The 230,686-nt window shown below is 40.8% G+C and carries 122 protein-coding genes, 3 tRNA genes and 1 pseudogene (1 of these 126 cut by a window edge); 84 read left to right on the top strand and 42 right to left on the bottom strand.

The genetic code is table 11. The annotated features are described in order from the left end of the window. From LHV68_00005 to LHV68_00030, 6 genes and pseudogenes are all read left to right on the top strand, one after another. Nucleotides 1-829, top strand: an 829-nt coding sequence (locus tag LHV68_00005) for a hypothetical protein (GenBank protein MCB4790251.1), incomplete at its 5' end; no start/stop codon positions are given. A 408-nt stretch (nucleotides 830-1,237) separates the two neighbouring features. Continuing rightward, nucleotides 1,238-2,710, top strand: coding sequence for a glycerol kinase GlpK (gene glpK, locus LHV68_00010; protein MCB4790252.1), 1,473 nt, complete (start codon nucleotides 1,238-1,240; stop codon nucleotides 2,708-2,710). A gap of 157 nt (nucleotides 2,711-2,867) precedes the next feature. Next, nucleotides 2,868-3,272 (top strand): annotated as a pseudogene (locus LHV68_00015) (type I restriction enzyme HsdR N-terminal domain-containing protein). Between the two features lie 282 nt (nucleotides 3,273-3,554). After that, entirely contained in the window at nucleotides 3,555-4,370 is an 816-nt protein-coding gene (locus LHV68_00020) for a KilA-N domain-containing protein (protein ID MCB4790253.1), read from the top strand. A 365-nt stretch (nucleotides 4,371-4,735) separates the two neighbouring features. Further along, nucleotides 4,736-5,017 (top strand): peptidylprolyl isomerase, encoded by a 282-nt coding sequence (locus LHV68_00025; protein MCB4790254.1) that lies wholly within the window; start codon nucleotides 4,736-4,738, stop codon nucleotides 5,015-5,017. A 134-nt stretch (nucleotides 5,018-5,151) separates the two neighbouring features. Further along, nucleotides 5,152-6,408, top strand: coding sequence for an MFS transporter (locus LHV68_00030; GenBank protein ID MCB4790255.1), 1,257 nt, complete (start codon nucleotides 5,152-5,154; stop codon nucleotides 6,406-6,408). Nucleotides 6,409-6,486: 78 nt separating this feature from the next. On the opposite strand, the gene LHV68_00035 is transcribed toward LHV68_00030, so the two are convergent. Further along, complete coding sequence (locus LHV68_00035) at nucleotides 6,487-8,202, bottom strand: YgiQ family radical SAM protein (GenBank protein MCB4790256.1); 1,716 nt, start codon at nucleotides 8,200-8,202, stop codon at nucleotides 6,487-6,489. A gap of 309 nt (nucleotides 8,203-8,511) precedes the next feature. On the opposite strand from LHV68_00035, the gene LHV68_00040 reads away from it, so the two are divergent. From LHV68_00040 to LHV68_00055, 4 genes are all read left to right on the top strand, one after another. Continuing rightward, on the top strand, nucleotides 8,512-9,210 hold the full coding sequence (locus LHV68_00040) for a hypothetical protein (protein ID MCB4790257.1): 699 nt from the start codon (nucleotides 8,512-8,514) through the stop codon (nucleotides 9,208-9,210). Nucleotides 9,211-9,325: 115 nt separating this feature from the next. After that, nucleotides 9,326-11,884: a tetratricopeptide repeat protein gene (locus LHV68_00045; protein MCB4790258.1), complete on the top strand. Its 2,559-nt coding sequence runs from the start codon at nucleotides 9,326-9,328 to the stop codon at nucleotides 11,882-11,884. Nucleotides 11,885-12,087: 203 nt separating this feature from the next. Beyond that, nucleotides 12,088-14,211: a tetratricopeptide repeat protein gene (locus LHV68_00050; GenBank protein ID MCB4790259.1), complete on the top strand. Its 2,124-nt coding sequence runs from the start codon at nucleotides 12,088-12,090 to the stop codon at nucleotides 14,209-14,211. A 93-nt stretch (nucleotides 14,212-14,304) separates the two neighbouring features. Further along, nucleotides 14,305-15,402, top strand: coding sequence for a 6-phosphofructokinase (locus LHV68_00055; protein ID MCB4790260.1), 1,098 nt, complete (start codon nucleotides 14,305-14,307; stop codon nucleotides 15,400-15,402). Between the two features lie 163 nt (nucleotides 15,403-15,565). Here the strand turns inward: LHV68_00055 and LHV68_00060 are convergent, their stop codons facing one another. The 4 genes from LHV68_00060 to LHV68_00075 are packed head-to-tail and all read right to left on the bottom strand — an operon-like array spanning nucleotide 15,566 to nucleotide 18,260. After that, entirely contained in the window at nucleotides 15,566-16,264 is a 699-nt protein-coding gene (locus tag LHV68_00060; protein MCB4790261.1) for a class II glutamine amidotransferase, read from the bottom strand. 60 nt (nucleotides 16,265-16,324) lie between these two features. Next, nucleotides 16,325-16,852, bottom strand: coding sequence for a spore maturation protein (locus tag LHV68_00065; protein MCB4790262.1), 528 nt, complete (start codon nucleotides 16,850-16,852; stop codon nucleotides 16,325-16,327). Further along, nucleotides 16,840-17,424 (bottom strand): spore maturation protein, encoded by a 585-nt coding sequence (locus tag LHV68_00070; GenBank protein ID MCB4790263.1) that lies wholly within the window; start codon nucleotides 17,422-17,424, stop codon nucleotides 16,840-16,842. Before LHV68_00070 ends, LHV68_00065 begins: the two co-directional genes overlap by 13 nt. Beyond that, complete coding sequence (locus tag LHV68_00075) at nucleotides 17,421-18,260, bottom strand: LD-carboxypeptidase (protein MCB4790264.1); 840 nt, start codon at nucleotides 18,258-18,260, stop codon at nucleotides 17,421-17,423. The genes LHV68_00070 and LHV68_00075 overlap by 4 nt, the downstream gene beginning before the upstream one ends. 112 nt (nucleotides 18,261-18,372) lie before the next feature. Here LHV68_00075 and LHV68_00080 point away from each other — a divergent pair, with 112 nt between their 5' ends. The 7 genes from LHV68_00080 to LHV68_00110 all read left to right on the top strand — a co-directional run bounded on the left by LHV68_00080 (nucleotide 18,373) and on the right by LHV68_00110 (nucleotide 27,457). Continuing rightward, nucleotides 18,373-19,128, top strand: a complete 756-nt coding sequence (locus LHV68_00080) for a polysaccharide deacetylase family protein (protein ID MCB4790265.1) — start codon at nucleotides 18,373-18,375, stop codon at nucleotides 19,126-19,128. Nucleotides 19,129-19,138: 10 nt separating this feature from the next. Continuing rightward, nucleotides 19,139-19,390, top strand: coding sequence for a DUF3820 family protein (locus LHV68_00085; protein MCB4790266.1), 252 nt, complete (start codon nucleotides 19,139-19,141; stop codon nucleotides 19,388-19,390). A gap of 11 nt (nucleotides 19,391-19,401) precedes the next feature. Then, nucleotides 19,402-21,126 (top strand): radical SAM protein, encoded by a 1,725-nt coding sequence (locus tag LHV68_00090; GenBank protein MCB4790267.1) that lies wholly within the window; start codon nucleotides 19,402-19,404, stop codon nucleotides 21,124-21,126. An 83-nt stretch (nucleotides 21,127-21,209) separates the two neighbouring features. Further along, the gene (locus LHV68_00095) at nucleotides 21,210-23,492 is read left to right on the top strand and encodes an RNA-binding transcriptional accessory protein (GenBank protein MCB4790268.1); all 2,283 of its coding nucleotides are present in this window, start codon (nucleotides 21,210-21,212) and stop codon (nucleotides 23,490-23,492) included. A gap of 394 nt (nucleotides 23,493-23,886) precedes the next feature. After that, nucleotides 23,887-24,510 carry a transcriptional repressor LexA gene (lexA, locus tag LHV68_00100; GenBank protein ID MCB4790269.1) on the top strand — a complete coding sequence of 208 codons (624 nt, stop codon included), beginning with the start codon at nucleotides 23,887-23,889 and terminating at the stop codon, nucleotides 24,508-24,510. A gap of 321 nt (nucleotides 24,511-24,831) precedes the next feature. Then, nucleotides 24,832-26,532: an N-6 DNA methylase gene (locus LHV68_00105; protein MCB4790270.1), complete on the top strand. Its 1,701-nt coding sequence runs from the start codon at nucleotides 24,832-24,834 to the stop codon at nucleotides 26,530-26,532. Continuing rightward, nucleotides 26,525-27,457, top strand: coding sequence for a restriction endonuclease (locus LHV68_00110; protein ID MCB4790271.1), 933 nt, complete (start codon nucleotides 26,525-26,527; stop codon nucleotides 27,455-27,457). The genes LHV68_00105 and LHV68_00110 overlap by 8 nt, the downstream gene beginning before the upstream one ends. A 1-nt stretch (nucleotide 27,458) precedes the next feature. On the opposite strand, the gene LHV68_00115 is transcribed toward LHV68_00110, so the two are convergent. The 6 genes from LHV68_00115 to LHV68_00140 all read right to left on the bottom strand — a co-directional run bounded on the left by LHV68_00115 (nucleotide 27,459) and on the right by LHV68_00140 (nucleotide 35,166). After that, complete coding sequence (locus LHV68_00115; protein MCB4790272.1) at nucleotides 27,459-28,742, bottom strand: hypothetical protein; 1,284 nt, start codon at nucleotides 28,740-28,742, stop codon at nucleotides 27,459-27,461. A gap of 186 nt (nucleotides 28,743-28,928) precedes the next feature. Continuing rightward, nucleotides 28,929-29,693 (bottom strand): outer membrane lipoprotein-sorting protein, encoded by a 765-nt coding sequence (locus tag LHV68_00120; protein MCB4790273.1) that lies wholly within the window; start codon nucleotides 29,691-29,693, stop codon nucleotides 28,929-28,931. Between the two features lie 82 nt (nucleotides 29,694-29,775). Then, entirely contained in the window at nucleotides 29,776-31,542 is a 1,767-nt protein-coding gene (locus tag LHV68_00125) for an FtsX-like permease family protein (GenBank protein MCB4790274.1), read from the bottom strand. Nucleotides 31,543-31,650: 108 nt separating this feature from the next. Next, complete coding sequence (locus LHV68_00130) at nucleotides 31,651-33,180, bottom strand: FtsX-like permease family protein (protein MCB4790275.1); 1,530 nt, start codon at nucleotides 33,178-33,180, stop codon at nucleotides 31,651-31,653. Nucleotides 33,181-33,298: 118 nt separating this feature from the next. Further along, nucleotides 33,299-33,973, bottom strand: coding sequence for an ABC transporter ATP-binding protein (locus tag LHV68_00135; GenBank protein MCB4790276.1), 675 nt, complete (start codon nucleotides 33,971-33,973; stop codon nucleotides 33,299-33,301). Between the two features lie 113 nt (nucleotides 33,974-34,086). Beyond that, nucleotides 34,087-35,166, bottom strand: a complete 1,080-nt coding sequence (locus LHV68_00140; protein ID MCB4790277.1) for a nitronate monooxygenase family protein — start codon at nucleotides 35,164-35,166, stop codon at nucleotides 34,087-34,089. 296 nt (nucleotides 35,167-35,462) lie between these two features. Between LHV68_00140 and LHV68_00145 the strand changes: the two genes are divergently transcribed. From LHV68_00145 to LHV68_00180, 8 genes are all read left to right on the top strand, one after another. Next, entirely contained in the window at nucleotides 35,463-35,663 is a 201-nt protein-coding gene (locus tag LHV68_00145; protein ID MCB4790278.1) for a hypothetical protein, read from the top strand. Between the two features lie 67 nt (nucleotides 35,664-35,730). Continuing rightward, nucleotides 35,731-36,819, top strand: coding sequence for a helix-turn-helix domain-containing protein (locus LHV68_00150; GenBank protein ID MCB4790279.1), 1,089 nt, complete (start codon nucleotides 35,731-35,733; stop codon nucleotides 36,817-36,819). A gap of 105 nt (nucleotides 36,820-36,924) precedes the next feature. Continuing rightward, complete coding sequence (locus LHV68_00155) at nucleotides 36,925-38,340, top strand: PAS domain S-box protein (GenBank protein MCB4790280.1); 1,416 nt, start codon at nucleotides 36,925-36,927, stop codon at nucleotides 38,338-38,340. 144 nt (nucleotides 38,341-38,484) lie between these two features. Then, nucleotides 38,485-38,748 (top strand): metalloregulator ArsR/SmtB family transcription factor, encoded by a 264-nt coding sequence (locus LHV68_00160; GenBank protein MCB4790281.1) that lies wholly within the window; start codon nucleotides 38,485-38,487, stop codon nucleotides 38,746-38,748. 102 nt (nucleotides 38,749-38,850) lie between these two features. After that, nucleotides 38,851-39,192, top strand: a complete 342-nt coding sequence (locus LHV68_00165) for a hypothetical protein (protein ID MCB4790282.1) — start codon at nucleotides 38,851-38,853, stop codon at nucleotides 39,190-39,192. Between the two features lie 276 nt (nucleotides 39,193-39,468). Beyond that, a complete protein-coding gene (locus tag LHV68_00170; GenBank protein MCB4790283.1) occupies nucleotides 39,469-39,636 on the top strand; it encodes a DUF6132 family protein in 168 nt (55 codons plus the stop codon). A gap of 13 nt (nucleotides 39,637-39,649) precedes the next feature. Further along, the gene (locus LHV68_00175) at nucleotides 39,650-40,123 is read left to right on the top strand and encodes a thioredoxin family protein (protein MCB4790284.1); all 474 of its coding nucleotides are present in this window, start codon (nucleotides 39,650-39,652) and stop codon (nucleotides 40,121-40,123) included. A 447-nt stretch (nucleotides 40,124-40,570) separates the two neighbouring features. Then, nucleotides 40,571-41,287 carry a sulfite exporter TauE/SafE family protein gene (locus LHV68_00180; GenBank protein MCB4790285.1) on the top strand — a complete coding sequence of 239 codons (717 nt, stop codon included), beginning with the start codon at nucleotides 40,571-40,573 and terminating at the stop codon, nucleotides 41,285-41,287. 126 nt (nucleotides 41,288-41,413) lie between these two features. On the opposite strand, the gene LHV68_00185 is transcribed toward LHV68_00180, so the two are convergent. From LHV68_00185 to LHV68_00205, 5 genes are all read right to left on the bottom strand, one after another. Then, nucleotides 41,414-43,108 (bottom strand): 4Fe-4S binding protein, encoded by a 1,695-nt coding sequence (locus tag LHV68_00185; protein ID MCB4790286.1) that lies wholly within the window; start codon nucleotides 43,106-43,108, stop codon nucleotides 41,414-41,416. Nucleotides 43,109-43,269: 161 nt separating this feature from the next. Further along, nucleotides 43,270-44,265 carry a DUF362 domain-containing protein gene (locus tag LHV68_00190; protein ID MCB4790287.1) on the bottom strand — a complete coding sequence of 332 codons (996 nt, stop codon included), beginning with the start codon at nucleotides 44,263-44,265 and terminating at the stop codon, nucleotides 43,270-43,272. 246 nt (nucleotides 44,266-44,511) lie between these two features. Continuing rightward, entirely contained in the window at nucleotides 44,512-45,270 is a 759-nt protein-coding gene (gene tatC / locus LHV68_00195; GenBank protein MCB4790288.1) for a twin-arginine translocase subunit TatC, read from the bottom strand. A gap of 52 nt (nucleotides 45,271-45,322) precedes the next feature. Beyond that, nucleotides 45,323-45,502 carry a twin-arginine translocase TatA/TatE family subunit gene (gene tatA / locus LHV68_00200; GenBank protein ID MCB4790289.1) on the bottom strand — a complete coding sequence of 60 codons (180 nt, stop codon included), beginning with the start codon at nucleotides 45,500-45,502 and terminating at the stop codon, nucleotides 45,323-45,325. Between the two features lie 128 nt (nucleotides 45,503-45,630). After that, the gene (locus LHV68_00205; GenBank protein MCB4790290.1) at nucleotides 45,631-46,275 is read right to left on the bottom strand and encodes a LysE family translocator; all 645 of its coding nucleotides are present in this window, start codon (nucleotides 46,273-46,275) and stop codon (nucleotides 45,631-45,633) included. Between the two features lie 458 nt (nucleotides 46,276-46,733). Here LHV68_00205 and LHV68_00210 point away from each other — a divergent pair, with 458 nt between their 5' ends. After that, on the top strand, nucleotides 46,734-47,024 hold the full coding sequence (locus LHV68_00210; GenBank protein ID MCB4790291.1) for a BrnT family toxin: 291 nt from the start codon (nucleotides 46,734-46,736) through the stop codon (nucleotides 47,022-47,024). After that, nucleotides 46,996-47,226 carry a CopG family transcriptional regulator gene (locus LHV68_00215; protein MCB4790292.1) on the top strand — a complete coding sequence of 77 codons (231 nt, stop codon included), beginning with the start codon at nucleotides 46,996-46,998 and terminating at the stop codon, nucleotides 47,224-47,226. The genes LHV68_00210 and LHV68_00215 overlap by 29 nt, the downstream gene beginning before the upstream one ends. Before the next feature lie 91 nt (nucleotides 47,227-47,317). Here LHV68_00215 and LHV68_00220 read toward each other — a convergent pair whose 3' ends face one another. After that, complete coding sequence (locus LHV68_00220; GenBank protein ID MCB4790293.1) at nucleotides 47,318-47,539, bottom strand: hypothetical protein; 222 nt, start codon at nucleotides 47,537-47,539, stop codon at nucleotides 47,318-47,320. A gap of 661 nt (nucleotides 47,540-48,200) precedes the next feature. On the opposite strand from LHV68_00220, the gene LHV68_00225 reads away from it, so the two are divergent. The 8 genes from LHV68_00225 (at nucleotide 48,201) to LHV68_00260 (ending at nucleotide 64,598) form a co-directional block, all read left to right on the top strand. Then, nucleotides 48,201-54,044 (top strand): T9SS type A sorting domain-containing protein, encoded by a 5,844-nt coding sequence (locus LHV68_00225; GenBank protein ID MCB4790294.1) that lies wholly within the window; start codon nucleotides 48,201-48,203, stop codon nucleotides 54,042-54,044. Nucleotides 54,045-54,192: 148 nt separating this feature from the next. Then, nucleotides 54,193-55,758, top strand: coding sequence for a carboxypeptidase regulatory-like domain-containing protein (locus tag LHV68_00230; protein ID MCB4790295.1), 1,566 nt, complete (start codon nucleotides 54,193-54,195; stop codon nucleotides 55,756-55,758). A 170-nt stretch (nucleotides 55,759-55,928) separates the two neighbouring features. After that, complete coding sequence (locus LHV68_00235; GenBank protein MCB4790296.1) at nucleotides 55,929-57,908, top strand: S9 family peptidase; 1,980 nt, start codon at nucleotides 55,929-55,931, stop codon at nucleotides 57,906-57,908. 138 nt (nucleotides 57,909-58,046) lie between these two features. Beyond that, nucleotides 58,047-59,228 carry a permease gene (locus LHV68_00240; GenBank protein ID MCB4790297.1) on the top strand — a complete coding sequence of 394 codons (1,182 nt, stop codon included), beginning with the start codon at nucleotides 58,047-58,049 and terminating at the stop codon, nucleotides 59,226-59,228. Nucleotides 59,229-59,344: 116 nt separating this feature from the next. Continuing rightward, a complete protein-coding gene (locus LHV68_00245) occupies nucleotides 59,345-60,649 on the top strand; it encodes a PhoH family protein (protein MCB4790298.1) in 1,305 nt (434 codons plus the stop codon). A gap of 67 nt (nucleotides 60,650-60,716) precedes the next feature. Beyond that, on the top strand, nucleotides 60,717-61,970 hold the full coding sequence (locus LHV68_00250; protein ID MCB4790299.1) for an NAD(P)/FAD-dependent oxidoreductase: 1,254 nt from the start codon (nucleotides 60,717-60,719) through the stop codon (nucleotides 61,968-61,970). 250 nt (nucleotides 61,971-62,220) lie between these two features. Beyond that, entirely contained in the window at nucleotides 62,221-63,528 is a 1,308-nt protein-coding gene (locus LHV68_00255) for a hypothetical protein (GenBank protein MCB4790300.1), read from the top strand. A gap of 170 nt (nucleotides 63,529-63,698) precedes the next feature. Next, nucleotides 63,699-64,598, top strand: coding sequence for a hypothetical protein (locus LHV68_00260; protein MCB4790301.1), 900 nt, complete (start codon nucleotides 63,699-63,701; stop codon nucleotides 64,596-64,598). A gap of 84 nt (nucleotides 64,599-64,682) precedes the next feature. Here LHV68_00260 and LHV68_00265 read toward each other — a convergent pair whose 3' ends face one another. Beyond that, nucleotides 64,683-65,891, bottom strand: coding sequence for a class I SAM-dependent rRNA methyltransferase (locus tag LHV68_00265; protein MCB4790302.1), 1,209 nt, complete (start codon nucleotides 65,889-65,891; stop codon nucleotides 64,683-64,685). A gap of 255 nt (nucleotides 65,892-66,146) precedes the next feature. Between LHV68_00265 and LHV68_00270 the strand changes: the two genes are divergently transcribed. The 3 genes from LHV68_00270 (at nucleotide 66,147) to LHV68_00280 (ending at nucleotide 102,837) form a co-directional block, all read left to right on the top strand. Further along, the gene (locus LHV68_00270; protein ID MCB4790303.1) at nucleotides 66,147-66,719 is read left to right on the top strand and encodes a hypothetical protein; all 573 of its coding nucleotides are present in this window, start codon (nucleotides 66,147-66,149) and stop codon (nucleotides 66,717-66,719) included. Nucleotides 66,720-66,750: 31 nt separating this feature from the next. Further along, a complete protein-coding gene (locus tag LHV68_00275; protein MCB4790304.1) occupies nucleotides 66,751-101,490 on the top strand; it encodes a tetratricopeptide repeat protein in 34,740 nt (11,579 codons plus the stop codon). Between the two features lie 150 nt (nucleotides 101,491-101,640). Then, the gene (locus tag LHV68_00280; GenBank protein ID MCB4790305.1) at nucleotides 101,641-102,837 is read left to right on the top strand and encodes a NupC/NupG family nucleoside CNT transporter; all 1,197 of its coding nucleotides are present in this window, start codon (nucleotides 101,641-101,643) and stop codon (nucleotides 102,835-102,837) included. 158 nt (nucleotides 102,838-102,995) lie between these two features. On the opposite strand, the gene LHV68_00285 is transcribed toward LHV68_00280, so the two are convergent. Further along, nucleotides 102,996-103,424, bottom strand: a complete 429-nt coding sequence (locus LHV68_00285) for a HEPN domain-containing protein (protein ID MCB4790306.1) — start codon at nucleotides 103,422-103,424, stop codon at nucleotides 102,996-102,998. Further along, nucleotides 103,408-103,965 (bottom strand): nucleotidyltransferase domain-containing protein, encoded by a 558-nt coding sequence (locus LHV68_00290; GenBank protein MCB4790307.1) that lies wholly within the window; start codon nucleotides 103,963-103,965, stop codon nucleotides 103,408-103,410. The genes LHV68_00285 and LHV68_00290 overlap by 17 nt, the downstream gene beginning before the upstream one ends. 317 nt (nucleotides 103,966-104,282) lie before the next feature. Between LHV68_00290 and LHV68_00295 the strand changes: the two genes are divergently transcribed. The 26 genes from LHV68_00295 (at nucleotide 104,283) to LHV68_00420 (ending at nucleotide 144,783) form a co-directional block, all read left to right on the top strand. After that, nucleotides 104,283-104,798: an ORF6N domain-containing protein gene (locus tag LHV68_00295; GenBank protein ID MCB4790308.1), complete on the top strand. Its 516-nt coding sequence runs from the start codon at nucleotides 104,283-104,285 to the stop codon at nucleotides 104,796-104,798. 638 nt (nucleotides 104,799-105,436) lie between these two features. Then, a tRNA-Arg gene (locus LHV68_00300) sits at nucleotides 105,437-105,510 on the top strand. Between the two features lie 47 nt (nucleotides 105,511-105,557). After that, nucleotides 105,558-106,094 carry a 5-(carboxyamino)imidazole ribonucleotide mutase gene (purE, locus tag LHV68_00305; GenBank protein ID MCB4790309.1) on the top strand — a complete coding sequence of 179 codons (537 nt, stop codon included), beginning with the start codon at nucleotides 105,558-105,560 and terminating at the stop codon, nucleotides 106,092-106,094. Next, nucleotides 106,091-106,423, top strand: a complete 333-nt coding sequence (locus LHV68_00310) for a nucleotidyltransferase domain-containing protein (GenBank protein MCB4790310.1) — start codon at nucleotides 106,091-106,093, stop codon at nucleotides 106,421-106,423. The genes purE and LHV68_00310 overlap by 4 nt, the downstream gene beginning before the upstream one ends. Next, nucleotides 106,410-106,808, top strand: a complete 399-nt coding sequence (locus LHV68_00315) for a HEPN domain-containing protein (GenBank protein MCB4790311.1) — start codon at nucleotides 106,410-106,412, stop codon at nucleotides 106,806-106,808. The genes LHV68_00310 and LHV68_00315 overlap by 14 nt, the downstream gene beginning before the upstream one ends. A gap of 10 nt (nucleotides 106,809-106,818) precedes the next feature. Next, the gene (pyrR, locus tag LHV68_00320; GenBank protein ID MCB4790312.1) at nucleotides 106,819-107,376 is read left to right on the top strand and encodes a bifunctional pyr operon transcriptional regulator/uracil phosphoribosyltransferase PyrR; all 558 of its coding nucleotides are present in this window, start codon (nucleotides 106,819-106,821) and stop codon (nucleotides 107,374-107,376) included. Continuing rightward, nucleotides 107,377-108,300: an aspartate carbamoyltransferase catalytic subunit gene (locus LHV68_00325; protein MCB4790313.1), complete on the top strand. Its 924-nt coding sequence runs from the start codon at nucleotides 107,377-107,379 to the stop codon at nucleotides 108,298-108,300. Between the two features lie 21 nt (nucleotides 108,301-108,321). After that, complete coding sequence (locus tag LHV68_00330) at nucleotides 108,322-109,623, top strand: dihydroorotase (protein MCB4790314.1); 1,302 nt, start codon at nucleotides 108,322-108,324, stop codon at nucleotides 109,621-109,623. 170 nt (nucleotides 109,624-109,793) lie between these two features. Beyond that, a complete protein-coding gene (locus LHV68_00335; protein ID MCB4790315.1) occupies nucleotides 109,794-110,375 on the top strand; it encodes a dihydroorotate dehydrogenase electron transfer subunit in 582 nt (193 codons plus the stop codon). 166 nt (nucleotides 110,376-110,541) lie between these two features. After that, nucleotides 110,542-111,450, top strand: a complete 909-nt coding sequence (locus LHV68_00340; GenBank protein MCB4790316.1) for a dihydroorotate dehydrogenase — start codon at nucleotides 110,542-110,544, stop codon at nucleotides 111,448-111,450. 129 nt (nucleotides 111,451-111,579) lie between these two features. Next, nucleotides 111,580-112,224: an orotidine-5'-phosphate decarboxylase gene (gene pyrF, locus LHV68_00345; protein MCB4790317.1), complete on the top strand. Its 645-nt coding sequence runs from the start codon at nucleotides 111,580-111,582 to the stop codon at nucleotides 112,222-112,224. Nucleotides 112,225-112,324: 100 nt separating this feature from the next. Beyond that, nucleotides 112,325-112,900: an orotate phosphoribosyltransferase gene (gene pyrE / locus LHV68_00350; GenBank protein ID MCB4790318.1), complete on the top strand. Its 576-nt coding sequence runs from the start codon at nucleotides 112,325-112,327 to the stop codon at nucleotides 112,898-112,900. Between the two features lie 94 nt (nucleotides 112,901-112,994). Next, nucleotides 112,995-113,948: a phosphoribosylformylglycinamidine cyclo-ligase gene (gene purM / locus LHV68_00355; protein ID MCB4790319.1), complete on the top strand. Its 954-nt coding sequence runs from the start codon at nucleotides 112,995-112,997 to the stop codon at nucleotides 113,946-113,948. Beyond that, a complete protein-coding gene (gene purN, locus LHV68_00360; protein ID MCB4790320.1) occupies nucleotides 113,911-114,540 on the top strand; it encodes a phosphoribosylglycinamide formyltransferase in 630 nt (209 codons plus the stop codon). Before purM ends, purN begins: the two co-directional genes overlap by 38 nt. Nucleotides 114,541-114,585: 45 nt before the next feature. Then, nucleotides 114,586-114,939 (top strand): four helix bundle protein, encoded by a 354-nt coding sequence (locus LHV68_00365; protein ID MCB4790321.1) that lies wholly within the window; start codon nucleotides 114,586-114,588, stop codon nucleotides 114,937-114,939. A gap of 58 nt (nucleotides 114,940-114,997) precedes the next feature. Further along, complete coding sequence (purB, locus tag LHV68_00370) at nucleotides 114,998-116,302, top strand: adenylosuccinate lyase (GenBank protein MCB4790322.1); 1,305 nt, start codon at nucleotides 114,998-115,000, stop codon at nucleotides 116,300-116,302. A 40-nt stretch (nucleotides 116,303-116,342) separates the two neighbouring features. Then, nucleotides 116,343-116,417, top strand: a tRNA-Val gene (locus LHV68_00375). Between the two features lie 196 nt (nucleotides 116,418-116,613). Next, a tRNA-Asp gene (locus LHV68_00380) sits at nucleotides 116,614-116,689 on the top strand. A 174-nt stretch (nucleotides 116,690-116,863) separates the two neighbouring features. After that, nucleotides 116,864-117,727 (top strand): inositol monophosphatase, encoded by an 864-nt coding sequence (locus tag LHV68_00385; protein ID MCB4790323.1) that lies wholly within the window; start codon nucleotides 116,864-116,866, stop codon nucleotides 117,725-117,727. 419 nt (nucleotides 117,728-118,146) lie between these two features. Further along, on the top strand, nucleotides 118,147-140,313 hold the full coding sequence (locus LHV68_00390; protein ID MCB4790324.1) for a hypothetical protein: 22,167 nt from the start codon (nucleotides 118,147-118,149) through the stop codon (nucleotides 140,311-140,313). Between the two features lie 177 nt (nucleotides 140,314-140,490). Further along, complete coding sequence (locus tag LHV68_00395; protein ID MCB4790325.1) at nucleotides 140,491-140,679, top strand: ferredoxin; 189 nt, start codon at nucleotides 140,491-140,493, stop codon at nucleotides 140,677-140,679. Nucleotides 140,680-140,917: 238 nt separating this feature from the next. Beyond that, a complete protein-coding gene (gene nth / locus LHV68_00400; protein MCB4790326.1) occupies nucleotides 140,918-141,547 on the top strand; it encodes an endonuclease III in 630 nt (209 codons plus the stop codon). A 67-nt stretch (nucleotides 141,548-141,614) separates the two neighbouring features. After that, nucleotides 141,615-141,833: a type II toxin-antitoxin system HicB family antitoxin gene (locus LHV68_00405; protein MCB4790327.1), complete on the top strand. Its 219-nt coding sequence runs from the start codon at nucleotides 141,615-141,617 to the stop codon at nucleotides 141,831-141,833. Between the two features lie 5 nt (nucleotides 141,834-141,838). Continuing rightward, entirely contained in the window at nucleotides 141,839-142,054 is a 216-nt protein-coding gene (locus tag LHV68_00410; protein ID MCB4790328.1) for a type II toxin-antitoxin system HicA family toxin, read from the top strand. 13 nt (nucleotides 142,055-142,067) lie between these two features. After that, complete coding sequence (locus LHV68_00415) at nucleotides 142,068-142,511, top strand: hypothetical protein (GenBank protein MCB4790329.1); 444 nt, start codon at nucleotides 142,068-142,070, stop codon at nucleotides 142,509-142,511. 106 nt (nucleotides 142,512-142,617) lie between these two features. Beyond that, a complete protein-coding gene (locus LHV68_00420) occupies nucleotides 142,618-144,783 on the top strand; it encodes a UvrD-helicase domain-containing protein (GenBank protein MCB4790330.1) in 2,166 nt (721 codons plus the stop codon). A gap of 81 nt (nucleotides 144,784-144,864) precedes the next feature. Here the strand turns inward: LHV68_00420 and LHV68_00425 are convergent, their stop codons facing one another. The 15 genes from LHV68_00425 to LHV68_00495 form a co-directional block, all read right to left on the bottom strand. Beyond that, a complete protein-coding gene (locus LHV68_00425; GenBank protein MCB4790331.1) occupies nucleotides 144,865-145,317 on the bottom strand; it encodes an N-acetyltransferase in 453 nt (150 codons plus the stop codon). A 145-nt stretch (nucleotides 145,318-145,462) separates the two neighbouring features. Further along, complete coding sequence (locus tag LHV68_00430; GenBank protein ID MCB4790332.1) at nucleotides 145,463-146,011, bottom strand: 2-oxoacid:acceptor oxidoreductase family protein; 549 nt, start codon at nucleotides 146,009-146,011, stop codon at nucleotides 145,463-145,465. A gap of 1 nt (nucleotide 146,012) precedes the next feature. Continuing rightward, on the bottom strand, nucleotides 146,013-146,750 hold the full coding sequence (locus LHV68_00435) for a thiamine pyrophosphate-dependent enzyme (GenBank protein MCB4790333.1): 738 nt from the start codon (nucleotides 146,748-146,750) through the stop codon (nucleotides 146,013-146,015). 97 nt (nucleotides 146,751-146,847) lie between these two features. Then, the gene (locus tag LHV68_00440) at nucleotides 146,848-147,912 is read right to left on the bottom strand and encodes a 3-methyl-2-oxobutanoate dehydrogenase subunit VorB (protein MCB4790334.1); all 1,065 of its coding nucleotides are present in this window, start codon (nucleotides 147,910-147,912) and stop codon (nucleotides 146,848-146,850) included. Between the two features lie 101 nt (nucleotides 147,913-148,013). Beyond that, entirely contained in the window at nucleotides 148,014-148,310 is a 297-nt protein-coding gene (locus LHV68_00445; GenBank protein ID MCB4790335.1) for a four helix bundle protein, read from the bottom strand. Between the two features lie 56 nt (nucleotides 148,311-148,366). Next, complete coding sequence (locus LHV68_00450; GenBank protein MCB4790336.1) at nucleotides 148,367-148,582, bottom strand: ferredoxin family protein; 216 nt, start codon at nucleotides 148,580-148,582, stop codon at nucleotides 148,367-148,369. A 42-nt stretch (nucleotides 148,583-148,624) separates the two neighbouring features. Continuing rightward, complete coding sequence (locus LHV68_00455) at nucleotides 148,625-149,728, bottom strand: chorismate-binding protein (GenBank protein ID MCB4790337.1); 1,104 nt, start codon at nucleotides 149,726-149,728, stop codon at nucleotides 148,625-148,627. Between the two features lie 185 nt (nucleotides 149,729-149,913). Beyond that, entirely contained in the window at nucleotides 149,914-150,504 is a 591-nt protein-coding gene (gene metW / locus LHV68_00460; GenBank protein ID MCB4790338.1) for a methionine biosynthesis protein MetW, read from the bottom strand. Between the two features lie 4 nt (nucleotides 150,505-150,508). Further along, a complete protein-coding gene (locus LHV68_00465; protein ID MCB4790339.1) occupies nucleotides 150,509-151,633 on the bottom strand; it encodes a homoserine O-acetyltransferase in 1,125 nt (374 codons plus the stop codon). A 52-nt stretch (nucleotides 151,634-151,685) separates the two neighbouring features. Beyond that, nucleotides 151,686-152,825 (bottom strand): cystathionine gamma-synthase, encoded by a 1,140-nt coding sequence (locus LHV68_00470; protein ID MCB4790340.1) that lies wholly within the window; start codon nucleotides 152,823-152,825, stop codon nucleotides 151,686-151,688. After that, complete coding sequence (locus LHV68_00475; GenBank protein ID MCB4790341.1) at nucleotides 152,815-154,194, bottom strand: cystathionine beta-synthase; 1,380 nt, start codon at nucleotides 154,192-154,194, stop codon at nucleotides 152,815-152,817. The genes LHV68_00470 and LHV68_00475 overlap by 11 nt, the downstream gene beginning before the upstream one ends. Nucleotides 154,195-154,210: 16 nt before the next feature. Further along, a complete protein-coding gene (gene cysK / locus LHV68_00480) occupies nucleotides 154,211-155,134 on the bottom strand; it encodes a cysteine synthase A (protein ID MCB4790342.1) in 924 nt (307 codons plus the stop codon). 79 nt (nucleotides 155,135-155,213) lie between these two features. Then, nucleotides 155,214-156,512: an O-acetylhomoserine aminocarboxypropyltransferase/cysteine synthase gene (locus tag LHV68_00485; GenBank protein ID MCB4790343.1), complete on the bottom strand. Its 1,299-nt coding sequence runs from the start codon at nucleotides 156,510-156,512 to the stop codon at nucleotides 155,214-155,216. Between the two features lie 120 nt (nucleotides 156,513-156,632). Then, the gene (locus tag LHV68_00490) at nucleotides 156,633-156,899 is read right to left on the bottom strand and encodes an HPr family phosphocarrier protein (GenBank protein MCB4790344.1); all 267 of its coding nucleotides are present in this window, start codon (nucleotides 156,897-156,899) and stop codon (nucleotides 156,633-156,635) included. A 37-nt stretch (nucleotides 156,900-156,936) separates the two neighbouring features. Continuing rightward, nucleotides 156,937-157,386, bottom strand: coding sequence for an Rrf2 family transcriptional regulator (locus LHV68_00495; GenBank protein ID MCB4790345.1), 450 nt, complete (start codon nucleotides 157,384-157,386; stop codon nucleotides 156,937-156,939). Nucleotides 157,387-157,701: 315 nt separating this feature from the next. Between LHV68_00495 and amrS the strand changes: the two genes are divergently transcribed. Continuing rightward, on the top strand, nucleotides 157,702-158,769 hold the full coding sequence (amrS, locus tag LHV68_00500; protein MCB4790346.1) for an AmmeMemoRadiSam system radical SAM enzyme: 1,068 nt from the start codon (nucleotides 157,702-157,704) through the stop codon (nucleotides 158,767-158,769). Nucleotides 158,770-158,853: 84 nt separating this feature from the next. Here the strand turns inward: amrS and LHV68_00505 are convergent, their stop codons facing one another. From LHV68_00505 to LHV68_00525, 5 genes are all read right to left on the bottom strand, one after another. Beyond that, a complete protein-coding gene (locus tag LHV68_00505) occupies nucleotides 158,854-160,344 on the bottom strand; it encodes a hypothetical protein (GenBank protein MCB4790347.1) in 1,491 nt (496 codons plus the stop codon). Nucleotides 160,345-160,480: 136 nt separating this feature from the next. After that, nucleotides 160,481-160,921, bottom strand: a complete 441-nt coding sequence (locus LHV68_00510) for a DUF86 domain-containing protein (GenBank protein MCB4790348.1) — start codon at nucleotides 160,919-160,921, stop codon at nucleotides 160,481-160,483. After that, nucleotides 160,905-161,192, bottom strand: a complete 288-nt coding sequence (locus LHV68_00515) for a nucleotidyltransferase domain-containing protein (GenBank protein ID MCB4790349.1) — start codon at nucleotides 161,190-161,192, stop codon at nucleotides 160,905-160,907. The genes LHV68_00510 and LHV68_00515 overlap by 17 nt, the downstream gene beginning before the upstream one ends. A gap of 194 nt (nucleotides 161,193-161,386) precedes the next feature. After that, nucleotides 161,387-194,218: an alcohol dehydrogenase catalytic domain-containing protein gene (locus tag LHV68_00520; GenBank protein MCB4790350.1), complete on the bottom strand. Its 32,832-nt coding sequence runs from the start codon at nucleotides 194,216-194,218 to the stop codon at nucleotides 161,387-161,389. A gap of 72 nt (nucleotides 194,219-194,290) precedes the next feature. After that, the gene (locus LHV68_00525; GenBank protein MCB4790351.1) at nucleotides 194,291-194,812 is read right to left on the bottom strand and encodes a hypothetical protein; all 522 of its coding nucleotides are present in this window, start codon (nucleotides 194,810-194,812) and stop codon (nucleotides 194,291-194,293) included. Nucleotides 194,813-195,149: 337 nt separating this feature from the next. Here LHV68_00525 and LHV68_00530 point away from each other — a divergent pair, with 337 nt between their 5' ends. Genes LHV68_00530 through LHV68_00545 form a run of 4 tightly spaced genes read left to right on the top strand, consistent with a single transcriptional unit; the run spans nucleotide 195,150 to nucleotide 203,179 of the window. Next, the gene (locus tag LHV68_00530) at nucleotides 195,150-196,157 is read left to right on the top strand and encodes a potassium channel protein (GenBank protein MCB4790352.1); all 1,008 of its coding nucleotides are present in this window, start codon (nucleotides 195,150-195,152) and stop codon (nucleotides 196,155-196,157) included. Next, entirely contained in the window at nucleotides 196,157-197,026 is an 870-nt protein-coding gene (locus LHV68_00535) for a cation diffusion facilitator family transporter (GenBank protein MCB4790353.1), read from the top strand. The genes LHV68_00530 and LHV68_00535 overlap by 1 nt, the downstream gene beginning before the upstream one ends. Before the next feature lie 56 nt (nucleotides 197,027-197,082). Further along, nucleotides 197,083-202,881 carry a protein kinase gene (locus tag LHV68_00540; protein MCB4790354.1) on the top strand — a complete coding sequence of 1,933 codons (5,799 nt, stop codon included), beginning with the start codon at nucleotides 197,083-197,085 and terminating at the stop codon, nucleotides 202,879-202,881. Between the two features lie 43 nt (nucleotides 202,882-202,924). Then, a complete protein-coding gene (locus LHV68_00545; protein MCB4790355.1) occupies nucleotides 202,925-203,179 on the top strand; it encodes a Smr/MutS family protein in 255 nt (84 codons plus the stop codon). Nucleotides 203,180-203,242: 63 nt separating this feature from the next. Here LHV68_00545 and LHV68_00550 read toward each other — a convergent pair whose 3' ends face one another. Continuing rightward, nucleotides 203,243-205,474 (bottom strand): PBP1A family penicillin-binding protein, encoded by a 2,232-nt coding sequence (locus tag LHV68_00550; protein ID MCB4790356.1) that lies wholly within the window; start codon nucleotides 205,472-205,474, stop codon nucleotides 203,243-203,245. A 115-nt stretch (nucleotides 205,475-205,589) separates the two neighbouring features. Here LHV68_00550 and LHV68_00555 point away from each other — a divergent pair, with 115 nt between their 5' ends. From LHV68_00555 to LHV68_00605, 11 genes are all read left to right on the top strand, one after another. Beyond that, the gene (locus LHV68_00555) at nucleotides 205,590-207,302 is read left to right on the top strand and encodes a hypothetical protein (GenBank protein ID MCB4790357.1); all 1,713 of its coding nucleotides are present in this window, start codon (nucleotides 205,590-205,592) and stop codon (nucleotides 207,300-207,302) included. 22 nt (nucleotides 207,303-207,324) lie between these two features. Continuing rightward, the gene (locus tag LHV68_00560; GenBank protein MCB4790358.1) at nucleotides 207,325-207,888 is read left to right on the top strand and encodes a tetratricopeptide repeat protein; all 564 of its coding nucleotides are present in this window, start codon (nucleotides 207,325-207,327) and stop codon (nucleotides 207,886-207,888) included. A gap of 46 nt (nucleotides 207,889-207,934) precedes the next feature. Beyond that, complete coding sequence (locus LHV68_00565) at nucleotides 207,935-209,401, top strand: B12-binding domain-containing radical SAM protein (protein ID MCB4790359.1); 1,467 nt, start codon at nucleotides 207,935-207,937, stop codon at nucleotides 209,399-209,401. 55 nt (nucleotides 209,402-209,456) lie between these two features. After that, on the top strand, nucleotides 209,457-211,289 hold the full coding sequence (locus LHV68_00570) for a radical SAM protein (GenBank protein ID MCB4790360.1): 1,833 nt from the start codon (nucleotides 209,457-209,459) through the stop codon (nucleotides 211,287-211,289). Nucleotides 211,290-211,425: 136 nt separating this feature from the next. Beyond that, nucleotides 211,426-213,927 (top strand): mannose-1-phosphate guanyltransferase, encoded by a 2,502-nt coding sequence (locus tag LHV68_00575; protein ID MCB4790361.1) that lies wholly within the window; start codon nucleotides 211,426-211,428, stop codon nucleotides 213,925-213,927. A gap of 98 nt (nucleotides 213,928-214,025) precedes the next feature. Beyond that, nucleotides 214,026-215,492, top strand: coding sequence for a phosphoglucomutase/phosphomannomutase family protein (locus tag LHV68_00580; GenBank protein MCB4790362.1), 1,467 nt, complete (start codon nucleotides 214,026-214,028; stop codon nucleotides 215,490-215,492). Nucleotides 215,493-215,557: 65 nt separating this feature from the next. Then, the gene (locus tag LHV68_00585; GenBank protein ID MCB4790363.1) at nucleotides 215,558-217,102 is read left to right on the top strand and encodes a GAF domain-containing protein; all 1,545 of its coding nucleotides are present in this window, start codon (nucleotides 215,558-215,560) and stop codon (nucleotides 217,100-217,102) included. A 103-nt stretch (nucleotides 217,103-217,205) separates the two neighbouring features. Continuing rightward, entirely contained in the window at nucleotides 217,206-217,811 is a 606-nt protein-coding gene (locus LHV68_00590; protein ID MCB4790364.1) for a penicillin-binding protein activator LpoB, read from the top strand. Between the two features lie 179 nt (nucleotides 217,812-217,990). Then, a complete protein-coding gene (locus LHV68_00595; GenBank protein ID MCB4790365.1) occupies nucleotides 217,991-219,412 on the top strand; it encodes a hypothetical protein in 1,422 nt (473 codons plus the stop codon). 98 nt (nucleotides 219,413-219,510) lie between these two features. Continuing rightward, nucleotides 219,511-220,563, top strand: coding sequence for an LPP20 family lipoprotein (locus LHV68_00600; protein ID MCB4790366.1), 1,053 nt, complete (start codon nucleotides 219,511-219,513; stop codon nucleotides 220,561-220,563). Between the two features lie 169 nt (nucleotides 220,564-220,732). Continuing rightward, the gene (locus LHV68_00605) at nucleotides 220,733-221,272 is read left to right on the top strand and encodes an LPP20 family lipoprotein (GenBank protein ID MCB4790367.1); all 540 of its coding nucleotides are present in this window, start codon (nucleotides 220,733-220,735) and stop codon (nucleotides 221,270-221,272) included. Nucleotides 221,273-221,612: 340 nt separating this feature from the next. Here the strand turns inward: LHV68_00605 and LHV68_00610 are convergent, their stop codons facing one another. Then, complete coding sequence (locus LHV68_00610; GenBank protein ID MCB4790368.1) at nucleotides 221,613-221,861, bottom strand: hypothetical protein; 249 nt, start codon at nucleotides 221,859-221,861, stop codon at nucleotides 221,613-221,615. Here LHV68_00610 and LHV68_00615 point away from each other — a divergent pair. From LHV68_00615 to LHV68_00630, 4 genes are all read left to right on the top strand, one after another. After that, on the top strand, nucleotides 221,806-223,851 hold the full coding sequence (locus LHV68_00615) for a PorV/PorQ family protein (GenBank protein MCB4790369.1): 2,046 nt from the start codon (nucleotides 221,806-221,808) through the stop codon (nucleotides 223,849-223,851). The genes LHV68_00610 and LHV68_00615 overlap by 56 nt on opposite strands. Before the next feature lie 103 nt (nucleotides 223,852-223,954). Further along, a complete protein-coding gene (locus LHV68_00620; GenBank protein MCB4790370.1) occupies nucleotides 223,955-228,349 on the top strand; it encodes a hypothetical protein in 4,395 nt (1,464 codons plus the stop codon). 281 nt (nucleotides 228,350-228,630) lie between these two features. After that, complete coding sequence (locus LHV68_00625) at nucleotides 228,631-229,212, top strand: hypothetical protein (GenBank protein MCB4790371.1); 582 nt, start codon at nucleotides 228,631-228,633, stop codon at nucleotides 229,210-229,212. A 38-nt stretch (nucleotides 229,213-229,250) separates the two neighbouring features. After that, a protein-coding gene (locus tag LHV68_00630) for a hypothetical protein (protein MCB4790372.1) crosses the window boundary here: on the top strand, nucleotides 229,251-230,686 show its 5' portion. Its footprint extends 1,420 nt past the window's final position; 1,436 of the gene's 2,856 nt are visible here — the first part of the coding sequence; the start codon lies at nucleotides 229,251-229,253; the stop codon falls past the right edge of the window.

The following is a 230,686-nucleotide window of genomic DNA, read 5'->3' on the forward strand; positions in this document are numbered from 1 at the left end:
ACTTCAAGCATTGGATTCGATCTTAAGCTGCGGCGCTTCAAGGATCGTAGTGCCAAGCAATCTCCCTACGTTAGAAGCAATGCCGCAGGACCTGGCGGGTATAGAGATTATTGAGAGTATACGTAAAACTTTGAACCTGCGTGAGCCGAGCACAAAAGAAAAAGGCATGCTTGCTTTTAAGAAAGGAAAAACCCCGGTCCTGGAGCTTAGTGAACCGGTATTTATACAACTTATATACAACCTGAAAAAAGCCGGTGAACCTGCGGCGGATAAAACGGCATTATTTCCTGCAACGGTTAAATTACTTGAAGCTGAAACATTTATTGATCCAGCCCAGCAGAAGGCATGGAATGAGTTTATGGCTGAAGCCGGCCGCTTTGTTGAGCAGGTTAATGCTGCAAGCGATGCAGAAAAAGCTGAACTGTGCAGCCAGGCTTTTGAGTACATACACGGGGCTCTGGTGCCTCTTGGCTGGGAAGTCCTTAGACAGAAATATCCTAAACTCAAAGCCATGGAGTTTGAGAATGAACAGACAAAACAGGCATTTATGTTAGCGGCGTTACAAGTGCTTCTCCAGGACCCGGAGCATAAGTTTAATTTTGAGGGTGAAGGAAGCGACCTGTACGCCAGCCCGGAGAGCCGTAAGAGCCTGCATCAGGAGCTTATGCAAGGTATTCTTTATGATTCACAAACTGCGGAAGCTATAATGAACAGCCTCCTGGTCTATGGCAGCTTAGTGCCCGACTTGTTAAACGATATAAAAACTATGACGGCTCCTGCAGCACAGGGAGCTTTAAAAGGCGTTCTGGCGATTGCCAGCGCAGCTTAGCATTACTTCGTTAAGTCGAACGTTCCACGACAGTCTTTTTTCTTCGGTGTCTTTGCGAGGAGCGAAGCGACGTGGCAATCTCCAAAACGCCGAGATTGCTTCGTCTCCGGCTCGCAATGACAAACCTCACTTAACGAAGTAGTGTTAGGGTCTGCTGAAAAACTAATCCCGCAAAGCGGGATTACACAGATTACAAACTACGATTACACAGATACCTCCCGGTAAACCTCAAAAAACCACTATTCTTTTCTGAATTTTCCGGTGCAATTTTTATAATATGCTTCGCCAATGTAAACTAAAATTTACAACGTTTTCATAAAATGATATAAACTCTAGATAATAATAAAAGCAATGGCAGCACAAAAACAGCTTATCAGGTTAGAAGATCAAAAGAATGTGGGGCAAAGCATGAAAGAAAAAGTTGTAGTTGCATTAGACTTGGGTACAACGGGGAACAGGGCTATAGCATTTTCAAAAACGGGCGCAATAGCTGCAAAGTCTTATTATGAGTTCCCTCAAATATTTCCAAACCCGGGATGGGTCGAACATAACCCTATGGACATACTTGATACCTGTATAAAAACATTAAAAGATGTCATTAATACCGCAGGTGCGGCAAATATAGATTCTATCGGCATTACGAACCAGAGAGAAACAACTATTATCTGGGATAAAAACACAGGCAGGCCTGTCTATAACGCTATAGTATGGCAGTGCAGAAGGACTGAAGGTATCTGCAGCAGCTTAAAAGAACATAAGAAAGTTATAAAGCATAAAACCGGTTTGTTCCTTGACCCGTATTTCTCGGCGACAAAGATTAAATGGATATTTGACAATGTCGGGGGCGTAAAAGAAAAGGCACTGAAAGGAGAGCTGTTGTTCGGCACCCCGGAAACCTGGATATTGTGGAATTTGACCGGAAAGAAAGTTCATGCAACAGAGCCGAGCAATGCCTCAAGAACGCTTTTATTCAACATAAAAACCCTTGAGTTTGACGATGAACTGCTAAAGATATTTAATGTGCCAAAAAATATCCTGCCTGAGGTTAAAGACTCAGATTCGCTTTTTGGATTTACCGATACCAAAATAACCGGAGCAGAAATTCCCATACACGGCATATTGGGAGACCAGCAGGCATCTTTGTTCGCTCATTGCGGCTGGGAAGACGGCTTGATCAAAGCTACTTACGGGACAGGGATATTTATTCTTACCGGCACTAAAGAAAAGCTTGTTAAAAGCGGTTCCTTGATAACGACCGTTGCCTGGAAGACCGGAAAAACTGCCAGTTATGCCCTTGAAGGAAGCGTGTTCATGGGAGGGGCGTCTATTCAGTGGTTAAGGGATAATTTAAAGATAATAAGTTCTGCTTCCGAGACCGAAGAGACAGCAGGGTCTTTGAACGATAACGAAGGGGTTTATTTTGTCCCGGCTTTTCAAGGTCTTGGGGCTCCCTACTGGGACCCGGATGCCAGAGGGCTCCTTATCGGGCTTACTCGTAAATCAAGCAGGGCAAATATAGTAAGGGCTGTTGTAGAATCTCTTGCATATCAGGCTAAAGACGTAATGGAAACAATGAAAAAAGATCTCAAAGATGATTTTAAGGTTTTGAGGGTTGATGGGGGCGCATGTGCTAACAATTTTCTTATGCAGTTTCAGGCGGACATACTTTCTTTGCCTGTTGAACGGCCGAAAGCTTTAGAGCTCACGGCGCTTGGTGCCGCAGGTATCAGTGCCATAGGCTCAGGTTTCTGGGACAGAAAAGACTTGGTAAATATAAGGAATACTGAAAGAAAATTCATACCTGTAATGGATAAAAAGAAAGCGGAAATTTATTATCAAAAGTGGAAAGATGCAGTAGAAAGAAGCAAGAAATGGAATTAATTAAAGTCAGTGAATAGTAAATAGTGAATGCTGAATAGTTCGAGGAATTTAATACATGCGACATGATCCCGTCGTAGGGGATAGAAAGAAATGATCCTGATAATAAATCTACCAATAAGATATGGTATAATTATATAGTGACAAGAGGTATTTAAATATGGCAAAAGAAGCAAAAGCGCGACTTAAAATAAATAAACTTCTTGAAGATGCTGGTTGGAGATTTTTTGATTCTCATGAAGGCAAAGCCACTATAATTCTTGAAAACAATATCAAAATAACAGAATCTATCCTCAATGATATGGGGGAAGATTTTGATAAAGTAAAAAATGGTTATATTGATTTTCTTCTGTTGGACGAAAAGGGTTTTCCGTTTATTATTTTAGAAGCAAAAGCAGAAGATAAGAATCCTCTTTTTGGCAAAGAACAGGCCTGCAAATATGCGCTTTCACAAAACTGCCGATTTGTTATTTTATCTAATGGAAATATTCATTATTTTTGGGATATAGAACGAGGCAATCCAAATGTCTTAAGCAGGCTCCCTTCACCTGAAACAGTAGAAGGATCTAAGAACGAGCTGCTGGATGAAGAGTTTGATAAATTTGACAGCCGTTACCTGCCAAAAGAAGAGTACTTTGATTACGCAAAAACCATGTTTAAAGCCTACATTGTTGACACCGAATTCAGGGAGATTATTGAGAATGGTAATTTTGCTTACTTAAATGTTACACCATTCGGCGAATCTTTCAAAAAACTTTCACCCGAACTACGAAAAGCTATACTGGAATATGTAAAAGACTTTGTTTCACTTAACAGGTTTATCGCATGAATAAGGAAGGTGCAAAAAATGAGCCAAATTAAAGTATTAGATACCGTTGTTTCTTTCTATTCAAAAGAACGGGATGATTATATTTGCCTTACAGATATCGCGCGCTATAAGGATTCAGAACGAACCGACTACATAATTCAAAATTGGCTTAGAAACCGCAATACAATAGAGTTTCTTGGTATATGGGAACAGCTTAATAACCCATTTTTTAAACCCACCGAATTCGAGGGGTTTAGAAAACAGGCTGGAATTAATAGTTTTGTTCTTACCGCAAAACAGTGGATAGAAAAAACAGGCGCACGCGGCCTTATTTCAAAATCCGGAAGATATGGCGGTACTTATGCCCATAAAGATATAGCTTTTGAATTTGCTTCATGGGTTTCAGTAGAGTTCAAGCTTTATCTTATTAAAGAATTCCAGCGGTTAAAGGATGAAGAAATATCCGCAAAAAATCTGGGATGGAACCTTCAGCGGACTCTTGCCAAAATTAACTATACCATTCATACAGATGCAATCAAAGAGAATCTTATGCCAAAAGAATTAAGCAAACAACAAATAACCATAGTTTACGCATCAGAAGCAGACCTGCTAAATGTTGCTCTTTTCGGCAAAACCGCAGCTGTGTGGCGCGCAGAAAACCCAAGTAAAGACGGCAATATACGCGATTATGCAACAATGGAACAATTAGTGGTGCTCAGCAACCTTGAAAGCATAAACTCAGTTCTTATACGCCAGGGTATGGATTCATCGCAGAGAATACTAAAATTAAATGAAGTAGCTATTGCCCAAATGCGCTCGCTCCTGTCGCATAACTCAATTAAAAGGTTGAAATAATGCTTGATACCGAAACAAAGCGAAGAATAGACACTGCCGCGATATACTGGTAGGCAAAGTGCCGGACCCAAAAAGTCAGGTGGAACAGATAACAATTGCCCTTGTTTACAAGTTCATGGATGACATCATTAAGGGAAATGTACTCTATTGTTCAAAATAGTTGATCCTGCCTGATAAATCCGATAACAATTAGAACAAAAAGGATTGAATTATTAATGGAAAAACGAAAGTACTATGTTAAAAGGTTTTCATATTGTAGATTTGGTAATAGGCGTAAAAAAGATAAATAATAAAAGACGGAGGTAGGAAGACAGTTTAGGAAAAATAAATAGCGTTTAATAACACTATGTTAAAACGGGAGGAACATGTCTACAGCAAAAGCACGGCACATTTTGGTTTTAAACGAAGAAGAATGCAAGAACCTCAAAGCTCAAATAATGAAAGGGAGCGATTTTGCGGCAATTGCAAAGAAACATTCAAAATGCCCTTCAGGTAAACAGGGCGGGTATCTGGGCGAATTTTGCCAAGGCGAGATGGTAAAGGCATTCGATGAAGTCGTTTTTAAAGAAGAAATCGGCAAGATTCACGGCCCCGTAAAAACCCAGTTCGGTTACCACCTTATTGAAATAATGGAAAGGGAGGACTAATTGTTAAGAAAATGCAAAATGAAAAACTTAAAATTAAGGTGTCCCGCTTTGCGGGACTATTTTATAATTAATCCCGCCTTGGCGGGATACCATAATTTGCAATTTTCAATTTGCATTAAATTCAGGCAGCGGTATTGAAGAAACCTCCGGCTCCTGCCGGAGAGGCTCCGCCGCAGAATGAGCATAAAACCATGAACGAACTTTTCAGGTCGTTACGCCATAAAAACTATAGGCTTTTTTTTATTGGACAGGTGATATCAACTATCGGTATTTGGCTCCAGATGACAGCAGGGCCGTGGCTTGTTTACAGGCTTACGAACTCTGCTTTTCTTTTAGGGGTAGTGGGGTTTTTGGCCCAGGTCTTTGTACTTGTCCTTTCACCTTTAGCAGGCACGGTCGCAGACCACTACGACAGAAAAAAACTCCTTATGTTGACCCAGTCGCTTGCGATGCTGCAGGCTTTTGTCATGGGGATTCTGGTTCTGACCGGGCATATACAGCTCTGGCATATATTTGTACTTGTTGCTTTCATGGGGATAGTAAGCGCGTTCGATATGCCGGTAAGGCAGGCGTTCGTAGTTCAACTGGTAGGCAAAGAGGACCTTATGAATGCTATAGGTTTAAACTCCTTCATTTTTAACAGTGCACGCATAATAGGGCCTGCTTTGGCAGGTATATTGATAGCTTCTGCCGGAGAAGGGATATGTTTTATCTTGAATGGGGTAAGCTACATTGCAGTTTTTATTGCAGTAGTATTGATAAAACCCATACCCGATCTAAGTTCCAACAATGATCAAGGGATCCTAAGCAAGTTTGTTTCGGGTTACAAATACATCCGGCGCTCAAAAAACATATATGCTCTTTTGTTCCTTCTTGCCATTACAGGCATGACCGGCATTTTTCCTATGGCTCTTATGCCTATAATAGTAAAGGATATTTATAAAATGAATGCATCGGGGCTCGGTATTTTTATGTCGGCTATGGGGATAGGTGCGCTTTCAGGCACTATGATAGTCGCAGCAAGAAAATCCATAGAGAAACTCGAAAGGACTATTTATTTTTCTGCTTTATATTTTTCGTTTTTTGTCATCGCCTTCGGCCTGATAGAATTAAAAGCGGTAGCCTTACTTCTTTTGGTAGCGATAGGTTTTTTCCTGGTTCTACAGATGTCATTCACAAATACATTTATTCAGCTTACCGTAACGGATGAAATGCGCGGCAGGGTCATGGGTTTTTTTATAATGGCATTTATGGGGTTTGCTCCGATAGGAAGTTTAATGGCCGGTTCTCTGGCTCACAGGTTCGGAGTTCAGGTTTCCCTGGTTGTTGGAGGCACTATAAGCATTGTTGCTGCCCTGTTGCTGAAAGACAGGATACTCAAGGAGCAGTGAAAAACTCATTGCCTGCCGGAGCGGGATACTATAATTTTGCATTTTGCAATTTTCATTTTGCATTTAAGTTGGATTGTTCTATTTTCGTCTTTTGTAATGTTCTCTTCCCACCACAACTGCTTTTTGGGATTCCCGCTTTCCAAGGTCTTTTTCCACAAAAACTTCTTTACCGCTGTACGGGTCTATACCCGTATGATAAATACAGGTGGAATAGGTTGAAGGAAGCGGAGTAAAAACCTGCACTTGTTCGGGAGTTATCTTTAACTCTCTTCTTGTATATTCCTTTAGATCGAACATTTCTTTTAATGTACACCCGGGATGGGCTGCGATAAGATAATAGGTGAGATACTGTTTAGGCGAGTATTCGCTTTTTTGCATATTTAATTTGTTGAACTCATCCCTGAAGGTTTTTAAGGAATCTACGCCGGGTTTGCCCATAAGATCTAAGACCCCTTTAGCAATATGCTCGGGTGCAAGCTTAAGCTGGCCTGAAATATGGTTATTCACCAATTGTTCTATATATTTCTTTCCGCAGGTTTTATCGTTTATGACCATATCACAGCGTATGCCTGAAGCCACAAAAACTTTTTTGATCCCTTCGATATTCATGATTTTATTTAAAAGGTTTAACTGCGGCCCGTGATTTATTGGCATCCGGCTGCAGATTGTTGGAAAAAGGCAGCGTTTCCCTTTACAGCTTCCTTTTTCCTGCTTGGCCTTGCATTCTATCATGTACATATTCGCGGTCGGGCCGCCGACATCGCTTAAATACCCCTTAAATCCAGTAAGTTTTGTGATCTCATAAACTTCTTTTAAGACAGATCCTTCGCTCCTGGATGTAACCGTCCTTCCTTGATGGACAGCGATAGAGCAGAAATTGCATTCGCCGTAACAGCCCCTATGAGTTGCTACAGAAAACCTTATAGTCTCAAGAGCTTTTGTAGGGCCGCCTGCCCTGTAATAAGGGTGCACATCCCGTTCATACGGCAGGCCGGATATTTCATCAAGCTCTTCCTGCGTCAAAGGAAGGCTTGGCGGGTTTTGTATTAAGAACCTTGTGTCCTGTTTCTGGCACAGGCCTTTGGCAGTAAAGGCGTCGTTGTTCTCGTAAAAAGCTTTGAACATGGTGATAAACTCTGCGTTATTGGTTTTAACCGTTTCATAAGGCGGAAGGACAATGTAATCGTTTACGCATTCTTTTGAAATATAGCAAATACCTTTAATATCCTCATAACTTTTACCTTCTTTTAACCTTGAGGCCAGCTCCAGGGTGCTTTTTTCACCCATGCCGTAAACCAGGATATCTGCTTTTGCGTCAAAAAGGATGGAGCGTTTTACAGAATCAGTCCAGTAGTCATAATGAGCGATCCTTCTTAAGCTTGCTTCAATACCGCCTAAAATAATCGGTTTTGTATTCTTAAAGTATCTTTTAATAAGGTTGGAGTAGACTATTGCAGCTTTGTCAGGCCTTTTTGTATTTTCACCGCCGGGAGTAAAATCGTCGAATTTCCGCCTTTTTTTTGAAACCGTATAGTTCGCTACCATGGAATCCACCGAACCTGCGCTGACACCCCAGAAAAGTTCCGGCTCACCCAATCTTGTTATTTCCGGGCCGCTCGTAACATCCGGCTGCGCTATAATGCCTATCCTGTAGCCTTTCTCGAACAGGAGGTTGGCGATTACGGCAACACCAATATATGAGCTGTCGATATAGGTGTCTCCTGTGACAAGAATGATATCAAGCTTGTCCCAGCCGAATTTTTCCATCTCTTCTTTAGTTGTAGGCAAAAACATGTTAACCCCTTTATAGTTTCTTAGTTCGGAGTCTGGAGTTCGGAGTGAGTCAGAGACTCTAGACTTTGAATTTAAGGTTTTGGTTTTACTACGAACTCCGAACTAATATAATTTATCATATTTCATTTAATTAATCCAAGATCGTTTGCTATTATGTCAAATAAAGAGTATAATATAAATAGAAGATAGAAATCGGATGTACTTTCCAGATACAATTTCTACAAAAACCCCCTTTCTTATCATCCTGCAAAAAAGGTTCTGTCATGTTTTTAATTATGCGGGGGACAACGATTCCATGGGAGCAAGTCAATGAAAACATTAGCAAAGCTTAATACAAAGAAAAAGAAACAAGAACCTGCTGCTATGCTTCAAGCAATTGTCTCAAATCCCGTTAATAACCCGCAGGCGGACAGGAGCGATCCTTTTCTGTATTTATTGAATGCGACTTCAAACCGTATAAAAAAAGAACTTTATGCCATGTTCCGGACACCGCCCCAGATCCTGAGAAAGTGTGAAACAAATTGTGAAAAAATGCAGGCTATTTATTTTTCCTGGGAACGCAGTATGCAGGAAGCCAGGGACGGGTTAAGGAAAATGGATACATTCCTCTATTTAAGCCCGGTCAGCCCCAATATACAAAAAGATGTCAGGGCTTTTAATGAAACCATAAATAGAGGAAGGGAAGATATGGGCGAAATAAAAAGAAGCCTGAACAATAAATGCAAGGGTATGTATAGAAGCCTAGACCCCAGAGGGAAATACAAGGATAACTTACTTGAAAATATCCATGAAGTCTCCGGTTCTTTGATGAAAGGGTGCAGAGAGATATATAATATCGCAAAGAGAAATCACAACTGCATGAGACAGGCATGCCACAAGGTCCTTGTAGAATACAATAAAACCATGCATAATGCCCCTCAGAAGCTAAAGAAAAATCAAATTCACAAATCATTTCCGATCTCGCCAAAAACGTATGAAACATTCATAGGCAAATGCCCCAAATGGTAAATCTTCAAGAAAATCACCTGATTTGCTCCGCAAATCACCTTATTTAACAAATCAATAAAATAATAGTATAATAAAACCGGATATATAGATTTTATTGTTATAATTATCTATCAAAATGGAAAATTATTTAGAAACAGGAAAAGCATTTACTCTTGAGAAAAATTATAAAAAAGCCTTAATGAATTTCAAAAAAGCTTTGGCTGTTGATCCTGGTCAAAAGTGCGTACACTTTGAGATAGGCAAGATATATTATGAAGAGCATAAATATGACCTGGCGATAGATGAGTTTTTAAAAGAAACAGAAATAAATCCGAAGTTCATTCTTCCATATCTGTTGATGGGGAAAGCCTATGTAAGCAAGGGCGAATTTAAAAAAGCTTTAAGCCGGTTTAGAAAGGCCAAAGGCCTGAGCAGGGGAGATAAAGAGACAGAAGAGATAGCCCCTTATGAGATGGGGCATGTATACCTCAGCCTGAAGGAATACGGCCCGGGCATAAAAGAATTAAAAACGGTCTTGAAATTAAATCCGATTCACCTAAATGCTCATTTGTTATTGGTAAACGCCTATAGAAATAAAGGCATGGACCAGGAAGCTTTAAGACAGTTAGAAGAGGCCGGGGAAATAAACAAAAAAGATAAAGAGGCGCAAGGACAGATACATTATGAAAGAGGGCTGATATACTACGGGCAAGAGAAATATGACCTGAGCGTAATTGAATTAGAAAAGGCCTTAGAATCAAACCCATGCCACGTAAATGCACAGTTATTATTAGCGGTACTGTATAAAAATAAGAACAGGTACGAAGAAGCTTTGATACTGTTAGAAAAGGCCGAAGAAACGAGCAACGGGAATAAAGAGATAGACAATAGGGTGCATTATGAAAAAGGCCAGATATATTTCAGCCAAAAGAAATATGGCCTGAGCATAGAGGAATTAAAAAGGGCCGTGGAATTAGATCCCAGCCATATAAATGCCCGGCTGTTATTGGCGATAGTCTATGAAAATCACGGCCTATATGAAGATGCCTTAATTCAGTTAGACAAAGCAGCAGGAGAGAACAAAAGAGATAAAGGTATAAAAGCTCAGGAGCATTGTGAAAGAGCACATGTATATTTTAAGCAGCAAAGGTATGAGTTAAGCCTGAAAGAGCTGAACAAAGCGTTAAAACTGGACAGGTCAAATATAAAGGCGCGTTTATTGTTGGCTAAGATATACAAAGACCAAAAGAATTACGAAGAGGCTTTAAATGAATTTGACATTCTGACAGGTTTAAAAGAAACAGATATACATACAAAACAGGAGATATCCTCTTTAAAGACAGAGATATATATAGAACAAAACAAGTATAACCTGGCAGGGAACGAAATAAAAAAAGCACTTGTCCCTGATGACAAGAACGGCCTTTATCACCTGAGGTTAAGTAAATTCTACAGGTTAACCCAGGAATATGATAAAGCAATAAATGAACTTAATAAGGTGATTATATCGGAGGCAAGGGGCAGGAATACGGATGCTGAGATGTTTGACCAGATATTACAGCTTGCCAGGCAATGCAATTTATCTGGCGACCGCGCAAAAGCGGTACAGATATCTGAAAATGCATTGAACCTGGACCTGTCAGATCATCTTCCCATAAAAAATGCATTAACAAATGAAATCGAAATAGCGCAGAATAAAACAAAGATATCTTCAAAAATAAGGAATCTAAGTGTCACGTTAACTCATAAATGTAACCTGAATTGTAAAATGTGTGTTGTGAACAGGTCCTCAGGGCAGGAGATATCCCAAAAAGTTAAAATTGAAGTAATTAAGGCGCTGCCTTACCTGGAAAGGGTGTCCTGGACAGGCGGGGAAGTATTTCTGTATCCCGGTTTTAATGAATTACTTGATGAAGCGATAAAATATTCCACAAAGCAGACTATTACCACCAACGGCATGCTCTTAGATGCAAATAAAATAACTAAAATAATAAAAAACAACATAAGGCTGACAATCTCAATTGACGGTATAACTAAAGCGGTGTATGAAAATATAAGGCAAGGTGCAAAATATGATTTACTTATAGATAAACTTAATATGATAAATAAAATCAAAAAAGAAATAAACCCGAAATACCGGATCGCCATAAATGTAGTAGTTGTTAAATCGAATTATCATCAGCTGGAGAAATTTGTTGAGTTTGCAAAAAAATACGATATATTCTCCATAAATTTATTGACCTCTTTCATGAAGAATAGGGAAGATATTTCCCGCCTTGATAGCAGCACCTTGTCGGATATAGTAAAATCCATAAAAAATGTGAAAGAGCTCTGCCGGAAATATAACATCTCCTATACCAATAATTCACCGGATAATCTATTAGTAAGCAATACAGGTATCATTGAGACGGATCATCATGCTGTGACAGGAAACCTTCCGGAACCGGATCAAGCATTTAAATGCTATGCTCCCTGGAAATGCCTGACTGTGGCGGTTGACGGGAGTGTAAAACCTACCACCCATTGCTTTTGTAAGAAGATAATAGGTGATTTGAACGAAGAGAGCCTTGAAGATATCTGGAACGGCAGAAAAATAGTGAAGTACCGAAAAAGCATATTGTCCGGAGCTATGGCAAAATATTGTAACCTGAATAAAATATATAAAAAGTTTCCTTTTGAACTATTGGATTATTAGATTTAATTCAGGCTTGAAACTTGCCCTGAAAACTCAACAACATGCAAAGGCCGGTAAATACCCCGCCTGTGCAAAGCGTACCAGCGCTAAACGCACCTATTCAGCGCATCGCTGCTGCTTTTCGGCGGGCCACGGTAATTATCAGAGGGATTGGATTTTCAAAGTATTTTAATGGACGTAAAAAAAATTGAGGTGATTTGCAGGTGAAGGATTATTTAGGAACAGGAAAATCGTTTGCTTCCAAGAAAGATTACAAAAAAGCCTTAATGAACTTTAAAAAGGCATTAGCTGAAGACCCTGATCAAAAGAACGTACACTTTGAGATCGGCAAGGTATATTATGAAGAGCATGAATACGTCCAGGCTATAGATGAGTTTCTAAAAGAAATAAAAATAAACCCCCAGTTTATCCATGCATATCTGCTGGCGGGGAAAGCGTATAAAAGCAGGGGCAGGCATGAAGAGGCCCTAAGCCAATTGAAAAAAGCCCAGGAAATAAACAGAGGAGATAAAGGAATAGAAGAGCAAGTCCATTACGAAAAGGGGCAGATATATTTCGCACAAAAGAAATATGATCTAAGTATAGAAGAATTAATAAAAACCCTGGAACTAGGCCCAGCTAACATAAATGCGCAGTTATTATTAGCTATAGTTTATGAAAATCACGGAAGCTATGAAGATGCGTTAAAGCTGTTAGGCAAAGTGGCAGAAACAAACAAAGGTGATAAAGGGATAAAAGCCGGGGAGTATTGTGAAAGAGCACTTGTCTATTTCAAGCAGAAAGAATATGAATTAAGCCTAAAAGAACTGAATAAGGCATTAAAGATAGACAAGCCAAATATAAAGGCTCATTTATTATTGGCTAAACTTTATAAGGAGCAAGGGGGGTATGAAGAGGCTTTAAAAGAACTGGGCTTATTAACGGAGTCAGGCGCTCCCTCCAAGGAGATCAGGCAGGAAATATCCTATTTAAAGACAGGGATACATATTGAACAGCGCAAGTATGGTCTGGCAGAAAAGGAAATAAAAAAAGCAATAACCCTTGATGATAAAAACTGCCTTTATCATCTGGCCTTAAGTAAATTCTACATGCTGGCCCTTGACTATGATAAAGCAATAAAGGAGCTTTATAAGGTAATGAGATCAGAAGAAAAGGACAGGAATACCGACAATGAAATGTTGGGTCAAATATTGCAATTAGCCTCGGAATGGGATAAGACTGGCGGCCGGTCCAAAGCCATACAAATATTTGAAAATGCCTTAAAGCTGAATTCTCCGGATAACACCTCCTTTAAAAACATCCTGACAAACGAAATTGAAATAGCTCATAATAAAACAAAGCTCGCTTCAAGGGTCAGGAAATTGAGTATTACTGTAACAAATCGCTGTAACTTGAACTGCAAAATGTGCGTTATGGACAGGTCTGTGGTACGTGAAATATCAGAGAAGGTAAAAGACGAGATAATCGGTGCGCTGCCTTATCTGGAAAGGATAGCGTGGCTGGGCGGTGAAGTATTTTTGTACCGCGGTTTTAATGAATTGCTCGATGAAACAATAAAATACCCGGTAAAACAGACTGTTACTACCAACGGGCTGTTGTTAGATGAAGAAACGGCAGCCAGGATAATCAAGAATAATATATGGCTTGAAATCTCGATAGACGGCACAACTAAAGAAGTCTATGAAGCTATAAGGCGCGGTGCAAAATTCGATGTCCTGATAGAAAAACTTAATATGATAAATGCGCTTAAAAAAGAAATAAATCCGGGTTATAAAATGAGCATGAACGTAGTGGTGATCAAATCTAATTACCGCCAGCTGGAAAGTTTTGCTGAGTTTGCAGGGAAATACGGCATTTCTAACCTGAATTTCCTGATAGCTTTATGGAAAAGCAAAGAAGATATTGCAGGGTTGGACGGCGATATCCTGGCTTCGATAAACAAGTCACTCAAAAACGTGGAAAGAAACTGTAAAAAATATAATATAAGGTTTACCAGGGATGCGCCCGATGACTATTTGAACCGGCCGTCAGCAAATAACAGTTGTTATCAAATAGGCGGGAACATTCAAGCTCGTAAAATTAAGAATTCCAAATGCTATGCCCCCTGGACAAGCCTGGTTTTAGACATACAGGGCGATGTAAAACCCGCTGCCCATTGTTTGTGCAGCGTGACAACAGGCAATCTAAACAAAGAAAGTCTTGATGAAATATGGAACGGAAGAAAAATGGTCGCTTACAGAAAGATGATATTGTCCGGGGATATAGAAAAAGTATGCAATTTAAAAAAGAATTTTGGCAGGATACCTTTTGAATTGCTGCAATATTAAAAGATCAACCAGGTTGAAAACAAAGACATTAAATAGTATAATTTTTTAGTCGGTATATTGCCTGAGAGAACTTTTTCGTAAAAGGAGAAAATTATGCCTAAAAAGGAAATTAAAAGGATCGGTGTTTTAACGGGCGGAGGCGACTGTCCCGGTCTTAATGCGGTTATTCGGGCTGTCGTAAAAAGCGCTTTTAATCTCGGCTGGGAGGTAATCGGCGTACGGGAAGGTTTTGAAGGGCTGCTTGACCTGTCCAAAATAGAAAAAATAGGCCCGGCTAATATAAGAGGGATATTAAATCTCGGCGGCACTATACTCGGGACTACCAACAGGGGAAATCCGTTCATTTCAAAGAAAAAGGTCGGAGACAGCATTGAAGAGTATGACAGTTCCGATGAGGTGGTTAAGAATTTTAAACAACTCGGTCTTGACGCCCTTGTAGCGATAGGCGGCGATGGGACCCTCGGCATAGCATGCAAGTTCGTAGATAAAGGGATCCCTATAGTGGGTGTCCCAAAAACGATAGATAATGACCTGTCTTCGACAGTAATTACCTTCGGGTTCGATACCGCGGTCTCAAATGCGACTGATGCTCTTGATAAGCTTCATTCAACGGCCGAGAGTCACAGGAGGGTAATGGTCGTTGAAACAATGGGAAGGTATGCAGGCTGGATAGCCCTTAATTCAGGCGTGTCCGGAGGAGCCGATGTGATACTTATTCCTGAAATACCTTTTGAAATAGATAAGGTCTGCCAGGCGGTAGAAAAAAGATATAAAAATAATACTAATTTTGCCATTGTTGTTGTAGCCGAAGGTGCAAAACTTAAAGGCGGGGACATGTTCGTAAAGCAGGCAAAAGAAGCCGGCAAAGAACACCCTGTATTGGGCGGTATATCAGACTGGGTATCAAAGGAAATAGAAAAAAGGACCGGGCATGAATCAAGGTCTTTGTCTCTGGGCCACCTGCAGAGAGGCGGCCATCCTACCACATTTGACAGGCTTTTAGCCACCCGCTTTGGCGCGTGTGCCGTACGGTTCATAAAAGAAGGCAAATTCGGCGTTATGGTGGCTTCGATACCTCCGGGTATGGAGGCAGTGCCTTTAAAAGAGGCTATAAGCAAGATGAAGAATGTGCCTGTTGACTGCGATACTATAACTTCTGCAAGGCAGCTCGGGATTTCTTTCGGTGATTAGCGGTTATACGGAAAATGCAAAATGATAAATGAAAAATTCAAAATTAAGGTGTCCGCTCTGGCGGACTTTATAAATAAATCCCGCCTTGGCGGGATACAGCAATTTTGCATTTTGCAATTTTAATTTTACAATTAAGTTAGGCCGCCAATGGCGGCTTAACTTTTTATATCGCTGTTATTTTTCTTTTTTGCAGCAATTTCCATTTAAGGTTTTTTACGGGGGGTTCAGAACACACAATGGACGAGTTTTTGTATTCACTCATGAAAAGAGTATAGTAAGCTGGCAGTTTTGTAAACTCCAGGTATGCGTAGAGGTTTTTACCGTCGCTAAAAAGAGATGTAAGCGAGGTGTGTTTTAAACTCTTTTCTATGTCTTTGAATGTTTTTTTAAATTTTGTTTTTATGCCGTTCCCTTTCTGGCTTAGTGCATATTTGAACAAAACTTCCGAATCAAGCGCGCCCTTCCCCGGCCCAAGTTCATTTTTAATTTCTTTTATGAGAGGTTTGTAATCAAGCACAGTACCGTTATGGCAGAATATAACGTTATTGAACTTGAACGGGTGCGTGTTTTTTACAAGGTTTGTGTTCTTCCATGCCGATTTTCGCAGGTGTACGATCAGTATCTTTGAACGGTTTATTTTTCTTAACGCATTAAAAAACCTGTCTTTTTCCTTTAAAACAGATTTTGCACTTTTAATAACACCTGCCCTGCCGTTTTTGTAGTATCCTATGCCCCAGCCGTCAAGATGGAAAGGCTTGTTATGAGGAGGGACTTTGCCTCTTTTGGCAAGCTCAAAGAAACCCTCAAGGAAAGTTTTGTGTACGTGATAACTATAATCTGTGATGCCTATCATCCTGCACATGGTTGGTGTATCTGTGTAATCGCCGTTAGAAATCTGTGTAATCAGCGTTTAATATAAACCCTAAAATATTAACTTAACAGTTAAGATAGCGACAAAAATACCGATTATATCGGATATAATGCAGACAGGGACAAGGAATTTGGAGTTTTTTATGCCGACCGCTCCGAGATATACGGCTAATACATAAAAAGTGGTCTCTGCGCTTCCGATTATTACAGCTACCATCATAGTCGCTGCGGAATCGACCCCGGCACTTTTTATAGTTTCAATAAAAACCCCCAGGCTTGCGCTTGAAGAAAGCGGTTTTAACAGCCCCGCGGCTATAACCTCGGCCGGGACCCCAAGAAAAGAAAGGCAGTATGCCAGAATATTTTTTAACGCATCAAAAGCGCCTGACGACTGGAAAACCTTTATTGCAACGAATATCGCCAGGATATAAGGGAATATCCCTGCCACTATGCCAAGCCCGTCTTTTGCCCCTGAGACAAAAGAGGCATAAATATTCACTTTCTTGAATATTCCGTAGGTGAGGATAAACAGCACAAATGCCGGGACAAGAATAAGCGAAAAATAATTTATGATTTCCATTTGTAAACCTTTTTGAACAGGAACAATATCCCAAGAGCTAAGGCCGCTGAGATAAAGGTCGAGATTATTGTAGGGGCTATTACCTTTGTGGGTTGGATAGAACCGTAATCCGCCAGTATGCCTATGACCGTAAAAGGTATGAGCTGGATACTTGCCGTGTTTATGACTATAAAAAGCATCATTTCAAAAGAGACCTCTTCCTTGTTCGGATTGAGCTCCTGAAGGTCTTTCATGGCTTTTATTCCGAGCGGAGTCGCCGCGTTACCTACGCCGAGGAAGTTTGCCATAAGGTTCAGGGTAATAGAGATTATTGAAGGATGGTCTTTCGGGATATCCCTGAACAGGAAGTGTATGAAAGGCCTGAAAAGCCTCGAGATATGTTTTACAAGCCCGGAATCTTCTATTATTTTTGTAAGGCCCATCCACAAGCTTACGATGCCGAGCAAAAATATAGATATCTCTACGGCGGATTTTGCCCCGTCAAAAAAAGATTTTGTAAAAGCATCAAAGTTATTGTTGAGGGCCGCAAATATTATGCTTACAAGTATCAATAAATACCATATTATGTTCATAAGACTTTGAGCTGCTTCGTTCTTGTATCAAGAAGAACTCTTGCTCCTACGGGCAAAGTGATCTTGTTTTTTACATGTCCGATATAGGGGCACGCAACAACTGGAAAAGTTATTTTCATCTGGCTTTTTATAATGTCGTAGACATTGCGTGTCTTTGAACCCCTGAAATCGCCGAGTATAAGGCCTTTTAGCCCTTTAAATTTTCCTGCGAGGATCCACTGCGTAAAATACCTGTCTATCTGATGCAGTTTTTCATCGACATCTTCGAAAAAAAGCATTGAGCCTTTTGTCCTTATTTCCCAGCCGGTCGATATAAGCGCGGTCAAGGTCACGAGGTTCCCGCCTTTAAGTATTCCCGTCTGCGTGCCGCGGTTGTATACTTCTACGGGGGCTCCTTTGAACAGGTCCTTTCCCTTCATGGTCCGGGTTATATTCATGAAAGAGTCAAGCGTAAAAGCTGGGGGCTTTTCGAAATTTATTACCATGGGCGAATGAAACGTTGTAAGCCCTGTTTTTTCATAGATCGAGTTTAAAAGAGTGCTTACATCGCTAAAACCCGCAAAGATCTTTGGATTCTTTCTGATAAGGTTAAAATCAATGAATGGAAGGGCTTTCATCGAACTATAGCCGCCGCGGCGGGCAAGTATTATGTCTACGTCCTTGTTCTTGAAGGCTTTGTTTATCTCTTCTGCTTTAAGGCGCGGCGATAAAAGATTTTTTGAGAAGGATTTGTTTAGAACGGCAAACCCGAGTTTTTCTATATTCTTTATCCCTGTATTAAATTCATTTTTGTTTTTTAATGCCCAGCTAGGTGTGATTGTATATATGTTTTTCATTCTGCATAATTTAACAAAATAATAATGAAAAAGTAAAGCCCTCGAGCGCTCCGGTAAGCTGAAAGAAAATAAATGTGATTTTTATTATTTATTTATATATAATTATGTACCGATGTTCCATAACTCTTTATTAATCAGTATATTCCTGCTGTCTGGTTTGCCCCTTTATGCCCAAGACATAGCAGGAGAGTTCAAAAGCGCAGTGCCTACAGAGTGGGGAGAAACTGTACCGGGAGTAAAGACCAGGATAAGTAAAAATGAAAAGATATTGGCCTTGACTTTCGATGCGTGCGGCTCTGCCAATGACGGGTATGATAAAAAGCTTATAGATTTTTTAACAAAAGAAAAAGTGCCTGCGACTTTGTTCATAACAGGCCGGTGGCTGGATAAATTCAAGAAAGAGTCGGAAGAGCTTTCCAGGAACAGCCTTTTTGAAATAGAAAACCACGGGCTTAACCATAAGCCTGCATCCGTCAAAGGCGCAGGTGTTTACGGGCTCGAAGGGACAAAAAACATCGGGGAGCTTATAGAGGAAGTAGAAAAAAATGCCTTAAAGATCGAGTCCCTGACAGGCAGAAAGCCGAAGTTTTTCCGTTCCGGCACGGCTTATTATGACGATATAGCTGTTAAGGTCATAAAAAAGCTCGGCTATGAAGCTGCAGGTTTTGGCGTTCTTGGAGATGCAGGCGCGACGTACAGCGCAAATAAGGTAAAGCAGCAGCTTCTTAATGCTCCAGCGGGCTCTATCATAATAATGCACATGAACCACCCTGAAAAGGATACGGCTAAAGGCGTTATCGGCGCAATACCAATATTAAAGAAAAGAGGGTTCAAGTTCGTAAAGCTGGAAGATTACCCTTTAGAGTAGGCAGACAATTATGAATAAGGCAATATCCGACCGGGAATATTTCATAAAACTTTCAAAAGCCAGGATGCCTTTCGGCAAATATACAGGCACTCCTTTAATAGATATCCCGGAAGCCTATATCGTATGGTTCATAGGCAAGGGTTTTGCAAAAGGCGAACTGGGTGATATGCTTAAAATAATCTATGAGGCCAAGGTAAACGGGCTGGAATATTTGTTTGGCCCTGTAAGAGCAAAAAAAGAAACGCAAAAGAACGTTTTTTAGGATAAACGGTCATGGAAAAACTAAAAGATTATAATAAATACATAGATATTTATTTAGAAAATGGAAAAAAGCTTTTTAACCGGAAAAACTATCCCGAAGCCCTGTCTTTATTCAGGAAGATATTGGCTATTGACCCGAATTATCCCGGCGTGCATTTTGAAATAGGCAAGGCCATTTATTATGGCCTGAAAAGGAACGATGCTGCGGCAAGAGAATTCCAGCTTGAATTGAAATTAAACCCGTCGCATATTTTCGCCAGTTTAATGCTTGGCATGGCCTATGCAGGGCTGGAGAGGTACGGTGAGGCATTGACTGTATTTAAGAAGGCGGTGAAGTTAGGCAAGGGCAACGCCGGGATAGAAGAAAAGGCACACTATGAACTGGCACAGATATATTTAAAGAAAATGAGATATTCCGCCGCTGCCGGCGAATTAATAAAAGTAATAAAAATAAATCCTGAAAATGAGCATGCCCATTATTTGTTAAGTGTGGCATATAAATGCCAGGGGTTCTATGACAAGGCCTTAGAAGAGATCAGGTTGTCTGGAAAACATGCCGGAGAAGAAAAAGAACTGGAAAAGAAAATAAACCGCGATAAAATCGATTTGATACAGGGCCATAATTTAAAAGGTAATTATGCGAAAGCTTTAGAAGAGATAAAGAACGTAGAGGCAGCTGGCCCGAAGAACGCCAATTTATTGATGAATGAACTTGAGATAGCTAAAAATAAAACAAGACTTCGTTCAAAAGTCAGGAGCCTGGATGTATCCTTGACGACTAACTGCAACATAAGGTGTAAAATGTGCAGCCTGTCAGAAATTCCCAAACAGGAAATATCTAAAAAAGTAAAAGAAGAGATAATCAAGGCATTCCCTTATTTAACCGACGTAACTTGGGTAGGGGGCGAAGTGTTCTTGTACCCTTATTTTAATGAGCTGCTGGATGAAGCGATAAAGCATAAAGTAAAACAGCATATAGACACGAACGGACTATTGATAGGCCGGGACATGGCTGTCAAGCTTATAGAGAACAATGTCTGCCTTACGTTCTCTATCGACGGCACAACAAAAGAAGTGTTCGAGGGTATACGGAAAGGGTCGAAATTCAGCCTATTAATGGAAAAATTAGATATGATAAATAAGTTAAGAGAAAAAATAAATCCTGATTACAGGATACAGATGAACACTGTGGTGATGAGGTCAAATTACCGCCAAATAGAAAGTTTCGTGGAGTTTGCGGCAGAATATAATATCAACGGGATAAATTACCTGATGCTGAACCCTTTTGGGCTAAAAGAGTACGATGAGGATGTTTTTACGTTTAAAAGGGACGGCAAGATATTGTCCTTCATTTATACCGCCCTTAATAAAGCTAAAACCGCCTGCCGGAAACATAATATTGTTTTCACTTCTAACATGGCCCCCGAAGTACTGCTCCAGGGTTTTAAAGATAAAAAATATAAAACCGGAAGAAAAAAGAGAGGGGCGAAGCCCTGTAACTGCCTTGCGCCCTGGATCAGGTTGAGGATCGATTTTAATGGTATTGTATATCCTTATGCCAATTTTTTATGCCGGAATGCCATAGGCGATTTAAATTCTCAGGCCCTTGAAGATATATGGAACGGCAAAAAGATGATACAATACAGAAAGATGCTGATATCCGGAGCAGCCGAGAAAATATGTAGTTTAAAAAAGGTTTATAAAAGGATACCGTTTGAATTATTATATTATACTTGAGTTGAATTATTAAATTTTAGTTGACTATTTCCGGTTAATAATCTACAATAGACAAAATATTTTGATATAAAGGATAAAATTAAATGGAAGGCGCGCTTTTTGTAATCAATAACATAGTCAAGGACGTAGATAAACCGCTTGATTCAGTAGTTAACACGGTAGTACTGCTTGAGGGCGGAGCTACGATCCCGTTCATTGCCAGGTACCGCAAGGAAAAAACCGGCAACCTGGATGAAACTGTCATAAGGAAGATATCCGACAGGCTTGAATATTACAGGGAGCTTGAAGGAAGAAAAGATACTATTATAAAAAGCATAGAAGCCCAGAAAAAAATGACGCCTGAGCTGAAGAAAAAGATCCTTGATTGCGCAGATAAGGCTACTCTTGAAGACATGTACCTGCCGTATAAACCCAGGATAAGGACAAGAGCTACCGTAGCTAAAGAAAAGGGCCTTGAACCGCTGGCTGATATAATGATGAGCCTTGAGGCGGTAGACAAGACAAAACAGGATATAGCCGCACCGTTCTTGAACAAAGAAAAGGAAGTAGAAACTTATGAGCAGGCGATAAACGGCGCTAAGGATATCATAGCCGAGCGGATAGCGGATATGGCAAATGTCCGCGGCTGGATAAGGAACTATACCGCAGAAAACGGGGTCTTACAATCCGGGCCGAGAAAAGATTACAAAGATACAAAAACAAAATACAGCACTTATTATGATACGTCAGAGCTTATAAAAACAGCGCCGTCGCACAGGATCCTGGCTATAAGGAGGGGGACAAAGGAAGAGGTCTTGAGCTGGAAGATACTTGTAGATGAAAAACATATAACAGACCAGATAAAGACATATATTTTTAAGGCAAAGAACCTGTTTTTTAAACCGGAGATAGCCGAAGCTATAGAGGATTCTTACAGCCGCCTGATGGCGTTATCCATTTCAGTAGAAGTTTTTATGCAGGCGACCCAGAAAGCTGAAGAAGAAGCTATCAATGTGTTCTCAAAGAATCTGCGTAACCTGCTGCTTGCTCCTCCGGCGGGTTCAAAGATAACTATAGGCATTGACCCTGGCTACAGGACAGGGTGCAAGATAGCGGTTGTTGATGAGAAAGGCGATTTCAAGGAATTCAATACTATATACCCTACACCGCCGGAAAACGATGATGTGGGTTCTGAAGCCGTGCTAATGGATCTGATAGAGGAGTATGAGCCTGAACTTATAGCGATCGGCAATGGCACAGGCTCAAAAGAAACGGATCAGTTCGTAAAGGGGCTCATAAAAAAGCATAACTTGAAGCTCTCATGCGTCATGGTAAGCGAGGCCGGGGCTTCGGTCTATTCCGCTTCTGAGACCGCCGGGAAAGAATATCCTGACCTTGACGTAACAGCCAGGGGTGCTATAAGCATTGCGCACAGGCTGCAGGATCCGCTGGCCGAGCTTGTCAAGATAGACCCGAAAGCGATAGGGGTCGGTCAATACCAGCACGATGTAAACCAGAAAGAGCTTAAACGTTCTCTTGAGCTTACTGTCGAGTCCTGCGTTAACTACGTTGGAGTTGATTTGAACACGGCATCTACCGAGCTGTTAAGCTATGTTTCAGGCATAGGGCGGGCTCTGGCCGAAAACCTTGTAGCTCAAAGAAGCGAGAACGGAAAATTCACAAAAAGGGACGAGCTTAGCAAGGTACCTAAACTCAGTCCCAAGGTGTTTGAGCAGTGCGCGGGGTTTTTAAGGATAAGGAACTCGGAAAACCCGCTTGATAATTCAAGTATACATCCCGAATCATATCCTGTAGTTGAAAAAATGGCCAAGGACATGAATGCCACTGTAAAAGACCTGATCTCAAATAAATCCCTGGTTGATTCTATAAAAATAGATAACTATGTAACCGACACCATAGGGCTTCTTACTTTAAAAGATATAATAGCAGAACTTAAAAAACCCGGCCGCGACCCTAGAAAAGAGTTTTCAAGCGTGGAATTCTCATCTGAAATAAATAACCTTGAAGACCTCTCTCCCGGAATGATATTGACCGGCACGGTCACCAATGTCGCTAATTTCGGGGCTTTTGTAGATATAGGGGTGCACCAGGACGGGCTTATCCATATTTCGATGCTGGCGGATGTTTTCGTTAAAAACCCGTACGACATTGTTGCTGTGGGAGACACGGTAAGCGTTGAAGTAATAGAAATAGATACGGAATTGAACAGGATCGCCCTAAAACGCCTCTCTGGAGGAAAAGGGCCTAATGCCGGCAGGTTCCAGGGAAAGAAAGAAAAGGGAAAAGGGAAAGGGCGCGATGCAGACCAGGGTTTTAAGATAGGCAGTTACCTCGATAATAGCTTTAGCCCGCCAAAAGAAGATTAAAATTGGATGAAACAGCATAACCCCGCCGCAAAATAAGTCCCGCCAGGGCGGGAATGAATGTTAATGACGGCGGGGTGTCATGTTGTTTAAAGGAGCCTACGGCTCCTGCCAAAGGGATTCAACTTATACGGTCTAAAAAAATATGCGAGCGTGATTGCGATATCACGCTTTTTTCTTTTTGTTGGGTGCATCCCCGCACTTGTCATTGCGAGTGTCAGCGAAGCAATCTCGTTTTCTAATATTTGTTACGGCAAGATTGCCGCGCCCTTTGGGCTCGCAATGACAACAGTGGTAAAATGGGTTTACAAGTGCGGGAATGCACCCCTTTTTGTCGTGACGCTTGACAAATTAAATTAGAGTATGTATAATCATAGTGTATAATAGGTGTATAACTATGGACAATATTGTTTTAACAGAAAAAGAAAAGGGAGCACTTCGTTCAATAAGAAGCTTCTTATTGAATAACGGACGCATGCCGTCAGTCCGTGAGCTAATGAATTATATGGATTATAAATACCCTCGTTCTGTTTCATTGCTCTTTGAACAACTTACAAAAAAGGGTATTTTGAAACGAAAACCAGATGGCAAGGTCATGCTCGCAAACAATAATGACAAAAAAGAAGTTAATGCTCAGACTGTAAATATTCCCTTGCTTGGTTCTGCTCCCTGCGGAACTCCAAACTTTGCCGAAGAAAATATTGAGGCAGTATATCCTGTATCTGTTAAACTTGCACCGCCCCCGTACAAATATTTTCTTTTGAGAGCAAAAGGCGATTCAATGAATGAAAAGAGTATTGATGATGGTGATTTACTTTTAGTTCGGCAGCAACAAACTGCAAAAAATGGCGATTGCGTGGTTGCTCTTATAGATGGCGAATCAACAATAAAAGAATTTCACAAAACTGATAATGCAATTATCCTGAAACCCCGGTCGAAAAATGACAAACATAAAGCGATAATTTTAACGAGAGATTTACAGGTTCAGGGAGTTGTTGTAACGACGATTAAAGGTTTGTGAAGGAGAAATTATGCCGCAAGATTATGAAGGTTTGGACAATTGGATTCTGAAAGATGGACATAAGATTGACCTTGAAAAATGGACTTCAGATCCAAGACTTGGAACACTATCATTTAATCTCAAATCATTAGGCAAGGAGTTGAGGCAATGTTTAAGCATTTGCCATTAGGTTACATAACCAAATTGGATAGAAGTCCTGTACATGAGGTAGTAAATATATTGAATCCTAAAAAGGATTAATCAGACAAACGTAGAATTTTATTTTGTTGTAAGGAAGAATTAAATATAATATAATTATAATAAATAGAGTGGTGAAAATATATGAAGCTTAATGATGTTATTAGCCTTGGGGTAGAACAAAAAAAAATGCGAACAACTATTACACTTGATAAATTCTCTCATCAACCATATGTTCTGTCACGAGGCATAACAAAGGGAACTAATCTGGGATTGATAGCTTATGCCGAACGCATAGCGGAAGATTATTTAAATAAGTCTTCTGCAAATGAAAGAAAATCAAAAGGGCAGTTTTTTACACCTCGGCAAGTCAGCTTGTTCATGGCCAGTTTGTTGAATATAGATAAGCAAAAGTTCAGTGTGTTAGATCCTGGAGCCGGGACAGGTATGCTCAGCGCTGCTGTCTGCGAAAGTATCCTGTCTTCCAGAAAGCAGATTGATTTCTCATTGGATGCATATGAGACTGATTCAGAAGTGATTCCGCTGCTTGAAAATGTCCTTCATAAATGTCAGACTGTCCTTAGAGAAAATGGTCATAAATTCAAATATAGAATTATTGCAAAAGATTTTATTTTGGATAACTCTCACCGGATAAAAACACAGCTTGATTTTGGAGAGAGAGAAACTTCATTATCTTATGATTATATAATTTCCAATCCTCCATATTATAAACTCAATAAAAACTCACCACAAACCCTTCTTTTAAATGAAATTGTGTCAGGTCAACCCAATATCTATACCTTTTTTATGACATTGTCCCTTGATATGCTAAAGTCGGATGGAAAAATGATGTTTATCACTCCGAGAAGTTTTTGCTCAGGGTTATACTTCAAGCCTTTCAGGAAATGGTTGTTACAGCACGGGCAGATAACAAATATTCACATGTTTGAATCACGAAGTAATGTTTTTGGTAATGGCACTGTTTTGCAGGAAAGTATTATAACCGGAATAATGCCCAAAAAGAATGAGGTTGAAAGCAATAAAGTAACAATCAGCACAAGTCAGGATGGCTCATTTCATAATCTGAAGAAGGTTGATATTGACTATCAAGATATTTTACATCAGATAAATGGTCAATTAATGATAAAGGTTCCAGTAACAAAGACAGATGTCAAAGTTCAGCATATAGTTAATTCATGGGAATATACATTAAAAGATTTTGGAATGAAAGTTTCGACAGGTCCGGTAGTTTCTTTCAGGGCTGAAAAATATTTATCTACTGAATTTATTGATGAAAATAAAACTGTCCCGCTTTTATGGATGCATAATATTCAAAACATGAATATTGTCTGGCCCATAGAAAAGAAGAAAAGAGGGCTTGCTATAAAATTAGAAAAAGGTACGGCTCCTGTTTTGGTTCCGGTAAAAAACTATGTTCTTGTCAAAAGGTTCAGTTCAAAGGAACAAAAAAGAAGATTGTATGCCGGGGTGCTATTAAAATCAAAATTCAAGTATGATAAAGTGGGAATTGAAAATCACCTTAATTATATTTATAGATATCACGATATTCTCTCAACGGATGAGGTTTACGGAGTTGCGGGTATTCTAAACTCATCTTTGATGGACATGTTTTTCAGGATGCTTAACGGTAGTACTCAAGTTAATGCTGTTGATATAGATAATTTGCCCCTGCCTTCTCTTGAAAAGATCAAGGAATTAGGGAAGACTATCATGGCAAGGAAACCTTCTATCGGGATAGAATTAGACAAAGTGATTATTGACGTTTTGGGAATAGATAATGATATTCTTCTGGAATTAAACGGAGGCAATGACGTAAATGAGTAAAATAAAACAGGGCTTGGACATTTTGATAAAAATGGGAATTCCCAGAGCGCAGCAAAATGAGCGATCGTCTTTGACTTTGTTAGCTGTACTGAATATAAAAGAGAGAAGCCCGTGGTCAAGTGCGAAGAAACGATTAATTAGAATTCATGACATTTTAGGGTTTATTGAATATAATTATAAAAAGAAGTATGCCGAGAATACCCGAGAAACCATAAGGAGACAAACCTTACAGCAGCTTGAACAGGCGGGAATCGTTGAAAGAAATTCTGATGATCCATCAAGACTAACCAACAGTCCCAACACAGTCTATAATATAACCAATGAAGCTCTGGAAGCGATACGAAAATACAATGATCCTTTATTTGAAAGAGCTCTTCATAGGTTTATTTCGGAAAAAGGACGGCTTATTGACAAGTATGATAGACGGAAAGCACAAAATCAAATAAAATTGGTTGTTCCGGATGGAAAGACTATCAATTTTTCTCCGGGGGAACACAACGAGCTGCAGATAAAAATAATCAAGCAACTGTTGCCGCGCTTTTGTGTGAATGCCGAACTTGTATATGTGGGTGATACAGCAAATAAACTACTTTTTATTAAAGATGAATTACTTAAGGATTTGAATGTCCCAATAACAAACCACGATAAACTGCCTGATATTGTTCTTTATGATCGAGCCAAGAAACATTTATTTCTGATCGAGGCTGTAACATCACATGGTCCTATATCTCCCAAAAGACATGTAGAGCTGGAAAAAATATTAAAGGATTGCAAAACCGTTAAGATATACATAAGTGCATTCTTGAGCTCTAGGGAATTCAAAAGACACTTTGATAATATCGCATGGGAAACGGAAGTCTGGATTGCAGAAAATCCTGACCATATGATTCACTTTAACGGACCTAACTTTTTTACTGCCTACTAAGCTAGAAAGTTATTCCAACTGTAAGTTCAATGTCAAACTTTGTATTTAGGATACTATATTCTCTGTTTTGCTCTCCGATAAAAGAGTTTACCAGTAACCCGAAAGAAAAATCACTTAAATTCTTATAAGTAACTCCGCTCGACAATATCCCTGAATTGTCGTTGCAGTTCCTTATGTAATTAAGGTTAAAGGTCATATCCGTAACTATAAACCTTCCTACGCTTATAAATACCGCGTCATAATACTTTGAATAATAGTTTTGGCTGTACAATCCGGATGCCAAAAAAAACATTTTTTTTGTCCCTGATATTGGTGTTCCGGAAAAAGAATAAATATTGTTGTCTCCGAAAACGTCATCGGTATATCCTGTGCCGTTGTAAAAAAACTCGTTCGTTACAGATATCCTGTCGTTAAAATTTCCGAGGTCAAAATATTTGGTCATGGCCAGGCTTGCCCTCGGCGACCACTGGCCATTAAGCCGGCCCGTTCTTAAAACCCCGTTCTCTTCTATCATCCTGTCGCTTATGTCGTCCTTTGAAACACTTATTTCTCCCAGAAGGTCTATATGGAAAAGGCGGGAAGAAAAGTCATACCCGTAAGCCGGGGATTTTTGGCTTTTTAACCAGGTGGATAAAGCCATTTCGGTATTGCCGCATAAAAACTCGAACTTGAATGCGCCTGAAGCGTCTTCGGATTTATTTGCACCGTTTGTATCTATGAAACTGTAAAGATTATATTTCGTACCAAAGGGCACGTGCACCTTTACACCGTAAGTGCCTTCCCTGTAGCCTATCTTTCTTATAAACGGTATTTTTTCGATATTGATAAAGTCCGTAGGGTTCCATAAATAGCAGCGTCCCCACTGCAAAACCTGTTTTCCTGTGCGGAAATATACTTTCTTATCCAGGTTAAAGTCAAAAAACAACTCCCTCCAATAGGTAGTCGTTGCATTTGTCTGGGAATTGATGCCTATTTCAATGTTTGCAAAGACCTTCATCATGTTTTTTAAGCGCGCATCAAGAAAAAGGTTGCAGACCGTAAAAGTGTATAAAGAATCAGTTGTTGAACTGCTCAATAATACGTTGTTTATCATTGCGGAAGTAAGTTCGCCGGAAAATCCGATGCTCTTTTTTTCTTCCTTTAAAAGAGGCGGATTTTTAGAAGATGTGTTTTCCGTTATCATGGAATCCGGATTGGAGAAGTATTCGTTTTCGTTCTCTGCAAAACAGCAAAAGGAAAAAGAAGTAAGTATAAATGAAACAATAATATAACGTTTTATATGCACATTGCTCTCCGATTTTCTTAATCCTCACATAAAGAGCTTGTCATTGCGAGGAGTCCCGCCCTGGCGGGATAAACTCCGCGACGCGGCAATCTTGGTGTTTAAACGAAAAGACAAGATTGCTTCTCCCGCTTTGCGGGATCGCAATGACACCTTTTAGGTTGGAACTGAGGATTACGATATTTGAGATTACTTGCTTAAATTTTCAAGGTAAGCTTTAGTAAATATGCTGTCCTCAAGCTTTCCCATTATAATACTTGATATATCAACTATTGTTTTATTGCCTTTTTCAAACTCATCAACAAATATCTGTTTTACCGGCATATACCTTCCGTCAATAATAGTGTATTTTATATAATAAGCGGTCTGCATGAGAGTGCCTGACATGGAATAGGATTCCTCTTTAAGTATAAGGTTGTTATCTTTTCGCACCCAGTACGTTTTTTTAGGATAGTCCACGTCATTGATTATGGCTTTGGCCTCGAACTTATAGACCGGTATCTGGCCTAAGACTTCTTCGCTAATTATTTCTTTCGAATCTTTGTCGAGGGCCGGAGCGTACATTTCGGTAAGCTTCCTGTTTTCAAAATCTCCGCCGTGCGCGTCGCTGCCGCCGATGTTCTCGTCCCTGTTGATGTGCTGGAAAGTCCGTGTATTTTTGCGGTACATCCAGAAATTATCGCCCACGCGCAGGTACCCGTTGCCTTTTTCGTTTTCCGGGGCGGACATGATGATCAAAAAAGAATTATCCGAGTCCCTCCTGTAATACAGCATTTCTATTATTTTTGTCCCCTGGCCTACTTTCTGCTGGGTAAGAAGCACGTTTGCCCTGCCGTCGCCTTTTAACTCGTATATTTTTTCAATGGTTTTAAGTATAGGCATTACCCTGCTTTCGCAATAAGCATTAATAGATAAGAAAGCGATCATAAATGATGCAAAAAAAATGTTTTTCAATGCTCCTCCATATTATTAGCGTATAGCGGATAGCGTAGAGCGTATAGGAAGGTCAAAGACTTTAACTATCCGCTATACGCTATTATTCAAAGTGGCCTAGCGCTTTTGCGGGAGAGAGGTTGGACGCTCTTCTCGCAGGAAAAAACGCGGCTATCGTCGTGATCAAAAGTATAAGTAAAATAGTGCCTACAACGGTCATGATCGTAGGCAGGAAATATAAATGGCTGTTAACTAAAAGCATTCCAAGCGGGTTGTCTTCCATGGTTATTTTTATTGAGCTTAAGCCCCACATGGCAAGAAATGCCAACAATATGCCTGCAACCGAGGCTATCAGCGACAAAAACATCGTTTCAAGCAGGAATATGTTCCTCACGTCATTTTTCTGCATCCCTATGGCGCGGATAGTGCCTATTTCCCGCGTTCGTTCCCGTATGCTCAGGCGCAGTGTGTTTACAACGCCAAGCAGTATAATAAAAAAAAGAACCAGGACCGCCGAAAGAGTGATAAGGTTTAGCACGCCTTCGAGTTTCAAAATATCGCTTGCACTCTCATACATCGTGCGGACATCAACAAGAGTGGCTTTCCATTTTCTTTTAGCCATCTGCCTGTATTTATCCTTCAGCTCGTCCGTATTCTTTGTACGCGGCAGCAGCACGAACTCCGGAGCGATAAGGTCATACCAGGGGTTGTCTTTTTTCGGAACAAAGACATGCGTATAATTATCATAGTGCTTTGGCAGGTTATCGTAATATGTTTCATAGAATTTATCTTCGTTTACAAGTATCACGTTTTGCCCTAAAGTTTTGCCCGGGTTATATACAGCTGAAACCTTGTATGCCGCAGCTGCTGTTCTGTTTTCAAGCTTCATATCATAAGTTACGGTAAAAGGTTCGCCTACTGAAAGCCTTAATGAGTTTTTCAAATCTTTAGGTATGATCACAGCGTTGTTCTTTAAAGCATTTTCAAGCGACCCGTCTGTAATATTCAGTAATTTTGAGATCTTATCCTTGGACTGTTTATCTGCTTTGTAACCGAGTATGACCACATCGGCTTTTTTGTCCTTGTTTTTTGCCGAAGCACAAATGATCGCAAGCTCGGAGTTGATCTTTGCATGGATCCTGTCAGCAAGCGGCACTGCATTTTTCTTGGGGTCCTTTATAGTTATATTTATATTACCTGACTCATAGGGCCTGAAACCCAGCATTTGTTTGGCATTGTTCAACTCAACAAAAACAACCGGCTGCATGAATATGTTTTCGTTTTTCATTATACCGACAATAGTGATTTTTGAAGCCTGGTCCTGCCCGAAAATATTGGGGTAACGGAGCCTTATAATGTCATTTTTCTTCACGTTCAAATACTTTGCTTTTTCCTCAGATATAATTCCCGGGTTTTCCATGTCTTTTTTTTCAAGGTCTTCCCAGGAACCTTCAATAAGGCGGTATGATTCCTTTATTTCCTTCTTAGTTTCATTGCTTACGTTGGCAGAGGTATCAACGCCAATAAAAATAATATTGTCTGCTTTACCGTTACCCAGCGCCTTGCAGAACATCCCTATGGCTTCATCGGCTTCAAGGACTATATCTTTTTCATCTTTTAAAAGATTAAAAAACCTTTCCTTATCCCTGCAGACTTCCCTTGAGACCATTCCCTTTTCATTAAAACTTATAGTAACATGCCCCGCAACCCACCTGATTATCTTGTTAAACATTATATCCGATAGCCCGTGAGAAAAAGAGTTTGCGATGACAAGTATCATCACCCCGATGGCCATAGCCGAGCCCAGAAGTATATTGCGCCGTTTCTGGCGCAGCAGGTTGCGTAAACTTATCATCCCTAGTAATGGCATATTTTCTCCAAACTACTCATTGCAAATTGCAAATCGAGAAATTGCAAATTTCAAATAGAAAAGCAAGAAAGTCGTTAAACTTGCATTTTGCATTTTGCAATAGTTGTATCAGTCTCTTTGTATAGCATCAAGTGGAGTTATACTCCTTGCTATGCTGACCGGATAAATAGCAGCTATAACAGTTACTAAAATTAATTGAAATATCGTAAGCGTGATATCTGAAAATTGAAGGATAGGGTGAAACGTATCTCCTCCGTATAAAAGTTGTATCATGTCATTTTCAGAAGTGATCTTTAAAATAGGGATTATATTGACCGCAATAATGCCTAAGATGATCCCCAATCCGCCAAAAACAGATGAAAGCATTCCTGTTTCTGCCCAAAACATGCCGCCTATAAAGCTTTTTCTTGCCCCTATGGCTCGCATCATGCCGATCTCGGACGAGCGCTCCAGCGCCGACATTGAAAGCGTGTTTATGATTATTATTATCGCAACGCAGAACAGTATCGTGACAAACACGAACAAGGCGCTTTTTATTATTATGGTCATACTGCCTACGGGCCCGATGGCTTTGTTCCAGGTGATAGCCCGCACTCCCAGCTTTTCATTTGAAAGTTCTGAATTTAGCTTTTTCAACGATATTTTTCTGGATACTCCGTTTTTCAACTTAACAAAAATAAGGTTATAAGCCCCTTCTTCAATATTCAATTCTGTTTTTGGTTTTGAGTCCTCTGCTTTAGCCAGCGTTATTTTCCTTTTACTGTCAACGAACATAGAACCGGATGAAAACAGGGAATCCATGTTAGAATCATCCGTTGAAAGAAGTTTTTTTTCTTCTTCGGGGATATCAATAGTTTTTGAGGCGGCTGAAAAATACCCCAGGCATTCGCGGTATGATTCGATATCGGCTATGCTGAAATGGCCGAATATCGTGTTCAACGCCAGGTATTTGATGACCCCCTTTACCTGGAAACGGATGTCGGTGGACGAATTTGTTTCATTCATCCCCATGAGTACTACGCTGGAAGAAAGAAGAAGCTCCTGTGAATCCTTGGTAAGATCTTTCTGGGCTTCTTTGCTTAAGTGTTCCTTTACTAATTTTCCGCCTTCCGGAATTACCCATTTATTCGTATATTTGTAATATTCCTCGCGCGCTGAAGTGGGGACGAGTATGCCTTTTTCGTTTTTGTTCAATAAACGGCCTTCGACTACCGTAATATTGCCCTGGAACATCTTCTGGTATTGTTCAAAATCAACGCCCAGGAGAAAGGCGAAACCAGGCTCATAGCCCTGGTCGCTTAAAGACATGGCCAAATTTTTTCCTGCGGGCAGGAATTTGTCTATATACTCTTGTTTTTGAAGAAGAGGTTTTATCTGCGGGTAGTTGGTAATAGGTTCTACCGTCCTTCCCATCATTTCAAATAAGACATTGTCGAATTTTTGTTTATCCGATATTACGGCCAGGTCTCCCATGAAAGCATTTACGATATTATTCTCTATGCCTCTATTCATCCCGGAAATAACACCGTTTCCCATGGTCATAAGAAAAGATCCGAGAAGAAGTATAACCCCGATAATAAGGCTTTTTCCTTTATGCCGTAAAATATTGCGCCAGGCGATCGTGAAAATCAAATTCATTTATTTTCCTTGAGATATTAAAACAAAGAATTGTTTATATAGTCCCGTAAAGCAGGACACCAAAATTTTGCATTTTTCAATTTGATATTTGCATTTAAGTTAGTCCCGCAGAGCGGGACTAACTTGCTATTTGTCCGTCTTTTATTTTTGTTATATTACTTGCGTATTTAAGCACGTTTGCATCGTGTGTTGAAAAAATGAAGGTAGTTTTCTCTATTCTGTTCATTTCACGCATAAGCTCTAAAATAGAGGCTCCTGTGACCGAATCAAGGTTTGCGGTCGGTTCGTCAGCAAGCACTAGATCCGGGTTTGTAACAAGAGCCCTTGCGATAGCGACACGCTGGCGCTGGCCTCCTGAAAGCTCAGAGGGCCGGTGAACAGCGAATTCTTTCAGGCCGACCTCATCGATCAGTTGTTCAGCCCTTTTACGCACTTCGGCTTTAGAATACTTTTTCATGAGCAAAAGGGGGAATTCGACGTTTTCTATCACATCAAGAACCGGGATAAGATTAAATGTCTGGAAAATAAAGCCGATTTTGTTCAACCTTATATCAGTTATCTGCCTGTCGTTCAATGCGGTTATCTCATTGCCTCCTACTTTAACGCTTCCTTCAGTAGCAAAATCTATGCATCCGATCACATTTAATAGAGTAGTTTTTCCGCTGCCAGAAGGGCCTATTATGCTCATGAAGTCGCCCTGCTGGACCTCAAAATCGATCCCTCTTAAGGCATGTACTTTAGTGTTGCCGAGTTCGTAATCTTTTTTAAGCCCTTTTATTTCTATAATATTCATATAGTTCTCCAAAGTTTGGGGATTCAACAATCTCAATTAAGGAATTATAACAAAAAAGATTGAACAAATTCAATGTTGTTTTAGGGATGGTTTTAGGTAAGAAAAAGAAAAAACTAAAGGGCGGCTTCTGCTTCGCTTACAAGCTCGTTCATGAGGTCATTTACTTTTACTATCTTATTGCAGCGGTAAACATTCTCTCCGCAGAAAGCAAAACCTTCGTCTAAGTTTCCCGCATAGGCATTGAGGAGTGCTTTTGCTATACAGTATGGCGCTGTTGAAGGGTTGCATGTTATCAGGCAATGGTATGGACAGCTGAACTGTACTTTATTATTCTTATCCATGAAATTTCTTATAAAATCATTTTTTATTGCTCTGCCGGGCATCCCGACCGGGCTTTTAATTATGGTTATATCTTCTTTTTTTGCATCAAGATAAGCCTGTTTAAATTTTTCAGATGCATCGCATTCTTCGGTGCATACAAACCGTGTAGCCATCTGGACGCCGGCTGCACCCATTTTAATGAATTTTGCTATATCTTCTCCTGTATAAATGCCGCCTGCAGCAATGACCGGGATTTTTTTGCCGTATTTTGTTTCCAATTCTTTAGTAAGAACCAGGACTTCTTCAACTATTTTTTCAAGAGGGTGGTCTTCCATATGTTCAAGGTCTTCATGAGAGAATCCGAGGTGGCCGCCGGCAAGAATGCCTTCAACGATGAAAGCATCGGGAAGTTTAGCATATCTTTTGAACCACTTTTCAGCTATTATCCTGCCTGCCCGGGCCGAAGAAATTATAGGGACAAGTTTAGTGTTTGTGCCTTTTGCGTACTCAGGAAGCATGAAAGGAAGGCCTGCACCCGAAACAAGCATGTCAGCACCTGCTTCTATGCATGCCTTTACTAATAAAGCATAATCAGTTTGGGCGACCAGCAGATTTACAGCTATGGGCCCGCCGTGAGCCAGTTTTTTTGCAAGTTTTATATTTTCTTCCAGAGCCTTAGCATTTAGGGGTGCATAATCTGCCTTGTTCTGCCCTTCAACCGGCCCTATGCCTACGCTTGATACAGTTCCTAATCCGGCGGCGTTAGTAACTGCAGAGGCAAGCCGTGCTTTAGAGATCCTTACTCCCATCCCGCCTTGAATGATAGGTATCTTTACTTCTATATCTCCAATCCTTAATACCGGTAATTTCACTAAACTCCTCCAAAGATAATTAATATATTATTATTTCTATCTGTATGTCACTCTTTTTTTTGGATTTTTTATAAGAGGTTGGCATAGCTGATATTTTTTCAGTTTTCCATTATAGCATATTTCTGAATATTTGTAAAAAATATTTCATTAAATATTTCATTAAATATTGGAAAGTTTGGGAACAAGGTATCCACCCCCCGGAAAGGTTAATATACATAAATGAAGTTGAAGTAAAGAAGTTAAGGCTGATAAGCCAGAGGGGGATTGGGGGATACCTCCCCCAAGAGCAGAATAGATTGGAAGAAAGTAAAAAGGTCTTTGAAAACAAAACGATATTGCCGAGCAAGGGATATAAGTACGAGGCAACGAATATAGGCCATACCTATGACAGTCGATATTGGAGTTGGGTTAGGATGAAGGGGAGTTATAGGGAAAAGGAAGAAGAAGAAAAGATGTCGGATAAGATAAAAGAAGCCGAGGCAATAATAAAGGGTTAAAGAAAGCGGCCCCTTAATTGGAACAGTATGATAGAATACTGTTGGAACCCAAGCAAGGAGGCCGTATTTGAGATATTATCAATTGGTGAGAGAAAAATCAAAGATGAATTTTAATTTAAGGTATCAGTTGGTAAAGGAAGCGCAAGAAAGCAATATAAGTGAGGCATCACGCAAGTTTGGTACGACGCGTAAAACGGTTAGGAAATGGGTAAGGCGGTATGAGGAGAAAGGGTTTGCCGGACTTGAAGAAGAGAGCAGGTCGCCAAAGACAACACCGCACAAGATGAAAGAAGAAGATGAAGCAAGGGTAGAAGAGGTAAGGAAACAGCTTAAGTGTAAATGGGGAGCGAGGAAGTTAAAGGATAGATTCAAACTTAATGGCAGTTATTCAGCTATACACCGAGTAATAAAGCAGAAAGGGTTATTAAAGCCGAAGAGGAAGAAGCACCGTAAGCGAAAGGATTTATCAGCGTTAAAGAAGAAGCTGGGGTTATGCAAGCGCAATCAGGTAGACACAAAAGATTTAAGTGATATATTGAATTACTGGCCGTATATGAAGCAGTTAAGCCTGCCGAGGTACGAATATACATATCGGGAATTATCTACAGGAGCATCTTTTTATTCCTATGCAGATGAGAACAATTCGTTATATGCTTCTATATTTGCAAGGTATGTAGCAGAACATTTAAAGAAATACGGGATAAAAGTTAATGAGATAGAATGGCAGAGCGACAATGGTTCTGAGTTTATAGGATCAGTCAGGAAGAAAACAAACCGGTTGAGTGCATTTGAGAAGGTTCTGCATGAATACGAGATATATCACCGGCGGATACCTCCCAGGGCTTCATACCTGCAGGGTGATGTAGAAACATTTCACCGGATAGTCGAAGATGAGTTTTATGATATAGAAACTTTTGACAGGGGCGAACCAGAGTTTTTAGGCAAGGCTTACGCATACCAACTATATTTCAATTATATGAGAAACAACAGATATAGGGAAAACAAGTCGCCGCTCGGTATATTAAAAGAGAGATTCCCTGAAACTAATCAGGGAATTTTAAATCTGCCGCCAGTAAGGCTTGAGGGTTTGTATAATTTTTGGTATAACAAAGCTGTAGGTGGATACCATGTACCTAAACCCGCCCTATTTCATTAAATATTTAATTGACGAATATACACAAAAGATATAAAATATATACATCAATGCTTTTAATTGCGAAATACTGCTGTATAAGGTTTTAAGAAAGAAAACAAAATACCGATGAACACTTTAAAAGAATTTATCGCAGTCGACTCAAAATTAAGAAAAGCAATTAAACAGCTGATTGTTATTTTTGTTTTACTTGTTTTTTATGTATTGACTGTTTGCTACATCTATTTTAATGAACAGAAAAAATCAATAATAGCGGAAAAACAAAACGACCTGCGAATAATAACTGATCTTAAAGTAAACCAGATCGCTAACTGGCGGGCCGAACGTTTATCTGACGCCCTGGACATTTCTTCAAGGCTTGCAGAGAATTGTGAAGCCAGGCAGATACTGCAGAATCCCGATTCTGAAAAAAGGAAGAAGCTGTTTTTATCCGTATTAAAACACCTGAAAGACAATTTAGAATATTCGGGTTTTTATTTAATTGACCCTTCAGCGAAAGAGGTCGTCTCCGCACATAAGAAGGGCGAACCTCCGGGGGACTATTCAATTTCTCTTGCTGTCCAATCTTTAAAAGAGGATAAGATCACTTTTTCTGACCTGCGCAGAAATGAAAAAACAAATGGCCTAGACCTTGATATTTATGCTCCGGTAAAAGGCAGGACTCCTCAAGGAGATATAGGCCTGGGCATACTGGTCTTAAGGCTGGACCCTTATCAATTTCTTTTCCCGTTCATTCAGTCCTGGCCTGCCCCGAGCAAGACCTTTGAGACCCTTATTGTCAGGAAAGAAGGAAATAAAGTATTGTACCTTAATGAATTGAGGCATGTAAAAAAAGCTGCTCTTTCTTTTGAAATGCCTCTTGATAGGAAAGATCTTCCTGCCGCGATGGCGCTAAGGGGCATAAAAGGAGTAATACAAGGCAAAGACTACCGGGGGGTAGATGTTATTGCTGCAAGCGGAGCTATCCCGGATTCTCCGTGGACACTTATAGCAAAGATAGACGAGGACGAGATCTATGAACCTATAAAAGACAGGGCCTGGATCGTTTCAATAGCTGTATTTATTTTTTTCATTGCGATATTTGCTTTGATAGGGTTTTTATGGAACCGTCATATAGCTATTTTTTACAGGAAGCAATATGAATCGGAAATAGCCAGAAGGGCCCTGGTAAAACGGTATGATTATCTGATCAAATATGCGAATGATATAATAATTCTATTTGACAAAGATCTAAAGATCATAGAAGCTAACGATAAAGCCTCTGAGGCTTACATGTATACGAATGTAGAGCTCATGCAGATGACTATGAGGGATTTAAGAGCGCCGGAATCCATCCCAACAATAGAAGATGAACTAAAACAGCTGGAGGAAAAAGGGAGTATCGTGTTTGAGACGGCTCACAGGAGAAAAAACGGTACAAGATTCCCCGTAGAAGTAAGTGTACGTCTGATCATAATAGACTGGAAGGAATATTACCAGAGCATAATCCGTGACATAAGCCCGCGAAAGAGCAAAGAAAAATAATTTTCAAATTTTGCCAAATTGGCTAAATGCTGTTTAAAAAAAATATTTTCAAAGTATTTTCAAAGGGGCTTGACAAATCCATTTAAATATTGTAATATTAAGATAGGCTGATAATGCGATATTAAATTTCTGAGGAGACTGAACTTGGACTATCATAAAAAGAGCGAAGTTCTAAAAGCCCTTGGACATCCGGTAAGGTTAAAAATAACGTACTGGTTGTTAAATAATGATGGTTGCCATGTAAATAAAATGGTAGAAGAAATGGGATTACCGCAGTCCACTGTATCACAGCATCTCGGTATATTAAGGAGCAAAGTCATAATTGCTTACGAAAAAAAAGGAGTGCAGACTTGCTACAGCGTAATAGATGTACAGGTAAAAAAAATATTGGAAATACTTGATAATTAAATAATTATATATTTTTTAATTGTTATATCGTAATATCAATATATATAGAAATAAAGGTTATATGATATATTATGAAAAAGCCTGACTAAAGAAGGGGGTAGCATGAACAATAAAATGATTTTTCTTTTTGCTTTAATTTTCTCAGTAATAATATATACATCTGTTTCAATTACAGGATTCAAATTTCCGGAATTTGAGCTTAACATTAAAGGTAATTTGCTCGGAGGGCAAGACATTATCAGTAATATAGCCCCCTTTGGCCCCGGTAACGGGCTATATGTATATGAGGCCCTTGCGATTTTTAAATACCGTATATCAAATTTTGCCGGGCCGCTTTTTGGTTCAGGCTATAACAATGATATGTTAATCGACAAAAATATCCTGAGGGACCAATGCAGGCCTATAATTATACATTATTATATACCTATTCTATATATGGGATAAGAGGCAGCGTAAAGCAGGGGAGGGAAGTAATTTCGAATTCCGAATACCGAATTTCGAAAAAATAACCAATAAGGCAAAACGGCAAAAAGAAAAACAGAGTCAAAGAGGCTTTGAAAAAACATTGAATTTGAAGTAAGTTTGCTGTTTTGAATATTAGATATTGTAGTTTTTTTCGATATTCGAAATTGCAGTTTCGAAATTACTGAAGTTAAAGGCGCAAGTAACAAAAAATAGTCAGATTTTTGACATTACGAAAAACATCTATAGGAGGTATGTATGTTCATTAAAATACTGATAGCTGTAATTGCCGGCGGAGTGGCAGGGGGGATAGGCGGGCATTTTTTAAAATGTGCCGGAGGGACCTGCCCTTTGACATGTAATCCGTGGGGCGGTGCGGTATTTGGAATAATACTTGCCATTTCATTTGTGTTAAATTTAGGCTAAAGGGAGACTAAATATGAAAATCCTTGAATTATCTTTTTTCATGTTTTTTGGAGCAGTCACAGTTTTGGGGTTTTCAAATTATTTTTATGGAACTTTAAAATCTTATGCAGGAACAAGAGAAAAATTAATAAAAGCTCCCATTGAATCAAACTCTATTGAATGGCAAACCTCGTTCGATAGAAGCCTAGAGTTCGCAAAGAAGACAAAAAAGCCTATAATGGCTGACTTTTATGCTGACTGGTGCGGATGGTGCAGAAAACTGGATGAAACAACGTATCAGGATAATAATGTTATTGAATTATCAAAGAGATTTATCTGTGTAAAAGTAAATACGGACGCAGATATAGGTACCTCTTCCAAATATAATGTCAGCGGCCTGCCCACGATCGTTTTCTTTTCTTATGACGGGAAAGTAACTAAGAAAGTGGTCGGATATAGACCAGGAGATTACTTTAGGACAGTAATGGAAGAATTAACAAAAAAGTAACAGATTATTCGCCGTGCTCATGTTCTTATGTATCCTTCAAAATTTTGACTGGGGGGAAGGAATGAAAGATTAAATACAAAAAATCTTGCCGGTGGGAACCCCCCTTCCTGCCGGCTTTTTTTGTTAAATTTAGTATCATGGGTGTCCAAATTAGACACCATGCTCCATCGAAAAGTAATTTTTTAGATTTGAAATAACATTTTCTATCATTACTGTGAAACTTGTCCTCGAAAGTCTTAATCTGGGAGCAGGAATCCATCTCGATAAAAACTTTAATTTCTGGATACCCGCTGGAGTTTACCCTCGAACGGCTTAAGCGGGGGCAGGTATGACACCTAATTTGGGAGCTATGTTTTTAGCATAATATGTCTATTTAAAATACTCTGCTTTGTCGAAAAATTTGACTTAACTGAAAATAAATATTAAAATTCTAAAAAAGAGCCCTTTATGACAAATGAATTATATGCACTTTCTATAACGGCACTCTCTCTAGGTTTTTTCCATACGATTGCAGGCCCTGACCACTACATACCGTTCATAGCTATGGCCAAGGCAAGGAACTGGCCGGTTTTAAAAACAATTTGGATAACTTTTATTTGCGGTGCAGGCCATATTATGAGTTCTGTTGTACTGGGTATGATAGGTGTTTGTCTGGGCCTTTCAGTAAAAAAGCTGCAAATCATAGAATCTTTAAGGGGGGAGATAGCTGCCTGGGCCTTGATAGGTTTCGGGCTTTTATATTTTGTATGGGGACTGCGGCAAGCTTATAAAAATAAAACCCATGCTCACTCTCATCTCCATGAAGAAGGGCTTTTGCACGAACATAAACATTCTCATATTGACGGCCACACACATGTGCATGAAGCAAACTATTCAAAAGCCAACATAACCCCATGGGTACTTTTTACTATATTTGTTCTTGGCCCGTGTGAGCCTCTCATCCCAATTGTAATGTACCCTGCTGCAACGGGAAATGTATTTGGTACGGTACTTGTAACTGTGCTGTTCGGAGGTATAACGGTATTACTTATGATCGGGATCGTATTAGCTTCATCTTTAGGCATATCTTTTTTGCCGTTAAAAAAAATAGAACGCTATACTCACGCTCTAGCAGGCGGTTCTATCCTTTGCTGCGGCCTTGCAATAAAATTCCTCGGGCTCTAACCAAAACCACCTCAAATTTATCAAAATGTTAATGATGGCGGGATGTCACCCATCCTTCGTTCGCCGCTGAACCAACGGCGGACGAGGGCATGGCGTTATCCATCCCGCTCTGCGTGACGGCTCTTGCTAAAGGGGTTCTACTTTTATAGCTCTTTTAGGTCTAGTCGGGCACATATACTGGCATGAACCGCAGCCTATACATAAGGTTTCATCCACAACGGGCGCACCAATTATTTTCCCATTGGCCAGGGTTTTCTTCTCGAGTTTTATAGCTTTATCTGGTATAGGGCATTGCTCTTCACAGACAATACATTCGCTCACACCTGCCCAAGCGACACAGATATTTTTATCTATCTTTGCTTTTCCTATTTTTAATTTCTTTTTATGGTCCAGAGTTATTTTTTCTATAGCTCCGGTAGGGCAGACCTGAGTGCAGAGCTTGCAGTTATATTCGCAGCATGCAAGTTCCATCATCAGGTTTGGGGTCCAGATACCAGACAAACCGCTTTCAAGGACACACGGCTGCAGCACGTTTGTGATGCATACTTTCATGCAGTTGCCGCACCTTATGCACCTTTGTAGAAATTCCTTTTCTTCTATAGCTCCTGGCGGCCTTATGACTGGCCTTTTTTTAGAGGTTTTTTCAAATCCGAATATTGTTTTTTTTAAGCCCGCCAGAGAAAAAAATACCGAAGAACTAAACAAAAGGAATTGCGCCCGTGTGAGCCCTTTATCCTGGGCCAGATCAATGGTTTTATTCCTATTATAAGTGTCCAAATTGGACAATATAGTCCAATGAAAAGCTTTTTTTAGATTTGAAATGACATTTTTTGTCATTCCTGCGAAAGCAGGAATCCAGCTTGATAAAAGCTTTATTTTTTGGATACCCGCTTTCGCGGGTATGACACCTAATTTGGGCAGCAATGTATCTTTTTCAAAAGTAAATCTCGCTTTCTGTCCCGGGCACAAAGATATACAGTCCATGCACAGGATACATTCTTCTTTTATATAGGAGTTATCTTTTTTTATTGCGTTCATCCTGCAGATATTGCTGCAAACCGGGCATTCGCCTTCGCACGAAAAAACCTTACGTTTTAAAAAAGAAAATTTAGAAATAAACGCCAGTGTAGCGCCTAGAGGGCATAGATACCTGCACCAGAAACGTTTTTTAAAAAATACCAGGATAAGTATTAACGCCAGCTCCAGTAATATCAGCCAGGTATGAGGGAATGCCGGGTTTTTTATTTCAAGCAGAGCCCCTTTTGTGCTATCGTACAAGTTTTCAAGGGACGGCATATAATTCGTTGCTTTCAGCAGGAAAATAAATATTTTGTCGATCGAGATGTCCAAGAAAGGGTGGATAGCAAAAGAAAAACTCCTCACAAAAATAGTCAGCGGGTCAAGGGTCCAGGCGGCCTGTACCCCGAAAAGAGCAAATACCACAATTACTGCAAGAATAACGAATTTTGAATTCCTGGTTCCACCCGGTTCTTTTTCTTTATTCATTTTCTTAAAGAACGACAGGATAAAAGCCCAAAGGTCAAGCAGGCTCCCGAGCGGGCACAGCCAGCCGCAAAAGAACCTTCCGAATATCAAAGTCAGGACTAGAGTTATTAAGGAGTAGGCCAAACCTGCCAAGAATACCTTTTCTGCCAGGGCGGTTATATACATAGCGAACGGGTCGAACTGAAAAAGTATGACAGGGTTTGTAAAGACGGACGCTGACCTTTTCATTGCCCATAGGATATAAACTATGAACAAGAAAAAACTTGCCTGGCTGAGAAACCTTAAATAAATGAGTCTTTTTGTATTTGTATTCATTTTATTGTAGTGTCTCTGAAATAACTTTACATTTGACTGTCATTGCGAGCGAAGCGAAGCAATCTCAATGTTAAAAATTTATAGATTGCTTCGTCATTACATTCCTCGCAATGACAACTCTAATGAATATTCAAGTGTAAAGATCTGTTGATAATACTACACTATGCAGTAAGTATTTTAATATTTGCTTCTTTAATGTTCATTTTGCCGAGCCCCATTTTATGAGCTATAGGGATACATTCTATATCCTCCGGTTTAAGCCCGAAAAGAGTTGTTGCATAAGAATCTGCAAGGACAGGGTCAGCGCTTGCTATGACCGTTTCTTTTTTTAAAACATCCTGCAGGTTCCCGCCTCTCGGCCCGTGGTTAAGGAGTATCCTGTAAGCGTCTATTATGGTAAGGTCGGGCTGGATGAACTTTGTGACTTCTACAAGTTTATCGCTGATATTCCAGTGCATGGAACCCCTGGAACCTCCGCAAACGCCCATAAGGTTTTTCATTGACAAAGTGAGCCTTGTCAGGCTGTGGTGTTTGGCTATAGGCACATTGATAAAGCAATCGCATTTGACCGCATCGCGGTACATGGGCCAGTCCGACATGGCAGCTCCGTCAGGAAATTGCCCTGGATAAAATTTCCAGTCATCTACAAAAGATACGGACCCGCCTGCTTTTTTTACGGCATCCTGTATGCCGCTGTTATTGTAGCTCATGCCGGCTTCGTTGCAGGTGAAATCAAACACCTTGACTGTTTTAGCCCCGGCTTCAAAGCACATCTTTACTATCTCTGAAACGACCTCGGGGTTGGTTGTTGCGGCATACTCAGGGGTCCTGTCCCAGCCGATGTTCGGTTTTACTACGACTGCCGCGCCTTTTTTAACGAACCTTTCCATCCCGCCCAGGGTTTGTACGGCTTTCCTTGTTATCTTGCCCGGGTCTTTGCCGGTAACGACTACCGCGTCATGTTCTGTTTTAACTATCATTTTTGTCCTGGGGGGGAGTTTCTCTGTAGTTTTGGCAAGGGCTTTTCTGACGTTGCTTGATGAAAAAAGAAGTGTTACAAGAAATGTGGCAGAGATCCTTAAAAAACTTTTCCTGGAATACTGCAATTTGAGGATCCTGTCTATAAATTCTTCCCAGAAAAAACCTTTTTTATCCATTTGGAACTCCTTCTCCCGCTTCGTGGGATATATTTTTAGGTTTAAATTACAGCGATATGTATATAAAATCAACTTCCAATTTCCTGTGGTTTGCCACAAGATTATAGGGTTGTCATTGCGAGGAATGAAATGATGAAGCAATCCCGCCATGGAGAGATCACTTCTCCCGCTTTACGGGATCGCGATGACAATACCGCTTGATACCTCGCTCTCTTGCCGCAGGGTGATTCTCTCAAATCAGGTAGATCAATCAACGTAATCAGAGATTGCAGGGTTTATCAGCAATCTTTTTTTTGTTTTTTCGATAAATACTACGGCTAAAATGCTTATTTCATAAAGCGCAAGCATAGGCAGGGCAAAAAGCATCATATTAAAAATATCCGTTGTCGGAGTAATTACGGCTGCAATGACAAGAAGCCCGAAAAAAGCCTCTTTCCTTTTTCTTTTCATAAAAGATGACCTTAAAATCCCTGCCTGGGCAAGGAACGCGGATAATACAGGCATCTCAAAGACCACTCCTCCTAGAAGGATTATAGACAGGATGAAAGATATATAGCTGTCCAGAGTGAACATGGGGTTTGCGATTTTTTTGGATAAATTCACAAGGAAGGTTAAGCCTGCGGGCAATATCACAAAATACGTAAAAACTATTCCCGCAAGAAAAAGCGTTATTATCGGTACGAGCCAGACAGTAAATGAGCTGGATATATTTTCCGGAAGGCCGGGTTTTACGAACTTCCATACCTGGTGAAATATCCCGGGGCTGCTTATTATGGCGCCCAAAAATAATGCGATCTTGAAATAGACTACGACTGCCTCGGTGGGTTTAAGGAGTATTAAATTATCTACGCTGTTCTTTAGGGGGGCTTTCAGCAGCTCAAAAAAATAAGATGATATAAAAAATCCGATGCCTGTTCCAATGGCAAGGTAGAGCAGGCATACAAAAAGGCAGGTGCGCAGTTCTTCCAGATGGTCAAGAATGGTCAGTTTTTTTAAATCAGGCATGTTGTAAACCTGATTACAGTGATATTTAAGGATTTATCACCGGAATCATTTTTTAGATTTTCTGCTCTTTATCGGTGTCATCGTCTTTTTCTTCTTCGCTGCTCACTGCTTTCTTGAATTCTCTTATAGATTTTCCGAGGGATTTGCCTATCCCAGGAAGTTTTGTCGAACCAAATAACAAAAGAGCGATAAGAAAAAGTACAAGTATTTCCTGAAATCCAAGCCCTAACATATAATCCTCCGGATTCATTGCAAATTGCAAAATGCAAAATGCAAATTTTAAAACATCACATATTTATTTGTAGTATCACTGTAATCTTGTCGTTAAATCACCGTAATCAGAGTTTGTTTTAACAAACTCTAGAATATTTTTACCATGGAATCAATGAAGAAATAAACGGCTAAACATGCAAGAAAGACACCCAGGAATATATTGATCCATTTTATGAACCTGTTTGAAATGAATTTTTTTGCCCAGCTGATAATGACCGCAAATAGGACCAGGTAAAATGCAAGCCCCATGGCTCCCGATATAACTACGATCAAAGTAAAGCTATAATGAGGCGACAGGTATAAGCCGATATCTGTGATCAGTTTTGCCGACAGGAGCCACCAGAAAATTATCACAGGGTTTGCAGCGCCCAGGGAAAGTCCTATCAAGAAAGACACGCGTTTGCTTCTCAAAATAAAGTGCTGCATATCTCCGATATGTATCCTGTTTGCGTGTCTAAAAGTATAAAATGCAAGTACCGCAAGGATCAAAGAGCTTGCAAGCGCGAAGAATCCCATGACAGTCTTATTCATGAGTAAAGGTACTATACCGAAAAAGGCAACGAATCCGTAAAACGAATCTGCAATGAAAGCTCCCGCTATTACCGCAAGGGCAGGTTTGATACGGTCATGCAAAGCGCGCTTTATAACTTCAACCTGCACCGAACCTGTAGGTATAGCGGCAAAGAGGCCAAGAATAAAAGAAACAAGAGCAAGCAAAGAAGCTTTAATCATGATGATCCTTAATACAGCGATTTCAAAGAGAGATTACGGTGATTAACTGCAAGATGCCAGTGATTATATATCGTTGATGTATCACTGTAACCGGTTTTATGATCACCACATCCTGATGTTTATATTATCCCGCCAAGTGGCGGGATGCCACGTTATTAAAAAGTCCCGCATAGAGCGGGATGATCCCTGCCAGAGGAGTTCCATATATATTATATTATTTTAAGATTTTTTTCCAATATATATAATCGTAGTCAGGCAATCAGATAATATGAACGATGTAGCCGAAGAAAGTGGAACGATTTAGCTTAGTAAGCCTTCTAAACCCGCCAGCTTCAGAGGCTGGCGGATGAAGTGGCAGGCGCCTTTGGCGCCCCGTTGTACGTAGTTTAAAATTTAGAAATTTAAAATAAATATGCCAATATGCATAATTATATGCTATAATATGCATAGGATTTAAAATGAAATTAGCTCATTTTGAATGGGATTTAGATAAGGATGCAATAAACCGACAAAAACATAATGTATCGTTTAGTCTTGCTCAACGTGCATTTGCTGATGTTAAACGTATTATATATGAAGATTTTAAACACAGTGATAATGAAAAGAGATATTATTGTTTTGGAAAAGTTGAAGATGAGATAATAACAGTCAGGTTTACGTATAGGGGGAATGTTATAAGAATTATAGGAGCTGGTTATTGGAGAAAAGGGAGAAAAATTTATGAAAAAGAAAATAACTTACACGGATGAGCCAATTGAAGGAAAAAGGATTAAAGATTTTATTCCTTCACCGGAGAATCTTCTGTTCAAGGAAGAAAATGTTAGAGTAACGATAACGTTAAGCAAAAGAAGTATAGAATACTTTAAGAGATGGGCTAATAGACAGCATGCACATTACCAGACTATGATGCGGAAAGTCTTAGATACTTATGCGATGCATCACGCCAAATAAGTTTGCAAGATTGATTTCCTTTATTCATTATCCTCTTTCTCTGCAGTGTTCACCCTTACCTGGCTCCATCCCCTATTTCGATTTGCTTAGTTTACAATATATTCCCTGCCCACAATTTTTCCAAAAAGATTCGCCACGGTAATAGAGAAATCTTTCCAATAACTCTCTCCCGTTCTTCATTGCATACTAAAATTGCTTTTTTTGGTTTCATTTCTTCAATAAAGGCATTTAATGGCCTTAAATCGGTATAGTTAATTTTTTTAGCGCTTTTTACTTCTATTGCTATCTCGCCTTCGGCAAGTATAAAATCCACTTCCAACCCGGATTTTGTCCTCCAGAAATTTATTGAATATTTTTTATCAGGAATATACTCTTGTTTAGTTTAACTATTTAGGAGTATACTACATTTTAGATATTATCAATAATTGGCACATTACAAAAAAGAACTCCCATTAAGGGAGTTCTTTTCACAGCGTACATAACTTTCAAAATATTTCTTCTTTCATATTCAAAGTCAAGAGTTGAGGTCTGACCCCATGACTGTTACAAAACCGCAGAGTCTAAGCGTCATTTAAATGAGGTTTTCGGATTTAATTTTTGAAGTATTTTAGAGACCAAGTTTGCCTAAGGAATTCCATTTGTTGGGCTATGCAAAAAGTAATATGGATATGAATGTATTCTTAGATTTAACATAAACTATAATCAAAATATTAATTAAGCTTCATGTTTATGCTTTTTTATTCAATAATTCCTTGAATAATAAAGTATTTTTGAGTGTGACTAAAGTCACAATTGTTCAAAAAAAAATATTTTTCAGAAAACTATGGTTATTTTCAATATGATTTACTATAATATTATAGTCAGAGCATAACTAAATTTATGACTTACTACCTAATATTAAGATGATGAAAATCAAGTATTTTATCACTATTTTGTTTTTTTTGATATTTCTTGCTGGCATATCGCATGCCGCAATGAATAAAGAAAACATTAGCCTAGCTAGCGGTGAAATAACCCTATCGCCAGACCAGGATACGACTATACAGGGAAGTATGACTGTGATCACTGCTAAATTGAGAAATAGCGGCGGCGATGCGACTACAATGGCGCTTCATAATGATGATGTATATGATGGGGCAGTTGATAATTATTCAAATTATCAATACGTAAATTTAGAGCAAAAGGTTGCTCAATCTTTTTACGCAACTAATCCTATCAGTTTTAAACTTTCGAAAATTTCATTAAGATGCAAAAGTTATTCTGTTATTGGAGGTGAGCTTAGGGTAGAATTAAGGGACAATAACGGAGGGAAGCCGGCAGGTACCTATCTTGAAAGAAAAATAATAACCGCTACGGACAATACAATAGACTGGAGAGACGCAACCGGATTTACTACCACACTGGCACCGGGAGTTCTTTACTGGATTGTAGTATATTCAGATGCATCCGATAATGAATGGAAGATTGGAGCTTACAATGTAAGTACTTTTTCAAGGGGGCAGGTTGCTAATATTCTGCAAGGTTATTCTGAACCTGACTGGACCCAACGGTCAAGTTACGACCTCTTGTTCAGGATAACCGGCTCTCCCCCTATACTGGTTCAATTCTATGACGGAGATCCTACTTCAGGCGGAGTCCAGATAAGTACTGACTCTACAATCTCTGCAGTCCCAAACGATGCGTTCGGCCGCAACGTATCAGTACCATGGCGGGCTCATCCCGGAGGCGACCATAGTATTTATGTAAAAACTACATATGCAGGGATAGATAGTATTACCCCGACTTCCAAAAGTTTTAGCATTTCTGTAGCCCCTCCTTCGGACATTAAGGACCTGACGGCATTAACTAAAACCGGGGGCAGGGCAAATTTGGGAGCAATTGATTTGCGATGGACGGCTCCGGGAGAAGACCTTTTAAGAGGGAAAGCTTCAGGTTATCTGCTGAAATATTCAAGCGCTGGTGTTATAACCAATGCAAATTTTGATGCTGTGCCTACGTACCCATTCAAGAACTTTCTTTCTACAAACTCCTACACTGCTGTTTTTGGAGGAGAGAAACAAACTATAACAGTCACAGGCCTGTCAAGAGGCACTACCTACTGGTTTGCCCTAAGGGCAAAAGATAATGACGGACCTCTGCCTAATGCGCAGGGAACGGATACTCACTGGTCAGTGTGGTATTCATCTACATCTCCAGATACATCTTCTACTCCTTATATTTATAATCGGCTGGAAGCTGCCGCGGCATATAATATATCTCCGAACCCTCCGACTAGTGTGGTTATAGTCGCATCGAAAACTGCGGAGGGGCTCGGCCAGATAAATCTTTCGTGGACCGCACCGGCCAACCCTGAAGATTATATAGGCTACAGGATATACTGCGATTCAATGTCACACAGCAGTTTTGTTCCCTCGAAGAGGTTTATAGCGGGAGAATCTGCCACTACTAAATTTTATCATACAGACCTGCAGCATTTTAATACTTACTATTACAGGATAGTGACTGTAGGGTGCGGGCCAATATTCTTAGAAAGTTCATATTCGACCGCTGTCTCGACTTCATGCAACCCGCCCTATATGCCTACAGGTTTTCACGGCACAGCCGTTTCAATAAACACGATACGATGGAACTGGTTTGACAGAGCCAACGACGAGCAAGGCTATAGGATAATAAATTCAACAGGCGGTATAGATGTTACTCTTAACAAAAACGTGACTTTCTGGATGGAACCGGGGCTATCCCTAAACACAGCATATACAAAATCTATCGTAGCCTATAATATATACGGCACAAGCCCGACAGTCGCTATATCAACAACCTGTTATACCCTTGCAAACCCGCCTATAATATCCCTGCCTGCCGGCCCGGGAGTAGATTTTGTCACTATTAATACTGTTAGACTCGCGTGGGACTCTAATTCAAACCCGGCTCCTGCTACCCGTTACGGTATAATACGTTCGACCGGACCCGGCCACTGGACAAGCACTACTACGTTAAAAGGGTTTAGCAATAATTGGATAGCTTCAAATTTCCTCGATACCGGGCTGACGCCTAATACCACTTACTTTTATAAGATAAGGGCTTTTAACGGGGACGGTATACCTACTAATTACAATATAGAATTAACTACAAGGACAAACCCCGGGTCGCCTCCGACTCCTACGAACTTTGGAGGAGTCGCTCTTTCAACAGGTTCAATACAATGGAAATGGGTGGACAAGTCAAGCGGTACTTCCACTGAAGCCGGTTTTGAGCTCGTTAAAGAAGATCCTCCGCCTCCGCCTCCCAATAAATTACTTGCTGCCAATGTTACATACTGGTCAGAACCGAGTTTATCGGTCAATAGTGCTTATACAAGGTATGTAAGAGCGTACAATGTTACCGGTTTTAGTGTCAGCGCTTCAAGCCTCATATATACCCTGGCCAACCCTCCGACCCAAAGTTATTTTCTGAATGTCGGATCTAACAGCATAACTATAACCTGGGACCAAAACAGTAACCCGATGGACAATACAAGCTGGAGGCTATTGCGTTCCCTTGACAATAAATTTGTAAATACGTCAACGATCAATCTCGTCGGCCTGGCTATAAGCACTTATACGGATACGAACAGCGGTGCAGGTTTAACGCCGATGACACAATACTGGTATAAAATAAAAGCTATTAACGGGAACGGCATCGGCACGGCCTATGACCATATATTAACAACAACCACAAAACCGGCCCTGCCAAAAGCTCCTGACAGGTTCGGAGGTATTGCCCTTTCGACAGGTTCTATTAACTGGGGATGGAGAGATAATTCAAAGATTACCAACAACCCCAAGGACAGAGAGCTGGGTTTTGAGGTAAGGCAGTTGATACCGGATACATTGAAAAAAACACTTAATGCTGACACAACTTTCTGGTATGAACCAAGCCTTCCCGGCCCTAATAAATTATATACCAGGTATGTAAAAGCGTTCAATGAAACAGGCTTTACCATAAGCGCTTCAAGCATGATATACACGCTTGCCAATAAGCCTCTTTCAAGCAGGGTGGCGGCGGGGTTAAAAGTAAGTTCCACTACCGTTCCCTTAAGCTGGTCGCAGAACTCAAACCCAACCGTGAACCCTGCTACACTGTATGGAATATTCAGGTCTTCGGATAATTTTCAAACAGATACTACAACTATCAGGAATTTCTCAAGCAATCCGCCGCTTACAGGATCTACATTCTTAGACACGAACCTCTTGCCGAACACCAGTTACTGGTACAAGCTATGCGCTTACAACGGCAACGGCATACCTACGGCTTTTGATGTAGTGGTAGCTACCAAAACCGACGATGCCCCTCCTATCGGCCCGGTAGATTTTCACGGACTGGCGGTTTCTACCACCTCTATCCGGTGGTTGTGGACAGATATCGCGACTAACGAACGCGGCTACAGGGTTATGTATAAGGTTTCAGGAAGCAGTGACCAGATAAAGATAAGTTTACCTGCAAACTCCACGTTCTGGTGGGAAAAGAGAGAAAACGGAAATCCGCTTACTTTGAATACTTCTTATTACAGGCAGCTGGAAGTCTGGAACAAACTGGGTTATAATGTTTCAAACTCCACTATAGCATTCACCCTTGCGCACCCGCCTACGGGAAGTTACTGGGTATCGGTGACATCGTATTCTATAAAGATGAAATGGGAAGCAAACCTGGACCCCAGCCATACGATATGGGGGATAATACGTTCCCTTGACCAGTTCAGCGCCAGCACCGTTACTGTCAGGGATTTCTCAAATAAACTTACAACTCTTAACTATACAAATACAGGGCTTCTTCCGTCCACGACCTACTGGTATAAAGTGCGAGCTTATAACGGCGACGGGGTGCCGACGACTTTTGACCTTATGTTTTCTACGGTAACAAACCCTGCTCCGCCTAATTGTCCGCAGAAGTTCATAGGCACGGCTCTTTCAACCTCGTCAATAAAGTGGGCTTGGACAAAGCCGAACCCTCCGAACTCTGAAAACGGGTTTAGAATAAGAAGCAGTACAGGAGCTTTGGTTTCCAGGGTTTCGGCAAATACGACTGCTTATGTTGAAAATAAGTTAGCTGTAAACACCCGGTATTCAAGGTATGCCGAAAGCTATAATATTACTGCTTCAAGCCGCAGCAACACGGTCTTAAGGTATACCCTGGCAAGGCCTCCTACGGGAAGTTATATAATAAATGTCTCTCCTTTAAAGGTAACGATAGGCTGGAAGGTAAACGGCAACCCCGCGTACACTTCTTTCGGCCTTGTAAAGTCAACAGACAGCTTTACTCTGAGCAGTACTACGATTTTAGACTTTAGCGATACCTATAATACTACCTATTATATTGATACGGATGTTGTCCCTGCCACGACTTACTGGTACCTGGTGTGTGCCTATAACGGTGACGGGATCCAGACTCTGTACGACAGGTTAATATCCACAATGACCCACCCCGGTACGCCTAAACCGCCTGCTGATTTTAAGGGTGTTGCGGTTTCTTCGACCGCGATAAAATGGAGCTGGACTAAATCAGCGTATGCCGACGGCTATTACATCAAAGACAGCAAAGGTAAAACAATGAACACAAAACAAACTCTTAAAGGCGACGCTACGTTCTATATAGAAAGTTCCTTAACCTACAATACCTCCTATTACAGGTATGCGTTAGCTTACAATATAACAGGGAGCAGCCCGAGCCTTCCTGCATCAAGGTATACCCTGGCGATCCCTCCGGATTTTTGGAAGACACATGGAAGCTCATCTACGTGGCATACTACAGACATAACCTGGAACAGAGAATGCGCAACCAGGCTTATGGTACAGATATCGACTTCTCCTACTTTTGACGTAAGCGTTACTACTTTAACCTGGGTGAATGAAGTCTCTTCAAGCCCGTATACAGTTCGTCATTTGTATCTGGGCTCAACTTATTATTTCGGGCTGTGGGGGTATAACGGCGACCAGCTGCCGTCCCAAACAAGGACCGTGATAAAAGGGTTTTCAAAAAACCTGCCGAAAGATATCGTAAAAATAATGCCTGAGCTCGGAGGCAAGCAGACCTGGTATGCTCTGATAAACAATACCCCTGTAAAGATGGAAGCAGTCGTACCGGCGCATACCGTAGAGATACCGGTCTATGTCATCATAACGCCTAACGCCATGAACAACCCCCAACTCGTAGATACTACTACCATAAATACCGCCAATCTAAAGATAAACAAAGAAGTGAACAGGAATATTTTTATTCCTTCTGTCACAGAGTTTAACATGTACGATTTTTACGGGAGCACGGTCGGCAGCTGGGCCAAGGATGTAACTATAACCCTATCGTACCCGGACGTAAATAATGACGCTCTAGTGGATGATACTGCAACGCAGTATAAAGTAAGAAACCTGTTCATGGCTTTCCTTGACCCTTTCTTAGAGTCCTGGACTGATGTTACCGGGCATGTGCATGATATCGTAAACAAAAAGCTTACAGCCGATGTATCCCATTTTTCCATGTATGCAATCGTGGCAAGCGGGCCAAGAGGCGGGTTTTACGCAAGGGTCTATCCTAACCCGTTCAAACCTAACAGCAACCTGGGCCACACGGTCATGACTTTCACAAGCCTTCAGGTAGGCTCGACTTTAAGGGTCTACACTATGACAGGGACTCTTGTCTATAAACTTGAAAATATAGAGTCGGTCGAGATAACCTGGGACGGGACAAACCAGTCCGGGAGGAAACTTGCCAGCGGGGTCTATATCTATGTGCTGTCGGATAAGACAGGGGCAACGATAAAGGATAAATTTGCAATAATCAGGTAATGATTGTTGAAATAATTCATAAGTCAGTAGTGTTGTCATTGCGAGCCGAAGGCGAAGCAATCTCGAAGTTAAATATATAGATTGCTTCGGCAAAAGGCGCCTCGCAATGACGTTGTTGGGTTGTCAGTAAGGATATTCATTAAATACAATGAAAAGATTTTGGTTGTTCATCATTTTAATAACTTTTGTCTTTGCAGGTGCTTCGTTCTGCGATGAGAGTATAAACGACAATGCAGGGACGTCAAGTGCCCAGTATTTAAAGATAGGCATCGGAGGAAGGCCTGCTGCGCTCGGGGATTCTTATGCGGCACTGTCGGACGACACTTTCGGGATTTTCTGGAACCCGGCAGGCGTAAACAGGATAAGGTCCCTGGATGCCGGCTTCATGTATAATTCCTGGTTAGCCCAGATATCGCAGGAAGTCTTTTCCATATCAGTGCCGTTCAGCCTGTTTAAAGAACCCGATAAGGCCCTTCAAGTCGATTCCTACGGTGATGTCATTGAAAGCACCGCGACCCTTGTGTTCAGGCCGCACAGCACAATTTCGTTCGGAGCGGTCTTTGTCAACATGCCGCCTATCCAGGGCTCGGATATTTACGGCAACTATACTAATTCCTATGATGCCTACAGCATGCTGCTGCTCCTGTCTTACAGTTCAAGGTTGATCAGGGACGGCCTGAGCTGGGGTGTAACCGGGAAGTATGTAAAAGAACAGATTGAATCCGAAAGCGCTGCAGGGGAATGTTTTGACCTCGGCCTTGCCTACACTTCCGATGATGAGAGGCTCCTGTTAGGTTTGGTCCTTCAAAACATGTTCGGTGAAATGAAGTTCGTACGGGAATCTTTCTCATTCCCCAGGAATGTGAAAGCCGGCGCAGGGTATTGGGCCCTAGAAGAAAAGCTTCTTCTTGTAAGCGATATAAACAAAGCTGTGGATGAGAACTTCAAATATAGTTTCGGCCTGGAGGGATGCCCTTACAAAGACATAACTTTAAGGAGCGGATGGCAGTCGGTAAACGCCGCCACTTTCGGGTTTGGCGTCAAGTACGAGTCTGCATTTTTTGATTACGCCTATGCGCCTTATGAGAACATCGGAGGCACGCACAGGATCTCGGCGCGGATAACATTCGATGCAAACCTGGGAATGGCTTTAAAGAGAAAACCGAAAGCAAAAGTCGAGGAAGTTGGCTTTTTGATCCATGATAGGGGCACTATCATAGGCAATGTCTCGGACAAGGACAACAATCCTTTAAAAGACATGATAGTAAAGATATCCAAAGACGACAGGGAAATAGAAAGGCTCAAGACCAAAGAGGACGGGTTTTATAAGACGACCGAACTACCTGTAGGCACCTATGAGGTCAAGGTCTGGGGTGAAGAATATGAGGCGGAGTACAAGAACGTCAAGATAGAGAATAAGACGGGATTCGTTGCCAACTTCAAGCTTCTCCCGCCTAAAAACGAGAACTACATAATCGGCATGATAGTCGATGCCAACGGCCAGGCTTTAAAGGATATAGTAGTCAAGGTTTCTATTAAGAAACAAGAGGTGACAAGGCTTATAACAGACAGGGACGGAACTTATAAGACGCCTGACCTGCCTTACGGAGTTTACGAAATAAAAATATGGAAACAGGATGAAGATAAAGCGATAATAAAAAAATGCAGCGTTAGAAGAGGAAAGCCCACTCAGCTGGATATTACGTTTGAATAAAATAAAGTTAGGCCGCTAAAGGCGGCCGTACTAAAATGCAAAATGCAAAATGAAAAATTCAAAATTGAGGTGTCCCGCTTTGCGGGACTTATTTGAATTATCCCGCTTTAGCGGGATACAATAATTTTGCATTTTGCAATTTTCATTTTTCATTTTCTTTACATCAAATTATGGTTAAAAAATTCATACGGCCTTACGGCTCCTGGAAATCCCCTCTAACATCAGATCTGATCGTATCTGAAACAGTTAAATTGAGCGAGATAAATATTGACGGTAACGATGTGTATTGGCTGGAGAACCGCCCCTTCCAAAACGGCAGGAACGTTATAGTCAGGCTTGACGAGAACGGCAACATAAAAGACTCTATCCCCAAGGGTTTTAATGCAAGGACAAGGGCCCATGAATACGGCGGGGGGTCATACAAGGTAAGCAAAGGAGTTGTTTATTTTTCAAATTATAATGACCAAAGGATATACAGGTGCACCCCCGGCGACATTACGCCTCCCCAGCCGGTCACTCCGGAAGGGAATTACCGTTATGCGGACTTTGTAATAGACCAGGTGCAAAACAGGCTCATCTGTGTCAGGGAAGACCATACCTCCGGCAATTCAAACCCAACTAACAGTATCGTATCTATCTGTCTTGAAAAAGAAAACCCCGTAGAAGTCATAATCTCAGGCAATGATTTTTATTCTTCGCCAGGCATGAATTCCGACAATACGCATCTTTGCTGGCTTACCTGGAACCATCCGAATATGCCCTGGGATGGGACAGAATTGTGGGCCGGCCAGCTTTCAGCCGATGGAAAAATAGCTAAAAGCAAAAGGATAGCCGGTGCCAGAGGCGAATCAGTATTTCAGCCAAAATGGGATAGTGAGGGCTATATATATTTTGTTTCAGACAGGACAGGCTGGTGGAACCTGTACAGGTATAAAGACGAAAAGACCGAGGCCTTGTGCCCCATTGATGCAGAATTCGGCGCACCCCAGTGGGTTTTTGGCCTGTCCACCTATGCCTTTGTTACGGAAAACAGGATAATCTCCGCCTGCTCGAAAAACGGTGTCTGGAAACTGGGATTTATTAAAACAAGTGAAAAAAGGTTCGAATATTTAAAACTCCCGTACACAGAGGTATCAAGTGTTTGTTCCGCGAACAATTCGGTATATTTTATAGGAGGAAGCTTTAATTCGGCCTCTTCTGTAATCCAGCTCCGGATGGGTACCCTCGAAACTAAGGTCCTTAAGAGTTCAAATAAGATAAAACTCAATAATGAATTTATTTCTGAACCGGAAATAATAAAATACAAGACTGGAGATAACGAGGTTTCTCACGCTCTGGTCTATTTGCCTAAAAACAGGGACTATAAAGGACCGGAAGGGGAAAAGCCTCCTTTGATAGTAAAAACTCACGGAGGCCCGACATCGTGCGTTCAGACGTCCCTGTCTTTTGAAACCCAGTACTGGACAAGCCGCGGGTTTGCCGTTGCAGACGTCAATTACCGCGGGAGCACAGGCTACGGCAGGGAATACAGGCAAGCCCTGAACGGCAAGTGGGGAATAGCCGATGTCCAGGATTGCATAAATGCAGCAAAACACCTGGCCTCGTCCGGTATTGCTGACAAAAATTCATTGATAATAAAAGGCGGCAGTGCGGGCGGTTATACCACAATGTGCGCTTTGACTTTTCATGATACTTTTAATGCGGGGGTAAGTTACTACGGGGTAAGCGACCTGGATGCCCTGGCAAAAGAAACCCATAAATTCGAGTCCCGTTATCTTGATGCCCTGATCGGCCCCTATCCTGAAAAAAAGAATGTTTATTTTGAACGTTCGCCCATAAATTTTGCAAAAAAAATATCGTGCCCTATGCTTTTTTTTCAGGGGCTTGACGATAAGGTCGTTCCTCCCAGCCAGTCGCAAAGGATCTATGATGCCCTTTTAAAAAAAGGGCTGCCTGTAGCCTATAGCACATTTAAAGACGAACAGCACGGATTCAGGTCAAGCCAGAATATCAAGGCATGTTTTGAGGCCGAGCTTTATTTTTATTCAAAGATATTCAATATTAAAATACAGGATAAGATAAAACCGATAAAAATAGAAAATCTAAAAAAAGAAATCTCGAATAAGAAATCTCGAATTTCGAAAAAATAATCAATAAGACAAATAATCAAATCAGCAAAAGTAACAAAAGATTTTGTAGTTAAATTTTTTTGACTATTTGATATTTGAAATTGTCATTTTTTTTGAGATTCGTGCTTCGGATTTCGAAATTGTTAATAAGGAACATTTATGGCAATAGACCCTATCTGCGGCATGGCAGTAGATGAATCTACTAACTTGAAGATAGGACATAAAGGGCAGGTTTATTATTTTTGCAGCCAGCGGTGCCTGCAGAAATTTGCAGCGCAAAACGCTATACAGTATAAAAGCGATAAAGGCGCTTCCTGCCCCGTATGCGAGGAAAAAGCATTTAAGTGGTACAGGAATAAAGTCTTTATCGTTTCTTCCGTGCTGTTAATAATTACTGCCCTGTCATTTTTCATAGAGTTCCTTGAACCTTTCAGGTTTTCATTGTTCATGTATATAAGGATGATAGGGGCCGCTGTATTGATAGGATTGGCCATTGGCGGAGTTATAGACTATTATATACCAAGGGAATATATTTCAAAGATATTGTCCAAGCCCCAAAAACGGACTATCTTTATGTCTGTATTTTTAGGTTTTTTAATGACAGCCTGCAGTCACGGGATACTTGCTCTTGCCATACAGTTGTATAAAAAGGGGGCTTCGACACCTGCAGTGGTGAGTTTTCTTTTAGCCAGCCCGTGGGCAAATATGACTCTAACTATAATGCTTGTTGCGTTTTTCGGAGCAAAGGGGTTTTATATAATCATATCTGCTATTATCATTGCGGTCATAACAGGTTTTATATTCCAATTCCTTGAAGAAAAGGGCCTAGTAGAAACAAACCCGAATGCCGTTAGTGTCGATGAGAGTTTTTCGATACTAGCCGATATAAAAAAAAGATATGAAAATTACAGTCTTTCAGCTGAGAATCTATCAAAAGACTTAAAAGGAGTTTTTGAAGGCACCCTGTCGCTTTCAAACATGGTTCTTTGGTGGATACTTATAGGCATCGGGATAGCGAGCGTTACCGCAGCCTATGTGCCGCATTCTGTTTTTCATCAGTACATGGGGCCTACGTTTACGGGTTTATTGATCACGCTTGCACTAGCCACGATAATCGAAGTTTGTTCGGAAGGCTCAGCTCCTCTTGCCTTTGAGATTTACAGGCAGACCGGTTCGTTAGGCAACAGCTTTGTATTCTTAATGGCCGGGGTAGTAACGGATTATACGGAGATAGGGTTATTGTGGTCAAATATTGGCAGAAAAACCGCTGTCTGGCTGCCGATTGTGGCTGTGCCGCAGGTGCTGGTACTGGGAATACTTGCTAACTATTTGTTTAAATAATCTTTAGCGTAGAGCGTACAGCGTTTAGCGTACAGGAAAAACCAAAAATACAATTTATTTTGATTTTACTATCCGCTATCCGCTCTACGCTATCCGCTAATAAAAGGAGATTTCAAATGGTAAAGACTTTTATCATCGATACGAACGTGTTGATCCATGACCCGAACGCATTGGCGTCTTTTAAAGACAATAAGGTTATAATCCCGATGGCCGTGATAGAAGAACTGGACGGTTTAAAAAGTGTAAGCGACGAAAGAGGCCAGAGTGCGCGTTCGATCATAAGAAAATTGAATGCATTAAGGAGTAAAGGCAAATTATCAGACGGCGTTAAGCTTGACGGCGGAGGGGTGTTAAAAGTAGAGCTTGATCAGAATGTAAAACTGCCGTATGACTTCGTGACATCAAAGATCGACCACAGGATAATAGGTATCGCTTTGGAGATACAGAATAAAGGCGAGAAGCCGATATTTATATCAAAGGATATAAACCTGCGCATAAAGGCAGAGGCTCTCGGGCTTGAAACCCAGGATTACGAAAAAGCAAAGGTAAAGGTGGAAGAGCTCTACAAAGGGTGGCGGGAAATGACCCTTACCAGCGAAGAGATTGATTCTTTTTATAAGAACAAAAAGTTAAAGATAAACGGCGCATTCTTTCCGAATGAAGGCATTGTAATGAGAGAGGCTAATAGCGGCTCTAAGAGCGCCCTTGCAAAATACAGCGTCAAAGACAAGTTGTTTGTGCCTCTTTTCCATATAAACACTATCCCCTGGGGGATTAAACCTCTTAATATGGAACAACGGTTTGCAATCGAACTCTTGCTGTGCGACGATGTATCTCTTGTGACTTTGATAGGCGTGCCGGGCGCAGGCAAAACCCTGCTGTCGCTTGCCTGCGGCTTGCAGAAGATACTTGAGGAAAACAGGTACAGAAGGCTTCTTGTGGCACGGCCGATAGTCCCCATGGGCAAAGACATAGGGTATCTGCCCGGCACAAAAGAAGAAAAACTGACTTCCTGGATGGGGGCTATATACGATAATCTTGAATTTTTGCTTCAAGGGTCTCACCCAGGCCAAAAAATAGAAGATAATAATGTCGAGTATTTTACCCAGACAGGCAAACTTGAAGTTGAGGCTTTAACCTACATCAGAGGCAGGTCCTTGCCTGAACTGTTCATAATTATAGACGATGCCCAGAACCTTACCCCGCATGAGGTAAAAACCATAATCTCCCGTGCCGGTACAGGAACAAAGATAATCTTAACAGGAGACCCTTACCAGATAGACAACCCGTATCTGGACGCATCATCCAACGGATTGACCTATCTAGTCGAACATTTCAAGGGCCAGCCTATTTTCGGCCATCTGCAGTTCATAAAAAGCGAAAGAAGCAGCCTCGCGGCGCTGGCTTCGGAACTATTATAGTACCTCACTATCACCCCGGAGGTGGAAATATTACCACTTCCGGGGTGGTTACCGGGTTTCTAAAATTATGTTAAAAAATAATGAATATGATGTTGTTGTTATAGGTGCGGGTGCTTCGGGGATGATGGCTGCGGGGCGAGCGGGTGAACTTGGCAAGAAAGTACTGCTTATAGAGCGAAATGACGTTCCGGGCAAGAAGCTGCTTATTACAGGCAAAGGCAGATGCAACCTTACGAATACCGGGGACTTGAACGAATTTGTTGAAAGCTTCGGAAAGAACGGCAGGTTTCTGTACAGGGCTTTCAGTGAATTTTTTAACCAGGAGCTGATAGAATTTTTTAAAAAATACGGAGTAGAAACAAAGGTTGAACGCGGGGGGAGGGTTTTTCCCATAAGCGATGATTCAAACGACATAGTCAGGGCTTTGGAAAAATATTTAAAAAACAGCGGTGTTGCCGTCAGGTATAATTCAAGGCTGAAAGATGTTTTTGTAAAAGAAAATTCAGTAATAGGTATAAAACTGCACGATGAAACGGTTATAAGGGCGCCAAAGGCCGTAGTCGCTACGGGAGGCCTTTCATACCCGGCAACAGGCTCAACAGGGGACGGCTATGAGCTAGCCAGAAAATTAGCCCATACGGTCGTAGAACCGCGGGCCTCGCTTGTGCCGCTTGAAACAACAGAGAATTTCATAAAGGATATCCAGGGGTTGTCGTTAAAGAACGTAGAGGTATCCCTTTACAGCAATAACAAAAAAATAGATTCGGAATTCGGAGAAATGCTTTTTACGCATTTTGGAATATCCGGGCCTACGGTTTTAAAGATAAGCAATAAAGCAGTCGTTTGCCTGGATAAAAAAGAGAAAGTGGAAGTATCTATAAACCTGAAACCAAAACTTGACAGAGAAATCCTGGATAAAAGGCTTATAAGAGAGTTTGAAGAAAACAGTTTAAAGTCAATAAAAAACGTCATGAAAAACCTCCTGCCTCAAAGCCTGATCCCTGTTTTTATAAAACTACTTGCCCTGCCGGAAGATAAGAAATGCAACCAGATAAATTCAAATGAACGCACAAAAATAACGGGCCTCTTAATGGACCTCAGGCTGCATATAAAAAAGGCACGGCCGATAAGTGAAGCCATTATTACAAAGGGAGGAATAGCTTTAAACGAGATAGACCCGCACACTATGGAGTCAAAAATAATTAAAGGCCTGTATTTTTGCGGGGAAATCATCGACATAGACGGCTGTACGGGCGGCTATAACCTGCAGGCTGCATTTTCAACCGGATACCTGGCCGGAACTTATGTGGTAAAACTGTAAGGCTGAAAACAAAGGTAATATTTGTACATTATTTTTTTTGTTTCAATATAGCAAAGTAAAAGAAAGTATGATATAATATGGCAAAACATAATATAACATATTATTGTTTAATTCAACAAAAGCTTCAAAATAGACAGCCTTATCAAAAAAACAGGAGGTGATTAAATTATTTAAATAGGTAATACTACTATTTTTAGGGGCAATCAAATTGGTTTTTTATGGGGGAATTTATTTTTAGTAAGGAGGGAAAATGACGAAAAATGTAAAAAACTTGTTTATTTTAGCAGTACTTATCCTGGCTGGTAGAGGAATTATATTGGCAGAGCAAAAAAGAGTAGATCTAACCGTTGAAGACCTGTTATTTGCCGATGTTCAAAGTACTGGTGAGAGTAAGATCAGGATATTCGGTTATATGAATACCAATATTCAGAAAACGATAGGGGACCTGTCAGTTTCTAACGGGGTAACCCAAAAAACCGATGCACCCTTAGAATTCAGCACGCCTTATTTTAACCTGTTCATGAATACTGATATAAATGAAAAGCTGAACACTCATGTGATTTTAAAGATGACAGGAAGCGACCTCCTGGAAGTAAGGAATATGTGGGGTAACTATAAATTATATACTGATGTGTTTCAAATAAAGCTCGGCAAAATTTACAGGGATTTTGACCTTTACAACTCTAAGTTAGATGAAGTTCCTACATACCTGGGCATAGAACCGCCGGAACTTTTTGATACAGACCATCTGCTTATCCCCAGGCTTACAACGTTCAACATACACGGTGATTTAAAGAATAATGATATCATCTATTCGTACAGCGTAGCTACCGATAACGGAGAGGGCGGGCCCATTGAAAATTTAACTCCTCTTGGCTGGGATATAAGGGCAAATATCAAAGGTAAAACTGTAATCGGTTTTTCAGGCTATGTTTCAAGCATTGGAAGCGGCAAAGCTGTCCCTGATATCGCGGTTGGCGACGGCTCCCCAAAGAACGGTGTCTTGCCCTGGATGGCAAATGACGATTATAAAGTTTTCGGAGGCTTTGCACAAACTGAGTATAGAAGTTTTCTATTAAGCGTAGGGTACTATCAGGCAGACCATAAAGCTCAAAGAAACCCGGCGGACATTATAACAATAGTCAATGCCACTAGTTTAAACCAAACACAGAGAGAAAGGTTCTTTGGAGCAAATGCATCAAAGGCCGATGCTGCCCTGACTACGGCAGACGTTGTTACGGATGCCCCTTATTTAATTCAAACAGGGTATCTTGAGCTCGGGTATTTTATTGAGACAAAGTACGGCGAAATCGCGCCATATTTATTTTGGGACTGGATGCAGGATCCTGAAGTAATCGCTAAAAAGAAATACGGCGGGGACAATGAATGCGGCATTGCAGATAACGGCGTATTTTATAAAAGCACTATAGGAGTAGTTTACAGGCCGACTAAAGATATGGCTGTTAAACTGGATACCAGTACTCACTATCAGAAATATAACGGCAAAGACGAATCTTACCCGGAAATACGCGGTGATGTATCGTTCCTTTTTAAATAGTTTTTGTATTGTTGAAAAACAAACCCCAGGATAGGACCTATCCTGGGGTTTGTTCATGTGGAACCCCTTCGGCAGGAGCTGGACTTCGTATTAAATAATAGAAACACTGAAGGAACTCAGCTTGACGATTATATATTAAATTAGTAGAATTTCAGTCAGGAGGGTAGTATATGAATGATCATAAAGAAGTCCAGTTCGCTCAATTGCTTGACATGAACAGTACTACCGCCGTTTTTGAAGAAGTAAAATATAATTTTATCCATTACTATCCTATACGAGAATTCCTCGAAGTCAGGGCTGCATTTAAATGCTTTAATGACCTCTACGACGGAAACTATCCCGGTTACGGAAAATGCAAGACCAAATATCATGACAAGATACACACCACGGATGCGCTTCTTTCCATCTCCAGGCTCATAGACGGCTATAACCTGGAAAACCGTACTAAACTGCAACTTAGCAGGGTAAAGACCGCCTTGATAGCCAGTATCTTTCATGATACAGGATATATCCAGAAAATAAGCGATAAAACAGGCACCGGAGCTAAATATACCTTAAGCCACGTAGAAAGAAGCATTGAATTCTTAGGAAAATATTATAAGATAGTAAAATTTTCCAGGCAGGATTATCTGTCCGCAAAGAACATGATAAGTTGCACAGGCCTTATGACAAACCTTGCCACAATCCTTTTTAAAGATAAATCCGAGAGGCTGCTTGGGTATATGCTCGGCACCTCTGACCTTCTGGGCCAAATGGCTTCAAGGACATACCTTGAGCGGCTCACACATCTTTACAAAGAATTCAAGGAAGGCCATGTGAAAGGGTATTCCTCAGAATTTGACCTCTTAAAAAAGACATTGAAATTCTATGATACTATTAAGATAAGGCTGGAAAAAGATTTTGAGAACGTTGACAGGTATGCGCAAACTCATTTTAAATACAGGTATGGCATAGATAAAAACTTATATCATATAGCTATCTTAAGGCAGCTTCACCATTTAAAAAATATAATAAAAAGCGGTGAAGGCAGTTACAGGGCATTTCTAAAAAGGCAATCAGGAATATCGTAGTAAAAAATTTAAAAATCAAAATATATAATGAAAAATTGAGGTGGCCGCCAGCACAGCATTGGCGGGCACCTTATTTTTGATTTTTTAATTTTCTTTTAATAGTATCCAGCCCTGGAAATACCTTGCTTCCGGGAAATTGAGCGGCCAGGCATGGTCCTGGTCGTGCCCGAGTTTTTCAATGAGTTTTATTTTGGCCTTGGCTTTTACAGAAGCTTTAAAGAGTGTTTTTTGAAACAGCTCTTCGCTTATATACGAACTGCAGCAGTAAGTAAATAAAACCCCGTTCTTTGCCAATTTTTTCATAGCGAGTTCATTTAACCGTTCATAGCCTTGTACGGCATTGTCTATTTTTTCTGCCGATTTTACAAAGCTGGGCGGGTCAAGAATAATTGCTTCCGTGCTTTCATTTTGAATGCCTTCAAGGTGTTTGAAAGAGTCCTGGCATATTATTTTTAAATTCCCGCCGAAACCGTTTAAGGCAGCTGTTTTTTTGGCAGTTTCATTCGCTTTTTCTGATATATCTATATGCTCTATCATTTTTACTCCGGCCCGGGCGGCGTAGAGGTTAAAACTCCCGCTGTAGCCGAAATAATTTTGTAAGCGTTTAACGTTTAAAATCGAGCAATAATGTTCCACCTTCTTTCGCGCCTGGCGCAGGTCAAGGAAGTACCCTGTTTTCTGCCCGTTTTCTATGTCTATAGGTATTTGGAATTTGTCTTCTTCGATAATATGTTCTTTGGGGAGTTTGCCGGACAAGGCTCCGGTAGGCATGCTTGAGAGGCCCTCTTTTCTTCTGACTTCTACGTCGCTTCTTTCATAGACAGCGGCCGGGTTATACAGTTCCTTTATTATTTCAACCCACAATTCCCTGTTCAAGTCTGCAAAATATGTTTGAAGCTGTACTACGAACACGAGGCCGTACCTGTCGATTACGAGCCCGGGCAGGGAATCGGCATCGGAAAATACCAAACGATAATTTTTCTTTTCTTCTGGGATGTTTTGCAGGCCGAGCAGCGTTTCTTTTATTTTTGAAAGGCCTTTTATTTTGTTTGTGAACCAGACCCTGTCGATTTTTTCATTACTGTCCCAGGAAATGATCCGTAAGGTTATAGAGCTTTTTGGGTTAAAAGCCGCATATGCCACGATATTTTCTTCGTTGCCGCATACCGGAACGATAGCGCCAGGCTTAATTTCGGGTGATGCTTTGGCTACGGCGCCTGAAAATACCCAAGGGTGTTTGTTTAAAAGTATTTTTTCTAGCCGGTCTTTTTTTATTATTACTAAATTTTTCATGATTATTGATTATACTAAAAATTGATTTTATAAGCAAAAAACATTCAAAAACACATTGAATTAATAATTGGAATTATGTAATACATGATTCCGCGTGTTTTTAAAAGATTATACAGGTTAAAAGCAAAGCACTTATAAATCTGTGATATCGTCTTTGTTAATCTGCGTAATCAATAAGTAAAAAATCACAAAAAATTCACAATCTTTCCCTTGCTTTTTTGCACAAATATATTATAATTACAATAAGAGTAAAAAATGAATAAATCATTGATTTTTATTAACAAAAAACACAAGGATTTTGCCTTACATGTTGTTTTGGCAGGGCTTGTTATTTTTAGCCTGCTCCTTAACAGTATTGCAATGAACATTGACCCCAGAGAGACCGAGCTTCTAGGCCAGGTTGTCAAGAGCCAGTCTGTCCTTTTAAATGTTTTTTTCTTATCAACTATACCCATAAAGATCGTCAATAACCTTTTCAATGAATACAGGAACCCCGACCCGGCTGTAGCAAAAAAGGCAGCCAAAGAAAAATCCAAGAACGCCAAAAACACATCTGCGGATTTCTCGATATTTGCCTCAGGGATAAACTCTGAAACCATCAGGAGCAATTCGAACAGGGTTTTTACGGCTGTTTACAAAGACAGTGATTCTATCTTGAATATTATTTGCCCCGCAAATGTGTTTACAAGAGGCAGCCCGGGGGGCGGCGGCACAAGTGTTTTTGTTTTACTCATGTTGATGCTGTTTTCATTATTACCGAGGGGTACTATTGATGCGTCAGCTGTAATTTATTTACATAGGATATTTTCTGCCCAACTCGAAGTTTGAAGTTGGGCTTTTTTATTTCCTGGAGGATCGTATGGACATCTTAAGAGTTAACTCAATCAAAGTTTTCGGGTGGTTAAAAGAACTGCTTTTCAGGCAAATGCGCTGGAGGCACCTGGGTATGCCCAGGCTCCGTGATTGGATTACGGGAGCAGGCGTAAGCCCTGTTATAAAATTCCTGAATTTTACAAAGATCGTTGCTGTTATGACACTTACCTGTTTTATACTGACCTCTGTCTTTGGCCAGGGAATGGCGGCTATTGCGCAGGACAGGCAGGATGCAAAACGGTATGCGGAAATATTTGAAGGTTTGCCCCTGCCTTATACTTCAGGCAGGATAACACAGGGCAGGTATTTTGGCTCAAAAGACGTTGTAATAAACGTTCAGGACATGCACTGTAATCCTGAAGTCCAGAGGAATATAAGCAACATAATATCTATTTTGATTGAAAAGTATAAACTCCCTCATATATATGTCGAAGGAGCTGTGGGGCAGGTGGACACGTCCTGGCTTGCGTCAATAAATAATAAAGAGTTGAAAAAGAAGATAGTAGAGGGCTTAATAGGACAGGGCAAGCTTACCGGCGGAGAATATTACTCGGTATTGAATGATAAACCCAACCTGCTTTTAGGCCTTGAAGACGAGGATATATATAAGGCAAACCTTCTAAGGCTGAATAAGATAGTACAAAAACGTGACAGTTTGGATGCTTTAATAAAGGATTTAAGGGCAAGTATCAAGCCTGTGAAGAATATTTATCATAACTCAAAGCAAAAAAAGCTTGAAAAAACAATAGAAAAATATAAATCAACCAAGCTGGACGGGAAGGTCTATTATTCTGAACTTAAAGAGTATTCCAATACGCTCGGCGTTGATATTTACGGCTATAAGAACATCATAGCTTACCTGCAATTGATCGAGTTTGAAAAACAGCTTAAATACAAAACTATCGCACGCCAGCTGCAGGAGTTTGTAACCCTTCTAAAGCAGCAGCTTCCGCAAAAGGCCTATGACCTGATAGTTGAAGAGACGGACAGCTTTTCAAAACCTGATAAGCTCTATACTTATCTGTTAAGGTTCATCAAAGAGTTCCACCTGGACGTCTCCGTACGTTATCCGGAGCTGGATAAATTTTTAAACTATGTACAGGCAAGCCAGGATATAAACCCAATAAAACTTGTTTATGAAGAGAAAAAAATAACAAAAGAGATCTGTGTCAGGCTTGCAGACAACCAGAGCGAACGGGATATAGTCTTTTTAGATGATTTTTTAAACTATCTTGATGATTATTTAAAGTGTAAGATATCGGCTGAAGATTACGATTACTTTACTGCCAATATAGATAAGTTCAAATCCTTATGGTCAAAATACGTGCATAACGGAAAACTTGACGGTTTAAATGAGTACTCGGAACTTTTAGATGGTTTTTATAAAGCAAATGTGGAAAGAAATGACAGGTTCATAAAGAACATGATAGGAGATGCGGTTAACAAGGCTGAACCTTCCGATCTACCCGGTGATATGCATGCCGCAAAAGTCATAAGTTCTTTAAAAGAAGCCGGCAGGATAATAGTTACTGTTACAGGAGGTTTCCATACAGACGGAATAAATACGAGGCTTAGCGCCAGAGGCATATCTTATATTGTTATCACTCCCAATGTTACCGAAGACACAAAATTTGCCGATGACGTCTACATGAAGTTTGCAAAAGAGCAGGGCAAGATCATGTTCCAGGCTTTTTCTCTTCTGGTACTTTCACAAAACTCGCTTGATTTCAAGTTATGGCAGATCGCTGAGACAAGGCTGAACGACCTTTTAAAATCAGGGATATCTTTGCAGGAAGTCGCTAATGCCCTGGAGCAGGAGCTGAAGTTAATAGCAAAACAGAAAGGCATACCTGAAGAAAATGTCAGTTTCAAGTATGATGGAAATCAGCTTGAATTAAAAGTAAATAACATAACTATTAATTTCAGCTATGATGACAAAACAAAGACCGCAACTTTAAGTTCGATAGATGGCAAGCCTGTTGTGCTTGAAGCCGGCGCCACCCTGAAAGCTTATAAAGAACAAAGAGGAATAGAAGCAGGGGTACAGTTGAGCCTGGAACAGCTTATTGATATGTTCCTTAAATTCGCTCCGGACTATGAAATGTACGCCCTTGCAGCAGCCCTGGTAGATGAAAAGTCTAAGGCTAAGTTCTTAAACGCCTACGCAGAAGCCGACAGGGTTTTTGCAGAGGTTCAAGCCGATATCCTGAATTTTAAAGATAAGGTACGGGAAGAGTTTATAAAAGATTACCTGGAAAACCAAAGAGTGAACCGGGAAGAAAGGTTTGAGGCGTTTGTTTCCAGGGTGCTAACAGATAAAGCATTGAACATCCCAATGCCCGATACAGCTATTACAATAGCCCAGGTCTTACGGTCACCTGCGGTTGATTTGGCGACAAAACGAAAAATATTGGGAAAAGCTCTTGCGACCTGGAACTATTGGAACCAAAAGTTCCTTGAAAGAAGCAAACTTACTTCCCAGGCAAAACCTGAAAAGCAAAGGCCTGCACAAGCTGTTGAGAAAAAGGCCAGGAACAGCAGCACATTCCATGAATTTCTTGAATTTCTCGCTGGTTTAACCGAGCCGGTAATAGAAGGTATAGATTTCCTGAAGCAGAAAGCATTATTAGAGTATGCCCAGCAGGTCGTAGAAGGCAATATAGTACAAATTGAAGTTCAGCCTGAACAAGCTAATAACCCTGAAACAGTCGCAGAACCTGGAGTAGAAAAAGCCAAAGCAAAACCTGCCGAAACTGCGGAAGTATCACCGCTTCAGTTAATATATGTCGAAGCACGCAGGCTGGAAGCAGTAGATTTGCTTGTAAAATGCGGGATGGAAAGGAAGGATGCTGAAAATACAGTGGACAAATATAATAATGAGTTTAGGCAGGGAAAAATTAAAAACGATGATATTAAGTCTTCTCTGGTAGCTCCGGATTTAAACGATGAGATAATAGGAAAAATAGATGATGCTGTCCGTGAGTTATATAAAACCGATGTAAAGCAGGCTACTGCAATTGCAGCTATGAATTATATAGGCTCAATGTATAAAGGCAGTTATGCATTTTATGGCAATGCAGCTGTTGCATTTGCCTGGTTTATAAAAAGTCAAAATAATCCTTCAACCGCAAAATCTGCAATTTATATTTACAATGCGGCGCTCAATAATTTTGAAAGAATGCTCAAGGACCCTGATGTCCCGACAGGAGATGAATACCAGACTTACCGGACTATGAGCCAGCTATGCAGTGATATTAGTGAAATTGCATTTAAAACAGGCGACACTGCTCAAGCAAAAGATTATTCCGGCAGAGCGGTTGAATATACCAGAAAGTCTAAAGGATATGCAGCAGGAGCAGCAGCAGCTGCTCCTGTTAAGGATCAATCTGCTTCAGCTATGCTTAAAAGAGGCAATACTCTGGCGGGTATAGGCAAATATAAAGAAGCAAAAACTTGTTATGAACAGGCAATTACGCTTTCCGAAAAGGCCGGAGATAGTAATGATATGCTTATCATCCGGGGTGATGCATTAAATGCGCTGGGTTGTTTATATCGAGAAATAGGAGATTTAAAGAAAGCCGAAAAAGTCCATTTACAGGCCTTGACAATAGGTAACAGTATAGACGACTACAGGATGAAGGCTGTAGCGCTTGGTAATTTAGGCCTTGTAGAACTTAATAATTCTAATTTTAAAAAAGCAGAAGATTATATTGAACAAACGATACAAATCGCCAGGGAAAACGATGACAAAAAGAAGATAGCTGTTGGTTTGCATAATCTCGGGACCGTTCAAGAAAAAATGGGAAAGCTGGATAAGGCAGAAAAATCACATGAGGAGTCTATTAGGATTGCCAAAGACAATAATCTTGCCAGAACTGAAATGATGACATTAATTGATCTTGGCAGTCTTTATAGAACAAGAGCTAACAATGATAAAGCTAACCGTAAAAGTTTATTGGCTAAATCCATAGATTTTCAGGATAGAGCCATAGCAATCGCAAGAGCCCTTGGAGATAAGGGACAGGAAGCTGTTGCTCTTTTAAACAAAGCAAATTCCACAACAGATTTAGGCAAATTTACAGAAGCAATAACTTCCTATAATCAGGTTCTTTCAATAATGCAGGAACTGAATTTTGAATCGAATGATACAACCTGGCGTGTTCATCTGGGCCTAGGTCAGTTATATTACACCATGGACAATTATGATGAAGCTTTGAAAAATTTCTCTAAATCGCTTGAATTGATAAAAGAAAAGGTAAAAGCCTTAAATATCAGAAATGACGATGCGGGTTTCTGGAATGAACATGAGATGGGATATTATTGGATGATTTGGGCCTGCCTGAAAAAAGGCGACTTGGAAAATGCTTATAAATATCACTTGGAAAATCTCGAGATACTTGCTGCTGCCCCAAATGAAAATCCCGAGGCAATTGAATATTTGAAAAAAATGACTAAAGCAGGCCTTGAGGAATATTACTTCCAATATAAAGCGTACCTATTTAAAGAAGAAGCTGCCCCGGCGGCTCCAACAGCAGGAGTGATTAATAATTTAAACGAATTAAAGGACGGGCAGTATGTGGCGCTGGATATCGGTATTTATCAAGTAAAGATAAATACCGGCAAAATTTCGTTCGTAAATGCTGACGGCGAGTATGCGCCTTCTGACACAAAAGCCGGCGACGTCAAAGAAGTGCTTAAGCCCGCTGACCCCCGGGTACAGGCATTCGAACTGGTTATGGCAAAAGTAAAAAGAGCAGCGTCAGATCAAGCTCGCACCCGGCAAGCAGCTTCAGCTGAACCGCAGGCAAAAACCGCAGAGAAAATACCTTTTGCCAGGTTGCTTAATTCGGATGCTGTTCTGGCTCAAGACGGCAGGCTTGGCAAGATCCTTAACATCAATAAGGTTTGGGGAAGCCTCGAAGCTTCGGAAAAAGCGGAACTGGTAAGGCAGTTAACAGAAGTTGACTATGATGCATTTAAATGGACGGACCGTTCGCTTTTTGAAACAAACAAAGCGGATTGGATGAAAAAGTTATCCGATGTGGACCAAAACATATATGTTTTATTTGACAATAATGGAGCAGTTAAAGGTTTTAGCAGAGTTGAAGAAACTCCTAATGATAAGATTGTTGTGCTTGACAGGATAGCTGCTTATCAAAAAGACAACGAAAGAGGCAGGGGGACTTTTTTGATGGATACGCTTTTAGGGCAATTAAAAGCTATGGATAAAAAAGAGGTAAGCTTAATGCCAGTAGATGAGGCAGCTACGAAATATTATATTTCTTATTTAAAGGAAAAGGCATATTATAAAATAGATTATGGTTATTTTATTATTCACCTGGACACTTTTAAAAATCTTACCCCTGAACAATTAAAAGAAAACAATGATAATTATAAGGCCAATAGAAATGTGGGTAAATTTATAATAATTAATGGGGTTGTCTGGGTTATTAACCGAATATGGCCTGATGGAAAGGTCCAAATTAAAGATGCAAACCCTGAAGACGACGAAGAAGTAACTGAAAAGACCATAAATCCAAGTGAAATACAAAAAATTTACGAGACAAAGGAGAATGCAGAAGCAGCGGTTCATCCTGCCTCGCCTCTTGCAGCTGCAGCTGAAGTTCTGAAAGCAGCACTTCCTATTCCTGATTTAGGTGCACCTGCTGGTGCTCCAAAAGAAGAAGCACCGGCTCAGCCTGAAGTCAAACCAGCAGGAGAAAAGAAAAAAACATTAAAAACTATCAAAAAGGCTTTTTCTGTAAAACATGAAGACAAAGTAGCATTTACAGGTAGAGTAATTGAGGTTGACGGGCAAACAATGACAGAATATCTCGGCCAAGATGGCGCTGTGTTTATGGCATTGCCCGGAGATTGTAGTGATAGCGCAATAGGTATGGCTGCTAACTCGTCCGATGGCAGTAGTTCTTTAGGTTTGGCAGGAAATAGTAACAAAGCAGGGGCTAGTATTAAAGTCAGCAAAGAAAGTAAAATATTGGGCGCTACTTCGTTGCAAGATAGGCAAACCGGCTTAAATATTGATGTAAGAGATGGGAAATCCACAGTTAGTTTTAAAGAAGATAGTTATTCGCCTTATTCAATTAAGGTTTATGAAGTAAATGGAGAAATCAACCAGATACTTAATGTTACTTCTTTAACTGACGGAACAATACAAATAGAATTGGCTGATAAGCAAGGCAATCACTACAATATCATTGTACCTGGCTATAAAAACTCTCAAGAATTCAAAACCTTTGTTTCTGCAGTACAAGCCCGTAAAGCTAATCAGAGGGACGCATCATTGGCGCAAAGCGCTCTTAACGCACAAAATGCTTTAGCAGGAATAATTAAAACCAAAGTAGAAATCAGCAAACAGGTTGAAGCAGAGGTGAGATATGCACAAGAACAGCCAAAAACTCCTATAAAAGTGTCTAAGCCTGAAGTCAAACCGGCGCCGGATGTTCAAGCTGTTGTAGCCAGGGTAATAGGAAGGGCTAAAGAACTTGATAAAACTATGACAGATGCTGATATTTTGAAAATAGTTGATGCTCATATTAATCTGGCTAGTAAAGGTGCAGATACGCTTATACATAAAATTAGCGAATACTCTAATACCGTTGATATAGCTTTTACAGAAGCACCGGAAGAATTTAGTGCCCTGCGTCAAAATCAATTGCTCCTAATGAATGTTCTTAGAGCTATGCAAAAGCAATTAGCTCAGGCGGTTTCCGCAGCTGAAAATGCTAGGAAAAATTCTGAAAGGCTTGCGCAAGCGCAAGCTGCGGATGCTGCAGCAAAAGTCGCAGCAAGAAAGTCAAAACTTATTGATTCTTTTGTTACAAGGTTTAGAGATGCTGTTGGCAGCGCTCCCAATGACGCAGAAATGAAGGAGATACTTAGAATTGCAGATAAAGCTGCCAAAGACCTATCCCAAATGGGGGAAGCTAATACGGAATTTGCAGCATTGACTCATCGTGTATCGCAAGCAAAAGCTGCGGCAAAGCAGGCTGCTGCGGCTCAGGCAAGAAAAGCGCTAAGGCCCGGGTATAAAGAAGTCACGGTAAGGCTAAAACCCGGACAAAAATTACAAGGTATAGGCTATATATATGATAGTGAACCTCACACCTATATAGATGAGAATACATTTACACTGGAAAATAATTCAGACAGTGACAGAGTAGTGAGTTTTTATGCCAGAGATAATTATAGGGTTTTATGGAATTCTTCAAAGCCTGCAGACAGGGTTTACGGCAGGGTAGGTTTCGGTACATCTTTAACTGCTACGATAGATCTTGCAAGAAATCCAATAACGATACAGACCGGCGGACAAACTCTAACAGTAACCCCTGCCTATGCGATCTTTACAGGTAATGTAACGCCGGTTTTCGGTGAAACTGCTTTCCAGGCCTGGGCAAGAAAAACAGGTTTTGTCACGTTTGAAATAAGGAAGGAAGGCAGCGACCTTGTCGTACGGGACGAAAAGAATAATGTCGTTAAAAGAGGAACAAATTTAGAGCTGTTTTTTGAAGGGGTCATGTATAAGGCGGTAAGGAACCAGGATGGAACATATAATTTGACGGCAGTAAACGAGCAATCAGGGAATGTCTGGTGTATTGATTATCCAAGCATTAGTTATGAAACGGATAGCACTAAAAAGGCCCAGAACCTTCTTTTCGGGCAGAGCTTAGCCTTCCATGAAGGCATGCAATATTCTTTTTATAATGAAAGCAATGAACCTGTATGGTTCAGCATCGATAAAATCGAAGGCACGGAAAAAGGATATACGATAACATATATGGGTAAAGATGGGGCTCGTACAACATCTGATTTTTTTAATGACACATATAATTTATATGGATTAACTATAACAAGGGACAAACAAGGAAATTTCAGCATAGTAAATTCAAATTATGAAAACGGAAAAGATATAGGTTATGCAGAGGGCAGTATTTCTACCCCCAAAAAAGTAACCCCTTCCCAGCCGGCTGCACCTGCCCTGGCGCCGGCTATAATCACTGAACGCCCCAAGGTAGGAAGATGTATAGCTCAGGGTGATGTTCACGGAGAATTGGACGGCCTGATAGAAAACCTGCGCCAGGCAGGTTTAATAAGGCAAGTTGAAAAAGTCGAGAAAAAGGGTTTGCTTGGCAAGAAAGTCGTCACTTTGCAATGGGAATGGATAGGTACAGATGTTGAATTTGTTCAAATGGGCGACATTATTGACAAGGGGCCGAAGTCGGTTGAAGCATATAAATTCATGCAGGATATGCAAAAGCAGGCTAAAGCCAAAGGCTGTAAAGTGGTCCGCCTTTTGGGTAATCATGAGTTGGCGATATTGCAGGGGAATTATCAATTTGCCGTACCGGAAAGAGAACTTATAAAAACAGTAAAAAGTGAAGCTGAATTGGAAGCGAAAAAACAAGAACTTAGGAAACAAGCAGATGAAATAAGAGCCCTATTAATTCAAGATATAAAGGAAGGCAAAGTACAGGCGGCTCATGTTTACGGGGACAGGCTGTTCATTCACAGCGGATTGACTCCGCTTGTCGGGATAAAAATAATCAGAGGAATATTAGATGATAAGGGTGTTCCCAGCGTCAATGACCTGTTTAAGAAGATAGCTGTAGATGCTCTAAATAAGGGAATGCTGCAAAAGTTCCCTCAGTTTAGTAATCTAACGCCTGCAGATATAAATAGTATGACTGCAGATCAATTGGATCTTATTATAGCGAACATCGGCATAACGCTTGAAGATATAGTCAGGCAGGCTAACCTGACTATAAAGCTGGAAGATATAGCATCAAGCATTAACACGGTATTTACGGATTGTGTTGTTAATTTCAATGATTTTAAACATAATAGCCATCCGATTTTTTGGATTCCACCCGAGCGCTCCGGTCCCGGTTTCACTCCTGATCCTGCCGGAGGTATATTCTGGGCTGATTATAGTAAACTCTCGATGTCTCTTGGAATAAAACAAGTTGTAGGGCATACTCCTGAGATTACTCCTGAAGGGGAAAAGATAAAAGGCCAGAAAGGCAGGATGTCAGCGGATGCGGGTCTGATAAATATAGACGCCGGTTTGACCGAATACTACGGCGGAAACAATATTTTCCTGGAAATAGATGCAAATAGCAATAAAATTAATTTATGGAACAAGGCTGGTACAGGCTGGGAAAAAGATAAAGCCCTAGATTTTATGCCTGCCCAGCAGGCCGGCGGGCAGAAAATGTCGGCGCTCGGAGCGGGCGTGGCTATGGTGCTTGAAGCTGTTGAAAAAACCGTAAACCCGGCCGGGCCTGTTATTAAAAAAGAAGCGGTTGAGCTGGCAAAAGCGCTTATTGAATTGTTCAGGTCGCAGAAGTGGGGAAAGAATGTAACCAGCGATGGGAAGTACAGCGAAATCATTAAATTAAAAGCATCATTGGCATCAGAGGGTATCACTGACATAGAGATATGGGAGAACCCGAAGCTGATCCTGGATAAAGCCCATTACGCCCTTGCTACCATAGACGGCAATACCTTAATATTAAATTCAGTTTTAGCGGATGCTCTCCTGCGTGCGCCTCCGAAAGGCCACAAAGCGTTATTAGAAGCCCTTATTACGCTTGCTCAGCATGAAAAGCTGGAAGACGAAGCATTAAATAAACCCGGCTCAGCGATATATGACGCTTTTTCAAAATATATCGAACCGCCTGAAAATATTGAACTGTCTGCTAATAGAGGTTTGCTGCGCGAAGCCTATACAGCGGCTTATAAAGAGGTTACAGGACAGGCTTCTCAAACAGGAGCGGAGGTTGACACCTTAATCTCTAATGCACTAACCATGGTTACTGCCGGTATGCCTTTATCTTTTGCATTTGACGTAATCAAAAATAAGGCAAGAGAACTGGCAGAACGGACTATAGCAAAAGATAAAGAAGACCTGGTAAATGCCCTATCAATGTGGGCATTTGTTAATGAAAAGAACCTGGTTTCTGCCAAGCAGGGTTTAGAAACCCGGATACCTGTTCCCATACAAGGCATAGAAGACCTGCTAAAAAAACATAAAGATAAATACGGCGAAAAGGCAAAGCAGTTGGAAGCCGAGATGAAGTTAAAAGGACAGCAATACCTTGATGCCTCTTCCAAAAAAGACACTCCTCAGTATATCCTGGATGAACTTCACAATGATTATCAATTGGCTGAACAGCGTTTGTTTGCCGCTGTAGCAGGGTATCTGATAGCTAATGAAGACAGTGCGGTTATTAAGTCTATTATTTTGCGGTACCATGAACTGGCAGATACCGGAAAAGACAGAGAAGCAGCTCTTGTGAAGTCTATAATAGCCAAAGGAGCCAAGTCTTGTGCAGCACTATCAAGCCTGGGCGAGCAGGATATCGCAGAGCAGATAGCTCAGCAGCAAACACCCGTACAGCAGAAAGCTGCTGCGCCGGAATTTGATTTTTCGCTCGGTTCGCTTGAAATGCGCACTGCTCTTGAAAACAAAGTATCAAAAGCTTACCTGGATGCCGTTGAGGAGCATTTAAAGGCATCGGTTCAGTCCTTGTCTCATCAAAGCTTTAACAGAGTTATCCTTGTAGCTGATCCGGTTAATTCAATACCGAAAATGGTCCAGGGACTGGGAACCAATATGCCCGCAGTTTCTGTTAAGGGCGAAAGGGCAATGTATACTGTCCAGGTAACAATGCCGGACGGAAGTATACAGAATATCTTATTTATAGATGCCCGTTTTGTAGGTGATTCGGTATCTTTGTATAACGTTTCTCCGGAGCTTGCGTTTGAGTATATGGACAATCATATTATCAAGGCAGGCTATAAGAGGAATGCCAGCATACCTATGCTAAACCGCGATGATTTAATGCCGCTATCCCTGATAATGGAACAACTGCAGCTCCTGCCCAGGGCCGGGTTAAGGGCAGCTGCAATGCAGTACTGGAATCAGACCCATGTCTATAACCCGAATTTTGCACCTTCGATGCCTGCAGGTACGGTACATAAAGCGATAGAAAAGGACAAAATGCAGTATAGGCGCGGTTTATATGATGAAATAAAAGCAGCGGCATCGAGTGAACCGAGTGCAATAACAACCCTGCTCAGGAGCCTGCAGGTAGAAAATATGAGCGAAGATGAATTATGGCAGTTTGTAAGCATAATGACTGATACTATAGCGGATATAGACAGGGAGTATGCCAAAGCCAAAGCTGCACAGTCAGGTACGGTTGCGGCAGCGGCAACAACAGCAGGAGCATCCGTTGTAGATATTGTTCGCGGACTTGCAGGACGTAAAACGCCTATTCAAGCTCCTCCTGCGGCCCGGAAGAGGCAGGCTGTCAAAGAAGTATCTTTGGGAACGGTTTCTTTAAGAGAATTGCTGGCTGTACCTGCTGCCAAAATCAGCGAGTTTAATGGAGATATAGGCAGATTAACCGTTGTAATTGACAGCGTATTGAAAGAAACCGGTTCCGAACTTACAGAGCAAAAAAGGCTTGAACTCTTCAGAGAATTGAGGGATTATTTGAAAGCAGGCAGTTTTACTACTGCTGACCCTCAAATACAAAGGATGGTTGTCCGGATCATGACTTTGCAGTTTAAAATTTTAGACTCTATGAATATCCCGGCACAAACGCACCGTGCCATACTGTATTATGCAAATACTGCGCAACTGTTATTATTGGAATTGGGAGATTCCGTAAAATCAAGACAAACACTGTTTTTTGACCTGCTCAACGCTCCTCCTGCAGCCTGGCCGTCTATTATTTATACGCCTCAAACAATGAGTGAAAATGGGCTTACAATCGCAATAGTATTCCTTTATTTACACAGGGATGACAGCCAGATATCTAAGGAAGCGATGGACACTGCGGCGAAAGTAGTAGCTAATTTAGGTTTGAGAGAAGGTAAAGGCCTTACACCCTTGAGCATGCAAAAGGCATTTGTTCAAGCAGGGTTAGATGCTCCGGATACTGCCAACGCGGCTGCTCTTATCGGGCATTTGACAATAATGGCTGCTCTTGCCAATAATATTGAAATAGAGCTGGCCGGAAAAGGGTTACCGTCTGTTGTAAAATCCAAATATGAATTACTTGCCGTAGAGTTGTTGAAAGGCCAGGCGACTTCCGGGCATATCCAGGATATATGTAAAATGATGTTTCCTGATGCAAAAGGAATCGAACAAATCAGCGATTATTTAATGTCTTTTAGAGAACCTTATAAAATCCTTTCAAAAAGTGTCGTCGGGTTTACCGAGTTATTGGCCCCTATAGAACAGCCTGCTGCTTTGCAAGGTAGCGAAGCAGTCCCGGGAAAAAAAGAAGAGGCAGAACTTCCCAAGGAAGCCCTGCCGACCATACCGGCAGAGTTTATTGCCGGCGGCGAAGTACAGGTGTTATTAGAAAGATTCATCAAAAAGGGCGATGTCAAAAAAATAGTAAGTGCTTATAATCATATAGTGAAAAATGGGCTGAGTTACGAAGAATTGGAAAAGGTACTGCCGCCTTATATAAACGATGATATTATAGACAAGATCCATGATGCTTTATTCCAACTCTATAGCACTGATCAGGACCAGGCTATAGCCGCTGCTTTCATTAACCAGATGATGGCCAGGTCCAGGTCTAAAAGTGACGGAATATATAGCAATTGTTCTAATAAGCTGGCCTGGTTTTTAGATCAACAGAAAAAACCTTCACTGGCGCTCTATACGGTTTACTTTTATCAAGAAGCAATAAAAGCTTATGGGAAAATGCTAGGCACACCTGATGCCGAAGGCCAGGAAAAATTAATTTATGGCCTTATAGGCACAGCCTATGTGAACATAGGCCAGGTGTTGGCGGACAAAGGCGAGACTGATAAAGCAGCAGTTTGTTATGAACAGGCGATCACTGTATCAGAAAAGAGCGATAAAAAACGCCAGGCTACCGTTACCGGTGATTCCCTTAATGCTTTGGGCAATATAGAGTATGACAAAGGGAGTTTCCTTAAAGCCAGGGGATTATTCATGCAAGCTTTAAAAATAGCCGAGGAAATGAAAGACGACAGGTTACGGAATGCGGCGCTCGGCAATTTGGGCCTGGTCGAGGATAGAAGCGGTAATTTTGAAGAAGCTGTAAAATACTATGAAAAGGCGCTTGAGATCAGCAGGCAGATAAATCATACACGGGCTACGGCACGCCATTTAAACCATCTCGGGAATGCCTTTTCGGCTCAAATAGGCATATCATCCGACGTACGAGCCAATAAAAAATTAGCCGAACGGGCGGAAAAATGCCATCAGGAAGCTCTTGAAATTGCCGAGAAAAATAATTTTACCGGGACTAAAGGCGGGGCGCTGGATAACCTTGCCATGGTGTATGCTGACATGGCTAAATTGACATCTAATCCTAATGAACGCGCAGGCTTATTTGCCAAGGCGGTAAGGTATCACAGGCGGGCCATAGAAGTTGCAGAAAATTCGGGAAATACCGCTGCTACTCATCTTCTTAGTCTGGGCAATACTTTAAAAGATTCGGGCAATACCGACGAAGCCCTGGCAGCCTATAAACAGGCTCTATCAAAACTGCAGGGAGCGCAATTGATTACGGATGATACGACCTGGCGCATTTATTATGCCATGGGTAAATTGTATTATGAAGCAGGTTATTATGAAGCGGCTTATGAAAAATATCTTAACTCACTGCGCCGGATAGAAGACCGGGCAGTAGCCTCTAATGTCAGCGCCAGCGATATGGGCTACACGCGGGAAACAGGTATGGTATTTTTTTATATGGTTTTAGCGTGCCTGCGTAACGGTGATGTAAAAACAGCCTTCGAATACCATAAGCGATATCTCAAGCTAATGACTCTTCTGAAGGGAGTTTCACCTCAGCAATTGATAAAACTTATGGGCGTAACGGAAGGGAACATTTCTGGGATTTATTTTAAATCAGAAGAGGCGCAGGGTTCCACACCCAAAACCCAGCCTGCTTCAGGCCGGGCAAAAGGTGCTCTTGGTGCTTTGGGTAAAGCTGTATCTTCCGCGCTCGGGCGTACGGCAAAGAAGCCTGCTGATGTAAAGGAAGAGCAGTTCGATACTGCTGCTGACCAGCAGATACAGGACGCAAAGACGACCATTGAGAATATAATCGCAGAGCTTGGCAAATACCCTCCTTATAATGTACCTGCTGACAAAAGCGCTGACATAGAGAAAAGGTTAAGGCAGATAATAGACGATTTTTCATCAGTTGTTGACCCTGCATTGGCGCAGAACAGGGAACTTACGCACTTTGAAGCAAAAATGTGCCATCTGATATCCCTGGCCTACAGCCATCTGGTAGAAATAACCGACCCTAAAGAATTAAGCGTGGTCAATAATTATTACAGCCTTTCCCTGAAGTATTTAAATCTGGCTCTTAAAGATACCAGCCATCCGGATTTCTGGAAATTTAAAGTATGGGAAGCGGAGCTACATGCAGAGTTGGCAAAGGTTGTGGAAAGGTATTTACAGCCCCTTCCTTCCATGAGTAGGGACGAAGTGAAGAAAGAGCTTATTTCAATGAAAGCTAATTACCAAAAGTCCAACAAGGTATTCAGCGAGCTGGGGATATATATACCGCAGGATATATGGGCTAAGCAAGGTTATGACGTATATTCAAGGACACGGCAAACAGAAACTGCAAATTTTTATAATAACTGTACCGGCTTATTGCAGAAGCTGGATACGGAATATGCAAGCTATACAGATGAAGAGCTGGTAAAAGCCGTTGCAGAGGAATTGTTAATTACAAAAAAGAAGTTATACGCATTTGAAAAAGGCGACGATACTGAAGTAATAAATAACATTATTGCAAAACTCAATGAATTAAGAAACAGCGAGCCGCGGATTACCCAGACTCTTATTGATTATATCAGCAGTCTGGGCCAGTATGTTATTATTGCCGGCGGTATACGGGCTGTGGAAACTTTGATGGATCATTCTTTGCCTTTAACACCGGATGATAGGAAAAGAATGAAGATAATGATAGCGGATGCGTATGTTACGGACATAAGATCAGGCAATTTCATAGCTCTTAACGACCTAAAAAACAAGGTCCCTGACATAAGCGCTGAAACTTTAGTAAAGATGGCACAAAAGTATGCCAAGGTTTCTCTTAACCGCAGGGAGCTTGCGGCTGTAGGTACTGAAGGCGGTAAAAAATATAATCTAGGCCTGCTTGGCGAGTTTGACGGCAGTAATAATAAAGTGCTTGCGCAGACTATTAACAGCGATGGGACACGCGAGTTTGTTGTTATAAGCAAGATAGAGGTAAAAGACGGCGTACCCATGGTAACGTACGGCACTCTTGAGAGATGGAAAACAGTGAGTGCTGAAGAATTAAACAAGCGTTTTACAGGGCTTGTATTAGTTCAGTATCCTGACCAGCTCGGAAAACCTATACCATTCACCCCTGCACCGGCCGTGGAAGCAGAGACTCCTGTTCCTGGGCAGGATTTACAATTGGCTGATGAGTTAAGCTCGGCATTTGTAAAGGCCTATGAGGCAATTGCAAAGGATCTTCCTACAATAGATGATAACATCAAACAGTTAATTGCAGATACTGTTAAGTCAGCTTCTACAGGTGTGCCTTTGCCTCTTCTCATTGAATCTGTCAAAGCTGCGGCAGAAAAACTGGCAAGGGAAGCTGTAAATGCGGCCAAGGAGCCCGCTCTTGAGGCAAAGCCGCTTACTTCGTCAGAAATACTGTCACAAACATGGCCTGCGGGCGGAAACTTGAACTTTATTGCAGGCAAGGAAGTGCTGGCCTTATTAATACAATGTAATATCAAAGAGGCTGATGCCAAAAAAATAGTAACTGCCTATAATACTGTTGTGAAAGGCCAGATAACTCCCGAGAAGCTGGACCAGCAGCTTGGGAATATCCTGCCGTCCTACATAGACTCAGCTATGTTAGACAATATTTATGATGAAATAAATAAACTTATGAGCGCTAATCCGGAACAGGCTATAGCGGCTATGTTTATTAACCAGGTTTTATCTAAGTTTAAAGGCGATACCCGCTGCTACGGCTCTTCAAGTAATTTATTAGGATGGCTTTTAAAGAATAAACAGGACTCTTCAAGAACGCCCTATGCAATTTATTATTATCAAGAGGCCATAAAAACTTATGAAAGCGGCCTTGAATTATTGCCGGCTGAAGGAATGGATGAACATACCAGGGAAACAAGTGAATTATACTATGGCCTTGTAGGTGAAATGTATTTGCGGTTGGCTGATCTCATGGGAAGAGACGGTGATACCGCCAAAGCAGAGGCTTGTTTTAAACAGGCAATTGCTGTGTCAGAAAAGACTGATAAAGTAAAGAAATCTGCAATCCTTAGCGAAGCCTATAGTGGTATCGGTTTAGGCGGGATATATTATGCTAAAAGAGATTTCAAAAAAGCTAAAGAATTATATACCGAAGCTTTACGGTTGGCAAATAATGACAGATTAAAACGTTTAGCATTCAGCTCTTTAGGCCAGGTTGAGGAGAAATTCGGGAATTTAGAAGCAGCCATAAAATATCATGAACAGGCTCTAGAAAAAAGCAGGCTGGTAGGCAGTCCGAAAGCAACAGCAGGCCATTTAGAAGATCTTGGTATTGCCCTTAGCGGTCATGCTCAGCAATTGGCTACCCAAGGCAAACAATATCGAGAAAAATCAACTGAGTTTTTTAACAGGGCTGAAAAATGTTATTTAGAAGCTGTGAAAATTGCTGATGAAAATAATCTTATTGGAACTAATAATGCAATAAGCAACCTTGGTATTTTGTATTATGATTGGGCTAGATTGACATCTGAGACAAGTGAAAAGAAAAAATTATTAGCTCAGGCTATAGAGTATCAGGGGCGGGCCGCAAAAACTGCAGAAAGCTCCGGGAATACGCTTAAGGAAGCTATTTGTCTTCTTAATCTTGGCAATGCCTTAAAAGATTTTGGCAATATAGACGAAGCATTGAAAACCTATAAACAGGCTCTGTCAAAACTACAGGGTTCTAAAGTAACTACGGATGATACGTCCTGGCGCATATATTATGCCATGGGTAAACTGTTTTATGAAAAAAAGGAATATAATTCAGCTTATGATTGTTATTATAATTCTATAAAACAGACAGAATCCCGGACAGCAGCCTCTAATATTAGCGCTAATGACGCAGGCTATTGGGCAGATAAGATGCCTTTATATTTTAATATGGTTTTAACATGTCTGCATATGGATAATATAGAAAAAGCTTTGGAATATAACAGCGAGTATAAAAAAATATGGGTTTCATCGGGAAATTCTGACAAGGAATTCAATGCTATTACTAAGGCTAACATTCGTGAGCGTTATTTTGCAGCAGAAAAAGCCCAGGCTGTTCCAGGCCAGGCAAAAGATGTTCTTAGGGTTTTTGGAAAAGCTGTAACTTCTGCAATTGGGCATACGGCCAAGGCGGCAGAACAAGAACCCAAATCAAAACCTAAAGCTCCTGCGCAAAATACCCAGGTAACAGAATCAGCGGTACTGAGAATAAATCTTAATGAGATAAGAGATTATTTTATAAAAGATGCCAAGGAAACTTTTGGTTTTTCTGAACAAGACATAGTCGATGCTATTAACAGATTAGCGTTACAAAACCCTGAAAAGGCTATAGAAATAGTATTTAATGCTGCCCAGAAAACTGATGCTGCCTTTGCTTTAAAAGAGGCATTTCTTCATTTTGAGCTAGATAAAGATTACTTTATGGACCATACCAACGTATATAACGTCATTATTAAAGATATATATGATAAATTAATACAACAGAAACAAGCACAACAGACAAAAACTCCTGAAACGACTACGCTCCCGGCGGCTGCCCCTCAACCTGCAATTGTGTCGATAGCGGTGGGCAATTATGTAACAATTGAAGGAAGTGTATGGAAAATTGATAGGATATGGCCGGACAAAAAGATACTGCTTACAGATGCATATCCTGAAGATGAGGAAGAAGTATCTGAAAAAACAGTAGGTTTAAGCGAAGTGCAAGGGGTTTTCACTACTAAAGAGGAGGCAGAAGCATCAAAGAAAGGCCATGCAACTGCGCAGGAAATAATTAGGGGACGGAGTCAACTTGTCAATTTAACAGGTTCAAAAACCGACTCTGGCACAGCCTTGACCCTTCCCGCGAACCGCCAGGCTGCGGATGAATTAAGGAATTCTTTAAGAAAAGATAATATAAGTAACAAGGCATTGAATTGGCTGTACAACCGTGGATATGTAGAGTTTAGGGTTGGGTTATTTGTAGGTAAAATAGAATTTTTCAGGACGCTTAATCCCCTAGAGTTCTTTAAAGACCATTACAGGGGAGTAGGAGCGTACGAACGCGGAGAAGTTCTAAGAGCGCTTGGTATAGGAGCAATATGGGCAGGTATGCTGGGTGCCGGGACACTGGCATTTTTGGCGAGTTTAGGCTTGGGTCTGCCGTTGGTTAGTGTATTAATAGGTATAGCGGCAGGTGTTGCGGGGAACATCATTACCCACGGGGTATATAATACCATATTTACATATGCACCTCTTACGCTCGGCCGTTATGCACAAGAGGAAGCGGAAAAGCGTTATACCTCCGATGAAATTATTAGAGATATAGAAACGCTGCTTGATTTCTATAGAGAGACTATGGCGGCAAACAAACCAAATCAGGCTAAGCTGAGAGATTTCGAACTTTTAAGAGATGGTATAAAAGAGGTGTTGAGTAAGAAACGATATATTCCTACAGGGTGGGGACAGAAGTTGAATGACTTATCTGCAAAAGTAGAACGAGCTATAAGACAGATAAACACCCAACCTGGAGTTCAGCTTGTAGAAGAAGCTGCGAAGCCTGCCTATGAAACTGAGGATAAAGGTGGAACAGTCTCTACTAGGCCAAGAGATTATTATTCAAGGGGCACTATATCTGATGAAATACAAACTATATCTTTGAGTATAGATGAGATTATGAGGCAAAAAGTGCCGGGTGCAAATAAGATAGCGGCATTAGAGAGAATCAAGCCTAAAATAGATGCCATCTTAGGCGGCAAATCCGGCACAGTAACAGGGACAGAGAGGTTGGAATTAGGCAATTTATTAAACAGGATAGAACAATTACAGGCAAGCTTAAAACAGGAAGCAAAACCTGCGCCTGCTCCTGCAAAAAAGAAAGGTTTTTTAGGTTTGAGCTTATTTGGTTCGCTGCATCAGATAGCAAGGGATAAGGCTGCGGCAAGCACCGGCATCAAGAAAGTGGGGTGGAGTACAGCAGCAGTGCTTACAATAGGCTGGTCAACGCCCTGGCTTGCGGCTATAACCGAGACGCTAGGGTTAAGCCTGTTATATCCTGTAGTACTTGGATTCGACCCGACCGGGCTTAGCTGGATAGTAATAGCAGTTGTATTTGCCATAATACATCCGGACAATTTTATCGGAAACAGGAGTTTTAAGGATTTTGCAAAGAAAACAGGAAAAAGGATAGGAGCTTCGCTTATTGTGGTGGGCTTACCTTTTATATTTGGACAATCTCAATTTGAAGCAGCAATTGCAAGCCTTGCGGGGCATTTACTATGGAACGTAATTGCCAAGCCTTTAGGCCAGCCTGAGCTGGATTTAGGGTATGTTGGTGCCGGCGGCGCGGCCCAAGAAACAGCTGATATTGCAAGCCAGGTTCCAGCACCTGCCGGGAAAACTGGTCAAAAAGCAGAAACTGCCGTCAGAGGAACAGCGGTTCCCGCAGCAGCCTCAGATTGGATAGCCGAAGATCTTTGGCAGAAGTTTTGTGAAGAAAACAGAGGCAGGCCTCCCCATATAATAGAGTATAAGGGCCCTATTAGTGTTATGGATAACGCAGTAAATAAACAACTTGTCTCCCTAAATCCTGATGACCTTGCCTGTATTATTATGGAATCAAGAGGATCCGATATAATTCACCACAAAATTGTAGTAGGAAAAGTTAAAAATCTAATGCCCATAGAATTTGTAAATATCCGGATGAAAAAAGGTTTCCCTTTTTCATTTACTATGCATTCTGAATACTCTGTCAGGGGAAATGTTTTATACCTTGAATATGCCAGAATCAAGGATAGCTTAAAAGGGGAACACCTCTTCTCAAAAACAATGGAAAAAAATGTTACTACTTTAAGTAAAAAATATCCAGGGAGTAGGTTTGTATCTATTCCTTTACAGGCTTCTATGGAACATTTATTGAAAAAATACTATGGAGCAAGAATTGCTGCTAGAGATGAGATTTCACACCTCACTCAACTTTTTAATAATCTTGTAGAGTTGCCTGATGGAACTGTTATGATCGGCGAAACGCCCCGATATGATGAAAAATTGGGCCGGGTAATCCTTCCTGAAATAAAAACCCCCGGTTTTAATATCAGCCACTTCCCAAGTATTCCCGGCCTTACCAATGAACAAATTACAAAAATTCTTGATATTTTATCACAATATGACGATATTGATAATGTTTATCTATATGGGGATAGGGTAAGAGGCGACTCTGGAAAGTTAGAAATGTATATTACGCTAAGTGATAGGCAGGATGAAAGATATGTTGAAAGAATACAAGAAAGAATTAGAATGGTAATTAACGTTGAAGTAGAAGGTTACCCGCCCATGAAAGATGTTGCTCTGGATATTGTAGTAAAATTTTTAGCGCAACAAAGTAGTGTTATTCAAATTATGAAGGATGGCAAAATATTAGATACTCCAAAAGTTTTTACGGAAAAAGGCGAACAAAAACCCTCTGAGGCTGCTACGACGCTTTTAACCTTGGACCTTGGCAGGTGGCTTGGGTTTTCTGACCAGAAGACGAGGTTATTGCTTGCGCCGATTGCCGTATGGGAAAATGTGGTTATGAGCTTTGCGCCGTTCCTGTTCGGGAAGATACACGAGCAGTACGATGCCGATAAACAAAACAAACTTACAAAATTTGCCTGGCTGAATGCGGTCATCTCGCTTGCTGCCGGGTTGGCGCTTGGTACATTATGGCTGGTAACTGGCATGGGTCCGGTGCTTGCTATAGCCGGTGGATTGATTGTATGGCTTGGCATAATGCCGGTGCTCGGCCACGGGCTGTGGGACTGGGGCCCGTGGGGAAATACGATGTGGCGTGGCAGGATAAATCCCGAGGCTATACCTGCTACTACCGGCAGGTTTGAGTTTATACCTAATGATCAAATAAAGAAAATGATAGCAGATATAGATTGGCTGGGTTTGTATGACACTGCAACATATGCTCAAAACCTGATAGATACAATTATATTGCCGTTTATCGCAGAGGTTCGCAGTAATCGGAATCTTACGCTTGAAGATCAAATAAAAGCTTTGGAAGGAGTGCAAAGGTTTATAGAAGCGGTATTTAACGATCAGGTTCCATTGTTAAAACCGTATTATTTGGGCAAATCCAATATATTGCAGGCTTTCTATTTTAATCAATTATTGCCTACTATAGGACAATTAAAACAAGAACAGCACAAAGAGTCGGCACAAGAAAGAAAAAATGGATGGATTGGAAAGGGTGTGGAGTTGGTTGTTACGGATACACTTGTTAACGCAGCTGGGATTAATGAAATGCTTGGCCGGAATTTAGCTGTAGTTTCCAGAGCGATAACAACTGCAATAATTCCGAATATAAATAAAATAGCGCCGGAAAATATTAAGGAAAGGCAGGAAGACAGAAAAATAACATTTGATGGTAAAATTATAACAATAAGGACATATAAAGGTAAAGTAATACAAACACAAACAGCAGAAGGTGTGGCAGGATTTGCAACATTTAGCGATGACGGGGTTACACTGTCTGTATCAGAAGGTTTCTGGGAACTATGGGATGAGAGACAACCAAGTGATATTACCGATGATGAACTTAGAGTAGTTATTAGACACGAATTTGGCGAAAATAAAGCTCGCCAAGGGAATGATGATGGATTTAACAGATATTTAGAAAATGCCAGGGCACAAATGTCCAAAGAGTTTAAAGATAGTGCTTTTGCAACTAGAGCAGTTGAAGAAATAGCCCAAAATCTACCTATTCAAAATTTCATAAAACTTTACCACGCATATAGGACGTCATTAAATGACGATGAAGCCGAGCTTATCAAAAAAGCAGAACATATGGTAGATTTTGAAATATCAATGATTGATTTTATGCCAACCGATGAAATTATAAGTTTCTTCCCTAGCGTTAAACTGGCCGTAAATACCACAACCAATCTTAGTTATATAATTGACAAAACTGAGTCTGCTCTCAGACAACAACAAAACAAGGAAAATGCTTTAGCCTTGATTAGCCAAGGCGGAGATCTGGCTGAATTAATTTCCGCCATAAAACTTACTCCTATTAAGACTCCGGTTGGCCCCTCATATATAGCCACTGGCGACTTGGTAGCTCCTATTGTTGATGCTTTTGTTCAAGCATCAATAACAATGGATGAAGATAATACAACGGATCTGTTATCTATATCGTTGGAAAAATTGATCGAAGTATGCAGTCAGAATAATGATAATTCGGATAAGGCAACATATGTATTGCGTACCCTTTTACTAAATGATGGCGCTCATCGTATAAGAGCTATTACGATAAACCTTTTAGATAAAATGGAAAAAGAGGGCAAGTATCCCACTAATGGCACAATTAAAGATATTATTTACGGGGTATCAGTTAACGAAACTGATACAACTGTCCTTAAAAAAACATTTGATATCGCATTGAAGAAATTAGAGAGATTGGCAATAAAATCTCAACAGATAAAAACTGCAGATGGATCAAAGGATCCACAATATCAGGCTTATATGGAACTAAACAATATCTTTGTTGATTTTCTGGTATACATCTGCAAAAAAATAAATGACAATGACAGCCAAGCCGGAAAAGAAATGTTACATACTTTATCTACAATGATCGATGAAAACCGGTTTGGCGATGATATTTCTTCGGAATTTGTTTCTAAGATTATGCAAAATACAGGGAATGATCCCCAAATATTAAAATTTATTTTAGGAAAAATTACAGGGTTAGATGAAGATAAAGAGCTGTTAATGCAAATGATGGTGCCAAACGCTCCAATCGGACAAATAATTACCTATTTATCTGAACATGGCTTGGATAATGAGAGGTTGGGGTATTTAATAATACGTGAAAACAAAGCAAATTTGGATTTGTTAAGAAATATTATAAATTCCGATGCAATTGATCCTCGGTTCAGATTTTATGCTTTGACATGTTTTACAGGCCAAGTTAATAAACCAGAAAATGAAGACCAATCAATAAAAGAGATTGCTGAAATGACAGACAAGTTAAGACCATATGCAATACATTTTATAGAGACCATGGTTTCTGCACAGGGATGGAGAGAAAAACTATTTAGTAACTTCTGGCTGCAGGATGAAGAGGCAAAGGTCTATGTAATGGCAGTTATTCTTTCTATGTCAACAATAAAAGATGTACCTCAATTGAATGATCCCGAGACATTCTTAAGAATAATGGCACGCAATAATAAGACTATAATCAGAGAATACCTGGATAATGCATATAGCGACTTTGTATTAGGCGGAAATTTAATGAAAAAGGAGTCAAACAGGTTCTTTTTCCAGACTATAGCCCATGAAGTGGGGCATAACGTTCTTGTTGAACAGGAATACGTTTCTGGAGGATTAAAAGCAAATACATTTCATGAATTAGTTGCTGATTTATGCGCACTTGCATTTTCTGATTTGTTTAAATGGGAAACAGATGAGTTCAAAACTATGCTTAGATTCTCAAGCCTATTTCAGCAGGCAAAAGACTGGTATCAGTTCAATATTAAGGAAGAACATTTGGGTGCCAGGGCTATATTAGTCCTTTTAGAGAAATCATATCCTCTGCATAAATTTAACTGGCCAAGGTTGTTAAATAGTGTTTTATTCGTGTTATATGAAAGAGATATTGATACTGAAAATAATTTGCAAAATTTTATGGACCAAGTGTTGCAGCAATATATCTTTAGTAGAGAAGTATACACCGGATGTTTGAAAAAATCTACAGGATCTATTTTTACAAGAATAATAAGTTCTTTTATGTTTTCACCAAGAGCTAAAGATAGTTTTAACATATTTTTTAGCGGCAACGATGAGTTTGAAGAATTAATAAAGACGATACAAGCCCATGCCACAATTGCTGCCACTACGCCTGCCACATATGAAGTAGGAAGGAAGCTTGGGTTTAGTGATAGTTTTACAAGGAAGTACCTTGCGCCGGTTGCCGTATGGGAAAATGTGGTTATGAGCTTTGCGCCGTTCCTGTTCGGGAAGATACACGAGCAGTACGATGCCGATAAACAAAACAAACTTACAAAATTTGCCTGGCTGAATGCGGTCATCTCGCTTGCTGCCGGGTTGGCGCTTGGTACATTATGGCTGGTAACTGGCATGGGTCCGGTGCTTGCTATAGCCGGTGGATTGATTGTATGGCTTGGCATAATGCCGGTGCTCGGCCACGGGCTGTGGGACTGGGGCCCGTGGGGAAATACGATGTGGCGTGGCAGGATAAATCCCGAGGCTATACCTGCTACTACCGGCAGGTTTGAGTTTATACCTAATGATCAAATAAAGAAAATGATAGCAGATATAGATTGGCTGGGTTTGTATGACACTGCAACATATGCTCAAAACCTGATAGATACAATTATATTGCCGTTTATCGCAGAGGTTCGCAGTAATCGGAATCTTACGCTTGAAGATCAAATAAAAGCTTTGGAAGGAGTGCAAAGGTTTATAGAAGCGGTATTTAACGATCAGGTTCCATTGTTAAAACCGTATTATTTGGGCAAATCCAATATATTGCAGGCTTTCTATTTTAATCAATTATTGCCTACTATAGGACAATTAAAACAAGAACAGATGCAAAGAGAAGGTGGAAAAGGAAGAGGCTTTTCTGGTCGTTTGGGACTGGGTATCGGTACTGTAAAGGATATAGTAAACGCTGTGCTGAGCCTGGCAAAGATAGATGCGGTTGTAAATATAGCTTATTTATCAGCAAGATTAGCCAAGGCCGGGCTTTCTGCTGATGAGCAGGGCGTAAGGTATGCCAGCCATGATGAAACAGGTAAGGTAAAAATAGAGGCTTCGGCAGGGGCTCTTGATAAGCTTGATAGAAAAATAGAAAAAGTCGTGTCTTTTGATTTTGATGGGGTTCTTTCGGAAGTTACACAATATGGAACTGCTGAACTGGTATCCCTGGTAAAATATTGCAAGGAACATGGTATTAAAATTGTTGTTGCTACAACGACAAAGGCTTTAGGAGTTAACGATTTACAAATATTCTCCATGTTGTGCGGTATAAGCACAAGTGAAATTGATATTAATTCCGTAGATTTAAAGGAGGATAAATCAAAGCTGGCTGTATTACACAAGAAGTATCCTGAAGCAGATATAATCCACATTGATGACGATAATACTTTAGCGACGCATGGATACAGCGGTAGGCTCTCCGGGTTGGCAGACATATATAAACGGTTGGAGAAAGATTTAGCTATAACAGCCAGGATAGAGCGGCACGAAAAAATGGAGTTTAATGCGCTGAAAGTCATGGAACTCAAATCCGCTGAAGAGGCACAAGGTGAGGCAAGGCTACTTGCCGGATACTTAACACAGCCGCAGCAGAAAAAAGAGTTTAAGGATGCAACTTACGAGGACTGGCATAAATGTGTAAAAGCAATAGCTGAACAAGCCCTGAAAGCTAATGTATATTCCGGAAGTTTCACGGTGTGGGGCATAACTATTGAAGACGTTACGCCGTACATCAGTGATGCGAAGCTTATCAATGCCATGGAGCTAAACATAATTGATGAAATTATAAATGCCTTAAAAGAACTGGTTCCTGCCGTTGCAGGACAATTAGCCAAAATTTCCGCAAAGGCTGTGCTCGACCAATTAGCCAATGCAGAAGAGCCCGGCGCAGAATTAAACGAAAAGGAAATAAAAGAAACCATTGAAGAATTAAAAACATTTATAGGGGATATTTGCAATAGTACAAGAGAAATAGTAATTAAAGCCCGCGAAAAGGGCGGGGATGCAAAAGATAGAGAAGAATATTTAAACGGTATTGAATCAGCGGTTGCAAGAACAGAACGGTTGATTCCTTCTTTTGACGAACTTTTTGAATTTATAAATAAAGGTAGTCATATTGAGCCGTATATATTTAGTGAACAGAGTATTCAAGAGATATTTAATAATATACCCGCCCGCGCTGGTTATAAAGGGAAACTTACGGTAAATATTGAACAAGGCGTAAGCTTTTCCAAAACCAACATATTCCTGATTGAACATACCATTTTAAGAGAGCTGCTTACCAATGCTGTAAAATATGGCAAAGAAGAAATAATAGTGGCTGTAAAGAAAGACAAAACCGGAAATATCGTTATTGGAGTTTCTAATATTATGATGAGTGCCGATGAGCTAAAGGCAAAAACTATTTCCAGTTCAGGAATGGGAACTCAATTGCTAAAGCATTTAGAGGAATTATTCGGTGAGGGCTATGCCTATCCTTCTCCTGTGAAAAGGCCGGTCCTCCAGGGACAAGAAGAGTATGTAGCAACTGTTACGATACCTGACACTGAACCTAAAGGCAATATATATGCATTTGTAGAAAGCACTTTGTTTCATGAAGTTGGTAATGGCATATATCTAATGCTTGGGAATTTCGAGATGGCTCAGCAAGATAACGTTGTAGACCTGAAGGATACTATCTGGGAAGATCTGTATGGATGCACAAAACAATTGGCAGCATTACGTGAGAAGTTAAAGGGCTTGGTAACAACAGAACAGAAATTAAGGGAGCTGTTCTTGAATTGGCAAAAACGCCCTGATCCTTTAGAAATAAGGAGTTTATCCAATGAAGAAATTGAAGCTGCTGCCAGGCTTTTTGGAGTGAAAGATATTAGTAAATTTGAAAACTCGCTTACTTTCAAGGAACTGGACAACTTATTACCTTATATCTATGAAGTCGTTGAACGGATCCTGGATGAATATAAGGGGCAGAAAATAATCGTCTTTGGCCGGGATGGTGAAATTTTTTACGATGCTTTACGTACTGTCCTTGAAGGGTCTCCTGAGCAGGATAATGTAATATTATTCCCGGGCAGCCGTGCTTTCTGGCAGAATGAAGATATGACCGAACAAGAGCAGAAAAGGTTTTTAGAGAGTCTGGGGATCACAAGGCAGGCTCTTGACCGCGGTGAAAAATTTGTACTGCTTGATGCAGGTTTCAATGGTTCTCTTGCCAATCATGTTCAGTATATTATTTTACATAATTATGGTTATTCGGCTAGTTCTGAAAATGATGTAGACCGCGTACGGAAAGCGCTTCCAAACCTGGTTCTTGGTAATTTACCGGGTATGAGGGGCATGTCTTTTGCATCAGAAATAATGCCCTTTGATGTAGAGGCTCAAGAGCTGAAAAAATTATTCCCTAAAACATTTCCCGCGGCTGTAAAAGGAGCAATTTATGCTGAACCAACAGCAAACTATATTTTTGCATTTGCTTTACAATTGTTACCGAAATTTCATGATTTTTATAAGAAAATGATTGAACAGGATGACGGCAGTTTAATTGCGGTCCCTGAAAATAAGGCTGTTGTATCACCACTAGCGGATATTGATACTAAAACAAACCCGGACGATTCCCTGGTTAACCCTCTGGCTGCGCTGTTGATTCAAAAAAGAGTTGCCGAATATTTTGGTGCCAGAAAAGCAGATCTGTTATCCAGGTTAACAAGCAGGGCGGCTGCTCCAGCTGCTGAGCATGAAGGTGCAAAAATTGAAAGGGCAAAAACAGAACAAAACAAGATTAATTTATGCCAAAAACTATCCGCTCTTTTAGAGACCCGTTTCGGCATTACTGGGCATGAAGATTTCAGTAAATTTCCTATGATAGAGGGGGAAATCGAAACAGTGGAAGCCGGGACAAGGATTATTACGAAGGATACAGATGCAGATTACGTATATCTGCTTTTGGATGGAAGGGTTAAAATTGAAAAGCCTATAGACGAAGGTATTATCAGGTATGAGATCTCATCAGGAAACCTCTTTGGCGAGTTTGCCATGACGGCTTTTAACCAGAAACGTTCAGCAAATGTAGATTCTGTAGATAGAGTTACATATCTTAAAATACCTATAAGTTCACTAAGGACCAAGGAAAGTGCAAGATTTGTCAAGTTAGTAGCAAAATATGTTGGTGCTGTTAATAATGGCAATGAGCGTTTGGCCGGTCTTATAGAGAATAAGGATCTGAATGAACCGATAATAGGCAAACAAGGCATAACAATCACTGTGCGTCAACTTCCTGGTAAACCTGATGAATATGAAGTTATGGATAAAGATGGGAAAATTTTATATAAGGGGAATGTAATCTACTTGCCGCCTGCACGAAAACGCGAGTTTACGGGGTTTGGGTCTATTACTCAGATAATAAATGAAGTGCCGGGTTTAATTGCAGCAGCAGCGGCAAAAAGAGGGTTGGCTAGTGAAGAAATAAAAAGCTTAATGGACCTTATTGATATGGAAGCATCTCTATCTATCGAGATGGACTTATTCACGACTTATTATCATAATTACGCACATACTTTGATAGTAACTTACGCTATATTACACATGCTCCCCCGGGGCTTGCCTAAAAAAGATATTAAAACCGCTGTCCTTGGCGCTTTAAGGCATGATTTTGATATAAGGACAGCCGGGAAACAAGCGAATGTAGGAAGGACAATAGCTCAACTTAGAGCGATACGTTCGCAGATTCCGTTAGATTTGGCAAAAAGCGGGGTCTTGGACATAATGAGTATAGGAGAAATTTCAGAACTAAACAAAGCCATGCAGGCTTTTATGGCCGGGGATGTAGATTTTGATGAAATAGAAGCGGAAATTTTAAGAACAGATTTTAAGTCAAAGCCAAAAGCCTCAAATTCTTACGCCGCGTATCTTTGGCCTGACGCTGATAAAAGGAATACGGAAGTAGAAGCAATAAATGGATTGATAGGAGAAATGCGTCAAGCAACTGCGGATTTTGCCAACGGCCTAGAAACAGCAGAAGAACAAGCAGAAAGGACAGCAGAAGCAATCAGGACAAAACTGAAAGAAGTTAGAAGCCTGGCTAATAACCTGTCAGATTCAGTATTTGCAAGACGGTATTTTGAAAAGAGAATAGGTGAAATATTCTTTGCCGGAAAACCAAGAGGAGAGCTTAGCCCGGGACAACAAAAAGAGTTTGACACCTATATAGAAGACTGGATAATTTTATGTAAAGGGCTTGAAATAGAGCTGGATTATTATGAATCATTGAAGAAGGTCGATAAAAAAAGACGCCGGGCGGTAAATCTCTATGCGACCCTAATATCAAAGGGTTGTGACCAGGCAGGGTTTACCTGGCTGTGTAAGCCTCTTGTAATAAATGATACTGTAAAAGGTATGGCGCAGGAAGGGATTGCTGCATCTGCTGCAGGTAATTTTGTATTTTTTTATTACCAGGAATTGCTGGATTTGAAAAAACCTGAAGTCAGAACATTCCTTGAAAGTCTGCCTGAATGGGCGCTCAACATCTTTTTTAATAACATGAGATATTATGCAGATGTGTCGGATGCAGCAGGATTTGTCAAAGACAACCCAAAACACTGGTCACAAGAGTGGGAGAGGATAAAAACTGAAATACTTGAACTGCGAAACCCCGGCATTGAAAGGATGCCGGCACCGGGCGCGGCCGCGGCTAAAGCAGGCCTTTCTACAGCCATGACAAAACAAGTAAACCGCAGGGCTGAACCAGGGATGAGAAAGTGGCTTGACAAACAAAACATAACAAAAAAATGGATAAGAGCGCCGCTTGTTGCTGCTGCCAGATACATAGCTGATGAGCAGTTTATGGGCCCTGCGCTTGAAGCAGGTGAGCTTACTAAAATAACAAGGCTTATAGGAGCCTATGTATTCAAAGGATTTAGTAAAACAGCCAGGGGTGAGTTGGCTGATGCGGCGAAGGGGTTTGTTAAGGGTCACGGCTATACCGGAACGTTTAATATTTTTTGGATGTATTCCGGTCTAGCCCTAATTACAGCCGTTACAGCGATTCCCGCGATAGTGTTTGTCCCGCTGACCTGGCTTGCAAAAGGGAACAAAAAACTTGAAAATGCCATACTTTCGCCCGTCCTTTTAATAAATGCCCTAGCCCACAGCGCAGTAAATCTTGCCAACAAAGTCCTGGTTATACTCTCGGTATTGGCAGTATCCCCGCTTTATATTTTATCGAATGTATTATCTCCTAAAAAAGTGGCAAAAACGGTTTACACGCCTTTAACGCGGAATGAAGGTGAAGAACAAGCCGGACGCAGCCCGATAATGACAGCGTTGAGAGAGAGTGTGCGCGAAGTGATTAACGTGGTTAACGAAACCATAAACCCTGCCGGGCCGGGAAATGCGGATAAGGTTACCGCCAATTCGCGTATTTCACTAGAAGGCATAAGGTCCGAGGAATCCTTGCAGGAGGCTCTTTTTAATGATGAGTTTATTATGCGGCAGTTAAGCGATATGGCAGATGAGAAATTCCGAGAACAATTGTTTTCTCTTATAAATGCGATGGTTACGGGAACACGCCAGGGAGAGCAGAAATATACGGGTTCAGGCACGTTAAATATTGGTTTGGAAGCATCCGGGGCTAACCTGATTTTTACTATATCCTCTACTGAAGCGGATCAGATACCTAAAGCTGTCAATGATGCTATGCTTTTATATGTTTCTCAACAACTTGGCGGAAGTTTTGAGTCGTCTTCTCTGCCGGGCGGCGCCGGCGTACAATGCAGGTTTAGTTTCCCAGAGGAGAAGTTTCCCTTTGAATCGTATAACAATAGCAAAGAAACCGGTAAAATAATTGTTCGAAACGGCAGGGTTATGTATGACTACCCGTTTGCCGCGCTTGAATTAGATAACGACTACAGCAAATCAGTTGCCTTGCATGAAGCCCTTTCGTTAGTTGAGCTTTATCTTTTGGAAAACGGTTTAGTTGATGCGCACAGGGCTCTTGCGGAGATTTACAACTCTGGAAAATTGTATGCTGAAAAAAGGTCAGAAGCAATAAATGAGCGGGAAGGGGTAGCTGTTTTTATGTATGAAGATGAAGCGCCTGTGCTGCGGGCGCAGAGCCTTATTAGTGCTTTAACAAAAAACAGTGTGCTTGCTGCAGGCTCTGAAAAGAGGTTTGACAAATGGTACAAAGCAAAAGAGCCTGCCAGCCAGAACTTTAAAGGGAAAAAAGACGGGACTAAGGCAACCGTTCTACCGTTCAGGGTGGTGGACAGGCTGGCAATCAAAAGTGAGGAAAATGATAGGCCTGCTTTTTTAAAATTTCTGAGCCAATTAACGGAGGCAGAAAAGAAGTTTTTACATTATGATGAACATACAGCGGAAGAAGGGGCAAATCTATTCAAGAATGAAATCAGCCCTGCCCTGGCTAATTTTTATGATGCGTCACAATGGGGATTTTCCGGAGATTGGGAATTAAACAGAGCGATAGAGATTTCAGAAATGGATAATGAGGCGTTAAGGAAGGTCCTGGAAGAAAGATTAAAAAAAGACTATTACGACTCCATGATTTATACGAGCCGGGCAAAAATACATAATACACGGAAAGGTTATTTTCATGATTGGATGAATTTAGGTGTAAAAATATGGGGAAACTGCCATGAAAATATGCAATACTTTTCGCAAGACCCGGAAGCGATAGAAGTTGTAGGAAAAGCTATAGACACATTCATGTTATACAGGGAATGGGTATACAGGCATCAGCAGGCCGGCCCTAGAATAAAATCCAGCTATTTGTTTAATAAAAAAACGATGAGCAAGAAAAAGACAATTATAGAAGCTGTAGGCAGCTTTATGCTTACACTTGAAGAAATATCAGAAATAGAAATGATCTTTGGAAAAACAGAAACAGGACTAGGTGGCCAATTAAAAGCGGCACCTAAAGCTAAGCTCGCTGCAGAACCTTTGCCTAGTATGCAATCGTTACTTAATTTATTTGTTAGTAGTGTAACAGACGCTTTGAACCTGGCAAGGCTTACTGCCAGAGCATCTCTAGATTTAGCGACTACTAAAAAACAGAAAATGCTTATAGAAAAGACTCCGATCCTGTTAGGTAAATCGTTTGTAGCGGTCTATTTTGGGAATATGAATGAAGAAGATACCAGGAAAAAGCTGGCAGGCCTGGCAGGTACAGGTTTAAAGTCGTGGGTTCTTGAAATTGGCGGAGAGCCAAAAGGAGAAGTGATAGGAAATAATATGCAAATGGTTAATGGCCTGGAAGTAGAGGTCAGGGTTTATAAAAAAACCATAAATAAAGTTGAAATACAAGTGGTTAGCCTGGTTCCTGTACATCCTGTACAGGGGTATGAGCCGCTTGTAGCAAGGGAAGCCCTGTTTAATTTTCAGGAAAATAAAAACTGGCAGGATAGGCTTTCAGAAGCTACCGGGCTTGATTTTACCGGGTTTAAACCCGATTTGATTCAGGTTGATAACACTTCAGTTGATATGCTTGCACCCTCTGCCAATGAAGTAAACCAGGATCAAAAAACCATTATGATTGACAATGCGGCGGTAGTCTATGCGGTAGATGATGCCGTAGATGTCGATCCTGTAACAGGCCTCTTCAGGCTGAAAAGCGTGCCTGAGAAGGATTTCAGCCTGATAAACAGGTCGTCCGATGATTTGAGTACTATTCTAAAAACTTTGGCAGCTGCCTTAATTTCCAATACAGGCGTGACAATACCAAAGAATATGGTTGTTTCCATGTCCAAGGAAGCGCTTGCGGAAATGGCTAAAAACCAGTTATTTGAGCGTTACACAGATGAACAGCAGTCCCAGGTTTTGGCAACGCATACTATGATAGAAGTGCCGTTTACAGAACAAGGGCCTGACACTCCGGTAAAAAAACAAGTTTCAGCTATATATAGAGCAGGCCGTGCACCGATACTTGATTGGAGTAAACCCGTCAATTTAACTGCTTTTTTAAAAGCTTTATCGCTTTATCTGAAAGACAAAGTTAACACAGATGGAGAAGTTATAGAATACGGCGCAGCCGGGAAAGGCATTGATCTGTCAGACATTACAGATATCCAGGAAATTGACCGTTTTTTAAACGGCCTTAGGCTGGGAATAAATACTATTAAACCTGGAGCTGTAATACTTGTTAAGTCCAATAGCTCTGATTTTAATGTTCAATCGGCAATTAAAAATGCTTGCCTTAAATACAATTTTGTTTATACTATACGCTATAACATGGCTGACCTGAATGCCTCTATAGCAGCGCCTAAGGATGAGGGATTAAGGACATGCATTGAAGGTTATTTCCCCGGGCCGTCAGACCCGGATTTTAATAATGAGTTTAGGCAAAACGGTAAAACCCTGATGAGACAGCTTCAAAATCTTAATAACAGCGGTGCTGTGTTTAAAATCCTACCACATATAGCGTTTTATGAAGGGAATGTCACAGAGCTGAATCCTATCCTCTCATCGGAGGGTATTAGTTACTGGGAAATGGAAGAAATCAGGAACAGCCTGCGTGTGCTTGCCTATCATAACCAGACTCCTGAAGAAGCCTATGCGTCAGCCATGGAAAACCTGGCCGGTTTTGGCTTGAGCGAAGAAAGTTTCAGAAGCTTGTATGAAGCAGTAAATACGCCGGGAGACGTGTTTAAGAACCTTACAGCCGCGCTGGACGGTATATTAAAAACTATTCATGATGCAAAAGCTATAGGAAAATTGAATGTGGTAATTAGTCAAATAGGTAATCTTGGCCAGCTGGCAGAGATAAACAAAGCTAAACATGATGTTTATGCCGCTCATGCCATTCAACTCGTCAACGGAGTATTGGACGGTATATCTATCAACAAGAGACGGGCAAAGAATATGGCTGTTCCTGAAGATAGCAATGACAGGCAAATGCTTGGCTCTGTGCTTTCCGCCGCTGCTTATAGGTCCGGGACTGATGATATAGCTGGTGTTATTTTAAAGCATCAGAGCGACCTTAGCGTTGAAGGCATGTTTTCAGAAGCGAAGGGTTTGATGGCGGATGCGAAAACAACTCCGGACCTGAAAAAATTAAGAGATATCTTATTATATTTTGATTATGCTTATCAAAATAATGATGTTAACCAGGGTACAGTAGATGCTGTTGAGCATGCTATCGCAAACCAGGCGTTTGACGCACTCCGTAATAAACCTGAACTTGATAAGAACGAGTTAGCTGTTCTTGCAGGCTGCTATAATGCGTTGCTCCTGCTTCAGGAACTGCTGCAAAGAAAAGAGAAATTAGTTATTGACCCAAAATTTGTAAACCTAGCCGACAGCCTGCATAATAAAATAGCCGGGCTTTCGGTTTATGCGGCGCTTGTTAAAGGCCTCCAGGAAGGAGCCATACCGGATGAAAACGATATATTTGTTGTCTCTTTCTCGCACTCGCCGGTCAAGGAAGAACAGGGCATAAATTTAACTCTTTTGCAGCAACAGGCAAGGAATCTTTTGAAAAGCAAAAATGGCAAATTTGTCCGGGACCTGGCTATAAACAAGCAGGCAGGGCCTATCGCAGCCACGCTCCAGATTTTCGGCGATGTGTTTAATGAATTCAAGATGGCTGTAAATAAGAAAAAAGCAATGGAAGTAGCGATAGACACAGCCCTTGTTGCGTCGATACTAAAAGCAGGATAAGGCCGTACCACAGACTTAGGGACCAGGAATCCCCCTGTATAGCATATAGGGGGATTTTTATTTTGTGCGCACGGCACGTGCCAATACCGATCCCGCATCGGTCCTGGCTAACATTGAAAAACAAAAGAAATTTTGATATTATGAAACGCAATGTATAAATTATGCAGTTTTACAGGAATTATAGCGTTCATAGCTTTAAGCTGGGCTATTTCCGAGAACAGGCGGAAGGTGAACTGGGCAACGGTTTTTTGGGGGATGCTGCTCCAGTTTGTTTTTGCCCTTCTGATACTTAAAACCGGTATCGGACGGTTGATATTTGACGCCGCAAGGATAGCTTTTGATAGAGTTGTCTCTTTCAGCGACAAGGGCGCATCGTTTGTTTTCGGAAATCTGGTAAATGACGCCAATATAGGAGCTATGTTCGCCTTCAAGGTGCTACCTATAATAATTTTTGTGTCGTCCCTTATGGGCATGCTTTTTTATCTAGGGATAATCCAGTTCTTTGTGCGTCTTGGCGCAAGGCTTATGAAAAGTACGATGAAACTCTCGGGTGCGGAATCTTTCGGCGCTTCGTTGTTTGCTTTTATGGGCATAGAAGGGACAACGGCTATAGGCGAGTATATCACCGGTATGACACGCTCGGAATTATTCGTGATAATGAGCGCCTATATGGCTACTATAGCCTCAAGTGTTATGGTGACCTATTCCACTTTCGGAGCAGAACCCGGACATCTGCTTTCAGCCTCGATAATGAGCGTTCCTGCCGCGATCCTTATCGCTAAAATAATGATACCTGAAACAGAAACGCCAAAAACGATGGACAACACAGCATATAAAGCCGATGTCCCGGAAAAAAATATAGTAGAGGCAGCGGCCAACGGTGCGTCTCTCGGCGTAAACCTCGCCCTGCAGGTAGGTGCTATGCTCATAGCTTTTATAAGCCTGGTCTGGATGCTAAACTCCGTACTGAAAATCGCGGGTATGTCCTTTGAAGGCATAATGAGCTATGTTTTTTGGCCGTTTGCCGTGCTTATGGGAATTCCGCCTTCTGAAGCCATGACCGCGGGGAAGATACTCGGCATAAAAACCGTATTTAACGAGTTTCTCGGGTACCTCCGGCTTAAAGACGTGATAGCGTCATCCTCGATGTCTCCCCGCTCTATAGTTATAATGACCTATGCCCTTTGCGGGTTTGCCAATTTCGGAAGCATGGCGATACTTATCGGAGGTATCGGAGGCATCGCACCGCAGAAAAAAGCCGAAGCTTCAGCGCTCGGCATAAAGTCCATCATATCCGGCACCCTGGCAAGTTTCATCACAGCCTGTATAGCAGGCATCCTGTATTAAAACTCCGTATCAATTAATTGATAAAAAAGGTAATATTTTAACACGCTCGGATGTGCTTAACTTTGAAGTGTTTTTGGGTAGTACCAGACAAACTTTGGACAAACTTTTTGTAGGGGTTTGGGCAGGGGCCGAATAACAGGCATTTCTGTGCAAACTTTTTACTCTTTTAGGATTCGGCTGGCTTCTTTAAAGAATTTCTCGGCAACTGAAATGGTTGATACCGCTCCTTCGCTTGAGAAATTCCTGCCGTAGTCAGCATCTTCTCTTAAAACCATGGAGTTTTTGAAATCTTCAACAAGCTGTGCCTCAATCTGATGCCGTTTTACAAAAAGCTCTTTAATGGCAAGATACAGGCAAAAATGCCCTCTTTCTCTATATCCTTGTGAATAGAGCAATGCCCGTGCGGAATGGAAAATAGAATAATACCCTTTTATTGTTGCCCATTTAAAACCGTCTTTTGATAATTCTTCTTTTGCGGATTTTAAATCGTTCTTTGCGTCTTCAAGTTCTGGTTTAGCAAGGTGTTTCGCTTCAGGGAAATGAACAATTCTTCTTTTTTCTAAACAATCTTTAAAAGTTATCTTCATTGGTTTCTTTCTCCCAGAGTATTTTTCCTTGCTCTACCTGTTTCATAAATATGTCATTCTTGGTGTTTGCACTCATCAGCTCTGCAGGTGTTTTTAGTATTGCCTGTATTTTTTTACTAATTTTTTCAGAAAACTTGTTTGTTGCAGCTAACACATCGGAGCTTTTTGATGACACAATGAAAAGGTCTATATCGCTGTTTTCATCATCAGCACCCGTTGCCCAACTGCCGAAAAGAACTATTTTATATGTAATAGGCTTTAATTTTTCTATCAATGGCTCAATAAGTAAAAGGTTGTTTAATATTTTTACCTCTTTGATATAAGGGTTTAAAATGTCAATAGAGTAATAATTCATGCGGCCTTCAGCTTTTCGCTGCAGAATTCCGTCTTTTTTAAGCTGATTAAGCAGTTTATTTGCAGACCCGAAACTAATGCCGGTTTTCCTTGCGATATCACGCTCAAAATAGGGTTTATTGGGATTCATTAAAAGAAAGCTAATAACCTTTTGCGCATTTGTAGCTATCATATATTTTGATACCATAAAACCCTCGCTCATTATTTTGAACAACTACTCACTAAAATGAGTATAGATTAAAATGCTCAAAATGTCAATAGTTGTAGGAATTTTTTTTCTTGACTTCATACGTTTAAGGATAGAAAATCTCAAAGAAGAAAAATGGAATCAAAGAAAAAAGAGGCATTAACCTTCGGACGAACCTTAGGTGTGGCCTCTTATCGTGATTCGATAATAGTATAAGTTACTAATTTTTATTTGTCAATATAATGATAAATTACCATAAATTGACTTGCTAATCTTAAAGAGATAAAATATAGCAGAAGAAGCCGAAAAGGGGCTGTATGACAGACTTAATTCCGCAGGAAAAGATTGAGAATAAGATATTCCTAATCAGGGGCAAGCGAGTAATGCTTGATAAAGACATGGCAGAGCTTTACAGGGTTAAAACAAGCCAGTTGACCAGGCAGGTAAGGCGCAATATTGACAGGTTCCCGGAAGATTTTATGTTTCAGTTGAATGAAGAAGAATTTGAAAACTTGAAGTGCCATTTTGGCACATCAAGTTGGGGTGGAACCCGTAAACTTCCTTATGCTTTTACAGAAAATGGCGTGGCAATGCTTTCGTCGGTATTAACGAGCAGGACAGCGGTCAGGGTAAATATCCAGATTATGAGGACATTTACAAAAATCCGTGAATTTTTACTAACTCACAAGGAACTTGCGCAGAAATTGAGCCAGCTTGAAAGAAAATACGAAAGGCATGACGAACAAATACACGCAATATTTGACCAGATAAGAGAATTTATAACATTTAAAGAAAAGCCAAGGAAACAAATAGGATTTAAAAAAGAAGGGTAATTATAAAATAAAGTAAGATATAGTCAACTTAATATTTAGACAGCTTCGTAAGCCTTGAGAGAGTCAAGGCAGAGCTTTCTTGAGTAATCAGGAAGGCACACATTACTACGATGGACCGGACTGGAATACAGACAGGCGGTTTATCCGGTTTAGGAACAGGACTAGGAATGTTGTATAATAAAACATTAGCGGTAAACCTTGCATGGACACCTGTAGGAGATCTTGGTGATTCACTTAAATTCGGTATAAAGTTTTAAAATAGTAAAAATATGTTCCACTTTGTGGTTGGAACTTGGTTCAGAAATAGTTATAATAAATGACCTTATACATAAACCAAATGTATAGGGTTTTTTATTATTACTAGTTTTACACAATTATGTAATACCATTTATGTAATACCAATTATTGTTTTTTAAGGGTATTTTTGATATAATTCCTAAAACAGATATTGTATTTCGATATAATTAGTAGATAATCAGGTAAAATCACAAGAAAGCCATCTGAAAAAAATCTGTAATGGATACGAAAACGGCCTTGTTTCCTTAAGTATCAGGAAGTGTCAGGAGTTGTCATAAATTTCAGGTGTTTAGCAAAATCTTAGACGGTAATATTAATCAAGGGAATCTTTAGACGGAGATGCGCCCATAGCTCAATTGGATAGAGCGTTTGACTACGAATCAAAAGGTTAGAGGTTCGATTCCTCTTGGGCGCGGGTTATATATCGGACCACAGACTGTACTCTGAACGCATAGGAGATATATGGCAAAAAACATTAAAGTAGCGATACTGGTGGGGTCTGATTCTGACCTGCCTATTGTGCAAGAGACTGCAGGGGTTCTGGAATCATTCGGGATACCTTATGATATTGCAATTGCTTCTGCGCATAGGACTCCTCAAAGAGTAGAGGACTTTGTAGAGAGCTCATTGAAAAAAGGCGCAGAGGTTTTTATTGCAGCCGCCGGTATGTCCGCTGCGCTTCCGGGAGTAGTAGCAAGTAAAACAATAAAACCTGTGATCGGAATTCCGATACAGGGAAAATCTTTAAACGGCCTTGATGCTTTGTTATCGATAATTCAAATGCCTGCAGGAATTCCTGTTGCTGCAGTTGCCTTAGATAAAACAGGCGCAAAAAACGCCGGGCTTCTTGCCGTAGGGATACTTGCCTTAAAGTACCCGGAGTTAGAAAAAAAACTAAGTGAATACCGCGAAAAGTTATCGAAAGAAGTTATGGAAAAAGACAATGAACTTCAAAAAATAGGGCTGAAGAACTATATTGCATCAAAAGGAAATAAATGAATAATAAAAAAGTCAATTTATTTCAAAAAGAGCTAAGAAGCATAGTTTCAATTCTTAAAAAGAAATATAATCCTGAAAAAGTAATTTTATTTGGCTCTTTATTAAAAGATAGCATGAAAAATAATTCTGACATTGATCTAATGGTTATCAGGAATACAAGAAAAAATCCCTGGGCTCGGCAAAAAGAAGTTGAAAAATACTTGAAACATAAAGTCCCATTAGATTTGCTGGTTTATACTCCCAAAGAAATCAAGTATAGAATGTCTATTGGAGACCTTTTTGTAAAAGATATAGTAGATAATGGAAAAATAATTTATGAAAAAAATTAACTCACTAATTAAGGAGTGGATAAATAAAGCAGAAAGTGATTTAAAGTTTGCCGAGTTATCTTTTGATGGTTTTGATGAGTTTTATTCTCAGATGTGTATTTTGTGCCATGATGCCGTAGAAAAATATCTAAAGGCATATCTATATGCTAACAAAGTTAATCCTCCCAAAATTCATGACTTAGTTACTCTTATTAATCATTGCATAGAGATTTCAAAAAATGATAAAAGGCTAAAGAGCATAGAAAAATATTGTAAAGAATTAAACTCATATTATATCCCTCTTAAATATCCTTCGCATTATCCACCGGTGGATAAGAAAATGGCAAAAAGAGCGATAGATTCTGCTAAAATAGTAGAAAACGTTATTAAAAAAGCATTGCTATAAAGGAAAGATAATGGCAAATAAAAATAAGATAATTATGAATAAAGAAGAAATGAATAAAGCTATAAAACGCCTGGCTGATGAGATCGTAAAAGAAAATTCGGGCGTGGAAGACATTGCCATCATCGGCATCCAGACAAGAGGAGTTCCTATAGGAAAGAGGATAATAACAGAAATACTAAAGTCTGAACCGGCTAAAGGCCTGAAAGAAATACCTTTCGGTATTCTTGATATTACCCTGTATAGGGACGACATGGATTCCATGGCATCAGTGCCTGTTGTGAAAGATACTGTCATACCTTTTGATATAAACGGAAAAGTTGTCGTGATAGTAGATGATGTTATCTTTACCGGCAGGAGCGTCAGGGCCGCGATAGATGAACTGATAGATTTTGGCAGGCCGAAGAGGATAGAGCTTGCCGTCTTGATAGACCGGGGGCACAGGGAACTTCCCATAGAGCCGAATTTTGTCGGCAAGAAGATCCCGACAAAAAGAGAAGAAATAGTTGCCGTTGAAGTAGATGAGGTTGACGGCAAAGACAACGTAATACTCAGGCAAAAGGAAAAATAAATGCCTTTAAAATCAAAAGATCTGCTAGGGCTTGAATATTTGGACAAGAAAGAGATCGAACTTATTCTTGATACAGCGCGTCCGTTCAAAGACCTTTTCACCCGTTCAATAAAAAAAGTGCCTACCTTGCGCGGGAAAACCGTTGTAAACCTCTTCTATGAACCGTCCACAAGGACAAGGACCTCTTTTGAGATAGCGGCAAAACGGCTCTCGGCTGACCTGGTAAATATCGCGGTTTCAACTTCAAGCGTTGTAAAAGGCGAAAGCCTTATAGATACGGGGAAAACCTTTGAGGCTATGAAAGCGGATTTTATCGTTATAAGGCACAGCCTTGCGGGAGCTCCGGCTGTCCTTGCCAGGAACCTCAATGCTTCGATAATAAATGCAGGCGATGGTTTTCACGAACACCCAAGCCAGGGCCTTTTAGACCTTTTTACTATAAGAGAAAAAAAGAAAAGAATAGCGGGCTTAAAGATACTTTTAGTAGGAGATATACTTCACTCAAGGGTGGCAAAATCAAATATCTGGGGGTTAACCAAACTCGGTGCTGAAGTAAGGGTAGTCGGGCCTCCGACCCTGATTCCGTATAAAATAGAAGAATTAGGCGTAAAAGTTTATTATGATATCGAAAAAGCGCTTGAAGGCGTGGATGTCATAAATATCCTGCGTATTCAGCTTGAACGCCAGCAGGAAAGCCTTTTCCCTTCGGTCCATGAATATATAGAGCTTTTTCAGATGAATAAAGAAAGGCTCAAGTTCGCAAAGCCCGATGCTTTAATTATGCACCCCGGCCCCATGAACCGCGGCATAGAGATATCTTCAGATGTAGCTGATAGTGCCAATGCTGTAATAAATGAGCAGGTCACGAACGGTATAGCCGTACGGATGGCTGTGCTTTATCTCCTATCTGCAAAAAAGAGATAAAATATCTCGGAGGAAAACAGATTGAAACTTTTAATTAGAGGCGGCCTTGTTGTTGACCCTGAAACAAAACTGAACAATATTTCGGATATATTAATAAACAACGGCAGGATAGAACAGGTAAAAAATGGCATAAAAGCTGACGGTGCTGTAGAAATTGACGCAAAGGGTAAAGTTGTAATTCCGGGTCTTATCGACGTGCACACTCATCTCAGGGAACCGGGGCATGAAGAAGAAGAGACTATCGCATCAGGCACCCGCGCTGCAGCACACGGCGGCGTAACATCGGTCTTCTGCATGCCTAATACCCATCCTCCTCTTGATAATGCACCCGCGGTGGAGTTTGTCCTTCTTAAAGCTCAAAAAGAAGGGATAGTGAATGTTTTTCCTATCGGCTGTATCACCAAGGGTTCCAACGGAGAAGAACTTGCCGAGATAGGGGTACTTAAAAAATCGGGCATAATAGCAATAAGCGACGACGGAAATACCGTTATGAATTCGCAGGTCATGCGCAGGGCGCTTGAGTATACAAAAATGTTTGATATACCAGTTATATCTCATTGCGAAGATACAGCACTTACAAAAAACGGCGTTATGAATGAAGGCTATACTTCGATGGTGCTTGGTTTAAGGGGGATACCTACTCATTCGGAAGATATTATCGTAAGCCGAGATATCATGCTTGCCGAGCTTTCAAGCGGGCATCTTCATATTGCTCATGTCTCAACCAAAGAATCCGTGGACTTGATACGGCAGGCAAAAAAAAGAAAAATAAAAGTTACCGCTGAAACCTGCCCGCATTATTTTTCGCTCACAGAAGAAGACGTCAAAAAAACTAATTATGACACAAATACCAAGATGAAACCGCCTTTACGTACCAGAGAAGATGTTTCTGCGATAATAGAAGGGTTGAAAGACGGGACTATTGACTGTATAGCGACAGACCACGCTCCCCATACTATTGAAGAAAAGAATAAAGAATACGACCTGGCCCCGTTCGGCATAATAGGGCTTGAAACCCTGCTTTCTTTAGTGGTCACAGAGCTCGTTAATAAAAAAGTTATGACGTTAAGCGAAGCTGTGTCCAAGATGACCATAAATCCTGCAAGAATTTTTAATTTAAAAGACAGGGGCAGTTTAAAGAAAGGAAATATAGCAGACATAACTATAATAGATATAAAAAAGAATTATGTGATAAGGAAAGAAGATTTTGTTTCCAAGAGCAAGAATTCTCCGTTTGTCGGCCGTACCTTGGCCGGTTTTGTAGAAAAAACGATAGTCGGAGGTGAAGTAGTCTGGCCGATAAAAGAAGAAACGAACCGTTAACCATAATAAAGAATGATAGTATTCACCCGAGCTATTACAGGATCGTTTTTAAGGCACCTCACCTGGCTCGGGTTTCTTATCCCGGCCAGTTCTGCCTCTTGGAAGTTCCGGGAGTTTTCTTAAAAAGGCCTTTGAGCATTTTTGATATTAACGACACAAGAGTAGAGTTTTTGTACAAAGTCATAGGCAAAGGCACGGAAAGCCTGGCAAGTCTTAAAAAAGGGCAAAGCCTTAATCTACTCGGTCCTCTTGGCAACGGATATGAAATTCCACCTGCAAAAAATAAGATACCGGTATTGATCTCCGGCGGAGTAGGGATAGCTTCCCTTGCGTATCTGGCAAAAAAGCTACCCGCGCCGGGCATCCTTTTTTACGGAACACAGAGTAAAAAAGATATTGTCGGTCTTGAAATATTTAAGAAGAAAAAATGGCAGATAAAACTTTCTACCATGGACGGGACAGCGGGTTTTAAGGGTTTCGTAACGGACCTGTGCCGTGAAAGTTTGGACCGGGATACGTGTTCAACAGCTGTCATTTACTCCTGCGGGCCTAAGCCTATGCTTAAAAGCGCTGCCAGAACGGCAAAAGAACTCGGAGTTGAGTGTTTTGTGTCACTTGAAGAAATGATGGCCTGCGGTGTAGGGATCTGCCAGGGTTGTGTCGTCAAAACAAACGAAGGTTACAGGAAAGTATGCGATGACGGACCTGTTTTTAATGCCGATAAAATTGACTGGGAAAGCTTAACGGATTAAAATGACCCTCCTGCGCAAAACATCTTGCCCATAGACGCACCTGTTCGGTGCATTGGCAACATTGCTTCGGAGGATCACCTGTGGTTATGAGGGGATTAAAAGGAAACAAATTGTATTATCAAAGCATTTTAATAGCCGTTAAAAGAAATTTAAGGTGGATTTACAGGTGAAACTAGATTTATCTACCACCATCGCAGGAATAAAATTTAAAAATCCCGTGCTTACGGCATCAGGTACATTCGGCTATGGGGATGAAATAACGGATTTGGCCGATGTTTCAAAGCTCGGCGGTATAATAACAAAGACTATCACATTGAAACCAAAGGAGGGGAATCCTCCTCCGAGGCTGTGCGAAGTGGCCGGCGGCATGCTTAACAGCATAGGCCTTCAGAATATAGGCGTAGAAAGGTTCGTCAAAGAAAAAGCCTGTGTCCTTTCAAAACTTAAAACTTCTGTAATAGTAAGCATTGCAGGTAAAACAGCAGATGAGTATTCTAAAGTGATAGGGTTGCTTAAGGATGAAAAATGGATAAAAGCGATAGAGCTTAACCTGTCCTGCCCCAACCTTGACAAAGGGATAGTGTGCAAGGACCGGGAACTTGTAAAGGAAATAATGCTGAGAGCAAAAGAAACTTCCGTTTTTCCTTTAATAGCAAAACTTTCTCCTGACGTAGAGGATATAGCGGAATTGTCAACTTTTCTTGAAAGCCTTGGCGCGGATGCAATATCTCTTATAAATACGTTTCCAGGAATGGCAATAGATATAAAAACATTGAAACCTAAACTTGCAAATATAACAGGTGGATTTTCTGGCCCGGCAATTAAGCCGCTTGCATTAAGGTGTGTTTATTTTGCGGCAAAGACGGTCAATATCCCTATCATAGGCTGCGGGGGAATATCATTTGCAGAAGACGCAATAGAATTTTTCCTGGCAGGTGCAAGCGCTGTAAGCATAGGCACTGCGAGTTTTATAGAGCCAAAAGCAACAATTGATATTGTAAAAGGCATAGAGAATTATATAAAAAAGAATAAATTAAATAGTCTTGATGAAATAATAGGAAAATTAAAGGTATAAGTGCGGTTTTAAAAAGTGTCATTCCCATGAAAATGGGAATCCAGTAAGTGCAGTATCCGAATAAAGATTGGATTCCTGCTTTCGCAGGAATGACAAAATCAGGCTTTCTAGAGTAAACTCCGGTATAATATGAAGAAATTGATTCTGGCTTTGGATATCTATGAAGAAAAAAAAGCCTTGGATATGGTAAAAGCCCTCTCTGAATATGTAGATATATTCAAAGTCGGGCCTATACTTTTTTTAAAAAGCGGGCCTTCGATAGTTGGAAAGATAAAGAAGCTTAATAAAGAAGTTTTCCTTGACCTTAAATTCCACGATATTCCCCAGACAGTAAAAAGAGCGGTTCAATCTGCTGCTGATTTGGGAGTTTACAGCCTGACTCTTCATTCAAGCGGTGGCAAAGATATGATAGCCGAGGCGTCAAGCATTCAGAACAGGCCGAAACTCTGGGCTGTAACCGTTCTTACAAGCCAGGAAACAAAACCAGAAAAAGTTGTTGAACTTGCTATACTTGCCAAAGAAAGTGGGGCCGACGGTGTGATAGCCTCACCTCTTGAGATAGGGCTAATCAAGAAAGAATGCGGCAGAGAATTTACCGTTGTTACCCCGGGTATCAGGATTGCAAATGCAAATGATGACCAGAAAAGAGTGGCTGCTCCGTCGTCAGCGATAAAAGCCGGAGCAGATTTCATAGTGGTCGGACGCCCTATAATAGAAGCGGAAAATCCGAAAGAAGCGGCAAAGAAAATATATGAAGAAATTTCTAAACTCTAAACCCTAAATCCTAAATAAATCCAAAATTCAAAATCTAAAGTTTTGAGTTTTAAAATTATTTAGAGTTTATTGTTTCGAGTTTAGGGTTTAGGAGGTTAGTTTGGAACCCAAAGAAATAAAAACATTATTTGAAGAAGAAAAAGCGTTATTGTCCGGCCATTTTTTACTATCGAGCGGGCTTCATTCGGATACCTATTTCCAGTCTGCTCTGATAATGCAGTATCCGGAACTTGCAGAGATGCTTGCAATTGAGATTGCAAAAAAGCTTGAAAGTTTAAAATCGTCTATAGACCTTGTAATATCTCCGGCACTCGGCGGAATTATTATAGGTTACGAGTTAGGCAGAGTTTTAGATAAGAGAGCGATCTTTTGTGAAAGAGTGGATTGTAAATTAACTTTACGCCGGGGTTTTAATATTTTACAGCATGAAAACTGTCTGTTGGTGGAAGACGTTATCACTACCGGAAAATCCACAAATGAAGTAATAGAAGTGGTTAAATCTACGGGAAGTAAGGTAATAGGTGTTGCCTCTCTGGTAGACAGAAGCGGCGGGAAGGCTGATTTTGGAGTGCCTAAGTTCTCGCTTCTTGAAATAGAGTTAAAATGTTATACACCGGAAGAATGCCCTATGTGCAAAAAAGGGATCCCGTTCGTAAAACCGGGAAGCAGGAAATAATATATAGCGTTTAGCGTACAGCGTAGAGCGTAGAGGATTGTAAAGTTTTTCTATACGCTATCCGCTATCCGCTCTACGCTAAAAAGAGGGTAATATGACATTAACTTATGCAAAAGCCGGAGTGAATATCGATGCAGGTAATGAACTTGTAAGAAGAATAAAAAAGATGGTGCCCGGCATCGGGGGGTTTTCCGGGCTCTTCCCGCTGGAGAATACAAAATATTACCTCGTCAGCTCTACCGATGGTGTGGGTACAAAACTGAAAGTTGCGGGCCTTATAAATAAGCACGATACGATAGGCATAGACCTCGTTGCCATGAATGTCAATGACCTGGTGTGCTGCGGGGCGAAGCCTCTTTTCTTCCTTGACTACTTTGCGTGCGGCAAATTAAATGTCGGTCTTGCAGAAACAGTAATTAAAGGAATTATAGACGGCTGTAAGATATCAGGTAGCGCGCTTCTCGGAGGCGAAACAGCCGAAATGCCGGGTTTTTATTCCGGTAAAGAGTATGACCTTGCCGGTTTTGCGGTCGGAGTCGTAGAGAAAGGAAAAGAAATATCAGGCAAAAATATAAAAGCCAGAGATGTGCTTATAGGGATTCCGTCAAGCGGGCCTCATTCAAACGGGTATTCGCTCATAAGAAAGGTGTTTTCTAAAAAAGCCATTAAAAAATACGGGAAATACCTCTTGGCACCGACACGGATTTATGTCAAGGAGATCTTAAATCTGCTGAAGAGGGAAAGGAAAAGTATTTCTGCGATCGCACACATTACCGGAGGTGGATTCTACGATAACATTGAAAGGCTCCTGCCGGACGACTGCCATGTTGTGGTAAACAAAAGTTATTGGAGCGTTCCAGATATTTTTCATATAATCCAGAATAAAGGAGCTGTACCCGAGACAGAAATGTACCGTACTTTCAATATGGGTATAGGGATGGTTGTAATAGCCAGAGAAAACAGGGCTGGTGCTGTACAGAAATTGCTGAAAGGCTCACAGATAATAGGTTATGTCAAAAAAGGTAAAAAAGGGGTATCTGTTGTCTAAAAAGAGGATAGGAGTTTTAATTTCCGGCGGGGGGACAAACCTGCAGGCGATAATCGATGCCTGTAAAAACGGAATTTTAAAAGATATTGCTGAAGTTTCGTTAGTCTTATCAAGCCGTTTGGATGCCTACGGGTTTGAACGCGCCAAAAACAGCTGTATAGACGGTGTCTTTATCGACCGTAAAGAGTTTAAGGACGATATTTCTTATTGCAAAAAATATATAGATGAACTTAAAAAATACAGGGTTGACCTGGTTTGCCTTGCAGGATTTATGAGGAAGCTTGAACCTGATTTTATTAAAGCTTTTTCAGGCAAAATATTAAATATCCATCCTGCACTACTTCCGAAATTCGGTGGAAAAGGCATGTACGGCCATTATGTCCATGAAGCGGTCATAGAGGCCAAGGAAAAAGAGTCCGGCGCCACAGTGCACATGGTAGATGAAGAATACGACCATGGCAGAATAATAATACAAAAAAAAATCCCGGTGCTTGCAACTGATACATGTGAATCTCTGGCTAAAAGAGTGCTTGAGATAGAGCATGAGATATACCCGGAAGCAATAAAAATAGTTATAAGCGGTAAGTTGTAAGCTGTAAGAAAGATAAAAGGCAGAACATTAAGAAAAGGCCAAGAGATGGCAATATTTAAGAATCTAAAAGTATGGGAAAAAGCACATCAACTTGTATTGTCGATATATGTAATTACAAAAACATTTCCTGAAGAGGAAAAATTCGGATTAATTTCCCAGATAAGAAGGGCTGCGAGTTCTGTTCCAACCAATATAGTTGAAGGATGCAAGAAAAATAGCAACAGAGAATTTATCCATTTTCTTAATATAGCAGAAACCTCTCTTGAGGAAACAAAGTATCATCTTATTTTAAGCAGAGATTTGAAATATATTTCCACAACGGATACGGAAGTTATTTATCGAGAATGCGAAGAGATAGGAAAGATGATTTCCGGACTTAAAAAGAAACTTAAAGCATAATTAATGCAAGGTTTTTCTTACAGCTTAAAACTTATAGCTTATAGCTTTTGGAGGTCTTATGATTCCTCGTTATTCCCGCAAAGAGATGTCTGATATCTGGTCTGAGGAAAACAAGTTTAATAAAATGCTTGAAGTCGAAATACTTGCATGCGAGGCTATGTCCAAAAAAGGAATTATTCCGAAAGCTGACGTAAACCAGATAAGAAAAAAAGCTTCTGTTGATATTAAGCGCATAAATAAGATAGAGGAAACCGTAAAGCATGATGTAATAGCTTTTCTAACTCAGGTCGGAGAAAAGGTAGGCCCCAGTTCAAGGTATATACACCTTGGAATGACCTCTTCGGATGTGCTTGATACAGCTCTTTCAGTGCAGATGAAAGAATCCTGTGGTTTGCTGCTGAAAGGAGCAAAAGAACTTGCCTCAACAATAAAAAAACTCGCTTTAAAATACAAAAATACTCCGATGATAGGAAGGACTCACGGGATACATGCTGAACCGATGACATTCGGGCTCAAGATGGCATCCTGGTACTCGGAAATGAAGCGTGTAATAGCTCTTCTTGAAAATACAAAAGAAACAATAAGTTACGGCAATATCTCGGGAGCGGTTGGAACGTTCGCTCATTTAAGCCCGGATGTTGAGAGTTATGTTTGCAGAAAGATCGGGCTTAAGCCTGAGCCTGTTTCAACGCAAGTGATACCGCGCGACAGGCATGCGATCTATCTTTGCAGGATCGCTTTAATAGGCGCTTCGCTGGAGCGGTTTGCCACTGAAATAAGGCATTTGCAAAGGACAGAAGTCATGGAAGCGGAGGAGCCGTTTACAAAGGGACAAAAAGGCTCAAGTGCTATGCCTCATAAAAGAAATCCTATACTTTCAGAGAATATCTGCGGTTTGGCAAGGCTGTTAAGAGGTTATGCAGTAGCAGGCATGGAAAACGTTGCTTTGTGGCATGAAAGGGATATAAGCCACTCTTCAGCCGAGCGTGTTGCCCTGGCTGATGCCTCAATTTTGCTTGATTTCATGTTTGCAAGGATGAATAAAATACTTTCAGGGCTGGTGGTTTATCCTCAAAACATGGCACGGAATCTAAAGACATTCCAGGATGCGATATTTTCGGGTACTCTATTGCTTGCGCTTGTAAAAAAAGGCTTGACCAGGGAAAAATCATACGATATAGTCCAAAAAGCGGCTTTCCAGGCGAGGGAAAAAAATATCAGCCTTGAAAAATGTGCACTTACAGAAAAGAATATTTCAAACCTTCTAAAGCCTCAAGAGATCAAGGCATCTTTTGACATAAAATCCCACTTTAAACATATACCGTACATCTTTAGTAGAGTTTTTCAAGATAACAATGGTTGAAATATAAGGTGCAAAATGGTATTATAATAAATCATTTTTTGGGCAGTTAGCTCAGCGGAAGAGCGCTCGCCTTACACGCGAGTGGCCGCAGGTTCAAATCCTGCACTGCCCACCATTTACAGTGAACAGTAACCAGTGACCAGTTACCAACAACTGCATTAGAAATCAGTAAGAACACAAAAAATTTGACATACTGTAGTAATTCAGTGTATAATTATAACCCATTAAATAGATTTTTGCTCTTTTGAATTTTGTAGTTTGATGTTAACTGTTTACTGATTACTGGTCACTGGTAACTGGTAACTGTAAAAGGGGATGTGGTGTAGCCTGGTTTAACACGCTGCCCTGTCAAGGCAGAGATCGCGGGTTCAAATCCCGTCGTCCCCGTTTTACTTCCCTGATAAGGGATTTGAAGCCGACCCGAAGCGCTGCCCTGTGGCAGAAGAAGCGAGGGCGGCCGGTTTCGGATGAACCCGCGAAGCGGGTGAGGGAGAAAAAATCCCGTCGTCCCCGTTTTACTTCCCTGATAAGGGATTTGAAGCCGACCCGAAGCGCTGCCCTGTGGCAGAAGAAGCGAGGGCGGCCGGTTTCGGAATAAAAAGTACAACCCCATCAAAATATAGCACTCCCATGAATTACAATACCCCAAAAAACTTGTCACCTTTCACAAGAACAGCTATTGAAGCAGCTTTAGCCGGCGGAAAAATACTTAAGAAATATTTCAACAAAAATATAAAAGTTGATTACAAGGGCGAAATAGACCCTGTGACTATCGCAGACAAGAAAAGCCAGAAAGCTATACTTGAGATAATAAAACAAAGGTTTCCCGGGCATACGACGCTTGGCGAAGAAGACAAGGAGAAAGCAATTTGTTCGGAATATTGCTGGATCATAGACCCGCTTGACGGTACGGTCAATTTTATACACGGTATGGAGATTTTCTCTGTCTCTATCGGGCTCAGCCATAATGGAAATATAATATCCGGCGTAGTATATGCACCCCGTCTAAAGGAGCTTTTTGTAGCAGAAAAAGGCAAAGGAGCTTTTTTAAACGGTAAAAGAATAAGAGTTTCAAAGATAAATAGCCTGGTAAGGTCACTTGTAGTTACGGGGTTTCCTTATTACGTGCATAAAAGTTCAAAACGGGTATTAAAAAATTTTTCCGGAATTTTAACTAAAGTTCAGGGACTGCGGAGGCTTGGTTCTGCTGCAATTGACCTTTCTTATGTTGCACGCGGAAAGTATGAAGCTTTTTGGGAAGAAGGCCTTAAACCGTGGGATGTGGCTGCCGGCTCTCTTATAGTCCGGGAAGCAGGCGGAAAAGTTACCGATTATGCAAATGGGAAAGGATATCTTTTAGGGGAAAATATTCTGGCAACAAACGGCAAAACACATAAAAAGATGCTAAAATTGATTAAACGATAAAAAACAGGGATAAGGGCTAAGGTGTAAAGGGGTAAACGAGAAACAAGGTTTTTATTGCACATTACCACTCCCGTTTTTTAAAATTTTTAGAAAAAGATTGCTCATAATGTATTTTTTAATAAAATATAGTTGAAAAATGAAAGTATTCTTGTTATTGCTGTTTTCATGATAATAACATTCTTAAGGAAAAAGTATCTTGTTTCCTATCTATAAATCTGGAAAACCCAAAAAGTAGATTTTTTAAACCTTTCCTTTATTCAATACCCACACTAAATACAAAACAACAAGATTTTGCATATATTTTACGTTATTTTCATAAAATATACTTGAATTTACTATATAATCTCATTATAGTATTAATAATATATATATATTGATTAAAGTCTAATCTTGCCTTTCAGTAATTAATTTTTAATTTTATGTTTAAATCTATAAAAGAATTCAAATTAATGTTTTTAAATGGATTAAATTTTACGAAATTCATAAGTTTTGTAATTTTATTATTCTTTACATATTCATTTGTTGTGTTTGAACCCTTGTACGGCATTACGGAATTGATTAAAGATACTAAAAAAATAAATGAGTTATATGGAGAAAATACGTGTGTACTTCCGTACCAAAACGGAAGGGTGGTAGAGGGCAGCTATAAAGATGAAAATAACCTGATCGTCTGGATCCAGGATCTGCACTGCCACCCTGAAGTGCAGAAAAATATATACAAAATTCTTAATCTTTGGGATAAGGAATACAGCCTGGATAAAGTGTTCGTAGAAGGTGCTCCGCGGGGTAAGCTTGGATCAAATCTTTTAACCTGTATACCTAATAAAGAAATAAAGCAAAGAACAGCAGATATGCTTTTGGCTACTGGCTTGCTTTCTGCCAGTGAATATTTCTCTACCATTGAAAATAAAGATAATCTTTATGGTTTGGAAGACTGGGATGTTTACAAAGATAATTTAAACCGGATGAGGAGCCTGATAGCTGAAAAAGAGAAGAATGTTCCTGTTGTAAAGGATTTAAAGTCTAATATAAACGGCATAAAGGGCAGGTTTATTTCAGGAGAACTTAAGAGTATATGCAGATTTATGGAAAAGGAAAATAAAACCGTGCCTTTAAAATGGTATTTAAAACTTGAAAAACTCGGCACGCACTGCGGCGAACAAACAGCCTGGTACCCGAATTTAAACCGTTATATCGCAATGTTGAAGTTAAATCATAGAATTAATTATAAACGCCTTAGTAAGGAACAGCAAGAATACCTTGCCCAGCTTAGGCAAATTCTTCCATACAGGATCTATGTGAACCTCTTAAATAAACTGCAGGGGGAAAATAATCCTGCTGAATATTATTTTATTTTAAGCAGGTTAGCGCCGAAATATACTCCGAATATTGATACAAAGTATCCGAATTTAGCTATGTTCATAGAGTATATACGTTTAAGTTATGAGTTAAACCCTATCAAATTTGTATATGAGAAGAATGCTTTTATGGACAGGGTACTTGCCAATTATACCGGAAGGCTGACAGATAAAGAAATGATGTTTTTGGTTAAGATGAGCGATTATCTGGAAGGTTTTGCCAACCTCAAGATCACTTCGGAAGAGTTCGAGGAATTCAGTAAAAATACATCCGATTTTAATGTATTGCTAAAGAAATATCTGCCTCAAAAGAGTACATTGCTAAATGAAGTAACCGGGATCTCAAATGAATCTGAGATGTCCAAATATTATAACCAAAACTTAAAGAGGAACGGAATATTTCTTGAAAATATTATTAGCGAGACAGGTATAGAAGAAAAGAACTCTCAAGAGAAACAGGAAGAACAGAATTGGCATGCAGTTATGAGCAGGCTTAAGGAATTCAAAAAAATTACGGTCGTAATTGCCGGCGGCTTTCATGACGGGATTACTGAAAGGTTTAAAAAAGCAGGTATATCCTATCTTGTTATAAGCCCAAATGTGACAAAAGATTACAATGAAGCTATTTATGAGAAAGTCCTTTGTAATAAAGTACAGCCTTCGGATATAGCGGGTTCTGCTTTAGCCCCTGGTGAAGCCGCGAAGCTTTTAAGCGATGGCGAAGTTGGTGTTTTTCATGACAGATTAATAGCGTTTGCAAAAGTCACTCCTTCCATAACTACCGATATTAATGAAATACAGAAGTTTATTGATGAATATCTTAAAGTAGTCAGGCTATTGCTGGGAGATAAAAGCGATGTATTAAAAGATCTTGTTGTAAGGGTAAGCAAAGACGGAGAAAAAATAATAATAAGCATAGAAGATAATAATTACAGGTATAAGGTTGCTACAAATAGCGAAACAGGTAAAGTACAAGGCGGCAAGGCTGTAAGTGAGGAAAGTAAATTACAGGCCGGAAAAAGATGGCTGCGAGGTATCTTAACAAGATGTGTCTCGGCATTAAATAAGGTTATTAAATTTGTACAGACGCCGGAAAAAGGAAATACGATCAAAAATGTTATACGTTCTATTAAACCGCAATTTACCAAGGCGCTTTGGCTTAAAGCCGGGAAAGAAGAACTTCTTTTTAGGTTTGCTGCAGGCATAGCAGTAGAGCTATTGTTAAAGAATAACAATATTCTTGGCATAGGAACGGTTGTAACTTTAAGCGCGGTCTTGTTTTCCGCTGCCCATGTGATAAGGCAGTGGTTAATAGACAGGGATAAGGCAAAAGGAACACATAAATACAGCAGTTTATTAGATGCATTTAAAAAAGAATTTATCCCTTATCTCCTTCCTTCCCTGTTGTTTACCGGTATTTATCTCATCTTTTTTGGCATATCTCATGTATTCCCTTTAACAACTCCAATATCTATTTTTGCCGGATTTGTTGCAAGCACAATTACTCATGCTGTATGGAATGCAGCCTATTCTTATCTTGCCTCTATTGGAAAGGTGCCGTTATGGATGCGCCTGGCTGATCTTAATTCTTCGGATTTAGAGATGCTTATTGCGGATTTGAAAAATAAAGAGCCTGAAAAAAGATATGAAGCAATTATGAGGCTTGGAGAGCTGGGGAATGCTAATCTTGCAGCAGAGAGTCTTTTTGACATAGTTCTTGATGAGGATGAATTATCTAGCATCAGAGTAACTGCCCTGAGGGTTTTGCTTGGAGTAGAGGCCGGCAGAGAGTCGTTTAATGAAAGGCTTTCACAAGCAACAGACGGGATACGGGATGAAGCTGTAAAACGTGCAGTCTTGCAGGTTGTTAATCCAGCGGCTTTGCAGGATGATGATACTGGAGAACAAGCCCGTCCGCAAATTTTAACAGCTGCTGAAATTGCTGCCGGAACAAAAGCTCAAGCACAAGCTAAAGAGGCGGCAAGGCCTAAAAGGACAGTCTCGGATTTCAAGATAAGAAAAGCAATGGCGGAATTAAGTAAGTATCCGCCGATGATTGTAATGCAAGGGTTGATAGCGGAGTTGGCGAACTATGGCACGGAAGCTGAAGAGGCAATTCCATTGTTACGGAGGATGGCTTTGAATCCGTTGATAAGCGGTTTGCATCCTCTTATTTTATATGCACTTGAAAGGATAGGCGGCAAAGAGGCTGTTAATGGTGTAGGAGAAGAGGCCGGCCGGCCGGTGGAAGACGTACCTGTAACAGAAGATGAGGAAGTGCAGGATTTGCTGCATGATCTGCAGAGTGATAAATCGAGTGTTTTCAATGTTGCCATAAGACGACTCGGCCAGTTAGGGCCAAGGGCAGCTTCAGCCGGTGTAGTACTTGTTAATATGATTGAACACCAGAACAACTACACCACTAAGATACTTATTCTCCAGGCTTTAAAGCAGATAGGCCTGAATGACGAAGCCAGAGCAAGGCTGATACAAGTAGCTGAATCAATGAGAGACGGCATGATAGCTGATAAGATAAAGGAAGTTTTGGCGTACCCGGAAGATAAAGATTTAATACAAACCTACATTGATAAATTGGTGAATGAGGCTACATTTAAGGATGGGCTTGACGGGCTTTTAAGCATGGGTTCAGCCGCTAAGCCGGCTCTAAGAGTGCTTGTAGATTTATTAAGAAGCTATGCAAAGGGGCGTGATAACATAAAGAAGGCGCTTGAATCCCTGGCAAAAAATGAGGATATTTTGCGTAAACTTCTTTCTATCGCTGTAGATGACGCCACGTACGATGATATTCGGCATGATATATTTGACGTAATTATTCGTGCCGGAGATAAAGCAGTTCCTTCTCTTGTAGAAGCTCTTAATGATCCAAAATTAAAGGGAATAGTGTTTAACCGGATTTTAAATGATGTGGCAACGGCCATAATAAAAATAATATGGCTGCCCGAACCCAATTCCCCGGATAATATAAACTTATTAAAGAAATTATTTGTTCATGCACCTTCTTCTTATACGAAGGCCATAGCCGGCAAGCTTGCCAAACAGGGGTTGCCGGGATTATTAATATTCAAAGATTTTATAGCAAGCAGTGATGATGCTGATATTAAAATTGCATCATTAGAAACATTGAATAAAGCTCCCCTTGCAGAGCTTATTGAAGGCAATGAGGATTTAACAGCAGTATTGAAAGCAAGAGTAGCTGATTTAAATGAAAGCAAGGCTGTGCGGACTTTAGCTTTGGACCTTCTGCTTAAAGCCATTGCAAAGATGCCGGTAAGAGAGAAAAGATCATTGCTTGAAGAGTTACACACGGCATTGGAAAATGATGTCCCGCCTGGTTTAAAATACACTTTGGCCGTTGCTATACTTGACTTAGGCCCGGTAACTGCAGCTGAAAAGGAAGCTCCTGTTAGAATGAAAATAGAAGATTTGCGCGGATACCTTCAGTTCGGGAAAGCAATGAAAGAAACATTGGCTGCGGCACCTAAAAAAGGCGAAACAAGGACAGCCTATTATCCATTCATAGGCGCAGGCAAAAATAAAACTGATTTTGAATCCGTAATAAGTTTTACAGATGCAGATTTGATAATAGGCACAGATATAAAGCCCATGAGTTTCAAGGTGTTTTCAGAGAGTGTAAAAAAGCAGTTTGAAGACATGGGAATACCTGTATCAAATATTGAAAGAGTAAAAGACCAGGTTTATAAGATCGAGTTTTTTGACCAGGCTCTTAAAAAGAAGCGGACGATCATCGTACGCTATTCATTCGATGCAACTAAAGACATCCCGCCTGAAGCCGGGACAATAGATGTGCTTTATACAAGAAATCCGGGAGAGTTTTTTACAAGAATGTCCGAAGCGGCTGTAACGGCTTTATTCGATAAAATTGCGGAAAACGGCTATTTTTATATTGGCGGGATAATAGGCAAGCATACAGGCAAGCAGGATGTAAATGCCAGGAAAGATGAAGAGCTATCAATCTTGAGATCCCATGGATTTGAACTGGTTTCAAAAAGAGAAGAAGATACATATCCAGGGTCACATCAGTATTTGTTTAAGAAGCCGGAAAAAACAAAAGCCCGGCCTAAGGAACAAGCAGTTCCTTCACCTGGGCCTAGAGTAGATAAGGCATCTGCTGAAAGGAAAGCTAAAATTGTGCCTGAAGATATTGCAGCAGGGATTGAAGGCCTCGCCAACATAGCCGCCCGTGCTGCATGGAAAATGACGCATGGGCCAGATGAATCGCTGTATGAAAATACTGCCCTTATAAAAGCAAAAGAGTTTGTTCCCTATATTGAAAAAATATTTGATTCCTATTATAAAGCAAGTTTTGAACCAGATCTGCATCGTTTACACAGCGCTATGTTCTTTTATTTATTTGGGAATTCTCTGGATAAGTTTAAAGCCAGCAACGGAAATTTGGAAGAAATCAGGTTAGCCCAAGTACGGGAGTCTGTCAGATATTTATTGCAAAAAGAAATGAAATCAGGCCAAATAGATGCTGCGCTGATTGAGCAGGTATTGCAGGGAAACTATCCATCAGGTTTGAGCGTGCCTGTAAAAAGAATATTGGATGCATACAAAAATGGAGCGTTTCCAGGCAGAATCCAGCGCATTTCGCGTCAGGTAAATACTCTAAGAGTCATTAGGAATGAACACCATGAACTTGCAAGTGCAGCGTATAATCTTGCAGAAATGGTAAGCGGCAAGCGCATTGCAATACACATAACAAAAGAAGAAGCCGCGGCAATTACTGCGGTTCTTTCTGAAATGACTGCGCGTATTGGCTATGACCTTAGTGAAAAAACGGACTTATTGTTTTTACAGGACGGTTCAGCTTATCTTTATAATCAAGATTTGCTGGCTTATGTTAATTATACACAAGATAAGCGGTTTGATGAAATACCTCCTGCGGACAGGATGGCAGAGGAATTACAAAACCCTTCTTCACCTTTTAATACTGCATTAGGTTATGAGTCAAAAGGTTTTGTTTCTGACTCTGAAGCAATACTAAGCATTTTTCAATCCGGTCAAAAAATCCCGGAATTACTTGCATCACCTTACGGAAACACAATTACTATTCGTTCGTTTATTTCATCGGATAATTCAAGAACAGCTGAGCTGCGGAGGAGCCTAGAGTCATATATAGAAAGTATTAACCTGTATCACCCTGGCGAACAGGTAAGAATTATAGTATTTGACGATTCCAATGGTAAGTATGCAGACATAACAAAAGCACTTGTTGATGAATTTAAGGGAAGAGTAGAGTATGTGGGCCCGGTTGAAAAAGAAAGGTTTATTGACGAACAAGCAAAACGGGCAGGTATGACACCTAACGAACAGGTTCGAAATACACTTTTGTTTAATAAAAATTTCATCGGGTATTATTTACAAAAACCATATATAGTGGCTGATGAGGATTTAACTGCTCAGGCATTTGCCCTTAATTCCGAGGCAGCTAAACTTGCCCGGGATATAGGTGATCGCTTAGCTAAAGGGATACCTGTGACTGATATAATAAATGAATTAAGTACTAAATATCCTTCCCTGCCAGATAAATGGAAAGATCTGCTGATGCGTTATGGCAGCGTTATTCCTGTTTCAACATTAGAGAACATTATTGAAAAAGTAATTGCTGGTGATTCAGATTACTTTAAGCTTGTGCCAACCGATGTGCTTTCAGCAATGAATAATGCTTCCCTGCGCGGCAGTGCAAAAGGTGGGCAAACGGTTACTGTTGATACCGGGCTTGTTGGCGATATTGATTTTTCTGCTTTTGAAATCATCTCTCAATATATAAGCACTTTAGATGAGAAATATAGAAGTGGTGCTGTTGGAGAGAAAATATCTCATTCTATTCCCCGTTTCAATGACATTCTTTTTGAATCAGAAAAAGGGATTGTTTTTATGATTTTGGGTATGGCAGCTGCTTTCCAAATGCCCTTTCCGTCATTGAAATTCAAATTAAGAAATGATGATGTTCTTTTATCATTTCTTACAGCGCAAGCTTCTGAAAGTGCTATCAGAGAAGACGCAAATGTTTCTCTTTATCATAAAAGGGGGGCAAGGAATATCAGGAATCTCGCAGCCTTTTACAAATGGGAAATAATGGGAAGCGGACTCCTTGTTCCGCTAATAGAAGATAATTTAAATAGATTAATATATGGGGGTGTAAAACCCGGGCCAAGTGCTGTATCACAGAGTTATGATGAGCTGGCAGCCCTATTGCAGCAAACCTCGGAAAATTATGATTATACAGGCCCAGGCGAGAAAGATAGAACTTCAAAGTTAATTTGTGATTTTGTTGATAGTCAATTAAAAGCTGCTGCAAAGTATATCGAAGATCTTGAGAAACAAAAAAGCGCACATCCGGATAAAGCTGCAAGCATTGACCAGGTTATAGCTGAATTTAGAACTGAATTCCACTTGGATTCACAAAATCCAAGGGATGAATTATATAAGGAAGTAAGGGCATTTCTTGTTGACGAAATACAAAATGAAGCGCAATTTATTCATGTTTGGAATCAATTAATGGAGAATAGGCAGAGTCAACAGGAGTTACAACCAATTATTGATGATTTAGCGGGAAAGGAAGCTCCTGACAGAAAAGCCGATAAAACGGAAATGAAGGATGAGCAGAAAAAAGAGGAAGCCAAAGCAGCGCCGGGGATGACAGCTAAAAGAGCAGTGCAAATCGGTGATATTTTATCTGCAATTGCAGATAAATTGAGGAGCAGAGGCACAGATTTAAAAACAGATGCAGCAGCGGATATGCAGTTAAGTGAAATAGTTAGAGAGATTGATGAGAATTTAGATTTCATTGAACTTTTAGGAATAGGCGGATTTTCAATAGTAATTAAAGTAAAGGACAAAACGGATAATCGTGAAAAAGCCTTAAAAATAGCCTTTGATAAGACAGGCGCAAACCTTTCTCATGAGAAAGAACTCCTTAATAGAATAACACGGGCGAATGTCAGAAACGTAGTTAAAATCGACAGGGAAGTCGGCAGCCAGAGTATATTAGAGGAGTATATAGCAGGTAAAAACTTAAAAGCTAATACTTTGTCAGTTGAGGCAGGTAAGTTAACTGAAAGGTTTTATGAGACTCTGATGGATGCTGCCCGAGATTTGGCTAAACTTAATCTATACTTAGATGATATAAATTCAATGATGCTTGATGAAAATAGAGGGTATCTTGTGGATGTTGAGATGTTTAAGGAGGTTAGTGAACAGGACGGCGGGGAGCAGGAGGCATTAAAGCGCAGTATTAAGACGATTGAAAATGAGAGATGGATAGCGATATATCCAAGGCTGACAAAAAAATTAGGCAGGATGCCGGAGGATGCGGAGTACGAGGGAGTATTAAGTATATTTTTAAATGGGCAAAATGGGGAGCAGTCTACTATTGATGGTGCAATAGAGGGTTTTTTAAAAGAGGATAGAAACGATGCGGAAAAAAATGATACTCTTCGTAAAAAATTATCTTTGCTTGGCATAACATCCGATGCAGAACAGGCAGGGATCATGGGCAGGTACGGAGACAACATAGAAGGTTTGTTAGAACGTATAAGCCAGATAGAAAAAATTATAGAAGCTCTGGAGGCAGCAACCGGGATACCTGACGGGGTGAAGGCAGAAATAATAAAGAAAGGATTAAGACATAAGGATTTCATTAAGGGATTACGTCAAGCAGGGCTTACCGATGCACAAATAAAGATAGCGCTTGAGATAATACAAAGTTTAGCCAATCCTAAGCAACAGGAAGTTAAAGGAGCAAAGAAAGTAAAAGAGAATACTACAGAACCATTTGCCAGACTCCAAGAATTAGGCAGAGGTGTCTTAAGTGAAGAGAGTTTCAGATTATTGGCCGGCGATATAGATGGTTTAAGAAAATTATTAAGGAGGCTTATCCGTGCCTTAAGGACACGAGACACACCCAATATACATGGAGTATTAGGTGAATTAAGCGGTGTTGCAAGATTGGCTGAAGCAGGGCATGCAGCGGTATATTTGGGATTAGGCTTAGGTGTGGACATAGATATATTAACGGCTGACGGCCTTTTTGTCGAAGAGAAGAATTATAATCAAGGATATACAGACAGCAGGGAAGAACTGATAGAATTTACAGGTATTAAGACTAAGTATGAGAAGATAGAGAAATTTTTAGAATTGCTTAAAACTCCAACCAATGAACGCTCAAATGAGGCATTAGAGGTATTAAAAGGGATATTCGGTGATAGGGTAGATGATGTAATAAACGGCAGCTATCCTGTAAATATGGCATTAAGCATAAGTGTAGAGGCCTTTGCCGGCAAAGGAAGAGGGCATGCCTCTATCCAGCAGATGTTAGATGATATAGGCAGTAACCTTGGGAATGCAGACAAGCTTAAAGATATATATGCGCGGATCTATGAAACCAGCCCTGAAATATATATTTGGATAGCAATAGTTGCGCCTGAGATAAGGCATAGCATGATAGAGTGGATGAGAGACAGCGGCCATACAGCCGGGCCTCCACAGATCATAGAGTTGTTAGGCAGGCTGCATAATGAAAGGTTTGCAGATTCGGTATTAATCTCTCCGTTTTTTGACCCTACCGGCAAAACCCCGCCTTATACCTTTAAGGGAAAAGAATTATCTACACATATAGTAGAGCTTCCAGCAGACATACGCACGTTAATTGAAAAAGAATTTGGGCCTGCGGCCGGTATAAATGAAGCTGTCAGGACAGCAGTGAATGCAGCTGCAGGGCCTGTTATAGCAGGAGCCGATAAGATAGCAGAAAAAGTCGGCGGGGCGGCGAGCCGATCTGATGCAGGGAAAGCAGCAGGGGCAAGCCCGGAAGCAAAGCAAATATCTTTTGCCAGGTTGTTTGATTCAGAGGCTGTTTTGGCACAAGACGACAGGCTTGGACGGATCATCGATATAGGAAAAGTTTGGAAAAGCCTTAAACCTTCAGAAAAAGAAGAACTGGCAAGACAACTGACAGAACTTGACTACGAAGCATTTGGAATAAGGAGTTTTGAATCAGTTAAGAAAGATTGGATGGATAAACTATATAAAGCAAACCTGTATATTCTATTTGATAACGATGGTATTGTTAAAGGTTATAGTGAAACTGAGCTAACTGCTAAAGAAGCTGTACTTAATAAGATAGCCGCGTATCAAAAAGACAGAGGCAGGGGGGCTTTCTTGATGGATACACTTCTGGGGAGATTAAAAACCCTAGATGTAAAAGCACTAAAATGGAAAGAAGTCGGTGATGACATTGGATTCTATCTTAGTTATTTAACGGAGAACGCATTTTACGGGATTGAGGTTTATTACGCATATTCTCAATTTACTGCTTATCCTGTTACATTTAAAGATCTTACACCTCAACAATTAGAAGAAAATATTGCTTATTATGAAAGGAATAGAGCAAGAATTGAAGCAAAGCAATGGAAAGATCTAGAGGCAAAAAAAGCGCGTTCTACAAAAGGAGTATTATCGAAAGCGAAGGTTGTTGTAGAGCCTGAAATCGACGCCGTGGGTTCTGGGTTTTGGGGAAGATCAAGCTGGGATAATGGAAAAATAGTCCCTGATAATGAACTGGTCAGGGATGAGTCTCAAATACTCGGCGAGAGGATGCAAGAATCAAATTACCAAAGAAACAGCCTGATATTGCGGAGTAAGATCTTAGAACTTGTGGCTTCTGGTGAAAGGATAGACGGACAAAAACTGGTTGACTATGTCAGATCTTTTAATTCAATTACAATGCTGGGTTATGATAAATTCGATCTTAATGCGCAAAAGGATTATTCCCCATACTTTGGTGAGAATAAATATTTTGGTGATCTGGATTTGGTCAGTCTTGCAGGGGAGATTTTAGGTCCTAAAAAAGAAAATATTATCAGGAATGCAGCGCCGTTGCTAAATAAAATTATTGAATTAAGGAATGCCGGGGTACAAGAATACATTGATGCCGTGTTTGATTTTTATTCGTTCATTATGTTTGAGTCGGAATCAAAAATATTTGCTACGGTGAATAACTCTTTTCTAATGAATATGGTCAACAGCATGCTTCGTTTACGGGGTTTGAACGGAATCTCTCATGGACATATAGATATTTTTATTCTTGAAAGGGACATACACAGGCGGGACTATGGCAATCCAAACATTGATGTTGGCAGAAGTGATTTTGTCAATCGTGTCGCGTTAGCTAATCCAGGCAAAGTTTCTGCGGAGTACATACAAAAGCTTTATAATGCAGCTAAGCCATTTTTACTTAAGACTACTATGAAGGATTGGTATGCTATGCCGCCTATAATTGACGAGTCTCAAAAAGCAGAAACTGCCGGGGGTGCAGCAAAAGATTTAGTTGGAGAATTGGACTGGGAAGGGGCGCTTGAAGTATTGTGGGATTCAATAATCTCTTCTTCAAAACAACAACCTTCCGGCCCAAGTGATGACAAAAGCGTAGTCGAACGTTTCGGAAGTAAAACCAATCAGGAAAATTATAGAAAAAACAGCGAGGCGGTCAGAAGGATGTTTGTTGAGCTTATGGGTAAGCCTGGGAGCAGGTCAAAAAGTATTGATAATATGAACTTTGATGAATTTGCAAAATATTTAATCAGTATGCATGAGACCATGGTGTTGGGAGAGGATGGGAAAACAATTTATATACCACCTACAGTGCTTGAGTTAATGAAATATAGAGAATCGAAATACATTAACCAAGAAGCCCTTGAATACAAAGCGAGGCAGTATGTTGTAGATCGAGTTGCAGGAAATTTTAACACCCCATTTGAAGAAAAAATTATACAGCTTACCATTCTTTATAGAACTATCAGAGAGTTTAGAAAAAATAGTATTAATGATGGCGAGCATACTTTAGAGGATATTGTTTGGGATATAATAGAATTTTATTATTTTGCAATGCGTCATTTTGGCTGGCCTTTTGAAAGGGTGAATGAATCATTTTTTATTAATATGGTTAATGCTATGCTTCAAATGCATGGTTTAAATCCCATTTCTACTGAAGTAGAATCAAGGTTTGCAGATTTAGAAGGAGAAGAATATTATAAAGGCTTTTATGAATTAATTGCTAGCGAAAACTCGGAAAAATTGGATAAAAATGCGGTTAATAGATATAAAAGAAATGATATCATGTCCAAGGTTATTGATGCAATGCGCTCGCTAGAAGAAAATAGAAGAAAAGATGAAGAAGAACAAGTTAAAGGTGACAGTAGACAAAATGAAAAAAAGGGCAGTACAGCAGATGCTTTCAAGGCAGCAGCGGATACCCTGGCAGAGCCTGTCACAGCAGTAACCGATGCAATCGCTGGAGAAGTAGGAGATGTGAAAAGATCAAGCGGAAGTTCAGAAACTGGCGCGAGTGCAGCAAAGGATTTAGTTGGAGAGTTGGATTGGGAAGGGGGGCTTAAGGTATTATGGGATTCAATAATCGAGTCTTCAGAACAACAAACTTCCGGGCCAACTGATGACAAAAGTGCAGTTGAACAATTTGGAAGTAAAAGAAATCAAGATAATTATAGGAAAAACAGTGAAGCGGTCAGAAGGATGTTTTATGAGCTTATGGGGATGCCGGGAAGTAAAGCAAAAAGTATTGATACTATGGATTTTGATGAATTTGTAAAATACTTAAGAAATATGCATTCTACCCTTCTGTTGGGAGAGGATGGAAAAACAATTTATATACCTCGTACACTATTTACTCATCTTAAATCTGTTGACGACTACAGCCTTCAGGAAGAACCTCTTGAAACCAGAGCGACGAGGTATGTTGTAGAGCGAGTTGCAGGAAAGTTTAACCGTCCTTTTAAAGACGTAGCTGTACCTCTTAATCTTGTTTACAGGGCTCTTAGAGAATTTAGAAAAATTAGTGTGAATGACGGGAAACACACGCTAGAAGATATTGTTTGGAATATAGCAGAATTTTATTATTTTGCAATGCATCATTTTAGTTGGCCTTTTGAAAGGGCGAATGAGTCATTATTTATTAATTTGGTCAATGGTTTGCTCCAGCTGCATCATTTAAATCCAATTCCTACATCGGTGGAATTAGAGCTTGTAAAATACCGGGGAGAAGAATTTTATAAACGATTCTTTGAATTAGTTGCTGAAAAGAACTCTGACAAATTGGATAAAGATGCAGTTAATAGATATAAAGGAACTGATATTGTGTCCCGGATTGTTGATGTAATGCTCTCCCAAGAAGAAAATGGAAGAAAAGATGCAAAAGAACAAGCTGAAGTTGATGCAGCAACAGGAGAAAAAACACAAGCAACGGGAACTTCGACAGATGAGGCAATTAAGGATGCAGGAAAACGATTGGCTCAGAAACTGAAAGAGGCCGGGGAAAAGAAAAGAAGAGAGGCTGAAATTGATGCAACAAGAAACGGAGCTCAAGAAACAAAAGCTGAAGTCACAAGAAAAGTCGGCGAGATGGCAGGTGGATCTACTGCAAAGCAGATATCTTTTACCAGATTGTTCGATTCAGATGCCGTTTTGGCACAAGACGACAGGCTTGGCAGGATTATTGATATCCGGAAGATTTGGGAAAGCCTCAGCCCTGCAGAAAAAGAAGATCTGGCAAGACAAGTGACTGAAGTTGACAATGATGCATTTAAATGGTCAGAAGATCTGAAATGGATGGAACAGTTATCCGATAGCTCCATAGATTTTCATATTCTGTTTGATAATAACGGAATAGTTAAGGGTTTTAATGTGATTTATCCTGGTATTGGTCAAACTACCAAGCTGGACAGGATAGCTACTTATCAAACAGACAAAGAAAGAGGCAGAGGGACTTTCTTGTTGAATACGCTTTTAAGTCAATTAAAAGCTATGGATAAAAAAGAGCTGAAAATCGAACCCGCAGATGAAACTGCAAAAAACTTTTATATTTCTTATTTAAGAGAAACTGCATACTATAAACTTAGTAATGATGGGATTCTCATTTATCTGGACACATTAAAAAATCTTACTCTTCAGCAATCGCAGGAAAATAATCATAATTATGAACTCATCAATAGCGTGGGTAAGTACATAGTAATTGGCGGAATTGTCTGGACAATTAACCAAATATGGCTGAACGGAAAAGTTTTCATTAAAGATGCAAATAATGAAAAAGAAGAAACTGCTAAGGCACTAAATCCAGATGAAGTCCATCAGATTTTCGAAACAAAAGAAGATGCAGAAGCATCAATTGAAGTGAACGCAGATAAGAGTACAACAAGAGCAGAAGAAAAAAAAGGAGCAATAGGAACTACAATAGATTCTGCATTTGAGGATGCGGCAAAACGATTAGCCAGGAAATTAAGAGAAGCTAAAGCTAAAGAAAAAACGGAAGCTGAAATTGATGCAACAAAAGAAAGGGCACGGGAAGATGTATTGACAAAAGAAGAAGTGCAAACAGGGACGATGACAGAGTTTACAGATATGCAAAAAGCAGGGTCGCCCGCTTTTGGCAAAGGACAAACAGAACCACAGGTTGTGCCTCTGGATAATCAAACTGCTGCAAAAGCTGCTGCACAAACTGATGAAGGTGTAGTAGGCAAAGTAGTTGGAAAAATGAAAGAAGCACGGACTGGTGTAGAAGAAGCATTAAAAACCGAAGCAGCAAGAAGAGCGGCGGAAAAAGAAGCAACGGAAAAAGAAGCGCTCCAAAATGCCTTAAGAAGAGCGCTGGGTGATTTTCAGCCGGCCGCAAAAGCAGATGAAGACATTTCTTCAGGTGTAAAACTCGTAAAGGATGTGTTTAAAAATTATCTCGATGCAGAACAGATGAGAAGGCTTAACGGTATAATAGAAATAGCAAAAGGCCATCCCGCTTTGCTTGCCGAACTGATCAATTTGACACGTTTACTCAGGCGGTTAGTAAGAGCTCTGAATGCTTATAATAGTTTACTGAAAAGACTATTGTATGAAGATAGCCTGGGAGCCTTGGCAGGAATACGCGAATCAATTAGTGTTTTCATATTTTTAAACAAAGAGATTAAAAGAACAATTGGCAATATAAATCATTTGGCTGACGGGGTAAATGGTTTGGGATTTCTTACAGAAATTCTAAATACTTCAATTGCGCCCGTAGAAAAAAATATTAAAGGGGCAGTTGAGCTGTCAAAGAGGTTGGAACAGGGAGAAAAAGCAATACAGAGTTTATTTACTCAAGGCTCTGCTGCTGCCCAGCCGGTAAATTTTGAGCAGGAAATGAAGCGGTCAAGTGATGCCTTGTCGGATGAAGGGGCCATTGATAGGTCAAATTTAGAAAAAGTAGCAAAGCTGCTTGAACATATAGCCGCTGCTGAAGCCATTGAAGCCAGTGAAAGGAGAGAAAAAGGTGCAGATATAACAGCAAAAATATTGGGCGGCTTTGCATTTTTTGGCGGCCAGGCACTTGCCTTGCTATTAATGCTCGTTAAGGTCCTGACAATAGGCCAGGATATTAACATCTTTGGGCACACTGTTAGATTAGGAGTAGGGCCTCTCCTGGCACTGATCTTAACCGCTCTTATATTTATTGGCCGAGCTTCCTGGATAATTATGAGCGGGATATACTCTATTATGCAAGACCTTAATGAAGCTTCCGTAAGAGGTGTAAATATTGCCGCATTAGCAAATCAAGCCGACACCATGGACAAGGCATCGATACAGAAAATGGAAAACGAAATAGCGGAACAAAAAAAGAAAGCTCAAATGAGAAGAGAAGCCCGGAAACTTGAAATCAGCCCAACATTAGATTTCGGCACTTTGCGGGATGCGTTTGCTTTTCCAGCTGCAGGTTTGCTGGCAATAGGGCTGACAGCGGTTTTCTTTCCTATAGCGCCGGGAGTCCTGTTAGCTGCGGTTGCAGCTGCTTTTGGTTTAGGGGTCATCGACTTGTTCACAGGTTTCAGGCTTTTCGGCGCAGCTGATTTTTTATTTGAAAAACTCATAGAAGGGGTTGTAAATGCAATGAAAGGTTTGGAAAAAGGCATACATGAGAAGGCAGAAGATATAAAATTCAATGAACAATTTATAAGGCAGCTTTTGGATAATCAAATGAAGTCCTGGCAGTCCATGTGGCATGTCTACAACAAGATAAAAGAACTTACTGACCAGCAAGATACAATTATCGGAGAAATTAAATCACGCCTTAATGGAGCTCTAAAACGTTTTGATGGTTTCAGCAAAAAAGCAGATGTATTTGAGGGCGATATGCAAAAAGAGGCAGAGGAAGCTGCCAGGGCGCTCAGCCGGCTGCAGCAGGCTGTTACGGATATGGAAACCGTTTATAGCAAGGCAGAACAAAAAGCAATGGATATTCAAAATAGCATGCAGGAAAGTTCAAATCGTGTGGCAGATTTGCTGATCGGTCTTGAAAAACTGGTTGAAGAAGCAAAAAGAGCCAAGGAAAGGGCTCAACTTGATGTGGAAGAACAAGTCAGGGAAGCAGATGGACTGATCTCTGAACTGAAAAATTTGATAGTTACACTGGAAACTGTGCGCGCCAGGATAAATCAAATGAATAGTTTATTTAACAGCAGCCGTGTTAGTACTTTTCAGGAGCTTATCAATGCAACCAGAGAACAATTTAAACTGCAAGCTGATATTACCGCCTTAATAAAGAAACAGGATGAAAAACTTAAAGAACTTTCTAAAATTCCCGCGCGGGTTGAAGCAATTAGAAAACGTTTAAAAGAGGAAATTGAAGATAAGATCTTGCCGGAAGCCCAAAAACTGGCAGAACGGGTCCTTGCTGAACAGAGGTCTGCAACAAAGCTGATGGAGCAATTAGCGCAATTAAGGCTGGAAACTCTCAGAGAAGCGCAAATAATTAAAGAGGCCGCAGAAAAAGATGCGGCGATAGTTGCGTCTACCGGCCAGGACTGGGCAGCAAGAAAGGCTGAGCTGGATAAAGAAGCCGGAGAAATACAAGCAGAGCTGGATGGGATCAATAGTAAGATAGATGAAGCAGAAAAATTAACACCGCAGATAGAGGCAGGTTTAGCTGATTTCCAGGGACAATTGGAGATTTTTGAAAATGCCCAGAGAGAGATGAACTTGCATCTTCAGCTGGACAAACTGCAAAGTGCAGAACTTGACGGGCTCATTCAAGAGTTAAAATTAGCCTATGGGCCTGATAAAGTACACAAAGCTGCTGACGGCACCTATTATGTTTCATCTGTAAGCAATGATAAACTAAACGGCTTATTAAAAGATGTTAATGAAAAGGCAAAAAAGGCGGCTGAAAACAAAAAAGAAATAGATAGATTAAGATCTGAAGTCCAGGCTTTGCAAAGAAATTTAAACGCGCGTATTACACAGTTTGACCGGGCATATCAAAAATATACCGAATTAATCAAAGAATATAAAATTCAGGCAGGGCAGCTTATGAAAAAACTGGGTGATGCAGAGACAACCGGGTTAGCCCGCCTGGATGCAGTAAGAGCCGACATTCAGGTGATGTATGACAATATTATGAAAGTTGACCCGCAAAAGTACATTGGTGAAATTAAAAAGGTTTATGAGGAAGCCCTGGAGGTAGTTAATTTAAGCGTTTCTGCGCTGCGTCAGAGGGAACGGAATATTGCTGAAGAATCCAGGACAGCAGATGCATCCGTCAATGCCGCCTACGAAAGATTAGTAAAGGCTATTGCTCAGGCTGTCCAGGCTACGGTTGTTGATCCGTTAAACAAGGCTTTGGCAGATGCTAATAAATTAAAGGATTTTATTGAAAAAAATCCTTCAAGAATAGTCATTCCCGGTGTACACGCAGATGACAGGGGAGAAATTACAGGGTTAATTCAAAGCATGGCCGGTGAATACAGCGTCACTATTAACACTGCCGGCGAAGATTTAGTCGTTGAAATAAGCCAAAAAAACATTGATTCGTTAGAAGATACAAACATAAACGGCAAAAGCCTGGAAGAATTAATAGCAATGTTAAAAAGAACAAATGATTATATCCGAAGATTACAAGATTTAAACAGCCAATTAATCAGGCGGTCTAAAGCTATAATGGATGCTGCTATAGCAAAGCGAAATGAATTAAGCCAGGCAAGATATCAAAAAGAACTAGAAGAGTATAATAGGAGCAGAGACGGCCTTTTGAGGGAATTAGCTGCAGCAGAAGAGAAACAAAGGACTCAGCAGCAAATGCGGGAAAGGAAAAGGAGTTTGGGGATTTCTGAAGAAGACGATGCAGGCGCTTACGAATCGGAAGTTCAAAGAAGTGTAGGTGCTATACAAGCTGCTATCAATTCCTTATCAGGAAAGAAACCAGGCAATATAAGCCTTAGAAGAGCAACGCACAGCGGAGGCCAAAGCCTTCCGGATTTAAAAGCGGGTAATAGGGATGATGGAGGATTAGATACAAGTAGGGTGGCGCTGGGAATTGCGCGAAGGCTTATGGAAGCCGCACAAGGGTATGCCCCATTAACTTCTGATGAGAGGGCGATATTAGAACGTCAAATAGGAGGACAAGCTGCCGGTGCTGCTTCTGATAAAGCTACCGCTGAAGCCGCTGCTGAAGCCGCAAAAATAATAGCTAAGCTGGGCGGCAGGAATGCCCGGCCTAAACAAGGGCCGGATGCCCAGGGCTTAACTATTAATATTATTCCTCCCTCGCCTGCAGAATTAGCGCAAGAGCAATCAGCAAAGGGTGCCCAAGCGAAATTAGAACAAGCAGGAAGAGATACGGAAAACCTGAGATTGGCAAAGCTAAGGTTATCAGAACCAGATGAGCATGCTCAAAGGATGCAAGCAGAAAGAGCAAATAGAATCGCATTGGCAATGGAGGAAGCTGCAGAAAGAGCAAAACTGCCTGAAGGTTTAAGAATGAAACTAGCAGGAGTAACGCTAACAGATCCGGACGGGCCGGTATCCTATTCAGTAACTCAGGAAGGTGCACGAAAAGGAAGGCTTAGTTCGGAGGAAGGTCCAACCGCTGAAGGCATAATGCGGCAAAGAATTATAGATTTAAATGGCGAGTTGGCAATACAAACTCAAGTAAGCAGACAAGTCCGTGAAAGCATATCGCAAGAACTAGCACAGCACCCTGTTATGAGAGATAATCCGACAGTTGATGTTGCGGAAGCAAGAGCATCCATGGAGAGCCGAGGTAGTCGTTTAGCTATTGACCCCCGAGATGGCAGGACTGTAACATTACCACCAGTACATTCAGAACCTGCACAAGCAAAACCTTCACAATCTGCACCGGCAAAACCAGCAGCACCTGCACCTGCTGCCGCCCCCGCCGGCCCGGGAGCTAAGGCCTATTCCTTTGTTGGCCGTGCCCTTATTGCTTTAGGTACATCTTTGATAGCCTTGGCGATTGTGGAAGCCTTACTTCATATTAGCATTTTAGCCGCTCAGGTTGCGGGATTTTCTTCAGGTGCTGTTATTTTATTTTATACTGTACAATTTTCCACTTTAGTTCTTGCAAAATTCAGTAAGGTTACGCCTGAAAAACAACAGCTGGTGTTAGACGAAATAACTGAAACGGTTAATGACTTAAATTTACAGCAAGCACAGCAGGGACAGGGTAAACCGATTGCCTTGAATACCGGCTATTTATCCAAACGGTGGAATCCGGCGCCTGCGCGAACAATCAATGAAGGTGAATATTATGTGCTTGATATAGACCTTAAATTGATTTCCGGCCTGCCAAAATGGCAAAGGGGCCTTATTATAGAACATGAAATAGGGCATATAACGGAATCCGGAAATACCGCGAAATCAGAAGCCACGAGAATGGGTAAGATATGGAACGAAATCACTAATTCATTAAAAGACATGAAAAGATTTTTAAGACCGGCATTAAGACCCGGTGTTGCAGCTGCCGGCGCTGCCCTGCAAATAACAAGGCGGGATAGTTTTGTTTCCAGGCAGGCAAGGAATTTGATGGGCGGATACTTGATAAGGATAGCATCCGGGCAGGAAAATGAACAGGAATTAAAGGGTATGGCCAAGCTTGGAGTCAAGCTGGTCAATATAAGGATGCTTGAAGCCGGAACCGCCGGCCTGGTTCTTTTAGCAGAGAATATCAATGTGAATGTCGGCAATTCAATGGTTTCAATTAACGTCTACGGGCAGAACAGAAAATTGGAAGATTGTCCGGGAGAAATTTCAGATATATTTATTGAAGTCTCGGATAAAACTCAGCTCTCGGACCTTGGAATAAAAAATATACTTCCGTATGCAGGTATCAAAACAATAATAGAATTAAAAGAAGGTGTTTTAAATGCTGCTAACAATGAACTTATGGCCAAAACCCTGGGAATTTCAGGGTTTAAACCTCTTGCAGTTGAAATGGATGACAGGCTGACGGAAGAGAAGTTTCAGGATTATAGCAGCACAGCAGATGGCCTGCTCGCAAAAGATAAGATGCTTGTGTCCAGCCAGTGGGTAAGGTCTTTAGTCGTACGTTCAGGCAGCCAATTAACAGCTGGGATGGCCAATATGAGAATATATTTGCAGGAATTAAGCGTTGAAATAGGCAACAGGTATGACGCTAAAGGCTCTTTGCTCAGGAACGAAAAGAAGCACGGAAAAGAAATGTCTGAAGGTGAAGTCTGGGCCAGGGTGATAATAGGTGCGCTGGGCATAGAAGCAGAAGACAGGATTGTAGGTAAACTTGCAGATGTCAATGATTTCAATGAACAGATGAGAGGCTCGGTAAATGTTATCGAGCTTTCAGGATGGATGCCGAGCGACAGCTTAAAACAGGAAAACAGGGGTTTATATGCACCGGTCATTGACAGCCTGGCGGTGGATTTGAGCAAAGAATGCAAACAATACGGAGTAAAAGATAAGGAGCTGGACAGGATAATGACAGAAATAAAAGACCTTGCTTCGCAGGCCGCAGGCAGAGAGGCAATAAACGGTGTGTTGGCAGATGACTTAAGGAGGCAGGAATTTGACCTCGCCAAACGGTTATTAAAGTCCCTATCAGCCGCAGGCAAGGTTAACGAAGCTGAAATAGAAAAGGCTGTTACCGGGAACACTGTTTTAAATAACGAAAGTATAAAAACTTTGGCTATGCTCAAGGGTATTACGAACTCGCCGGAAGTCATGAACAAAAACAGCAAAGAGCTTGAAAACCTGTTCGGGGCTGAGAATCTCAGGACTGCCAGGTATCTGGAGTGGGTCAAGGCCAAACAAATAGCGGACGTGGCAGATCTGATACACAAGAAAGAAGGAAAAGTTGTAATTCAGTTAAGCGGCGCAGGATTAGAAGATACCGTAAGGCACGAGCAGGTGGTTAATGAAATAATTGAATGGCTGCGCATGTTCGACGGTATAAGGATCGATGTGTCTGGTTTAGGCGAAGGCCAGCAGGGTATTGAGGTTTTGAGCCTGTTCGCAGGAAAGCTGAATTCTGGGATCAAAATGGAAGCGGCTAAAGAGGCTCTGCTGCACGGCGCAAGGGCCGGGGATGTGTGGCGTAATAAAACGATCGTGTTTGATATCGGGACAGCTCAGGGGATGGAATGGGAAGGAAATATAAGAGATATTCGCTGGAAATACGGTTTCAAGTTTGCCGGAAAATTCATGTACCAGCAAGGCGGAGTCCTGGATGTTGATGTTTCAAAGATAGATAAAACAAAAGGCGAGGAAACGCTGAAGGAAGTATTTACCCGCGGTGCAGAAGTAGTGAATCTGGTCCTTGGTTCAAGCGAAGGCGATGAACTTATACGGCTTAAAAGCATAGCTGATAAGTCCGAAGGATTTAATATATTTAACGCCTGCCAGTTAATAAGCAGTTTATCGAGCGCAGTGAAGGTCAGCGGTGAATACGGCAGGTATCTGGAAGGCTACAAAAGAGGCATGAGGATGATCGAAAACTGCGACGGCATGGACCTGGCTAAAGTAGTACAGATAATAGAAATGCTAAGGAAGGTCGTTAAGATAGATGATGAAGGAAGGAAGATACTAAAAGACCTGAAAGCAAATAATTGGAAGGTTAATCATCTAAAGGATATTCTTAAGGAGTTTTCATCGGATAAAGCCGGCCTTGAAAATGTCGATGCCCTGGTGGCAGAATTGAACAAACTTATATATGAAGCCAATTCCCCGGAAAAAGTAGCTGAGCTTTCAGGGTTTATTAAAGGGGTATTTGGAGACGGATTTGAACACGCGATGGAAATGAATATTATGGAAAACCTTAAAATGTACGCCCAGCCTGCCGCAGTTAATGCTGTAAAATCAATTCTTGTTGCCGCATAAACATAACAGCATTAATCTATTCTCGCTTATTTAAGATAATTGTTGACATGGCAAAAGCAACATGATATAATCGCTAACATAAAAAGAAAATAAAACCAGTGATAAGGGGTAAGGTGTAAGGGGTAAGAAACTACTTCAATTCTTACTGCTTATCCCTGAATTTAATGGAGGTGTAAAATGAAGGTTTATATTGACAAGGAAGCCTGTACCGGCTGCGGATTATGTGTTTCTACCTGCCCGGATGTTTTTGATATGGACGAGAACCTGGCTGTGGCAAAGCAAAGGAATATTAATGACAAGAATAAGGAAAGCGTGAAACAGGCAGCAAAGGATTGCCCGCTTGAAGCTATTAAAATAGAAGAATAAATTAGTAAACAATAGCCGCAGGTTCCTAATCAAAAACCTGCGGCTATTTCTTTTTTTAATTTGACTATTCCACATAGCTTGCTACGTGGTTCCTTTTCAGGTCATTGCGATCCCTCAAAGAGGGAGAAGCAATCTCGAAAATGATCTTGCAACGTCGAGATCGCCACGGCCACCCATGGTGGCCTCGCGATGACAAGTCTTTGATATCGCTCAGCTTGTTTTGCGAAGGTTCAATTCCATGAAAAACAATATTTTAGAAGCAATAAAAAGATTAAAAAAAGAATACCCGGACGCAAAGGTTGCGTTAAGTTATTCCAACCCTTTAGAGATACTTGTTGCTACCATACTTTCAGCCCAGTGTACGGATGAGCGGGTCAATATAGTTACACAGGCTTTATTTAAGAAATACAGGAAACTCGACGATTACGCAAATGCGGACCTGAAAGAATTTGAGCAGGACATACGTTCAACGGGTTTTTACAGGCACAAGGCTAAAAATATCATAAATTCAGCAAAACTGATATTGAAGAATTTTAAAGGCAAAGTCCCGGATAAGATGGAAGAAATATTGACCCTCCCCGGTGTTGCAAGAAAGACTGCAAATGTAGTTTTGGGCAACGCTTACGGGATAATCGAGGGGATAGTAGTAGACACTCATGTTATAAGGCTTTCACAAAGATTAGGGTTCACCAAAAATGAAGCCCCTGAAAAGATCGAACAAGACTTGATGAAGATAGTGCCGAAAAAAGACTGGTTTGCTTTTTCCTACCTCCTGCAATCCCACGGAAGAAAAATCTGTAAAGCCCGAAACCCGGACTGCCCCGGCTGTTTCCTGAATTACCTTTGTCCTTCAAGCGGCAAATTTTAATTGACACACCCAGAAGCTTATTATATAATCTAAATGTATTATGTGTAGCATGTGGGAGAAATAATTTATGAACAAAAGATTTAATGCGGTTATTACTAAAGAAAAAAAATGGTATGTAGCTCACTGCGTTGAATTGGATGTAGTCAGCCAGGGAAAAACCATTGAAGCAGCCCAGAAGAACTTAAAAGAGGCAGTTGAACTTTATCTTGAAAGCTTTAGTAAAGATGATATCCCTGAAAGCAAAGGTGAAATGGTTATATATCCCTTTGAAATTGCCGTTAGATAATTAAAATGGTTAAGCTTCCAATACTTTCAGGACATAATTTAATAAAAGTATTAAAGAAAGCCGGATTTGAAATTATTCGACAAAAAGGCAGCCATGTTAGTTTAAGTAAAGAACAATTTAGAACAGTAGTTCCTCTTCATGACGAATTAGCCAAAGGTACTTTGCTTGCCATCCTCCGCCAATGCGGCCTGACCAAAGAAGATATTTTTAAATTGAAATAGGGAAGGTTAATAAATGATTTCAGTAATTATTGCTGTTATTGGATTAATAGCATCTGTTGTTACTGCTTCTTTATCTTATTACTTTGCCAAACAACAACAAATAAAAATACAAGAACGTAGGTTAAAAGAAGAATACTATAAGTCGTTTATTAAAGCCCTTAGCGATGTCGCAATAGATAATAAAAGTGATGAAGCACTAATAAAAATGTCTGAGGCGTTTAATTCTCTTATAGTAATGGGAAGCCCTGAAGTTGTTGAAAAAGTGATGGATTTTCATGATTTTGTAAAACCAAGTAATAAGGAAATAAATAGATTATCTCAAGAGTGGCTACAAAAACATGATCAATTATTAAGAGAGATGGTAATTGTAATGCGTAAAGATTTATTTGGTAAAGAAAAAAATATCAATAATTATCTTCATAATGTTCATTTAGTCGGTGGAAAACTCAATAAATAATTATTAATAACCCTATCTAAATTTAACACTTGCCTTATTTTCTTATAGCTTACAACTTACGGCTTAACACTTCATTAAGTATTTGCTATAATCTTTTAAACAAATTATGACTAACGCATTTTTGGAACAACTTAACAAGGAGCAGCAGGATGCGGTGCTCCATATAAACGGGCCGCTGATAATATTTGCAGGAGCAGGCACTGGAAAGACCCGCGTCATCACTTACCGTATAGCCCACATGCTCAATCAGGGGATATCGCCTTATCACATCCTGGCAGTTACTTTTACCAATAAAGCAGCCGAAGAGATGAGGAAAAGGGTAGACAACCTGGTACCTTCGCTCGGCAAAGCCGTGTGGGTCTCAACTTTCCATTCTTTCTGCGCTCATTTTTTAAGGGTAGAAGCAAAAAATATCGGGCTTGACCCTCAGTTCCTGATCTATGACGATACTGACCAGAAGAACGTTATAAAGAAGTGCATAGAAGAGCTTATCCTTGACGACAAAAAGTATAAACCTGCAAGGATATTAGAGATAATATCCAGGGCAAAGGACGACATGCTTGACGCTGACTCCTTTGAAATACATGCACAGACATCCGCTGACACTTTCAGGCAGATTGTGGCGACGGTTTACAAGCTTTATCAAAACAAACTTAAAGAGGCAAGCGCTCTTGATTTCGGTGACCTGCTCTTGTCTACGGTAGAGGCTTTGCGTGATGACGAGCGGTTAAGGCAGAAATATCAGGAGAGGTTCACCCATGTCCTGGTAGACGAGTACCAGGACACCAACCACGCCCAGTACCTCCTTACAAAATATATCTCGGCAAAACACAAGAACCTTTGTGTTGTAGGCGATGACGACCAGTCTATCTACTCCTGGCGCGGCGCAGACGTAAGGAACATCCTTGAATTTGAAAATGATTATCCTGAGTGTAAGATGATAAAACTCGAAGAGAATTACCGCTCTGTATCTAATATACTGGATTCCGCCTGGAACGTAATAAAAAACAACGAGAAACGCGTAGATAAAAAACTTTGGACGAGCAAAAAAGAGGGCAATGATGTTAAGCTTTATGAATCAGCTACAGCTATCGAAGAAGCCCAGAGCGTTGTAAGCAGGATAGAGTACCTGAAAAATAACAAGAATGAAAAATTCAATGATTTTGCGGTCTTTTACCGCACTAACGCCCAGTCAAGAGTCCTTGAAGACGCTTTCAGGCGTGCAGGCATACCTTATGCCATAGTCGGCTCCGTGCGGTTTTACGACAGGCAGGAAATAAAAGACTTGATGGCCTACCTCAGGCTTCTCCATAACCCGAACGACAACATCAGTTTTGCAAGGATAATAAATGTGCCTAAAAGAGGAATCGGTAAAACTGCCTTTAAATCGATAGAGCAGGCCTCAAAAGATAAAGGTGTTTCTCTCTGGTATGCTCTTGAGCACATGAGCTCGATTGAAGCGACTCCTTCTGCAAGAAAATCTATCCTTGAATTCAAAGAAATGATATATCAGCTGAGGCTTTCAAAAAACAATCTGACTATAAGACAGATAACTGAAAAAATAATCGAAAAAACAGGTTATTTAAAAGAACTTGAGGCTGAAGACACACCTGAGGCACAGAACAGGATCGAGAACATATACGAACTCTTGACCGCGATAGGCGAGTTTGAAGCACGCTCGCCCGATAAATCCTTATCCGGTTATTTGACCCAGGTATCGCTTGTAAATGATATAGACGAGTGGAAGGATACTTTCGATAAGGTAACTCTGATGACGCTCCATCTTGCTAAAGGTTTGGAGTTCAGGACGGTTTTTATCACCGGGCTTGAAGAGGGGCTTGTTCCTATAGGCGAATCTGCCTTTGATATGGATGAACTCGAAGAAGAAAGAAGGCTTATGTATGTCGGAATGACAAGGGCAAAAGAAGACCTTTATTTAAGCTGGGCACAGGAGAGGACGGTTTTCGGCAAAACCCGCTGGAACATGAGGTCACGGTTCATTGACGAGGCAAAAGTATTTATAGAAGAAAGAGCAAGCATGCCTGAAATAAAAAGAAACGTTTCATCCTATAGCCCTGAGCCCGCTCCTACCAAGGCTAATTCCGGGCCGTTCCAGCTTGAATCCCGTGTAAAACACGAAAAATTCGGCCTGGGGAGGATCATAGATAAATCCGGTTCAGGAGACGATTTAAAAGTTGTTGTTTTATTTGATACAGGGCAGTGGAAGAAACTTGTAGTAAAGTATGCCAACCTTGAAGAATTAACAGATTAAACCAGCTATAAGTTATAAGAAAAGGCAACTGCATTTAATGGTTTTGATTTTTCTTAAAGCTTATAGCTTAAAACTTATAGCTTATAACTGCCTTGCGAGCGGGACTTCGCCGCAGTCCGGGAAAAAAGGGCACCTGACGCATTCACCCCAGATCTTATGAGGCAGCTCTTCCCTTGCTATTTTCTTATAACCTATTTTTTCAAAAAAGTTAGGCACAAAGGTAAGGCAGAATACCCTGTTTACTCCGAGGTTCTTTGAGATCTTATGGCATTCTGACACCAGTTTTGACCCGAGCCCTTTTTTATGGAATTTCTCGTCAACAGCCAGGGCCTTTACCTCTGAGAGGTCTTCCCAGGATACATGCAAAGCGCAGCAGCCGGCTATTTTGCCTTTTTCCTCGGCTACTACGAACTCCTGGATATTCTCATAAATTTCGCTTAACGGCCTTGCCAGCATCTCTCTTTTTTGCGCGAAATGATTTATCAAGGCATGTATAGCTTTCACATCTCTTACTTTGGCTTTCCGTATTTTCATTTTAACTCCATTTTATATGCTTATTGAGAGTCCTTGAGAGCCACCTTTTGCCGGAGCAAGCTATATAGTAACTTCGAGATTGCTTCGCCTTCGGCTCGCAAAGACGGCTTTATTGTGCTCAATGTTGAATTATGTCAATAAGCATTTATTTAAAGTTGTATCCCAATTCCAATGCTGCCTGATTGGCTTTTATTAGTTCTGGTTTATCCGGAAAGGCTTTTTCGCAGGCTTTTTTTGCGCTGTTTAAGCTAAGGATATTTTTTGACCTTAAAAACACACCCAGAGTTATCATATTTGCCGTCCTTACATTTTTAATCTGTTTATCAGCAAGCTCGGTTGCCGGGATAGGTTTTACAGTTACATCCGGTATATTTGGTTTTTTACAAACCAGAGAAGAATTATATATTATCATAGAACCATTTTTCATCTTCGGAAGAAATTTGTTTAAAGACTGTTCATTTAAAGCTATCAGGGTTGATGGGTTTACAAAAACAGGAGACCCTATCTCCTCGTCGGATATGATAACGGATGAATTAGCCGTACCGCCGCGCATCTCTGCGCCGTAGGACGGGAACCAGGTGGTATGTTTGTCTTCTTCAAGTGCAGCCTGGGCAAGTATCATGCCTGTAAGAAGGACCCCCTGCCCGCCAAAACCAGCAATGATTATTTCTTCAGAAATCATATTTTCTTTCATTTTATTGTTTATCTTTATAAATGCCAAGTGGGAATGTTTTTAAAAATACTTCATCTATCCACTTGATAGATTCGTTTGGTGTCATTGCCCAGTTGACAGGGCACATGGAAAGGACTTCAACCAAGGAAAACCCTTTATTATTTATCTGGTTCTGAAAAGCTTTCTTTATCGCCTTCTTAGCCTTGATTATATTTTTAGGGTTATTAACAGCAACTCTTTCAAGGTATGCCGCACCCTGTGTCTGAGACAAGAGTTCGCAGACCTTCAAAGGGGGGCCGTCTCTTTTAAGATCTCTTCCTGCGGGAGTGGTAGCCGTTTTCTGGCCAAGAAGGGTGGTCGGCGCCATTTGGCCGCCGGTCATTCCGTAGATAGCGTTGTTTACGAAAATAACAGTTATATTTTCACCCCTGTTCGCCGCATGTACTGTTTCGGCGGTGCCGATAGCTGCCAGGTCTCCGTCACCCTGATAGGTGAATACAACTCTGTCCGGCAACACCCTTTTTATCCCGGTTGCAACCGCAGGAGGCCTGCCGTGAGGCGCTTCTGTGACGTCAACATTGAAATAATCGTAAGCGAATACAGCACAGCCTACAGGAGCGATACCTATGGTTTTTTCTCTTACCCCAAGCTCATCTATAACTTCTGCCACAAGCCTGTGGATTATCCCGTGCCCGCAGCCGGGGCAGTATAAATGCTCATTTGATTTAAGCGATAAAGGACGGCTTAATATACTTTTCATATAACTGATTTAATGCAAAATGCAAATTGCAAAATAAAAAATGAAAAATAAAGATTATTATTAAGGTTTTAAATTTGCATTTTGCACTTTGCAATTTTCATTTTGCAATTGTTTTTATCTCTTGAAGCACTTCCTGTTCATTGACAAGCCCGCCGCCGGGCCTGCCTAAAAACTCAACCGGGCACTTACCGTTTACGGCAAGACGGACATCTTCAACCATCTGGCCCAGGTTCATTTCTACAACCAGAAACTTTCTTCCGGGTTTTGCATTATCAGCTATTACTTTTTCAGGGAACGGCCAGAGCGTTATGGGCCGTATTAAGCCGGCTTTTATTCCCTGCTCTCTTGCTTTTCTTGCTGCGACCTTTGCGACCCTTGCAGCTATACCGAAAGCAACGAGTATTATATCCGCATCTTCAATGTTTTCAGACTCATATCTAACTTCATTTTTTTTAATACTATTATACTTTTCATTAAGCTTCCAATTAAGCTTTTCAAGTGCTCCATCGTCCATTAAAAGCGACCTGTGAAACCTCGGAGGCCTGCCTTTTGCCCCGGTCAAAGCCCAAGCTATTTGTTGTTGGTCTTTACTGGTTACTGGTTTCTGGTCACTGGTCACTATGGTTACCGGTTCCATCATCTGGCCTACTACACCGTCTGCAAGGATTAAGACCGGGTTCCTGTATTTAAAGGCAAGGCCGAAGGACATATTTGCAAAATCATACATTTCCTGTACTGTTGACGGCGCAAGGACTAGCATCCTGTAGTCTCCGTGGCCGCCGCCTTTTGTGCTCTGGAAATAGTCGCCCTGAGAACCAGCAATATTGCCCAGGCCCGGACCGCCGCGCTGGACATTGACTATTAAAGCCGGAAGCTCGCATCCCACCAGGTACGATATGCCTTCCTGTTTTAAGGATATCCCGGGCGAAGAAGAGGAAGTCATGGCAAGGGCGCCTGTACCTGCAGCACCGAGCACCATGTTTATAGCAGCAAGCTCGGACTCTGCCTGCAAAAACACGCGGCCAAGCTCAGTCATTCTTTTTGACATGTGAGCAGGTACCTCGTTTTGCGGCGTAATAGGATAGCCGAAATAGGCCTGGCATCCTGCCGCGATAGCCCCTTCGCATAAGGCTATGTTTCCTTTTAATAATATCTTATTCATAACTGACTCAATGCAAACTGCAAAATGCAAATTGAAAATTGAAAAATTATTTACTTTTCTTTGCTGTTATTATTGATTTTGCAATTATTTTGGTTAATTCTTCACATTCTTTTATTTAATGTTAAAATGCTTAAATTCTTTACTAAATTCGTTCTTTCAATTAGTTTTAGACAATACGTAGTTTCTCTTAATTCTTTAAGGACTATTTGCATCTTGTGAACAAAATCCAAACGGCTTTCAGCGCTGCAAGCCTCTTCATAATTAGCTCCGCTGGATGTTGCTGACCTAATAATTTGTTTTCCTATAATCCTTAATTCTACTCTGTCATAAAAGTGAGATGTCAATTTAATTATTTGTGCTGCAAAGTCTAATAATCTTTCAGAAATATTATTTTGCATTTGTTTATCATTCAGCAGTTATTTTTTGTTTAATACTATTTTGCATTTTGCACTTTTCACTTTGCATTATCTTTATGTACTTCTATACAGACTTCCGGGCACATCAGGTAGCAGAAACCGCAGCCTGTGCAGCCGTTTTCTGCTATAGGGACAGCCGGATGGTAGCCTTTTTTGTTGAATTCCTTTGAAATTATGAGTGATTTTTTAGGGCAGACTTCTATGCAGAGAGTGCAGCCTTTACACCTGTCGGTTTCAATAATTACTTTGCTCATATAAAAATATATTACATCTTTAGAGAGAAAAAGTCAAAAAATTCAGCGCACTGAAATATCCGTCAGGAATTTGGCTTTTAATATGCCTTCATCCCATTCGCCTTGGGGGGTGGAATCCCAGATAATACCTCCGCCTATCCCCATCTCTCCTTTCCCTCCTTCAAGAAGCAGTGTCCTTATCGGGATATTGAAATAGAAACTCCTGTCCGGAGCTATAAAACCTATAGCGCCGGTATAGATGTTCCTCTCTTCTGTTTCTATTTCGCGTATGACCTCCATGGCACGTATCTTGGGCGCTCCAGTAACTGAGCCTGAGGGGAATAAGGAAGCAAAAATATCATAAACTGAGATATTGTTTTTGACCTTTGCTTCAATGCTTGAGGTCATCTGATATAAAGTCTTGTATGATGAGACTTCGAACAAGCGCGTAACATTTACATCTTCTCCGATCCTGCCCAGGTCGTTCCTTAGAAGGTCTGTTATCATGACATTTTCAGCGCGGTTTTTTAAGTCATATTTGAGCTGAAAACGCGCGGCAAAGTCAAGCACAGGGTTTTTTCTGCGGGGCCAGGTCCCTTTCATCGGTTTTGTGCTGGTGAGCCTGCCGTTTCTTTTCATGAACATCTCCGGCGATAATGACACTACCTTAAAACGGTCAGCTTCGATGTATGCCGGGTACGGCACGGGCTGGTCATGCAGGAGCCTTGAAAAAAGAGAAGTTTCGCTGCCTTCAAATTGAAATTTCATTTTTATACAATAGGTGATCTGGTACACATCGCCTATTGAAATAAAATCATGGATACGGCGTATATTCTGTTGGTAATCTTCGTAAGAAAGAGATGTTTTCAGCCCGCTTACTCGGAAAGTACCGGATGCTTTTTTAAGGAAATCCTTTGCTGGTACAGGCCGGCTGTAGCACCCCATATAAAGAAGCGGGAATTTATAGGTTTTATCGAGTTTCAGTTTGTCCTCAAAACCGTAGCCTGCCTCATAAGATAAAAATCCCGCGATGTAGTAACCTTTGTCAAGCAGGGACTCAAGGGCTTCAAAAGCTCTCTTAAGATCCGAAGGAGTATTGCAGGAAATGACAGCTTTGGGCGAGCTGAAAAGAAGGGGTTTATTCTCAAATCGTGTGTATACCAGCATAAGGCATCCATTGGTTCGGCCGGGATGCCCGTTGAGCGCGGGCTAGAACATAGCCTTGAATTTCTTTTATCCCGCGGCATGGAATCCCCCGTCTTCAGACGGGGGAGGAATGCGTTCGCATTCGTCCCGAGAGGGCGACAGATTTAAGGAGCCTCCGGCTTCAGCCGGAGGGGTCGCCACTAAGATTATTTTGACAGCACAAAAATCGCATCGTAAGCAAAAAGGTTCGGTAGAAAATGGATTTCCCTGTTTTTGCCCAGGAAATGCGCTTCAAGTATATTGAAATTTTTTTCTTTACAGAACCGCTTAAAATCAGCGGCGCTTAAAAACCTGACATTCGGGGTATCATGCCACTGGTATGGCAGGGATTTTGTTACCGGTGAGCGGCCCTGAATAGAGAGCATATACCTGGCTTTATAATGGGCGAAGTTCGGGAAACCTATAATAACGTTTTTTGCCACGCGGAAAGCTTCTTCCATAACAAAGTCTATCTTCTTTATTTGCTGCAAACTCTGGTTAAGGATTATGTAATCAAAGGCTTTATCGGGAAAATCAGGAAGCCCGGAATCAATATCGGAGTGGAATACGTTTAAGCCCTTTTCTATGCAGTCATGGATGGCTTTTTCATCCACTTCTATGCCCTGGACTTTTGCCTTTTTTTCTTTTTCCAGGTATTCGATCAATTCGCCGCTGCCGCAGCCAAGGTCAAGAACGCGGGAACCTTCTTGTATGATATCGGCTATTATCCTATAGTCAAGCCTTACAATGTTTGTCACAAATTTATCCTTTAATTTTATCTAAAAAATGTTTTATTAGATTTGTTTGAGCGTCAACTTCAACTAAAAACGAATCGTGGCCGTAGGTTGACTTTATTTCGCAGTACATTACATCAATATATTTCTTCCTTATCTGCTTTACTATCTCCCTTGACTGGTATGACGGGTACAGCCAGTCCGATTCAAAGGAAAGGACGAGAAACTTGATGTCGTGTTTCTTGTCTTTTTGGGTCAGTTTTTTTCCTGAGAGGTCAAAATAATCCATGGCTTTAGTGATATAAAGGTAGGAATTTGCGTCAAACCTTTTAACGAAGCTGTCTCCCCTGTAGCGGAGGTAGCCTTCCACTTCAAAATCCGTTTTGAAGCTGAAGCTGTAATTTTCGTCCTTTAGCCTTCTTGAAAATTTTTCCTCCATGGACTGATCGCTCATATAAGTAATGTGGCCTATCATGCGGGCCACGGAAAGCCCTCTTACGGGCTGGCCTTTTTCGTAATAGTTACCGTTAAGCCAGGACGGGTCAGCCATTATCGATTGCCGCCCTACTTCATCGAAGGCGATCTGCTGGGGGGAATGTTTTAAGGTCGTGGCTATAGGTATACAGGATAAAACTTTTTCAGGGTATGAGGCTATCCATTGAAGCGCCTGCATCCCGCCCATTGAGCCGCCTGTCACGCAAAGGATCTTATCGATACCTAAATGCTCAATTAAGTGTTTTTGAGCCTCTATCATGTCCCGGATCGTTATATGCGGGAAATCCAGCCCGTAGGGTTTGTTCGTAGAAGGATTAATCGAAGAAGGTCCGGTACTGCCTTTGCATCCTCCTATTATGTTTGAACATATAACAAAATACTTGTCCGTATCAAATGCCTTGCCTGGGCCTATCATGTCATCCCACCAGCCTGGCTTTTCTTCGCTTTTTAAGTAACCCGCTGCGTGAGCGTCACCGGAAAAAGCATGCAGGACAAGTATAACGTTATCTTTTTGTCTGTTCAGGTTCCCATAAGTTTCATACGCGATTGTAATAGGCCCGAGTTTATGGCCGGATTCAAGTACCAGTTCGTTTGGAGGCTGGGCAAAAGTATAATATTTGGTTTCTACTTCACCAATGCCTTCTTTTTTATTTTCCATGTTTATCCTTTCCAATTAACTATAGCATAATATCATTTATTCATAAATTAAGTCAAAAATCAAGGGCATTTTCAATGTCATTTTTCAAGTCGGCTATGTCTTCTATGCCTACGGAAAGCCTTAAAAGGTTATCCTTAATCCCGCGTTTCACCCGTTCCTGCCTTGAAAACGAAGCGTGGGTCATCAAAGGTGGATAACAGACAAGGGATTCAACACCACCCAGGCTTTCTGCAAGGGTAAATATCCTCAGCCTTGAAACAAATTGTTTTACGGCATCGAATCCTTCTTTTAGCTCAAAGCTTATAATCCCGCTGTAGCCGTCCATCTGTTTTTTTGCAATACCGTGATTTGGATGAGTTTTTAAACCAGGATAATATACTTTTTCAACTTTCTTATGGCCTTTAAGAAAATAGGCTATAGCGGTAGCGTTTGACTGGTGCTGCCTCATCCGTACTCCAAGGGTTTTAATCCCTCTTAAGACAAGCCACGAGTCCCAGATGCCAGGCACAGCTCCCGCCGCATTCTGGTAAAACTTGATGTCTTTATATAAGGCCTCATCTGAGGTTATCACGGCGCCCCCGATTATATCGCTATGGCCGGAAAGATATTTTGTGGTGCTGTGCACAACGATGTCTGCTCCAAGCGCAAGAGGCCTCTGGAAATATGGGCTTGCGAAGGTATTGTCTACAGCCAAAATTGTTTTACTTTTTTTTGCTATTGAAGCCAGGAGTTTTATGTCAATTACCTTGAGAAGCGGGTTGGTAGGTGTTTCTATCCATATAAGCCTGGTGTTCTTTTTTATCGCCCGTTTAAATGATTCGATTTTATCAGCCAAGGCATAGGTAACCTCTAACCCCCAGCGCCTAAATACTTTTTCAATCAAGCGGTAAGTTCCGCCGTAAATATCATCACCCGCGATTATATGGTCACCTTTCTTAAGAAGGCTTAATACTGCGGTTGTCGCTGCAACACCTGATGCGAACGCCAAACTATATTTTCCGTTTTCAAGCGACGCAAGCGCCTCTTCAAGCGCCTTCCTGGTCGGGTTACCCGTCCTTGTGTATTCAAAGCCCTTATGCTTTCCAATTTCATCCTGTTCGTAGGTGGATGTCTGATATACCGGCACAATCACCGCCCCCGTCCCGGGGTCGGGATTCTGGCCGGCGTGAATGGCGCGTGTTTCAAATTTCATAGATGTGCTCCTGTTTCCGTGTGATCAAATAATCTATAATATCTGACCTGGTAAGTATCGCTACAGGATTTTCATCGTTTCTTAGAACGATGATACCTGAGCTTCCTGAAAGAAGTATCCTGTAGGCCTCGGAAATCTCCTGGTCTTCATGCAAGTGTGGAAGGGGTTTACCCATAACAGCGCTTATGTTCTGCTTTGAAAAATCTATCCCGTCGGACAAGTTTTTCATTACAGATGCTTCGTTCAGGCTTCCTATGACTTTTCTGTTATCAATGACAGGGAGCTGGGATATATTGTACCTGTGCATAAGCTTGACCGCAGAAGCAAGAGTTTCGTGCGGCTGCACTGAAATAAGAGGCGGCAGATTCCTTCTGGCATCCAATAGTTCCTTAACTTTTACCGGCCTGTTTTCCCTGCCTTCCCAGAAACCGTTTTCCTGCATCCAGGAGTCAGAGAATATCTTGTTTAAATAGTTCCTTCCTGTGTCAGGAAGCAAAACAACTATAAATTTCGGGTCTTCAAGTCTTTTTGCGTATTTTAAGGCAGCCGCAAAAGCAGTCCCGGCTGACCCACCCGCCAGTATCCCTTCTTCCCTGGCAAGCCGCCTCGCAGCATTAAAAGATTCCTTATCGCTGACTCGTATCATTTCATCCACAAGCTGTCTATTGAATGTTTTAGGAATAAAATCTTCTCCGATGCCTTCAACCTTGTAAGGTCTTGGCGAGTCCCCCGAAAGTATGGATCCTTCCGGGTCTGCCCCTACGATTACTATATGCGGATTCTTTTCTTTCAAATATTTTGCAGTCCCTGAGATAGTCCCGCCTGTACCCATTCCGGAAACAAGGACATCTATTCTTTTCTCTGAATCAACCCATATCTCAGGCCCGGTAGCCATATAATGGGAAAGAGGATTGTTCGCATTCTCAAATTGATTAGGCCTATATGCCCCAGGTATTTCCTGCGCAAGACGGTCTGCTACACTGTTATAGCTTTCCGGAGAGTCCGGGGGGACAGAGGTCGGAGTTATTACTACTTCTGCCCCGTATGATTTTAAAAGATTAATCTTATCCTGGCTCATTTTATCAGGCATTACGAATATGGAGTGGTAACCTTTTACTGCCGCGGTCATGGCAAGCCCTACGCCGGTATTTCCTGCTGTAGCTTCAATTATCGTACCGCCAGGTTTTATGAGGCCGTCTTTTTCCGCAGCTTCTATCATAGCAAGCGCGACCCTGTCTTTTATGCTGCCTCCGGGATTTAAAAACTCGGCTTTAACATAAATCTCCGATCTAATATCTTGCGTGATATTATTTATCCTGACCAAAGGAGTCCTTCCTATAGCTTCAAGTATGTTATTGTATCTTGCCATAGCTCATACCTGCCGGTTACTGAAAAAGCCACGTTGAAAGGTACCGCTCACCCGTATCTGGCAGAAGTACGACGATAGTCTTATCCTTGTTTTCCGGCCTTTTTGCAATTTCAAGCGCAGCCCAAAAAGCAGCCCCGCTTGATATACCTACAAGCAGGCCTTCCTCTTTAGCTAGTTTTCTTGATGTTTCTCCTGAGTCTTCATTCGTTACCTGGATTATTTCATCAACGATTTCCTTGTTATAAACTCCGGGCACAAAACCTGCGCCTATACCCTGTATTTTGTGCGGGCCTGGTTTGCCTCCGGAAAGTACAGGCGAATCTTTAGGCTCAACAGCTATTATCTTCACTGCTGGTTTTCTTTTCTTAAGCGCCTCTCCTACGCCTGTTATGGTTCCGCCGGTGCCTACGCCGGCAATGAATATGTCTATTTTTCCATCCGTATCTTTCCAGATCTCTTCTGCCGTGGTCCTTTTGTGTATTTCCGGGTTCGCTGGATTGTTGAATTGTTGAGGCATGAAACTGTTAGGAGTAGTTTTAATAAGCTCCTCTGCTTTTTCTATCGCGCCTTTCATCCCTTTTGTGCCGTCTGTAAGCACAAGCTCGGCGCCGAATATCTTTAAAAGCTGTCTGCGTTCCATGCTCATGGTTTCCGGCATTGTAAGTATAAGTTTGTAGCCTTTTGCCGCAGCGCAGAATGCCAGGGCAACACCGGTATTTCCGCTTGTCGGTTCAATAATAACCGAATCTTTTCTTAGTACGCCTCTTTTTTCAGCATCTTCGATCAGTGCGATGCCTATTCTGTCCTTTACGCTTGAAAGAGGATTGAATGATTCCAACTTTGCCAATATAGTAGCGCCGGTATCTTTCCCCAGTTTATTTATCCGTACAAGAGGTGTGTTGCCTATTGTTTTTGTTATATCATCATATATCTTTGCCATAATATATTCTCCTTTCTAGTCCTGCGTCCTGAGTCGTGTGTCAAAGACTCAAGACCCAGGACCCAAGACTCATAACATTTTAGTTTGTTGTTTTTCCCAATGCCTGGTCTATATCCGAGATTATATCATCTATATGTTCAAGGCCGATAGAAAGGCGGATGAAGTCAGGCGTTACGCCCGTAGAGACCTGTTCTTCCGGTGAAAGCTGGGAGTGCGTAGTGGAAGCAGGGTGAATGGCTAGAGATTTCGCGTCGCCTATGTTGGCAAGATGAGAAAAGAGCTCCAAAGCCTCGATAAATTTCTTTCCGGCTGCAATTCCACCTTTTATACCGAATCCTATTATCGCGCCTGCTCCTTTTTTGAGATACTTGGCCGCCCTTGCTTTTTCCGGGCTTGAATCCAGGCCAGGGTAATTCACCCAGCTTACTTTCGGATGTTTTTCAAGATGTTTTGCAACTGCAAGAGCATTTTCTGAATGCCTCGGATATCTTAAATGCAGTGTCTCTATACCCTGAAGCAGAAGGAATGCGTTGAACGGTGATAGCGCAGGCCCTAAATCTCTCAAAAGATTTACTCTGGCTTTAATTATGTAAGCGATATTGCCGATCGGTTTCAATGCCTCCACGAATTTCAACCCATGATAACTGGGATCCGGATCGGTTATAAGGGGGAATTTCCCGTTCGTCCAGTCAAACTTCCCTGAATCCACAATTACGCCCCCTATCGATGTGCCGTGCCCGCCGAGAAACTTTGTGGCTGAGTAGACCACTATGTCCACACCATGGTCTATGGGCCTTAACGTGTAGGGAGATGAAGTGTTGTCGAGCAAAAGCGGTATGCCGTTCTTGTGTGCGATCTTTGAAATCCCTTCAAGATCGGCGATGTCTAGTTTTGGATTTCCTATGGATTCTGCGTAGATGGCTTTTGTTTTAGGGGTGATCGCTTTTTCAAACCCGGCAAGGTCATTAGATTTTACAAATGTTACCTTTATGCCGAATTTCTTGAAAGTATTTTGGAACAAGGTGTATGTGCCGCCATAGAGGTTATCGGCAGAAACTATCTCGTCGCCGGCCTGCGCAATGTTTAAAACCGCCAGGGTTATAGCGGACTGCCCGCTTGCCACAGCCAAAGCCGCAACTCCGCCGTCAAGAAGCGCTACCCTTTTTTCAAGAACATCGGTTGTCGGGTTCATTAACCTTGTGTAGATGTTGCCGAACTCAGCCAGGCCGAAAAGTCTTGCAGCGTGGTCCGTATCCTTGAACTGATAGGATGTTGTCTGGTAAATGGGCACTGCTCTTGAGCCTGTCGTAGGGTCAGGTTCCTGCCCTCCGTGTAAAGCTAAGGTTTCTGTTCTTAATTTTGCATCAATTTTACTCATCTTTTAGCTCCTTGCTGCCGTAAGGCAGACTTTATAATTAGGTTTTCTTATTTTATATTTATAGCAGGCTGTTTAAACAACAACACATTCGTTTTGTTTTATACATGTTCATATTCCTCCTTAGATGCCTGCGCCATCTGAAAAATAACTGGAAATGGCGCTTATCACTTCTTTTGCATCAGCGCCTTCGGCGCTTATGGTAATCGTGTCGCCCTTTTTTGCTCCAAGCATCAACAAACTTAATACGGAACAACCTTCTGCTTCGGCGCAGTCTTTGCACGACAAGACAACTTTCGATTTATGCTCGTTGCATATTTTTACCACTTCAGAAGCGACTCGCAAGTGTAATCCGTTGGGATTAGTAATCTCTATAGTCTTTTTTTCCATTTTATTTAACCCTGATAAGAATAATTTAAATAACGAATTATATGTTATAGTCTAAAATGTTTTTCCTGTTCATTTTAATGGTTTTTTCTACCATATCCTGAAATGTTGTTTTATCCACTACTTCATTAACCCTGTCTCGGACATCTTCCCAAACGCTTTTAAAGGAGCACTTTGATTCAAAGTTACATCTTGTATAGCACGATTTGCTTACGCAGGTGACAGGGGATGTGGGGCCCTCCATTAAGCGGATAACCTCGCCTAAGGTAATCTGGTTTGGAGCTTTGGACAGGGAAATCCCGCCTTTCGGCCCTCTTTGTGTTTTTATGTATTTCGCGCCTTTTAATATGGTTACTATCTGTTCTAAATATTTTTCCGGGATATCCAGCCTTTTTGAAATATCCCGTATCTGGGAAAGCCCTTTTTTGTAAGACAATGACAGGTCGAGTATTATTTTAAGTGCATAGTCGCCTTTAAAAGATATCTTCATCCTGCTCCTCCAGTAAATGTTTATTGGCCTAACAAAAGTCTACTATGTCTACTAACTTACTATACTAATAGCATTTTAATTTTCTTTTGTCAAGAGGTTTAATAAAATATTTTAACCTGACACTTCCACCCAGCCTGCTGAGCGGAGACCTATTTCCTTTTTGCTTTTATTTTTGAAATATTGTATAAATAAAATACCAGCCATTACCGATGCGTTGTGCCATCCGAAGCCTTGGCGAAGGATGGGGATCGGTAATGGCAAGTAAGTTTTTTATAAAGAAATTGCGGATTTGCAGGCGCTAATTCAAAATAGGCTATGAAAAAAAATATAGTTCTGATTTTATCATTAATATTTTTGATGCACATGCCTTTGTCCGGGAAAGAGGCGAGGTTCTGGGAAAAACTTGCCGCGGGCCAGGTACAATGCCTGCTTTGCCCCAGGGAATGCATTATAGAGGATGGTAAAACCGGTGTTTGTACCGTAAGGAGAAATAAAGGGGGGAAGCTTATAAGCCTTGTCTATGCAAAACCCGCATCTATCAATATCGATCCTATAGAGAAAAAACCACTGTTCCATTTTCTGCCGGGTACAGAAACATTATCGATAGCAACCCCGGGGTGCAACCTTAGATGCGTGTTCTGCCAGAATTGGAGTTTGTCTCAGGCTCTGCCTGATGAGATCCAGACTCATGACCTTATGCCTGAGGATGTGGTAAGGCTTGCAAGGGATAAAAACTGTCCTTCCATTTCATACACCTACAGCGAACCTACGGTCTTCTATGAATATATGTATGATACCGCCTGGCTTGCCAAACAGCATAAGATAAAGAACGTCATGATCTCCTGCGGGTATATAAACCCTGAACCGCTAAAAAAATTATGCGGGGTGCTGGATGCCGCGAATATCGACCTGAAAGGTTTTTCAAACTCGGTTTACCGCTGGGTAGCTGGCGCAAAACTTGACCCAGTGCTTGAAACACTGAAGGTATTGAAGCAAAACGGTGTCTGGGTCGAAGTTGGATATTTGGTCATACCTACGGTAAATGACAAAGACGAGGACATGAAAGCATTGCTGGACTGGTACGTTGAGAATCTGGGAACCGATGTCCCAATGCATCTTCTGAGGTTTTTCCCGCAGCACAAACTCACGAACCTTCCTCCGACTCCTTTAGCAACTCTTGAGAAGTTTTATCTTGAAGCAAGAAAGAAAGGCCTGCATTATGTCTATCTCGGGAATGTGCCGGGGCATAAGGCAAATAATACTTATTGCCAGAAATGCGAAAAAATGATAATTGAACGGGAAGGGTATTTTTTAAAGCAGTTTAAACTGGCCGGAGGCAAATGCAAGTTTTGCGGCCAGAAAATCCCCGGAGTGTGGAAATAGGTAATAACAAGAAAATGACTAAGAGAATAAATCCAAATTAAAAATCTTAAAAGTATTGTTCGTCATGGGGATTTATCTTGTTATTTAGCGTAGGTTTTGTGCTAGTTTTATAAAACACGGATCGTTTTCCTGCCAGGCAGCAAAATCTATCCCTTCTAAAGCGTAATCCTTGATGCTCTTTATGTCGTGTATTATTTCGCCTTTTTTCTGAAAAGCCATCGAATTCATGGCCAGGGTGATGTCCCCGCTTACGGATTCAAGATAAAACCCGCCATCGACATACCTCAGGTTGAATTTTATCCCGTAGGAGTCGGTCAGCTTTTCGCTCAAAGACTTTATAGAATACATGTTTCTGAAAGCGTTGTAAGGTGTGTTGTTAAAGCTGGCAAGAAAACCTTTTAACTCCGGCGTATTGGTGCTTATGGTATCGCAAAGGAACTCTTTGTTCTTTACTCTGAGCCAGTGCCCGCCTTTCTGGTTCTTAGGGTTTTCCACAAGTTCTAGCACGACCTCCTTATTTTTTTCATTTATCTGGTAAATACCGTAGGCAAGTTTTTCGACAGCGAGCACTTCAGCGGTCCACTTGGTCATGTCATTTATCCTGTGAGTGCCTAGAACAGCACAGCCGCTGTTTAGAAGTTCTCCAATAACGCTTTTTTTAATCAAACTTTCCTGCCCTGCCCTGTCAATTTTTACAGCCTCATTATCATAGATTATCTGCATCGTGGCATGCCCGTGCCCGAACGGAAGAGGCTCGCTGTTATTGTCTATTACAAGCTTGTTATTTTTTATTATGGCTGCTTTATAGGTGGGTTGTATAAGTATGAAAACCCTGTCAGGGTTAAAGCCGTAAAAATTATTTGTCAAAAGGTCATGCTTTACTTCTTTTGCCACATCGCTGTTCAGGTTAAGTATCAGGCTCGTTTTTTCTAAAACGCCTGAAACGGCTTTACCGTGTTTCTTACTAAGCGTTTCCAGCTTTACCCTGTACTGAAGGAGCTGCCTTGCACCCATGCCTATATGTATGGGTTTTATTTTAGCCCGGTATTTTTTTAATTTATCTATTGCCAGGTTTAATTCTTCATAAGTAAGGGGTTTAAGTTTGTTTATATGGGCTTCCAGGTGTTTCTTTGAAATGTATTTAAGGGCTTCTTTTCTTTTACCTGATATCACATCCCCTATTACAGCCAGGTTTACGCCCCACATTGTGCCAAGGCCAAAACGCGTGGCGCCTCCGGCAAAAAGAAATTGCGGGACATATTTGCCCTTTAAGAGGTATTGCTCGGCCAGGGTCTTATAGTATTTATAAGCCGGGCTGTCCGTAAATTTATCAAGGTCGCCGACCTTCCCGAATTTTATGTCTTTAGTTTTTGTTTTTTTGCCTGAGATCTCAAGGGAATTGATTTTGTTTACTATTTCGGAGATATTTTTATCGATTTCTTCGGTAAGCCTGTGGTTTGAACGGGCATAAGCCAGGTTTTTTACCTTATCCCAGGAACTGCCTAAGAGGGTTCTTATTTTTAAGGGTATGTCCGCCTCGCATATTTTATTTACGGTACATTTTTTTCTTGTCATATCTAACCTTAAGTTTTAAATTAAAGCTGTTAAATCCCGATGGGCGAGACAATAATCTTGATTACACAGATTGTAAACTTGGATTATACAGAAACATCGACGGGGTTTAATCATGTGATCTTGGTGAGTCTATAATCTATAAAAAACTTTCGAAATTGATATGCTTATAATACTCTGAATCATTAGCAGCATTAATTTCAGCTTTATCGAAAATATTTTTGTTAAGTTGTTCCTTTACTATTTTACAAAGTTTCTTTTCTAGTAATTTTAGATCTTTTTTAATAATGCCAAAGACTACAAAAATATCAATTCCTGTATATTCGTGAGTTATGCGGTTTCTGAAAGCTTTTATTTCAGCCCAATTTATTTTATGCTTTTTTTTAAGTTCATCGCTTATTTTATTAACATTTTCGCCAATCTGAGTAAGCAATGTTAAGGCAGCATTAAAATTTAATTGATCATTTCTTCTATATAGCTCATCGGCACTTTTGCAATATTTTGTGTAAATATATATCTTCTCTATCGATTCTAATATGTTTAATAAATAGACCAGATCGTTTTTAATGTTTTTCAACATAAATAGCTTCTTTTCTTGCACGGTATAAAATTATTGGGTTTGCATATTTTTCTATTACCATATCAATTTTTTTATTCGTAATTTTTTCAAGTTCTTCTTTAAGGGACAATGCATTTTTGTAGTTAATACTATCTTCAATTAATACATCAATATCTTTTGCTTTTTTTGCTTTAATAAACGAACCAAAAATGCCAATTCTTCTTAGATGATACTTATTTAGAATGTGTTTTTCTGTTATTAAAGATTTGAATATATTAAAGTTTAATTTCATAACAACAAAATACCATAAAAAATAAATAAAATCAAGGCAAAAAAGGATTCTTTCTCAAATATTTTAGGGATTTTTCTAAAAAAAACCACAGGGCTGTAGATACCAGTTCTGTGGTTTTTCTAGAATTAAATCTTGATACCAAAAATGTGGAATGAAGAATTACAAAATTCAAATCCCGCATTCGGGCTTGAGTATTATCCTGCCGTCTGGATAAGGCCGTACAAGAATGTATTGTCGCTCACAGCCTGTGATGCTTCGTTCAGGGAATCTTTGAACGAAGGCAGAGGCGGTTCTGCAAATTCGAGCAACAGGGCTATGATCTCGGAGTAATTGTCACTTCCCAGATCGCGGTATTCCGGCAATGTACCAAGCATCCCGGACATAGACGCAGATATAAGCCCGCTCATGAATGTCTTTAACTGAGCGTTCACGTCTTCTCTGGTGGCTGTTGTCTTCATGTTTGTAAGGATATCTTTGTATCTGGCCCACTTCCTTGATTCGTCTCCATTCGTAGTTTTATCGGCTAGTTTCGATAGTTTCTGTTGGACCAGGAGCATGCCAAGGAACGGATAGTAGGTCTTATCTGCAAAGCCAAGCCCTGCAGGTAATTGATATTCTTTTGGCATAGTATTGATCATCTGGCTTCCGAGAGCTCCATACCAGAACCCGCGTTTTTCATCGAGGTCCTCAATTCCTTTCGATACCAAGGATAATATATTATCGGGAATACTATCCAGGTAGGCGAAATCTTCAGATTTACTAGAAGCTAATCTCCCGCTTATAGTGTCCTGCATCGTAAGCGTTAAAGAAGCGAGCTCAGCTTTTGTTAGTTTGCCTGACATGATCACACCTTTTAAGAAATGCGCTTCAGGTGTTACGGGTTTGTTAAACGCAAGTTTCTGCTTTATGGCATCGGACAGTATCTTGACCAGGTTCACTTCCTTCAAGGACTTAATATGCCCGTCTTTTATGCCGCCGTACAATAAGGCAAGGTTATACTCAAAATTACTCTTTTTTAGGTGGTCGATTATGTTTGTTAATTCAGTGCCGATAGCTACAGGCCCTTCTATATCTATCGTTTGAGTGTTCTCATCTTCACCCGGGAAAACTAAACGGTACCGGACACCTTCTTTATCAGCCGGAAGCGCATTACCTTGCCCGAGCGTGAAAAACTCGATTATCTCATATTTGTTTTTTAAAGCAGGGCCTATAGCAGCCTGTGTTTCTGATAATACGATAGACATATAGCTTGGCAATAAAAGGTCATTTTCTTTTGAGATAACCTGGGCGTCTGTTGCAGCTTTTAAGGCAATAAGGTCGTCTGCGTTTATAGTGCCATTTTCGCTTATATCAAGTTCTGCTCCGGCCAGGTTGCATTCCCTGATAGTACTTATAATACTAGCTTGATTTTTTTGACTCTCATGCCAGTTTTCATCTTTGCCGACTTTATGGCTGTATATTACACGGATGTTCCTTATGCTTGCATAGTCAACTACATCCCGTATATCTTTTGCAGTAAATTTTTTACCTGCAAGAGCTTCTTCCAGATAAGTTAAACGCAGGATATCTCCGTTGACCGCATTAAGCCCGTCAATGTATTTCTTTACAGTGGCAACATCATTGACCTTATTAATATCCATCCAGGCTCCTGAGAAGGAACTCGGGACGCTGGCAGACTCAATGGCTTTTACCCTTGATTCTATCGCGAGAGAATGTATGTAGCTTTCCGCGTTTAAGTCTGTCATAGGATCTACGCTTACCGTATTCTTTAAAGTCTCATTGTCCCAGTAAGAGGCAAGTATCTTTTCGTCTAACTTGCTTTCATAGGAAATCATGGGGGCTACGCCCTGCTTAAGGGTTACGCCCAAATCAAGGAGTTGTTTCTGCATAAGAGTATCTCCGTGAATCTGTCTTAGCGCCAGGATAAAAGCATCTTCATATTCTTCTTTGGTTATAACGGCATCTTGAAAATTAAGGAGTATCGCCGGCGCTGAGTTCCCTTCCTTTGAGGTAATCTCTGCTGCTTCAATAGTAAACGATTTGTTATTGACTGAAAGGAGAGTACCACCCTGTTTCCCGAGAACCATAGGTCGCGCCTTAAGGTTGTAATCCAGCCGCTTAACAGACCACAGCGGGTTGACCAACCCGGTTTTATTAACCACCTGTGCTGCCTTATTAATGTCCTCATCAGTGATACCGTTGTCAAAATTCGAGAGCCAGTGTACAACCACTCCTATCAGACCGGGTTCCAGCGCTCTTAACTTTGCTGTTTTGTCCAATATACCCTGTATTATACCAGGAAGCCTCGCGGGAGCTGCGGCGGTCGTACTTGCTTGTTTAACCGCATGCACGACATTCGCCTTCACGCCGGCAGAAGGAGCCGGTGCTTCTTTGAGTTCTGGTTTACCTTTTGCAGCTGTAAGTTCTACTGAGAGCTGTTGTGTGAGCGCATCATAGAAAGCCCTTATCATCTCTTCGATTTCAGGGGTTATTTCATTGAACTCAAATAGAATAGTAGGGGAAACCTGGGCTGTGCGCTGTATGTTGGGGAAAGTCATAGAGTCGTTTGTCTGGTTAACGTTTGCACCGTCAACGTTTTTATACTGGGCTTTTTCTGTCATATCCTTGAATTGCTCATTGTAATACGGGTTGTCACCCAGATTTCTTGCATTCAGGAATATGTTTATAGTTTTATTTGCAAGCATGGGTTTATGAGCATCTTTTGAATAAGCCAAAGTCGCTTCATGTCCCTTATGAGCCCTGATAGGATATAATCCTTTTTCAATAAGCCAGCCGAAAACTTTTGCCAAACTGCTCTGATAGCTCTTTTCCCTGAGCTCCTTGGCAAGGCCAAGCAGGTTATCAGAACCTGCAAAAACATTGAGCCTGCTTCTGCCCTCAAGGAGGCCGTCTTTGGCAAGCTGTTTTGCCAGCGCCTGGCCCATAGCTCTTGCATCCTCGGGAGTATTCATCTGTTGTTGTTTATTCGGGGTCCCTATTTCATCGTCCCCGGGCTTGCCCAGGCTGATAAGTACTTTAGCTTCTCCTTTTCCCAAGGGGTCAGTTGCGTATCTTGCGGCCGTGTCTTTCCAGGTGCCTACATATTTAGCCGTTAACTCGCGAACGACTTTAACGTTCGGGTTTGAGTTAGCGTCTACTCTTAAGAGCGTGGTAAAGACTGTAATAAAATCCGTCCACAATATGTCGAACGCAGCCTGCTGGTTTATGCTTACACCCTGCCAACCTTTTTTACCCATTTGTTTTGCCGCTTCATTTGAATCAATAGTGAAAATCATTAACGGCATCCTGTTTTGCAGCGCTTTTACTCTTGCAAGGTCCTTTTTATAAGCCTTGGCTGCCTTGTCCAGCATAACTATGCCTATGGTAACTTCTCCTGCAGGGCTGTTTGCCATATTTGATAGAACATATTCAGGTTCGCTTGTAAAGTCGTGGATGCCCATAGAGATCACGTCTTTCTTGTTTGCCCCTTCCATTATATACTGTTCCCACTCTGAACCTGCCAGCCTCATCTGGTCAGAGTTTGTTATTAAAGCGATATGTTCCACGTTCCTGGTTTTCATGGAAGCCTGCAGGAATTTGCCGCTTGCTACAGCTATACTGTCAGAATCATTAAAGTCGTTTGCTTTGTCATACTTGTGGTTTTCGGCTGCAAAAACTTTAGAGTCCATTTCCGGCACAAACATACCTGCAATAGTCTGCATAGTGTAATATATAGGTGTTTTGCGGTGCATATTCCTTCCGCCGATATCAGGATTTATGCCTATGGTAAGCGATGCTTCTGAAGCTTTTGCCAGCTCTACAAGCGCTCCGCCGTTAGCTAAGGTTATTCTCTTGCTAAACCCTTTTTGTAATAAACGTTCAGAAACTTCAACACCTTCCCAGGTGCTCCCGGAGCGGGAAATATCAACGCATAGAGTGTTTGCAGGTGTTACTGCAGGATTAGCCAACACTTGAGCGAGTTCTCTTGCTGTAACGACGTGATACCAGACCGGGTCGCCTTCCTTTCTGTTTTTGTTATACATTTCAACCAAAGACCACATGAACTGGTCGTTAGCGCCTATGCCGTTAGAGATAATTGCCTTCAAGGGCTCGCTTTTAGCATTAAACTGAGCCTTTACAAAATCACGTATCTGTGTATAGCAATTTTTCATGAAATAATCGTTGAAAAACTCTTCAACTGTCTGCCTTGTGCCTGTTCCGCGGTAATTATACTGGCCTTTTGCCATATCGGCAAGCATGGCTTCCTGGTAGTTCTGTAAAGCTTCGAACAATTGGCTGTTAGCTTTGGTTCCTTTTGGTGTTGAGAATTGAACTTGTATGCCGTTTTTCTTGTAAAATCTTCCAGCTTTTATATTAACAAGATCGCGATGTGTTATTTTCCTAACTATATTCGCAAAAATACCGCCTTCTAATTCATAAGTAGCGGTAACTGTCGGGAAGATTTTGTTTTTCTTTAATGTTTCTAAGACTTCTTTAAGGCTTGGCCCATTGATAGGGTCTGCAAATGAATTAATAAAACTGATTGAATCTAATGAATTTAAAATTATCCTTTCTATCCTTACTGCGGATAAATCAACCATAGCAGGGTTTTGAGATGAGGCAACCTGCAATTTTATGAACTCAGCCAGCTTGCTTGTGCTGTAAAAGTCTTTCGTAAGTTTATAGTCATAGGCATGTGCATCCACAATTACGGCGATACCTGCCTTTTCCATATTTTCCAGGGCTTTTGCTTTTGATATACCTACTGATTCTGCAAAATCGTTTAAAAGCATATTTTTGTCTATGGCGCTTAAGGCATTATATATTGAATCAGCATTGATGTCTAAAGTCTTTGCCATATCCGTCATTTGTTTCTCAAGGTTTTCTGTCGGGGCTTTCTCCGGTGCCTGCGTATCAATAAGCGTGGAGCCCACTTCATAGTTTTCAGTTTTTGTCAAAGAAGCAATCCTGCCGGGCAATTCTGAAAGCGGGATTTTTGCAGACACTAATTTCCTGACCTTGTCTGCGAATTCACGGTTAAGCAGAATTTTAAAGGCATTTCTGAAATCATCATTGGTTTCACCGAAAGAACCGGAAATAGACACTTTCTTTCCCCAAAGTGTGCCTTCTGCTTTTTCTTCATTTTTTCTAACCTCATCAATGGTTTTTCCTTGTTTTAATTGTACATCTTCAATTCCTTCATTGTCTTTGCTTTGTCCGGCATAGACATGAACAATGCCTTCTGTTTTTACCAAGTTGGCACTTGCCTGTATAATGTTCTTATAGGCACGGTTTGTTGTAACTACTACTGCATCAAAAGTGCCAAATTTGTTGGTGTCAATTTTATCAATTGCAGTTATGCTGCCTTTAATTAGATGCTTTTCTGCTATATAGGCAGGCCAGGCGTCTTCAATATTGAACAATTCAACTTTAGCTCCAAGTTGCTGCAATAACCAGGCATGGAAGAGGCCGGCTTTTCCTGAGCCAAGGATAGCTATTTTCTTTCCTTTCAAAGGCTTAACAATTTGTATTTGTATGCCTATATGTTTTAACAGGTTATCAATACCTGCAAGCAGTCTTAATAACCACGCTTCTGCAGCCAGATGTTTTAGCAGGTTATCAACACTTCTTGAAACGCATGAGAGCGGTTCTGCAAAAGCAACTAAATCATCGCTTATATCCTGGTCAACCTTTACAATTGCGTCATTGGCTTTGTCAAAAACATACATGTAATCTGAAAAACCTGTTGTTCTGTCCGCTTCAAAATTAGGATTGAAACAAACTCTATCTCCGGCTTTGAACTTAGTATTTTTTCCTGCAGATACAACCTCTCCAACTAATTCATGCCCAAACACCGACCCGCCCTTATGAACGTAACTTTCATCAGTCACTTCTTTAAGGTCAGCGGCGCATATGCTCGCCCTGGAGATCTTTACAACAACCATATTGTCCTTGTCAGCCTTTAAAAGGTCTATATTTTCTTCTTTTATTACCACTCCTTCCGGTGTTATTTCAGCGTAGGTCCTGTGTGTCGGGATCTCAGCGGCTTTTTCAGTAGTGCTAGGTTGATTTTTTATAGAGTTTTTTATCCACCGATCTGCAAATGGGTTTATAAGCCAGCCAAAGAATATAATGTTTGAGAGTTTTGCAAGGAACGGATGGCTTTTTTCCCATTTTTTACGCCAGGTTTCGTGTAAAAGAGGCTTGCGTTCGTTTGCAAGTACAGCTTCTTTCTTCTGGCCTAATTTGGTGTATACATCTTCGGGTACAGCGTCAAGCATGGCAACTATAAGTTCCTGAGGCATTGCCTGCGGTTTGCTAAGGTCTACTTCAAAACCCTGCAGTTTTTTTTCTTTTAACCAGGCCTGGATCTTTTCCATATGATCGTCCGGCAATTCTAAGGTTCTTACAAGCCTTCTTTTTTCAAGTTCTGCTCTTTGCTCATCATTTAACTCTCTCGGGTCTACTACTCTTCCGAATATTTCCCAGGCGGACTGCATTATCCTTGCCCTGTCTATAGCGCTTTCTCCGGTCTCACCCCAGTAGTGCATCAGATTAGTATTGTCCGTGAACGATTCCGGGAGTTTGCCGGCCACGTTCTCGTTAAACCCGAAACCCCAGGTGTCAATGGTGACCCTGTCCATATCCTTGCCGAAACCGTATGCTTTAAGTTTAGGGTCAGTGCCTGAAGGCCTGAATAAGATGAACCAGGTTTTTCCGTCTTTCTGAAACTCGAACATTACTCCGTCGCCCGTATACCTGATATCAACAAGCGAATCAATGTCTACGTTGTTAAAGCGTTCAAGGAAAACATCCTGGTAAGCTTCCTGAAAATTCATAACATCATAATCATCCATAAACACGCTTAAAACATTTCTGATATCATCGATTGTGATTTTCTTGTTGGGGGAACTTTCATAATTAGTTTTAAGGGTATTGAGGCGTTCTTCCATCTGTTTATAATCAGGATTTGAAAACTCTTTGCCAAGAAGCAGCTGCGCAGTCTCTACAATTTTTTTGGCTGTATCCTGTGCAGCAGCCTCGCCTTTTGCGAAAGAATATGCGGCTTTCCATATTTCACTGTGAAGTTTTCTGGTGTTATATTCCTGATTAAAAATATCTTTTAACACAGTTTTTGCTTCCTTTAAATCAATCTGGTTTTTCATAAAGGCGAATACTATTGACAGGTAGGCTCCGAATATCCTGCCTTTCCTTTCGTTCCCGACCCGTTCTTCTTTAGCTGCTTTTTCGCTCGTTCCCGGGACAGACAGGGGGTTATCAAAACGAATATCTATAGGTGTGTCTATTGCATCCCTGTCATATAAAAACTTTAAGAATTTATCCAATCTTACTTCTTCTTTTTGTTGTTTTTGCAGCTGCGAAATCAACGCTAAAGACAAGAACATGGATTCAGTGGCGCTTTTTTCACGCATTGCGATGAAGAGTTTTCCGAACAAGTCCTTCATTCGTTTTATAACTCCGATATTGATTCCGCCGCTCTCTTCCCAGGCAGCTACTATTATAGGGTCTGAACCGACATTTATGTTTTTGCCGGAAGCATCTGTAATTACTATATCCTGGCCCGGCTTTTCTCTCATCTCGCCTTCCGTGCGGTACATCACGTTTGCAAGCTTTGCATAGCCTACCGCTGTATTAATGACAACCACCATATCCTCTGTTGTATTAAACTTCTGTTTAAGCTCCTCGTTTCTTTTTTGAGCCCATTTATCAACAGCAGGCGTGGAAGCCAGGGTCTTTAAAACCACTATCTTCCTTGTTTTATCAATTTCTCCGGCTTCCATAAGCCTTACTATGCGCCTAAAATTCATCTCGTGGAGCATATGGAAGAACTTGTTTGGTATAAACATAGCGACCAACCTGCCGTTCGGAACGACGTTATATACAACGCCGAGTTCTGCAAGCAAGGCCCTGTTTTCTTTGGTATCTTCCAAGACCTGGCTTACTGCCAAACGGTCATTATCCATGTCCGTATGCAGCGTAATAGCGCCTATCGGCATCTGCGCAAACTTCTCGGTATAATCAGCCGTGCACAAAACCGCAAAATATTTCAGCACTTTTCCTGAGGGGAGGACCTTCTCAAAGACCTGGTTTACATCTGCGCCTAAATCAAATAACTCCTGCTTGCCGTTTTTCGGGTTTTCCTGCAGCTTACCGATATTCCCGAAATCCGCACGGGGTTCGGTATGCCACCAGTGCGCTTTATCTGTAACAGTGTCGATGCCTATTTTCTTAAAAAATGCTTTTAAGGTAGGTTCTGCAGAACCGTGCTGGCAGTCTATATAAACCATTTCCGGGTTTATGCCTTTTATCTCTTCCAAAGTCATATCATCCGCTGCAGCTTTTTCCTGATAGTTTTTGTACACATCCATGCCGCCAGATGTTGATTCATAAAGCTGCTCGCTTATTCGGGGGTCGTTTGCCGCAGATAAGTAGAAATCCACATAGCCGTCTTTTTCCACTTTTTCCAGCAGCGCTCTCTGTATGGCTATCATGGCTTCTATTTGTTCCGTTAAGAACTGGCTTCCCTCATAATCGCCTATCTTTAACCCGTTAATCTGGCTCGGCGAATGGCTGGAGGTTTCATACAAAGATAATACAAAACTAAAGAATTTTCCCATGGTAAAAGTATTCCATATTGCAGTCGGCTTGTTTTCCGGGAATACGTTTATAACAAACCCCATTGCCGCTAAAGTCCTTACAGCTATGTCCTGCATAGCAGCGTTATGAATCCTTACTTCGTGCCCGTAGTTTGTCTGATAAGGAAATCCTGCGCCTTTGTTGTACATTATTTTTACCATTAGAGCTAAAGATGTTGTAGTTAAAAGCCTTTCAACGGAATTTTTCACCTGCCGGGTGTCATGGACATTGGCAAAATTTATTACGTGCCTTATGCCTGCTATGGCTAACGGCCCCAGCGTCTCATAGACCTTAAATGATTTCCATATATTTCTTCCTTCAAGGTTATATTTTTTGTTGCCTTTATCAAGCATCTTTAATATGCCTACCAGGGCCCTAAGCATTATTTTCCCGGCAAAAGACCTGAAATGCTTGTTTAGGAATTTTATAAATTTAGGGGCTTTATAATCGCCGAGCATCTCTTTTGTCAGCCGTACTCTTAAAACGCCTTTTTGGGTTTCTACAGGGACTAGAGCATCTTCTCCCCAATCAGGCAAGTCTTTCTTTAACTGGGCCATTATCGCATCCTGCCACCACGACTCATCATACGACCCTTTCTTCAATTTTATTATGTCTTCACTTTGTGCAGAATCTCTAACCTGAGTTTCTTCTGGAGCCTGCGTCACCTGCTCAACTCCTCCAGCAGAGATTTGTGTAGTAAGAGCGGCTCTTTTTGCATTTTCCAAGCCTTTCTGCAGCCTGACATATTTTGAATTTACCCTATAATGTGCGCTTATCAGCGCCCTGTCACTGTTTACTCCGTCTCTGATTGATTGTGCATAATCTAAAAGGAATTCTCTTATCATTTCTCTTCTGATTCTTTGTCTGTCATTCTCCAATGACACCTGATTTTTAATTGAAACAAGTAAAGCTGCTTTATAGTCACTACGCAGATAGATAGCATCAGTACCAAAACGCTGAATTGTCTTATAGACATTCTTCATAGCCAAATCCAAATCTAAATAACCCTCTTTGTCAAAGCTTTCAAAAAGGCTCAATAAGACATCAATCTTTATACCATAAATAGTTGAATTTTCAGCCATTTTTATCAATACTGTTTTCAATATTGCCAATGCCGACCTGTGCGCTGCTTGCACTTTTTCAGGATCATCAGAGTTAAATAGAGATAGAGCTATGGCTCTATCAAGTAAATAATTGATGGTTCGTTGAGGAGTTTCAGGTGCAGCAGGGCTGTATTGTGCAGGCAGAAGTTCATGGGAAGACAATATCTTTCCTACAGCTTCTCCAACAGAAGGTGTTTTTAATACATTGTCAATATTACTCTCTTCAAACCTGGAGATATTATATTCTTTGCTTATATCTTCTACTAATTCCTTGAGCATCCCTATTTCAGCTACAGGAGCTACATAGGTTTTTATTAAATCAATTATTTTTGCAGCCAGAGGGAAAGCAGCTGCGTCATTTTCTGAGATTATTTCGCCTATAGATTTCCCTGATTCATATGCATAGATTATCAAGCTTAAGGGTTTTCCAGTTTCAAATAAACCTCTTACGCTGATTCCCTGACTTGTTTGCAGTTTTCCTAACGCTTCTACGAGTTTGGTGTAATAAGTAACAGACCTGTCACTTAAACTGAAGGGTACATCCAACCACTTCTTTAGTTCGTCAGAACTTGCCTGTAATGCCCAATACAGCGTTCCCGTAGTGGTAAGCGCAGGTGCCCTGGTGCCCCTGTCAGCGAACGCCATACCTCTCTTGCGGCCGTTTTCTGCAAGGGTTTTCAGGTTTTCTTTCACGTTGTCAAGCTTTAGGCCGGAGGAAAGGAGTGCGTTGCCTATATTGATAAATTCATCGCGGACTCCTGCTATACCCATCATCCCGGGATCGTCCGTGTTTATAGTCACCAGGTCCCTTAGGCCTTCAAACTCTTTTCCGTTAAAGCCAGAAGCCATAAGCCTGACCAGGGGATGACCCTCAAAGTTGGAGATAAACTTGCTGATCAGTTTATTAGAGGTGGGGTTAAATTCTATAAAAATACCGCGTTCTATTATCTTTTTAACGATGTGCTTGGAGATCGAAAGTATTTCTTCTTTTGTAAGGAAAGGTCCATCGAAGGTTATAACCAGGTCTTCTTGTGTATTTTCGTAAGGCGCTAACATAGATTCAAGCCTTGTTGTGTTGACAGAAACACCTTTTAGCTCTTTAAGCCACGTCAGGGTTTTTCTCAATTCCGAAAGGTTAGCCTGTTGTTTGCCGGTAATGGTTCCGCCGGAAAAGGGGATCATGACCGCAAGAATATGGCCCAGGGCCTGGGGATTCATGGTTTCTATTACATCATCCACATGCCTCATGGCCGTAATGTTGTCATGGGCCTTATTCCCGACTTTTCCCCAGTCTTCTCCGACATGAAAAGTACAGTGAAGAGGGGGGTTGTCCTTGTTGTATTCTCTAACAGCGTCAGCTAGGAACTTGAACTTTTCCGGGGAGTTCCCGATTTCTAAGGATGCTAGATCCCAGCCTGCGACATGTTTTTGGACCTGCGGGTCGGTTTTCAAGACATCCATAAGCCATTCAACTTTTTGTTGTAATAGCCCGACAGGGTCATGTTTTACGAAGACTATCACAACATTAACGGTAAGGCCCGGGTATAGTGTTTTCGCTTTTTCTATTTCTTTGGCTATTGCCTTTAAGGCTAATTTAAACTTCTTCTCGTTGTATAACGGCTGTATCCGTAGTTCCACATAACTATTGTCTTTGTTCTGTTCGATTATCTGTTTAGCATACATGCCGTTTATCGCAGCGAAGTCATTATCCGGCATTCCGCCTTCAATACTATCTTCCAAACCTAATGAGTTGTTGATATCATAATTTCTCAGGAAGTCATTTAGAGAAGTTGCTTCGCCTTTGACAGGCAGATAGGTGGTATGTTCAAGGAAAACCTGTTTTAAGGCGAAGTATTGTTCGATGTCGGCCCTTAACTCGTCAGAAGGAGAGTTAAGCAGTGCCTGCATAATGCCTGTATCTGTTATGGAGTAAGGTTCGTTAAGAGCATCGGTGATTTCTTTCCGCAATTCCCTCACATTTGCCAGAAGTTGTGTAAGGTCTGAATCATCTGGTTTCCCCAGATAGTTCCAGTTCAGGGATAACTTGCCGACTTTTGCTGCGTCAGGATACAAGGCTTTCCGCAACCTTATAGATATCCCTTCAGGCTCTTCAGGTAATGCTATCCGGCCTATAGCCAGGCTCCAGACATATTCAGGGCTGACCTGGGCCGCAAAATGAGTATGGTTATCTGCTAACTTGCCAAGGGCGCCGCTGTCAATCCAGTCAGCCAGGTCATTAGGCAATTCTTCAAAAATAACATTCGTTCCTTGAGCTGTTTTGGCTTCTGCCAACTTTATTATTTGATTATAAAGCAGCGATTTCGTATATTCAGTAAGGGCAAGCCTGCCCAGGAAAGAAACTCTTTCTCTGTTTACTCTAATGACATATACGCCGCGTTCAGCGTCGTATGAAACTGTATAGGTGCCAAACGCAGCTCTTTTTATCATAGCCATATAAGAGGCCAGGGCTTTATCTAACCCAGCTTTATTCTTAAACATCGGGCTGAGTTTTTCATAAAGCTGCTGGTCTAAGACACCGTTCGTTTTTAAGTCTTCCAAAGCTTTAACTGCAGAAGCAAGTGTTGCTTCAAGAGTCGTACTACTGCCGGTTTTAGTGCCTGTTTTGTCAAGAAGAATCCCTTCTTTTTCAAGAGTAGAACTGCGGTAAGCTGCTGCGAATAAATTGAGCAGTTGTACAGGCCAGCCTATTTTTTCGGCTCTATCATCGTAGATAGGCCCTATAATAGTTTCCAGTCCGCTTTTTGGCAACAAAGCTTCAACTTCCTCCTGCAAAGAAGAGGTTTCATCTCCGGCTGCAAACACCGGCACGACCGGTTTGCGGTCTGTCCCGGCTGTTTTTTGCATACCGAGTATTAAAAGGGGCTGTAGGGCAGAGGGGGATTTTTCGGAAGGTCCTGTTTTGAAAAGTTTTACTATTCCTTGTTTAGCTTCAAGTTGTTTGATAACATCTAAAAATTGAAAAAATACTTCTACATCATTTCTCTGATCAGGGTAAGGCAGGCTCTTAATAAAGTTCAGTATCTCTTCATCTTTAGGCCAGTTGCCTGCCATGCCGGTTTTGATCAGATATAAGAAAGCTTCTTTTGACCTTACTGAGCTCACTGGTACGATATATTTTTGAAATGCATAGGCCAATACCCATACCGGCGGCGGAGACCTGCCTTTTTGCGCTTCCAGCCATACCTGGCTCATTACGACCGCTATTTCTTCCGGCATTAAACCTTTTTCCATATTTTCCATATTTTCCATATCATTGATTATATCTATAAAACCTATTTCCTCTATCTTAGCCTTTATAGTGTTTAAATCTCTCACTACCTTCTGTCCTGCCATATTGAGCTTGGCTATTTCTATAGCTACAAGAGGAGGTGTCAATAACTTCATAAGGAATTGGCCGACACTTCCCTTTAGCCCGCCGTTATACTCTAATTGACTTTCTATTCTATTTGGCAGTCTTTTTACAGTGGCTTCCAGCTCTGTTTTCCATTTTGGTTTACCATAGACTTTTTCAAAGACCTTGCTTGTTTGAAGAAGGCCAGGGATTTTCAGTAAAGTGAAATCAAGTATTTCCGGTAGATCGCTAGCTTCCACTAAATCCATGAAATTATAGCGCGGCATTGTGCCTTTTGCAATTATTCCTTCTACCATTCCTTGCCTTAACCATTTCTGCACGTTCTTTTCTGTAGCTACAGCGTATAAATGATTTATTGCTTTTTTCCAGTCATTCAGTTCCGGTTGTACTAAGGTGCTGAGATACTCTTCCATGAACCGTGCCACTACAAAGGGCAATGCCCCGCCTGATACATGCTGCCTGTAACACATGTCTGCGATTATTATAGAGACGTCTTCGGATATCACTTCAGCCAGTACATGTATGTCACCTGAAACTGTGTATAATTCACGGCCGCCCAGGATAGCATCCCTGTTGCCAAGGGAGCCTTTAATAGACAATAATAGTTCACCCAGCTTGTCAGCCATCTGTTCTTTTGATATTTGCCTGGCTGTCAGGGTGTGATTTCTATAATCAAGCAGAGCTTTATTGTTTCCAAGCGGCAAATCCTTTTCACTCTTATCAAGTAAGATCTTACCTATTTCATATTTTTCTGCGAACGTAAGCCCAATTTCAGGGTCATCCCAGACTTTCCTGATTTGATCTATGTCCCCTGAGGTCAACATCTTTTCATATTGTTTATATCTCCGATTGGATAAATAGCCATTTAAAACGTTCAGTATCAAAGTTTCATATTTCATTTTCATTGATACCTTACCGGTAGCTTCATCCTTAACCGCTGTAGTCCGGTCCTGTACCTTAAAGACCCATTCTGCATAGGTCCGTACCATACTTTGGGATTCCAGGGCAACGTCCACTATCTGAGTGGAGGGAAACCTGTTTATTAACATCCCAATCCTGTCCTGCAGCTCAACGTTTGCATAATTTTGCGGCATCATGAAGCCTAACCTGTGTCTAAACTCCGAGCCCAGCACTCCGGGCCACAGGGCAATATGATCCATTACCCTGCTATAAAACGCATTATTCCAGGGGTTATCTATGTTATGTATAACACTTGAACTGAACAGATATCTCCTGTGCCAGCCTGGATAAAATGTTAGATCTAATGCAAGGCTATGGAACTCTTCCTGCTTGGCGCATAACAAAGCCAAAGCAAAATGTTCCGGGCTCTCTTTTCTGTCCACATCCAATACCTTCATGAATTTATAGTACCTCTTTAAGAGGCTTTGTTTATAAACATAATACCCTATTTTAGGCCCCTGTTTTCCAACCATCCCGGCCAATAAGATGTCCTGCCAGGGGGCGAGCTGCGTCCGTCCGATCTTCGGGACCAATGATTCCCAAAAAAGCAACTTGGCATAGTTATTTTCTGCCAGCACTACTTTTGGAAGGAATTCTGTTATCCATTTCTGGTAATCTTCGGGTGTTTTACTCTTTGTCAGTTTTTCTATCAACAGTGTTATGGAATTTCCAGTGATTAGTTTACCGTTATCGGGTATCGTTATTTTCTTGCCGGTTAGAGCACCTGATTTCACCAACTCTGACATAAGAGCTATTGCCGGGGCAAAGACCTGGATCTTTTCCAAATTTTCTTTCGGATCAAAGATGTCTTGCATATGTTTCAACAATAATTCGATACTTTCTTTGTCCATGGGGATTATCTGGAATAACCCGTAAGTAACCAGAAACTTGTCAAAATTTTCTATAAGATACGGCAGATATTCGAGTATAGCTTGCGATTTCTGCCACATCTCTTTGACGTTCGTTGAAAAATACCTGCTGAATATATGGCTCCTCTTTGTATTAGACACTATCCATTGCTGTAAGGTTATACCTTTGGGATGTTGTTTTTTGTCATAGACCTCCATACCCAGGATCTCTTCCGGCAGTGCCACATCAAGCATACTGTAGGCTAGTTTCTGACTCCTTAAAAGCGTATTCATCAAGCCATAATAGAAATAGAGGGTATTAGGCCTGTCTATTAAAGGCTTTGCCCCCGCGATCAGGGTTTTGCGGAAAGCTCCGTCTTTTGTGAAGAAATTGTTCAGCACTTCCTGGTACCTGGCCCTGTATTCGGACAATACTATATATTTAGAAAAAAGAGTTTGGTATTGGTCGTTTTCGTGTTTTTGTCTTTCAGCTTCAAGCTGTTTCTCCTGTTCAGCATTTTCTTTGCCCAGTTCCTTCCGGTGTACTATTTTCCGGGCCTCTTCTTTTTTTTCGCCTGATACTATTTTACGCAGTTCTTCTTTAAGGTCTTTCAATAGTGCTTCTTGAGCAGCTATTTGCTCCATTACCTTTTTTGTCTGTTTTTGTGATTTTAGCTCTTCTATTTTTTTCTGGCACTCATTCACGTTGTTTTCGGCATCGGCTTTGATGGATTCCCATAATCTTTCAAGCTCGAAATCCAGATTTTGGCCCTTGTTTTTTATGTCCCTTAGATTTCTCGCTAAAAGCCACAGGTCATTTATGCGGTCCGGCTTTTCTATAAGACTGGCCTTCAATTTCTCAAGATCGCTGAAATTCGCCAATATATACTCTCCGAATTCCGGGTTTATCTTTGCTACCAGGCTCAACATTTCAAATATTTCAGCTTCGTTAGGCTCTTCTTTCGGTTGTTGTCCCACTAAAGCCAGCAAAGAAGCCGGCAAGCCAGCCGGCAGCGCCTGATGTTTCTTCGGGGTTCCTAATATTTTTTCAAGGTCTAACTCGTTGTTGGCATCTATAAAATATTTCAACGTCTGGAGGTGTTCTTTCCTTACATCCAGCGTGGCTATGTCATTTTCTACTTTTACCACTATGACCCTGCTTATTGCCGGCAGTGCTGTAGCTAAATTCTCTGCTACTCCCTCCTGTGCAAATAATTCGAAATATGCGGGCATACTGACTAACAGGCTCACCAATTCCGGGTCCTGGTCATAATACTCTTCCAGGGCTCCGATGCTGTCTGAAAAGTTATCCAGGTTTTTCATTATTTTTTGGGCTAGTTTCTTATAAATCGGTTTATTCAGTATTTCCAGCACGTGTAGCCCTAGTTTTTCGTGTTCCAATATACTGCTGGTGAACATCCAGGCATCCATATTAAAAAGCTTGCCGACCAACTGCCTCAGTTGCGCCTGGTCTAACACTTCATTCTTGAAAAGCGTTCCTCCTATATTAATTTCATTTGTTTTTTCATCTATCAATACCGTGTTTTCTATGGTCTGAGAAAAATAGTAGAGGCATTCCAGGCTCTGCTCGCTCTGTGCGGCTCCGCTTATTATTCCGTTTTTCTCAAGGAATCTGGCTAACTCCAGGTCACGCCCGGCTATATTGAGAATTACCCTGAAAACATGCTGGCTTTTTTCATCCTTAAAGATTTGGCCGTAATTAAGCGACCCTGCGCTGTCACAATACCCGAACCCCTGGAATAAGCTCCTGTAATCTTTGTTTATTTTTGAACCTATGAATACATCGTCCATTGCAGCTATGTCATCTGCTACCAACAGTAGGCCCATCAGGTAATCCGGGCCCTGCTGTTTATCATAAAGTCTTGTAAAATCCAGATTCTGTAATACATTCATGCCGAGTAAAGGCGCTGCTCGCAATAACATCAAGAGGGGGGTCCCCATATCTTCAAAATCTTGCAGTAAGATCCCGTAAAATTTATTTGCTTCTTGTGTGCTCGTAAAGGTCTTTAGAAAGAGGGGGTTTTCCAGCATCTTGGCAAGTAAGGAGGGATGCAAATCCAATAAAAAGCTTATCCCTGCACTATTAAATATTTGGTTTGCTACCTCACTGTTCATTATTAGGTTTATAAATTTGTCGTTTGACAATATAATCTCTGTAAAAGGCGCATAAGGGCCGCGCAGCAGGTCAGCAAATAATGAAAATGTATTTGCCCGGCTGAGCTTATCCGAGAGCCATTCCTCCTTAAGGTTCCCGTTCTTATCAAAGAACCATCTTTGTAAGGCTTTATATTTTCCCTTGTACAGGCGTTTATTAGAACTCATAATAACGTCTACTAACGGCTCAACGTTATACTTGTAATTGTATTCGATCAGCTTTTGCGCCGCTATGCTTAAGCCTATCTGTTTCAAAGCTTCCACTACCGCAATACCGTCTCCCGGTTTAAGCTCATTTAAGGCTTTTAAACCTTCTAATATTTTCTTAGCGTTTTCCGGCAGTTTGTCAAGGTTGTTGTCCTTCAACTCTTGGGGAGTCAATTGGCTGTAGGGTTTATTTATACGGCTCAGTATAGCTGCGGCATTTTTTAGCAAAATAGCGGTTTGGCCGGCTTTTTCAAAATCTTCAACCGTCAATTCACTGTAACCTTTATTCAGTTCATGTGCCAGTTTATTAACTCCGGTCAATTCCAGCCCGTCTGCCCGGCCTGATACCTTTAAGTTTAATATATCCCTGTACAAAATGGTCCTTTCATCAATTGACAAGTTTATGTTCAAATCATCAAATAATTTATCTAATGATTCTGCCGTTATATTGAATGATTTTTTAAGCAACCCCTCTTTTTCCATCTCGCCTATTTCAATTATTTTCTTGACAGCGTTGTAAAGTTCTGAACCTATAAGTATCTCATTGTCAAGTAATGATAGGAGGCTGGAAATCTGAATTTCTTTGCCCTGGCCTGTTTTCAGAGTTATGCTTAGGTCTGAAGGGACTTTAGGCGGAGTGAAACGTTCGTCAAAAACTTCGTGGGCTTTAGTTTCTGGCCCTTCCAGATAGCCTTCAGTTCTAATTGCGGTCTTTCTGGTTTTTGATAGCCATATATCCTCAGCTCTTGATACCTGTCTATCTGCAGGATGCTGAGCAGCCTGATGCCCTCCAGCTTTTGCTGATAACCGGCCTGTTTCTGCAACCGGCCTGGCTAGTTCATTTATTCTAATTTCAATACGCTGAATCCCGCTGGCATTTTTTAGGGCCAAATATATTTGTTCAGCTAAACCTTCATCTGATGGCAGTTTTAATTCACGATATTTATCTACCAGGGCTTCATACTTTTCCATGTCCTCCTGAGATGAAGATAATTCATCGCCTTCAAAACCCAGGTTGTAAATTTCTATGATTGTCTCTAACTCAACTATACTAAAATTACTGATCATTCCATCAACTAAAGACGCAGCTTTTTCTTTTATCGCAGTTTCAACACGCATAATACCGCCGGCATCGTCTATCATAGCAACTACCTTGTCAGCTGACGGCATCCTTAATCCCGGATATCTCTTTGCAATAGCAACATACTTTATAATTAATTCACGAGGTTTAAGGATAAGGGATTCATGATCCCAAATTTCCTTAATTACGGTTAACTCGGCTATGTTAAGTTCTCTAAGCATTCCGTCTACATCAGGGCCTCCGAGTTCAAGGGTAGCCCAGTTGAGTTTTTTTGCTATTATACGGTTATACACCCCGAAATGGGCTAGGTAGTTTGCAAGCAATATGGCAAGGCCTGCTATGGTAACAAAATTTGTGTTTTTAAAGAAGAAGTATATAATGATATTTACAGCGATCACCATAGAACCTGTTATTATGTGCATGCCGATTATTCTTTGTTTTTGAGGTTCGGTTGTTTCTTTTTCTTGGTTTGTTTTTTCTAATTGCCAGGTTGTAATGGCTTGACGAATAAAAAACGCACCAATAAATACGAGCGGGTTCGCATGGGTAAGAATAAGCACACCGGCCATAAGCAAAGAAACAGCGGCATCGCCCAGGCTGCTCTCTTTAATACGGCCTTCATGCGCCAATAGGAAAGTCTCTGGTGCAACGATGGAGAACACAACTTCCACTAACTGGAAGAATACAAGTTTACTTAAAGTAAAAATATTTTTATTGCTGTTATAAGCCGCATGAGCTTTTGCCGTAAAGCCGAGTTCAAGCCTGGAAGGCATGCCCATTGCTTCCATAGCAGCGTTAATTTTAGATTCTATAGCAACAGCAATGATCTTATGTGCTTCCTTCATGGTTAAACCTGCTTCTTTCTCAGTTTGCGGAAGGCTTAGAAATTCTATCGCTTCTTGAGTCATCGATACCATGTCGTCTTGTTTAGGCGCTAAAAATGCACTTAATTTATCTAAACAGGCCTCAACTTCTTTATCACTTGTAGAGCTCCAGAAAGACAATTCTTGAATTGGAACAGGTTCAAGTGTTGCAGCTAAAACATAGGCTATTCTTATTTCTTTTTGAGTTAATTTTGCGTTTTTCCATATACTCATTTGCCTGCTATAATCCTTGGCAGGGGCAGGTAAAGTGCTAATTTTTCCATTTTCTACCATAGTGCCGTCTATTGATTGTATATCGCTTAAGAATATCCCGAATGGACTGCCACTAACGCTGATAAGAGTGTCATTTAGATAAATCGCTTCAATTACGACATTTTTTTCTGTAATAACCTTTCCAGAATAATGATCCTTCCTGACCAAAGTAATTTTTTGCCCGCTTTTTTGTAACTGTTTGCATCTTTCCACCAACGAACCACTTTTTGCCTGAGGCGTAGAAGGAAGAGGGGAAGCCACAACAGGGCTTGGTGCTACTACTTTAGCTTTAGGCACAACAGGAGCAAGCCTGACAAATTCAAGAGGGGTTTGAGCTACAGGGTGGCTGCCTCTTATACCGGTGGCTAATTCATATCCCAGGGGATACATTGCATCCTTAAATTCCGGTTTCCAGGAATATAATGTTTCTGCCCCTGTTTTATCTATAATTAAATAATCTTTCCAGTAATCTAAAACCTTTATTACTATATTTTCATCAACTTCTGAATTTTCGCTAAGCCGCTTAACGCTGGCTCCTCTACCCGATATCACATACATCACATTGCCCCATAAACCGGTTTCAGTTCCTGCTTTTGCAATCATAGAGTTTATTGCATCTTCTGGTACTTTATTTTTTCCGAGCTCAAGGGTAGCCAGGCCATGTTCCCTTGCGTAGGGATTATATATCACAAAATGCGCTATGTAGTTTGTAATCAATGTACTAAGGATCAGTGCCGGCCCAAAATATGGTATATTTTGAAGTACCGAGCTTATAATGTAAAAAACTAATGCTGTACTGACGTCTATAAACGCCATACCTAGTTTTCTATCTTTCTGAGCTTCAGTTTCTGGTTCATAGTATCCTGTTTGTGCGTAAAAAGTTATAAAAGAACGAACAAGGAAAGGGAATATCACTGCGGCAGGGTTGAGATGAAAAGTAATAACTAAAACTAATGGAATAAAAATACCTATAGCAAAAATTAGATCTGTTGCAAATTGAAAGGAGAAAACATATTCAACATATTCTTTATCTCCTTCTTCATGCATTAAAAGGAATTTGATAGGTGTAACAAGGGAGAATACAACTTCCACGGCCTGGAAGAATACAAGTTTAAGCGCATTCCAAAGGTTTGGATCCCTTTCATAATCCAACCGGGCTTGTTCTGTAAAGACAAGTTCAAGGGTTGCGGGAGTGGGGGGTAAAGATGCGGGGCTGGGAGCTTGAACGGTTGGAGCTATTCCTTGTTCTTGTTCAATGGCAGTTAGTTTATTAATAAGTTTATCTAAGAATTCATTTAAGAGTTGGTTTTTCTGAACTGAACTGTAATTCGGGCTGTTCTGGAGCCTGGCCATGTATTCAAGTATGGCCTCAGCGCCTTGAACGTTTTTGAACAATTCTGAAAAATGTTTGTAGAAATCGCTCGGATCGCCGTTATGCCTTTCAATATACCATTCCGAAATGTTTAAGTTGCTCTGTTCGGCACTTTTCTTTTTAGCTATAAAACCCGTTAACCCTGCATTGTCAGCCGGCTGCCCGTAAAACTCAAAAGGCCTAAAAGGTTTGGTACGTGTAATAGGGTCTACTTTGCCTGTATTTCCTGTTCTAAGCAGGCCTTCGGTAACCTTAGCCAGGTTTTCCTCGGTTTTGACTTGTTCAGCGAACGCTTCGACAGCTTCATCCCCGGAAGCCCTCTCTTCCCTGACACTTTTAATGTGTTCGTTAAAAGCCAGTAATTCCATAAATGAGGTGATTTTGGCAGTGCCTACCCTGGTAAGCATCAGGGATTTAATTAAATGCTTTGCAACTAAAAGCCTTTTTACCGACCACATTTTAAATACTTCAAGCACGGTTTTTCTAACAGACTCCTGGGAGAGCCCGTAGGGGTCTATGCCCACTGTATTCCAGGGTCCTTCTTCATCCTTAAAATAGTCGCCTTCACCTACTATACCCTGCTCTGTAATGGCTCCTTCGCCGGTTAACACCTCTATGAGGTGGTCAATGAAATTTATGGCAACAACCAGCAAACCAGCAGCTGTGCCGTTTGCTTCCCAGAACTCATTTGCACCTGTTCTTGCTTTAGAGTTATACTCATTACGTGAATCAAAGCCGATGGCAATAGATGCAAGCATTGCCAGGTCTTTTTCTTCTTTCTCAAACTGCGGCAGGAAAATAAACTTACCGGGGAATTGGCCCGGGTTTTCTTTGCATTCTCTTTTTAGATATTCATTCAGCCCCTGATACTTTGCATAAAGGTCCTTGCTGTCCCTGTTACTCTGCACGCGCGAACATACAACTATTTGCCCGCCGGCTTTAACATACTCTACGATGTTCTCTGTGCTGAACAAAAAGTCGCCGAATTTTACGCTTACAAGCCTTCCGACATACACCATAGTGCCTTTTTCCGGGTCAAGCCGCATAGCGCCTGTAAGTTCCAGTTTGTCATTCAGTTTCTCCATAGCCTTTTTCTTTACAGCTATTACCTCTTCAGTGGTTATTGTCTTGACATCAAAAGGTTTTGTTTTGTTAAAGCCAAGTTCATCATAGATACCTTTAAAGACATTTAAAGCTTTTTCAATGTCGTCACCGTTGGAAAAAGCTGCCATGTTGGAAACGCCGAACAAATCCCTCATGTAGCGCGCATGGGTATCTGCAACACCTCCGAACACCTGGGCAAGCTTGCCTCCAAGCTGTGCAACTACATAAGAGTCACCTCTTTTGGCGCATTTGGCAAGCTCAAAATATTTAGGGTCAATCCCAAGGCTGGACAATGCATTGTGCCCATACATAAACGGATAATCCTGCGTATTGCCGATTGTGTGGCATAAGAATGCTATAAGTGAATTATACAAAGGCGAGTTCTCATCCTGGCTGGCTTCCCAGGCCTTTATCATCCCGGGTACGGGCTGTGAATCATGAAAGTAGTTGATAGAAGGCTGAGCCCCGGGGTTATCTCTTTTGCGGACTTTCTCAACTTCTTCCAATGCGATTTTCTCAGCTGTACCCATAAATGCGGCAAAATCTTCCCAGTAACAGCGTCCTTCGGGATTCTCCTTTGATTTATAGTCATAGATATACTCTGTAAAATACGGTTCCTCTTTTACTGGTTTACCGTCAACTATTACTGGTTTACCGTCAACTATTTTATCAGGGCAAACTTCTTTAATAAGCGTTCTCTGGATACCATCTTTTGGTTGTTTTGTTCTCCATATTTCTATTGTAACGTCTTTACCCCTGATGTTTGCCGTTTTTTCACCTATTTTTTCTATTTCGCCTACAAGTTCCTCCCAAGTAACTGGTGTCAATTCAATATTGCCTTGTTTATTGCGCACTTTCATGTATTTATACATAGGCTGAACAAAATTGACATTTACCCCAAAGTCCTTCAGTAATGACGCATAACCTGTGCCTCGGGTCTGCACAACAGGCCCAAGCCCGCCTCCTATAATATCTACTTCTGAAGATACTATGTTTACGGCTCTGCCTTTTAATTCACTAAGCATGTGTTGAACCAATTCATGCGGAACATTGTCTTTGTCTTTTAAATTCAAAGCCAGGAGCAGTGAAACTAATAAGGGAGAACTTGCCATGTTTTCTGCAGTTTCTTTTTTCAAGATTTCTATAATCAGGTCTTCGTTTTCTTTGCTCATAACAGATACAGCGTGCGTTACTGCGTCCTGGCCTTGTACGGGATTTAATTTGCTTACGCTTGCGCTGGCTTTATTGAGGAAATCTATTAATTTCTTTTCTGCAGTTTCTCTTTTCTTGCTCTTTTTTGGATGTTTTTTAATTTCGGCAAGATACTTGTCCTCAATAGTTGTCTTGAAATAGCTCCACTCCCTGTTTTCAAGCCTGCACTTAAAAAATAATGATTCTATAGTGCGGGACAGCCCCATCCCTGTTTTTTCTGCCACTTCTGCCTCTTTATAAACTATTTCCGCTAAAGCTTTGCGGTGCTTAGGCTTAAGCATATCTACTGACCTTAAAAGCGCACTATGCCATTTATAATAGTTGTTGTCTGCTTCTACATTGTCTACAAGCGCTAAAAACCCTAACAATTCGCCTGTTATGTCCGCTTTTTCCTTGTCTTCTGCAATATTGGCAAGGAATCCTTGCAGGGTCACTTTAAAAAACTCTGCATCGTTTTCTCTCAGCGCTTTTGCTACTTTAGCGTCATCTTTGTTTTTTAAAGAGGCTTTTAATGCTAATATTTTTTTAACTTCTGTTAAAACTTCTTGAGGTGACATTTCTTCAGTCTCAACAAGTATGTCTACCGTATTATGTAAATTACTTAATAAATATTTTGTAAGCTTAGCAGAGCCGAGCTCAAGGACAGCCATTTTGTGTTTCCTCGCGTAAGGGTTATATATTCCAAAATGGCCTATGGCATTTGCAATTAGTATGCAAAGGGCTGTTATAGGAACAAAATATGGGTTGTTTTTGAAGATCAGGCTTGCAATAAAACTTACTAAAAAACCGGCTGCAAAACCTGCTACCATAGAACCGGTTATCGTCCGCAGGCCCTTTATTCTCTGCTGAGTTTCTATTGGTTCTGTTTCGTATCTCGTTTTTAATTGCAGGAGGCTGATAGCTTCATGGACAAGGAACATGGCAGCAAATACAAGCGGGTTTGCATGGGAAACAATAAATAAAACAAAAAGAAGAGAAGTAACGCCGACATCCAATACCAGGGTGCTTACTTTAAACTGCTTTTGATGCGCCAATAGGAAAGTGTTTGGGGAGAGAGTGGAAAATACGGTTTCCATTACATATAAACCCAGCAGTTTAGCCCAGTCTATGATGATTACGGATAACGGGACATCCTTTTTACTAACCTTTCTGGCAGCTATGTCCCTATCAAGCTTAGCGTGAGCTTTTGCCGTAAGGCTAAGTTCAAGTGTTAAATAACTGGCATCAGGTGTATATTCAAGGTCAGGCCCGATATCTCCAGGAAGGGGTTGAACGTCATTCAAGAAATTATTTAAAGCGGCTTGGCCAAGACCGAGACGACTAAGACTTTCTCTGAAATCGGCAGCTGTTAACCTGCCAAACTCATGAATTCCAACACCTTGTTTGGTCTTACGTCGGGAAGCTTTCTGCGGCCTGTCCAGAGCACTTGGTTGTACGGTGTCAATGCATTCTAAAAATACGAATTCTACAGGGAAACCGTACAGCTCGGTTAATTCCTGTTGTTTGCCTTCAAGGAACGGGATAAGTTCTTCGTTCCGGCCGACATCAACTACGATTTTTGCACCGTAAAAATGTTGGTCCGGGCTCAAACCCATGCCGCGTTCTATAGCAATACGTTCTTTTTTGTACATATCAAGTTTGTACAATACCTTTCCCTTTAGGACTTCTTCTGGGGAAAGAGGCGTACGTGCGGCTTTGCATTCCACTATCCAGATATTACCGTCCTCGTCCTGGACAACCTGATCCAGCTCAGTTTTATAATGGCCGTCAGCGCCGGCTATCTCTATACCGCTTGAAAGCAGTTTGAATTTATTCTTATGGTGATAGTCGTTTGACCTCAGTTCAAGAAGAAGTCCTACATAGCGGCTGTAGATAAGCCCTTCTATTATGCCTAACAGCGGGCTTGCGGCAGCGGAAAGTGTTTTTATCATTTCTTTGATATCTTCTGTTATAACTTTAGGATCCGAAGGTTTTTTTACAATGTCATCCAGGATTACTATCGCATATTTGTCAGCGATTTTATTGCCAAGTTTTTCTTGTATTTGAGGAATACGCTCTCTTACTTTATCGGCTATTTCCGAAAATCCGCGGGTATCAATGACTATCTTGACACGGTCAACCTTCCCTCCAAGAGCAGATATATTTATGGGTTTTTCCATCTGTATTATGAAATTCTCTATGAAATCAGGTTTTATGGGTTTACCGTCTTTCATATTTGCTTCGCCAAGGCCCAGCCTGCGCAGTCCTTCGGCTATCTGGGATTCTCTTGTGCCTGGATGGAAGTAAACCTGGTGTGTATAGACGGCAGTCCGTTCTTTTTTACCCTTCTTGCCTATGGTTTCTATTACCGCATCGATCCACACCAGCGTGTTGGGCAGATGGATGTTTGCTTTAATTATCTTTCCGGTGTTGCCTATAAAAAATTGAACAGCTTTTATTTTTGCCCAAATCGCATCATAAACGTCACCCATAACGTCAAGGGTCATCTTGAGGTCTACTATTTTGCCGATGCGGCCTACAATTTCCATGATGAGAGGGTAATACTCCGCTGACCTGCCGAGGATCGGCACACCGTCTTCGTTCACATCGTAGTTCTGTGAGGGTATATTTGAATACTTATAAATAGTAGACGCGTTGGCAGCATTGGCTTCTGCTTCTTCAAGTACCCCGGTAGCAACTTCGGTTATTCGTGAGCTGGGGGCAAGGGCCTCGACTGTTTTTTGACCGAGCCCGGTTGTAAGAGGATAAAACGGGTTAAATATGTTATATACGGTATGGGCTATTACGTTAGCTTTTAATTCAGCTTGTTCTGTTGTTCTTCCTATCCTGCTTATTCTTCCTATTATTTTTGCGATTGATACAGAAATAAATGGAAGTGATTTGATGCTTTCAGCCCCGGGTACATTGTCAGCCACTTCATTGACTGCTATCTTAATAAAATCAAGGCCTTGTTGGCGCTGAGTCAATCCTTTATTTGTCAAATCAATGACCTTATTTCCAGTAATTCGGTATACAGCGGAAACCCTATTATTTTCATGGATTTCATAGATAACTAATATATCTCCAATAACCCTGTAGTCCTTATTTTTTTCCATTGGTACTATTGTGGCAATGCCTCTGCCGATGTTATTATAAATCCGCAGTTCATCGCGCACTGCATCAGGGGTACGAAATATACTCATGTTCCTGCCGTGGGCATTTATATAATATCCATCCCGGCCATCTTTCATTCTTTCTTCATATCCTTCAGGAATAAAATGGTCAATAATATATTTATCTCCATAGATCTTGCTTAAGACGGCTTCCTTGGCTATATCTTTTTCATATTCAGGGGCGATGCTAAGTATCAGATCAAGTCTTTCTAAGGGAGTAAGTTTGCGGCTTATTCTTTTTTGTTTTTTGTAGGCTGTTTCGGTATCCTTGTCTCTTCCAGGCAGGTCAGCCAGAGCCTTGTCAATAAGTTCTTTATCTTCGACACTGCATTCCGGGCCAGAAATATAATCCCTCAACTGTTTAAGAAAAGCGGATCTTTCGGTTTTGTCTTTTACGAAAACAAGTTTTTCAAGTTTCGCTGCGATCTGGCGCACGGGTGTATCATAGACTGTTGCATCTTTATTTATTACGCGTAAAAGTGTCTTTGCCTGGGCAAATTGCGGGTCCTTTGCCAATACAGCTTCTAATACTTTTATTATGGCGTCTTTATCCGGGTCATCTTGTGTGGTTAAGTCTCTCAAGACTTCTGAGTATTTTGACCAGGAAGCCGCTCTTTGTGAATCTTTTCCTTTTAAACCAGCGGCTTTATCAAATAATCCTTTTGCTGTATCATACATCTTAAGGTTAAGATAAATCTGTCCAAGTCTGAGAGCTATTCTTATATATTTATCTGTTTGTTTTTTAGAGTCTGTGGCAGCTAACTCTTTTTTCAACTCTTCTGCACCTGTTTCATAAACGATTTTCTTTATTTCACGCCTGCCGTTCGGATAAACCACATAAAAATGCATAGTTATCTCTGTCCCGTCTTCTGAAACCTTTACTTCTTTTAAACCCGGCAGATAGTCGTTAGCTCCGTCAAGCTTGGTGTTGCCCAAAATGGCCGCTGCAATGGTCATATTATAGATGCCGCCGGCAAGGTTTTTCTTGTTAAATATATTTGTGACTATATTTTCCTGATTAACCTCTAAAAGATTTTCTCTGCAGAGATCTGCTTCTTTATTGGATAACTTAGTTGCTTCTTCACTATCAGCCTGGACTATTGTTTTGGCTTCAGCCTCATCTTTTGCATCTTTGCATTTTTCTTGGGACACTATGTGGCCGATAAAGCTAATATCGTTATAGCCCATCCTTGTCAGAATCTGCGTTTCAGCTGTCCCTCCTGCGGCTATGTATAAGTCTAATTTATTTTCAGATATCATAGACACCGGCATCAGGGAACCGTCTGTGGTAAGCATTATAAACCCTTTCCCGTTTGATATCAAAAGTTTTCCGCCTTGTTTCTGGGTCAGGTTCTTAAGGTTAAAAAAAGCCACTATATCATTGAACTGTGCATAACCTTCATTGAAATTAAAATAAGCTTCAACACTATCCGTAATGCCTGAATCAGCAAATGCTTTTTCTATGTTTTGTCTTGATATTTTCAGGGTCTTAAGGGACGCATTGATCATATCATAATGCCTTTCCCTGAAAAGTGTCCCTACTTTTATCCTTGAAGCGTCTTTTTCGTACTTTAAGTCGGCTATTATCCCGACATTGGTCTCAATAAGACTGCTGCCTTCAGGCACATCAAAGGTTAAGGGGATTTCCTCACCTTTTATTTTTCCGGCAACCAGGCTTAGATTATAGACTTCATTAGGCGTATTTACCCTTTCGAACCTTTCATTCAAAAGCCAGTAAATTTCGTTAATTGAATGAGAGCCGATTGCAGAGCATCCGAGGTAGTTTTTCTGCGTAAGCCGGCTTGTGATTTCTATCGGGTCGTACGCAAAAGTCATGCCTATTTCTACGAAAATCCCAAGAGCCGCGAGCAGGCCGTGTTTTATCCCTTTAACTTCTACTCCGTTCTTGGTGCCTTCACCAGAAGTCATCTCCATTATTGCAGGCTGGAGGTCGAAATAAAGCACCAGGGCCCATTCCGCCATCTTGTAAGCAAATTTTCTTAAAATATTGTTGTTTGCTGCAAGCCTCCAGCCGGATACTGCAGCTCCTGCGTAGCCGTGGATAAGTTGGGCAAGGTGCTTATTTGCCATCTTTTCTGCAAGAGAGTTGGTTTTCTTATCTGAGGAATATGCCTGGCCTTCACCTAACACTGTGGTTTCAACGCTTTTTACTTTTCCAAGCACAGGGTCAAAACCTTTCGGCAGGCTGTCCTTTATCATTTCATCAGGGGTAAGTTCTACTGCTGGTTTTGGTTTAGCAGGGGGAGCCACTTCTCTGGGTTTAAGTATTATTGCTGGTTTTGGATTAAGAAGGCGAGCCACTTCTTTATTTTTTTTCAAGTGTTTCGGCAGGTTAGACAGTACATTGTTTATAAGTTCTTTATCTTCAACACTGCATTCCGGGCTTGAAAGATAATTAGTCAATTCCTCAATGGCACGGTTTCTGTCCTCGTCATTTTTTGCAAGAACAAGGTTTTCAAGCATCGCTGCAAGCCGGCGTACAGGTGTTTCATAAACTTTTGTATCTTTATCTATTACATCTAAAAGCGTCTTTGCCTGGGCAAATTTCGGGTCGCTTGCCAATACAGCTTCTAATACCGCTGTAATGGCGGTTGTATCCGGTTTTTCTTTTGTGGTTAAGTCCTTCAACACTCCTGCGTATTTTGACCAGGAAGCCGCTCTTACTGAATCTTTTCCTTTTAAATCAGCAGCTGTATTTAAGATATCTTGTGCCTTCTTATACATCTTAAGGTTAAGATAAAGCTCTCCGAGTTTAAGCGCTGTCTTTATATATTCATCTTTTTGTTTTATAAAATTCACAGCAGCTAACTTCTTTTCGAGCTCTTTTACCCCTGTTTTATAAACGATTTTCTTTATTTCACGCCTGCCGTTCGGATAAACCACATAAAAATGAACAGTTATCTCTGTCCCGTCTTCTGAAGCCTTTACTTCTTTTAAATCCGGCAGATAGTCGTTAGCTCCGTCAAGCTTGGGGTTGCCTAAAGGGGAAGCCACAATCGTCATATTATAGAGCCCGCCGGCAAGGTTTTTCTTGGTGAACCTATTTGTGACTCTGTTGTCCTTAACAGCTAAAAGATTTTCTCTGCAGAGGTTTGCCTCTTCATCGGTTAAGACACTTGCTTCAGGGCTGTCAGCCTGGACTATTTTTGCGGCTTGTGCAGCATCTTTTGCGTCTTTGCATTTTTCGTGGGACACTATGCGGCCGATAAAGCTTATATCGTTATAACCCATCTTTGTCGAAATCTGTGTTTCAGCTGTCCCTCCTGCGCCTATGTATAGGTCTAATTTATTCTCAGATATCATGGACACCGGCATCAGGGAACCGTCTGTGGTAAGCATTATAAACCCTTTCCCGTTTGATATCAAAAGCTTCCCGCCTTGTTTCTGGGTCAGGTTCTTAAGGTTAAAAAAAGCCACTATATCATTAAACTGTGCATAACCTTCGTTGAAATTAAAATAGGTGTCAACACTATCCGTAATGTCTGAATCAGCAAATGCTTTTTCTATGTTTTCTTTTGATATTTTCAGGGTCTTAAGGGATGCGTTTATCATGTCATAATGCCGTTCCCTGAAAAGTGTCCCTACTCTTACCTTGGAAGCGTCCTTTGCGTACTTTAAATCGGCTATTATCCCGACATTGGTTTCTATAAGGCTGCTGCCTTCAGGCACATCAAAGGTTAAGGGGATTTCCTTGCCATTTATTTTTCCTGCAGTTAAGCCTAAATTATAGACTTCGTCAGGCGTGTTTACCCTTTCGAACTTCTCATTCAAAAGTTCGTAAATCCCGTTAATTGAATGAGAGCCGATTGCAACGCACCCGAGGTAGTTTTTCTGAGCAAGCCGGTTTGTGACTTCTATCGGGTCGTACGCAAAAGTCATGCCTATCTTACCTACAATCCCAAGAGCCGCAAGCAGACCGTGCCTTATCGCTTTAACTTTTACTCCGTCCCTGGCTCCTTCACCAGAAGTCATCTCCATGATTATGGGCAGGAGGTCGAAATAAAATCCCAGGGTCCATTCGGCCATCTTGTCAGCGAATTTCTTTAAAATACCGTTGTTTGCCGCAAGCCTCCAGCCGGCTACTGCAGCTCCGGCGTAGCCGTGGATAAGCTGGGCAAGGTGCTCATTTGCCATCTTTTCTGCAAGGGCGTTTATTTTCTTATTTGATGAATATGCCTGGCCTTCACCTAACACTGTGGTTTCAACGCTTTCTACTTCTCCAAGCACAGGGTCAAAACCTTTCGGCAGGCTCTTTTTTATCATTTCATCAGTGGTCTTGCCGCGCAGTGAAAATAGACTACCGCCTAGAGCAGCCTTATCTTCCCGAACCGCTATGTTTGTATTCCAGTTATTATAAGCTGACAATACGGCTTTATAAAGCTGGAGGGTGTTTATTGTGCCTGAAGGCATTATCCTGACAGCTTCACTTAAAATATATGTAAGGGCCTCCTTTCTTTCTAAACTGCGCCTTGCGAAATCGGGGGTACCTTTGTTAAGGTCTTTAAACACTGGTTTATGCAGGAATTCGTCCCTGTATTTTTTGTCCTGCAAAGCCCTTACAATGGGAATGATCTCAAAGAACATAGCAAGCTGTCCGGAGCGCAATACTGCCCAGGCTATTGCCAGGGCCGATTTTTTAACCAGGGCATCATATTTTAAGGTATCATCTTTAGTTATGTAATCGGCAACTTCTATTTCAGATTTTACTTTTCTTGTTTGCTCATCAAAACCGAATGCAAGCCTTCTTTCATTTATTTTGAAAACCAATTTATCGTTTTCTAGATTTATAGTATAGTCTGTATGTAAAATTTGTTTCAGGGTGTTTTCTAATTTGGGGTCAGTCAGTTTTTTATATAATTCATCTAAAGTGGCTATATTTGATTTTTTTATCAGCAAATTCAGCTCAGCTTCTGCGGTTACATAATTTTTGATATTGTTGGGGTTTTGGGATAACATCCACAGGGCTAAGCCCTGTGTAAGTATCTTTGCCTGGAGCCTTGCGACCTTGTTATAAACAGCCTCAGAAAACTTTGTATCCTGGGTAACATTCGGTGTAATTGTCATATAGGATATATGCCTGTCGGAGAACATTTTCTTAAGGCCGGAAGTGTGGAAACCTCCCGTAACCAGGACAATGATCTCTTTTGCGTCTTTCAGGCTTTGAGCCGTGCTATTGATCTGGTCGCTGTAGGGGGAGGTAAAAACGACTAAAGGTTTGATGTTTTTTGATTCGCCGATACTGTTGTTTACAAAACTGTCGTTTCTTCTGATGTTGTCTTTGTAAAAACAATTGAAAAGTTCGGTATATTGTTCAAATGCTTTTAAGCCTTTTTGATCTACGTGTTTTACCCAAAGCTGGTTGAAGCGTTCTATGTTTTGCGTAAAATAATCATAATCTTCGGCTGATATTTTATTGTTGTAATAGTCCTGCATCTGTTTGAAAAAGCTTATCAGGAAAACAACTTCTTTTTCTGTTTCGCTTTTTGAAAGCCCGAGGTGAAGGTCTCTCACCAACAGGTCTTCTTCCCTTGTTAGTTCTATGGGGTTTATTCTCTGGCTTAGGATAATGTACTCAAAGAACTTTGCCAGATTCGGCATAGTTTCTGGCACCGTGATATTGTACTGCTGAGAAAGCCTCATTAAATATAGATAAAGCTCATTCAGCCTTGAAGAGTCGCTCATTTTCTCTGCAAGGAACTGGTAAGAAGAAAAGGGGAGTTTGTTCTTCAAGAGCGACAGGTACTCCATCATCTCTTTGCTTATTTTCTTGAAATTCAAAGATTCCTGCAGGTCCATCATTTTGAGGAAAGACGAAATATTTTTATAATCTTTGATGTCTATGCCAAGTTTCTTAGAATAAGCGTTGAGTTTACCGTAATATTTTTCTGCCGTTAGATCGCCGCTTTTATTCTTTTCGATGACCTTTTCAAGGGCTTTGTGTTTAGAGACGTAATAAGTGTTTTTAAGGGTATCGACATCGTTTTTCATGTCGGCAAGTATAGCCTGTATATTGGGCTGCTCGTTCAATATCTTATTCAAACGTACGATATTGCCCTTGAATACCTGCTCGTCTTCAATGCCTTTAAGCACATCAGGCCGTTCAGAGGTGATAGAGAAATACTCCGAACCGGTAAGTTTTCCCTGCCCCATAAGCGAAGCTACTATATCATTTTGGAGTTTCTTGTCTTTTATTGAGGTTATCCAGGATGTGTCAACAGGGCCGAAGGCACCTTCAACGTAGATATTTGACAGGTGGTATTTATCATCCAAAAGTGCTAGTATTTTAGATATGTTTTGCTGAACTTCCGGATGGCAGTGAAGGTCCTGAATGTTTATAACGACCTTGTCTGAGTCAAAGCATTTTGCATCCGTGATCCTTCCGGAGGTATACGGTATAAGCAGTTCGTCCTTGACAGAACTCAGCTTATTTGCCTCTTTGGATTTTTCAAATGCGGCATGAACAGCCTGTGAAAAGACAGAGGTATAAAGAAAGCAAACCAAGGTAAACATGGACATAGCTTTCTTAAATGTCAAAATCGAAACAAACCAGTTGTAAGCCCTTCCGATGTGCCTCTTGAAACGCCAGACAAAGCGGTCCTTAGAAAAGTTTGAAAATGTGAGCATAACTACCTCCCTGAAATTAATTAATTTACAATTAAAAAACCCGATTTACTTAAAAGTAAATCGGGTTTAGGTTCAGCATCTGGGCCTTAATATATTGTAATTATCTATAGAGCCTCGTGGTAAAAGGAAAAAAAAGCATATCAATAAAATACAATGGATGTACAGCCAAAATCCAAGCCCCTGAAAAAAGATAAACTCACGGACGATCCCGACAGTATTTGAAATGCTGTAAATGGGGTTGATGAATTTAGAGAAGGTCGTCTTAGTCATGAGGTTATTTTGAGCTGTGATCAAACTATAATCGCTGGCAGAGTTCTTCTTTTCTTTATGCTGGTTTTGCGGTTTGGAAGGGTCTGTTTTATGTGTCGGTAAACCCAGTTCGCTGGCAATTAATTTATTCAAAATATTCAAGGTTAAGGTGGAAATAGAAGAGTAGTAAAGTACGCTGGACTGGCACTTTATTGCTTGAGAAAGGGTATCCGTCATATCGCCGGTAAATATCCCTTTTGGTATGAATACATTAACGAAGAAACAGCAGATGAGGATGATTATTGTGAAATTTGCTCTATTTTTCATCTCTAGTTTATATGACATATAAAGATTATTAAATACTATATACTATGTTTTATCTTTTACATCTTAAATGCAAATAAACTATGAAAAACATGTGAAATTTATGCAAAAGATAAAGGTTAGTGTTTGTCCCATTTCAGCTCTATTTTGCTGAAATTAGCTAAAAACATCAGTCCCATAGGCAGGGCCTTCAAGTTTTAGCTTGGAAATGAACGCCAAAAAAACGTGATAAAATAACCGGTTCCGATATAAGAGATTTGGCAGTGTTAAAAGTCCTATCGATAATAAAGCTATTTTTAACATATTGTTCTTAGCACAGAGTTGATTAAGTTATTATATTTTAGTAAAATCATGTAAGATGTTCAAAAATATACCAAGAAAAATTATAGTTGCATTTATTTTGCTTTTAGCGGTTTTTGGAATCGGGACCCTGGGCTATGTTGTCATAGAAAAATGGGATTTCTTTGACTCCTTTTATATGACCGTCATAACTCTTACGACCGTTGGCTATGGCGAGGTAAGGCCTCTTACGACTGATGGCAGGATATTCACTATATTTCTTTTGCTAAGCGGTTTCGGGATATTAACCTACGGTGTAACAACCGGCATATCATTCATGCTTGAAGGCGAACTGGGCCATATAATAAGGAGGCATAAGATGGAGAAGCTTATTCAGAGCTTTAAGAATCACTATATAATTTGTGCTAATGGCGAAATAGGAGAATATGTAGCAGAAGAGTTCATAAAGACAAATCAGGCAGTGGTCGTAATAACAACCGACAAAATGCTTGAAGAAAAATTCCTAAAACACAATATCCCTATGGTTGTGGATAACCCTGCAGAAGATGAAACTCTTGAAAAAGCCGGAATTCGCAATGCTAAAGGTTTAATAGCGGTTCTGGGTGATGACAAATATAATTTATTTGTAGTTCTTTCAGCAAGGGGGCTTAATCCAGATATTAGAATAATTGCACAATCAATTGAAAAATCAAGCGTTATTAAGATAAATAAAGCAGGTGCGGATGACGTAATACTCACAGATGCAATCGGCGGAATGAGGATGGCTTCCGCGATGCTCAGACCTACGGTTGTTTCTTTTCTTGATACTATGCTCAGGGGCAATAACGAACACTTAAGGATAGAGGAAGCTGAAATTCTCGCACAATCTGAGGTTGTTAATAAAACGATCGCAGAAAGCAATATAAACAAGAAAACAGGGCTGATCGTAATTGCGGTCAAAGAAGGAACGAGCGGCAGCTACATATATAACCCCGGGCCGGGCCAAAAACTGAACAAGGGAGATGTACTGATCGTAATAGGAAATACAGGCCAGCTTGAAAAGCTTTATGCTATTGCGGGTAGATAATGAGCAAAGAAAACAAACTCTTGTTCCTTATTTTTTTTAATGTTCTTTTGATGGCCTTAGAATTTGCAGGAGGTTTGATCTCCGGAAGCCTTGCTCTTCTCAGCGATGCCTCGCATATGCTCATGGATTCTTTCGCCGTATTCTTAAGTTATCTGGCTTTTTACTGGAGCAAAAAACCTTCAACAGAAGAAAAAACTTTCGGATACCACAGGCTTGAAATCATTGCCGCATTTATAAACAGCCTGATCCTTTTTGCTATATCGGGTTATATCATGTATGAGGCTGTCTTGAGGTTTTTTCATCCTCAGCCGATAAAAGCCGGTATCCTTCTTGTAATTGCTATCCTAGGCCTGCTTGGGAATTTGACAGGTATATTCTTACTTAAGAAAGAGAAAGAGGAGAATTTGAATGTCCAGGGGGCCTATCTGCATTTGTTAAGCGATTCTCTTTCTTCAATAGGCGTGATCACAGGAGGGCTGATAATATTTTTTACCGGTTTAAACATATTCGATTCTATTATCGGCATAGGGATAGCTCTAATAGTTTTAAAGGGAGGTTTTGGGTTGTTCATGGAATCTGTGGATATACTGCTTGAGTCAGTCCCGAAGCACATAGACCTGGCTGGCCTGCAAAAAGAGGTTGAAGAAATCCACGGCATAAAAGAATTCCATGACATACATATCTGGACCATTACTTCGAACAGGACCGCTTTGAGCGGGCATATCCTTACTGATAACATAAATACCAGACAAAGCCAGGAAATAATAAATAAGGTCAAAAGCCTGTTATTCGAGAAATTCGGCATAAATCATACTACGATAGAAGTCGAGTGTGAAAATTGCAAAGATAACGACTGCGAATATAAGTAGATTGTTGAAAACCGCCAACAATCTCTGATTACATAGATTATAAAGAAAGAAAAACTATGAAAAAATATTTATTCATTTTATTGGTATTAGCATTTGCACAAACAGGTTGTAAGGAAAAAAACTACCTGATAAGGACTCTTCCAGGGTATTCAGTTTATTCTGTTTCCTATTCGCCTGACGGCAAATATATAGCCTCCGGCAATGAGGATGCGAGCGTAAATATCTGGGATATTGAATCCGGTTCCTTAGTAAGGACGCTTAAAGGACATACTATGGCTGTCCTTTCTGTTTCCTATTCGCCTGACGGTAAATACCTTGCCTCTGCAGGCCAGGACAGTACCATAAAGCTATGGGATGCACAAACCGGTACCGAAGTAAGGACGCTTGTCGGGCACAGCGAATCTATTAACACTGTTTCTTTTTTCCCTGACGGTAAATATCTCATCTCGGGAAGCGATGACACAACAATGATAATCTGGGCTGTTTCTACGGGCGGGAAAATAAGTACGGTCAAAGGGCGTAACAAAGATGATCATATTGCGTCTATCTCCTGTTCGCCTGACGGAAAATATATAGCATCAGGAAGCTGGGATAAAACAATAACAGTCCGTGACGCTCTTACTCATAAGGAAATAAAAAGGCTTACTGGGCACAACGGCAGTGTGGAAGTTGTCGCCTATGCCCCTGACAGCAAATACGTAGCCTCCGGGAGCGGGGATAAATCAATTAAGATTTGGGATGTTTCCACAGGTATGGAAATATGGACGCTTAAAGGGCATCGTGATGATGTCTGGTCTGTTGCCTATTCCCATGACGGCAAGTACCTGGCTTCCGGGAGCGGTGATAAAACAATACAGTTTTGGGATACTTCGACAGGGCAGAGGATAGGGATGATCGCAGCACATGAGAACACGGTCAGCTCGCTTTCCTTTTCTCAAGACGGCAATTACATAGCGTCAGGGAGTGCCGATAAAACCATAAAAATCTGGATGATGCCTTTCGGAGAGTATAGAGGGCAGAAAACAGAGGCGCTGAAAGCGCTAAAGGAAGCACCGTCTAAAAATATAAAAGAGCAAGCAGGACCGAAAGCAGTTGTGCCGCAGACAGCAGCTCCGCAAGCACCGGTAAAACCAATAAATATAAAACATCCCTTTGCGTACCGCATCGGAATTGCAATATGCCTTTTTATTTCTTTGTTGGTTTTGATCGGCTACTATGTAGTAAAAGGATCCAGACAGCATAAATTAGTCGAAAAAATAGAAGAAAACCTAGGAGATATGGACCTGGTTTCTAAACTGTTTGAAAAATACATTAAAGGCTCAGCTCACGATATTACAGTATTTAAGCCTGAGACGCTATGTAAAATCTATAAGCACAAGAACATGATGGACAAGGCAGTTGAACTGCCTTTGCCTTATAGGGAATCAATGTTCAATCACTTAATCAAAGATAAAGATTTTGCGCATGCTTATACTATATTTAAGAGCTGTCATATTAAGAACTTTGACCCGGCCGCTATCTTTGAGATGCACGAAAAATTAGGTAAGATGAAAAACTTGCTTATCTTTGTTCAATCCATACCGCACGACGAAAGGTCAGCATCAGACTGGAAATTGTTGATTTCCGCGTACGACAAGCTCAATAAACTTGGCACTCTTAATCCCTCAGACCTGCCGGAGGAGTACATTAAAAAAATAGTCCGGTTACTTGAGGAAAAGAAAGATTATTACGGCCTGATGGGTTTTATTCAATCCCTGCCGCGCAGCGAACGCTCATCTGCTGACTGGGAATTATTGATTTTATCATATGATATGCTTAATAAGCTGGGCGCTCTTAACCCTTCGGACCTGCCGGACGAGTACCGCAAAAAAGTCCTTCAGTTATTTGAGGAAAAGAAAGATTATTACGGCCTGATGGGTTTTATTCAGTCCCTGCCGCTCAATGAACGCTTGGCACCTGACTGGGAACTGTTGATTTCCGCATACGACAAGCTTAATAAGCTGGGCGCTCTTAATCCGTCTGACCTGCCGGACGAGTACCGCAAAAAAGTCCTTCAGTTATTTGAGGAAAAGAAAGATTATTACGGCCTGATAGGTTTTGTTCAATCCATACCTCGCAGTGAACGCTCAACATCTGATTGGGAAGTATTGATTTCCGCGTACGACAAGCTTGACAAACTGGGCGATCTTAATCAATTAGACCTGCCGGACGAGTACCGCAGGAAAGTCCTTCAATTACTCGAAAAAAGGAAAGAACAAACAGTCTTGATACCAAAAGAGCAAGCTGAAAAGCCGCAGTCTAGACGAGAAGCAGCGGTTCCTTCGGATAATAAGCCCGATAAGCCGGATGAATACCGTAAAAAAATTGTTCAAGCCTATGAGGAAAAGAAAGATTATAACGGGTTGCTGAGTTTTGTTCAATTAATACCGCGAAAGGAAAGGTCTGCAGACGACTGGGAACTATTGATTTCCCTGCACGACAAGCTTAATAAGCTGGGCTCTCTTAGCCCGTCCGATGTGCCGGATAATTACCGTAAGAAGGTGGTTCAATTATATGAGGAAAAGAAAGATTATGCCGGCCTGCTGAGTTTTGTTCAATTAATACCGCGGCAGGAAAGGTCGGCCGCAGACTGGGAACTCTTGATTTCTTCATACGAAATGCTTGATAAGCTGGGTGGACTTAAGCCATCAGACCTGCCGGATGTTTACCGCCAAAAAGTTATTCAGTTGTTTAATAAAAAGAAAGATTATGCCGGCCTGCTGAGTTTTGTTCAATTAATACCGCGGCAGGAAAGGTCGGCCGCAGACTGGGAACTCTTGATTTCTTCATACGAAATGCTTGATAAGCTGGGTGGACTTAAGCCATCAGACCTGCCGGATGTTTACCGCCAAAAAGTTATTCAGTTGTTTAATAAAAAGAAAGATTATGCCGGCCTGCTGAGTTTTGTTCAATTAATACCGCGGCAGGAAAGGTCGGCCGCAGACTGGGAACTCTTGATTTCTTCATACGAAATGCTTGATAAGCTGGGCGAACTTAACCCGTCCGATTTGCCGGATAATTGCAGAGAGAAAGTTATTGAATTATATGGAAAAAAGAAAGATTATGACGGGTTGATGAATTTTATTCAATCCATACCTCAAATTGAACGCTCAGCGTCTGACTGGGAAGTATTGATTTCTGCATACGACAAGCTCAATAAGCTGGCAGATCTTAACCCATCGGACTTGCCGGATATTTGCCTTAAAAATGTTATTCAATTATTCGAAGAAAAGAGAGACCATGCCGGTTTAATTAATTTTATTCAATCCATACCGCGCCATGAACGTTCAGCGTCTGACTGGGAGGTGTTGATTTCCGCATATGATAAGCTTGATAAGCTGGGCGCTCTTAAGCCGTCAGACCTGCCGGAGGAGTACCGTAAAAAAGTTATTCAATTATTTGAGAAAAAGAAAGACCCTGCAGGCCTGATGAGTTTTTTTCAATTAATACCGCAAAATGAACGCTCACTGGCTGCCTGGGAACTCTTGATTTCTTCATACTCTAAGCTTAACAGGCTGGGTGACCTTAATCCGTCGGACCTGCCGGAGGATTGCAGAGAGAAGGTCATTCAATTATTCGAGGAGAAGAAAGACGATGCCGGCCTGATGAATTTCATTCAATTGATCCCGCGCAATAAAAGGTCGGCAGCTGACTGGGAATTGTTGATTTCTGCCTACGATAAGCTTAATAAGCTGAGCGATCTTAATCCGTCCGATTTGCCTGCTGATTCACGTAGAAAAGTCATTTCATTATTTGCAGAAAAGAAAGACCATACAGGCCTCATGAATTTTTTTCAATTAATCCAGAGATATGAACGCTCAGCGGCTGACTGGGAATTATTGATCTCCGCGTACGATAAGCTTAATAAGCTGGGTGATCTTAATGCGTCCGATCTGCCGGATGCTTACCGTCAAAAGGTTATTCAATTATTTGAGAACAAGAAAGATTACGCAGGCCTTGTAAGTTTTATTCAATTAATACCGCATAATGAGAGGTCAGCAGCTGATTGGGAAGTTCTGATTTCCTCATACGATAAGCTTGATAAGCTGGTGGCAATTAATCCTTTGGACCTGCCTGATGACTTCCGTAGAAAAGTGATCTCCTTATTCCAGGAAAAAAAAGATTATGCCGGCCTGGTTATTTTTATTCAATTAATACCGCGAAATTTAAGGTCGCAAGCCGATTGGGAAGTGCTGATTTTATCCTATGATAAGCTTAATAAGCTGGGCACTCTTGATCCTTTGGGCCTGTCCGATGATTCCCGCAGAAAAGTTATTTTATTGTTTGAGGAAAAGAAAGACCATACCGGCCTGATAAATTTTATTCAATCGATACCGCAAGACAAGCGGTCTCCGTCCGACTGGGAATTATTGATCTCGGCCTACGATAAGCTTGGTAAATTAGGTGATATTGATCAGTCTGGCCTGCCGGACGAGTACCGTAAAAAAATTACTCAACTGCTTGAACAAAAGAAAGACCATGCCGGAGGAGCGGTATCCAGGCCGAGAGATGAAAACTCAGCGGCTGACTTGGAACAATTGATATCCTCATACGACAAACTTAATAAATTGGGCGATCTTAACCCAGCCGACCTGCCGGACGAGTACAGCAAAAAAGTTATCCGATTGCTTGAAGAAAAGAAGGATCAGGCCGGCTTGACCGCTTATTTATCGCGTATGCCTGAAGAAATGTGGACAATCGAAACATATCAGTCCTGGTTTGAATCGTGTCTTAAAAACGGGGTGCCGGATAGCGCAGTAAAACCGCTTTCGTCTATTCAAAACCGTTCAGATGCTGAATCCATATACGAGTTTTATTACCAGAAGGCATTGCAATTTGAAAGGGAAGGCTTCAAAGATAATGCAATTTTAATATACAGCAAATTCGTGCATGAGCATATATTTTTCAAAGATATACCGGAGAGGTATGTCAAACTGAGCGAAGCTCCGGCAGCTATCCAACCTGAGCAGAGTAAAAGCACTCCGGATGAAAAGGCAGTTGCGCCTCTAAACCAAGAAAAGGCCTTTAATCCTAACTATAGGACATTGCGTGAAATAGGCCGGGGCAGCATGGGAGTGGTTTATGATGCGATAGACAAGAAGAGAAAAAAACAGGTGGCGATCAAGAAAATGAAGGAAGAACTAGCGGCCAATCCGCTGGAGAAGAAAAGATTTATGGAAGAAACAAGCAGGGTAATGGAACTGCACCACGCTAACATAGTAGATATATACGACATGTATGAGGAGGGCAGTGACATATATCTGGTATTTGAATATGTCAGCGGGGATACCGTAGACGGCCTGTTGAACAAACATGAGCAACTCAAACTGAAAGAAACATTGGATATTATCTTGCCCGTATGTTCGGCGCTTGAATTTGCACACGGCCAAAAAATAATCCACGGGGATATCAAGCCGTCAAATATCATGGTAACAAAAGGAAAATTGGTAAAGGTGACGGATTTTGGCATAGCCCTGCAGGCGAAAGAAATACTGACCCGGGTGACAGGCAAAGACGCCTACGGCACGCATGCCTACATGCCGCCGGAACAGGTGCCAGGTGTGTCCAGTGTGCAGTCAGATATATACAGCTTAGGCATAACGATGTATGAGATGCTGTCCGGTGATGTTCCGTTCAAAGGCACCGATCTCATGGTTCAGAAACGCACAATGCTATATCGCCCGTTAAGGGAAGTAGACCCCAAGATCCCAAGGAATATCGATGAAATCATAAACAATTGCCTTCAAGTCAATAAAGAAAAACGGTATCATCTTATCAGCGAATTAGTCACAGATATAAGAAAAAATATATTTTAGTATAGGAATTTGAAAATCCTAAAGTTCCCGAAGGGAATAACTTATGTCTAAATTGAAGCTTGACCTTCACCCGATATACAATAACGGCGACAGACTAGAATCGGAACTTAACGGAATCCTGCATGAAGCCATAGACAAGAAAATCCGCACAGTTGAGATAATCCCGGGAAAGGGCAGCGGGGAATTAAAGAAAAAGGTTTTACATTTTTTGAATCAAAAAGATATAAGACAGCTTTATCATAGGTATGCTATCGATAATAAAAATTTCGGCAGGATCTTTGTACACTTTAAATTTTGATTTTGAATAAAACGCCAGGAATAAGTCGTCAGGCAACAGGCATAACTCTTTCTATCCGCTCCTCTAATCGGTCGGCTCTTCTTCTTTCTCCTGGACAGTTTGTGCAGGCTGCAAGGATGTTCCGGTTTCTGAAGGTAGGGCTGAGGCATTACTTTCAACTTTACCGCTTTGAGAGTTTAAGACCGGCACTTCTTCCTGCTCCTCTTCAAGTTCTTTCCTGTTGTAAAGCGATTCCATTTCTTTTTGATAATAATAATCCTTTGGTTCAGTGCCTTTAAGGTATGCCTCAAGGTATGCCCCGGGTGTTTTAGTTAACGCAAGAAGCCCTGTTTTTGGTTCTACTAGCGAGAAAACGATCCCGCTGTCAGGCGTCTTAAAATCAAGCACGGGCTTGTCTTTCAGCGCACCGTATATGAATTCTGCCCAGATAGGGGCTGCGACCTTGCCGCCGCTGTTTTTTTCTCCCAGGGTTATACTTTTATCATCATAACCTACCCATACTCCTGCCACTAATTGAGGCGTAAATCCCAGAAACCAGGCATCAGAAAAATCATTTGTTGTGCCTGTTTTTCCGGCCGCCGGCCGCCTTATCCATTTTGCCGCCTGTCCCGTACCGTTCTGTATGACGCCTTCCATCAAATGCGTCATAATAAAACATGTTTGCACGGAAAGAGCTTCTCTTTCCTGCGGTATGTTTTCTTCAAGGACTTTGCCCTGGTTATCTTCTACGCGCACTATGGCATACGGCTCCGTGAGAACTCCGTTGTTCGCAAAAACGCTTATGGCCCTGGTTATTTCCAAAAGCGTTACTTCGCTTGAACCTAACGCGAGTGAAAGAGTGTTCGTCAGCGGGCTTGTGATCCCAAGCCGCCTTGCATAGCCTATGGCCCTGTTTGGGCCTATCGTATCAAGTATTTGTATAGAACACATGTTCATAGACCTTTCAAGAGCACGGCGTAAAGTGACTTTTCCGTTATATTTGTATTTATAGTTCGCAGGTGACCAGACTTTCATAGGGTCTTTAACCTGTTCTTCTGGCAGGGTTGCAAGATAATCCGTAGTGCGTGAAACCAGCCTCCAGTTCCTGCCGTCGTTTACATAAACTAAAGGAGAGTCATCTATGATCGAAGTAGGGGTAAAACCGTTTTCCAAGGCTGCGGTGTAAATAATGGGTTTAAATACAGACCCGGGCTGTCTTTTTGCCTGAAGGGCTCTGTTAAATTGAGATTCCCTGAAATTACGGCCGCCTACAAGGGCCCTGATCCCGCCTGTTTTTGGGTCTATTGCAAGAAGAGCACATTGGACCTTTACTGGAGTGGATTTTTTTAAGATAAATTGTTCGAGCCTTTCCTGGTCAAACTGTGCTAAATATTTTGAGGTTGCTTCTTCAGCCGCAAGCTGAGCTTTTATGTCAAGGGTCGTATAAATGGACAAACCGCCGCTGTAAAGCAGTTTCCCGTACTTGGGTTCCAGGAGCACCCTGATATATTCCACGAAATAGGGCGCTATAGCCGGTGAATTAGGTATCCTGTTGTTTATCAACGGGTATTCGTTCGCGGCTTTTTCCTGTTCTTCGGTAATTTGTTTTAGGTCTTTCATTCTTTTTAGCACGACAGACCTTCTCTGCAAAGCCCTTTCATAGTTTTTAAAAGGTGAATAATAATTCGGAGCCCTTACAAGCCCGGATAGAAGGGCGCATTCCGCAAGGTTTAAATCTGATATTTCCTTGTTAAAGTAAACTTTTGCGGCTGCTTTTGCGCCGTAGCCTCCGGAGCCGAAATATATCTGATTTAAATATAACTGTAATATTTCTGATTTGGTAAAGTGATACTCTAACTGCAGGGTCAAGATCAATTCTTTAAGTTTACGGGAAAACGTCCTTTCCGGGGTGAGGAAAACTATCTTTGCAAGCTGCTGAGTGATAGTTGAGCCGCCCTGGGCGACCTTTCGTTTTATTATGTTATTTACTGCGGCACGCAAAATGCCTTTTAAAGAAATACCCCAGTGGTGAAAAAACTTATCGTCTTCTATGGACAGCAGTGCATTCTGGAGGTCTATAGGTATGTCTTTGAGCGGTATAAGCGCTCTTCTTTCCGTAAAAAGCTCAGTTACCGGCTGGCCGTTGATGTCATAGATTTTCGTAACGAGGTCAGGCGTATAATCTTCAAGGGAATAAATGGACGGGAGGTCCTTTATAATATACCTTATATAGGCAGTTGAGCTAAAAATAAAAGCCAGAGAGATTACTATAAAAGCTATTTTTTTTGGGCTCAGTTTATTGATAAAGTTTTTCATAATTATATGGATTTTCATTATATACTAAAAATAAGGCAATGTCAAAACAAGGCCAGTTCTAGGCAATTTATGCCTTTTGTTTGATAATTGTAGTTAATTATTATAAAATAAAAAAATGAACAGGTTCCTTAAGCTCAACAAACCTTCTAGTTTGGTAATCATGGTTTTTTCTTTGATTGTTTTATTTTATATGGCAAATTACTTGTATTTGTCGAAATACTTTAAAGGGATTATCTTGAATATCTATGCTCCGAACCTTAATGCGGTAATAGAATACTTTTATGGGAATATAAATTTAGCAGAGTTTTTAACTCCCAAAACTGATGGTTCTTATTCGCCGATGTATTTTTTTAACCTGCTAGGGCCGTTATATATCTTCGGAAAAAATTGGGTTTTAATGGTGCTAACCGTAAATACTTTTTATCTGTTAATGCTGTTGACGTTCACGTATCTTTTAGGAAAAGAAATCATGGATGAAAAGGCAGGGCTGATCGCCGCGGCCCTTGTATCATTATATCAAGCTACCTGGCTGGCTTACAGGTCGCTTTCCCTGGAATTTCCCTTAATTGGCATTACGGCTATGTCTGTCTACATCTTATATAAATCCAAATATTTTGAAAGTTTAAAGTTAAGCCTCCTGTTTGCTCTATCTTGCGCCTGGGGTATGTGGGTAAAAGATGTTTTCGGGGCGTTCATAATCGGGCCTATTTTTTACGGCTTTTACAAGGCGCTTGTTGCTGTAAGGAATAAAAGAGATGTTCAGCCGCTGCTCAATTTCCTTGTATTCGCAACTACTTTTTATATTGCCATTCACCCGTATTATTTTTCGGGGTTCTTGAAACTCAATAGCGATACTTTAGCCAGGCCGTTCAGCAAAACCAGTGCGTTCAGCCGGTATAGTTCTGAAAATATAAAATCTTTTATATATAGTTTCTGGGAAGTGCAGTTGGGTTTTCCTTTTTTTATTGTGTTCCTGGCAGGCATTTATTATTTTATCAAATTTACCCCTGCCAGAATGCACCTAGGGCTGGGACAGACCGGGCCGCAGCGTGGTTTTTTAACCGGATTTAGCGAAGCTATGGATATGAAAATAACGCTGTTTCTATGGGTAATAATCCCGAATTTAATAATATTATTAATATCTCATTGGAAAAATGCGAGGTATTTAATACCGCAGGTGTCTGCAGTGGCGGTAGTAAGCGCATATTTGATCAGGCGTATAATAGATAAAAAGCTTGGATTATTTATTTTTATCATTCTTGTCAGCTTCGGTATTTTCAGGTATTACTGGATAACTTACAATGACTATAATTTGTCTTTGGATAGCATAGTATCTAATGTGTCAGAAGCTAAAGCTATTTGTGAAACAGAAGACAATATAAGATTGTGCTTTACAGAAGAAATAGAAAAGATGAGGCTGAGCGGCATAAATAAAAATCGTTTTACCGTTAATATTGTAAATAAAAACGATTATTTTATTGACCTGAAAACGTTTTTGTGGTTCAATAACATCGATATCGCTTTGCTTGACCTGGACCTGAATGTTTTTTCCAGGAGTCATCCTGTGGAGGAATTGGCTAAAAATATTTTTGAATTTTTAGATAATTCTTATTTCTTGATAATTGATCCCGCTGACAAACCAAACCTGAATGACCTTGAAAGTATAAGGAATTTATATTTGTACGATCCTAAATCTTATAATACGTTTAACTGGATGGAATATAAATCCGTTGTTGAAAAGAAGCTGACTAAATTCAGACTAAGAAAAATACCATCAAAAATAACGCAGGGGCAGGCTATATATCTATATATAAAATGCTATAATTAATAACACTGCACTATTAGCTATTATGGAAACAGGCATAAAGATGATCCCGCGGCTTAACATACCTTTAAACAGCAGTACACTGAGTATTTCTATTCTGCTTGTTAATATTGTGATTATTTATCATTTAAGTAATCACGATTTAATGATAACAATAAATAAAGAGCAGGGTGAAGGCAGGATAGAGCATGCGGTAGAAATATGTAAGAAAGCGCTAACAGCTCATCCCGATGATTTTGGGCTGGCTGTAATGTTGGGAGAAATGTATTCTAAACAAGGTAAATATAAGGACGCATTCAATGAATTAGAAAAAGCCTTAAAGATGAGGCCTCGCAATGTCTGGGCATTAAAAGTATACGGGAATGTTTATGCTGGCATGAAAGATTATGACAGGGCAATGGATTATTATAACAAAGCCTTGAAAGAAAATATAGATGAAAAGGCGACAGCCTGGGTATATCATGACCTGGCGCAGCTGTATTTAATGAAAGGCGATAAAAAAAATGCGCTTAGATGCGAAAAGATGGCGTTAGGCTTAGCGCCTGATAATAAAGCCATAAAAAGCCAGGTCAGTGAAATGGGAAAATAATAAATCATATTCCTTTTTAAACGCATAAAATAAAAGGGACTAAGATATGAAAATACTTCTTGTCAATCCTCCGAATAATCTAAAAAAAGTTATAGGTGCCGGAACGTTTTTTGTCCCGGCTATAGAACCTTTAGGTTTATTATATATTGCAACCGTATGCAAGAATGCAGGGTATGAAATTTATGTTGTTGATGCCTATGCTGAAAATCTGGATAAAGATAATCTTACCAAAAGGATAGAACAAATAGCTCCGGATATAATAGGGTTTACTTCCTTTACATCCAACGGCGGGTTCCTCTATGAATACGGTAAATACTTAAAAACAAATTTTCCTGAATCCTTTATTATATTCGGAAATACGCATGCAAGTGTTTATGCAGAGCAGTATCTGAAAAACGGTTGTTGTGATGCAGTAGTCCATGGTGACGGTGAATTCGTATTCTTAGACCTGATCAAATATAAGGAAGGGGAAAAAAGGTTGGAAGCTATTGGTTCAGTTTCAATCCTAAATAAGGGCAAATATATAACTGCTTCAAGGCCTAGTGTGATAAAAGACCTGTCCTGTATTCCTATACCGGATAGGAGTCTTGTAAAAAGCGATCTCTACAGCCTGGGCAAAGTATCAAATATGAGGTTAGCCAGAGAGCCTAAGGGAAAGACCTCTAAGCATATGTTCACTTCCCGCGGGTGCTATAATAATTGTCATTACTGTACTGTGAACTATGGCGGTGTAATACGGTATAATACTGTTGAAAACTCTATTAGTGAAATGGAAGAATTGATGAATAGATATAATGCCGGTTATATTTTTTTTATGGATTCATTGTTTACTTCGAAAAAAGAAAGGGTGATCGAAATATGCAAGGAAATAAAAAAGAGGAATTTGAAGTTTAGGTGGGGTTGTGAAGCAGGCATAAGCTCAGGTATTGATGAAGAGTTAATCGAGAATATGGAAAGTGCCGGGTGCACTGACATGAATTTTGGCATAGAATCCGGCGTGCAAAGACTGCTAAACTGTGTAAATAAAAATATTAAACTTGAAGAAGTTAAGAAAATCATTGAATTGGTAAAAAAACGTTCAAAAATAAATGCTTCAGGTTTGTTCATTCTGGGTTTGCCCGGGGAAAGATATGAAGATTCCTTGGAAACGATTAGATTTGCAAAGGCCTTGCCTTTAGACATGGCGCAGTTCAGTATATTGACCCCATATCCCGGTTCTCCGCTTTTCAATGACCTGGCACGGAAAGGTGAAATTGATACAGGAATAAAAAAAGACGGGAGTATTGATGTTTCTGTCTGGGAAAGGTATTCGCTTTATATATCATATACTAAAAAAATCCCTATTTGGACTACAAAAGAGCAAACCGGGGAAGGCTTAAAATATCTTCAAAAAAAAGCCCTGAGAAGTTTCTATCTGCGGCCGCGTACATTCTGGAAACAGCTAAAAAGAATTGATATGATAGATATCTTTAAGATAACAAAAGTATTTATAAGCACTTTCTTGGCAAAGTAAGCGGCCTTCTATAGGGATTTGGCTGCTCTATTTGACCTTAGCAACTTTAATAAAGATGAATGAAAAATGTAAAATGGCTATAAGCTGGCTTGAAACAGGCAAGAGGTTTCTTGCAAAAGATTATATAAAAGCGATCAAGGCTTTTAAAAAAACGGTAAAAGAAAACAATAAGAACTTTCTTGAACAGGCGCATTTTGAACTTGGAAAAGCCTATCTGGTTCTCAAAAAATACGATCTGGCAAAGAGGCATCTCTTAGAAGCAAACCGCTTGAACGGGTCAAACGCCCAGGCCTCTATTCTTCTCGGGAAAGCATTTAAATTCCTCGGCGATTATAAAAGAGCGGTCAAATTTTTTGGAAACCTGCTCTGGCATAAAAAAGATGAATTCCTGCCTGAGGTGTATTCCGAGTTAGGCGAAACATACCTGCTTAAAAAAAACTATGATTTTGCAAAAAAGTATCTTTTAAAAGCAAAAAGGTTGAACGGTTCTAATTTGTTCTTAGAACTTTTCCTTGGAAAAACCTTCAAATATTTAGGAAAATATGAAAAGGCTGTTTGTCATTTAAAAAAAGCAATAGGGTTTAAAGCAGCTGCCGGCTGCCCGGAAAAGGAGTTAGCTGAAATATATGATAAGCTTGGAGAAACCGGCCTGTCAATAAAATATTTAGAAAGGCACTCCAGGCTAACTGATAACCTGACCGGGAAAAACGAAGCCAGTGCTGAGCTTAGCAGAAAAAAGATACGGGAAATACAACGGCTTAATTATGAAGGTAAAATAAAACAAGTCCTTAAAAAAGCCAGGGCCCTTAATAAATCTGTTTCTAAGGGTTGCCCGGTTCTCAGTAATATCATCAAATCAGAAGCTGAAATAGCAAAGAGAAAAATTAAATTATCATCAAAAGTAAGGAATTTAGATGTGGTGTTAACCAACAGGTGCAATCTAAGATGCGTAATGTGCGAAAGGAAGGATGAAAAAAAATGGGACTTGCCAAAGAAAACGATAAAAGCTATTGAAAAAATAACCCCTTACCTGGAAAGGGTCTCCTGGCAGGGCGGAGAGGTCTTTTTATACAAGGGTTTTGAGGGCCTGCTTGAGCAGTTCGGAAAATGTAAAGTAAAACAGGTCGTTTTTACGAACGGCATGTTGTTGACGAAACGACTGATGCTTGAGCTGATAAAATATAATGTAGACATGATTTTTTCCCTGGATGGAGCTACGAAAAAAGTGTATGAAAACATAAGGTGCGGGGCAAACTTTGACGTTCTAACAAAGAAATTAAAGTTATTTAAAGATTTAAGAGAAAAAATAAACCCTAATTTAGGGGTGCATCTTAATGTCGTTGTAATGAAAAAGAATTACCGGCAACTTAATAAATTCGTGGATTTTGCAAAAAAATACGGGTTTACTTCTCTGGCTTTTATGCCTGTTTATTGTAAAAGCGAGCTTTTAAGTGAAAGGCTTGGAATAGGTTCCGGTGCCCAGATAAGAAAATATTTAAAAAAGAGTTTTGAAAAAATAGGGAGAAAGGCAAAAAACTGCGGCATAAAATTTGAACAATGGGTCTTGCCGGATAACGCCTTAAGAAAGGGCGAGAGGCCAGATATAAAGAGAGTTGTAAACGGGCAGAGAAACCCGGATAAAAACAAACTTTTTTGCCATATTCCATGGCTATCTTTATTTATTGATTTAGAGGGTAGGATAAAACCGGGTTGTTTCTGCGGGCATTATATCGGGAATATAAAATATGATAATATTGATAAAATATGGAACGGCAAAAGAATGTTAAGTTACAGAAAAAAGCTGCTTTCCGGAAATATTAAAGATTTCTGCAACCCTGATTGCCTCAAGAGGGTTATACCTGAAATAAACCTGAAATATGTTGTTTAAAATCCCGCTGCAGCAGAATCCCGCAAGGCTGGAGAGGTGTTCCACTTGATTTGGTTGATTAAATTTGATACTATAAAACTTCAATTCAAGAAACTCTAGAAAAACCGTAATTAACCTTCTCTGAGGAGAACAAAAAATGCAAGCAGTGATAATGGCTGGCGGTTTTGGCACGAGGCTCAGGCCTCTAAGTTTTAATATTCCCAAACCCATGGTTCCCATGGCAAACAGCCCGATGCTTTACCATATAATAAAACTATTAAAGTCACATGGTTTTATGAACAACGTTATGATGCTCTATTATCAGCCAGAAGTCATAACAGGTTATTTCGGGGACGGTTCAAAGTTCGGGGTTAATATAAAATATTTAAAGCCTGAAATGGACCTCGGTACGGCCGGAAGCGTAAGGTTTGCAAAAGACAGCCTGAAAGAAGACACGTTCCTTGTTATTTCCGGTGACCTTCTCACTGATTTTGACCTTGGCAAAGCGGTCGAATTCCACAATAAGAAAAAAGCTCTAGCCACAATGGTACTGACCCGCGTTGCCAACCCGCTCCAGTACGGGGTCGTAATAACAGAAGAGGACGGCAAGATCGAGCGGTTTTTGGAAAAACCTTCCTGGGGCGAGGTTTTTTCCGACACCATCAACACAGGTATCTATGTGCTTGACCAGAAAGTATTTGATTTCATTCCAAAAGACCAGCCCTTTGATTTTTCAAAGGACCTTTTTCCGGCGTTACTAAAAGAAACAAAAAAACTCTACGGCTATATCGCGGAAGGGTACTGGAAAGATGTTGGGACCCTTGAAGAATACCGCTTGAGTCATTATGATATTCTTGACGGCAAAATAAAAGTTGCTTTGGGCGGGCATGCCAAAAAAATAGGAGACAAGGAGATAGTGGTCGGAGAAGGGACCGCAATCGATGAGGACGTGGATTTTGACGGCCAGGTGATAATAGGCAACAACTGCACTATTGAAAAAGGCGCAAAGATAAACCGTTCTGTTATAGGTTCCGGTGTTACGATTCATGCAGGTGCCCAGATCATAGGTTCTGTAGTCTGGGATGGTGTCGAGCTTGGAAGGGATTCAAAGCTTAGGGAAGCTGTTATAGGCAATAAAACAAAAATAGGGGATAAAGCCGCGGTCCAGATAGGAACGGTGATATCGGATGAATGTGTGATAGGCCCCGGGGCGCTTGTAAGGCAGAACATAAAGATATGGCCGCATAAGACGATAGAGGAAGAGTCCATAGTCTCAACAAGCCTTGTGTGGGGAGAAAAATGGAACAGGACGCTTTTTAGCGCTTACGGCATTACCGGCCTCGGGAATATAGAAATTACACCTGAATTTGCCACTAAGGTAGGAGCCGCCTACGGTGCATACCTTGGAAAAGGAGCTTATGTTGTAACTTCCCGCGATGCGCATCCTGCGTCAAGGATGATAAAAAGAACGATGATATCCGGGCTTTTATCTGCAGGGGTGAGGGTAGGAGACCTGCGTACAACTCCGATACCTGTTATCCGGTATGAGATGGGCAAAGAAGGCGAAGCCGGAGGTATACATGTAAGGCAATCCCCGTTTGATCCAAGGCTGATAGATATAAAGTTTTTTGATTCCGGCGGCGGGGATATCTCGATAAAGCAGGAAAAAGCGATAGAACAGCTTTTTTTAAGGGAAGATTTTAAAAGGGCGCTCCTTGACGAAGTAGGCGAGATCACGGTCTCACCCAGGGCTCTGGAATATTATAAATCAGGGTTTTTGAAAGCCGTCGATAAAGAAATGATACGCTCGGCTGATTTTAAGGTCGTTATAGATTACGCCTATTCAAGCGCCTCGATGATATTCCCGACTATATTGGGAGACCTGGGGCTTGAAGTCGTGGCTTTGAACGCACATCTTAACCCCCGTAAAATTACAAAAAGCGTGGAAGACTTTAAGCATTCGCTTGAACAGCTTTCAACTATCACGACTACTTTAAAGGCGGATATCGGGTTTTTGATAGATACCGGAGCAGAAAAAGTATTTATCGTTGATGAAAAAGGCAAGGTGCTTCCTGACGATTTGTCTCTGGTGGCGGTCAGTGAACTTGTGATGCGGACTTACAAAAGAGGCAACCTGGCTGTGCCGGTGCATGTGTCAGGTGTTGTAGATCAGCTGGCATACCATCATAAGGTCAAGGTCCTGCGCACAGGCACGAGCCCCAGGCAGATAGTAGAGGGAGCAAAGGAAAAAAGCCTGGTTTTGGTGGGAGATTGTTCTGGAGGGTTCATTTTCCCTGAGTTTGAACCTGCGTTTGACGCCATGTATACGATAGGCAAAATATTGGAAATGCTTGCAAAAGCAAAAACTTCTATAAGTAAACTGGTAAATGAAATACCGCCTTTTAAAGTGCATCATAAAAAACTTTCCTGCCCCTGGGACAAAAAGGGCCAGACCATGCGTTATGCCATCGAAGAGACCAAAGGCAAAAAATCTGAGCTGATTGACGGTGTAAAGCTATTTTCTAACGGCGGCTGGGTCTTGCTCCTGCCTGATGCGGACGAAGCCTATTTTCATGTTTGGGCCGAATCAGGGGATGACGAGAAAGCAAAAGAGCTCCTGAGGGAATACTCTGAAAAAGTAAAGAAATGGCAAAAATAGACAGCAGACCACAGACGACAGACCACAGACTAAAACCGAATCTTTTAAGGTTTTTCTGTAGTCTGCAGTCTGGTCTGAAGTCTAATTAAAGAGGCAGTATGATTAAATTTGGTACAAGCGGCTGGAGGGGGATAATTGCCGACGATTTTACGTTTGCTAACGTGCGCCTCGTTACCCAATCGATCTGTGAGTACATAAAATCCAATAAAAGCAAAGATAATATCAGGCCTGCGGTCATAATAGGCTATGACACCAGGTTTTTATCCGAAAACTTCGCGAAAGCTTCAGCGCAGGTGTTAGCCGGAAACGGCCTAAAGGCGCTTCTTTGTAAACGGGACACACCTACTCCGGTGCTGGCTTTTGAAATAATACGGCAAGGGCTTTCCGGCGGGATAAACTTTACCGCAAGCCATAACCCGTACCAGTATAACGGTTTAAAGTTCTCTCCTTCCTGGGGAGGGCCTGCGCTGCCTCATACAACAAAAGCCATAGAAGAAAAATGCAACACTTTGACAATTGACGATATCAAAGAAACCGATCCGGTCCTTGCAAAAAAGCAGGGCTTATATAAAGAGATTGACCCAAAGGCGCTGTATTTAAAGCGGTTAAAAGAATTGGTGGATTTTAAGGCGATAAAGCGCGCAAACCTTAAGGTCTTGACGGATGTCCTTTACGGTACGGGTATTGGTTATCTCGATGAGGCTCTTGACGAGGCCGGCGTAAAGCAAAAAGTTTTTCATAACAAGAGGGACGTCCTCTTTGGAGGGGGTGCTCCTGAACCGAACGTTAAGAACCTTGAATATCTCTTTGATGTTATGAAAAAGGAATCGTGCCATCTGGGGCTTGCCACTGACGGCGATGGAGACCGTTTCGGTATACTTGATTCAAACGGAAGCTTCATTAACCCGAATCAGGCCATCTCTCTTCTTTTGTACCATCTGGTACGGAGCAGGAAATGGAAGGGTGTTGTTGCAAGAAGCGTTATGACAACCCACTTGATAGATAAGATCGCAGGTTATTTCGGTTTGGAAGTCAAAGAGACCCCAGTAGGTTTTAAATATATAGGCGAGGTGATGGTAAATAACCCTGAAGATTTTATAATCGGCGGAGAAGAGTCCGGCGGGCTTACTATAAGGTCGCATATCCCTGAAAAAGACGGTATACTTGCATGCCTGCTAGCCAGTGAAATGGTAAGCATGAGTAAAAAGCCTTTAAAGAAGACTATGGATGAGATATTTAAACTTGTAGGAAGCACTTATTCTGACAGGGTCAATTTCCATTTATCTTTTGAAGAGATAGAAAATTTTAAAATGCGTTTGACTAAAAAATTACCGGATAAAATATCAGGGATAAAGGTTAAATGCGTCGTCACTCTGGACGGTTATAAATTTATACTTGAAGACGGTTCCTGGCTGGGAATGCGTTTTTCAGGGACCGAACCGGTAGTCAGGCTTTATATAGAAGCAGATTCGATTGCTAAACTAAAAAAATTGACAGCCGGCGGGAAGAAATTTATCAGGCCGGAAATTGGAAATGCAAATTGCAAAATTAGCATTTCAAAATGATTTTCATTTTTGCATTGGTAAATGCTAAATGAAAAATGATAAATTTGCAATCAAAGGGGTGTTGTTTGAGCTTAACTATTGAAAAATTCAAATACCTTTTGGAGGCGAACCAGAAACTTTCTTCGACGCTTGATCTGCCTGGTTTATTAAGGCATATAATGAAACTGGCTACGGATATGGTTGAAGCAGAGACTTCCTCGATACTCCTTTACGACAGGAAGAACGATGAACTGGTGTTCGACCTGGCTTTAACCGAGAAAGAATCCAGATTAAAAGAGGTCCGCTTAAAAATAGGAGAGGGGATAGCTGGCTGGGTAGCAAAAGAAAAAAAATCAAAGATAGCCAACAACCTGCCGGGTGAATCCCATTGGACAGCTAAAACAGATGATAAAATAGATTTTAAGACAAGGTCCATCCTGGCGGTCCCGTTACTATATAAAGAAGTCCTTCTTGGAGTAGTAGAAGCTATAAATAAAAAGAACGGAGAGTTTATTCCGGAAGACGCAGCGGTCCTTGAAGCTTTTGCTGCCCAGGCAGCTGTTTCAATAGAAAATGCAAAATTGTTCGCTAATTTGACCGAAGAAAAAGAAAAGATAGAGGCGATGTTCTCGCAGATGTCGGATGGTGCGATTTTTTTTGCTGTAAACGGCCAGAAATTGTTAGTGAACCAGAAGGCGGATAACCTTATAGGCCTGGAAAATACAGGAAAGCGTTATATTCTTGATATTTTTGCAGATTTTACCGTAACGCCCTCGATCAGCGAAATATTAAAATCGGATCAAAAATCAACTTCGGCTGAATTTTTACGTTCGATAGGGAAGCCTCTTTATTTGTCCGGCACTTTCAATAAAATAATGGATCATAACGGAAATATGAACGGTATTCTGCTTGTTTTTAATGATGTAACGGTCGAAAGAAAAGAGACGATGTTGAAAAGGGATTTCATATCTCTGGTAAGCCATAAGTTAAGGACCCCGCTTGTCGCAATCATAGGCTATTGCCCGCTGCTCTTACAGGATAAAAATCTGAATGATTTCCACAAAAAGGCGGTATCAAGCATACAGAGGCAGGGGAATCATCTTGCAAGACTTGTTGATAAACTCATTAACTTCACCTTGATTGAAAACGATAGCTTAAATCTTTTAAAAATGGTTTACAGCTTCAAATTGGTGGCAGAAAAAGCGGTTTCCAATCTTAAAGAATATATCGAACAAGAGTCGGCTGACGTTACGATAAATGAGGATGTCGGCCTGATGCCGGACTTAAAAATGGATGCAGATAAAATTGAGGCAGTAATAAGGAATTTGACAGAGAATGCCATAAAATTCAATGGCAAGGCCGATAAAAAAGTTGAAGTTAAGGCTTATGAAAACGCCGGTTTTTTCGGCCTTGCAATAAAGGATAACGGCCCTGGAATACCTTCTGAAGAAAGGACGAAGATATTTGATAAATTTTACCAGATAGAAGAAAATTTTACCGGGCAGGTGGAGGGTGCGGGTCTCGGGCTTAATTTTGTGAAAAAGATTATAGAAGCTCATGGTGGAAAAGTAGGAGTTGACAGCCAGATAGGGAACGGCTCAACGTTTTACTTTTTATTGCCGAAAGAATGAAAAAACCAGCGATAAGCTATAAGCTGTAAGAATTAAGTAAAAATCAAGTTTTTTCTTACAACTTACCGCTTACAACTTAGAGCTGAAGTTATGGGAGGTTAGCATGTACAGGTTTTTTGCAGTGTTGGTGTTTGGTGCGGTATTAGTGGGAATGTCTGGATGCTCAAGCATGCCAAAGGTTTCAAGGACGGATGCTTCGGAACAGATTGATGTCAGCGGCGAGTGGAATGATACCGATTCCCAGCTGGTTTCGGCTGAAATGATAGGTGATGTGCTGGCGAGGCCCTGGATAGGAGAGTTTAGTGCTAAGAAAAACGAGAAGCCGCGCGTAATAGTCGGCGCAGTCTTAAATAAAAGCCATGAACACATAAATACTGAAACGTTCGTTGCTGACCTTGAAAGGGAAGTGACTAACTCGGGAAAAGTTAAATTCGTAGCATCGAAGGAACAGCGGAATGAAATAAGGGATGAAAGGATGGACCAGGCGCAGAATGCAAGCATGAAGACCGCCAAAAACATGGGGCAGGAATACGGCGCAGATTTTATGCTGAAAGGGCAGATAAATACCATAATGGACGAAGCCGGAAAGGTCTCTCTTAAATACTATCAGGTTGAATTGGAATTGATAGATATGGAAACAAATGAGAAAGTCTGGATAGGGCAAAAGAAGATAAAAAAGGTTGTGAAAAGAGCTAAATCGAAGTTCTAAGAATAGAAACAAATTCCAAATTATAAGAGACAATAACCAAATAATAACCCATAACCAAGAAACAATAACCAACCATGAATTCAAATATTGAAATTTGATATTGGTTATTGAGATTTGTTTAGTACTTGTTTCTTGGTCCTTGGGATTTATTTGATATTTTGTCATCGGAGTTTTTAACTATGAAACAAATATGTTTTCGCAGATTATTCTATTTTATCCTGGTTCCTGTTTTGCTTGCCGGTTGTGCTACGACTACGAATTATTATGACAATTTAAACAAACTCCTTACCCAAGGGAAGTTTTCTGACGCCGTGGCTCTGAACGAAGGTTCAAAGGATGATATATACGGCAAAAAGAATGCGCTCCTGTACTATCTAGACCGCGGTATGCTTCTGCATTACAACGGGAACTACACGGAAAGCAGTCTGTCTTTTGAAAAAGCCAAGAAATACAGCGAAGAATATTTTACTAAAAGCATAACCACTGAAGCTTCGACCTTGCTTATAAGCGATAATATGAGGCCGTACTACGGCGAAGATTTCGAGCAGGCCCTGGTCCGTGTTTTTTGTGCCATAAATTATATTTTCTTAAACCAGGAGGATGACGCTTTGGTCGAAGCAAGGCAGGTTGACCAGTTCTTAAAAACATTAAAAGTAAATTACGGATTCAAGGACGTTTATACCGAAGATGCTTTTGTGAGGTATCTTATGGGTATGCTCTATGAAAACAAAGGGGAAATAAACGATGCTTTCATTTCATACAGGCAAGCGCTCGATGCATATAAATACTATGTAAAAAACTACGGGGTATCTACGCCGAAAGAACTTGTATATGATGCCCTGAAGACGGCAAAGAAGCTCGGTTTTAGCGATGAAATAAGAGAAATCGAACAGGAATATCAATTAAAGCAGAAGGACACTGCTAGTGCCGGAGGCGAACTGGTGGTGATCCATTATAACGGTTTGTGCCCGGTCAAAATAGACCACTTTTTTGAAATAAGTTTTGGAAAAGGCTGGGTTTATGTTGAAAATATGGACGTAAAAGGCGAAGAAGAACAGCAGGTTGAACAGGCACGGGCTATCGTCAATTCGATAGCGTCGGACGAACAGATACGGCTTGCTTTCCCGAAATATGTGCGTGAGAACTATGCTGTACAGAATTTAGGAGTAAAGGTAACGGCTTTAAACGGCCTTTCAAGCACAGGTGTCATGGCCGAAGATATAGGCGCAATAGCGATCAAAGGGTTGGAAGACAGAATCAACAGGATAAGAGCAAAAACTATCGCCCGCGGGGTCATAAAGTTCGTTCTTGCACAAAAGGTCACGAGTAAAGTAAAAGAATCAAGCGGTGAAGTCTCGGCCTGGTTTGCCAAAACACTGCTCAAAACCGTTTCAGCCGCAACAGAAGCTTCTGACAAACGCTCCTGGCGGTCCTTGCCTGACAAGATAAACCTGGCAAGGATATCTTTACCCGAAGGCACGCATTCGGTAGAAGTAAAATTCTATGATAAGTCGAACAATGAAGTAAAAAACCAGGTCTTGAACAACATAAAAATTGTAAAAGGAAAAAAAACATTTGTTGCTTTAAGAACTGCAAACTAATAACATAAGCGTTTAGCGTATAGCGTAGAGCGGATAGAACTTCAAAGTCTTTTTTCTATACGCTAAACGCTATACGCTCTACGCTAGAAAAGGCCAATATGTTAGACAAGCTAAAAAAACTAATTCTTCTGGTCGGATTTTTGATAATAGCTGCAACATCTATATATGCCGCTAAGCGACCTGACTGGATTTTAGGCAAGAGCAAGGATTACCCTGAAAGCAAATTCTTAACAGGTGTGGGTGTAGGCTCTAATTTAGACTTGGCTCGCTCAAGCGCCAGGGCTGAGATCGCAAAGATATTCCATGTAGCGATATCTCAGGTTTCAAGCCAGGTGCAGAAAGAAGAAACAAAAATAAAAGGCAATAACCCTGATTCTGTTTCTTCTCAGAAGACTGAGATCCAGACAAATTCGTCTACAAATGATGTGCTTGAAGGCGTCTCTATAGCAGATACCTGGTTCGATAAAAAGAATAAGCAATACTATGCTTTAGCTGTTTTAGAAAAGATGAAATTGTCGGCTATTTTATCAAGTCAAATAGCAGAACTTGAGCAAACGATACAGGCTAAGCTCCAGCTGGTAAATAGAGATGAATCTCCTGTTGATAAAATACGGGCTTTATCTATGGCAATAAAGGCTAATACAAAGATAAACGAACTAACCGGCAAAAAAAGAATAGCGGATGCCGCATCTGCAATGCCGGACATCAGCGATACTTCTGTTGCACAGCTTGAGAAAATGAGGCAGGAAGAAGCGCAAAAAGTGATTTTCGTGGTTTTAGATGAAAGCATTAAAGAGTATAAGTTAAGGGCTGTGGCCAACAAAACTATTACTGGTCTTGGTTTTAAGGTAAGCACTGCCTTGCCCAAAACCGGTGAAAATTTTAAAAATATGATTATCATAAGGTGTAAATTGGATTTAAAACCTCAATCTAGAAACCTCAAAGGCTGGAAATTTTACAGCTGGGAATCGACATTTGATATGTTCGACGGTTCTTTAAATGGCAAATTACTTTCGTCCGTTTCGCCAAAAGGCGATGCTTCAGGCCTAAACGATGAGACCGCACAAGAAAAAGCCCTTAATAACGCCAGGACCGAATCAGAGGTTTCTATTAAAGACATGATAAGCAGGTATTTTTTTGAAGAACAATAAAACCAGTAATAAGGGCTAAGGTGTAAGGGATAAGTAAGAAGCAAGATTTTTCTTACCCCTTACCCCTGAAGTAAATAAGGAAGTTTACAAATTAGAAGGGTTCAGAGAATCCCGCCGAGAGGAGGGTAAGTTCCGCCCAAAAGGCGGAACGCGACATAAAGGAGGGTGTATGAGAAAGGTTTTGTACGTGTTTCTGGCAGTATGCTTTGGTTTCTTGATCGGGTGTGCAGGTGTTGCCAAAAAGCCCGATTGGATACTCAAAGGAAGTGGTGCATTTCCAAAAGACAAAAAAGTGTTGTACGGGGTCGGTATCGCTGAAGGCATTAAATCTGAGGCACTGCGAAGAACTACTTCAGATAACAGGGCTATTGCGGAAATTTCAAAACAGCTTTCAACCATGTCTACTTCTTTGATGCGCGATTATATGAGCTCTGCCAGCGTGCCGGAGCAGGAAAAAACGAGCGGGGAGCAGTATGTGGAAAGCACTATAAAGACTTTTACTTCAAATACGTTATCCGGCGTAAAAATAATGGACCGCTGGGAAAATGGGAAAACCATGTACAGCCTTGCTGCTTTGAACCTTGAAGACCTTAAAACTATGACCGACCAGATAAAAGAGCTAAGCCAGCAGGTAAAAGACTACATTAAGGCAAATGCAGAAAAAGCATTTGATAAACTCGAATTGGAGCAGGAGAAAAGGGGGAAATAAGAGTATTAATTTTAGTATTGTTACTGGATTTTTCTATATGAATTATCAGGATAGAAATCTCATACCCTTAATATATGATTTAAAAGAGTGGTGGTATAAAAAATGCTGCCACTCTTTTTATCATATTTCACAGAAACCTATAGCACTATACATAGTTTCATATTTTGTTCTTTTATTGATAAATCATTATATTGAAAAAGACTTATATTACCTATATATAAGTAAATTTGTTAATAATAAATTTCAATAGCATATATCAATAAAAAGATTGACAAATATAATCAATATAGTTATAATTATATAGGAAACATGAAGTATACAGCACAATCTACCTTTTTATTTAAAAAATGAATAAAAATACTCTAAATATCAAATCAAATAGAGTTGAAAATTTACTCCTATATACAGATTTTATTGTAGGAATTCCGCTACAAATAGTTATTAAATTTTCAATATTTATTTTATTTTCATTAGTTACATATAGTGTTGCTTTTGCTGTTTCTGCAGGTAGTACCGGGGGTGAGTTTCTAAAGATAAATCCTGATCCGGAAGTAGTATCAATGGGTGATGGCTCTGTGGGAGCATACATGGAACAGCCTAGTGTAATGCTGGTTAATCCAGCTGGCCTGTTAGGAGTTGACCGGTCAAAGCTGTCCATTAACCATATAATTTATGTAGAAGGGATCAGATATACATATACAGGTTTTGCTATGCCGCTTTCTTACGGCGGTGTTGGTTTTTCATTAAGTTATTTATCATACGGAGATATAGAAGGCCGCGATAAGGATTTTAATCTTGTCGGTGTGTCGCAAAGCAACGATATTTTATTTACTGCAAGTTACTGTTTGCCTATAAAACAAACTATACCTGTCGTAAAAGAATACGGTTCAGTGGGCATGAACTTCAAGTTCGTACGCAGTACTTTAGCGGATTTTTCGGCGGAAGCGATAGCTGTTGATGTAGGCGGCATATACAGGGTAAATTTGATAAAAGGCTTGACAGCAGGTATAGTGTATAAAAATCTGGGAAGCGGTTTGAAGTTCGTAAAGGAAACGAACGACCTTCCGCAAACGCTTGCCCTGGGCTTGAATTATAAAAAATATGAAGCAAAGAATTTAAATGTAGTTTTTGATGTGGGCATGCCGAACCAAGGGCCTATGAGTTTGTCTGCCGGGTGCAGTGTAGACCCGATTTATAACCTTTCTTTGAGAGCCGGGTATAAATTTATAGAAGATGCTTTTAATTCTGGTGTGAGAGCCGGGTTTGGCATTAATCTTGGCGGGGTCCAGATCGATTATGCTTTTACTCCTGCGGAGTATTTCTCGGCTATACACAATATAAGCGTAGCCATACCACTCGGGAACATATTTTCAAACGAGTTGGCATCGGAACACTACCTTAACACTCATTTTCAAGCAGCTATGGATTATTACCGTTCAGGCGATTATGTCTATGCAAAGCAGGCATTCCAGGAGATCCTTGAGGCCTATCCGGGCCATAAGCCTTCAAGGCAGTATCTGAATAAAGTAAATACCGCTCTGGACGAACTAAAGAAAAAACAGGAAGCCATCATAACAAAATATCTCCTGAAAGGAAAAGATGCTGTTAATGCTAAAGATTTTATAACTGCAAAGAGATATTTTACCCGCATATTGAACCTTGATGAGAACAATAAAGACGCTATGAGTAATCTAAAAGCTGTAGACGATACTCTCAAACTCGTCGAGGCTGAAAAGAACAGGCAGATGAATAAGGAAAAAATAGAAAAAGAATGGAAACTTGCTATCGGCCTTATCAACAAAGGAGATTATATCGCTGCAAAAGACAAACTTGATATTATGCTTAAGATCGACCCCGGAAACAAAGAAGCGGAAAAATATGTGTTGACCATAGAGAACAAGTTAAAACAGATAGCCGGTACGGAGGTCAGCAAGATATTCAGGCAGGCAACGGTCCTGTATTACAAAGGGAATTATGAAGCGGCGATAAAGTACTTTGAAGCAGTTATCCTGGCAGCTCCGGACAGGCTTGACGCAAAGGATTTCCTGGATAAGTGCAATGCCAAGATAAATGAGATGCTAGAGAAACAGAAAATAGAAAAGATAGCTCAGAAGCAGACTAAGGTAAAAGACCAGCTGGCAGAGGTATATAATACAGCTTTGAAATATTTTGAAAAGAATAAGTTTGAACAGGCTTTAAGCTATTTTTATGAAAGCCTGAAGATAGCTAATGATTACGAGTTTTCAGAAGAGGTAGGCAGGATCAAGAACTACATCGCAATGTCCAAGGTGTCTTTAGCAGAGCAATATTATAAAGAAGGTTTTTCAACCTATCAGAAAAATGATTTTGAGGAAGCCGCGAAGCTTTATAATCAGGCTTTGAGATATGACCCTGACAATGCGGCGGCAAAGACAGAACTTCAAAAGATATCCAAACAGCTGTCGCAGAGTTATTACGAGAAAGGAATGACATATTTCAGCCAGGGGGATATGGATAAGGCAAAAACGTATTTCCAGAAATCGCTCTTCTATGACCCAAAGATGAAGGAATCTTTAAGGGCTATAGAAAGAATAAAGTAAAAAAACAGTTGTAAGCGGTAAGGTATAAGTTATAAGTAACGACACGAGCACGGACAAAAATAGCAATAAGCGAACAACAGGATGCACTATACAAGAGCTTAAAATGAAAAAAACTTTATATTTATATTTATTTTTTATAATTTGCTTAACTGCAGTATATAAAGAAGCTTTCGCGGATGATACTCTGGTTATTCCAAATACTCCGGTTGCTGTTGCAAGTATATCTGATTGGAATCCCACGGACAAATATAATGTACGGATAAAGATATTAACGAATGGCAACAGCGGAAATACGTTATACCTGATACTGCGCCTGGACTTGGCCGGAGGAACAACTCTGCAAACCTGGACTCATCACAGCGACAGCGATGTGGTAGTAGACCCTGACCTTAACCCGAATTCTACGTATACTTATATGATAAAAGCGCGCCGTGCTTACGAATCGCCGTATTCGGCACCTTCATCTTCCACGACCGCTCCATCTCTGGTGCCTGATTCAAAATGGATCAGTGTAAGTACAACTACCATAACCTGGCAATGGGGCCAGGTGGCAGAAGCCACGTCCTATAAAGTGTATTCAAGCACACTCGGATTTTTGACAGCACAGGCCCCGTCTGGCGCAGGCCCTTACACATGGAAACAAACAGGCCTCATTCCGGGAAGTCTCTATTCTTTTTTAATCAGAGCGGCAAACCAATTCGGGCAGGGCCAGTATCTGACAACTATTACTACAAGCACCTATGCTCAAGTTCCGGGTACTCCTGAAGTAACTTCTTTTAATAATGTTGTGCATAGTACCAATAGCATATTTGTATCTTTTGGTAATTCGGCTAATTCGGCTATGACACAGTACTTGATAAAAACCCTGGCTAATTCGAATACTTATTATGTGCAGGCAGACGGCAAACTGGGCACAGGTAAGGTTTGGCAGACTTATTCCCAGTGGGGTGCAGATACTTACCGTGGATACGGTGCAAAAGGCATATTGGTAAATTATCTGGATCCAGGAACAAATTATCGTTTCACGGTAAAGGCAAGGAATTCTTATAACATAGAGACTAATTATTCCGCGCAGGTAAGTACTGATACCAGGACTCAATATCCTGACCCGGTCTTGATAGATGTTACAACAGATACTATAAAAGTTATGATAGATGTACATAAAAATTATATAAATAATACTTACAACACGTATTGTTTTAAAATTAAACCGCACGGACAAAACACTAAATATCTTAATGCAAACGGCACTTTAGGTGATTCAGAAGTGTGGTACACGACCAAAACCTGGGGCGGGTGTATGGTAGACGGTGTGGTCCAAGGCGCTTCAACCGGTACGGTGATCCGCCTTCCGCTGCCTGCCAACAGATATTACACTGTCACTCTCGGTGCAAAAACAAAGAATGTATTAACCAGCAACTATCTTCTGGGTTTTTCCACTTTTACGCGGCCTTTCCAACCTAATATCTCATTACAGTCCGTTACAACAGGGGCCATTAATTTAGGTTTCAGTAATTTATATACTATGAATAGCAGTAGTTTTACAAAATATTACGTAAAAGCTGTTCTTGCGGACGGCACTACGCAGTATTTACAGCAGAACCAGACTTTGGCCTCAGCTCTCTTCTTGCAGACAACGACCCAATGGGTAAACAATCAATGGAATAATAATATTAAACTACAATCTCTTGTTTCTAATATGGGATTTAATATACAAGTAGCAGCGCAGAACGGGTTTGGCATGCCGGAAAATTCTATAAATATTTCAACCTGGACGTTATTGGCAAGGCCGGCGGTTCCTCATGCGTATGCAGGATGGGATCCTAATAATCATAACTCTATACAGGTTGATATTAATACAAATGATCCCAATTCAGTATTTACAAAGTACGCAATAATCAGGGATGACGGAAGCAACAATTATTTCAAAGGGGACGGTTCTTTAAGTGCTAATTTTACAGATGCAAAGTTTTACACAAGGCAGGAATGGATAACTGCCGGCCGTAATATCCTGAATTTTATTAATACCACTAACCAGCCCTATACATTTAAATTGCAGGCTTGGTCTGATGCTCAACAATCACACACTAAGGACCCTTATTTTATTTCAAGTTCTACTCAGGTCCATTCATCGCCCCAGCAACCCGGTTTCGCACCGTCTTTATCAGTTATTAATAATAACTACATCAGAATAGCCTGGGCTCCCACCGCTGATGCAAGTTATATGGCTATATACTACAGTACCAAAAACTACAGCCCTTATTATATTGATGGTTTCAACAGCCTGCATTATATAAATCGGGCTGCAAACCAGTCTATTCCAGAACTTGATTACTACAATTACCATATAAACGGTTCAACTCCTTTACCTGTAAACGATTTTTCTTTACAAACCTATACTAGTTCAATTACGATTAACTGGCAAAGCATTGCCAATCCTGCCGCCTCACCTATTTTATACTTCGCTATAAAAGGAGTAAACAGTGAAGGAGCTGAAGGGCAGCCAAGTGAACTGTCAAGCGAAGTCAACGTGCAACCCTTAATAAACGGCTATAAGATATATGCAGACACTTTTTCGAGGGTTATTACGGATATAAATGATCTTACTTCCACCTTTGCAGGACTTTTACCGAATAAAAAATATACCTATAAGTTAAGCGCCTTAACTACCCAGAATTTAGAAAGTGCTCCTGTAACTTTCTCCACCTATACCTTTGCGGCGGCTGTAACTAATCTTAAATCTAAAACTAACTGGAATCCTGATCTAAAGTTTTTTAACACTATTACCTATGATTTGAATAATAATCCTGTAAATACGGAATTTGCTGTACAGGCGGATAATTTGATGTGGCTTGACGGAACTGGAAATGCCGGTTCCTTGGCCCCTGTCTGGTTGTCATCGACAAGCTGGCAGCACAACTATTTAAAAGTTTCTACTTCGTACAGATATAATGTGTATGTGCGGAACGCCTATCATATTATTACTTCAAGCAGTGCAGTTGTAAACCAAAAAACATTAAAATTTGCAATCCCTGTTTTAAGTGCCATAAGGTGCAAATATTCACCGGCTGATACAAGGCCTGTAAAAAACGGAGGGAGCAGTAATTCAAGCACACCCTCCTTCAGCTGGGATGTCCTTTATACTAGTTTCCCTATCACGAGCTATTTCCTATCCTGGAGCACGGCCCCTGCTGCAACGCCTAATATTTCAGTAAGCACAGCTAATACCTGCTTTAACCCGGTAATAGTCTTTGAACCGAATGACCAAAAACAGTATTACTTAAAGGTTATGGCTCAGGATAATCAAAATCAATGGTCAGATATCACAAGCTTCAATTATTATTTTTGCGATGACCGGACTCCATTTTCCATACCCCAGCAGATAAATATCGGTGGCGTGCCTTTTAACGGTTTGGATTACGGTGTTCCTCTGTCTGCCCAAATAAAACTGGATTTTAAAAAAGTTATATCAACGGACACCCTGCCTAACAATATATATTTCCAGGCCCTAAGTAATGAAACTGAGGACGCTATATCTCAAAAGCTGGACCCTGCGCTGAGTTTTGACACTACCATAACGACTGCAACTTTTGTAACTTTAAGCACGAATTTTACGTCTAACTGGACCTATGACCTTGTAATATCTACAAGCGTGAGGGATCGTGCCTGGAACGTGCTGGATACCGAATATAGAAAGCGGTTCAGGGCTATAATAGCCAAGGATGCCCAGGTCACTAACAGGGTAAGCATACTAAAAACTCTAGGCGAGAAAGCAACTGTGGCCATAGCACCTGGTTCACTGCCTCAAGATGCCTATATTTTAATGAATGGAAATCCGGATACCAACCCGCAAAAAGTATCAAAATCGATATTCGATAAAGCTCAATCCAAGATTAATGACAAGAATAGGCCAAGCTGGTATGTGGAAACAAATATGTATGACTCTAATTACCAGCAGATCTTTAGCAGCCAGACCCTTCTTTCTCCTGTACCTCTTACAATGACATACCTTGATAATGACAATAACGGTATGGTAGACGGAACATGCTTAAGGGTGGATTCTCTAAGCCTTTGGTGGCTTGATGAGGCAAAGCAATTATGGAGTAAAGTCCCGTCAACAATAGATAAGTCAAACAAGATAGTTACGGCAAGGGTCAGCCACTTAAGTGTATACGCTCTATTTGGAGCGCTCAACCTTTCGGTAGATGATGTTATAGTGGCCCCGGTCCCCTGGGTGCCTGAACTCGGGGATGTTGCAAAAGGAACGCTGGCCGGAGGGATCACATTCAGGAATTTGCCTTATCAGGGAGAGATAAGGATTTATACAGTTAGCGGGGAACTGGTAAGGAAGATAGATTTGAACTCCTTTATTGATCCGAACGGGTATGCCTGGGATGGGAAGAACGGAGACGGCAAATATGTGGCCAGCGGTGTTTACCTCTGGGTAGTCAGATCGGACCAGGGAAAGAAAACGGGCAAACTTATAGTAATAAGATAAAACACCAGTCGTAAGTGATAAGTGGTAAGTTGTAAGAAAGATAGAAGCAAGCAAAAACAGGGAATATGAATCAATTGTAAGAAACGGCAAAGGCTGTGTGATTTAGGATTGATTTCAATAATTTATCACTAAACGGACATTCTTTCTTCACAAGTCAGTTATATAATTTATAATTTATCGAATTTAGGGATTTCGGAAATAAAGTTTTGATTTCACAATCTTTTTACAATTCGTTCAAATGTTTTTCACAGTATTAGAGTATTAAATTGTTGAGGTAATATATGACGACACATCTATTTCCTAAAATAACTGGAAAGAATATGATAAAGGTTATTGTCATAGGGTTTCTTTTATTGGGGACAATAGCTCCAATGTCGAACTATGAGATTCGTGCTTTATTCGTGAGCCTGGATGTGATCGGCCATACTCCTAATGTTCTTGAAGTCCTAACCCTTTCACAATTGAACAATGTAGTTATGAAGGGGTTTTTTAAAGATAACGATTTTGACCAGAATGGCAAACCTATAACCAAAAATAGCAAAAACACAGGTAAGCTGTTTGATACCAATCTCGCTTATTGTTTAACCGGCAGCGTGAAGTGGCCGGTTGAAATAGGTTTTTATGTAATCAGCAAGGTATTTAACGGCTACAGCCTTAATATGCCTGATGTTGTCAGTTCTATAAATTTAAAGGTTTATGATTACTGCCTGACGCTACCGATGAATTTCTACGTTTTAAATCTCTTGTCAATACTCACATTGCCGAGAAGCAGTTTAGATGTGGATAGTATGTTAGTGAACAATGTAATAAATAAAGACGTCATATATAAATATCTTACAATTATTAACCCAATCCTGATTTAAAGCATGGTTGGGTTTTTAATTTGTAAAAGGAAAATAATATGAAGATCACAGAAAAATTAAACAAAGTTGTGAGTTTGGCAACAGCGGCTTTGATGTTAATCCCGAACCCTTTTGTTTTTGCAGCCTGGGACATGGGCCAGGGATCAGCCTATACTTATGGCCCGGGAGGGGTCCAGATAGAGAATATCGATCAGGCAAATTACGGCAAGCCTAGTGAAATGTTCACTATAGTCCCGGGTATACCTATAGCCGCAAAGGACAAAGACGGCAACAGGCTCTATTATTCACCTGACGGCGCTCTGTCGTTGAGGATCGCGAAAAACGGAGAGATGCAGTTTTCATTGCAGCAAATTGCCGCATCAAAAATCTATGATGAAAAGGGTAAGCTTAAAACTGAAACTCAGTTTATCACAGGGACAAACAGGCAGGTTGTAAGAAATGACAAAGGGGAAATCACGGGATATAATGAATTTGGCTATGGCGGCCAGATAACAAAAGAGTATGCGGTTACAATAAGAAAACAGGACGGCACTATCGCCACCGCTGAAGATGTTATGAAAGGCAAAAACAACAAAGTGAAATATGACATTAGTGACAACAATAACAACGAATCAGGCTTTAAATATGAATATAACCTTAGTAACGAACGCCAGTTTGATCAATACGGAAAATCAGTCCACATGATAGTAGATGCTCTTACCCAGACAAAAACCGTTTTTAACGCCAATAATAAACCGCAGTGTGATATAAACTTTGAGGGAGCTGTTGTCGCCAATTATAAATATGATTCAGCTGGGAACCTGGACCATAAAGAAGATGTTTACGGAAATAAAACGTTCTATGACAAAGACGGCAATATGACTTTTACTGAAAGCTGGGATGGTAAAAAAACAAACGAATATTACTATGTACTAAATGAAAAGCAAATAAAAGTATTAGATAGATCAATCAGCCTGGTAGACGGCATAAGTAACGGAGATATAACCTATTTTAAGGACGGCAAACAGACGGAGACGGTATCAAAGCTGGGAGCGGTTGTAGCAAAGTATGGTTATGACGGATCAACCCTTATATACTCTTCTGAATTGAGGACAAATGAGATTACGTGGTACGATATAACCGGAAAAAGCATAAGTACCACTGTCAATAATGTAAAAGTAAAAGATTGGATATATGACAATAACGGCAAATTGTCCGGTTTTTATGATTACCGTATGGATAAATATGTGTTTTATGATTTTGGCCGCCAAACCCAGGAAGCAGAATTGCTTAATCCCTCTGATACGCCGGCGAATGCTGATTATGCAAACAAAATGAGAAATGCAGTGAATAAGAGCGAAAGTACAGGAAATTCAAACAGTTTAGAGAGCCAGGGTATGGGTTTATCAGAGTCAAAGTATTATTACGATGAAAACGGAAAACTGCAAAGTATAGTGTCTATAGACAACAATGACGGCAGCGGCTATACAACTAC

Origin of the sequence: Candidatus Liberimonas magnetica (assembly GCA_020523885.1) — a bacterium.
Taxonomy (GTDB): domain Bacteria; phylum Elusimicrobiota; class Endomicrobiia; order Endomicrobiales; family JAFGIL01; genus Liberimonas; species Liberimonas magnetica.

What these genes read in the sequence shown, in the direction of transcription:
- LHV68_00060 (MCB4790261.1), bottom strand. Translation starts at nt 16,264, where the DNA reads ATGTGCAGGATGATAGGCATCACAGATTATAGTTATCACGTACACAAA.
- LHV68_00205 (MCB4790290.1), bottom strand. Translation starts at nt 46,275, where the DNA reads ATGATTAAAGCTTCTTTGCTTGCTCTTGTTTCTTTTATTCTTGGCCTC.
- tatA (MCB4790289.1), bottom strand. Translation starts at nt 45,502, where the DNA reads ATGTTAGGGCTTGGATTTCAGGAAATACTTGTACTTTTTCTTATCGCT.
- purM (MCB4790319.1), top strand. Translation starts at nt 112,995, where the DNA reads ATGACATTAACTTATGCAAAAGCCGGAGTGAATATCGATGCAGGTAAT.
- LHV68_00270 (MCB4790303.1), top strand. Translation starts at nt 66,147, where the DNA reads ATGAATAAATCATTGATTTTTATTAACAAAAAACACAAGGATTTTGCC.
- purN (MCB4790320.1), top strand. Translation starts at nt 113,911, where the DNA reads ATGTCAAAAAAGGTAAAAAAGGGGTATCTGTTGTCTAAAAAGAGGATA.
- LHV68_00590 (MCB4790364.1), top strand. Translation starts at nt 217,206, where the DNA reads ATGTACAGGTTTTTTGCAGTGTTGGTGTTTGGTGCGGTATTAGTGGGA.
- LHV68_00210 (MCB4790291.1), top strand. Translation starts at nt 46,734, where the DNA reads ATGAAATTAGCTCATTTTGAATGGGATTTAGATAAGGATGCAATAAAC.
- LHV68_00135 (MCB4790276.1), bottom strand. Translation starts at nt 33,973, where the DNA reads ATGAATATTATAGAAATAAAAGGGCTTAAAAAAGATTACGAACTCGGC.
- LHV68_00545 (MCB4790355.1), top strand. Translation starts at nt 202,925, where the DNA reads ATGTCTAAATTGAAGCTTGACCTTCACCCGATATACAATAACGGCGAC.
- LHV68_00465 (MCB4790339.1), bottom strand. Translation starts at nt 151,633, where the DNA reads ATGGAAAATAAAAAAGAAGGCATTGGTGAAGTAGAAACCAAATATTAT.
- LHV68_00470 (MCB4790340.1), bottom strand. Translation starts at nt 152,825, where the DNA reads ATGAAATTTGAAACACGCGCCATTCACGCCGGCCAGAATCCCGACCCC.
- LHV68_00580 (MCB4790362.1), top strand. Translation starts at nt 214,026, where the DNA reads ATGATTAAATTTGGTACAAGCGGCTGGAGGGGGATAATTGCCGACGAT.
- LHV68_00490 (MCB4790344.1), bottom strand. Translation starts at nt 156,899, where the DNA reads ATGGAAAAAAAGACTATAGAGATTACTAATCCCAACGGATTACACTTG.
- LHV68_00170 (MCB4790283.1), top strand. Translation starts at nt 39,469, where the DNA reads ATGTTCATTAAAATACTGATAGCTGTAATTGCCGGCGGAGTGGCAGGG.
- LHV68_00565 (MCB4790359.1), top strand. Translation starts at nt 207,935, where the DNA reads ATGAAAATACTTCTTGTCAATCCTCCGAATAATCTAAAAAAAGTTATA.
- LHV68_00250 (MCB4790299.1), top strand. Translation starts at nt 60,717, where the DNA reads ATGTTAAAAAATAATGAATATGATGTTGTTGTTATAGGTGCGGGTGCT.
- LHV68_00175 (MCB4790284.1), top strand. Translation starts at nt 39,650, where the DNA reads ATGAAAATCCTTGAATTATCTTTTTTCATGTTTTTTGGAGCAGTCACA.
- LHV68_00215 (MCB4790292.1), top strand. Translation starts at nt 46,996, where the DNA reads ATGAAAAAGAAAATAACTTACACGGATGAGCCAATTGAAGGAAAAAGG.
- LHV68_00395 (MCB4790325.1), top strand. Translation starts at nt 140,491, where the DNA reads ATGAAGGTTTATATTGACAAGGAAGCCTGTACCGGCTGCGGATTATGT.
- LHV68_00425 (MCB4790331.1), bottom strand. Translation starts at nt 145,317, where the DNA reads ATGAAAATACGGAAAGCCAAAGTAAGAGATGTGAAAGCTATACATGCC.
- LHV68_00230 (MCB4790295.1), top strand. Translation starts at nt 54,193, where the DNA reads ATGAAAAGATTTTGGTTGTTCATCATTTTAATAACTTTTGTCTTTGCA.
- LHV68_00110 (MCB4790271.1), top strand. Translation starts at nt 26,525, where the DNA reads ATGAGTAAAATAAAACAGGGCTTGGACATTTTGATAAAAATGGGAATT.
- LHV68_00610 (MCB4790368.1), bottom strand. Translation starts at nt 221,861, where the DNA reads ATGTATGCTCCCACAGAGCCATCACCCATTGATACTACTTCCGGATCA.
- LHV68_00520 (MCB4790350.1), bottom strand. Translation starts at nt 194,218, where the DNA reads ATGCTCACATTTTCAAACTTTTCTAAGGACCGCTTTGTCTGGCGTTTC.
- LHV68_00275 (MCB4790304.1), top strand. Translation starts at nt 66,751, where the DNA reads ATGGACATCTTAAGAGTTAACTCAATCAAAGTTTTCGGGTGGTTAAAA.
- LHV68_00065 (MCB4790262.1), bottom strand. Translation starts at nt 16,852, where the DNA reads ATGGAAATCATAAATTATTTTTCGCTTATTCTTGTCCCGGCATTTGTG.
- amrS (MCB4790346.1), top strand. Translation starts at nt 157,702, where the DNA reads ATGAAAAAAAATATAGTTCTGATTTTATCATTAATATTTTTGATGCAC.
- LHV68_00445 (MCB4790335.1), bottom strand. Translation starts at nt 148,310, where the DNA reads ATGCAAAATAATATTTCTGAAAGATTATTAGACTTTGCAGCACAAATA.
- LHV68_00265 (MCB4790302.1), bottom strand. Translation starts at nt 65,891, where the DNA reads ATGAAAAATTTAGTAATAATAAAAAAAGACCGGCTAGAAAAAATACTT.
- tatC (MCB4790288.1), bottom strand. Translation starts at nt 45,270, where the DNA reads ATGCCTGATTTAAAAAAACTGACCATTCTTGACCATCTGGAAGAACTG.
- LHV68_00155 (MCB4790280.1), top strand. Translation starts at nt 36,925, where the DNA reads ATGAACACTTTAAAAGAATTTATCGCAGTCGACTCAAAATTAAGAAAA.
- LHV68_00085 (MCB4790266.1), top strand. Translation starts at nt 19,139, where the DNA reads ATGAATAAGGCAATATCCGACCGGGAATATTTCATAAAACTTTCAAAA.
- nth (MCB4790326.1), top strand. Translation starts at nt 140,918, where the DNA reads ATGAAAAACAATATTTTAGAAGCAATAAAAAGATTAAAAAAAGAATAC.
- LHV68_00450 (MCB4790336.1), bottom strand. Translation starts at nt 148,582, where the DNA reads ATGAGCAAAGTAATTATTGAAACCGACAGGTGTAAAGGCTGCACTCTC.
- LHV68_00405 (MCB4790327.1), top strand. Translation starts at nt 141,615, where the DNA reads ATGAACAAAAGATTTAATGCGGTTATTACTAAAGAAAAAAAATGGTAT.
- LHV68_00055 (MCB4790260.1), top strand. Translation starts at nt 14,305, where the DNA reads ATGCCTAAAAAGGAAATTAAAAGGATCGGTGTTTTAACGGGCGGAGGC.
- LHV68_00185 (MCB4790286.1), bottom strand. Translation starts at nt 43,108, where the DNA reads ATGAATACAAATACAAAAAGACTCATTTATTTAAGGTTTCTCAGCCAG.
- LHV68_00455 (MCB4790337.1), bottom strand. Translation starts at nt 149,728, where the DNA reads ATGCTGGTATACACACGATTTGAGAATAAACCCCTTCTTTTCAGCTCG.
- LHV68_00025 (MCB4790254.1), top strand. Translation starts at nt 4,736, where the DNA reads ATGTCTACAGCAAAAGCACGGCACATTTTGGTTTTAAACGAAGAAGAA.
- LHV68_00045 (MCB4790258.1), top strand. Translation starts at nt 9,326, where the DNA reads ATGGAAAATTATTTAGAAACAGGAAAAGCATTTACTCTTGAGAAAAAT.
- LHV68_00410 (MCB4790328.1), top strand. Translation starts at nt 141,839, where the DNA reads ATGGTTAAGCTTCCAATACTTTCAGGACATAATTTAATAAAAGTATTA.
- LHV68_00365 (MCB4790321.1), top strand. Translation starts at nt 114,586, where the DNA reads ATGGCAATATTTAAGAATCTAAAAGTATGGGAAAAAGCACATCAACTT.
- LHV68_00420 (MCB4790330.1), top strand. Translation starts at nt 142,618, where the DNA reads ATGACTAACGCATTTTTGGAACAACTTAACAAGGAGCAGCAGGATGCG.
- LHV68_00225 (MCB4790294.1), top strand. Translation starts at nt 48,201, where the DNA reads ATGAATAAAGAAAACATTAGCCTAGCTAGCGGTGAAATAACCCTATCG.
- LHV68_00620 (MCB4790370.1), top strand. Translation starts at nt 223,955, where the DNA reads ATGAAAAAAACTTTATATTTATATTTATTTTTTATAATTTGCTTAACT.
- LHV68_00430 (MCB4790332.1), bottom strand. Translation starts at nt 146,011, where the DNA reads ATGAAAGAAAATATGATTTCTGAAGAAATAATCATTGCTGGTTTTGGC.
- LHV68_00035 (MCB4790256.1), bottom strand. Translation starts at nt 8,202, where the DNA reads ATGTTTTTGCCTACAACTAAAGAAGAGATGGAAAAATTCGGCTGGGAC.
- LHV68_00285 (MCB4790306.1), bottom strand. Translation starts at nt 103,424, where the DNA reads ATGAAGATAACTTTTAAAGATTGTTTAGAAAAAAGAAGAATTGTTCAT.
- LHV68_00440 (MCB4790334.1), bottom strand. Translation starts at nt 147,912, where the DNA reads ATGAATAAGATATTATTAAAAGGAAACATAGCCTTATGCGAAGGGGCT.
- LHV68_00475 (MCB4790341.1), bottom strand. Translation starts at nt 154,194, where the DNA reads ATGGCAAGATACAATAACATACTTGAAGCTATAGGAAGGACTCCTTTG.
- LHV68_00505 (MCB4790347.1), bottom strand. Translation starts at nt 160,344, where the DNA reads ATGACAAGAAAAAAATGTACCGTAAATAAAATATGCGAGGCGGACATA.
- LHV68_00040 (MCB4790257.1), top strand. Translation starts at nt 8,512, where the DNA reads ATGAAAACATTAGCAAAGCTTAATACAAAGAAAAAGAAACAAGAACCT.
- LHV68_00080 (MCB4790265.1), top strand. Translation starts at nt 18,373, where the DNA reads ATGTTCCATAACTCTTTATTAATCAGTATATTCCTGCTGTCTGGTTTG.
- LHV68_00530 (MCB4790352.1), top strand. Translation starts at nt 195,150, where the DNA reads ATGTTCAAAAATATACCAAGAAAAATTATAGTTGCATTTATTTTGCTT.
- LHV68_00550 (MCB4790356.1), bottom strand. Translation starts at nt 205,474, where the DNA reads ATGAAAAACTTTATCAATAAACTGAGCCCAAAAAAAATAGCTTTTATA.
- LHV68_00625 (MCB4790371.1), top strand. Translation starts at nt 228,631, where the DNA reads ATGACGACACATCTATTTCCTAAAATAACTGGAAAGAATATGATAAAG.
- LHV68_00095 (MCB4790268.1), top strand. Translation starts at nt 21,210, where the DNA reads ATGGAAGGCGCGCTTTTTGTAATCAATAACATAGTCAAGGACGTAGAT.
- LHV68_00485 (MCB4790343.1), bottom strand. Translation starts at nt 156,512, where the DNA reads ATGAGTAAAATTGATGCAAAATTAAGAACAGAAACCTTAGCTTTACAC.
- LHV68_00245 (MCB4790298.1), top strand. Translation starts at nt 59,345, where the DNA reads ATGGTAAAGACTTTTATCATCGATACGAACGTGTTGATCCATGACCCG.
- LHV68_00070 (MCB4790263.1), bottom strand. Translation starts at nt 17,424, where the DNA reads ATGAACATAATATGGTATTTATTGATACTTGTAAGCATAATATTTGCG.
- LHV68_00560 (MCB4790358.1), top strand. Translation starts at nt 207,325, where the DNA reads ATGGAAACAGGCATAAAGATGATCCCGCGGCTTAACATACCTTTAAAC.
- glpK (MCB4790252.1), top strand. Translation starts at nt 1,238, where the DNA reads ATGAAAGAAAAAGTTGTAGTTGCATTAGACTTGGGTACAACGGGGAAC.
- LHV68_00390 (MCB4790324.1), top strand. Translation starts at nt 118,147, where the DNA reads ATGTTTAAATCTATAAAAGAATTCAAATTAATGTTTTTAAATGGATTA.
- LHV68_00510 (MCB4790348.1), bottom strand. Translation starts at nt 160,921, where the DNA reads ATGTTGAAAAACATTAAAAACGATCTGGTCTATTTATTAAACATATTA.
- pyrR (MCB4790312.1), top strand. Translation starts at nt 106,819, where the DNA reads ATGGCAAATAAAAATAAGATAATTATGAATAAAGAAGAAATGAATAAA.
- LHV68_00415 (MCB4790329.1), top strand. Translation starts at nt 142,068, where the DNA reads ATGATTTCAGTAATTATTGCTGTTATTGGATTAATAGCATCTGTTGTT.
- LHV68_00535 (MCB4790353.1), top strand. Translation starts at nt 196,157, where the DNA reads ATGAGCAAAGAAAACAAACTCTTGTTCCTTATTTTTTTTAATGTTCTT.
- LHV68_00575 (MCB4790361.1), top strand. Translation starts at nt 211,426, where the DNA reads ATGCAAGCAGTGATAATGGCTGGCGGTTTTGGCACGAGGCTCAGGCCT.
- purE (MCB4790309.1), top strand. Translation starts at nt 105,558, where the DNA reads ATGGCAAAAAACATTAAAGTAGCGATACTGGTGGGGTCTGATTCTGAC.
- LHV68_00525 (MCB4790351.1), bottom strand. Translation starts at nt 194,812, where the DNA reads ATGTCATATAAACTAGAGATGAAAAATAGAGCAAATTTCACAATAATC.
- LHV68_00240 (MCB4790297.1), top strand. Translation starts at nt 58,047, where the DNA reads ATGGCAATAGACCCTATCTGCGGCATGGCAGTAGATGAATCTACTAAC.
- LHV68_00495 (MCB4790345.1), bottom strand. Translation starts at nt 157,386, where the DNA reads ATGAAGATATCTTTTAAAGGCGACTATGCACTTAAAATAATACTCGAC.
- LHV68_00130 (MCB4790275.1), bottom strand. Translation starts at nt 33,180, where the DNA reads ATGAATTTGATTTTCACGATCGCCTGGCGCAATATTTTACGGCATAAA.
- LHV68_00570 (MCB4790360.1), top strand. Translation starts at nt 209,457, where the DNA reads ATGAATGAAAAATGTAAAATGGCTATAAGCTGGCTTGAAACAGGCAAG.
- LHV68_00315 (MCB4790311.1), top strand. Translation starts at nt 106,410, where the DNA reads ATGAAAAAAATTAACTCACTAATTAAGGAGTGGATAAATAAAGCAGAA.
- LHV68_00290 (MCB4790307.1), bottom strand. Translation starts at nt 103,965, where the DNA reads ATGGTATCAAAATATATGATAGCTACAAATGCGCAAAAGGTTATTAGC.
- LHV68_00295 (MCB4790308.1), top strand. Translation starts at nt 104,283, where the DNA reads ATGACAGACTTAATTCCGCAGGAAAAGATTGAGAATAAGATATTCCTA.
- LHV68_00435 (MCB4790333.1), bottom strand. Translation starts at nt 146,750, where the DNA reads ATGAAAAGTATATTAAGCCGTCCTTTATCGCTTAAATCAAATGAGCAT.
- LHV68_00310 (MCB4790310.1), top strand. Translation starts at nt 106,091, where the DNA reads ATGAATAATAAAAAAGTCAATTTATTTCAAAAAGAGCTAAGAAGCATA.
- cysK (MCB4790342.1), bottom strand. Translation starts at nt 155,134, where the DNA reads ATGGCAAAGATATATGATGATATAACAAAAACAATAGGCAACACACCT.
- LHV68_00540 (MCB4790354.1), top strand. Translation starts at nt 197,083, where the DNA reads ATGAAAAAATATTTATTCATTTTATTGGTATTAGCATTTGCACAAACA.
- LHV68_00165 (MCB4790282.1), top strand. Translation starts at nt 38,851, where the DNA reads ATGAACAATAAAATGATTTTTCTTTTTGCTTTAATTTTCTCAGTAATA.
- LHV68_00125 (MCB4790274.1), bottom strand. Translation starts at nt 31,542, where the DNA reads ATGCCATTACTAGGGATGATAAGTTTACGCAACCTGCTGCGCCAGAAA.
- LHV68_00020 (MCB4790253.1), top strand. Translation starts at nt 3,555, where the DNA reads ATGAGCCAAATTAAAGTATTAGATACCGTTGTTTCTTTCTATTCAAAA.
- LHV68_00605 (MCB4790367.1), top strand. Translation starts at nt 220,733, where the DNA reads ATGAGAAAGGTTTTGTACGTGTTTCTGGCAGTATGCTTTGGTTTCTTG.
- LHV68_00255 (MCB4790300.1), top strand. Translation starts at nt 62,221, where the DNA reads ATGACGAAAAATGTAAAAAACTTGTTTATTTTAGCAGTACTTATCCTG.
- LHV68_00280 (MCB4790305.1), top strand. Translation starts at nt 101,641, where the DNA reads ATGTATAAATTATGCAGTTTTACAGGAATTATAGCGTTCATAGCTTTA.
- LHV68_00105 (MCB4790270.1), top strand. Translation starts at nt 24,832, where the DNA reads ATGAAGCTTAATGATGTTATTAGCCTTGGGGTAGAACAAAAAAAAATG.
- LHV68_00180 (MCB4790285.1), top strand. Translation starts at nt 40,571, where the DNA reads ATGACAAATGAATTATATGCACTTTCTATAACGGCACTCTCTCTAGGT.
- LHV68_00555 (MCB4790357.1), top strand. Translation starts at nt 205,590, where the DNA reads ATGAACAGGTTCCTTAAGCTCAACAAACCTTCTAGTTTGGTAATCATG.
- pyrF (MCB4790317.1), top strand. Translation starts at nt 111,580, where the DNA reads ATGAAGAAATTGATTCTGGCTTTGGATATCTATGAAGAAAAAAAAGCC.
- LHV68_00190 (MCB4790287.1), bottom strand. Translation starts at nt 44,265, where the DNA reads ATGGATAAAAAAGGTTTTTTCTGGGAAGAATTTATAGACAGGATCCTC.
- LHV68_00235 (MCB4790296.1), top strand. Translation starts at nt 55,929, where the DNA reads ATGGTTAAAAAATTCATACGGCCTTACGGCTCCTGGAAATCCCCTCTA.
- LHV68_00325 (MCB4790313.1), top strand. Translation starts at nt 107,377, where the DNA reads ATGCCTTTAAAATCAAAAGATCTGCTAGGGCTTGAATATTTGGACAAG.
- purB (MCB4790322.1), top strand. Translation starts at nt 114,998, where the DNA reads ATGATTCCTCGTTATTCCCGCAAAGAGATGTCTGATATCTGGTCTGAG.
- lexA (MCB4790269.1), top strand. Translation starts at nt 23,887, where the DNA reads ATGGACAATATTGTTTTAACAGAAAAAGAAAAGGGAGCACTTCGTTCA.
- LHV68_00090 (MCB4790267.1), top strand. Translation starts at nt 19,402, where the DNA reads ATGGAAAAACTAAAAGATTATAATAAATACATAGATATTTATTTAGAA.
- LHV68_00515 (MCB4790349.1), bottom strand. Translation starts at nt 161,192, where the DNA reads ATGAAATTAAACTTTAATATATTCAAATCTTTAATAACAGAAAAACAC.
- LHV68_00260 (MCB4790301.1), top strand. Translation starts at nt 63,699, where the DNA reads ATGAATGATCATAAAGAAGTCCAGTTCGCTCAATTGCTTGACATGAAC.
- LHV68_00595 (MCB4790365.1), top strand. Translation starts at nt 217,991, where the DNA reads ATGAAACAAATATGTTTTCGCAGATTATTCTATTTTATCCTGGTTCCT.
- LHV68_00600 (MCB4790366.1), top strand. Translation starts at nt 219,511, where the DNA reads ATGTTAGACAAGCTAAAAAAACTAATTCTTCTGGTCGGATTTTTGATA.
- LHV68_00075 (MCB4790264.1), bottom strand. Translation starts at nt 18,260, where the DNA reads ATGAAAAACATATATACAATCACACCTAGCTGGGCATTAAAAAACAAA.